Annotated in this window: 224 protein-coding genes, 2 tRNA genes and 6 pseudogenes (1 of these 232 running past the window's edge); 93 read left to right on the top strand and 139 right to left on the bottom strand. The window is 64.0% G+C overall.

The features are described 5' to 3' along the window. A protein-coding gene (gene parE / locus CN97_RS01135) for a DNA topoisomerase IV subunit B (protein ID WP_035706870.1) crosses the window boundary here: on the bottom strand, positions 1–1901 show its 5' portion. The gene continues 64 nt to the left of window position 1, outside the view; the window shows 1901 of its 1965 coding nt (coding positions 1–1901); the start codon lies at positions 1899–1901; its stop codon lies beyond the left edge, outside the window. Between the two features lie 144 nt (positions 1902–2045). Between parE and CN97_RS01130 the strand changes: the two genes are divergently transcribed. Then, a complete protein-coding gene (locus CN97_RS01130) occupies positions 2046–2576 on the top strand; it encodes a superoxide dismutase family protein (protein WP_084683934.1) in 531 nt (176 codons plus the stop codon). On the opposite strand, the gene CN97_RS01125 is transcribed toward CN97_RS01130, so the two are convergent. Continuing rightward, on the bottom strand, positions 2573–2788 hold the full coding sequence (locus tag CN97_RS01125) for a hypothetical protein (RefSeq protein ID WP_035705886.1): 216 nt from the start codon (positions 2786–2788) through the stop codon (positions 2573–2575). The two genes, CN97_RS01130 and CN97_RS01125, sit on opposite strands and share 4 nt — an antisense overlap. Positions 2789–2914: 126 nt before the next feature. Between CN97_RS01125 and CN97_RS01120 the strand changes: the two genes are divergently transcribed. After that, entirely contained in the window at positions 2915–3172 is a 258-nt protein-coding gene (locus CN97_RS01120; RefSeq protein WP_035705883.1) for a DUF2312 domain-containing protein, read from the top strand. 4 nt (positions 3173–3176) lie between these two features. On the opposite strand, the gene CN97_RS01115 is transcribed toward CN97_RS01120, so the two are convergent. Both CN97_RS01115 and CN97_RS21075 read right to left on the bottom strand, forming a co-directional pair. Next, complete coding sequence (locus CN97_RS01115) at positions 3177–3839, bottom strand: hypothetical protein (RefSeq protein WP_035705881.1); 663 nt, start codon at positions 3837–3839, stop codon at positions 3177–3179. 1251 nt (positions 3840–5090) lie between these two features. Beyond that, positions 5091–5534, bottom strand: coding sequence for a hypothetical protein (locus CN97_RS21075; protein WP_156969570.1), 444 nt, complete (start codon positions 5532–5534; stop codon positions 5091–5093). Between the two features lie 181 nt (positions 5535–5715). Here CN97_RS21075 and CN97_RS01105 point away from each other — a divergent pair, with 181 nt between their 5' ends. Further along, a complete protein-coding gene (locus tag CN97_RS01105; RefSeq protein WP_035705875.1) occupies positions 5716–6102 on the top strand; it encodes a hypothetical protein in 387 nt (128 codons plus the stop codon). A gap of 27 nt (positions 6103–6129) precedes the next feature. Here the strand turns inward: CN97_RS01105 and CN97_RS01100 are convergent, their stop codons facing one another. From CN97_RS01100 to CN97_RS01090, 3 genes are read right to left on the bottom strand one after another with little or no spacing between them, the layout of a single operon-like run. Beyond that, positions 6130–6663 (bottom strand): dihydrofolate reductase family protein, encoded by a 534-nt coding sequence (locus tag CN97_RS01100; RefSeq protein ID WP_035705872.1) that lies wholly within the window; start codon positions 6661–6663, stop codon positions 6130–6132. Positions 6664–6682: 19 nt separating this feature from the next. Then, positions 6683–7015 carry a YciI family protein gene (locus CN97_RS01095; protein WP_035705869.1) on the bottom strand — a complete coding sequence of 111 codons (333 nt, stop codon included), beginning with the start codon at positions 7013–7015 and terminating at the stop codon, positions 6683–6685. 14 nt (positions 7016–7029) lie between these two features. Then, a complete protein-coding gene (locus tag CN97_RS01090; protein ID WP_035705867.1) occupies positions 7030–7533 on the bottom strand; it encodes a winged helix-turn-helix transcriptional regulator in 504 nt (167 codons plus the stop codon). A 220-nt stretch (positions 7534–7753) separates the two neighbouring features. On the opposite strand from CN97_RS01090, the pseudogene CN97_RS01085 reads away from it, so the two are divergent. From CN97_RS01085 to CN97_RS01070, 4 genes and pseudogenes are all read left to right on the top strand, one after another. Beyond that, positions 7754–8425, top strand: a pseudogene (locus CN97_RS01085) (IS110 family RNA-guided transposase); the annotation flags it as partial. 553 nt (positions 8426–8978) lie between these two features. Further along, complete coding sequence (locus tag CN97_RS01080; RefSeq protein ID WP_035705864.1) at positions 8979–9302, top strand: DUF736 domain-containing protein; 324 nt, start codon at positions 8979–8981, stop codon at positions 9300–9302. A gap of 132 nt (positions 9303–9434) precedes the next feature. Further along, on the top strand, positions 9435–9752 hold the full coding sequence (locus tag CN97_RS01075) for a DUF736 domain-containing protein (RefSeq protein ID WP_035705861.1): 318 nt from the start codon (positions 9435–9437) through the stop codon (positions 9750–9752). Positions 9753–10108: 356 nt separating this feature from the next. Further along, positions 10109–10825: a DUF932 domain-containing protein gene (locus tag CN97_RS01070; protein ID WP_242685163.1), complete on the top strand. Its 717-nt coding sequence runs from the start codon at positions 10109–10111 to the stop codon at positions 10823–10825. A gap of 100 nt (positions 10826–10925) precedes the next feature. Here the strand turns inward: CN97_RS01070 and CN97_RS01065 are convergent, their stop codons facing one another. The 3 genes from CN97_RS01065 to CN97_RS01060 form a co-directional block, all read right to left on the bottom strand. After that, positions 10926–11273, bottom strand: coding sequence for a TetR/AcrR family transcriptional regulator (locus CN97_RS01065; protein WP_165496683.1), 348 nt, complete (start codon positions 11271–11273; stop codon positions 10926–10928). 304 nt (positions 11274–11577) lie between these two features. Beyond that, positions 11578–11751 (bottom strand): transcriptional regulator domain-containing protein, encoded by a 174-nt coding sequence (locus tag CN97_RS20860; RefSeq protein WP_165496682.1) that lies wholly within the window; start codon positions 11749–11751, stop codon positions 11578–11580. A 265-nt stretch (positions 11752–12016) separates the two neighbouring features. Next, complete coding sequence (locus CN97_RS01060) at positions 12017–12238, bottom strand: DUF932 domain-containing protein (RefSeq protein ID WP_035705858.1); 222 nt, start codon at positions 12236–12238, stop codon at positions 12017–12019. A 65-nt stretch (positions 12239–12303) separates the two neighbouring features. Here CN97_RS01060 and CN97_RS01055 point away from each other — a divergent pair. The 4 genes and pseudogenes from CN97_RS01055 to CN97_RS19710 form a co-directional block, all read left to right on the top strand. Continuing rightward, a pseudogene (locus CN97_RS01055) lies at positions 12304–13017 on the top strand (phosphotransferase family protein); the annotation flags it as partial. Positions 13018–13094: 77 nt separating this feature from the next. Continuing rightward, positions 13095–13436 (top strand): alpha/beta fold hydrolase, encoded by a 342-nt coding sequence (locus tag CN97_RS21425; RefSeq protein WP_084683933.1) that lies wholly within the window; start codon positions 13095–13097, stop codon positions 13434–13436. Next, positions 13360–13824, top strand: a complete 465-nt coding sequence (locus CN97_RS21420; protein WP_368073540.1) for an alpha/beta fold hydrolase — start codon at positions 13360–13362, stop codon at positions 13822–13824. Before CN97_RS21425 ends, CN97_RS21420 begins: the two co-directional genes overlap by 77 nt. A 42-nt stretch (positions 13825–13866) precedes the next feature. After that, entirely contained in the window at positions 13867–14529 is a 663-nt protein-coding gene (locus tag CN97_RS19710) for an alpha/beta fold hydrolase (protein WP_088217111.1), read from the top strand. Positions 14530–14670: 141 nt separating this feature from the next. Here the strand turns inward: CN97_RS19710 and CN97_RS01030 are convergent, their stop codons facing one another. Next, positions 14671–15693, bottom strand: a complete 1023-nt coding sequence (locus CN97_RS01030; RefSeq protein WP_211253652.1) for a LysR family transcriptional regulator — start codon at positions 15691–15693, stop codon at positions 14671–14673. Positions 15694–15720: 27 nt separating this feature from the next. On the opposite strand from CN97_RS01030, the gene CN97_RS01025 reads away from it, so the two are divergent. Then, positions 15721–16959, top strand: a complete 1239-nt coding sequence (locus CN97_RS01025) for an MFS transporter (RefSeq protein WP_084683930.1) — start codon at positions 15721–15723, stop codon at positions 16957–16959. Between the two features lie 330 nt (positions 16960–17289). On the opposite strand, the gene CN97_RS01020 is transcribed toward CN97_RS01025, so the two are convergent. The 5 genes from CN97_RS01020 to wrbA all read right to left on the bottom strand — a co-directional run bounded on the left by CN97_RS01020 (position 17290) and on the right by wrbA (position 20450). Beyond that, complete coding sequence (locus tag CN97_RS01020) at positions 17290–17742, bottom strand: carboxymuconolactone decarboxylase family protein (RefSeq protein WP_035705842.1); 453 nt, start codon at positions 17740–17742, stop codon at positions 17290–17292. 155 nt (positions 17743–17897) lie between these two features. Beyond that, entirely contained in the window at positions 17898–18218 is a 321-nt protein-coding gene (locus CN97_RS01015; protein ID WP_207391642.1) for a VOC family protein, read from the bottom strand. Further along, on the bottom strand, positions 18215–18604 hold the full coding sequence (locus tag CN97_RS01010) for a VOC family protein (protein WP_035705839.1): 390 nt from the start codon (positions 18602–18604) through the stop codon (positions 18215–18217). The genes CN97_RS01015 and CN97_RS01010 overlap by 4 nt, the downstream gene beginning before the upstream one ends. Beyond that, positions 18604–19824: an MFS transporter gene (locus CN97_RS01005; protein WP_051910875.1), complete on the bottom strand. Its 1221-nt coding sequence runs from the start codon at positions 19822–19824 to the stop codon at positions 18604–18606. Before CN97_RS01005 ends, CN97_RS01010 begins: the two co-directional genes overlap by 1 nt. Then, positions 19824–20450: an NAD(P)H:quinone oxidoreductase gene (gene wrbA, locus CN97_RS01000; protein WP_035705834.1), complete on the bottom strand. Its 627-nt coding sequence runs from the start codon at positions 20448–20450 to the stop codon at positions 19824–19826. The genes CN97_RS01005 and wrbA overlap by 1 nt, the downstream gene beginning before the upstream one ends. A gap of 102 nt (positions 20451–20552) precedes the next feature. On the opposite strand from wrbA, the gene CN97_RS00995 reads away from it, so the two are divergent. Further along, positions 20553–21473, top strand: a complete 921-nt coding sequence (locus CN97_RS00995) for a LysR family transcriptional regulator (protein WP_035705831.1) — start codon at positions 20553–20555, stop codon at positions 21471–21473. Between the two features lie 202 nt (positions 21474–21675). On the opposite strand, the gene CN97_RS00990 is transcribed toward CN97_RS00995, so the two are convergent. Further along, the gene (locus tag CN97_RS00990; protein WP_051910874.1) at positions 21676–22593 is read right to left on the bottom strand and encodes a LysR family transcriptional regulator; all 918 of its coding nucleotides are present in this window, start codon (positions 22591–22593) and stop codon (positions 21676–21678) included. A gap of 130 nt (positions 22594–22723) precedes the next feature. On the opposite strand from CN97_RS00990, the gene gstA reads away from it, so the two are divergent. After that, complete coding sequence (gene gstA, locus CN97_RS00985) at positions 22724–23350, top strand: glutathione transferase GstA (protein ID WP_035705828.1); 627 nt, start codon at positions 22724–22726, stop codon at positions 23348–23350. A 25-nt stretch (positions 23351–23375) separates the two neighbouring features. Then, the gene (locus CN97_RS00980; protein WP_035705826.1) at positions 23376–23690 is read left to right on the top strand and encodes a DMT family transporter; all 315 of its coding nucleotides are present in this window, start codon (positions 23376–23378) and stop codon (positions 23688–23690) included. 452 nt (positions 23691–24142) lie between these two features. On the opposite strand, the gene CN97_RS00975 is transcribed toward CN97_RS00980, so the two are convergent. From CN97_RS00975 to CN97_RS00965, 3 genes are read right to left on the bottom strand one after another with little or no spacing between them, the layout of a single operon-like run. Continuing rightward, complete coding sequence (locus CN97_RS00975; protein ID WP_084683963.1) at positions 24143–24592, bottom strand: nucleoside deaminase; 450 nt, start codon at positions 24590–24592, stop codon at positions 24143–24145. A 35-nt stretch (positions 24593–24627) separates the two neighbouring features. Beyond that, positions 24628–25002 carry a DMT family transporter gene (locus CN97_RS00970; RefSeq protein ID WP_035705821.1) on the bottom strand — a complete coding sequence of 125 codons (375 nt, stop codon included), beginning with the start codon at positions 25000–25002 and terminating at the stop codon, positions 24628–24630. 39 nt (positions 25003–25041) lie between these two features. After that, on the bottom strand, positions 25042–25362 hold the full coding sequence (locus tag CN97_RS00965) for a DMT family transporter (protein ID WP_035705818.1): 321 nt from the start codon (positions 25360–25362) through the stop codon (positions 25042–25044). Between the two features lie 163 nt (positions 25363–25525). Here CN97_RS00965 and CN97_RS00960 point away from each other — a divergent pair, with 163 nt between their 5' ends. Further along, the gene (locus CN97_RS00960; RefSeq protein WP_242685159.1) at positions 25526–26380 is read left to right on the top strand and encodes a LysR substrate-binding domain-containing protein; all 855 of its coding nucleotides are present in this window, start codon (positions 25526–25528) and stop codon (positions 26378–26380) included. A gap of 98 nt (positions 26381–26478) precedes the next feature. Here the strand turns inward: CN97_RS00960 and CN97_RS00955 are convergent, their stop codons facing one another. The 3 genes from CN97_RS00955 to CN97_RS00945 form a co-directional block, all read right to left on the bottom strand. Then, positions 26479–27615, bottom strand: coding sequence for a pyridoxal-phosphate dependent enzyme (locus CN97_RS00955; RefSeq protein ID WP_035705812.1), 1137 nt, complete (start codon positions 27613–27615; stop codon positions 26479–26481). A gap of 229 nt (positions 27616–27844) precedes the next feature. Continuing rightward, a complete protein-coding gene (locus CN97_RS00950; RefSeq protein ID WP_242685158.1) occupies positions 27845–28804 on the bottom strand; it encodes a LysR family transcriptional regulator in 960 nt (319 codons plus the stop codon). A 3-nt stretch (positions 28805–28807) separates the two neighbouring features. Then, on the bottom strand, positions 28808–30391 hold the full coding sequence (locus CN97_RS00945; RefSeq protein ID WP_035705806.1) for an MFS transporter: 1584 nt from the start codon (positions 30389–30391) through the stop codon (positions 28808–28810). 110 nt (positions 30392–30501) lie between these two features. Here CN97_RS00945 and CN97_RS00940 point away from each other — a divergent pair, with 110 nt between their 5' ends. The 3 genes from CN97_RS00940 (at position 30502) to CN97_RS00930 (ending at position 32424) form a co-directional block, all read left to right on the top strand. Beyond that, positions 30502–31293, top strand: coding sequence for a helix-turn-helix transcriptional regulator (locus CN97_RS00940; protein ID WP_035705803.1), 792 nt, complete (start codon positions 30502–30504; stop codon positions 31291–31293). A gap of 347 nt (positions 31294–31640) precedes the next feature. Next, positions 31641–31844: a transcriptional regulator domain-containing protein gene (locus CN97_RS00935; RefSeq protein WP_035705800.1), complete on the top strand. Its 204-nt coding sequence runs from the start codon at positions 31641–31643 to the stop codon at positions 31842–31844. 55 nt (positions 31845–31899) lie between these two features. After that, positions 31900–32424, top strand: a complete 525-nt coding sequence (locus tag CN97_RS00930; protein ID WP_242685157.1) for a DUF2285 domain-containing protein — start codon at positions 31900–31902, stop codon at positions 32422–32424. Here the strand turns inward: CN97_RS00930 and CN97_RS00925 are convergent. Beyond that, complete coding sequence (locus CN97_RS00925; RefSeq protein WP_035705795.1) at positions 32410–32724, bottom strand: DNA -binding domain-containing protein; 315 nt, start codon at positions 32722–32724, stop codon at positions 32410–32412. The genes CN97_RS00930 and CN97_RS00925 overlap by 15 nt on opposite strands. Positions 32725–33199: 475 nt before the next feature. Between CN97_RS00925 and CN97_RS21170 the strand changes: the two are divergent. The 7 genes and pseudogenes from CN97_RS21170 to CN97_RS00895 all read left to right on the top strand — a co-directional run bounded on the left by CN97_RS21170 (position 33200) and on the right by CN97_RS00895 (position 39399). Next, a pseudogene (locus tag CN97_RS21170) lies at positions 33200–33471 on the top strand (helix-turn-helix transcriptional regulator). Continuing rightward, complete coding sequence (locus CN97_RS00920) at positions 33472–34605, top strand: replication initiator protein A (protein ID WP_035705793.1); 1134 nt, start codon at positions 33472–33474, stop codon at positions 34603–34605. It begins immediately after the preceding pseudogene. Beyond that, positions 34602–35120 carry a DUF2840 domain-containing protein gene (locus tag CN97_RS00915; RefSeq protein WP_035705790.1) on the top strand — a complete coding sequence of 173 codons (519 nt, stop codon included), beginning with the start codon at positions 34602–34604 and terminating at the stop codon, positions 35118–35120. Before CN97_RS00920 ends, CN97_RS00915 begins: the two co-directional genes overlap by 4 nt. Then, on the top strand, positions 35117–35647 hold the full coding sequence (locus CN97_RS00910) for a S26 family signal peptidase (protein WP_035705787.1): 531 nt from the start codon (positions 35117–35119) through the stop codon (positions 35645–35647). The genes CN97_RS00915 and CN97_RS00910 overlap by 4 nt, the downstream gene beginning before the upstream one ends. A gap of 68 nt (positions 35648–35715) precedes the next feature. Continuing rightward, on the top strand, positions 35716–36051 hold the full coding sequence (locus CN97_RS00905; protein ID WP_035705785.1) for a DUF736 domain-containing protein: 336 nt from the start codon (positions 35716–35718) through the stop codon (positions 36049–36051). A 212-nt stretch (positions 36052–36263) separates the two neighbouring features. Continuing rightward, positions 36264–37001 (top strand): lytic transglycosylase domain-containing protein, encoded by a 738-nt coding sequence (locus CN97_RS00900; RefSeq protein WP_035706847.1) that lies wholly within the window; start codon positions 36264–36266, stop codon positions 36999–37001. A gap of 892 nt (positions 37002–37893) precedes the next feature. Further along, on the top strand, positions 37894–39399 hold the full coding sequence (locus CN97_RS00895) for a DUF3363 domain-containing protein (protein WP_407059725.1): 1506 nt from the start codon (positions 37894–37896) through the stop codon (positions 39397–39399). Between the two features lie 160 nt (positions 39400–39559). Here the strand turns inward: CN97_RS00895 and CN97_RS00890 are convergent, their stop codons facing one another. The 4 genes and pseudogenes from CN97_RS00890 to CN97_RS00875 form a co-directional block, all read right to left on the bottom strand. After that, positions 39560–40234: a substrate binding domain-containing protein gene (locus tag CN97_RS00890; RefSeq protein ID WP_242685155.1), complete on the bottom strand. Its 675-nt coding sequence runs from the start codon at positions 40232–40234 to the stop codon at positions 39560–39562. A 134-nt stretch (positions 40235–40368) separates the two neighbouring features. Beyond that, a pseudogene (locus CN97_RS00885) lies at positions 40369–41070 on the bottom strand (aminoglycoside phosphotransferase family protein); the annotation flags it as partial. Continuing rightward, positions 41070–41873 carry an APH(3'') family aminoglycoside O-phosphotransferase gene (locus CN97_RS00880; RefSeq protein WP_035705780.1) on the bottom strand — a complete coding sequence of 268 codons (804 nt, stop codon included), beginning with the start codon at positions 41871–41873 and terminating at the stop codon, positions 41070–41072. The pseudogene CN97_RS00885 and the gene CN97_RS00880, both read right to left, overlap by 1 nt. Positions 41874–42000: 127 nt before the next feature. Continuing rightward, positions 42001–42870: an NAD(P)-dependent oxidoreductase gene (locus CN97_RS00875; protein WP_035705777.1), complete on the bottom strand. Its 870-nt coding sequence runs from the start codon at positions 42868–42870 to the stop codon at positions 42001–42003. Positions 42871–42940: 70 nt separating this feature from the next. Between CN97_RS00875 and CN97_RS00870 the strand changes: the two genes are divergently transcribed. Next, on the top strand, positions 42941–43525 hold the full coding sequence (locus tag CN97_RS00870) for a TetR/AcrR family transcriptional regulator (protein WP_035705774.1): 585 nt from the start codon (positions 42941–42943) through the stop codon (positions 43523–43525). A gap of 308 nt (positions 43526–43833) precedes the next feature. Next, positions 43834–44094, top strand: coding sequence for a helix-turn-helix domain-containing protein (locus CN97_RS21415; protein WP_084683929.1), 261 nt, complete (start codon positions 43834–43836; stop codon positions 44092–44094). Positions 44095–44418: 324 nt separating this feature from the next. Here CN97_RS21415 and guaA read toward each other — a convergent pair whose 3' ends face one another. After that, the gene (gene guaA, locus CN97_RS00865; RefSeq protein WP_035705771.1) at positions 44419–45984 is read right to left on the bottom strand and encodes a glutamine-hydrolyzing GMP synthase; all 1566 of its coding nucleotides are present in this window, start codon (positions 45982–45984) and stop codon (positions 44419–44421) included. A 50-nt stretch (positions 45985–46034) separates the two neighbouring features. Then, the gene (locus CN97_RS00860) at positions 46035–46352 is read right to left on the bottom strand and encodes a DUF6477 family protein (RefSeq protein WP_035705768.1); all 318 of its coding nucleotides are present in this window, start codon (positions 46350–46352) and stop codon (positions 46035–46037) included. Between the two features lie 209 nt (positions 46353–46561). Between CN97_RS00860 and CN97_RS00855 the strand changes: the two genes are divergently transcribed. After that, positions 46562–47680, top strand: coding sequence for a DUF6456 domain-containing protein (locus CN97_RS00855; protein WP_035705766.1), 1119 nt, complete (start codon positions 46562–46564; stop codon positions 47678–47680). Positions 47681–47768: 88 nt separating this feature from the next. Then, complete coding sequence (gene lipA / locus CN97_RS00850) at positions 47769–48719, top strand: lipoyl synthase (protein ID WP_035705763.1); 951 nt, start codon at positions 47769–47771, stop codon at positions 48717–48719. Positions 48720–48972: 253 nt separating this feature from the next. On the opposite strand, the gene CN97_RS00845 is transcribed toward lipA, so the two are convergent. Beyond that, positions 48973–49869 carry a cytochrome c gene (locus CN97_RS00845; protein WP_035706836.1) on the bottom strand — a complete coding sequence of 299 codons (897 nt, stop codon included), beginning with the start codon at positions 49867–49869 and terminating at the stop codon, positions 48973–48975. Positions 49870–49929: 60 nt separating this feature from the next. Continuing rightward, positions 49930–50475, bottom strand: coding sequence for a hypoxanthine phosphoribosyltransferase (gene hpt, locus CN97_RS00840; protein ID WP_035705761.1), 546 nt, complete (start codon positions 50473–50475; stop codon positions 49930–49932). Between the two features lie 78 nt (positions 50476–50553). On the opposite strand from hpt, the gene CN97_RS00835 reads away from it, so the two are divergent. Both CN97_RS00835 and CN97_RS00830 read left to right on the top strand, forming a co-directional pair. After that, positions 50554–51015 carry a type II toxin-antitoxin system RatA family toxin gene (locus tag CN97_RS00835; RefSeq protein WP_035705758.1) on the top strand — a complete coding sequence of 154 codons (462 nt, stop codon included), beginning with the start codon at positions 50554–50556 and terminating at the stop codon, positions 51013–51015. 75 nt (positions 51016–51090) lie between these two features. Next, positions 51091–51360, top strand: a complete 270-nt coding sequence (locus tag CN97_RS00830; protein ID WP_035705755.1) for an usg protein — start codon at positions 51091–51093, stop codon at positions 51358–51360. On the opposite strand, the gene CN97_RS00825 is transcribed toward CN97_RS00830, so the two are convergent. Then, positions 51357–51824, bottom strand: a complete 468-nt coding sequence (locus tag CN97_RS00825; protein WP_035705752.1) for a disulfide bond formation protein B — start codon at positions 51822–51824, stop codon at positions 51357–51359. The genes CN97_RS00830 and CN97_RS00825 overlap by 4 nt on opposite strands. A gap of 98 nt (positions 51825–51922) precedes the next feature. On the opposite strand from CN97_RS00825, the gene ypfJ reads away from it, so the two are divergent. Continuing rightward, positions 51923–52783: a KPN_02809 family neutral zinc metallopeptidase gene (gene ypfJ, locus CN97_RS00820; protein WP_035705749.1), complete on the top strand. Its 861-nt coding sequence runs from the start codon at positions 51923–51925 to the stop codon at positions 52781–52783. 215 nt (positions 52784–52998) lie between these two features. Here ypfJ and CN97_RS00815 read toward each other — a convergent pair. From CN97_RS00815 to CN97_RS00785, 7 genes are all read right to left on the bottom strand, one after another. Then, positions 52999–53082: transfer RNA gene (locus tag CN97_RS00815), tRNA-Leu, on the bottom strand. 360 nt (positions 53083–53442) lie between these two features. Further along, the gene (locus CN97_RS00810) at positions 53443–54747 is read right to left on the bottom strand and encodes a branched-chain amino acid ABC transporter permease (protein WP_035705746.1); all 1305 of its coding nucleotides are present in this window, start codon (positions 54745–54747) and stop codon (positions 53443–53445) included. Continuing rightward, entirely contained in the window at positions 54744–55754 is a 1011-nt protein-coding gene (locus CN97_RS00805) for a branched-chain amino acid ABC transporter permease (protein WP_035705743.1), read from the bottom strand. The genes CN97_RS00810 and CN97_RS00805 overlap by 4 nt, the downstream gene beginning before the upstream one ends. Next, on the bottom strand, positions 55754–56215 hold the full coding sequence (locus CN97_RS00800; protein ID WP_035705740.1) for a hypothetical protein: 462 nt from the start codon (positions 56213–56215) through the stop codon (positions 55754–55756). The genes CN97_RS00805 and CN97_RS00800 overlap by 1 nt, the downstream gene beginning before the upstream one ends. 3 nt (positions 56216–56218) lie before the next feature. Beyond that, positions 56219–56929 (bottom strand): ABC transporter ATP-binding protein, encoded by a 711-nt coding sequence (locus tag CN97_RS00795; RefSeq protein WP_035705737.1) that lies wholly within the window; start codon positions 56927–56929, stop codon positions 56219–56221. A gap of 31 nt (positions 56930–56960) precedes the next feature. Further along, a complete protein-coding gene (locus tag CN97_RS00790; protein WP_035705734.1) occupies positions 56961–57737 on the bottom strand; it encodes an ABC transporter ATP-binding protein in 777 nt (258 codons plus the stop codon). Positions 57738–57820: 83 nt separating this feature from the next. Next, positions 57821–59005, bottom strand: coding sequence for an ABC transporter substrate-binding protein (locus CN97_RS00785; RefSeq protein ID WP_035705732.1), 1185 nt, complete (start codon positions 59003–59005; stop codon positions 57821–57823). A gap of 160 nt (positions 59006–59165) precedes the next feature. Between CN97_RS00785 and CN97_RS00780 the strand changes: the two genes are divergently transcribed. The 4 genes from CN97_RS00780 (at position 59166) to der (ending at position 63915) form a co-directional block, all read left to right on the top strand. Further along, positions 59166–60293, top strand: coding sequence for a PQQ-dependent sugar dehydrogenase (locus CN97_RS00780; RefSeq protein ID WP_035706833.1), 1128 nt, complete (start codon positions 59166–59168; stop codon positions 60291–60293). Between the two features lie 75 nt (positions 60294–60368). Beyond that, on the top strand, positions 60369–61028 hold the full coding sequence (locus CN97_RS00775; protein WP_035705730.1) for a tetratricopeptide repeat protein: 660 nt from the start codon (positions 60369–60371) through the stop codon (positions 61026–61028). Between the two features lie 60 nt (positions 61029–61088). Continuing rightward, positions 61089–62396, top strand: coding sequence for a PQQ-like beta-propeller repeat protein (locus CN97_RS00770; protein WP_035705727.1), 1308 nt, complete (start codon positions 61089–61091; stop codon positions 62394–62396). A gap of 58 nt (positions 62397–62454) precedes the next feature. Then, entirely contained in the window at positions 62455–63915 is a 1461-nt protein-coding gene (gene der, locus CN97_RS00765) for a ribosome biogenesis GTPase Der (protein ID WP_035705724.1), read from the top strand. A 46-nt stretch (positions 63916–63961) separates the two neighbouring features. Here der and mutL read toward each other — a convergent pair whose 3' ends face one another. From mutL to CN97_RS00750, 3 genes are read right to left on the bottom strand one after another with little or no spacing between them, the layout of a single operon-like run. Then, a complete protein-coding gene (gene mutL / locus CN97_RS00760; RefSeq protein WP_035705721.1) occupies positions 63962–65806 on the bottom strand; it encodes a DNA mismatch repair endonuclease MutL in 1845 nt (614 codons plus the stop codon). A gap of 43 nt (positions 65807–65849) precedes the next feature. Beyond that, a complete protein-coding gene (locus CN97_RS00755; RefSeq protein ID WP_088217173.1) occupies positions 65850–67160 on the bottom strand; it encodes a M16 family metallopeptidase in 1311 nt (436 codons plus the stop codon). Continuing rightward, on the bottom strand, positions 67157–68566 hold the full coding sequence (locus tag CN97_RS00750; RefSeq protein ID WP_051910870.1) for a M16 family metallopeptidase: 1410 nt from the start codon (positions 68564–68566) through the stop codon (positions 67157–67159). Before CN97_RS00750 ends, CN97_RS00755 begins: the two co-directional genes overlap by 4 nt. Positions 68567–68797: 231 nt before the next feature. On the opposite strand from CN97_RS00750, the gene CN97_RS00745 reads away from it, so the two are divergent. Beyond that, positions 68798–71518, top strand: a complete 2721-nt coding sequence (locus CN97_RS00745; protein WP_035705718.1) for an HAD-IC family P-type ATPase — start codon at positions 68798–68800, stop codon at positions 71516–71518. On the opposite strand, the gene CN97_RS00740 is transcribed toward CN97_RS00745, so the two are convergent. Further along, positions 71515–73308 carry a sensor histidine kinase gene (locus CN97_RS00740; RefSeq protein WP_084683928.1) on the bottom strand — a complete coding sequence of 598 codons (1794 nt, stop codon included), beginning with the start codon at positions 73306–73308 and terminating at the stop codon, positions 71515–71517. The genes CN97_RS00745 and CN97_RS00740 overlap by 4 nt on opposite strands. A gap of 110 nt (positions 73309–73418) precedes the next feature. Here CN97_RS00740 and CN97_RS00735 point away from each other — a divergent pair, with 110 nt between their 5' ends. Beyond that, positions 73419–73991: a histidine phosphatase family protein gene (locus CN97_RS00735; RefSeq protein ID WP_035705712.1), complete on the top strand. Its 573-nt coding sequence runs from the start codon at positions 73419–73421 to the stop codon at positions 73989–73991. Position 73992: 1 nt separating this feature from the next. Here the strand turns inward: CN97_RS00735 and CN97_RS00730 are convergent, their stop codons facing one another. From CN97_RS00730 to CN97_RS00710, 6 genes are read right to left on the bottom strand one after another with little or no spacing between them, the layout of a single operon-like run. Continuing rightward, the gene (locus CN97_RS00730) at positions 73993–74895 is read right to left on the bottom strand and encodes a lysophospholipid acyltransferase family protein (RefSeq protein ID WP_051910869.1); all 903 of its coding nucleotides are present in this window, start codon (positions 74893–74895) and stop codon (positions 73993–73995) included. 8 nt (positions 74896–74903) lie between these two features. Further along, positions 74904–75794, bottom strand: a complete 891-nt coding sequence (locus CN97_RS00725; RefSeq protein ID WP_035705709.1) for a DMT family transporter — start codon at positions 75792–75794, stop codon at positions 74904–74906. 3 nt (positions 75795–75797) lie between these two features. Beyond that, positions 75798–77039, bottom strand: a complete 1242-nt coding sequence (locus CN97_RS00720; protein WP_084683927.1) for a multidrug effflux MFS transporter — start codon at positions 77037–77039, stop codon at positions 75798–75800. Between the two features lie 32 nt (positions 77040–77071). Further along, a complete protein-coding gene (locus CN97_RS00715) occupies positions 77072–77707 on the bottom strand; it encodes a DsbA family oxidoreductase (protein ID WP_035705706.1) in 636 nt (211 codons plus the stop codon). Positions 77708–77764: 57 nt separating this feature from the next. Continuing rightward, positions 77765–77878, bottom strand: a complete 114-nt coding sequence (locus CN97_RS20060; RefSeq protein ID WP_084683926.1) for an entericidin EcnA/B family protein — start codon at positions 77876–77878, stop codon at positions 77765–77767. A 20-nt stretch (positions 77879–77898) separates the two neighbouring features. Then, positions 77899–79620 (bottom strand): extracellular solute-binding protein, encoded by a 1722-nt coding sequence (locus CN97_RS00710; protein ID WP_035705703.1) that lies wholly within the window; start codon positions 79618–79620, stop codon positions 77899–77901. 391 nt (positions 79621–80011) lie between these two features. On the opposite strand from CN97_RS00710, the gene CN97_RS00705 reads away from it, so the two are divergent. Next, positions 80012–80785, top strand: coding sequence for a 3-hydroxybutyrate dehydrogenase (locus CN97_RS00705; protein ID WP_035705700.1), 774 nt, complete (start codon positions 80012–80014; stop codon positions 80783–80785). A gap of 4 nt (positions 80786–80789) precedes the next feature. After that, positions 80790–81848, top strand: coding sequence for a patatin-like phospholipase family protein (locus CN97_RS00700; protein WP_035705697.1), 1059 nt, complete (start codon positions 80790–80792; stop codon positions 81846–81848). On the opposite strand, the gene CN97_RS00695 is transcribed toward CN97_RS00700, so the two are convergent. Both CN97_RS00695 and CN97_RS00690 read right to left on the bottom strand, forming a co-directional pair. Then, entirely contained in the window at positions 81845–82768 is a 924-nt protein-coding gene (locus CN97_RS00695) for a pseudouridine-5'-phosphate glycosidase (protein WP_035705694.1), read from the bottom strand. The two genes, CN97_RS00700 and CN97_RS00695, sit on opposite strands and share 4 nt — an antisense overlap. Next, complete coding sequence (locus CN97_RS00690; RefSeq protein ID WP_035705692.1) at positions 82765–83661, bottom strand: PfkB family carbohydrate kinase; 897 nt, start codon at positions 83659–83661, stop codon at positions 82765–82767. The genes CN97_RS00695 and CN97_RS00690 overlap by 4 nt, the downstream gene beginning before the upstream one ends. Before the next feature lie 197 nt (positions 83662–83858). Here CN97_RS00690 and rpsB point away from each other — a divergent pair, with 197 nt between their 5' ends. After that, entirely contained in the window at positions 83859–84623 is a 765-nt protein-coding gene (gene rpsB / locus CN97_RS00685) for a 30S ribosomal protein S2 (RefSeq protein ID WP_035705690.1), read from the top strand. A gap of 93 nt (positions 84624–84716) precedes the next feature. After that, positions 84717–85604 (top strand): translation elongation factor Ts, encoded by an 888-nt coding sequence (tsf, locus tag CN97_RS00680; protein WP_035705687.1) that lies wholly within the window; start codon positions 84717–84719, stop codon positions 85602–85604. Positions 85605–85879: 275 nt separating this feature from the next. Here tsf and CN97_RS00675 read toward each other — a convergent pair whose 3' ends face one another. Next, the gene (locus tag CN97_RS00675) at positions 85880–86695 is read right to left on the bottom strand and encodes a helix-turn-helix transcriptional regulator (RefSeq protein ID WP_035705684.1); all 816 of its coding nucleotides are present in this window, start codon (positions 86693–86695) and stop codon (positions 85880–85882) included. A 136-nt stretch (positions 86696–86831) separates the two neighbouring features. Beyond that, a complete protein-coding gene (gene rpe, locus CN97_RS00670) occupies positions 86832–87524 on the bottom strand; it encodes a ribulose-phosphate 3-epimerase (RefSeq protein ID WP_035705681.1) in 693 nt (230 codons plus the stop codon). A gap of 494 nt (positions 87525–88018) precedes the next feature. Here rpe and rutA point away from each other — a divergent pair, with 494 nt between their 5' ends. The 4 genes from rutA to rutD are packed head-to-tail and all read left to right on the top strand — an operon-like array spanning position 88019 to position 91039. Next, entirely contained in the window at positions 88019–89128 is a 1110-nt protein-coding gene (gene rutA / locus CN97_RS00665; protein ID WP_248700065.1) for a pyrimidine utilization protein A, read from the top strand. A gap of 44 nt (positions 89129–89172) precedes the next feature. Continuing rightward, positions 89173–89865: a pyrimidine utilization protein B gene (rutB, locus tag CN97_RS00660; protein WP_276946679.1), complete on the top strand. Its 693-nt coding sequence runs from the start codon at positions 89173–89175 to the stop codon at positions 89863–89865. A 12-nt stretch (positions 89866–89877) separates the two neighbouring features. Continuing rightward, positions 89878–90264: a pyrimidine utilization protein C gene (rutC, locus tag CN97_RS00655; RefSeq protein ID WP_035705673.1), complete on the top strand. Its 387-nt coding sequence runs from the start codon at positions 89878–89880 to the stop codon at positions 90262–90264. Position 90265: 1 nt separating this feature from the next. Beyond that, positions 90266–91039, top strand: a complete 774-nt coding sequence (rutD, locus tag CN97_RS00650) for a pyrimidine utilization protein D (RefSeq protein ID WP_035705669.1) — start codon at positions 90266–90268, stop codon at positions 91037–91039. On the opposite strand, the gene CN97_RS00645 is transcribed toward rutD, so the two are convergent. The 4 genes from CN97_RS00645 to CN97_RS00630 all read right to left on the bottom strand — a co-directional run bounded on the left by CN97_RS00645 (position 91040) and on the right by CN97_RS00630 (position 93126). Continuing rightward, positions 91040–91510, bottom strand: coding sequence for a periplasmic heavy metal sensor (locus CN97_RS00645; protein ID WP_051910868.1), 471 nt, complete (start codon positions 91508–91510; stop codon positions 91040–91042). A gap of 1 nt (position 91511) precedes the next feature. Continuing rightward, positions 91512–91895: a hypothetical protein gene (locus CN97_RS00640; RefSeq protein WP_051910867.1), complete on the bottom strand. Its 384-nt coding sequence runs from the start codon at positions 91893–91895 to the stop codon at positions 91512–91514. Then, a complete protein-coding gene (locus CN97_RS00635) occupies positions 91888–92472 on the bottom strand; it encodes an RNA polymerase sigma factor (protein ID WP_035705667.1) in 585 nt (194 codons plus the stop codon). The genes CN97_RS00640 and CN97_RS00635 overlap by 8 nt, the downstream gene beginning before the upstream one ends. A gap of 72 nt (positions 92473–92544) precedes the next feature. After that, entirely contained in the window at positions 92545–93126 is a 582-nt protein-coding gene (locus tag CN97_RS00630) for an EF-hand domain-containing protein (RefSeq protein WP_051910866.1), read from the bottom strand. Positions 93127–93260: 134 nt separating this feature from the next. Between CN97_RS00630 and CN97_RS00625 the strand changes: the two genes are divergently transcribed. Together CN97_RS00625 and CN97_RS00620 are read left to right on the top strand one after the other, a co-directional pair. After that, on the top strand, positions 93261–93677 hold the full coding sequence (locus CN97_RS00625; RefSeq protein WP_035705665.1) for a DUF983 domain-containing protein: 417 nt from the start codon (positions 93261–93263) through the stop codon (positions 93675–93677). After that, positions 93674–94357 carry an NUDIX hydrolase gene (locus CN97_RS00620; RefSeq protein ID WP_035705662.1) on the top strand — a complete coding sequence of 228 codons (684 nt, stop codon included), beginning with the start codon at positions 93674–93676 and terminating at the stop codon, positions 94355–94357. Before CN97_RS00625 ends, CN97_RS00620 begins: the two co-directional genes overlap by 4 nt. Here the strand turns inward: CN97_RS00620 and CN97_RS00615 are convergent, their stop codons facing one another. The 3 genes from CN97_RS00615 to CN97_RS00605 are packed head-to-tail and all read right to left on the bottom strand — an operon-like array spanning position 94358 to position 96832. After that, a complete protein-coding gene (locus CN97_RS00615; RefSeq protein WP_035705659.1) occupies positions 94358–95245 on the bottom strand; it encodes a DMT family transporter in 888 nt (295 codons plus the stop codon). 39 nt (positions 95246–95284) lie between these two features. After that, positions 95285–95902, bottom strand: coding sequence for a DUF1003 domain-containing protein (locus tag CN97_RS00610; protein WP_051910865.1), 618 nt, complete (start codon positions 95900–95902; stop codon positions 95285–95287). A 54-nt stretch (positions 95903–95956) separates the two neighbouring features. Then, positions 95957–96832: a DUF1223 domain-containing protein gene (locus CN97_RS00605; RefSeq protein ID WP_242685153.1), complete on the bottom strand. Its 876-nt coding sequence runs from the start codon at positions 96830–96832 to the stop codon at positions 95957–95959. Positions 96833–97120: 288 nt separating this feature from the next. Here CN97_RS00605 and acnA point away from each other — a divergent pair, with 288 nt between their 5' ends. Further along, positions 97121–99877: an aconitate hydratase AcnA gene (gene acnA, locus CN97_RS00600; protein ID WP_035705655.1), complete on the top strand. Its 2757-nt coding sequence runs from the start codon at positions 97121–97123 to the stop codon at positions 99875–99877. Positions 99878–100372: 495 nt separating this feature from the next. Beyond that, on the top strand, positions 100373–100858 hold the full coding sequence (locus CN97_RS00595) for a hypothetical protein (protein WP_131389475.1): 486 nt from the start codon (positions 100373–100375) through the stop codon (positions 100856–100858). On the opposite strand, the gene CN97_RS00590 is transcribed toward CN97_RS00595, so the two are convergent. From CN97_RS00590 to CN97_RS00575, 4 genes are read right to left on the bottom strand one after another with little or no spacing between them, the layout of a single operon-like run. Beyond that, on the bottom strand, positions 100855–102924 hold the full coding sequence (locus tag CN97_RS00590) for a membrane protein (RefSeq protein WP_035705650.1): 2070 nt from the start codon (positions 102922–102924) through the stop codon (positions 100855–100857). The genes CN97_RS00595 and CN97_RS00590 overlap by 4 nt on opposite strands. Before the next feature lie 40 nt (positions 102925–102964). Beyond that, positions 102965–105763, bottom strand: coding sequence for a DUF4159 domain-containing protein (locus CN97_RS00585; protein WP_035705648.1), 2799 nt, complete (start codon positions 105761–105763; stop codon positions 102965–102967). Beyond that, entirely contained in the window at positions 105763–106638 is an 876-nt protein-coding gene (locus CN97_RS00580; protein WP_035705645.1) for a DUF58 domain-containing protein, read from the bottom strand. Before CN97_RS00580 ends, CN97_RS00585 begins: the two co-directional genes overlap by 1 nt. Continuing rightward, entirely contained in the window at positions 106635–107642 is a 1008-nt protein-coding gene (locus tag CN97_RS00575; protein ID WP_035705642.1) for an AAA family ATPase, read from the bottom strand. The genes CN97_RS00580 and CN97_RS00575 overlap by 4 nt, the downstream gene beginning before the upstream one ends. 96 nt (positions 107643–107738) lie before the next feature. On the opposite strand from CN97_RS00575, the gene CN97_RS00570 reads away from it, so the two are divergent. The 4 genes from CN97_RS00570 (at position 107739) to CN97_RS00550 (ending at position 111268) form a co-directional block, all read left to right on the top strand. Then, positions 107739–108323, top strand: coding sequence for a DUF1285 domain-containing protein (locus CN97_RS00570; protein WP_035705639.1), 585 nt, complete (start codon positions 107739–107741; stop codon positions 108321–108323). Positions 108324–109047: 724 nt separating this feature from the next. Beyond that, the gene (gene fumC / locus CN97_RS00560) at positions 109048–110442 is read left to right on the top strand and encodes a class II fumarate hydratase (protein WP_035706808.1); all 1395 of its coding nucleotides are present in this window, start codon (positions 109048–109050) and stop codon (positions 110440–110442) included. Continuing rightward, entirely contained in the window at positions 110442–111053 is a 612-nt protein-coding gene (locus tag CN97_RS21365) for a GNAT family N-acetyltransferase (protein ID WP_084683923.1), read from the top strand. Before fumC ends, CN97_RS21365 begins: the two co-directional genes overlap by 1 nt. Further along, positions 111050–111268, top strand: a complete 219-nt coding sequence (locus CN97_RS00550; RefSeq protein WP_035705632.1) for a ribbon-helix-helix domain-containing protein — start codon at positions 111050–111052, stop codon at positions 111266–111268. Before CN97_RS21365 ends, CN97_RS00550 begins: the two co-directional genes overlap by 4 nt. On the opposite strand, the gene CN97_RS00545 is transcribed toward CN97_RS00550, so the two are convergent. Then, positions 111265–112014 carry a cytochrome c biogenesis CcdA family protein gene (locus CN97_RS00545; protein ID WP_035705629.1) on the bottom strand — a complete coding sequence of 250 codons (750 nt, stop codon included), beginning with the start codon at positions 112012–112014 and terminating at the stop codon, positions 111265–111267. The genes CN97_RS00550 and CN97_RS00545 overlap by 4 nt on opposite strands. Before the next feature lie 121 nt (positions 112015–112135). On the opposite strand from CN97_RS00545, the gene CN97_RS00540 reads away from it, so the two are divergent. Further along, positions 112136–112363 (top strand): sulfurtransferase TusA family protein, encoded by a 228-nt coding sequence (locus CN97_RS00540; RefSeq protein WP_035705627.1) that lies wholly within the window; start codon positions 112136–112138, stop codon positions 112361–112363. A 51-nt stretch (positions 112364–112414) separates the two neighbouring features. Here the strand turns inward: CN97_RS00540 and CN97_RS00535 are convergent, their stop codons facing one another. The 4 genes from CN97_RS00535 to purQ form a co-directional block, all read right to left on the bottom strand. Next, a complete protein-coding gene (locus CN97_RS00535) occupies positions 112415–115042 on the bottom strand; it encodes an Rne/Rng family ribonuclease (protein WP_035705624.1) in 2628 nt (875 codons plus the stop codon). Positions 115043–115621: 579 nt separating this feature from the next. Continuing rightward, positions 115622–116959 carry a sigma-54-dependent transcriptional regulator gene (locus tag CN97_RS00530; RefSeq protein ID WP_035705621.1) on the bottom strand — a complete coding sequence of 446 codons (1338 nt, stop codon included), beginning with the start codon at positions 116957–116959 and terminating at the stop codon, positions 115622–115624. A gap of 7 nt (positions 116960–116966) precedes the next feature. Continuing rightward, complete coding sequence (locus CN97_RS00525; RefSeq protein ID WP_084683959.1) at positions 116967–118670, bottom strand: sensor histidine kinase; 1704 nt, start codon at positions 118668–118670, stop codon at positions 116967–116969. Between the two features lie 132 nt (positions 118671–118802). Then, positions 118803–119474: a phosphoribosylformylglycinamidine synthase subunit PurQ gene (gene purQ, locus CN97_RS00520; RefSeq protein ID WP_035705615.1), complete on the bottom strand. Its 672-nt coding sequence runs from the start codon at positions 119472–119474 to the stop codon at positions 118803–118805. A gap of 150 nt (positions 119475–119624) precedes the next feature. Here purQ and CN97_RS00515 point away from each other — a divergent pair, with 150 nt between their 5' ends. Then, on the top strand, positions 119625–120014 hold the full coding sequence (locus tag CN97_RS00515; RefSeq protein ID WP_035705612.1) for a hypothetical protein: 390 nt from the start codon (positions 119625–119627) through the stop codon (positions 120012–120014). On the opposite strand, the gene purS is transcribed toward CN97_RS00515, so the two are convergent. Together purS and purC are read right to left on the bottom strand one after the other, a co-directional pair. Next, positions 120015–120254, bottom strand: a complete 240-nt coding sequence (purS, locus tag CN97_RS00510; RefSeq protein WP_035705609.1) for a phosphoribosylformylglycinamidine synthase subunit PurS — start codon at positions 120252–120254, stop codon at positions 120015–120017. 97 nt (positions 120255–120351) lie between these two features. Continuing rightward, positions 120352–121116 carry a phosphoribosylaminoimidazolesuccinocarboxamide synthase gene (gene purC, locus CN97_RS00505; protein WP_035705606.1) on the bottom strand — a complete coding sequence of 255 codons (765 nt, stop codon included), beginning with the start codon at positions 121114–121116 and terminating at the stop codon, positions 120352–120354. 161 nt (positions 121117–121277) lie between these two features. Here purC and CN97_RS00500 point away from each other — a divergent pair, with 161 nt between their 5' ends. After that, positions 121278–121595, top strand: coding sequence for a DUF1476 domain-containing protein (locus CN97_RS00500; RefSeq protein WP_035705602.1), 318 nt, complete (start codon positions 121278–121280; stop codon positions 121593–121595). Positions 121596–121627: 32 nt separating this feature from the next. Here the strand turns inward: CN97_RS00500 and CN97_RS00495 are convergent, their stop codons facing one another. Both CN97_RS00495 and CN97_RS00490 read right to left on the bottom strand, forming a co-directional pair. Beyond that, positions 121628–123247, bottom strand: coding sequence for a glucan biosynthesis protein (locus CN97_RS00495; protein ID WP_035705599.1), 1620 nt, complete (start codon positions 123245–123247; stop codon positions 121628–121630). Between the two features lie 203 nt (positions 123248–123450). After that, positions 123451–124542, bottom strand: a complete 1092-nt coding sequence (locus CN97_RS00490; RefSeq protein ID WP_035705597.1) for a PA0069 family radical SAM protein — start codon at positions 124540–124542, stop codon at positions 123451–123453. Between the two features lie 164 nt (positions 124543–124706). Here CN97_RS00490 and CN97_RS00485 point away from each other — a divergent pair, with 164 nt between their 5' ends. Then, the gene (locus CN97_RS00485) at positions 124707–125453 is read left to right on the top strand and encodes a type 1 glutamine amidotransferase domain-containing protein (protein WP_051910862.1); all 747 of its coding nucleotides are present in this window, start codon (positions 124707–124709) and stop codon (positions 125451–125453) included. Positions 125454–125456: 3 nt separating this feature from the next. Here CN97_RS00485 and CN97_RS00480 read toward each other — a convergent pair whose 3' ends face one another. After that, positions 125457–125891 carry a SufE family protein gene (locus CN97_RS00480; RefSeq protein ID WP_035705595.1) on the bottom strand — a complete coding sequence of 145 codons (435 nt, stop codon included), beginning with the start codon at positions 125889–125891 and terminating at the stop codon, positions 125457–125459. Between the two features lie 424 nt (positions 125892–126315). Between CN97_RS00480 and CN97_RS00475 the strand changes: the two genes are divergently transcribed. Then, complete coding sequence (locus CN97_RS00475) at positions 126316–126774, top strand: hypothetical protein (RefSeq protein ID WP_035706800.1); 459 nt, start codon at positions 126316–126318, stop codon at positions 126772–126774. A 40-nt stretch (positions 126775–126814) separates the two neighbouring features. On the opposite strand, the gene CN97_RS00470 is transcribed toward CN97_RS00475, so the two are convergent. The 4 genes from CN97_RS00470 to CN97_RS21065 form a co-directional block, all read right to left on the bottom strand. Beyond that, positions 126815–127906 carry a CoA transferase gene (locus tag CN97_RS00470; protein WP_165496680.1) on the bottom strand — a complete coding sequence of 364 codons (1092 nt, stop codon included), beginning with the start codon at positions 127904–127906 and terminating at the stop codon, positions 126815–126817. A gap of 45 nt (positions 127907–127951) precedes the next feature. After that, positions 127952–129784: an ABC-F family ATP-binding cassette domain-containing protein gene (locus tag CN97_RS00465; RefSeq protein WP_035705592.1), complete on the bottom strand. Its 1833-nt coding sequence runs from the start codon at positions 129782–129784 to the stop codon at positions 127952–127954. Positions 129785–130228: 444 nt separating this feature from the next. Continuing rightward, the gene (locus CN97_RS00460; protein WP_035705589.1) at positions 130229–131017 is read right to left on the bottom strand and encodes an inositol monophosphatase family protein; all 789 of its coding nucleotides are present in this window, start codon (positions 131015–131017) and stop codon (positions 130229–130231) included. A 198-nt stretch (positions 131018–131215) separates the two neighbouring features. After that, entirely contained in the window at positions 131216–131557 is a 342-nt protein-coding gene (locus CN97_RS21065; RefSeq protein WP_207391659.1) for a hypothetical protein, read from the bottom strand. Between the two features lie 90 nt (positions 131558–131647). On the opposite strand from CN97_RS21065, the gene trpC reads away from it, so the two are divergent. From trpC to lexA, 4 genes and pseudogenes are all read left to right on the top strand, one after another. Next, on the top strand, positions 131648–132457 hold the full coding sequence (gene trpC, locus CN97_RS00450; RefSeq protein ID WP_035705586.1) for an indole-3-glycerol phosphate synthase TrpC: 810 nt from the start codon (positions 131648–131650) through the stop codon (positions 132455–132457). Positions 132458–132609: 152 nt separating this feature from the next. Beyond that, a pseudogene (gene moaC / locus CN97_RS00445) lies at positions 132610–133086 on the top strand (cyclic pyranopterin monophosphate synthase MoaC); the annotation flags it as partial. Further along, the gene (locus CN97_RS00440; RefSeq protein ID WP_035705583.1) at positions 133083–134267 is read left to right on the top strand and encodes a molybdopterin molybdotransferase MoeA; all 1185 of its coding nucleotides are present in this window, start codon (positions 133083–133085) and stop codon (positions 134265–134267) included. The pseudogene moaC and the gene CN97_RS00440, both read left to right, overlap by 4 nt. Before the next feature lie 62 nt (positions 134268–134329). After that, on the top strand, positions 134330–135016 hold the full coding sequence (gene lexA / locus CN97_RS00435; protein ID WP_035705579.1) for a transcriptional repressor LexA: 687 nt from the start codon (positions 134330–134332) through the stop codon (positions 135014–135016). Positions 135017–135104: 88 nt separating this feature from the next. On the opposite strand, the gene CN97_RS00430 is transcribed toward lexA, so the two are convergent. After that, a tRNA-Thr gene (locus CN97_RS00430) sits at positions 135105–135180 on the bottom strand. 581 nt (positions 135181–135761) lie between these two features. On the opposite strand from CN97_RS00430, the gene CN97_RS20490 reads away from it, so the two are divergent. Further along, positions 135762–135989, top strand: coding sequence for a hypothetical protein (locus CN97_RS20490; protein ID WP_131389473.1), 228 nt, complete (start codon positions 135762–135764; stop codon positions 135987–135989). Between the two features lie 32 nt (positions 135990–136021). On the opposite strand, the gene recA is transcribed toward CN97_RS20490, so the two are convergent. The 5 genes from recA to CN97_RS00405 all read right to left on the bottom strand — a co-directional run bounded on the left by recA (position 136022) and on the right by CN97_RS00405 (position 141019). Next, entirely contained in the window at positions 136022–137089 is a 1068-nt protein-coding gene (gene recA, locus CN97_RS00425) for a recombinase RecA (protein ID WP_035705576.1), read from the bottom strand. A gap of 150 nt (positions 137090–137239) precedes the next feature. Continuing rightward, positions 137240–138073, bottom strand: coding sequence for a sulfate ABC transporter permease subunit CysW (gene cysW / locus CN97_RS00420; RefSeq protein WP_035705573.1), 834 nt, complete (start codon positions 138071–138073; stop codon positions 137240–137242). Beyond that, positions 138070–138921: a sulfate ABC transporter permease subunit CysT gene (gene cysT, locus CN97_RS00415; RefSeq protein ID WP_035705571.1), complete on the bottom strand. Its 852-nt coding sequence runs from the start codon at positions 138919–138921 to the stop codon at positions 138070–138072. The genes cysW and cysT overlap by 4 nt, the downstream gene beginning before the upstream one ends. Then, positions 138918–139916, bottom strand: a complete 999-nt coding sequence (locus CN97_RS00410) for a sulfate ABC transporter substrate-binding protein (RefSeq protein WP_035705568.1) — start codon at positions 139914–139916, stop codon at positions 138918–138920. Before CN97_RS00410 ends, cysT begins: the two co-directional genes overlap by 4 nt. Continuing rightward, complete coding sequence (locus CN97_RS00405; RefSeq protein ID WP_035705565.1) at positions 139913–141019, bottom strand: sulfate/molybdate ABC transporter ATP-binding protein; 1107 nt, start codon at positions 141017–141019, stop codon at positions 139913–139915. Before CN97_RS00405 ends, CN97_RS00410 begins: the two co-directional genes overlap by 4 nt. Before the next feature lie 421 nt (positions 141020–141440). Here CN97_RS00405 and CN97_RS00395 point away from each other — a divergent pair, with 421 nt between their 5' ends. From CN97_RS00395 to CN97_RS00365, 8 genes are all read left to right on the top strand, one after another. Further along, a complete protein-coding gene (locus CN97_RS00395; RefSeq protein ID WP_051910860.1) occupies positions 141441–142151 on the top strand; it encodes a hypothetical protein in 711 nt (236 codons plus the stop codon). 59 nt (positions 142152–142210) lie between these two features. Then, positions 142211–142519, top strand: a complete 309-nt coding sequence (locus CN97_RS19705) for a hypothetical protein (RefSeq protein WP_051910859.1) — start codon at positions 142211–142213, stop codon at positions 142517–142519. A gap of 84 nt (positions 142520–142603) precedes the next feature. After that, complete coding sequence (locus tag CN97_RS00390) at positions 142604–143476, top strand: hypothetical protein (protein ID WP_035705558.1); 873 nt, start codon at positions 142604–142606, stop codon at positions 143474–143476. Between the two features lie 26 nt (positions 143477–143502). Then, positions 143503–144429 carry a homoserine O-acetyltransferase MetA gene (gene metA, locus CN97_RS00385; RefSeq protein ID WP_035705555.1) on the top strand — a complete coding sequence of 309 codons (927 nt, stop codon included), beginning with the start codon at positions 143503–143505 and terminating at the stop codon, positions 144427–144429. After that, positions 144416–145387: an alpha/beta fold hydrolase gene (locus CN97_RS00380; protein WP_035705552.1), complete on the top strand. Its 972-nt coding sequence runs from the start codon at positions 144416–144418 to the stop codon at positions 145385–145387. The genes metA and CN97_RS00380 overlap by 14 nt, the downstream gene beginning before the upstream one ends. A 46-nt stretch (positions 145388–145433) precedes the next feature. Further along, positions 145434–146315, top strand: coding sequence for a polyphosphate kinase 2 (gene ppk2, locus CN97_RS00375; protein ID WP_035705549.1), 882 nt, complete (start codon positions 145434–145436; stop codon positions 146313–146315). Further along, on the top strand, positions 146308–146922 hold the full coding sequence (locus CN97_RS00370) for a TetR/AcrR family transcriptional regulator (RefSeq protein WP_035705546.1): 615 nt from the start codon (positions 146308–146310) through the stop codon (positions 146920–146922). The genes ppk2 and CN97_RS00370 overlap by 8 nt, the downstream gene beginning before the upstream one ends. A 10-nt stretch (positions 146923–146932) precedes the next feature. Continuing rightward, on the top strand, positions 146933–147343 hold the full coding sequence (locus CN97_RS00365) for a GNAT family N-acetyltransferase (RefSeq protein ID WP_035705543.1): 411 nt from the start codon (positions 146933–146935) through the stop codon (positions 147341–147343). A 2-nt stretch (positions 147344–147345) separates the two neighbouring features. Here the strand turns inward: CN97_RS00365 and CN97_RS00360 are convergent, their stop codons facing one another. The 4 genes from CN97_RS00360 to CN97_RS00345 all read right to left on the bottom strand — a co-directional run bounded on the left by CN97_RS00360 (position 147346) and on the right by CN97_RS00345 (position 152579). Further along, positions 147346–148428, bottom strand: coding sequence for an ABC transporter ATP-binding protein (locus tag CN97_RS00360; protein ID WP_084683958.1), 1083 nt, complete (start codon positions 148426–148428; stop codon positions 147346–147348). Positions 148429–148496: 68 nt separating this feature from the next. Continuing rightward, positions 148497–149303 carry an ABC transporter permease gene (locus tag CN97_RS00355; RefSeq protein WP_035705540.1) on the bottom strand — a complete coding sequence of 269 codons (807 nt, stop codon included), beginning with the start codon at positions 149301–149303 and terminating at the stop codon, positions 148497–148499. Further along, on the bottom strand, positions 149300–150181 hold the full coding sequence (locus CN97_RS00350; protein WP_035705536.1) for an ABC transporter permease: 882 nt from the start codon (positions 150179–150181) through the stop codon (positions 149300–149302). The genes CN97_RS00355 and CN97_RS00350 overlap by 4 nt, the downstream gene beginning before the upstream one ends. A gap of 943 nt (positions 150182–151124) precedes the next feature. After that, positions 151125–152579: an aldehyde dehydrogenase family protein gene (locus tag CN97_RS00345; protein ID WP_051910858.1), complete on the bottom strand. Its 1455-nt coding sequence runs from the start codon at positions 152577–152579 to the stop codon at positions 151125–151127. A 132-nt stretch (positions 152580–152711) separates the two neighbouring features. Here CN97_RS00345 and CN97_RS00340 point away from each other — a divergent pair, with 132 nt between their 5' ends. Next, on the top strand, positions 152712–154715 hold the full coding sequence (locus CN97_RS00340; protein WP_051910857.1) for an acyltransferase family protein: 2004 nt from the start codon (positions 152712–152714) through the stop codon (positions 154713–154715). A 131-nt stretch (positions 154716–154846) separates the two neighbouring features. On the opposite strand, the gene rpsI is transcribed toward CN97_RS00340, so the two are convergent. From rpsI to CN97_RS00325, 3 genes are all read right to left on the bottom strand, one after another. After that, positions 154847–155350 (bottom strand): 30S ribosomal protein S9, encoded by a 504-nt coding sequence (rpsI, locus tag CN97_RS00335; RefSeq protein WP_035705532.1) that lies wholly within the window; start codon positions 155348–155350, stop codon positions 154847–154849. Between the two features lie 4 nt (positions 155351–155354). Then, on the bottom strand, positions 155355–155819 hold the full coding sequence (rplM, locus tag CN97_RS00330; RefSeq protein WP_035705529.1) for a 50S ribosomal protein L13: 465 nt from the start codon (positions 155817–155819) through the stop codon (positions 155355–155357). Positions 155820–155987: 168 nt separating this feature from the next. After that, positions 155988–156395, bottom strand: coding sequence for a PaaI family thioesterase (locus CN97_RS00325; protein ID WP_176408594.1), 408 nt, complete (start codon positions 156393–156395; stop codon positions 155988–155990). A 67-nt stretch (positions 156396–156462) separates the two neighbouring features. Here CN97_RS00325 and CN97_RS00320 point away from each other — a divergent pair, with 67 nt between their 5' ends. Continuing rightward, entirely contained in the window at positions 156463–157251 is a 789-nt protein-coding gene (locus tag CN97_RS00320) for an enoyl-CoA hydratase (protein WP_035705523.1), read from the top strand. Here the strand turns inward: CN97_RS00320 and CN97_RS00315 are convergent. From CN97_RS00315 to CN97_RS00295, 5 genes are read right to left on the bottom strand one after another with little or no spacing between them, the layout of a single operon-like run. Beyond that, positions 157248–157895: an aspartate/glutamate racemase family protein gene (locus CN97_RS00315; protein WP_035705520.1), complete on the bottom strand. Its 648-nt coding sequence runs from the start codon at positions 157893–157895 to the stop codon at positions 157248–157250. The genes CN97_RS00320 and CN97_RS00315 overlap by 4 nt on opposite strands. Before the next feature lie 3 nt (positions 157896–157898). Further along, positions 157899–158735 (bottom strand): ABC transporter permease, encoded by an 837-nt coding sequence (locus CN97_RS00310; RefSeq protein ID WP_035705517.1) that lies wholly within the window; start codon positions 158733–158735, stop codon positions 157899–157901. Continuing rightward, a complete protein-coding gene (locus tag CN97_RS00305) occupies positions 158735–159703 on the bottom strand; it encodes an ABC transporter permease (RefSeq protein WP_248700064.1) in 969 nt (322 codons plus the stop codon). Before CN97_RS00305 ends, CN97_RS00310 begins: the two co-directional genes overlap by 1 nt. Then, the gene (locus CN97_RS00300; RefSeq protein WP_035705515.1) at positions 159684–160949 is read right to left on the bottom strand and encodes an ABC transporter substrate-binding protein; all 1266 of its coding nucleotides are present in this window, start codon (positions 160947–160949) and stop codon (positions 159684–159686) included. The genes CN97_RS00305 and CN97_RS00300 overlap by 20 nt, the downstream gene beginning before the upstream one ends. 22 nt (positions 160950–160971) lie before the next feature. Beyond that, entirely contained in the window at positions 160972–161946 is a 975-nt protein-coding gene (locus tag CN97_RS00295; RefSeq protein WP_035705512.1) for an ABC transporter ATP-binding protein, read from the bottom strand. Positions 161947–162131: 185 nt separating this feature from the next. Between CN97_RS00295 and CN97_RS00290 the strand changes: the two genes are divergently transcribed. Continuing rightward, on the top strand, positions 162132–162866 hold the full coding sequence (locus tag CN97_RS00290) for a GntR family transcriptional regulator (protein ID WP_084683956.1): 735 nt from the start codon (positions 162132–162134) through the stop codon (positions 162864–162866). Here the strand turns inward: CN97_RS00290 and CN97_RS00285 are convergent. The 14 genes from CN97_RS00285 to CN97_RS00230 all read right to left on the bottom strand — a co-directional run bounded on the left by CN97_RS00285 (position 162854) and on the right by CN97_RS00230 (position 178536). Then, positions 162854–164332 carry a carboxypeptidase M32 gene (locus CN97_RS00285; RefSeq protein ID WP_035705506.1) on the bottom strand — a complete coding sequence of 493 codons (1479 nt, stop codon included), beginning with the start codon at positions 164330–164332 and terminating at the stop codon, positions 162854–162856. The two genes, CN97_RS00290 and CN97_RS00285, sit on opposite strands and share 13 nt — an antisense overlap. Then, positions 164329–165489 (bottom strand): heme A synthase, encoded by a 1161-nt coding sequence (ctaA, locus tag CN97_RS00280; RefSeq protein ID WP_035705503.1) that lies wholly within the window; start codon positions 165487–165489, stop codon positions 164329–164331. Before ctaA ends, CN97_RS00285 begins: the two co-directional genes overlap by 4 nt. A 93-nt stretch (positions 165490–165582) precedes the next feature. Next, positions 165583–168681, bottom strand: coding sequence for an efflux RND transporter permease subunit (locus tag CN97_RS00275; RefSeq protein WP_035705500.1), 3099 nt, complete (start codon positions 168679–168681; stop codon positions 165583–165585). After that, positions 168662–169852, bottom strand: coding sequence for an efflux RND transporter periplasmic adaptor subunit (locus CN97_RS00270; protein WP_051910856.1), 1191 nt, complete (start codon positions 169850–169852; stop codon positions 168662–168664). The genes CN97_RS00275 and CN97_RS00270 overlap by 20 nt, the downstream gene beginning before the upstream one ends. A 147-nt stretch (positions 169853–169999) precedes the next feature. After that, positions 170000–170560, bottom strand: coding sequence for a PqiC family protein (locus tag CN97_RS00265; RefSeq protein WP_035705498.1), 561 nt, complete (start codon positions 170558–170560; stop codon positions 170000–170002). Between the two features lie 9 nt (positions 170561–170569). After that, positions 170570–172687: an MlaD family protein gene (locus CN97_RS00260; protein WP_051910855.1), complete on the bottom strand. Its 2118-nt coding sequence runs from the start codon at positions 172685–172687 to the stop codon at positions 170570–170572. Continuing rightward, positions 172680–173375 (bottom strand): paraquat-inducible protein A, encoded by a 696-nt coding sequence (locus tag CN97_RS00255; RefSeq protein WP_084683921.1) that lies wholly within the window; start codon positions 173373–173375, stop codon positions 172680–172682. The genes CN97_RS00260 and CN97_RS00255 overlap by 8 nt, the downstream gene beginning before the upstream one ends. After that, complete coding sequence (locus CN97_RS00250) at positions 173342–173974, bottom strand: paraquat-inducible protein A (RefSeq protein ID WP_035705495.1); 633 nt, start codon at positions 173972–173974, stop codon at positions 173342–173344. Before CN97_RS00250 ends, CN97_RS00255 begins: the two co-directional genes overlap by 34 nt. A 90-nt stretch (positions 173975–174064) precedes the next feature. Beyond that, entirely contained in the window at positions 174065–174235 is a 171-nt protein-coding gene (locus CN97_RS20485) for a hypothetical protein (protein ID WP_156969568.1), read from the bottom strand. A gap of 153 nt (positions 174236–174388) precedes the next feature. Next, positions 174389–175573: a vWA domain-containing protein gene (locus CN97_RS00245; protein WP_035705492.1), complete on the bottom strand. Its 1185-nt coding sequence runs from the start codon at positions 175571–175573 to the stop codon at positions 174389–174391. Then, positions 175573–175746, bottom strand: a complete 174-nt coding sequence (locus CN97_RS20480) for a hypothetical protein (RefSeq protein WP_088217165.1) — start codon at positions 175744–175746, stop codon at positions 175573–175575. Before CN97_RS20480 ends, CN97_RS00245 begins: the two co-directional genes overlap by 1 nt. A 2-nt stretch (positions 175747–175748) precedes the next feature. Then, a complete protein-coding gene (locus tag CN97_RS00240; RefSeq protein WP_051910854.1) occupies positions 175749–177134 on the bottom strand; it encodes a DUF2927 domain-containing protein in 1386 nt (461 codons plus the stop codon). Positions 177135–177218: 84 nt separating this feature from the next. Next, positions 177219–177689: a GNAT family N-acetyltransferase gene (locus CN97_RS00235; protein ID WP_242685228.1), complete on the bottom strand. Its 471-nt coding sequence runs from the start codon at positions 177687–177689 to the stop codon at positions 177219–177221. A 7-nt stretch (positions 177690–177696) separates the two neighbouring features. Then, on the bottom strand, positions 177697–178536 hold the full coding sequence (locus tag CN97_RS00230) for an AAA family ATPase (protein WP_035705489.1): 840 nt from the start codon (positions 178534–178536) through the stop codon (positions 177697–177699). A gap of 177 nt (positions 178537–178713) precedes the next feature. On the opposite strand from CN97_RS00230, the gene dksA reads away from it, so the two are divergent. Both dksA and CN97_RS00220 read left to right on the top strand, forming a co-directional pair. Beyond that, the gene (gene dksA / locus CN97_RS00225; protein WP_035706764.1) at positions 178714–179136 is read left to right on the top strand and encodes an RNA polymerase-binding protein DksA; all 423 of its coding nucleotides are present in this window, start codon (positions 178714–178716) and stop codon (positions 179134–179136) included. Positions 179137–179241: 105 nt separating this feature from the next. Further along, complete coding sequence (locus CN97_RS00220) at positions 179242–180426, top strand: FAD-dependent oxidoreductase (RefSeq protein WP_035705487.1); 1185 nt, start codon at positions 179242–179244, stop codon at positions 180424–180426. 54 nt (positions 180427–180480) lie between these two features. On the opposite strand, the gene CN97_RS00215 is transcribed toward CN97_RS00220, so the two are convergent. Both CN97_RS00215 and CN97_RS00210 read right to left on the bottom strand, forming a co-directional pair. Then, positions 180481–180882: a cell division protein ZapA gene (locus tag CN97_RS00215; protein ID WP_035705484.1), complete on the bottom strand. Its 402-nt coding sequence runs from the start codon at positions 180880–180882 to the stop codon at positions 180481–180483. Continuing rightward, a complete protein-coding gene (locus CN97_RS00210; RefSeq protein WP_035705481.1) occupies positions 180875–181336 on the bottom strand; it encodes a hypothetical protein in 462 nt (153 codons plus the stop codon). The genes CN97_RS00215 and CN97_RS00210 overlap by 8 nt, the downstream gene beginning before the upstream one ends. Before the next feature lie 227 nt (positions 181337–181563). On the opposite strand from CN97_RS00210, the gene tkt reads away from it, so the two are divergent. Continuing rightward, a complete protein-coding gene (gene tkt, locus CN97_RS00205; protein WP_035705478.1) occupies positions 181564–183594 on the top strand; it encodes a transketolase in 2031 nt (676 codons plus the stop codon). A gap of 75 nt (positions 183595–183669) precedes the next feature. Here tkt and CN97_RS00200 read toward each other — a convergent pair whose 3' ends face one another. After that, positions 183670–184671: a DUF808 domain-containing protein gene (locus CN97_RS00200; protein ID WP_035705475.1), complete on the bottom strand. Its 1002-nt coding sequence runs from the start codon at positions 184669–184671 to the stop codon at positions 183670–183672. Positions 184672–184891: 220 nt separating this feature from the next. On the opposite strand from CN97_RS00200, the gene gap reads away from it, so the two are divergent. The 4 genes from gap (at position 184892) to CN97_RS00180 (ending at position 189284) form a co-directional block, all read left to right on the top strand. Continuing rightward, positions 184892–185893, top strand: a complete 1002-nt coding sequence (gene gap / locus CN97_RS00195; protein ID WP_035705473.1) for a type I glyceraldehyde-3-phosphate dehydrogenase — start codon at positions 184892–184894, stop codon at positions 185891–185893. A 288-nt stretch (positions 185894–186181) separates the two neighbouring features. Next, complete coding sequence (locus CN97_RS00190; RefSeq protein WP_035705470.1) at positions 186182–187084, top strand: 5-bromo-4-chloroindolyl phosphate hydrolysis family protein; 903 nt, start codon at positions 186182–186184, stop codon at positions 187082–187084. Positions 187085–187117: 33 nt separating this feature from the next. Continuing rightward, a complete protein-coding gene (locus CN97_RS00185; protein WP_035705467.1) occupies positions 187118–188311 on the top strand; it encodes a toxic anion resistance protein in 1194 nt (397 codons plus the stop codon). A 1-nt stretch (position 188312) separates the two neighbouring features. Beyond that, a complete protein-coding gene (locus CN97_RS00180; protein WP_035705459.1) occupies positions 188313–189284 on the top strand; it encodes a DUF2927 domain-containing protein in 972 nt (323 codons plus the stop codon). A gap of 465 nt (positions 189285–189749) precedes the next feature. Here CN97_RS00180 and cysE read toward each other — a convergent pair whose 3' ends face one another. The 21 genes and pseudogenes from cysE to CN97_RS00075 all read right to left on the bottom strand — a co-directional run bounded on the left by cysE (position 189750) and on the right by CN97_RS00075 (position 208948). After that, entirely contained in the window at positions 189750–190556 is an 807-nt protein-coding gene (cysE, locus tag CN97_RS00175) for a serine O-acetyltransferase (protein ID WP_035705456.1), read from the bottom strand. A 63-nt stretch (positions 190557–190619) separates the two neighbouring features. Next, positions 190620–191324 (bottom strand): DUF2793 domain-containing protein, encoded by a 705-nt coding sequence (locus tag CN97_RS00170; protein WP_051910853.1) that lies wholly within the window; start codon positions 191322–191324, stop codon positions 190620–190622. Between the two features lie 17 nt (positions 191325–191341). Continuing rightward, positions 191342–195199 (bottom strand): baseplate multidomain protein megatron, encoded by a 3858-nt coding sequence (locus CN97_RS00165; protein ID WP_035705451.1) that lies wholly within the window; start codon positions 195197–195199, stop codon positions 191342–191344. Next, positions 195199–195636 (bottom strand): NlpC/P60 family protein, encoded by a 438-nt coding sequence (locus tag CN97_RS00160; protein WP_035705447.1) that lies wholly within the window; start codon positions 195634–195636, stop codon positions 195199–195201. Before CN97_RS00160 ends, CN97_RS00165 begins: the two co-directional genes overlap by 1 nt. After that, positions 195633–196487, bottom strand: a complete 855-nt coding sequence (locus tag CN97_RS00155) for a DUF2163 domain-containing protein (protein WP_035705444.1) — start codon at positions 196485–196487, stop codon at positions 195633–195635. The genes CN97_RS00160 and CN97_RS00155 overlap by 4 nt, the downstream gene beginning before the upstream one ends. 467 nt (positions 196488–196954) lie before the next feature. Further along, positions 196955–197578, bottom strand: a complete 624-nt coding sequence (locus tag CN97_RS00150; RefSeq protein WP_035705442.1) for a DUF2460 domain-containing protein — start codon at positions 197576–197578, stop codon at positions 196955–196957. A gap of 10 nt (positions 197579–197588) precedes the next feature. Then, positions 197589–198242 (bottom strand): phage tail tape measure protein, encoded by a 654-nt coding sequence (locus CN97_RS00145; protein ID WP_035705440.1) that lies wholly within the window; start codon positions 198240–198242, stop codon positions 197589–197591. Further along, on the bottom strand, positions 198229–198543 hold the full coding sequence (locus CN97_RS21360) for a rcc01693 family protein (RefSeq protein WP_084683954.1): 315 nt from the start codon (positions 198541–198543) through the stop codon (positions 198229–198231). Before CN97_RS21360 ends, CN97_RS00145 begins: the two co-directional genes overlap by 14 nt. Then, complete coding sequence (locus CN97_RS00135) at positions 198536–198850, bottom strand: gene transfer agent family protein (RefSeq protein ID WP_035705437.1); 315 nt, start codon at positions 198848–198850, stop codon at positions 198536–198538. The genes CN97_RS21360 and CN97_RS00135 overlap by 8 nt, the downstream gene beginning before the upstream one ends. Then, positions 198850–199257: a phage major tail protein, TP901-1 family gene (locus tag CN97_RS00130; protein ID WP_035705435.1), complete on the bottom strand. Its 408-nt coding sequence runs from the start codon at positions 199255–199257 to the stop codon at positions 198850–198852. Before CN97_RS00130 ends, CN97_RS00135 begins: the two co-directional genes overlap by 1 nt. Positions 199258–199594: 337 nt before the next feature. After that, positions 199595–200011, bottom strand: coding sequence for a DUF3168 domain-containing protein (locus CN97_RS00125; protein ID WP_035705432.1), 417 nt, complete (start codon positions 200009–200011; stop codon positions 199595–199597). Continuing rightward, complete coding sequence (locus CN97_RS00120; protein ID WP_035705429.1) at positions 200008–200340, bottom strand: head-tail adaptor protein; 333 nt, start codon at positions 200338–200340, stop codon at positions 200008–200010. Before CN97_RS00120 ends, CN97_RS00125 begins: the two co-directional genes overlap by 4 nt. After that, positions 200337–200927 (bottom strand): head-tail connector protein, encoded by a 591-nt coding sequence (locus CN97_RS00115; RefSeq protein ID WP_035705427.1) that lies wholly within the window; start codon positions 200925–200927, stop codon positions 200337–200339. Before CN97_RS00115 ends, CN97_RS00120 begins: the two co-directional genes overlap by 4 nt. Before the next feature lie 223 nt (positions 200928–201150). Next, positions 201151–202307: pseudogene (locus tag CN97_RS00110) on the bottom strand (phage major capsid protein). Continuing rightward, the gene (locus CN97_RS00105; RefSeq protein WP_035705424.1) at positions 202304–202885 is read right to left on the bottom strand and encodes an HK97 family phage prohead protease; all 582 of its coding nucleotides are present in this window, start codon (positions 202883–202885) and stop codon (positions 202304–202306) included. The pseudogene CN97_RS00110 and the gene CN97_RS00105 overlap by 4 nt, the downstream one beginning before the upstream one ends. A gap of 11 nt (positions 202886–202896) precedes the next feature. Further along, entirely contained in the window at positions 202897–203136 is a 240-nt protein-coding gene (locus CN97_RS00100) for a GTA head formation protein, RCAP_rcc01685 family (protein WP_035705421.1), read from the bottom strand. Between the two features lie 4 nt (positions 203137–203140). Beyond that, positions 203141–204325 carry a phage portal protein gene (locus CN97_RS00095; RefSeq protein ID WP_035705417.1) on the bottom strand — a complete coding sequence of 395 codons (1185 nt, stop codon included), beginning with the start codon at positions 204323–204325 and terminating at the stop codon, positions 203141–203143. A 912-nt stretch (positions 204326–205237) separates the two neighbouring features. Beyond that, the gene (locus tag CN97_RS00090; RefSeq protein ID WP_035705415.1) at positions 205238–205582 is read right to left on the bottom strand and encodes a DMT family protein; all 345 of its coding nucleotides are present in this window, start codon (positions 205580–205582) and stop codon (positions 205238–205240) included. Positions 205583–205722: 140 nt separating this feature from the next. Then, positions 205723–207213 carry a TRAP transporter large permease gene (locus CN97_RS00085; RefSeq protein ID WP_035705413.1) on the bottom strand — a complete coding sequence of 497 codons (1491 nt, stop codon included), beginning with the start codon at positions 207211–207213 and terminating at the stop codon, positions 205723–205725. A gap of 17 nt (positions 207214–207230) precedes the next feature. Next, positions 207231–207770 carry a TRAP transporter small permease subunit gene (locus CN97_RS00080; RefSeq protein ID WP_035705410.1) on the bottom strand — a complete coding sequence of 180 codons (540 nt, stop codon included), beginning with the start codon at positions 207768–207770 and terminating at the stop codon, positions 207231–207233. A 77-nt stretch (positions 207771–207847) separates the two neighbouring features. Beyond that, positions 207848–208948, bottom strand: coding sequence for a TRAP transporter substrate-binding protein (locus CN97_RS00075; RefSeq protein ID WP_035705407.1), 1101 nt, complete (start codon positions 208946–208948; stop codon positions 207848–207850). Positions 208949–209193: 245 nt separating this feature from the next. Between CN97_RS00075 and CN97_RS00070 the strand changes: the two genes are divergently transcribed. From CN97_RS00070 to CN97_RS00050, 5 genes are all read left to right on the top strand, one after another. Further along, positions 209194–209598, top strand: a complete 405-nt coding sequence (locus CN97_RS00070; RefSeq protein WP_051910852.1) for a hypothetical protein — start codon at positions 209194–209196, stop codon at positions 209596–209598. Continuing rightward, positions 209549–210892, top strand: a complete 1344-nt coding sequence (locus CN97_RS00065; RefSeq protein ID WP_051910851.1) for a DNA-packaging protein — start codon at positions 209549–209551, stop codon at positions 210890–210892. The genes CN97_RS00070 and CN97_RS00065 overlap by 50 nt, the downstream gene beginning before the upstream one ends. A 346-nt stretch (positions 210893–211238) precedes the next feature. After that, the gene (locus CN97_RS00060; RefSeq protein WP_035705405.1) at positions 211239–212306 is read left to right on the top strand and encodes a zinc-binding metallopeptidase family protein; all 1068 of its coding nucleotides are present in this window, start codon (positions 211239–211241) and stop codon (positions 212304–212306) included. 196 nt (positions 212307–212502) lie between these two features. After that, positions 212503–213204 (top strand): DUF1045 domain-containing protein, encoded by a 702-nt coding sequence (locus CN97_RS00055; RefSeq protein WP_035705403.1) that lies wholly within the window; start codon positions 212503–212505, stop codon positions 213202–213204. Positions 213205–213266: 62 nt separating this feature from the next. Next, entirely contained in the window at positions 213267–213752 is a 486-nt protein-coding gene (locus CN97_RS00050) for a flavin reductase family protein (RefSeq protein ID WP_035705400.1), read from the top strand. Between the two features lie 6 nt (positions 213753–213758). Here CN97_RS00050 and CN97_RS00045 read toward each other — a convergent pair whose 3' ends face one another. Then, positions 213759–215006 carry a glycerate kinase type-2 family protein gene (locus tag CN97_RS00045; RefSeq protein WP_051910850.1) on the bottom strand — a complete coding sequence of 416 codons (1248 nt, stop codon included), beginning with the start codon at positions 215004–215006 and terminating at the stop codon, positions 213759–213761. Between the two features lie 71 nt (positions 215007–215077). On the opposite strand from CN97_RS00045, the gene CN97_RS00040 reads away from it, so the two are divergent. Next, positions 215078–215404 carry an ArsR/SmtB family transcription factor gene (locus tag CN97_RS00040; RefSeq protein ID WP_242685226.1) on the top strand — a complete coding sequence of 109 codons (327 nt, stop codon included), beginning with the start codon at positions 215078–215080 and terminating at the stop codon, positions 215402–215404. A 552-nt stretch (positions 215405–215956) separates the two neighbouring features. Here the strand turns inward: CN97_RS00040 and clpX are convergent. The 3 genes from clpX to CN97_RS00025 form a co-directional block, all read right to left on the bottom strand. Beyond that, positions 215957–217222, bottom strand: a complete 1266-nt coding sequence (gene clpX / locus CN97_RS00035) for an ATP-dependent Clp protease ATP-binding subunit ClpX (protein ID WP_035705392.1) — start codon at positions 217220–217222, stop codon at positions 215957–215959. 138 nt (positions 217223–217360) lie between these two features. Further along, entirely contained in the window at positions 217361–217990 is a 630-nt protein-coding gene (locus tag CN97_RS00030) for an ATP-dependent Clp protease proteolytic subunit (protein ID WP_035705390.1), read from the bottom strand. 192 nt (positions 217991–218182) lie between these two features. Continuing rightward, positions 218183–220291 carry a TonB-dependent receptor domain-containing protein gene (locus tag CN97_RS00025; RefSeq protein WP_051910849.1) on the bottom strand — a complete coding sequence of 703 codons (2109 nt, stop codon included), beginning with the start codon at positions 220289–220291 and terminating at the stop codon, positions 218183–218185. 170 nt (positions 220292–220461) lie between these two features. Here CN97_RS00025 and CN97_RS00020 point away from each other — a divergent pair, with 170 nt between their 5' ends. From CN97_RS00020 to CN97_RS00005, 4 genes are all read left to right on the top strand, one after another. After that, a complete protein-coding gene (locus CN97_RS00020; RefSeq protein ID WP_035705388.1) occupies positions 220462–221499 on the top strand; it encodes a hemin-degrading factor in 1038 nt (345 codons plus the stop codon). Positions 221500–222080: 581 nt separating this feature from the next. Next, complete coding sequence (locus tag CN97_RS00015; RefSeq protein ID WP_051910918.1) at positions 222081–222905, top strand: heme/hemin ABC transporter substrate-binding protein; 825 nt, start codon at positions 222081–222083, stop codon at positions 222903–222905. A gap of 1 nt (position 222906) precedes the next feature. Further along, positions 222907–223980 (top strand): FecCD family ABC transporter permease, encoded by a 1074-nt coding sequence (locus CN97_RS00010; protein WP_035705385.1) that lies wholly within the window; start codon positions 222907–222909, stop codon positions 223978–223980. Beyond that, positions 223977–224750 carry a heme ABC transporter ATP-binding protein gene (locus CN97_RS00005; protein WP_035705381.1) on the top strand — a complete coding sequence of 258 codons (774 nt, stop codon included), beginning with the start codon at positions 223977–223979 and terminating at the stop codon, positions 224748–224750. Before CN97_RS00010 ends, CN97_RS00005 begins: the two co-directional genes overlap by 4 nt. Positions 224751–225578 lie beyond the last annotated feature (828 nt).

Below are 225578 nucleotides of genomic sequence, written 5' to 3'. Positions count from 1 at the left end.
CGTTTGCCCATCAGCCGCTCCACGAGATCGCCGGTTTCCCCCGGTTCGTCCTCGTCGATGGAGACGCGGATGAGCTTGCGCGTGGCCGGGTTCATCGTCGTGTCCTTCAGATCCTTGGCGTCCATCTCACCCAGACCCTTGAAGCGCTGCACGTCGATCTTGCCCTTGCCGCCCAGCCCCTTGACGAGCATCCGCTCCTTCTCCGCATCATCGGCCACGTAGATGCGGTTCGCGCCCTGTGTCAGCCGGTAGAGCGGCGGGCAGGCGAGGTAGAGGTGCCCCTGGTCGATCAGCGGGCGCATATGTGTGAAGAAGAACGTCATCAGCAGCGAGGCGATATGCGCGCCGTCAACATCGGCATCGGTCATGATGATGATCTTGTCGTAGCGCAATTCGTCGACACGGAACTTCGTGCCCATGCCGGAGCCGAGGGCCTGGCAGAGATCGTTGATCTCCTGGTTCTGAGCCAGCTTGCCCGATGCCGCGCCCAGCACGTTCAGGATCTTGCCCCGGAGCGGCAGAAGCGCCTGCATCGTGCGGTCTCGCGCCATCTTGGCGGAGCCGCCCGCGCTGTCGCCTTCGACGATGAACAGTTCCGTGCCCTCGCGGTTCGCGGCGGAGCAGTCGACCAGCTTGCCGGGAAGCCGGAGCCGCTTGGTCGCGGATTTGCGCGCCGTCTCCTTTTCGGAACGGCGGCGGATCCGTTCCTCCGCCTTCAGGACGAGATAGTCGAGAATGGCACCCGCCGTCTTGGTATCCGCGGCGAGCCAGTTGTCGAAATGGTCGCGCACCCCCCCTTCGACCAGCCGCGCTGCCTCTACCGTCGCCAGGCGATCCTTTGTCTGGCCGACGAATTCCGGGTCGCGGATGAAGCAGGACACCAGCGCCACGCCGCCCGATTGCAGATCCTCCCGCTGGATCTGCTGCGCCTTGCGGTTGCCCGCCAGCTCTCCATAGGAACGGATGCCTTTCAGAACCGCGGCCCAGAAACCCTGCTCATGCGTGCCGCCCTCCGGCGTGGGGACAGTGTTGCAGTAGGACTGGATGGCCCCATCCCGCGCGGGAGACCAATTGATAGCCCATTCCACCGAACCGGGAACGCCGAACTTCTCCTGAAACCCGACCTTGCCCGCAAAGGGGCGGTCGGCATAAGTGGCGGTTCCGGACAACTGCTCCGTCAGATAATCCGCAAGGCCACCCGGGAAATGGAAGGTCGCCTCCGTCGGGGTCTCGCCATCGTCGATCGCTGTCTTCCAGCGGATCTCGACGCCCGAGAACAGATAGGCCTTGGAGCGCGCCATCCGGAAGAGCCGCGCCGGTTTGAAACGCTGGTGGCCGAAAATCTCCGCATCCGCATGGAAGATGACCGTGGTGCCACGCCGGTTCGGGGCAGGGCCTACCTTCGCCACCGGGCCGAGCGGCTTGCCGCGCGAAAACTCCTGCGCGTAGAGTTCGCGGTTCCGCGCGACTTCCACCCGCATCCGGTCCGACAACGCATTGACGACGGAAGAACCGACCCCGTTCAATCCGCCCGAGGTCTGATAGGCCTTGCCGGAGAATTTCCCCCCCGCATGCAGCGTGCAGAGGATGACCTCCAGCGCGGATTTGCCGGGAAACTTCGGATGCGGATCGACGGGGATCCCACGGCCGTTATCCCGGATGACGACGGTATGATCCTCCATCAACTCCATCTCGATCCGGTTGGCGTGACCGGCGACGGCCTCGTCCATCGCATTGTCGAGGATCTCGGCCACCATGTGATGCAGCGCCCGCTCATCCGTGCCGCCGATATACATGCCGGGGCGTTTCCGGACGGGTTCCAGCCCTTCCAGCACCTCAATGGAAGAGGCGTCATAGCTTTGCGACACACTGTCGCCGGAGAGGAGATCTTCGGGAGGCATCAGGCTCATCTGGTAGGTGAGGGGTTCGTGGACAGTAGAACATGTGTGGAGAGCGGGAACAAGCCCGCCGCCGTTCGCGCCGATACCCTGCGCCGCAGGAACGGTCACGCGTCTCGGGGCGTTCTGCTGGAAAGGGAGAAGATCATGAACAGAACTCTTGCGACGGGCCTGACCTTCGCGGCACTCGCGTTTTCAGGTGCGGTGGCGGCCCAGACGGCAGCGCCTTCACAACCGGCGGGCAGTGGTGAAACCGCCACCGCCGCTTTCGTGGATGGCGAAGGCAATTCCACCGGGGAGGCCCAGCTGCGTCAAACACCGGCGGGCGTGCTGATCCAGCTGAATGTGACGGGCCTGCCCGCGGATCATTGGGTAGCGTTTCACATCCACGAGACCGGCACCTGCGATGCGGCGACCCATCACGAAAGCGCTGGCGGCCATTTCAACCCGACCGGGGCGAGCCATGGCTATCTGGCGGACGGCGGCCCGCATGCCGGTGACATGCCCAACCAGATGACCCGCGCGGACGGGAGGCTTGAGGCGGAGGTCCTTAATCCGTCTGTCACCCTCGCGTCGATCGTTGGCCGATCGCTCATGATTCACGCCGGGCAGGATGATTACAGAAGCCAGCCTTCGGGTGCGGCGGGTGACAGGCTCGCCTGCGCGCCGATCCGCTAACGGAGAAGAATGCCCGCCACGACCAGCGCGAGGCCGAGGGCGGAGAGACCGAGCGCGGCAAAATTGAGAAGCATGGCCTTGCGCAGCCGGGCCTGCATCTCCGTGTCGGTCAGCCCGCCCTTGCGGGCAGACATCGCTTGGCCGATGCACAGCGCCAGGCCCGCGACTCCGGCGAGCGTCATCACCGCGCCGATCCAGATCAGTGCTTCCATGTCATCCTCCCGGCGCAGCCTGCCTCGGCCCTAAAGCAGCTGGCAGTCTTCCGCAAGCGCGCGTCGCCGGGGCCTTGCGTGAAGAGGAGACAGCGCGCTAGGAGGTTCTCCAAAAGGAGACCGCCCATGAACGCCGTTACCGACGACGCCTACAATGTCACCGCCGAGGAACTGCGCCAGTTCATCGAACGCTATGAGCAACTCGAAGCGGAGAAGAAGGATATTGCGGAGCAGCAAAAGGAAGTGATGGCCGAGGCGAAGGGCCGCGGCTACGACACGAAGGTGCTCCGCAAGATCGTCGCCCTGCGCAAGCGCGACAAGGACGACGTGGCAGAGGAAGAAGCCATTCTGGAGGTCTACAAATCCGCCCTGGGCATGGGGTGAGCGCTCAGGGCTGGATGAGTTCCACATTCTCCATGGCCGCGATCCGCTCCATATCCGCGTCATAGGCGTCGGAGATCGCGGCCACGGATTCCGGTGTCCAGCCGGGCAGGTCCAACTCCATCTCGATCGCTTCCGGCCTGCCGAAGCGCGTGAGGAAGGACGATACGACCGAGCGGCGTTGCTCCGCATCGCGGGGGGGATGGGTCGAGAGATAGAGCCGCAGGCGGTCCAGCCCGTCTTCCGTCAGCAATGGCGACAGCCGGTCGAGAAAGCCGGTGTCCCCCGTGCCGCTAACCCCCGCCACGCGCTCCACCACCTCCGGCCAGATGAGCGGCATATCCTCGTCGCACCATACGACGACCATCGCCCGCGGCGCGGCCTGGCGGAGACGCTGGATGACATCCGCCCAACTCAACCCAGCCATTGCACGCGGATCACCGGCAAGAGCGCTCGCGGCAGCATCACCCCTGCAGATCAGTGTCGGCAGCAGAGTGGCGGGGGACCGGACAGCCACGTGAAACTCGATCTCCACATCCTCCGGGCACAGCATCGCCAGCATTTCTGCCTGAGGACCGGCCAGTGGATAGAGAAGGCCATCGCCGAGCGGCTGCGACGAAAACCCGGGCAGCTCTTGCGAGCAGCTCTCGCAGACAAGAACCCGGCGCACTCCTTCTTCGCGTAACTTGCGGAGACGGAGCGCGTCCGACGTAAGCGTTCCAGCGGCTTTTAGCGGTTCGCCCGCGTCCGCAATGGCAACGCTATGGCTGGCGAGTATATCGCGGCTCCGCTGCAGGGAAGCATAAAGCGCGTTCTGGCCAGAACAAGGGGCGCCAAGGTGAAAGGCTACTTGCATCGGACTCCGATATGCTGGCCGACGATCCCAGGGGGAGGGAGAGGCGGGCGGAGAATTTTCACGACGAAAAGTTAACAATCTGTTGATGATCCGTCAAAGCGCTTTCGCTTCCCATGACAAAAGGCGGAAGTGAGCGCAGCGTCACAAGCGAAATGACCGGGCCCTTCGCTTCCGGAAACGCTATCCAAGGTCGAACGGCACGCTTCAGACAAGCGCGCGTCTTCGTTGCATCTCTGCAACCTCCAACTAAGTTTGCCGATGGCAGATGTGTTTAAGAGAGGGGGCTTAGGATGAGTAAAGTGCTCGTTCTCGGCGCGGCCGGCAAGATCGTGCATCATGCGATTGAGCAGTTGCTCGGGCAAGGGGGGCCGACTTGCCCTTCTATCTGAGAAGGTCGGGTCGGCTGCACCTATAGGAGAGTGAGCGCGTCAAGATCATCGAAGGCGATGTCACGGATACCCGGCATTTGCGGGAAGTCGCCAAAGGACAGGGGTTGGTCTAGGCGCCAGCCGCATTCAGCACTGACCCCGCGCTCGGCTGGCTGGAGCAGATTATGGCAGCGCGTTTGACTTCAGATCTTCGCGAGCGTTTCCGGAGTGGAGCAGGACGAAACTGCGGCAGAGTCTTGGCCACGATCTGGGCGCGACCCCGGCATCCGGCCGTATCACCGCTATCGAGCGTTTCCGCCGCCTTGCAAGCCAGCTTGCCGATTTCCGTGTCCCTGAGGCGGTGACCCTTCTTCCGGATATCGTAGAGGTGCAAGCCGGGGCTGACGGAGGACAATGATGATGAGCCAGACTGAGGATCAGCTGGCGCGAATCTTCCATGCAAACCTAGCGCGGTTGTTTGAGTGAATAGCAGATCTTCTGCCGGTGGAGGTGATCGACCCGCCTTCAGCGAATGGCCTATCGCGATCTCGCGGTTGATGCCGCAAGCGACCTCGCAAACGGGATCAATCACCTGATCGGCCTCACCATGCGTCCGGAAGCATAGGGTAGCGTCATCGAAGCACTTGATGTCCAGCAGACGAACCAATTGCTGCATGAGTTCGTGCAGGATCTGGCTTCAACGGCGTTGCTCAGCCCATACACGCTCAAGGCCCGGTTCTTCTTTGCGGTCGCGCATCTGTCCCATCAGGCGAACCGGGTTTCGCAGGGAAACGAATGGGCGGACGATCTTGCCGCTCTGCCGGAAGATTGGGGCATCAAGGAAGGCGGCGACGAAACCGAGCATGAGCCGGAAGAAGAAGCTGGGGATGCGGGCAAGCCGCTGCCCGACTCGCTCATCCGTGACCTGGCCGCGCATCGCACTCTCGGCTTGCGCCTCGCTCTTGGTGAGCAGCCGGACATGGCGTTGATCGCCGTGGTCCATACGCTCGCCGCGCAGACCTACTATCGGAGCGGTAGCACGGCCCATTGCCTCGAAATCACGCCCACCAGCAATTACCGCGCCGCCCACGCGGACGGCATCGAGGACACGGCGGCGGCGAAGATGCTGGCGGATCGCCATGCCGGATGGGTGGCGGAAATATCGCGTGACGTGGCGGACCTCTGGGACTTCGTTGCCGGTCTGGGGGCGCGCAATTGTCCCCGGCTTTCCTCTCGCCCGAAAAAATCGCGGGCCGCACAGTCGCGCGGCCCGATCACCTCGACCGCCGCCACGGTGGAAATCACCGTGAAGGAGGAAAACCATGGTTGCCGTGATCGCAGGGCTTTGCGTCCTGGCCTCCACGCTCGCCGTCTATGCGTTCCCGTTCATGCTCGGCGTGACCGCAGCGCAATTTGCCTGTCAGACCGGCGCGGGCTTCATCGGGGCGGGCCTACTCGGCTTTGTCGCCGCCTTCGGCGTTCTGGCCCTGCTGTTCGACACGCTGCGCTCGCCGATCCTGCGCCTGATCGTGGCGCTCCTCTTCGCCGCGCCCGCCGCCATCGCCGGATATGCACTGATCCACGGCGTCACCGAGGAAGCTGTGCCGTCCGAAATCTGGCAGCAAATCTTCTGCATCATCGGTGGCGCGTTCGTCGGAGTTTCCGCGTTGCTCCGCTTGGCAAGTGGTATGGGTCAGCCCACGAGGTAATTCAATGTTGTCAGGAGAGCGACGCAACTATGCGGGAACGTATGTCAACCTGATAACTTCCCCGCCAATTCGCTCACTGGACACAAGGCGGAGCGGCGGCCGAGGGCCGGAGAAGAAGGGCTTTCCGCGACCAACCACCACGGGCTGAAGGTAGAGACGATATTCGTCGATCAGGCCTATATCGGACAGGCTTTGCGCCAACGTCGGTCCAGAAGCGGCAATCTCTCCTGCCAGCTTGGCCTTCAGCCCGCGCATCACGGCCTCGACGTCATCCGCGACAAGCGTGGCATTTGGACCGACCGACTTCAACGAGCGCGATACGACCCATTTCGGCTGGCGTCGCCACGCCACCGCGAAGTCGTGCTGTTCCGAGGTCCAATCAGGATGGTCGTCATCCCAATAGCGCATGACTTCATACATCTGGCGACCGTAGATGCTGCCTGCCAGATCGCCAACGTGTTCGGTCCAGTGACGAAAAAGTTTGGCGTCAGGCACCGGTAAATCCTGAAAATCGACATAGCCGTCGAGGGACAGGTTCATTCCGAATACGATCCTCGCCATGCTTCAAATCCTCATCGGATCAAGTCGTCTCGCACAGCGGCCAGACTTCAACGACGCCGTGCGCGACCGCGCAGGGCACATGCGAAACCTTCTCGATGGCATCGGCTAAGTCGGCGGCCTCGATGATGGCGAAACCGGCGATAGGCAAGGTCGACGACAAAAATGGTCCCTGACGGGTTTCAATGCCGCGAGCCTCAGGATTGCGGACCTGCACAGGCGCGCCAGCGATCCCTATCACGGCGCCTTCGGAAAGCAATTTTGCATCCTGGGCATGGGCGGCGTCCCTGACTGGGCGCGGCGTGCGGTCGTAGCCAGCCTGGTCGCCATATCCGATTGTGATGAACTTGGGCATATTCTCGTCTCCTCTCAGGGGTTTTGTGCAGCGGCCTCGACGATAACGGCTGCGTAAGCGGCTCGCAGATGCTCCGACACTAAGGGACCGTTGTTGGGGTTCGGTATGCCGAGATGGCGCTCACGGAGCTCAGCCATGAACGCCCCCTGCAATTCCTGGCCTCCGTCTTCTAGCACCTGATTGCGGATCGCCAGCTCGGGCGTCGTCGGAAGAAACCTCCGTCCCCAGGCGCCGAGTGCAACCATCGCGGGCAGCAGCGCAATCGACTTTTCGGTCAGGCTGTAGATCGTCCGTTGCCTGTGGTTCGGATCGGCGGCATTCGTCAGCAGTTCTTCCGCGACCAGCTTCTTGAGTTTGGCCCCTAAGATATTGGTCGCGATCCCTTCGAGCGAATGGCCGTGGATATCGCGGAACGAACGCCGGTCGCCAAACATGATGTCCCGCAGGATTACAAGGCTCCAAGCATCACCGAGCACCTCGGCGGCTAGGTTGATGGGGCAGTTGGATCGCATCTTCATTGTCGGAGCATCGCAAATCTGATTGCACAATGCAATCGGTTATTGACCCAATACATGATGCAGGACGATCCATTGAACGGGCGATGACAATGCTGCTTGGACCAGCAGGCGAGTTCGCATATCAATGGGCGTTGCCCTTCGGGCCGCGCTTTCGGCTGCGCCGGAACCGCGCCGACGGCGCGTTTCCGCCATTCGGCTTCAATCGCTAACGTAAAGGGGAGAGCGGAAAGTTCTGATGGAAGAGCGTATCCGACACAGCAACCGTATCAAAGGTCTTCTCTTCTTGCAGGGCATCACCGGTTACGATCCTTTGCGTCGCGATCGACGGGAAGAGTTGGAGATGCTCCGTACGGGCGACGGGCGACCTTTGCCCCCAAATATGAAGCGGCAGGTCCTGCGAGAGTTTGCCCGCATGGAGCTGCTGATTGATCAGATCAAGGAGGTCGAAGCAGAGCGTGACGACATGCTCATCGAAGAACGACAATCTGCGCGAGAGGTGGCTTTGCTGTCTAAGGTCGTCGGCATCGGGCCCGAATTCGCCGCCGTGCTATGGGGCGAGGGTCTGTTCCGGCACTTCGACAACCAGCGGCAGGTTGCTGCGTATGCGGGTTTAGCACCGACGCCTTGGCAGAGTGGTTCGATCGATCGGGAACAGGGCCTCGGCAAGTCTGGGAATCCTCGGCTCCGATCAACGTTGCTTGAGATTGCCTGGCTTTGGCTGAGGCACCAGCCATCATCAACGCTCAGTCGCTGGTTTAATGAGCGAGTCGCGCAAAACGGCGGCCGCTTCAAGAAAGTGATGATCACGGCGCTGGCACGTAAGCTGGCGGTGGCACTTTGGAAGTACACCAGCGCGGGCGTCTTGATTGAGGGCGCGGTAATCAGGCCGTGACCACGTAAGCGCATACCAGTTCGGCACAGGCCTGATCAGCCTCGCCGGAACCAGGTGGACGACCGAATTGCGGCCTGGCTTCAAACGCCGTCATCGAGAATGGTCTCGTCCTCCTGAGCCCTCGCCGCCGAAGGCGGGATTATGGTGCGGCCGTTGGAACGGCGACCGGATATGAGGTTGATACGTGCGTGGCGCGGATCAGAAACGGGCTCAGACCAAGGTTCACCGGGCGAAATCAGATCTACCAGCTATGCCGGCTCATGATTGGAAGTCCGTTAACAGCAGCGTTCTCGCGAGACCGGTGGCGGGGAAGCCATCCCTTGCGACCTCTCTTCAGGCGGGTCTGACGCCAATCTGTCCTGATCCTGCAACGGCTTCACCGAACTTCTTCCCCTGCAGCTCTGCTGCATTCCTCGCGGGACAACAAGTCCGGCTTTCGCCGTCCTGTGCTAGCGCTGCGGTCCCGTTGGGATGCAGTCGGCCAGATCGGCGCCTCTCGACCGCTATCGAGGCCGCAAGGGGCGGCTTCGGCAACTCAGTCAGGAGAACGACAATGGCTACCATCGGAACCTTCCAGCAGTCCGGCAATGACTTCAGCGGCGAGATCGTCACCCTTTCCCTCCAGACCAAAAACGTCCGCATCGTTTCCGATACGCGCTCCAGCGGGGACAACGCTCCCAGCCACCGAGTCTTCGTCGGCCGCATCGAAATCGGAGCCGCCTGGTCCAAGCAGTCCAACGAAGGCCGTAACTACCTCGGTCTCAAGCTCGACGACCCGAGCTTCACCGCACCGCTCTACGCCAACTTGGTCGAAGACGAGGACGGCAAGGCCTTCAGCCTCATCTGGTCGCGGCCGGACCGCCGCTCCGGTGACTGATCTCTTCCAGTGTGACGCCCTGTAATTGGGGCGTCACAAGAAGCTCCAACACGCCGCTCGAACAGCAGCTTGACGAGTGGCTCCTCATATGAGGTCGCAATCGAGCGGCCCGACAGGAAAAGGAATGCGACAATGGCGACCATCGGCACCTTCACCAAGAACGAAACCGCCGCAGGTTTCACCGGCGCGGTCAAGACCCTGACCCTCAACGTCAAGGCCAAGTTCGTCCCCTCCGTAGGCGAAAGCGAGCGCGGCCCAGACTTCCGCATTTTCGCCGGCGCGACCGAGTTCGGCGCGGCCTGGAAGAAGACCGCCCGCGAAACGCACCGCGAATACCTCTCGGTCAAGCTAGACGATCCGAGCTTCCCGGCCCCGATCTACTCCAGCCTGGTCGAAGCCGAAGATGGCAGCAGCCACAACCTCATCTGGTCCCGCCGCAACGGGGAGTAAGTCCGGCCCCTCAAGAAGCCCCGCCGCGGCGGGGCTTCTTCATGCTCATGTCGGCCGCCTTCAAGGAACAAGGAATCGGGAGAACGGGACTCCCGATCGGATCTCGTGCCCGGCTTCCGCTCCGCGCTGGCCGGGCGGCTTGCTTGGGGACTCCCCCCGGCGCGGCGCAAGGGATCGCTGACTCTCGACCGGGACGGTATCCCCGGCCTTCCTCCACGTCGTTCCTCCGTTCCGTGCAGGCAGGGTGATCCCCCTCCGTCCCGGTCGCCCTTGCACCTTGCACCCCCAGGTCTCGCCGACGGGCAGGGTTGCAGCGCAGCGCTGCGCTCCAACCCAAGCCCACGAAAGGAAAGACCATGTATCACCAGCTCGCCACCCGGTTCGGCCGCAACTCCCATCAGATCAGCGGCCGCGAGCCGTTGGATAACGAGGCGCTTTATCGGCATGTCCCATCGATCTTCGCCAGCGAAGCCCATGACAGCCGTTCGGAGCGTTACGTCTATGTCCCCACCATCGACATCGTGGAGGGTCTGCGCCGCGAAGGCTGGCTCCCGTTTTTCACCGTGCAGTCGGTTCCGCGCGACGGTTCGCGTCACGGCCACGCCAAACACATGTTGCGCCTGCGCCGGGATGGCGGCATCGGCAAGCCGGAGGCGGCGGAAGTCATCATCGTCAACAGCCATGACGGGACCAGCGCCTATCAGATGTTCGCCGGTATGCTCCGTTTCGTATGCACCAACAGCATGATTGCGGGCGAGCGGTTCGAGGAAATCCGCGTTCCCCACAAAGCCGGCATTCAGGATCAGATCATTGAAGGCGTCTTCACCTTGGCCGAGGATTTCCCGCGCCTCATCGACGCCAGCGAGACCATGAAGGAAATCCGCATGTCCGCAGACGAGCAGCGTGTCTTGGCCGAGGCGATCCGAACGATCAGCTTGCCGGTATCGAGCACGAGATTGTTCTGTACTCCTTCAATAACGACGGCCGTTAGGATTTCAGGGCGCCCGAGAGCCGACGCTATTTCACCTAGGCTCGCGCGCTGGTCAAAGTTCATCGTTCTTTCCCCGGCCTGAGTCTCGGAGGCAAGGGCCTCCGCTGCGCCTAAAAGACCGCCGCACACAGGTCGGAAGCGCTCATCTTCCAGGTCGGAGAACGGCCGAAGGGCGTCACACATTAGCTCGACGTATACGTTGAGCATGAGCCGGTGCTGCCGGCCATCTCTTCTGTCCCTTTTAGGGCGGCCGAGATGGCGAGAGCTTCCGGACCAAACTGGGCAAGGCAACTGATATAGGCTTGACTGATAACATCCGCTACGGCAGTGAGTTCGGTTGGCGCTTCATGAAGAGCAGAGCGGAGCCGATGGACATAGTTTTCCTCCAGCCGCCTGAACAGCGCCACCAACAGGTCGGCCCGGGTTGAGAAGTGTTCGTAGGCGATTGGACGAGTGCCCCCTGCTTTTGCAGCCAACGTCCCAAGCGTGAGTTCATCCGCGCCCTGATTGCGGACGACTTCCATCGACATCGAGCATCTGTTCACGACGCACATCTCTCTTCAGCTTCACATTTCCCCCTTGCTCAGAAACTTACGAAATGTAAATTACAGAATGTAACATCCTCGTCAAGGACGAAGCGATGAGTGATGTAGCCGTGATCGGGCTGGGACGTATGGGGCTGTGCACTCGCCAAGGCGCTCGTGACTTCCGGCAAGAGCGTCATCGTTTGGAATCGTAGCCAGTGCAACGGACGCTCTGCAGCGCATTGGCGCCTTTAAGGCGGAAACGCCGGCTGCTGCAATTGCCAGCAGCGGCACGCTCATCGTCTTTCTTTCAGATTTCGCTGCAACCCAGGCACTTCGGATCTGGCTCGCTTAATCCGTGGATTGCCTGAAACTCGCGACGGTATTCGTCGTGGCGGCGAAGATATTCCAAAGCGAAACCGGCAGCGGGGATGCTATTGGCAAATCTGTATGCCGCCGGAGAACGCCAGTCGATGCTCAGCATGGCGTTACCTCTCTATACCGGACACGCAGAACAATGCCCGGATAGAGAACGTCCAATACAATTCGAAATAATTGTAGTCGCGGTATCCAGATAACTGGAGCGTGTAACGCTTGGTTATTTTATTCTTAACAGTGCTTGCATGATTTTGCGAGCCGGGCGCAGCCCGGCGAGCGCGGCTATGTTCGAGGGCATGGCAATTTTTCCCACCCCTATCTTTGTCGCGAATGGAGGGCCGCCGGAGGTGGCGGCCCAGTCGTGTTCGAGATCAAGCGCCCTTCAGTTTCTGCATCCCCTCCGCCAGCGTCCAGAGCGCGCGATTAAGCGTCACATTCTGGTCGATGCCGTTGATGGCGCGGGTCTGTGCGCGACGGATGCGGCCTTCGGCATTCTGCTTACGACCTCGCAGCCCGCCCTTGGTCAAATGTTCCTGAATGACGTTGAGCGTGCTCCAGAGGTTTTGTCCTGCGTCTTCGCGGCGGCGGGGCATGATGATCTGATCCGGGCGCTACGGCGCTTTCATCCTCGCCGTAGCGGGCGACAAGGCTCCCTCGGCATGAGGGCGCACGCAGCGATCTTGAGTGGGAAACGAAGGTGCTAGCGGCGCTTGTCGGCCGACTGCCGCTGCCCATTCCAAACCTCGCCGCCATGACGCTTGCTTCCGGTACTGTTGTCGCGATGCACACGAAATTGCCGGGCGCGGCACTTCTCGATCTTGCCGGTGTGAGCTATACGGCGCGTCAGCAATTGGCAGACAGGCTTGCGGACTTCCTTCTGGCTTTGCATGCGTTGCCGGTCGAAATACTCGGCGGCGCGGACGACCCAGATGATCCCTTGGCCGAGTGGTCCGCGCTCTTTTCGGAAGTCGATGCCAAGGTCTCGCCACTGCTACCTACCGACACTGCCATGGCGGTGCGCGCCAAGTTCGAGCGGTTTCTCGCCGGCAACGGCGAGCCGCATCCCAGAGTGGTCATCCACGGCGACTTCGGCACGGGAAACATCCTCGTCGACAATGGCACGGTCTCGGGCATCATCGACTTTGCCGGATGCGCGATCGGTGATCCGGCCTACTACTTCGCCAGCCTTTCGGCTGGCCTAGGGGACGATTTTCTCGCACTGATGCGGAGGTCCTACCCCGGAATCGATGCCATGCGGGAGCGGGTCTGTTTTTACAGGAGCACATTCCCACTGCTAGATGCCCCCTTCGGTTTGGAGCATGGCGACGTCAGCGCGTTGAGCGCTGGGCTCGAGGCTTTGCGGCGCGGTTAGCGTGTACTCGCGCCGGCCTCATTCTTCTCATCCATGGCGGCGGCAGCGACAATGCTGGCATTTCCTAGTATCGGCTTATGAACCCGTTGAGCCAAAGTCGTTCAGTCTGGGCCCCGGACCTGCCAGGATTTGGGGGGAGCGTGGCGGCCCGACCGGTCGGTGGCCCTGGCGCGCTTGCAGCTGTGACGGTCGATTTGCTTGACAAACTCGGCATCAGTCGCGCCATTGTTTTTGGCGTCTCCATGGGCGGCGATGTCGCACTCAACCTTACCCTTCGCCATTCCGAGCGGGTTGCAGGTCGTGTTCTCATCGCACCAGGCGGACTGGTTCCGATGATCGGCAATCATCAGTGCACTCATTTCTGGGCTGGCAGCGCAGACGCTGGACTGGCTTCTGTTACCCGCCATCAGGTTCTCTAATCGCTTCACTGTCGCCGCTCTTGGCACCATGGTGGCTGACCCGGCCAACATACCGCCAGAGGTCGTTGCCGAATTTGTTCGCGAAGCGAGGCAGCCGCGCGGTGGCATCGCCTATGCCCGACATAATCAGGTAACCCTCGGGCGACATGGCATGCGCAACGACATGTCCAGTAACGTTCATAATGTTACCGTCCCCACACTATTCTTTCATGGTGCCGAGGACCGGCTGGTGCCGCCAGAGGCGTCCCAACGCGCTGCTTCTCGTACGGCTCAGTCCCGCTTGGTTATCGTACCCCATTGCGGTCATTGGGCTCAACTCGAAGCTCATGACCAATTCCTGTCCGAGGTGAACAGCTTCCTTGCAGCCGTTGATGGGCGCCATGATTAAGACCTATCGCGTTTTCGGCACGGTGGGCCGGTCGTGGTTCTCATGTCTGGCGCCGGGATGAGAATGCGCTACAGGGACAAGGTCGCGTCCAGTCTCTCAGATTCATGCTGCGTCTTGGTCTATGATCGCTCACCGTCAACAGAGCGAAATTCACAGGTATCCAGAATCGGTCGTGACCAAACGGACGCTTTGCTTGACCTGCTCGCCAGGTTGGAATTGGCCCCACCCTATTATCTGGTGGGCCACTCGTTGGGCGGCCTCTATGCACAACTCATTGCACGGCACTATCCGCACATGGTTGCCGGTGTTGTTATGGCGGATGCGACGCATCCGAAACAGGAAGATCTTCTTGCAGACACAGGTGACGCTTTGGTCCGCTTTTCACGGTGGGTGGCGCGCGCATGGGACAGATGGCTTGGCCCGGGCATGTTCACGGAGGTGGTTCTCATGGCCGACATCGGTAATGAGATTTTCTTAGCTCCCACATTCCCGAATGTTCCGCTAACAGTCATTACTGCGGGAAAGCGAGCGCCAACCTGGCTCGTTTCCGATCTTCTCAGGAATATTCATCTGCAGAACCAGAACGAACTAGCAGCACTTACCGCTCATTCGCGCCACATCATTGCGACCAACAGTCGCCACAATATCCCAGTGGATGATCCCGAGGTAATTTGTGCAGTGATCAAAGGAATGATTTCGCTGTGACGCGAAAGCGACGGCCGCCAAGGCGTTTCGATTTCGTTCAGCACGCAGCAGGCGTGCTTGTCATGGTCTCTCCGGTCGCGGCCATCATGCCGCCTTCAGAAACTCCACTTATCCCACCTCTCCAGTTTTCCCGAGCCAGCCCTATAATCCGGTGAAGAAGTTGCTTCCCATGAAGTCTACGAACGCTCGAAGCTTGGACGACATGTGACGGCTCGACGGCCAGAGAATGCGGAACGTACCTTCGTGGCGGGTATGTTCGTCAAGCACGACCCTGAATTTGCCGCTCCTCAATTCCTGGTCAATCGCGAAATCGGGGAGGCACGCGATGCCTAGACCTGCCGCCACCATATCGATCAACGGTTCGATGGTATTTGCCACCGCAGCGCGCGGAAGGTCGATGTCGATCGGCTGATCATCTTTTACGAAAGGCCAGCGTTCCAGCTTGCCGCTGGTCGCAAACCGATGGTGGAGGCAGGCGTGCTCCTTGAGATGCTCGATCTCCGTTGGCAACCCATGCCGCTCGATATAGTCGGCAGAACATACCAGCATGAGGCGGAATGGCCCCAAAGTTCGGGTCATCAGGCGCGAGTCGTTGACTTCACCTGCGCGAATGACGGCATCGAAACCCTCATCGATCACGTCAACAAGCCGGTCGGTGAAATCGAGATCGAGATCGATCGCAGGATAAGCCTGCATGAAGGCGGTAAGGGCCGGCATCATCAACATGCCTGCAAGCGGCAAGCTCACTCGCATCGTACCGGTCGCCGTCGTCCTTGTCTGGGAGACTTCCATCTCGGCGGCCTCCAATTCGCCCAGAATGCGCCGGCTACGTTCCAGGAAGCACCCACCCTCTGGGGTCAGTGTAACAGTCCGCGTTGAACGGTGAAGAAGGCGCGCGCCAAGATGCCCCTCCAGGCGGGAGATTGCCTTTCCTACGGCGGATGGCGATAGGCCGAGTTGACGTCCCGCGATGGTGAAACTGCCAGCGTCCGCCGCCTGGACGAAGATTTTTAAGGTTCCTAGCGTGTCCACCTGCACTATGCCTTTTCCGAATAACATTCCGCTATGTTTAGAATTATAGCGCAATTCTCTAAAGTGCGCATCTGATGAATGATGGGCGAGGAGCGGTGAAACGGAGCCGAATAAAGCAACTTTCACCGCCATTAGAACCATTATTTGTAAAGGCGCTCCATGACTTCGACAGACAAGACATACGAAACCTGGACTGGCCGATCGACACATCCGCCAGCAGGCGCGGAACCGCAGAACCGGCTCCCCCTGGCCAATCTCGCGGCGTTGGCTCTCGCGACCTTCGTCACCGTGCTGACGGAGGCCCTCCCGGCAGGCATAATGCCGGTCATGAGCCTCAGTCTGGTGGTCTCTGAGGCGCTGATCGGCCAACTCGTCACCGTCTATGCGATCGGGACACTACTAACCGCCATCCCCCTGACGGCGGCGACGCAAGGATTTCGGCGACGCCCCTTGTTGCTGATCGCCATCGGCGGCTTCGCTGCCGTCAATCTGGTGACCGCCCTTTCGACCAGCTACGCCCTTACCATCGCCGCGCGGTTCGTTGCCGGCATTTTTGCCGGCCTGCTGTGGGCGCTGGTTGCCGGCTATGCAATTCGAATGGTCCCGGGCCATCTGAAGGGGCGCTCGATGACTGTTGCGATGGTCGGCATCCCACTGGCTCTTTCGATCGGTATCCCCGCCTTCACTTTCCTGGCCTCGATCGCTGGATGGCGGGCAGTCTTCGGCCTATTGAGCGGATTAGCAGTGATTCTGTTTTTCTGGGCCGCGAGGCGCCTACCCGATTTCCCCGGCCAAATGGGCAAACAACGCCTTTCGCTCATTGATGTCGTTAGGATTCCGGGCATCAGGCCGGTTCTGCTCGCCACATTTGCCTTCGTGCTAGCCCACAACACGCTATATACCTATGTTGCGCCCTTTCTGGCACCGTCTGGGCTCGGCGAGCACGTTGATCTCGCACTTCTATTCTTCGGTGTTGTAGCGCTGTCGAGCATCTGGATCGTTGGTGTCCTAATTGATCGCTGGCTTCGCGAACTCGTCCTCGGCAGCACTGTACTCTTTATCGCAGCGGCGCTTATTTTCGGCCTGGAGGGCACCAACGCTACCGCAGTCCTTATGGGTATCGTGGTCTGGGGATTGGCTTGGGGCGGCGCGGCCACACTCTTCCAGACTGCCTCGGCGAAGACCGCAGGTGAAGCCGCTGATGTCGCACAATCCATGATCGTGACGATTTGGAACCTTGCCATGGCTGGCGGCGGAATTCTCGGGGGATTTCTATTGGAGAAGGCTGGCGTCGGACCGTTTCCGTGGACAGTGATCGCGATATTGCTATTCGCGCTCATTATCGTCGGTGTTGCACGGAAATATGGTTTCGCTTCTGCGGCACGTCCTAAATTGTGAAGTAGAGTAGGATTGTAAAAAAGCTCACAAAGGCTGCACTGTGGACGGGCTCTGATTAGGCCAAAAACGGGAAGGATATGGACGCTCTTGCGATCCCAGCACCGATCAGCCCCGCCACATAAACTGGACACATCCGCGCCCGAACCTTGTGCCGCAGAGCATCGAGAAATGGCGCAAGCCAGCGCTCAAGGTCGAAACTCGAGTTGTCGCCCATGGCCGGCCCTCCAAAAGCCGACTACCCATGAATTAGGCAAACTGCGTCGCGGTGCTCGTCTTGAGTGAGCCGCGCTTCATCAGCGTGGCGACGTGCAGGCGCCCATCCGCGTTCGCTCAGCTCTGGTCCACCGGATGCTGCGACCTGAAGCCGACGCAAAGGCGGTTCCAGACATTGATCGTCCCGATTGCCACGCTGATGCGGGTGATCTCCGCCTCCGTGAAAAATGCCTGGAGCGGCTGAAAGTCAGTGTCCGGCGCGTGTGTCCGTGCGACGTTTGTCAGCGCCTCGGTCCAGCCAAGCACCGCCCGCTCACGTGCATCGAAGACAGGCGAATCGCGCCAGACGCTTATCAGGTTGATCCACTGCTCGCCCAACCCATCGCGACGCGCTTCCTTGACGTGCATATCAACGCAATAGGCGCAGCCGTTCATCTGTGAGGCCCGCAACTTGAGCAGGTGCAGAAGCCGGGGCTCAATCCCGGACGCTTTGCGCACATAGGTGTCGAGAGCGGCCACCGCCTCATAGGCGTCAGGCGCAACAGCGGGAAAGTCGAAACGGGCCTTCATGGCACTGTCCTTATTTCTTTGGTTCTTGTTCTAGAAGGTTCGCCAGATACCCGGCGTTCCCAGTTCGATCAGGTGATCATCGGGATCACGAAAGTAGATGCTGGTTCCGCCCAGTTCCCAGCGCATCCGCGCTTCGATCATGATGCCCTGCGCCTTCAGATGTTCTTCCCGTCGGGTAATGCATCCGGGTCGAAGGCGAAGCAAAAATGGGCCGGACCGGTGCCGTCGTGATAGGGAATGGTCCCACCCGGCACCACCAGGTCAACGAGCGTTGCGCCGCGCTTGAACAGCAGCAGAACAGTTGCGCTCCCTGCGTCATAAGCGACCACGCGTTCGTTACGCACCAAATCGGGAAAGCCGAAAACGCGGTCATAAAACTGCGCAGCGCGCGCGACGTTCCGCACGTAGATAGCGGTTTCCAGGATCTGCCGAACTTTCGGCCTCTTCGAGATAGGCTTTCCGCAATCGTCGGTCACGGGTTCCAGCCGCCGCTGCTATAGGGGCGGGTTATCACTTCGAGTAGGTGCCCGTTGAGATCGTTGAAATAGAGCCCACGACCACCATCATGATCGTTCATCCCGAGCTTGCGCCGTTGGGGATCAGCCCAGTAAGGCAAGCTCCGCTTGCCGAGCCGGTCATGCAAAGCGTCGAAACTCGTGTCATCGACGAGGAACGCGTAATGCTGCGGAACGACGGCATGGCCCACATCCATATAGTCGAGGTTGGCGCCATTGTCGGTGGTGACCATCCAGAATGGCCCCCATCTGCGCGGCGGCTGGAGCCCAAGTATTTCAGCCAGAAACAGGGCAGAACCGTGCGCGTCTTGCGTAGCCAGGATCGTGTGGTTGAATTCGATGCTCATCAGTGCTCTCCCATCCCGAAGCTTACCCGCTCTGCCCCGACCCTCCTGAGCGTCGAGGCCACCACGAGCACGGCAATCACCGCCGTGCCCGCCACGATGTAGGCGGCTGAATCCCAGCCGAACCGATCCAGTGCGCCGCCGATGGCTGTCGGACCAAGAATCTGTCCGAGATTGCTGCCTTGAATGATCAGACCCAGAACGACCGGAACCAACCCTGCCGCTGGCGCCACGAGTGGCGCGGAGGACAGCAGGATCGCCGGGATCACACCGCCGACAGTCGAGAACAACAGGCACAGGCCGAAGGCCGCACCGTCCGGCAGCACGGGGAGAAAGATCCCGAAGCTGGTCAGTCCCATAACGAGGCACGCGGTGATCAGGAGCGCCGGGCGGCTAAAGCCCCTGGAGAGGAGTAGACCCGCCGTCAGATTGCCGATGACGTTCACGGCCGAGGCCAGCGCGCTGAGCAGTCCTGCCGTCTGGTGCGTCACCTGTAACCGCTCCATCAGCAGCACCGGCAGGAAGCTGAAGACCGCGAAGAACATCATGCTGTAAAGCGCAATGGTGATCGCCAGCCCCACAGCGCCCCGGTCGCGTGCCACGGTCATGCTGTCGCGACGCAAGCTGTTCCAGGACATGATCTGGCCTTGCCCGCCGGCCGGAATGACAAGTGGAACGGCGATGCAGATGGCCAGCGCCAGCGCGCTGCTTGCCCACCACATTGTCCGCCAGTCTTCGAAGAACGGCCCCACCAGCATCGCCGCCGCCATGCCGATTGGCATGAAGCAGCTCCAGAGGGCGAAGGCCAGATCACGATCAGCTGGTCGCGTAACCTCTTGGAGCAATGAGGGCGCCGCGACCGTCACCAGCAGGAAACCCGCCCCTTCGATAATGCGGCCGGTAAACAGGCTGGGCAGTCCTGGTATCGCCGTGCCAAAGGCCGCGCCGGCTGTCGTGACCAAAAGGCCGATGATGAGGATGCGTCGCGCACCGAAACGCGCGACAAACGCCCCGGTCGGAATGCCGCCGACAAGGCCGATGAGCGCAAATATTCCAGTCAGCCAGCCGATCGCCGTCAGCCCGATACCAAAATCGTTCTGCAACAGAGGCGCTGCAATCGCTGCCTTGCCAACCTGCAAGGCAGCTGCAATTCCGCTACCAACGATGACGAACACGGCAGTCCAGTGCGTGGACATTGCTTTCGTTGTGGATGGCGAGTCCATCACGAGCCCCTTGCCGCGTGCCCAGCCACGAGGGCGGCCGCGATCTCGGCGACATGCCGTCCCTGGAAGCGCGCGCCCTCCAGCTCGTTTTCACTGACCTCGCGATGCCCTCCCTGTCCATCATCGGCGAGCGTCGATGCACCATAGGGCGAGCAGCCGGTGATTTCGTCCATGCGCATCTGGCCCTTGAAGCTGTAAGGCAGGCCGACGATGATCATGCCGAGGTGGAACAGAACGGTCTGGGTGGACAGGATCGTTGTTTCCTGCCCGCCATGCTGGCTGCCGGTTGAGGTGAAGACGCTGCCGACCTTTCCGACCAGCTTGTCCTCGAACCAGAGCCCGCCGGTCCGGTCGAGAAAGTTCTTCATCTGAGACGCCATATTGCCGAAGCGGGTCGGCGTTCCGATGATGATGGCGTCGTAATCCGCGAGTTCGGCCACCGTTGCGACGGCCGCGGACTGGTCGACCTTGTATCCCGAGTTTGCAGCAACAGCTTCGGGAACAAGCTCCGGCACCCGCCTGATCGCCACCGTCGCACCCGCCTCACGCGCGCCATCAGCCACGGCCGAAGCCATCGTCTCGATGTGCCCATAAGAGGAATAGTAAAGCACCAGCACCTTCGTCATCTCGTTGACCCTCGCGTTGATTTCACTGAGCGGAAGGTTGCTCCAAATGAACGAGCGAAATAAGTGATATAAAAATGATATAGACGATCATGAGGACAGATCATGCTGGACGCCCTTACGCTCGATCAGATCCGGACTTTCGTAACGATTGCCGACAGCGGCAGCTTCCGCTCCGCAGCCCAGAAGCTTTCACGCGTCCAGTCGGGCGTCAGCGCCACCATCGCCAACCTTGAGGCCGCACTTGGCGTGGAACTATTCGACCGTTCCGGCTACAAGCCGGCCTTGACACCGCAGGGGCAGATATTGCTCGGCAACGCACGCGACATCATTCTCCGCGTGGACGTATTGCGCGCCCAGGCGCGCGGTTTTGCGCATGGTGTCGAAACGGAACTCGCGATTTCCGTCGATACACTCTTTCCCATGCAGGAGGTTGCACGCGCGATCTCACGGATGCGACACGATTACCCTGCCGTTGCCGTCCGCGTCTGGTCGGAGGCTATGGGCGGTCCGCTCGATGCGCTCAGGAAGAGCCGTTGTGCGCTTGCTGTGATGGTCGGTGAAGATTTCCGCGACCCCCGCATCAAGTTCGCGCCGCTGATATCCATCAGCCAGGTCGCGGTCGTCGCTTCAAACCATCCGTTGGCCCACAGCCATGCGGGCCAACCACTGGAGCTGATGGATGTTGCCGATCATCTCCAGATCGTTCTGACCGACCCGTCCGACATATCGGCGGGCCGGGATTTCGGAGTGGTTTCTTCACAGACCTGCCGCGTCAACACGCAGGATACCAAGCACCATCTCATCCTGGGGGGAGCAGGCTGGGGGCGGCTCCCCCATTGGCTCGTTGAGAGGGATTTGGAACAGGGAACGCTCGTGCGCCTCAATGCTAGCGCCATGGGCCGCAATGGGGAGATTACATCCAGCGCTTATGTCGCCCACCGTCGGGACGAGGCACTTGGGCCCGCAGCGCAGAAACTTGCCGAACTGCTCGTCAGCCAGGAATATGGTGATCAGGGTGCTTAAGGACCTCCATTTTAAGGCTCTCACATCCTGATCCAATGTATGCGCACGGCCTCCGCTCCGGCGGGGGCGTTCGTCTCTGTTTCAGCGCTCATGCGGCTAGCGATGCCAACCGCTCCACGCTCTGCCTGAAGACAGGGCATCAGACATCGCCAGTACGATCATATACGTCGGGACCGATCGGAATTCTGCCGTTTCCAAGACATCAGGTAGCGATAGCGCGGCCCATTGCATACGAGTTGGCCGCACCCTCAAACAATTCCCGCTCGCGCGCCAACCCTTCGCCGACGAGATCGAAGAAGGCCCGCACGCGCGCCGTCCCCTTGAGATCGGCATGGGTGACGATCCAGAGTTCGCCGCTCAATTCGGCGACCGGCTCCGGCACGGCTCTTGTCACGCCGGCCTCGCTGTCGCCGAGATAACAGGGCAGCAGCGCCAGTCCGATGCCGGCCTTCGCTGCGACGAGCTGGTTGACAAGGCTGTTCGTGCGATAAACGAACGCCTCCGAGGGGGCTGCCTGCGAAAGCCAGTCGGCCGCGGCGATGCCCGGGGCAGGTTCCTCCCAGCCGATAAGTGCATGGCGATCCACGTCGCTGGCGGTTGAGAGCGGGCCACCGTTGGCATAGAGCGCCCAGGCGATGCGCGACAGCTTGCGCCCCCAGAGATCGCCTTCCTTCGGACGGATCGGCCGCAACGCGATGTCGGCCTCGCGGCGCGACAGGCTGAGCACGCGATTGTCGATCGCCAGTTCCACGACGATGCCGGGATGGGCCTGCCGGAACGCAGCGAGATGCGTTGTCAATCGGCTGTAGGCCAGCGTCTCGGATGACGTGACCTTTAGGCGTCCGCATAGACGACGATCACGGCCCGAGATGTCTCGGTCGAGCGCCAGCGCCTTGTCCTCCATGCGCTCGGCGCCGGCAGCCATGCGTGCGCCTGCCTCGGTCGTCTGATAAGCGCCGGCCGGAAGCCGCTCGAACAGCCGCACGCCGAGCCGTTCCTCCAGCGCTTTCAGGCGGCGGAAGGCGGTGGAGTGGTCGATGCCGAGCGCTAGCGCCGCCGCCGTCAGGCTGCCGGCGCGCTGAACCGCCAGCACGAGCCTGACTTCGTTCCAATCGTCCATGCTGACAGGAACAGCATCTTCTTCGCTTGCAGTCACGCAAGCACCGCTGGCGAAATGCCAATGAGCCTTGCGCGTCCGCTGGCGCTAGATTGGCTTCGACATCAGGCTACCGGCTGTAGGAGATTGGACCATGAAACTCTACTACGCCACCGGCACCTGCTCGCTCTCGCCGCATATCGTGGCGTGCGAAGCCAGTGTCCCGCTCGATCTGGAGCATGTGGACATCAGAAAATCGCCGCATGTCACTGGAAATGGTGACGACTATACGACCGTGAACCCGAGCGGCTACGTGCCGGTGCTGGTCCTCGACGACGGTTCGGTGCTGACGGAGGGCGTCGCAATCGTCCAATATCTCGCCAACCTCAGGCCCGGCTCCGGGCTCGCCCCCGCCGCTCGCACGTCGGAGCGCGGGGCGCTGCAATCCTGGCTTAATTTCATCGCCACCGAACTCCACAAGATGTTCAGCCCGTGGCTGTTCCACCCGGAATATGGCGTGCAGGCGCAGGAGGTCGCGCGTGCCAGGATTGCCCAGCGGCTGGCCCATGTGGAGCGTCATCTGGCGGCAGCCGGCCCCTTCCTGCTCGGCGAAACCTTCACCGCCGCCGACGCCTACCTGTTCACCATTGTCGGATGGTCGGATTTCGCCAAGGTCGATCTTTCCGCCTTCCCGCATCTGCGCAATTTCCAGGCGCGGGTCGGGGAACGTCCCGCCGTGCGGGAGGCTATACACGCCGAAGGCATGAAGGTGGCGTCGTGACGGCAGAACCGCTGGCGGTGCAAGGATGAGCCAAGGTCTTGCATGGCTGCTGCTGATCATCGCCGGCTTTCTCGACGTGGCCTGGGCAATCTCGATGAACTATGCCGAAGGCTACACACACCGCGGCTGGACTATCCTGTCTCTCGCGTTACTCGCCGCCTTCGTCTATCTGCTCGGCCGGGTGCTGGAGGTTCTGCCGGTCGGCACCGATTATGCGGTATGGACCGGCATCGGCGCAGCCGGAACGGTGCTGCTCGGCGAGACCATCGACCTGATGCGGCTCGGCGGCGTTGCGCTGATCGTTCTCGGCATCGTGGCGCTCAAGCTCGCGCCAGCATAGTGAGCGGAGAAAGGCCCATCAGGCCCGATCGGATCATTGTCCCGCGCCGCCGCGAGGATAACCATCAAGACCCCTGGACGGCTTTCAACGTCATTCGGGAGAATCTTGTCCGAGGCGGTTTGCTGGGGCTGCGGCTGGCGTCGGATGGTCGCATTCGCCGCACGCAAGGGCGATCCATAAATGGCATTAATCAGAATGTCGGCCTTAATCGCGCGCTTTGGACGCTAGCCGCAGGCATGCAGCGTTTGACAAAGGGATGACTGATCGGGACAAGGCCGTCGCCGCTGCGGCCTTGTCGTCTGTCTTAAGACGAAAAGCGGCTCGCTAACTACGCCCGGCCGCAAGACGAGGCAAGCGTTGTGAGGAATAGCTGCCAATACCGGGCGATGGCAGGTCACTTGCTGTCAGGATCAGAGCTTCTGTGCGGAGGCGGACTTCGTAAAGCCGCAATCCTACGGAGCGCGCCGTTTCGGATGAAACGCCAGAAAAGGCTTCAATCCCGTCGACACAGCAAGCTTGCTCACGTTAGGCGATTGCCATGTTTGAGGGTCATCGGCGAAAAGACGATAGCTGCCGCGATAATCGAAGCCATGCGCAGCGGCCTCGTCACGGTCGACAGCAAAGAAGACCTGCGATATGCCCGCACTGCGCGCGCTGATGTAGCACATCGCGCAGGGCTCTCCCGATGCGAGCAAGGTCGCTCCGCTCAGATGGGTCGTGCCGTGCGTGCGGCAGGCATCACGTATCGCTTCGACCTCGGCATGAGCAGTCGGATCGTGATGGGCCCGCACACGGTTGACCCCACGCCCGAGGATCTGTCCGTGGCGGTCGATGACGAAAGCGGTGAATGGAATGCCGCCTTCGTGGACATGCTCCATGGAGAAGGCGACGGCCTCCTCCATGAGCTGCGTCAGGCGGGATGAAGCGCCGGCCACCATCAGGACGCTTCCTTGAGCTTCGGACTGTCGGAGAGCTTCAACCAGACGACGCCGGCAATGATGACCGCGAGCCAGAATGCCTGCATCAGCGTCAGGGGCTGGTCGAGAAGGACGGTGCCTGCCGCGGCCGCGCCGACGGAGCCGATGCCTGCCCATACAGCGTAGCCGATTCCCACATCGATGGCCCGCAAGGCGGCACTCAGGAAATAGAGTGTCAGCAGGAAGAATAACAGCGCGGCGATGGACCAGCCGAGAACCGTGAAGGCCTGGCTGCCGCCGACGCTGAGCGCATAGCCAATCTCGAAGGCGCTCGCGAGCATCAACATGGCCCAGGCGCGTCCGCTGCTTTGCGGCTGTTCAATTGCATTCGTCATTTCGGGTTCCTTTCAGATTGGGAGGGATGGGTGGAGGCGTTATGCCGCGCCGCTAAGTCGCAGGCCGACCACCCCGCCGATGACGAGGGCGATCCCGAGCAGTTTCTTCACGTTCAATTCCTGGCCGAAGAACAGCGCGCCCAGGACGACGATGCCGACGCCCGCGACCGAGGTCCAGATGGCGTAACCGACACCTACGTCGAAGGTCAGCAGCGCCAGGCTGAGGAAGAAGGTGGCGATTGCGCCGCTGACGAGAGTTACGGCGGTCCACCCGATATGCGTGAAACCTTTCGCCTTCCCGGCACTGATAGCAACGGCGATTTCAAAGATTACGGCAGCTCCAAGATATAGCCAGCTCATCGAATTTTCCTTTCATTGCTGGTTGGGTCTGCCTTTCGAATTATCAGGCGTGGAAAACGCTGGCCAAAGCGTATATCTCAGGGGATGGATGAATCAGATTCATCATGAATAGTGATCAGCCTCGGGAGGTCTACAGTTGCGAAAGCTTCCGCCGCTCCACGGCTTGCGCGCCTTCGAGGCCGCCGCCCGGCATCTGCATTTCACGCGCGCTGCCGAAGAGTTGCATCTCACGCCGACGGCTATCAGCCATCAGGTACGGCAGCTTGAGGAGATCCTGGGCGTCGAGCTGTTTCGGCGCTATCCGCGCCCGGTCCGTCTTACATCCGCGGGCGAACAACTGTTTCCGGTGCTCAGGGATTCTCTCGATCGCATCGCAACCGGCATCGAGCAGTTGTCAGACCGTCAGGATGACCCGCTGCGCCTTTCCCTCACCATGGCTTTCGCCAGCAGGTGGTTGATGCCTCGGCTCCCTCAACTGCGCGAAGAGACAGGATTGAGCGTTGCCATCGAGGCGGATGACCGCGTTGCGGACTTGCATGTCTCGGGCATCGACATGGCGATACGCTATGCCGAGCGCCCCGGCACGGATGCCGAATGCCACCGGCTGTTTCCAGACCGGCTCATCCCCGTTTGCGCTCCTGGCCTGCTGCCGGGCACGGAACTGCTTTTGCCGGATCAAGTTCTCTCTCTGCCGTTGCTGCACTATCGCTGGAGATCGGGAGCAGCGAATGCGCCGAGCTGGGAGCAATGGCAGGCCCATGCGCAGGCAGACGGCGCTTCACCGAAAATCAGCCAGACATTTTCCGAGGAAGTCCACGCTTTGGATGCCGCTCTGGCAGGCCAGGGAGCCGTGCTCGCCTCGGAACATCTCGTCGGCGATCAATTGAAGACAGGCGCGCTCCTGCGGCTGTCGGACATCGCGTTGCCGGGACCAACCTACTGGGCGGTTTTCCTCACGAGCCATCCGGCAAAAGAACGGCTCACGACGCTGCTGGACTGGTTTCGGAAACAAGCCTGACGATTACAGATACAGATTGTCGTGCCTCGCGCCTTGCTAAGTGCGGCACAGCGTTATGAAGAATCTGTCCGATTTTCAGTTGGACAAAACTGTTACAGTCACCCGAATTGATCGGCGTAGAACTGCGTTGCTTTCAGCCCCGAGCCGGTCAAAATCACCACCGTCTCCTCGTCACGCCCGATCCGACCCGCTTCAACGAGTTGCCGCAGCCCGGCCACCGCATGGGCCGAAGTCGGCTCCGCGTAAAACCCCTTCGCAGCGAGGCGCTTTGCCGTGGCGATGATATCGGCCTCCGCTACCGCCGTGCTGTCGCCTCCCGTGCCGCGAATGGCAGCGACCATCTCGTCAAGCCGAAGCGGATTACGAATTGCCGTTCCCTCTGCGACAGTCGTGGAATAGTCCGGTGTGCGACCTTGCAGCACCTCGGGATGGAGAGCGTGATGGACAGGGCAGCAATTCTCGGGCTGCGTCACGAATATGCGAGGCATACTCGTGATCTCGCCGGCAGCAAGGAGTTCACTGAATGCGATATGGCAACCAAGCACATTGCTGCCGGCTGCTGCCGGAATAACAATGTTGTCGGGCGCGCGGAAACCGAGCTCTTCCCAGAGCTCGTAGCCGAGCGTCTTCGTGCCCTGCAGGAACATCGGGTGCCAATTGTGGCTGGCATAGTAAGTGCGCTCGGCCTCTTGGATAGCGGCCGTTTCCGTGTCCTGACGCGTGCCGGGCACAAGCGTCACTTTGGCCCCGTATGCGCGAAGCTGGGCAATTTTGGCCGGCTGCGTATAGTGCGGTACGAAGATGCCCACCGCCATGCCAGCGGCCGCACCATAGGCGGCAATCGCCGCTCCGCCGTTGCCGGAACTGTCCTCCACCACCGACGTGATACCGAGGGAACGTAGATGGGAGATTAGGACGGAAGCACCGCGGTCCTTGAAGGAGCCAGTTGGAGCGAACCATTCGAGCTTCAACCGGCACGAGATGCGATCGATGTCTGCGCTAACGAGTGGCGTCATTCCCTCACCCAGCGAGACCGGCTCTGCGATTTCAACCGGGAGCGCGGCGGCATAGCGCCAGATGGTGCGAACGCCGGTGCGAACGTCCGCGCGTTTGATCCCCGCGAGATCGTTCACCATGAGCGGATTGCCGTCTTGAGAACGCCAGGCGAGCGTGTCGATGGGAAGACGGGCGCCAGTGCGCGGATCGACGAAAGCGGGTGTTGAAGTGTGTGGCATTGTTCTATCCTTTGGCGGCGGCAATCATTTCGATGTCGAAACCATGATGGTTTGCGGGAACTGGGATCACCGCGCGCTGGCTTGAGTCATCCACCAGGCTGAAGAAACACAGCGACAGCGCCGCTATTGCAAGGGCTTAAGCGGCCCTCTGCAGAAGCCTCAAGTTCTTGTCTACCAGGAATGGCGGCGAACCGACGCTCTGTCCGATGTAGGAAGTGTGTTCCGCCGATTACCTGCCTGACTCACGCCTCATCCGACCTGCGAGGTTAAGCAGATTTCGCAGCGCCGGACTGCGGTTGTGCGACGACCACACCGCCGAGAAGATCAGCGGCTCGGGTTCGTTCGCAAATGGTAGGTAGATAACCTCGGAAGATGGGATCGAGGCTGCGGAAGCTTCCACGATGGTTACACCGAATCCCTGTCGAACCATCGACAGCAGGGTTTCCTGCCCGACTTGGAAGCGCAGGATCGAAGGCGCTGACCACGTCTCGGCAAGGCGCAGGATGATATGGTCATGCACGTGCGGCCCGGTGCCGCCATGGCGTACAACGACGGTCTTCCCCGCCAAGTCGCCCCATACGATGCTGGCGCGGCTTGCCAGAGGATGTCCCACCGGGAGCGCGGCCAGGATTGGTTCGCTCCAGATGCGGCGAGAGTGACAGTCCGGCGGTTCGGGTGAGCCGATCACGAAGGCCATGTCCAGCCGGCCTGCGCGCACCTGCATTATCAAACCGCGGGCCGTACCCTTGGCGATTTCCAGAGTGATACTTGGATTCTGATTCCGATACTGGAAGAGCAGGTCCGCGAGGAAGCTCTTGGAAGTCAGGCCGTTGACGCCGATGCGCAGGTGGCCGTGCTGGCCACGCGCGACCATACCAGCGGTCTTGACGGCTTGGTCGAGCTGGTCGAGGCAAGCCGTTACTTGTTTGACAAAGTGGCCGCCTGCCTCGGTAAGACGCACGCCGCGCGTGTGCCGCTCGAACAGCCGAATACCTAAATCTTCCTCTAAGGTCTTCACCCTCGTACTGACGCTGGACTGGCTCACTCCGAGCATGTTCGCTGCATGGCGAAAGTTCAGATACTCGGCAACGGCTATGGTCTGAACGAGCGACGCCATGGGAATGCGTCCACCCAACAGTGAGCGGATGGTTGAGGCTCCAAACTCTTCTTTCAGTTTACGGCGGCGCATTGTCTACTTCTCGCCTGCTGGTTCTGAAGAATGTCCGAGCGCTCCGACATGCCGCAGCGCCACGGCAGAGAGGACGGCCAGGATCGCCACGCTGATCGCGCCGAAGATGGCCGCACCATTGAAGCCTGCCGTGAACGCGGCCTGTGCTTCTTCGAGCAGACCGGCGGGCAAGTCCGACGCCACCCCATAAGCAGCCCATAAGCTGTCGGTGACTGCCGCGCGCGATTCTGCGGTAAGGTTATCGGGTATGCGACCGGACATTGAGTGGCGATAGACCGCAGTGGACAGACTCCCGAGCACGGCGATGCCGAGGGATACACCCAAGTCCTGCACCGTCTCCGACATAGCCGACGCCGATCCGGCCTTTTCCGCCGGCGCCGATCCCACCACCAGGTCGGTGCCGAGCGCGGCAATGGTGCCAAGACCAAGATAGGCCAGCGAAAAACCTGTGACGGCAACACTCACTTCCGCCGCCCCAATACCGACTCTTGTAAGCATCAGATAGCCCACGACAGACAGGGCGAGCGCTCCGGCCACGACGAAACCCGGTCGGACGCGCCGTGCCAGAATGGGCGCACCAATGCCGGCAGCGACCATCGCCAGCGCGGGCGGTCCCATCCAGAGTCCCGCAAGGAACGGCGAATAGCCGGCAACCAGTTGCAGATACTGGGTGACGAGCAACATGGTGCCGCCCACCGGCACGAGACCGAAGAGCAGCACGATCAGCGCCACGCTGAAGGCTTTGTTGGCAAAGAGGCTCAAGTCAAGCAGGGGGTCGGCAAGGCGGCGCTGACGCCGGACAAACAGAAATGCGAAGACGAGCCCCACAATGATCGGGCCGATTGCGCCGGGGCCGAAGCCATCCTTTGCGATCTGCTTAATACCATAGATTACCGGGAGCATGGCAGTGAGCGATAGACCGACGCTGGTAAGATCGATTCTCCCACTCTCCGGAGCTCTGTACTCGGGCAGCATGACTGGCGCGAGCAAAAGCAGCAGACCGACGATGGGCACCGCGATGAGGAAGGCCGCTCCCCACCAGAAATACTCCAACAGCAGGCCACCGACGACTGGCCCGGTCGCCATACCCAACGCGAACATGGTCGCCCACACGCCGAAACCAAGGGCGCGCTGGCGCGGATCGGCAAACATGTGGCTGATGAGCGCCAAGGTCGAAGGCATCAACGTCGCCCCAGCCACCCCTAGCGCGCCCCGCGCCACGATCAGCATAACGGCACTAGTGGAGAAAGCCGCAAACACCGATGCGACGGCGAAGACAGCCGCACCAATCATGAGCAGTCTGCGCCGGCCGATGCGGTCGCCTAACGTGCCCATGGTGATAAGGAAGCCGGCGATCAGGAAGCCATAGGCATCCATGATCCAGAGAGCCTCGGTGCTGGTCGGCTGCAGGTCGGCGGCTAACGCCGGCAATGTCAGATGCAAAAGCGTGAGGTCGAGCCCGAGCAGCGCGGTCGGCAGGGCCAGCAGCGCAAGCCCGAGCCATTCACGCGCCCCCGCTTTGGCAAGTGTGGTTGTTCCTTCGGCCGTAGCGCCGGAAAGGGAACCGTCGAGATTATCCTGTTTCATTTTGCCTCCTTTTCGGAGGCTGGTGCTGGCCCCCTTGTCGGATGCCTATTTTCGAAGCCAAATAATCCTGTTACAATATAAGAAATTATCCTATTACCGTGAGCAATCCCATGTCCAGTCGGACCCTAGTCCGCTCGCGAGGCGAACTCTCCGAGTTCCTGTTGCGCCACAGAACGAGGCTCGTGCCTGCGGATGTCGGCCTGGCCACAACGGGACATCGCCGCACGCCAGGTCTCCGGCGGGAGGAAGTGGCCGCGCTCGCGGGCGTCGGGCTTACCTGGTATACCTGGTTCGAGCAGGGCCGCGAAATACAAGTGTCGGAGAGTTTTCTGCTCAAGGTGGCAAAAGCCTTGAAACTGGACGACACCGAGTGCAGCCATCTCTTTCTTCTTGCACATCGTCGCCCGCCTCCGCCGGAAGCCTACCAATGGCCGTCGATCAGTGCATTGACGCAGCAATTGCTGGACGATCTGATCACACGACCTGCCTACGTCGTCAATTTGCGCTGGGATGTAATAGCGTGGAACGAGGCGGCCGACAGCCTGTTCGGCTTTTCCAGCAGAGAGGCAGCGGAGCGCAACGTCATGCGACTGGTTTTTGCGGACCCTCAGCTGCGCCGCCGCCTGCCGGCATGGCAAGAGGATGCTCCCAAGCTCCTCGCGCAGTTCCGCAGCGATCTCGCAACCGCCCCCGACGACCCCGCCATGCTTGGCCTGATCGATGATCTTAAGAAGCTGTCACCTGATTTCCGACGGTGGTTCGAGCAACCTGGCAGGGACAGCTACAGCAGGGGCATTGGCGCTATCCTTGATCTAAATGGTGCGCGGCTCAATTTTGCTCACGAGACGCTTATCGCGGATGAGCACCGCCACCTCAGGATGATCATCTACTTTCTGCACTGAGCTTGCTTCCAGCTATCGGCGTGGTTCCCGAAAGGTCGGACCTCGATCATCGTCGCACCGACATCAGTGAGGTGGCGGCACCATGGCCATTCGCTCGCACGGCGGGTAGCCCAGCAGCGCGCGAAAACCGGATCGGCGACGCGGCAATGCCCGGAACATGGCGCGCTCGCGGAGCTATGCCCGGCCCGCAGAATCACGCAAGCATTGTTAAGAAGAGATTAATCAGAATACTGATCGCGTTATGCGCTCCATTTATCTGGATAGCGCGGCTACAATTATTACGACGCGTCTTGAACACTCTTTGTCCGGGCGTTGCTTCGCGCAAGCCTGAATAGAGAGGTAAGGCCATGCTGAGCATCGACTGGCGTTCTCCGGCGGCCTATCAGTTTGCCAAGAGCATCCCCGCTGCCGGTTTCGCTTGGGAATATCTTCGCCGACACGACGATTATCGGCGCGAGTTTCAAATCTTAACCGGATTGCGTGAGCCGGACCCGGGGCGCCTGGAAGCCTTCGTGCAGCGTTGGGGGTTGCGATTTTCCGACCGATCCTGAAACGGCATCCGATCAACAGTCTCTATTCTGGATCCCGAGCCTTCAGCCGAAAGCCGTGTTGCTCTCTCCAGTGCAGCATTCGCATGACGACGCGGAGCCGGTTGTAACGCTAGCGCATCTTGAGGGCCTCGATTTGCGTCAGGCGTCCGATGGCTGGCATGGCATCTGGCAACTCGATGGCGTTGCTCATCAGTTCTGGCTTCCGCAGGCCGTGCCCGACGCTGCCGCCTTCTACGCAGCGTGCCTGCCAATGGATTCTTTTCTGGAACTACGCGCTCATGCGGCTCGTCGCCTTTGGCGCGCCATCAATGGCCGCCCCCCTGGTTCCGATTTCCGGGCGATGCCAGCGCAACTTCGACAGTGGCATATCCTGTCCCTGCGTGCGCTGGATGCGCGGCTGCGTGGCGAGAGTTATCAGGCCATTGCCGAAGTGCTGCTCGGATTTAAGGGGACGAAAGAGGATTGGGAGATCGGGCCGCAAAAGAACAAGGCCCGCCGGCTTGTCGCTCACGGCATCAAAATGACGCGTGGAGGCTATCGGTTTCTGCTTCGCTATCCGATCAAATCACCTCGTAGATGACGTTCCGCGGTCCTGCGCGGCGCGCGCAACAGCCTGCTCCAGAATCCGCCGATAGCCTGCTTTCGACAGCCATTGCGCACGAGCTAGAGGGGTTTCCCAGCAATGCCGGCTACGCGCCTCCTCGACGACTGGATCACGGTGCAGGACGATCCGCGCCACCTCTCGCCAGTCTGCACCGTCACGGTCCGCATCCAGTAGCCGCAAATAGGTAACGTAGTGCTGTTCGTCGTAGGAGGTGACGATGTTGCCACTCGGCGCTACGTCATCCACCTCGAGATCGAGTTCGACCGGATTGCGCATTGGCAACAGTCCCCATCGTAAAGAAGGTTTCGTCTGTGGTGCGCCCCCGCAAACATCCTCTCTGACTCTTGGTGATCGGGGAGTTCGAAACCGTCACGAAACGGCCCCGTGGCCTTTAGTTCGGGTGAACCTGTTGCATACGCCACAGGCTCCCCGACCATAAGGTCAAGGAGTGTGGTGCTGTAACGGCCAGCACCAACCGTTCGTGAGGGGTTTCGACGCCCCGAAGCAGTGCGTTTCTGCTCCAGTGGTAATCACAGCCGAACCGTGCGGGAATGTCTTTGACGAATCCATTCTGTGGGCAATGACCCGCTGAAATAACTCAGCGTATTAAGATCGCAGCACATCCCCTCGGGGTGCCGCGAGCGCATAAGTCCAAATGCGTCACGCTACCAGTCGCCGATCCCTCGCCATGGTTCGCTGTAGCCCGCCGCCACGACGGCAGCGGCATCCATCGACGAAACAGAGGTGATCTATGGCCATCCACCCCAACGCGGATATGCCGCCGCGCCTGTTGCGCACGCAGGAAGCCGCGCGCTTCCTCGGCATATCCAGCCGCACCCTTGAGAAACATCGCACCTACGGCACCGGCCGACCTATCGCAAGGTCGGCGGTCGCGTCCTCTACACGGTGCGCGATCTCGAAGCCTGGACCGAAATCGGCTCCCGCAAATCCACTCGCGATCCAAACGCCGGCACGGTCTTTCCGGCCCGCCCGCTGACGCCGCAAGAGCGGGGCGAGTGCTGAATGCTGCGCGACGACAATCATAGACCCGCCGACACGTATCGCCGCAGCTCCAACGAGCGCAGCCGCCTGGACCCCTTCGTTGTCGCGACCGGCAACGCCGCGCCCCGCGACCAGCGCGATCTCATGGAACGCCCGTTCTTCTCGCTCGCCAAGGCCAAGCGCACCGCGCCCATCCTCTACGAATCCGCCGGCGTCCGCGTCGAGGTGTTCGCCGGGGCCGATTGCGGCATGGCAACCATCTGGGACGCCGACGTTCTGATATGGGCGGCCTCGCAGATCGTCGCGGCCGAGAACAACGGCCTGCGCACCTCGCGCCTCTTCCGCTTCACGCCCTATCAACTCCTCATGGCGATCGACCGCGCGACCGGCGCGCGGGAATATCGCCTGCTCAAGAACGCGCTCATCCGCCTGCAATCGACGTCGATCCGCACGACGATCCGGCAGGGCGAGCATTGGCGGCGGCATCAATTCTCTTGGATCAACGAATGGGAGGAGCTGACCACCCGCGACGGCCGTGTCGAGGGCATGGAATTCGTCCTGCCCGACTGGTTCTATCGCGGCGTCACCGGCCTCTCGCTCGTGCTGGCGATCGACCCGGACTACTTCCGCCTGACCGGCGGCATCGAACGCTGGCTTTATCGCGTCGCCCGTAAACATGCCGGACATCAGCCGCACGGCTGGCTGTTCGAGGTCGCGCATCTTCACCAGAAATCCGGCTCCATGGCGCGGATTTCGGATTTCGCGCTCGACCTGCGCCGCATCGCCGCGAAGCAATCGCTGCTCGGCTACCGCCTCGAAATCTACCGCGAAGGCCGCCGCGAGCTGCTGCAAATCCGGCCGCTCGATCCGTCCAAAGTGCCTGTGGACAAGTCTGTGGAAACACTCGTGACTTCGGGCGCAAAGGGTATCGGGACTTCGGGCACAGCACTATCGGGATTTCGGGCGCACGGACCCCAGTTAAGCCTTTGGCACAAAACGGGGAATCCGGCTGCCAACTTAGAGTCTAACAGAGAATCTAACTCTTCTTCTTTGACGCACCCGCGCGCGAGGCGTGGTGCCGGTGCCGCCCCATCCATCGCCGACGTGCTGCGCGACATGCTCGCCGAGGACGACCGCCATGGAGACCGGTCATGAGCGGCAGACCTTCGCACCGCGCACATGGCCGTCCGCTGCCGGACGGGCCAGCGCCGTTCACCACCCTGGTCGAGTTGACCTTCGAGAAACGCAGGGTCGAGCACCGGATACGCTTCGGCCGCAAAGCCTACGAACAAATCCTCGACCGTCGCCGCAGCGTTGTCGGCTTCGCGCCCGAAAGCATCTTCGCGTTCGTCCGCTGGGCGGCCGGCGAGCATGGCACAATCGTCTCGCGCATCGACATCGTGCGCGCCATCGGCCGCGGAGATCCCTTCCAGACGCTGCCCTTCGTTCGCCCCGGCGGCGAGATTCTGTTGCGGCTCGATGGCTGGCCGAAGGTCCAGCGCGCGCTTGCCGCGATCGACGCGGTGGAAGCGCTCGGCCTCGATGCGACCGACGCTTCGCCCGATCACTGGCGGCAAGTCCATAACCGGCTCAGCGCCGGGCAGGAGCCGACCGCCTACACGCCCGAGCGCCATGCCGCATGGATCGGCCGCCGGAGGATCGATCCATGAGCCGCCGCCACATCCTAGCGGTGACGCTGCTCGCCGTAACCAGCGTCGCCGACATGCCATTGAGGTTCCTTTGGAACGTCACCGCCAGCGCGCCAGTCGGCCTCTACACCGTCGAACCGGCTGACCGGCTCACCGTGCCCGAGCTGGTCGCGGTCATGCCGCCCGAACCGCTCGCCGGATTCATGGTGGCGCGTGGCTATGTCGGGCGCGGCGTGCCGCTGCTGAAGCGCGTCGTCGGTCTTCCCGGCCAGCGGGTTTGCCGCACCGGTCGCACCGTCACCGTCGATGGCGTGGCGATGGGCGATGCGCTCGACCGTGACCGGATCGGCCGCGAACTGCCCGTCTGGCGCGGATGCCGCGTCGTCGCGCGGGACGAGCTCTTCCTCATGAACAGCGGCGTCCGCGACAGCCTGGACGGCCGCTATTTCGGTCCCATCCCCGCGAGCGCCGTCGTCGGCCGCGCGCTGCCGCTCTGGACCGGCGAGGACGGTGATGGCCGCTTCGTCTGGCTCGCACCGACCCGCTGACCGCTTCCCGATCGGCGGGAGCGGTGCCCGCCGACGGATTCCCCAACGCCACCGCACGGAGACTAGAAATGCCTCAGATCGGTCAATTCCATCGCGACGCTTCCGGCTTTGCCTGCGAACTTGTCACGCTCACCCTCAAGCGGGAACTCGTCATCTTTCCCGCAGCGCATTCCGACGCCGAGAATGCGCCGGACTACCGCGTCCACATCATCGCGGATGACGGCCCGGAGGTCGGCGCGGCGTGGAAACGCACCGGCGAGAAGGCCGGTGAGTATCTGTCCGTGCTGCTCGAAGATCCCGCCTTGCGGCACCCGATCCGCGCGAACCTGTTCCGCGACGACGATGCCGGATCGTCATGGTCGCTGCACTGGACGCGCCCGAAACCGCGCGAAGAGCGGGATTGAAGCCATGCGCTATCCCGTCACCCGCGCGCTCAAAGCCTTTATTCCTTTGTTCGCGAAAAGGCCGTCTCATTCCTCCGTCCCGCTCGACCGCAGGACGGCCGGCGCGCGCAGCGAAGGTCAAGGGCGGCCATCGGCCGGCGCTTCGCACGCACCCTTGACCGCAGCGAGCACGCTGGCGTCGTGGCGTGGGCAGGTCCGCCCGGCGCTATGCCGTGGTGCTGTCTCTGGCACTGCTGGCTTTCACGTCGGACCCCGCCGTCACGGTCGCGCAATCCTCCGTCATGGCGCAATCCGTCAGCGATCCCCATGGCGCGCATATCACCGAGGCGTCGCAGCGCTTCGGCATTCCCGCGCACTGGATTCATGCCGTGCTGCGCGCGGAGAGCGCGGGCGACGTGCGCGCGATCTCGCCGGCCGGCGCGCAGGGCTTGATGCAGGTCATGCCGGACACCTGGGCGGGCCTGCGCGTGCGCTACCGGCTCGGCCGCGATCCCTACGATCCGCGCGACAACATCCTCGCGGGCACCGCCTATCTGCGCGAGATGTGGCACCGCTACGGCAATGTCGCCGCGATGCTCGCCGCCTATAATGCCGGTCCCGGCCGTGATGACGATCATCGCGAAAAGGGGCGTCCGCTGCCCGCCGAGACCCGCGCCTATGTCGCTGCGCTCCTGCCGCTGCTTGGCCAGGCCGCGCCGTCCGATGCTCCGGAGAAACGCGCCGAGACGCCGCCCGATTGGCGTGGGGCCCCGCTGTTCATTCTGCGCGCGGGCGACATCCGAACCGCGGCGGAAACGCCATCCGGCGCACGTTCGAGCGTGTCCGGCGCGCAGTCTGGCGAGCGATCGAGCGACGGTCGCGCTGCCGTTCCGGTGCGCGACCCCGTCGATGCGGAGCCGCAGCGCGGCAGCATGTTCGTCGCCCGCCCGAACGACGGGGAACGGCGATGAGCATCGCGTCCCCGCGTTCTCGCGTGCTTGATCCGGCGGTGTGCAGTCAGGTCGGGATCGCCTGGCTGCATGTCTGGATGGAAAGGCAGGAAGGGAAGAAAGGGCGGAGGGCAGGATAAAGGAAACCGGCACTCAGTTGGCGCGGCCTTGGGGCAAGCCCTTGTTTGCACTGTTCTGGGGCGGCGCTTGTGGCACCTCGGGTTTGGACGCAGCGTGCCGCGACGTGGTGCAAAGCCTTGGCCTTGCTGGGTTTTGAACGGCACCATGGCCCGAATTCGGCGGTTTTCCGTGGTTTTTCCCCGGAGGCGCTGGCTTGAGCGACGACGAGGAATTCCGCTTCCGCCCGAGGCCGGGCCGTGTGCGCGCCGATGCCCCCAAGCTCGGCAAGGCCAAGAGCTTCTTGACCCAGGCGAAGAAGATCGCGCGCCAGCATAGCAACAGCCCGTCACGGAGCTTCTCATCATCACCATTATCGTCGTCGCCATCGTCGCAGCGGTCCCGATCGCAGGGCAGCGGCAAGGGCGCGAAGGCATCGCGGGCGAGCGGCGGGCCGGGCCTGAAACGGGGACGCGGCGCGGCCTTCGTGCGCGCCCGCACCCTGTCGGGCGGCTGGCGTCACAGCGTGCCCGGCGTGCGCCGCGTCGTCGTCAAAGCCCGCTACGTCCAAGGCGCGGGCAAGAACGGCAAATCCGCCGCGTATCTGCGCTATATCCAGCGTGACGGCACCTCGCGCGAGGGCGAGCACGGCCAGCTCTATTCGGCCGGCGAGGATCGCGCCGACGGCGCTGCCTTCGTCGAGCGCGGCGCCGACGACCACCATCAGTTCCGCTTCATCGTCTCGCCCGAAGACGGAGCCGATCTCTCCGACCTCACGATCTTTACGCGCGACCTCATGGCCCAGGTCGAAACCGATCTCGGCACCCGGCTCGATTGGGTCGCGGTCAACCATCACAACACCGGCCATCCCCATGTCCATGTCATCGTGCGCGGCAAGGACGAGCTGGGCGAGAACCTTGTCATCAACGGCGACTATCTCGCCAACGGCATCCGCGAGCGAGCAAGCGAGCTGACCACGCTGGAGCTTGGTCCCGTCACCGAGATCGAGCAGAGCCGCAAGCTCACCGCCGAGATCGGCCAGGACCGCTTCACCCGCATTGACCGCGCCATGGCGAGCGAAGCCGAGAACCGCTTCCTCGACTTGCGGGGCGACCCTGCCGATCCGGGCCGCCAGCGCGACCGGACCTTGCGCCTGCGCCGTCTCGCCAAGCTGGAGAAGATGGGCCTAGCCACCGAGCACGCGCCGGGCGTCTGGGAATTGAGCGAGCGGATGGAACCGGCGCTGCGCGAGCTGGGCGAGCGTGGCGACATCATCCGCAGTATGCACAAGGCGCTGAAGGCCGATGGGATGGACCGAGATCCGACGACGTTCCAGCTTCACGACGCCGTGCCCGAAGTCCCGGTCATCGGCCGCGTCGTCGACAAATATCTGACCGACGAGCTGGGCGAGAACCTGACCGTCGTGGTCGATGGCATTGACGGGCGCAATCATCATCTGCCCGGCATCGACCCGGCCCGCATCGAGGGCGCGCGGATCGGCAGCGTCGTCGAGATCGGCCCGGCCGATACCGCAAGCCGGCCATCGGATCGGACCATCGCCACCATCGCCGAGGGCGGCGTCTATCGGCCGAACCGCCATCTCGAACAGGCGAAGTTCGAGGGCCGCGTTCCTGGAGGCGACTATGATGGCTATGTCGACGCGCATGTGCGCCGGCTTGAGGCGCTGCGCCGCGCCGGCATCGTCGAGCGGATCGACGCCGACCAATGGCGCATCCCCGACGATTTGGTGACCCGCGCCGCGGCCTATGACGCGGGCCGCAACAAGCAGGCCAATATCCGCATCCTCTCGGCCGCCCGGCTCGAACAGCAGATCGGCGCGGACGGCGCGACCTGGCTCGACCGCCGCCTCATGTCGGCGGAAACCTCCGACCTTGCACCGACAGGCTTCGGGCAACAGGTCCGCGAGGCGATCGACCGCCGCCGCGAACATCATATCGACCATGGAGACGCGACGCCCGGCCCGAACGGCGGGACGCTCTACCGGCGCAATCTCCTCGCCACGCTGCGCGCCCGCGAGATCGAGCGGATCGGCGGCGACATGGCCGCGACCAAGAACCTGCCGTTCCGCGCCGCCACCGACGGTGAGACCGTCAGCGGCAAGTTCAGCGGGACCATCCAGCTATCGAGCGGCAAGTTTGCCGTGGTGGAGCAGAGCCACGAGTTCACCCTTGTTCCGTGGCGACCGGTCATAGACCGACAGCTCGGCCGCGAGATTACGGGTGTTGTGCAGGGCAGTTCGGTGTCGTGGAATTTGGGAAGGCAGCGAGGGCTTGGGCTTTAGAGATTACGATCATCGACGGCGGCGCGGCCATGGGGCAGTTTCATGCTCATCTCCGTCAAGTCGCTCTAGAGCGGTCCGTGTAGCACGCCTCGCTATGGTGCGACATATGCGGGATGCATGTCTAGCGGGTGCGCTAGATAGGCCATCGAATGCCTTGGCATTACAGATCACCGAGCCTGAGACGTTTCGCTAGAAGATCAAAAAATACCCGAACCTTGGCGGGTGGTAGTCTGCTTTCTTGCCAAAGTGCGTGGATCGGTACTGGCCTCGGTTCATACTCTTTCAGGACGATCTCCACTCGTCCGGCATCCACAAGGTGCCGAATCTGCCAAAGCGGCGAGTAGCCCAGTCCAAGCCCGGCGCTTACGGCCGAGTAGACCGCTGTCATTGCGTTGGATCGAAACGCGCCGTGGACGCTAACCATGCGTCTCTTTCCCTCAACCTGGAAGGCCCATTTGCCGGGTTGGCTGTCGACGGTTCTGACGATGCAAGCGTGATCGTGCAAGTCCATTGGATGCGTTGGCCGACCATGCCGTGCGAAGTATGACGGTGCACCAAACACCACGCGCCGTAGTGCGCCCAGCTTTTTTCCCTGCAAGCTGGAATCTGGCAGATCGGCGATGCGCACCGCCACATCCAGCCCTTCGCCTGAGAGGTCGCCGAAGGTATCAGTCAACTGGAGATCGACCTCGATCTGCGGGTAGTTCTCCATATACTCCGCGATGATCGGAACAAGGAAGTCAGGCCCGAACAGCATTGGCGCCCCCACCCGCAAAATGCCCGATGGCTCCGTCCGGCGATTGGCTACATCAAGCTGCGCCTCTTTAATTTCCATCACCGCCGGCTTCACTCGCCGATAGAATGCCTGCCCGGCGCCGCTTAGCACGGAACGCCGCGTAGTTCGGTGGACAAGCTGAACCCCCAACTCCTCCTCAGGGGATGCAAGGGAGCGGCTCACTGCTTGCAGAGAACGATCAACACGACGCGGAGCGCATCCGCCATCAGCGCAATGCGTTCAGAATCGAGGCAGAGATCGTCCCTTTCAACCGGATCGTAGAACATGTTGGCAGCGCCAAAGCCCGCTTCCCCGACCAGTCCGACCGGATCTATCACGAGCCACCCTCGGCCGGAGAGCATGATGTTTTCGTGGTGCAGATCACCGTGTAACCCGCGGAGCTCTAAAGCACTGCTCATCAGTTGATCAGCAACGATTGCTCCTTCGAGATAGTCATTTCGATAGCCTTCAGATTGTTCGTCGCGTGCCTTTTGAAACAAGGCCTCGAAGCGATTCCTGATCGGGAGAAGCGCCGACGGCAGAGGTTCGGGCGATACATCATACAATTTCGCCATGAGCTCGGCCGCAATTTGCGTCGCCTGGTTGTCGCCTTCTTCCTCAGCGACGTGGGACAGCATTCGCTCTCCCGCATATTCGAGAAGCATCAAGTCATTCTCTCGACCGAGCAGGCGAACCGCACCTCTACCATTGCGCCACGCCAGATAGTTCGCCCCCCGCAGCTCGTCAGCAATATCCTCTATTGGCTTTAATGCCTTGATGATTGCGGGAGTTCCACCCGGCAATAAGACTTTCCAGACACAACTTGAAAAGGTGTCCGCAATGAGAACTGGTTGTGCAACATCCCAATCATCTGGAAATTCAGGTGGCATGAGCATCACCCCCAGGTAAGCGGATCCAGGCGCAAATAGAATGCGAGGCGTTCACGATCAGGAGCATCGATCCCCAAGCGTGCGAAAAGGATATCGAAAGCGCACTTTGCTTCATCTGAAGAGGCCCAGATCTCTTCGGCGTTGGAGATCATCAACGTCAAATCTGCATAAAGGTCCGCTTTTCCAAGCCGACCAACATCAATCAGACCAGTGCATTGCAGACTTTTGGTGCTTACCATGAAGTTCGGCATGCAGGGATCACCGTGGCAAACCGTCAATTCGCGACTTTCCTGCTCGAGTCGCACCGCTAACTCGCGTTCGATCCGGGCTAGAAGCTCAGGCTGCGGCGTAAGCTTGTCCTCGTCTGGCAAGAAGTCGGGGTTAACGGCATTGCGGGAAACGACATCAACAGCGCGTGCGAACATTTCTGACAACCTGCGCTCAAACGGGCATTCCTCTGCCGACAGGCTGTGAACAGCATTGAGTTGATCAACCATCGACGGCCATGCCTCGAGCAAGTCGGATCCTGAAAGATCTGCTGCCGGCACTCCGGGGATGGCCGTCATCACCAGGCACGCTCCTTCCTGTTCTTCCCGCCAACTGATGACTTCAGGACACGCCACACCTCGGCTGCATAGCCAGATGAGGCGGTCGCGCTCCTCGGCAAGTTCTTTCCGGAGGGCGGTAGGCGCGATTTTTGCGTATGCCTGCTCATCGGCACGTCGGAAAACAGTATTGCCGGATTCTCCACCTCTGGCTGGCAACCAGTTGGAGTGCAATCCGTCAAGGAGGATAAAATTCAGATTCAATAGAGAATCCTCTCACATGATTGTAAATTTCTGAGTTTCCCCTTAGTCAGGGAAAACACAAGAAACGAATCTTTCGAATGCCGATCTTTCACAAATCCGCATCTGGAAGAGATATACTGCCGCTGGCTCATCGCGTGCGAATGACTTTGAAGATTGCGCAGTGCTCCTCTGCGCCGTACCCTGCCTCTGCAGCGTTCTTAAATAGGCTGGCCGCAAATTCCGGAAACGCGGCGCTGATATTCAAATCACTCGCTATTTCTACAAGTCGGGATATGTCCACACCAACCGACTTGATAGTGCTTTGGGGATCAGAAAATCTGTTACCGGTAATAGCTTGCCCCATGTGGCGCACATCACCTGCAAACATGGGTGACAGGCCAGCGATAGCTTCGCCAAACTCAGCGACATCCATTCCCTCCGCTGCGTACATTGCCGCACCATGGCTGAAACCAATCCAGTGCGCGGCGAAATAGGAAAGCGCCGCATTGAAGAGAATCTTTGCGCGGCCTGTGTCAGTTCCGACGTAAGAGAGGTTTGGAGCCAGCAGTTTCAGAATCGGTTCAGCCGAGTTTAGAACGCTTTCCCGTCCGGCAATAACTATCGAAGCCTCAGGTCCGCCGATCTGATCAGGCCAAGCAGAAATTGCACCGTCAAGATACATTCCTCCACGGCACTCCACCCATTGTTCGAGATGACGCGCTTGCTTCGGCGTGCCCGACGTGAGTTGGATGAGGGTCTTTCCCTGAAGCAAATCAGTTACGCGTGCCTCATCAAGGAGGATCGATGTTGCAGCGTAATCTGACAGGCAGACGATGAGCGTGCTGCTGCTGGCAATTGCAGCAGCTGGCGTTTCAGCCTTCAAGGCACCGATGCGCTCCAGAGCTTCCGCCTTCCCCTGGCTTCGATTCCAAACCGTGACGCTTTTGCCGGAAGTCACGAGCGCCTTGGCGAGCGCACTGCCCATACGTCCCAGCCCGATCACGGCTACGTCACTCATCACTTCCTCCTTGACTAGAGTATTACATGTTGTAACTTACATAGTGTAAGTTTATGCGTAAGAGGGAAATGTGAAGCTTAAGAAAGACATTCGTCGTGAACAGATGCTCGATGCCGCGATGGAAATCGTCCGCGATCAGGGCGCGGATGAACTCACGCTTGGGACCTTGGCCGCAAAAGCGGGGGTCAGTCGCCCGATCGCTTACGAACATTTTTCTAGCAGGGCCGGGCTTTTGGTGGCGCTCTTCAAGCGGCTTGAGGAAAACTATATCCACTGGCTCCGCTCTGCTCTTCATGAAGCGCCAATGGAGCTCGCCGCCGTAGCTGATGTCATCAGCCAAGCGTATTTCGAGTGCCTTGCCCAGTTTGGTCCGGAAGCTCTCGCCATCTCCGCCGCCCTGAAAGGGACAGAGGAGATGGCCGCGCAGCAGCGGCTCATGCTCAACGTATACGTCGAGCTGATGTGTGACGCTCTTCGGCCGTTCTCCGACCTGGAAGATGAGCACTTCCGCCCTGTGTGCGTCGGTCTTTTAGGCGCAGCCGAGGCCCTTGCCTCCGAGACACAGGCCGGGGCGATATCCCAGCAGACCTCCACATTCGTATTATCATCACTGATCGCAAAAGCTGTGGTTGATCGGCCCGGCAAGGCCCGGTGACGTGACTCTCGCAAAAGCAGGGGAAAGAACGATGAACTTTGACAAGGAGCCCTGGTGGGCAAGCAGGGTCAACCCTTGCAGCCGGCGACCAAGCTTATCCCTCAGGCATCGTCCATGCGTTGAGCGAGAACCACATCGCTAAATCACAACCTATCCCACTCGCGTTTTCAAACGCTGGACTCTCTTCGGTTTGAGCCGACGCTCAAAAGCGCTGTATTCTTTGCGGGTCTTTCAAAAGCCGAAGACGTCATCAAAAAAGAACAACCTTCACACAAGAGACCTCTCAACTACTGAGAGGCCGGATTCCTATGTCCGCTTTGATCCAGGCTCTGAGGGTCGCAGAGTATCTCAACTTTCGGCATGCAGCAGACGCGCTTGGCGTGAGCCAATCCAGTGTTAGCGCACGCGTGATGTCACTGGAAAACGATCTCGGCGTTCAAGGTCTCGCGTCGACCGTGCATTACGGTAGTCATAGCGAAACACGATGGTGCCCGACGGGTTTACGACGACATAAATACCGTCACGGCCAGAGATTTTGTATAATTTATTCTTTTGTTTCAGTGTCTTGAGTGCCGCATCGGAAAGTATGGGACCCTCCTGAATCGTTCAAAAAACGCCAGAGAGCTTCTAAAAAATACCGTCAGGCCCAAATCGACTAATCCTGACGGCGAATTATCCTTTATTATCAATGTAATAAGGTCAAAAACAGTCACAAGCTCTCTAAACCATGACGGTATATGCAAATCCGCGATGTCACAAGATGTCCCATACCGTCAGCTTCGCCGTCGATCGCGAGGCTTGCCCAGCGATTGACAGCGAAGAGAAATTTATCTTTTTCCAGTGTGTTATAGAGAGAAATCGGCAGTTATCGTCGGCGTCTGGGTAGGAGCGAATTATTCCCACTCGATCGTGCCCGGAGGCTTCGAGGTGATATCGTATGTCACGCGGTTGATGCCGCGCACTTCGTTGATGATGCGCGTGGCCGTCTCCCCAAGGAAGGCATGGCTGAACGGATAATAATCCGCCGTCATCCCGTCCACGCTGGTCACGGCACGAAGCGCGCAGGCATAGTCGTAAGTGCGGCCATCGCCCATCACACCCACGGTGCGGACCGGGAGAATGGCAACGAAGGCCTGCCAGATTTCATCATAAAGGCCGTGCTTGCGGATCTGGTCGATATAAACCGCATCCGCTTCCCGCAGGATGGCGAGCTTCTCGCGCGTGATCTCTCCGGGGCAGCGGATGGCAAGGCCGGGGCCGGGGAAGGGATGGCGGCCGATGAACTTCTCCGGGAGGCCAAGTTCGCGGCCAAGCGCCCGGACCTCGTCCTTGAAGAGTTCGCGCAGCGGCTCGACGAGCTTGAGGCCCATCTTCTCCGGCAGACCGCCGACGTTGTGGTGCGATTTGATGGTGACCGAGGGCCCGCCCGAGAAGGACACCGATTCGATCACGTCCGGATAGAGCGTCCCCTGCGCGAGGAACTTGGCCCCACCCACGTCATTCGCGTGCTTCTGGAACACGTCGATGAAGAGCCTGCCGATCGTCTTCCGTTTCACTTCCGGGTCGGAGACGCCTTCCAGAGCGCCGAGGAACAGGTCCGATTCGTCCGCATGGATCAGCGGGATGTTATAGGTGTCGCGGAACATGGCCACGACTTCCTCCGCCTCTCCCTTCCGCAGCAGTCCGTGGTCGACAAAGACGCAGGTCAGCTGGTCGCCGATCGCTTCGTGGATCAACACGGCGGCGACGGAACTGTCCACCCCGCCGGAAAGGCCGCAGATGACCTTTTCGTCGCCGACCTGTTCACGGATCTTGCGGATCGCCTCCTCGCGGTAGGCACCCATCGTCCAGTCGCCGGTAAAGCCGGCGAGGCGAACGAAGTTCTCCAGCAGGCGCTTGCCGTTCGGGGTGTGGTGCACTTCCGGGTGGAACTGCACGGCGTAGAACTGCCGCTCCGCATCCCCGACGATGGCATAAGGCGCATTGGGCGAGGTGCCGATCACGGTGAAGCCGGGCGCCAGCCGGGTGACCCGGTCGCCGTGGCTCATCCAGACTTCCTCCCGACCGCCGTCGAACAGGCCGGAGAAGATGCCCTCCTTGCGATGGCCCTCGGCGGGCTCCACATAGGCGCGGCCGAATTCGCGATGATGGCCGCTTTCCACCTTGCCGCCCAGCTGTTCCATCATCGTCTGCTGGCCGTAGCAGATGCCGAGCACGGGAATACCCATGTCGAAAAGGGTCTGCGGCGCGCGGGGGCTGCCCGCTTCCGTCACGCTGGCCGGTCCCCCCGAGAGGATGACAGCCTGCGGCGCCATCTCGCGCAGGGTTTCGTCAGTCACCTTGTTGAAGGGCAGGATTTCGCTGAGGACATTCAACTCGCGAAGGCGGCGCGCAATGAGCTGCGTCACCTGGCTGCCGAAATCGATGATGAGAAGGCGTTGGTGCTCGGGCTGGGTCATGGTTCCCTCTAGGCATCCCTGCGTTTCCGCGCAAGGGGGACTGCCGCCACTTAGGCATTCAAGGCAGTGTGCTCAAGCCCCGATGCGGGCGCCGGGGGTATCAGGCGTGCCTCAGAGATAAGCGCGATCAGCACATCGATATGCCGGGCGAGACTGTAACCCGCTTCCTCGTTGCGGCGGCTGGTGTCGAGCCGTTCCTCCTCCTCCATCAAGGTCGCGAGCGCATGCTCGGGAGAGGGCGCGACCGCTTGCCGGGTCACACGCGGCAGGTCTCGGTTCCGGCGATAGTCGGAGAGACCGAAATGCGCGGCGCGAATCAGCAGGCGGGGGCGGCGGATCGCGGCGAGGTAGGCCATGGAATCACACATTCTTGCTCTCCTTCACAAAGCAGGAGGCCAAGAATAATCAACCATTGCGTGTGTTGCGCTTTCCGCCGATCCGGCGCGCGCTGCTTTCAGGGAGGTTTAGGAATTCCCGACAATTATGGGAATTCGCGCAGTTATTAACGGACAGGTAATAAATGTCACCGAAGTCTGAACCTCTAACAAAAGCGGATCTGAGGGACTGCGGCGGCATCATGAGAGCGGCAAGAACGGCGGTATCTCCGGCATCCTCGAAACTGCCGGACTGGCTGCCGGATGCGGCGCGTCTCTATCTGCTGCATACGGAGGCGGGGCTGTCGCTCCGCGCCCTGGCCCGAGACAGGGGGGTGCATGCCTCTACCGTGATGAGGCTGGTCAGGCGCTATGAGAATCGCCGTGACGATCCCCTGATCGACGGCGCGCTTGCCGAGCTCGGCCGCCGCAGCACTGCATCGACTCCTGAAACCGAGAGCGAGGATCCCGCCATGACCGCACCGACTCCGCCAGCCTGCTTCGTTCCAGACGAGGCGCTCATCCAGCGGGAGGCGCTGCGTATCCTGCGCCGCCTGTGCGAGACTGGCTCGGTGCTCGTCGTCTCCGGCGGGATGGAGCGCGCCGTGGTGCTCAGGTCCGCTCCCGGCGGCGAGCAGGAGCGTACGGCGGTTGTCGAACGTCAGGTCGCGGAGGCCTTTGCTCTGAAGAGCTGGATCGCCTGTCGCCCGCGGGACTCCTCCGAAACCGGCGCACGGCTCTCCGTCTATGAGATCACTCAGGGGGGTCGGGCTGCACTGAAAGCCATGCTTCGCGGCGTCCCGGAGGCGCAGGGCTTTGGTGAGGCGCCGGCGGTTTTCCGTTGGCCAGAGAGGCTGGAAGATCCGGAGACCACGCGAAGGACACGCTGTAACATCGCGGAATCACCGGTAATTGTTCTGGGCCGCCGGCGTGACAAGAATGGCAGGCCATTTCTGTCGCGCGAATTGATCGCCGCGGCGGAGCGGCTGCGGGAAGATTTTGAACTGGCACAGATGGGGCCGCGTGTCGCGCAGAACTGGGACCGCTTCCTGACCGGGGGGGGACGGAGCCCCGGTTTCGCTGGCGATGCCGATAGCGGCCCGGCGCGGGCGCGGGAGCGGGTCGCCGTGGCGTTGCGCGACCTTGGCCCTGGGCTGGGGGACATGGTCCTGCGGTGCTGTTGCTATCTGGAAGGGCTGGAGACCGCAGAGCAGCGGATGGGCTGGTCGGCGCGCTCGGGCAAGATCGTCCTGAGGATCGCCTTGCAGCGGCTGAAGCGGCATTACGATGAAACCGGGCGCAACTCCGTTCTGGTCGGATGAGCAATGCAGGTCGGGAATGCAGGCAGTGCCGTTGCTTATCTGCGTCCGTCGGTCTATCTGAGAGAACCAGCATCCCGAGGGGTTTTCCGTGCGCGATCTTAAAATTCCCGCAGAGCGCCATCCCGAAAAGGCCAATCGCCCTGACAGCGAGCAGCCGCGCAAACCATCCTGGATCCGGGTGAAGGCGCCCACATCCGAAGGCTACCGCAAGACGCGTGAGATCATGCGGGAGAACCGCCTCGTCACCGTGTGCGAGGAGGCGGGTTGCCCCAATGTCGGCGAGTGCTGGAGTCAGGGTCACGCGACCATGATGATCATGGGCGAGATCTGCACCCGTGGGTGCACTTTCTGCAACGTGGCGACCGGGCGGCCCGACGCGCTCGACGTCTTCGAGCCGGGGCGCGTGGCGCATGCGGTGCAGAAGCTCGGGCTGAAGCACGTGGTTATCACCTCCGTCGACCGTGACGATCTGGAGGATGGCGGGGCGGATCACTTCGCCCAGACCATCCGCGCCGTCCGGCATCGCAGCCCGGAGACGACCATCGAAATCCTGACGCCCGACTTTCTGAAATGTGCACCCTCCGTGCTGGAGAAAGTGGTCGAGGCGCGGCCCGATGTGTTCAACCACAATCTGGAAACCGTGCCGGGCCTTTACCACGAAGTCCGCCCCGGCGCGCGTTACTTCCATTCTCTGCGCCTGCTGCAACGGGTGAAGGAACTGGACCCGACGATGTTCACCAAATCGGGCATCATGGTGGGTCTGGGAGAAGAGCGCCCGCAGGTGCTTCAGGTGATGGACGACATGCGATCCGCCGATATCGACTTCCTGACGATCGGCCAGTATCTGCAACCCACGCCGAAACATCACCGCGTTGCGGATTTCGTCACACCCGATCAGTTCAAGGCTTATGAGAAAGCGGCCTGGGGCAAGGGTTTCCTGATGGTGTCGGCCACGCCGCTGACGCGCTCCTCCTACCATGCGGGGGACGATTTCGCACGGCTCCGCGCCGCACGGTTGGAGAAGCTGGGCAGAGCCTGAGGGCCAAGCCCTGGGAGCATTGGCCTAGGGGGTGTTCCGGGATAGGCGATGGAGCCCGGGGAGAGGGATGTTCTCCCTGCGGCTGCTGAATGAATGGTCCCCGAGGCCAAGGCAAGTCAGGTTACAGGAAGCCCTGAGCCTTTGAGGCAGGTGGCAACTGACGCCACCATCGCCTGAACAGCCGCTGAAATCACTCAGAAGATGACTTCGGCGTCCTGCGCAAGCGGGGATGGTGTCGGGTTCACCCGACCGCTCATTCGATGGGAGGCACCTTCTTCAGATAGGCTGCGATCGCCAGCCGGTCGGAAGCGGGCAGCCGGGCCATCTCCTCCACTACCTGCGCCATCTCGCCCCCCGCGATGTCGAAATCCGGTGTGAAGCCGCTTTCCAGGTAGTCGGCGATTTCTTCCACACTCCAGGTAAGCTTGGCCGGCGTGATGTTCGGGATGCGCCGGTTGGGGTTCGCCGGATCCGGGCCGCCCGACAGCCAGGCGCCGCGCTGCATCTGGCCCATGTCTCCGCGGGGCGTATGACACTCGCCGCAATGTCCGAGTGCCTCCACCAGATAACGGCCCCGTTCCTCTGCCGCAGTGAGCGAGCCTGTAACGACCCAGTCCCGATCGAAGAACAGTACCTTCCAGCCGCCGATCAACCAGCGCTGGGAAAAGGGGAAGTCGATGTCATGCGGCAGGTTGGGCGCGGAAGAGGGTGGCAACGTCAGCATATAGGCATGAAGATCGGCCACATCCTGCGGGCGCATGTGGACGTAGCTGGTATAGGGCAGCGCGGGATAGAGGTTTTCTCGACCCGGCCCGATTCCCCGCTGAATTGCATTGGCGAAGTCCGTCAGGCTCCAGCCGCCGATGCCCTGTTGCGGATCGGGCGAGATGTTCGGCGCGTGGAAGGTGCCGAAGGGGGATACGAAGGCCCGGCCGCCCGAAAGGATCAGTTTGTCGTCACCCGTAGCGCCCTCCGCGGCATGACAGGAAGCGCAGCCCGCGGCGTGAAACACCAACTCCCCCGCAACCGGATCGCCAGTGATTGCAACGAGCGGAGCCTCCTCCACCGGCGCAGGCCGGGTAATGACCCAGAATGCCGCGCCTCCCGCCAGAGCCGTGACGACGACAAGGGGCAGAATCCGCCGGGCCATGAAATTCCCCATGCTGGCTAGGTGCTTGCTCTTCTTAGCCTAGCGCCCCTGCCGCAGGGATCAACCCGCAGGGTCTGTAAACCGGACCTTGCCGATGTAGGGAAGGTTGCGATTCCGCTGGGCGTAGTCGATGCCGTAGCCCACCACGAACTCATCGGGGATCGAGAACCCTGTCCACGTAGCGCGCACGTCCACCTCCCGCCGGGTAGGCTTGTCGAGCAGGGCGCAAACCTCCAGCCGCCGGGGCTTGCGGCTCTTCAGCAGGGCGATGACGTGAGAGAGGGTGAACCCGGTGTCGATGATATCCTCCACCACCAGCACGTCGCGGCCTTCTATCGGCGCGCGGAGATCCTTGAGGATTCGCACCTCCCGCGAACTCTGCATCCCGTCGCCGTAGCTGGATGCCTCAAGGAAGTCGACCTCCAGGGGCAGGTCTATCTCCCGCACCAGATCGGCGATGAATACGAAGGATCCGCGCAGCAAACCAACGACGACGAGCTTCTCCGTATCCTGAAAGCTCTCGGTGATCTCGGCGGCGAGCGCTTCAACCCGTGCTGCGATGGCCTTGGCCGAGATGAGCTGGTCGATCACGTAGGGTTTCTGCATGGTTCCGTCCGGTTGCGCCTTCTTTTCCGCGCCAGCCTATGAAAGAACGGCGCCGAGCGACAGAGCGAACGGAAGAGAATGCCCTCCCATTCGGAAACGCGCGTCATGCCCTACACGGCGCAGCAGATGTATGACCTCGTGGCCGATGTCGGCCGCTACCCGGAGTTCCTGCCCTGGAACTCCGCCGCCCGGATCCGCACCCGGACGCCCGTCGAGGGTGGAGGAGAGCTGATGGAGGCGGATCTGGTCATCTCCTTCAAGGTATTCCGCGAACGCTTCGGAAGCCGCGTCACCCTTTGGCCCGAGCAGAAGAAGATCGACACGGAGTATCTGGACGGCCCGTTCAAATACATGCGCAGCTGGTGGAAATTCCGGGATCGCCCGGAAGGTGGCTCCGAAGTCGAGTTCTTCGTGGATTTCGAGTTCAAGAACGCGATCCTTCAGGGGATCATAGGCGTGGTCTTCAACGAGGCGATGCACCGTATCGTGCGGGCCTTTGAGAAGCGGGCGGACCAGCTTTACGGCAGCCACCCCGCCTGAGTGCCAACAGATTGGGATCGTTGATTTTTGCTGCGCCTGTGAGACGATGGAACTCTCCCACAGCGCGAGGCGGATATGGAGCGACGCGAGACTGACCTGATGCTCAAGGGCTACGGCCTGACCACTGCCGAGTTCTTCTACCGGATGCCCGATTATCGTCACGTCCTGAACACGTTCACATGGCAGGACTATGACATCGCGCCGGATTATCCCCGGCTGTTCCGTTTCATCGAGTTCTGGCAGGAGGAGATAGAGGGTCCGCTCCACTCCGTCCGCTTTACTCACCGCAAGATGATCTCTCCCGGCGAATGGCGGAATGTCGTGGGGGAGTTCCGCATCAACTAGTCCCGTTTCAGCAGCGCCGCTGCCCAGAACAACGCCAGCAGGAATGACAGGATCGCGTTCCAGCTGGCCATGGACAGACCTGCGAATTGCCATGCCACCGCATCGCAACGCACGATGGGTGATGAGAGGATCTGGTCCAAAAGCTGACCGGTGCTCAGTCCCGAAAGGTCGCCGCCACCGGTGCAGGTGGTTGGCCCTTGCCACCATCCCCGCTCGACACCCGTGTGAAACACGCCGAGACCGGAGGCCGTCAGCGCGGCGAGCAGGCCCAGAAACCGCCAGAATCGCACGGCAGGCATCGCAAGCGCCAGTACCCCCGCCACGATCGCAGCCGCATGCGGCCAGCGTTGCCACAGACAAAGATGGCAGGGCGCCAAACCGCCGATATATTGAAAGGCGAAGGCGCCGAGCAGCAGGGCAAGTGACCCGAGAGCGGCGAGCGTGGTCAGAGTTCTGGATGTCATGGTTCTTTCTCCCGAGACGGCTCCTTGCAGCACGCAGCACGGACGGGGTCAAGGCTACGGGCAAGAGCGGGCGGTAAGGCTTAAGTGAGGAGACGGCAATGGATTGGCGCGGGCGCAGGGGCAGCGGGAATATCGAGGATCGCCGGTCGGCAGGCGGCGGCAGAGGCTATGCGCGGGTGGGGGGAGTCGGCGGCTTCGGCCTGATCGCTCTGGTGCTGATCGGCTGGCTGTTCGGCGTCGATCTGTCGCCGGTGCTGAACGAAGGCGGCGGCTACATGCAGCAGAGTGGACCGGTCGAACTGACGCAGGAAGATCAGGATGCCGCGGAGTTCGTCTCCGTCACGTTGGCGGATACGGAGGAGGTCTGGGAGCGGGTATTCCGCGAGCAAATCGGAAGAGACTACCGGCCGCCGACCCTGGTGCTGTTCAAGGGCATGACGTCCTCCGGCTGCGGCGGCGCCTCAGAGGCGATGGGGCCGTTTTATTGCCCCGCGGACCAGAAGGTCTATCTGGACACCAGTTTCTTCACCACGCTTAGCCGGCAACTCGGAGCACAGGGCGATTTCGCCGCAGCCTATGTGGTTGCCCATGAGGTTGGTCATCACGTGCAGGACGAACTGGGGATATTGGGGCAGGTCAATGATCTCCGTCAGCGGGTGAGCGAAGTCGACAGCAACCAGCTTTCCGTTCTCATCGAACTTCAGGCGGATTGCCTGTCGGGCATCTGGGCACGGCAGGCAGACACCCAGTTCGGCACGCTCGATCCCGGCGATATCGACGAGGCCATGGATGCAGCGGGCCGCATCGGCGACGATACCTTGCAACGCGCCGCCGGTCAGCGGCCCGTGCCCGAGACCTTCACTCACGGAACGTCGGCACAACGACAGAACTGGTTCGCGCAGGGATACAACTCGGGTCAGATAAAGGATTGCGACACTTTCGCGAGCCTGCGCCGCTAGCGCTGCTCATTCATGGCGTGGGTACGCTCTTCCGAGCGTACCCGTCTTCGCAGACCCTGCATAACGTGGCGAAGATGCGCGCCAAAAATGAGAGATGTCAGCGTCGATCTGCCGCCAACCTCGCTAATTTTCCTGTCCTCAGTGAACGCTGGAGACTTGTGGTGCTGGGAGAGAGATTCGAATCCACATCACCGGCCCCATTGTGGGGAAATCCGTGGTGCCGGGAAGGGGACTCGAACCCCTACACCTTGCGGCTGCGGTGTTTGAGACCGCTGCGTCTACCATTCCGCCATCCCGGCACGGATTGCGGTTTCTCAATGCTCTGTCTGGAGAGGTTTTGCAAGTCCGCTGAGAGGAAAGTCGGGTCTTTGACAGCCAATGATATTTCGAAACAAATTGGCTGATATTCTTTTGTATATTCAGACTGGTCGCTGAGAGCGCCTTCGCATATATCTAAGTAATCCTGATAAGGGTCGTGATCATGGGGGTGATCACGGGCGCCGCGTGCGCTGCGAGAAGAGCCAACTCACACGCTTGCTGAAGCTCCTGCGGGAAATCTTCAGCAAGCGTTTTTACTTTCTGGGGAGAGAAGTAGCTCCGCAGCTAGCGCTGCTCCCGACTGCCAGCTTAATCTCTCGACCGGTCGGGACGGAGCGGGATCACCGCTCCGGTATGAGGCCCCGCGGGCTGAAACGCAGCACGAGAAGCAGGATGATCCCCATGGTCATCAACCGCATATGCTGCGCGCTGTCCTGAAGGTGGCCGCGCAGCCATGAGTTGTCTGCCATGAAGTATGTCAATCCTTGCATCAGCAGGTTCCCCAGAGGTTCCACCTGCACCCAGAGGAACCAGATGAGAAAGCCACCCAGCACCGCGCCCCAGTTGCTGCCGGACCCGCCGACGATCACCATCACCCAGATAAGGAATGTGTAGCGCAGGGGATTGTAAGTGGTGGGTGTGAGCTGACCATCCAGCGTGGTCATCATCGCCCCGGCAAGGCCGATCACTGCGGAGCCGAGGACAAAGATCTGCAGATGGCGGCGGCGGACATCCTTGCCCATCGCCTCTGCCGCGGTTTCATTGTCGCGAATCGCGCGCATCATCCTGCCCCAGGGCGATTTCAGCGCGAGTTCGAGCAGCACCAGCAACACGATGAGCACGGCAAGAAACAACCCGGCATAACAGAGCCGCACCCAGAGCGTGGAGGCAGTCACCGGATCCAGTCCGAAGGAGACGGCCTGCGCAACGAAGTCCGCGTCGTTCTGAAGGTCGATCTCATAAGGGACGGGCCGCGGAATTCCGACGACGTTCTTGACGCCGCGGGCAAGCCAGTCCTCGTTCTTCATCACCGCGACGATGATCTCGGCAACACCGAGGGTCGCGATGGCGAGATAGTCCGAACGCAGGCCGAGGGCGACCTTGCCGATGCCCCAGGCGGCCGCCCCCGCCAGCGCTCCGCCAACCGGCCAGGCAAGCAGAACCGGAAGGCCAAGACCGCCCAGATTGCCTGCGGAGGCGGGATTCACCGCCTCAATCGCGGTGACAGCCGGATCGAAGAGCCAGCGATAGGCGAAGAAGCCGGCGATCAGCACACAGAGCATGGCAAGAGTCCGGGCGGTGCCGGAATGCATCCGTCGCCAGAGTTGCACGGCAACCGCGATCGTTGCTGCCCCCACCAGCAGGGCTGCGACCAGTCGCCAGCCACCCGCCGCCCAGGCACCCGGATTGGCCGGCATGGCAATCAGCACTGCCGCCAGTCCGCCAAGCGCCGTGAACCCCATGATCCCGATGTTGAACAGCCCGGCATAGCCCCATTGCATGTTCGCGCCGAGCGCCATGATCGCGGACAGGATCCCCATGTTGAAGATCGTGAGCGCCAGGGTCCAGCTTTGCAGAAAGCCGGTGGAGATATACAGCAGCGCGACCAGAACGAAGAGCAGAAAGGTGCGGAGACGCGGGCTCATACCGATTTCCCCTTGAAAAGTCCGGTAGGCTTGAAGAGCAGCACGATGATGAGGATCGTGAAGGAGACGGCGAATTTGTAGTCGGTGGACAGCAGCTGCAGCAGCCCGTCGGGCGCGAGGCTGTCGGGCAGCAGGTAGGTTGCGACCTTCTTGAACGCATAGGTGAACGTCACCTCCGAGAACGCGATGACGAAGCCGCCTGCGATGGCTCCCAGCGGATTACCGAGCCCGCCGACCACAGCAGCGGCGAAGATCGGAAGCAGAAGCTGAAAATAGGTGAAGGCCTTGAAGGATTTGTCCAGCCCATAGAGAACGCCGGCGATGGTCGCGAGAACAGCGGTGATCGCCCATGTGACGATCACGACCCGCTCCGGGTTGATGCCCGAGAGCAGGGCCAGATCCTCGTTGTCCGAAAAGGCGCGCATGGATTTTCCCGTCCGCGTCCGATAGAGGAACCAGAACAGCACACCGACAGTGACGACAGCCGTGACGAGCGTGAGTGCCTGGCTCGACCGGATGACGACGCCTTCAGTGAGTCCCGTCATGTCGCGGAACTGCCGCGCCGTCATCAGGAAGCGTTCGCCGTCATCGAAGCTGATTTCCTCCACTCCGATCAGGAAGCGGGTGATGCCGTTCATGATGAACATGACGCCCATGGAGACGATGACGAGGATCACCGGAGCTGCCCGTTGTCTCCGGTAGAAACGATAGACGACCCTGTCGGTGCCCAGCAGCAGCGCGATGGTGACCGCAATACCGACGGGAAGCGCGAGGAGCGCCGTGGGCAGGGGATGGATCGACACCCCCATGGACTGCAGATACCATGTAACCAGGATGGTCACTGCGGTCCCGAAGGCCATGGTGTCGCCATGAGCAAAGTTGGAAAAGCGCAAAATCCCGTAGATCAGCGTGACGCCAAGCGCGCCGAGCGCGAGTTGGCTGCCATAGGCAAGCGCGGGGATGAAGACGAAATTTGCGAGCGCGGCGAGGGCGTTCAACAGGTCCACTAGAAGTTCCTCGTCGTGCACGTTCCGGTGTATCGGATAAGCCAGGAGATACCGGGGCGGCCTTCTCTGAGCGATGTCACCTCTGCCTGACCATCCGCGGCGACGGAGAGGCTGCTTCCGCCAACGGCCACCTCTACGCTGCCGGTCGCGGGCTCATAGCTCTCGATCCGGCCGACGGCATAGGCATAGGTCTTCGGTTTGAACTCGAAGCTCCCGAAAACGCTCGACATGGCGGGGATTTCGCGTTCGCCGATCGCCATGCCCTCCATAAGCCGTTCGCTGCCCAGCACGAAGACCGTCGGTTTGGCGGGGTTCGGTGTCCTGACGAAAACGACGCGCATCGGCGCGGGTTCGGAGGAGAGGCAGACCGCGCTCATGCAGCGGTGGTCAAGCCGGCATTCCAGCCCGTTCGCGGTGGCACCCAGAAGCGGGATGGCGGCAAGAAGGACAGCAGGCAGCATTGCTCAGCCTCCCAGGAATGTACGGCGGACTTCGGGATCGGCGAGAAGCTCCGCCCCGGTGCCGGTGAAGCGATTGGCGCCCTGCACGAGGACATAGCCCTTGTCGGCAATCTCGAGCGCCTGCCGGGCATTCTGCTCGACCATGAGGATGGAGATGCCCGTTCGCGCAACTTCGATGATCCGGTCGAACAGCTCATCCATCACGATGGGAGAGACCCCGGCGGTGGGTTCGTCCAGCATCAGCACCTTGGGCCGGGTCATCAACGCGCGGCCGACGGCGACCTGCTGACGCTGCCCACCCGAAAGTTCTCCCGCGGGCTGGCGGCGCTTTTCCCGCAAGATCGGAAACAGGTCGTAGACCTGCTCCATCGTCTGGCGGATGTCGTCACGGCGCAGGAAGGCGCCCATCTCCAGGTTCTCCTCCACCGTCATCGACGTGAAGATGTTATGGGTCTGGGGAACGAAGGCCATGCCCTTGGCGACCCGGTCCTGGGGCGAAAGGGCGGTGATGTCCTCCCCCTCCAGCAGCACCTTGCCCCCGCGGAGCGGCAACATACCGAAAACCGCCTTCATGGCGGTGGACTTGCCCGCGCCGTTGGGGCCAACGATCACAGCTATCCGGCCGCGCTCCACCGCGATGGTGCAGCCATGGAGGATGTCGGCGGCGCCATAGCCGCCCGTCATTTCATCGCCAATGAGGAAGGGAGCGCTCACACGAGGCTCCCGAATGTTTCTGCGCAAATCCTCACGCCGTCACCTTGTTCTTCAGACCGGTGCCCAGATAGGCCTCGATCACCGCTTCGTTCTTCATGATGTCGTCTGCCGTGCCATGGGCGAGCACCTTGCCCTCCGCCATGACGATTACCGGATTGCAGAGCCGCGCGATGAAATCCATGTCATGTTCAATGACGCAGAACGTATAGCCCCGCTCCCGGTTCAGGCGGACGATGGCATCGCCGATGGTGTTGAGCAGCGTACGGTTCACGCCCGCGCCCACCTCGTCCAGAAAGACGATCTTGGCATCCACCATCATGGTCCGGCCAAGCTCGAGAAGTTTCTTCTGCCCGCCCGACAGGTTGCCCGCCTTTTCCTCCGCCAGATGGGATATGGTGAGGAAGTCCAGCACCTCATCGGCCTTGCGGGCGAGCGCGCGTTCTTCCTCTGCGATGCGTCCGCGGGCAAACCACGTATTCCACAGCGTTTCGCCCCGCTGGTTGGCGGGCACCATCTTCAGATTGTCACGCACGGTGAGGGACGAGAATTCCTGCGCGATCTGAAACGTGCGCAAAAGGCCGCGGTGAAAGAGGTCGTGCGGCGGCAGGCCGGTGATGTCCTGCCCATCCATTTCCACCCGCCCGGATGTCGGTGGCAGCACACCCGCGATCACGTTGAACAGGGTGGATTTGCCTGCGCCATTCGGGCCGATGAGACCGGTAATGGAGCCGGTTTCGATCCGCAGGGACACACCGTCCACCGCGTGGAAACCGCCGAAACGCTTCGTCAAGTCGTGGACGGCAATCATCCGCGATTATGTCCTTCCAAGGGAGGAAAGGTCCGCGCGGCTATCGCGCGAACCCCGAGAGAGCCAGGGTGACGGAAACGGCGTCAGCGATAGCCGACGACCTCCATCTTGCCATCGGTGAACTGCACTTCCCGATAGGATCCCGCACTCTCGCCCGGCGGGACAAACTCGACCGCGGATGCACCGACGTAATCGACGTCCTGCCCAGCCTTGATGAGTTCGATCCCCTTGGCGATCTCACCAGGATAGATCTTCTCTCCCGGCGCGTTGGCGACATCCATCACCTTGGTTTTCCATTGGGCGGAATCGGTGGATTTGGCAGCTTCCATCGCCAGCGCCATCAAGGCCACCGCGTCATAGGATTCCGCGGAGAAGGCCGAGGTGGCGTCGAACCCGTGCTGCTGACCCAGCGCCACATACTTCTCACGCCCTTCGCCTGCCGCTGCCGGGTTCTGGCCAAACGAGCCGGTGATCTCGGCGCCGAACTTGTCCTCCAGCGTCTGGCTGACCATGCCATCGGGGAATTCAAACGTATCGAAGGCGCCCGAGTCGATCGCCGCGCGAAGCACGCCACCACCGCCCTGATCGATATAGCCCGCGATCACCAGAACTTCGCCACCGGCGGAGGCAAGAGCGCCGACTTCGGCAGAGTAGTCGGCCTTGCCGTCCTCATGCGAGGCGACGATGGTGACTTCACCCCCTGCAGCCTTGAAAGCCGCGACAAAGCTGTCGGCCAGGCCCTTGCCGTAATCGTTGTTGGTATAGGTGACGGCGACCTGCTTGATGCCCCGCGCTTCCATGATCTCGGCCATCACCTGACCCTGACGGGCGTCGGAGGGCGAGGTGCGGAAGAACAGCCCGTTGCTTTCCATTGTCGAAAGGGCCGGAGAGGTCGCGGAGGGCGAGATCATCACGATGCCGTTCGGCATGGCGACGTTCTGCAACGTGGCGATCGTTTCCCCGGAGCACATGCCGCCCATGATCGCCTTGACGCGGTCCGACGTGACGATCCGCTCCACGGCGGCAGTGGCGGCGGCGGCGTCGGTGCAGGTGGAATCGGCCCGCACCGGAACCAGCGTCGATCCGTCCAGCAACTTGCCGGACTCGCTCACTTCCTTCATCGCCAGTTCCGCGCCGGCTGCCATTGCGGGCGCGAGAGATTCAAGCGGGCCGGTGAAGCCGATGGAGATGCCGATCTTGACTTCTTCCGCGCTCGCGGCACCCGTCAGAATTGCCATCGCCGCAGAGGCGAGAAGCATCCGTTTCATCGTGTTACTCCCTGTAACTCAGTTTTTTCTAAGGGGAGCCTAGACCGGCTCATTTCGAAAAGAAAGCGTCCTTTGCCTGCGTCATCACGTCCCCGCCGCGCCGGGATCGAATGGGGCGTGGGATCGTTGAGAAGGCGACATGTTTGAAGGAGCAGCACAGATGACCCGCCCGAACCGCCCGCTTGCCATGTTCGCCGCCGGCCTCGCGTTTGCGACCGCGCCCGCTGCCATCGCCGCAACGATGCAGACCTCCGCCGGCCCCGTCGGCGTCACGGCGGTCGCTACAGATCTCGACGAACCCTGGGGATTCGCCTTCCTGCCGGATGGGTCGTTTCTGGTGACGGAGCGGAGCGGCAGGCTGACGCTCCATGACGGCAACGGTGCAACCACCGTTGTCGCGGGCGGGCCTGACGTCGTGGCACGGGGGCAGGGCGGGCTGCTGGATGTCATGATCCCGCGCGACTTCGCAGAGAGCCGCGAAGTTTTCCTGACCTATGCGGGGCGCGAGGGATCGGGAACCGGCACCGCGCTCGCGGCCGGCACGCTTTCGGCTGACGGAACCCGGCTGGAGAACCTTCGCGTGCTGTTCCAGGCGCCGGGCGTTGACGGGAACGGTCACTTCGGCTCGCGCGTGGTGGAAGCGCCTGACGGGCACCTTTTCCTGACAACCGGTGACCGGCAGAAGTTCGATCCCGCGCAGGATATGTCGCGGATCGAGGGCAAGGTGCTCAGGCTCAACCGTGACGGCTCGGTGCCCGCAGACAATCCCTTCGTGGACGAGGACGGCGCGCGGCCGGAGATCTGGTCACTAGGTCACCGCAATATCCAGGGCGCGGCGATTGATGGCTCGGGGCAGCTCTGGGTCAATGAGCACGGCGCGAAGGGCGGCGATGAGGTCAACCGGGTCGAACGCGGCAAGAACTATGGCTGGCCGGTCATCTCCTATGGCGTTCACTATAACGGGAGCGAAATCGGCCAGGGCACCGAGCGGGGTGGAATGGAGCAGCCGGTGCTGTTCTGGGATCCCTCCATGGCGCCCTCCGGCTATGCGATCCATAGCGGAGAGATGTTCTCTGACTGGGAGGGAGATCACTTCATCGGCAGCCTGAAGTTCGATTATATCGCGCGCCTGGATCCGCAGAATGGCTTCGCGGAGGAGCGGCTCAAATCTCCGGAAACCGCGCGGGTGCGCGCTGTGGAGGTCGCGCCGGACGGGTCGATCTGGTTCGCCTCAGTCGGGGATGGCGCAATCTATCGGATGGCCCCGCAGAGCGCGGGCAGCCAGTAAGTCGGGGCGGTCGGGGTTGGCAAGCCTGCCCGCTATCGGCTAAGAGGGCGTCGGTTCCGGCTGGAGGCGCCTCGAGTGAGCAATCCCGATCATTTCTTCGACGAAGTCAACGAGGAGGTGCGCCGTGAGCGCCTGAAGGGCGCGGCCCTGCGCTATGGCTGGGTGGCGGCGCTTGCCGTTCTGCTCGTCGTCGGCGGGGCTGGTGTGTGGGAATGGCGCAAGCATCAGGCGCGGGAATCGGCGGAAGCCTTTGGCGATGAGATGATCGCGGCCCTTCAGGTGGAAGACGCCACCGCGCGTCATGGCACGTTTGAAGCCATCGCCGCGCGGGAGACGGGCGGGCGTCGGGCGCTGGCGTCGATGCTGGCGGCGGATGCGGCGGCGGAAGCGGGAGAGCCGGCCTCTGCGGCGCGGGCGCTCTCTTCGGTCGGCGGAGATGCTTCGCTTGCGCCCGCGTGGCGCGAACTGGCGCGGCTCCGTCAGGTGGTGGCCGCAGGCGATACCATGCCGGAAGCCGACCGTCGCGCGGCACTTGACGAGCTGTCCCGCCCGGGCGCGCCCTATCGCGCGCTGGCACTTGAGCAGGTGGCCCTTCTGCAAATCGCCTCCGGCGACCGGGAGACGGCAATGACGTCACTCCGCGCGCTCCTTCAGGAGCCGGATGTCACGCCGGGCTTGCGTCGCCGTGCAAGCCAGTTGATTGTCGCCCTCGGCGGCACGCTGGATGCGGGCTGACACATCGGCGCGAACTTCGGAACGCGACGCAAGACAGGATAAAGGGACAGGGCGCGCGACATGCTGAAACGGAGCATCGGGATACTTGCGCTGGCGGCTTTGGCAACGGCCTGCTCCAAGCCTGAGGAACGCCTTCCCGGCGAGAGGATCGACATTCGCGATACCATCTCCGGCTTTCACAACCCCCGCCCGGGTAACGAGGCCCGGCCTGCCTCGCTCCCCGCGCAGACGGCGAATGCGGAGTGGACGCAACCCGGTGGGAATGCCACGCACCGGCTGGGCAACCCGGCGCTGGGGCCTGCGCTGACCCCGATCTGGTCGGCATCCATCGGGCAGGGCGACAGCGAGCGGCGACGCATTACCGCGGAGCCTGTGGTCGCGGGGGGGCGCATCTTCACGCTTGATGCCGCAATGCAGGTCGTGGCGACTTCCAATTCCGGTCAGACGCTGTGGAGCAAAAGCGTTCTGCCGCGCTCCGGTACGGCGGGCACGCGCTCCGGCGGTGGGCTGGCAACGGCGGATGGTCGGCTCTACGTGACAACGGCCTATGGCGATCTCGTGGCGCTGGATGCGGCGTCCGGGTCCGAACTCTGGCGGCAGCGGTTCGATGCGCCGGCGATGGGCGCGCCTGCGGTTGCGGGAAATCGCATCTATGTGGTCGCGCGGGATTCGAGTGCCTGGGCGCTGGACACATCGGGCAAGGTGCTCTGGACGCTGCCGGGCACACCCTCCGTCTCCGGCGTCATGGGCGGATCGGCCCCGGCGGTGGGCGAGGGGATGGTGGTCTTTCCCTTCGCCTCGGGCAACCTCATTTCGGTCACGCAAGGTTCGGGCGCGTCGCTCTGGGAAGCGGCGGTCGCAGGCAAGCGGGTCGGCCGCGCCTGGTCGGGCTTCACCGATATCACCAGCGATCCGGTGATCGTGGGCGACACTGTCTATGCCGGGAACCAGAGCGGCGGCACTGTCGCGCTCGACGCCCGTACGGGAGACGCGCGGTGGACGGCGCGTGAGGGTTCCTATGGCCCCGTCGCGGTCAGTGGCAACGCGGTCTATCTCGTCAACGACGAGGCGAAGCTTGTTCGGCTGGACAGCGCCACCGGCGCGTCGGTCTGGGTGCGCGACTTGCCGTTCTTCGTCCCGCAGAAGGAAAAGCGGCGGGCGGAGATCTTCGTCCATTACGGCCCGATTCTGGCGGGAGGGCGGCTTCTGCTCGTCTCCTCCGACGGGGTGATCCGCAGCTTCGACCCGGCCTCTGGCGCGCTGATCGGCTCGCAGGAACTGCCCGATGGTGCGGCGGCGGCCCCGGCCATTGCGGGCGGAACGCTCTACGTCGTCACGCGGGATGGGCAACTCCGCGCTTTCCGCTGAGCCAAAGCACGTGTAAGGAAGCCCCTCGCCGCCCCTTTGGCGGAACCGGAGTCATGTCATGTCCTTCACCCTCGCCATCGTCGGGCGGCCCAATGTCGGCAAGTCCACGCTGTTCAACCGGCTCGTCGGCAAGCGGCTCGCCCTCGTCGATGACCAGCCGGGTGTGACCCGCGACCTGCGCGAAGGCGAGGCGCGGTTGGGCGATCTGCGCTTTACCGTGATCGACACGGCGGGCCTGGAGGAAGCGACGGACGACAGTCTTCAGGGACGGATGCGCCGCCTGACGGAGCGTGCGGTGGAAATGGCGGACATCTGCCTGTTCCTCGTCGACGGTCGCGCGGGGATCACCGCCGCGGATCAGGGGTTCGCCGATATCCTGCGCCGCAAGAATGCCCATGTCATCCTCGGCGTGAACAAGGCAGAGGGACGGGCGGGCGAAGATGGCGCTCTGGAGGCGTGGTCGCTGGGCCTGGGCGAGCCGCTGCGCCTTTCGGCGGAGCATGGCGAGGGCATGGACGACCTCTACCGCGTCCTCGTCCCGCTGTCGGACGAGTTCGAGGCACGGGCCTCCGACTATGCTCCGGTCACCGATGTGGACGTGAGCGAGGAGGAGACGGACGAGGATGCCGTTCCCGTTCCCACGCGGGCGAAGCCGCTGCAGATCGCGGTGATCGGGCGGCCCAATGCCGGGAAATCGACGCTCATCAACCGGATCATCGGCGAGGATCGCCTGCTCACCGGGCCGGAGGCGGGCATCACGCGCGACGCGATCTCCGTCGCGGCGGACTGGCAGGGCACGCCGATCCGCATCTTCGACACGGCGGGAATGCGCAAACGGGCCAAGGTGGTGGACAAGCTGGAGAAGCTCTCCGTCTCCGACGGTCTCCGGGCCGTGCGGTTCGCCGAGGTGGTGGTCGTGCTGCTCGACGTGGAAATCCCGTTCGAGCAACAAGACCTGCGCATCGCCGATTTCGCGGAGACCGAGGGACGCGCCGTCGTCATCGCCGTGAACAAATGGGATCTCGTGGAAGATCGGCAGGAGAAGCTGCGCGAGTTGAAGGAGCAGTTCGACCGCTCCCTCCCGCAGCTTCGGGGCGCGCCGCTCGTCACCGTCTCCGCAGCGACGGGGCGGGGGCTGGACCGGCTGCATGATGCAATCATCTCTGCCTATCAGGTCTGGAACCGGCGTATCACCACGGCCAAGCTCAACCAATGGCTCGGCGCCATGACGGAGGCGCATCCGCCGCCCGCTCCGGGGGGCAGACGTATCCGCCTGCGCTACATGACGCAGGTCAAGACCCGTCCGCCGGGCTTTGTCCTGATGTGCTCCCATCCCGATCAGCTGCCGGAAAGCTATCGCCGCTATCTCGTCAACGGGCTGCGTGATTCCTTCGACATGCCGGGCACACCGATCCGCCTGACGCTTCGCAGCCAGTCGGACAAGAACCCCTACCGGGCAAAGAAGAAATCCACCCCTTCGCGTCTGCGCAAACACGTGGGCAAGCCGATCAAGACGTGACGGCGTGGGGGCTTTGGCCCCCTACGTCCCTGCGATCCGATACCGGTCAGCGGCGGCCGAACAGCCGCTCTATGTCAGACAGCTTCAGTTCCACATAGGTCGGGCGGCCGTGGTTGCACTGGCCGGAATGGGGCGTCGCTTCCATCTCCCGCAGGAGGGCGTTCATCTCCTCCGCCCGCATCCACCGCCCCGAGCGCACCGACCCGTGACAGGCCATGCGGGACAGCACCGCATCGAGGCGCCCGCGCAGGCTGAGGCTCTCGCCCATATCCGCGAGTTCGTCCAGTATGTCGCGGAGCAGCGGTGCGGCCTCCGCCGTGCCGAGGAGCGCCGGCACCTCACGCACTGCGACGGCGCCCGCCCCGAACGGTTCAATGATGAGCCCCAACTCCGCCAGCTCCGCCGCATGATCCAGCAGGCGCCCTGCATCGGTGGGGGAGAGCTCCACGACCTCGGGGATCAACAGCGCCTGCCGAGCGATGCCGTGCTCTGCCATCTGCCGTTTCAGCCGTTCATAGACCAGCCGCTCATGCGCGGCATGCTGATCGACGATGACGATGCCGTCCTGTGTCTGGGCGATGATGTAGTTCTCATGCACCTGCGCCCGCGCGGCCCCGAGGGGGTGGCTGGCCTGCGGCGCCTCGGAAAGCACTTCGCTGCGGGCCGAAACCGGGACTGCGGGAGCTTCCGCAAAGCCGGGAGATTGCGCGGCATAGGACAAACCCACCGCCTGCGCTGATGGCCGCAGGGGGCGGCTCGACAGATCCATCTGATAGATGCGCGGCTCTGCCGGGGGTTCCTCGGCACGGAAGGCGGCCAGTGTTTCCGCCCCGACGGTGGAGGAGGCTCGGTGCCCCGCCTCTGCCAGCGCATGACGCAGGGCCGTGACGATCAGGCTGCGGGCGAGGGCGGGTTCGCGGAACCGCACCTCCGCCTTGGCGGGATGGACATTCGCATCCACACGATGCGGGTCGCAGTCCAGAAACAGCACGGCAGCGGGATGGCGGTCACGGCTCAGGAAATCGGCATAGGCACCCCGGAGGGCGCCGATCAGCAGTCGGTCCGTGACCGGGCGGCCGTTGACGAACAGGTACTGCGCCACGGCCGAACCGCGGGAATAGGTGGGGAGGGCGGCATAACCGGAAAGCCGCAACCCCTCCCGCTCCGCCTCTATGGGAAGGGCATTTTCGGCGAAGTCATTGCCGATGATCCGGGCCAGCCGCCGGTGCAGCGCATCGAACAGGTCGCCCTGTTCCGCCTCCAGCCGCAGGACGGTGCGATCCGCCGTTTCGTCACGGAGGGTGAAGGCAACCGACGGCTCCGCCATTGCAAGGCGGCGAACGACTTCGCCGATCGCCTGAACCTCTGCCCGGTCCGAACGGAGAAACTTCAGCCGCGCCGGTGTGGCATAGAACAGATCGCGGAGTTCGACGACCGTTCCGCCGCCGAGAGCGGCAGGACGCACCTCCTCCGGCACCCCACCGGCAACGCGCAGAGCGGCGGCCTCCTCCCCCCTGGCGCGGGAGGTGACGGTCAGCCGGCCCACCGCGCCGAGGGAGGGCAGCGCCTCTCCCCGGAAGCCGAAGGAATGGATGGCCAGCAAGTCCGACCCGTCGATCTTGGATGTCGCATGGCGGGACAGGGCGAGCGGCAGATCCGCAGGCCGCATCCCGCACCCGTCGTCCGTGACGCGGATGAGCGTCTTGCCGCCGTCCGCATAAGCGATGTCGATCCGCCGTGCACCGGCATCCAGCGCGTTTTCCACCAGTTCCTTTACGGCGGAAGCAGGCCGTTCCACCACCTCACCGGCGGCGATCCGGTTTATGGCGGACTCGTCAAGCTGCCGGATTACCGGCGTGTCGGTCGATATGTTGTGGCGCGCGGCTTGCATGGCCCATGGTGTAGCATGACGCCCGATGCGACTCAAAGCCCAATCAGTTTGCCGTCACGCCCTCCGGATGGCCGACCACGACGAAATGCAGCTTTTCCGGGGCAAGTCGCTCTGCCGCCACGCGTTTCACATCCTCCAACGTCACAGCCTCGATGAACTCGTTGCGCTTGGTGATGTAATCGGGTCCGTAGCCTTGCGCCTGCATACCGACGAGGATCCGCGCAATCGTCGCATTGCCGTCAAAGCGCAGCGGATAGGCGCCGATCAGATAGGTCTTGGTCGCGTCCAGCTCCTCCTGCGTGATCCCATCCGCCTGCGCCTTGGTCCATTCATCGCGGATGACGGACAGTGTCTCGCCCGCCCGCGCATTTACCGTCGCAACCGATCCCACGATGTAGGAGGCGCGGTCGTAGTTGGCCATGGAGGTGTAGATGCCGTAGGTCAGGCCGCGCTTCTCCCGCACCTCCTTCATCAGGCGCGCGGTGAAACGTCCGCCGCCCAGGACCTCGTTCAGCACGAAGGCGGGGAAGAAGTCGGGATCGTCGCGTTCGATCCCCGGTTGGGCAAAGAGGATCACCGACTGCGGCGTATCGAAATCCACCACCGTCGTCCCGCCTGCCAGATCATAGGAGACGGCGGGCGGCATCTCCGCCCCCGTCGCGGGCAGGGCACCAAGGATTTCATCGAGTATCTTCCCCAGTTCGCCCGCGTCTATATCCCCCACGGCGGAGACGACCACCCGGTCGCGGGCCATGACACGATCCTTTGCCGCGATCAGGTCGTCGCGGGTCAGGGCGCGAACGCTCTCCTCTGTCCCGTCGATGGCGGTCCCATAGGGATCGGCGGGGAAGGCGAGATGGGCGAACGTATGCGCGGCGATGGCGTTCGGATCGCGCGCGTCGGAGGCGATGGAGGCGAGAACCTGCCCGCGAACCCGCTCTATCGCGTCCTCATCGAAGCGCGGTTCGTTTACCGCCATGCGGATGAGTTCCACCGCCTGCGGCCGGTTCTCCGTGAGGAACCGGGCGGAGACGGAGAGCGCATCGTCGGAGGCGTTGAAGCGGATGCTGGCCGCCAGATCCTCCGCCGCGGCGGAGAAGGCACGCGAGTCCAGATCGGCCGCGCCTTCATCGAGCAGGCCGGACATCAGGTTGATCGCCCCGCGCTTCCCCTCCGCATCAAGACTGGCGCCGCCCTTGAAGCGGATCTCCAGTGCGGTGAAGGGGATGGAGTGCTCCTCCACCAGCCAGGCCTTGATCCCGCCGGGGGAGGTCACTTCCTGAATATCCACGGCGGCGAGTGCGGGGAAAGCGAAGCCGAGCCCTGCGGCGAGGGCGAAGGTAAAGCGGATCATTGGGCGATATCTCCCTCAGCGGGGCCGGCGATTGGAGCATTGGGAGGCGGTTCGGGCGCATCAGCGGGCCGTGTCAGCCAACCGGTCACGGAACGGCGGAGGTCAAAGACGTCATGTGCCGCAGCCATCACATCGTCCGCCGTGACCGCGCGGAGTGCCTCGGGCCAGGCCTGCACGTCCTCCACCGTCAGCCCGACGGACAGGGCCTCCCCATAGCGGCGCGCGATGCGGTCCACATTGTCCAGTTCATAGATGTCGGACGCGCGAAGCTGTGTCTTGATCCGCTCAAGCTGCCGCGGATCGACCCCTTCCGACATGAACTCCGCCAAAGCCTTGTCAAGCGCGGCTTCCGCTTCCCCCAGCTCTTCGTTGGCCGAGGGCACGATGTACAGGCCGAAGGTCGTGGCATCGACCGACACGCCATCGTAGAACGCGCCCGTCGAAAGCGCTGCCTGCGTTTCGAACTGAAGCTTCTGACCGAGCACGGAAGTCGCGGGGTTACCGCCCAGCAGTTCCGCGAGCACGGTCAGCGCCGCTGCCTCCTTCTGATCGCCGGTATTCCGCTCGGGCGCGAGATAGGTGCGCATGACATAGGGCCGGGCGACGCGTGCATCCTCCAGCGTGACGCGGCGGGCGGCGATCTGCGGCGGCTCCTGCGGGCGGAGACGGGGCGGGAGATCCTCGGAAGGTTTCAGCGGGCCGTAGCTTTCCTCCGCCAGCCGTTTCACCTCGGCCGGGTCCACATCGCCGGAGACCACGAGGATCGCGTTGTTCGGTGCGTAATAGGTCCGGTAGAAGGCCAGCGCATCCTGCTGATCGAGCTGTTCCATCTCATGCCGCCAGCCGATCACCGGAATGCCGTAACGGTGATTGAGATACTGCGCCGCGCGTTGCTGCTCGTTCAGCAGGGAACCGGGATCGTTTTCCACCCGCTGGTTGCGTTCTTCGAGGATCACGGCGCGTTCGGTCGTGACCTCCTCCTCCGTCAGATGGAGGTGCCGCATCCGGTCCGCTTCCATCTGCATCATCAGGTCGAGCCGGTTGGCGGCCACGCGCTGAAAGTAACCCGTATAGTCGTAAGAGGTGAAGGCGTTGTCGTTGCCGCCCTGCGCTTCCACCACCCGGGAGAACTCGCCCGATGCCATCTTGTCCGTGCCCTTGAACATGAGATGTTCGAGGAAATGCGCGATGCCGGAGGTGCCGGGCTTCTCGTCGGCGGAACCCACCTTGTACCAGACCATGTGCACCACGACAGGGGCGCGGTGATCCTCCACCACGATCGCCTGCATGCCGTTGGGAAGGGAAAAGGTCGTTACCGCCTCTGCAGCCATCGCGGGCCGGACAAACGGCATCGCAGCAGGGAGCGCGACAAGGGCGAGAACGAAAAGGCCGGTCAGGCGCGGCATGAAAACCTCCGCAGATTTCCGCTGGATGACGCCTGGAAAGGCGCTTGCCCCGCGGAACCTAACGGCGCCGCACGCCAGTTCAAGACCGTATCATCCATGGCACCCCCGGCTGACGGCGAAGTGACATCTGATGGCCCGCCGGTGCCCCTCCGTATCGCTCCCCGTTATTTATTGTTTGTTCCCTTGGATCCCGCCCCTAACTTATCCGTGAGGGACCGCAGGAGACAGCACATGCAAGTCCAGACCTCCAAACCCGCTCCGCCTGTAGATCAGACCGATGCTTCCACCGATCCGTGGCATGCTCTGACCGCAGAGGCGGCGGCGGCCCGATTGGGCGTCGGCCTCGAAGGCCTGTCCTCGGCCGAGGCGGCGGAGCGGCTGACCCGCTACGGTCCCAACGACCTGCCGGTGCAGGCGGCACGGCCTGCGATCGTCCGGCTGCTCGCGCAGTTCAACAACGTGCTGATCTATTTTCTCATCGCGGCGGCGGCGGCGGCCCTGCTGCTCGGCCATCCGATTGATGCGGGCGTTATCCTTGCCGTCGTGCTTGCCAATGCCATCGTCGGTTTCGTGCAGGAGGGCAAGGCGGAGCAGGCGCTTTCCGCCATCCGGGAGCTGATCGCGCCGCATGCCATCGCCTTGCGGGATGGCGAGCGGGCGGAGGTGGACACGCGCGATCTGGTCCCGGGGGACGTGGTGCTGCTGGAGGCGGGGGATCAGGTGCCCGCCGATCTTCGCCTGATGCGCGCCCGGCATCTGGTGATTGATGAAGCCATCCTGACTGGCGAGTCCGTTCCCGCACAGAAGGATACCTCGCCCGTCGCTGCCGCTGCCGCGATTGGCGACCGCTCCGACATGGGATATTCCGGCACGCTGGTCGCGACAGGACAGGCGCAGGGACTGGTCGTCGGCACCGGCACGCAGGCGGAGATCGGGCGCATCAGCGCGATGATCGGCGAGGTGGAAACCGGAACGACACCGCTCCTTCAGAAGATCAACCGCTTTGGCCGACAGTTCACGCTGGTTGCGCTTGTTGGTGCGGTAGCCGTGTTCCTCTATGCCCATTTCGTCGATGCCTACGGCTGGGAGGAGGCGCTGCTGATCTCGGTCGCGCTGGCCGTCGGAGTGATCCCGGAGGGCCTTCCCGCCGTCATCACCATCACGCTGGCCATCGGCGTACGGCGCATGGCTGCGCGCCATGCCATCATCCGCAAGCTGCCCGCGGTAGAGACGCTTGGCGCGACCCGTACGATCTGCTCCGACAAGACCGGCACGCTCACCGTCAACGAGATGATGGTCGCGCGGATCGTGACGCCGGAAGGCGATTGGCAGGTGGAGGGCGCGGGTTACGCGCCCGAGGGACGTTTCCTCCGCGATGGACAGGAGGTTTCTGCGGAGGGTGCCAGGCGTCTGCTTCGCGCCGGGATGCTCGCGAACGATGGCAAGCTCATGCAGCGGGACGGAGCCTGGCATGTTGCGGGCGATCCGATGGACGGCGCCTTGCTCACCGTGGCCGCCAAGGCCGGGATGGGGGAGGCCGAGCGAGAGATGGAGCCGGTGCTGGACGCAATTCCATTCGACGCCGAATACCGCTTCCTCGCCGTGCTGACCGACGGTCCAGAGGGGCGGATGATCCGGGTGAAGGGCGCACCGGAGGCGGTGCTGGCCATGTGCGACAGCGACAGCGGCGGGCCGCTGGATACGGCGCTCTGGCAGCAGCAGATCAACGCGCTGGCAGAAGCGGGGCAGCGGGTTCTGGGATTTGCCGAACGTCCTGCGGAGCGCGACGATCTGGTGATGACGGACATGAAACGGGGGTTCGTCTTCCTTGGCATCGCCGGGTTCATTGACCCTCCCCGACCGGAAGCGACGGAGGCGGTCGCCCTGTGCCGCTCGGCGGGGATCGGGGTGAAGATGATCACGGGGGATCACGTGCTTACCGCCCGCGCCATTGCCACGCAACTTGGTATGGCGGAAAACCCCCTGGCGACAACCGGCGCGGAGGTGGAGGAACTGACCGACGAGGAGCTCGTCGATGTGGCGGAACGCACCACGGTCTTTGCGCGCACCAGCCCCGAGCACAAGCTGCGCATCGTACGCGCCCTGCAGTCACGGGGAGAGGTGGTCGCCATGACCGGCGACGGGGTGAACGATGCGCCCGCGCTCAAGCAGGCGGATGTCGGTATCGCGATGGGACGCAAGGGGACGGAAGCCGCGCGCCAGGCGGCCGAGATGGTGCTGACCGATGACAACTTTGCCACCATCGTCGCTGCCGTGAAAGAAGGCCGGACCGTCTTCGACAACATTCGCAAGGTCATTTCCTGGACGCTGCCGACCAACGGCGGCGAAGCGGTGGCGGTGATCGTCGCGCTGATCCTTGCCTGGCCGGTGCCGATGTCGGCGGTGCAGATCCTGTGGATAAACCTGATCCTTTCGGCGACGTTGGGCCTGGTATTGGCCTTCGAGCCATCGGAACCGGATGTGATGGAGCGCAGGCCGCGCCCCGCCAGCGCGGAATTGCTGACACCCTTCATGCTCTGGCGTGTGGTTCTGGTGTCCTTGCTGTTCGCCATCGGCATTTTCGGGATATCCGCCTATGGCGAAGCGCAGGGCTACGATCTGGCCGGACAGCGGACGCTTGCCGTGAACACCGTCGTGGTGATGGAGATCTTCTACCTGTTCAACGTCCGATACATGCATGTCCGCTCTATCCGGGCGGTAGGTTTCAAGGGGACGCCGATGGTGCTGGCGGCTGTGGCGGTGGTCGTGGTGGCACAGCTTCTGTTCACCTATCTTCCGGTCATGCAACGCCTGTTCGATACCCGCCCGCTGACACTGGCAGATGGGATGGTGGTGATGCTCTGCGGTCTGGCGGTGTTCGTGATCTGCGAACTCGAGAAACAGATATTCCTGCGCACCGGCCTGATGGCGCGCATGGAAGACAACGTCTAGCCCGCCAGTTCGGAAAGCGGGGCGGAAAGGCGGCAGTAAAACCCTTCCGGGTGATACTGAATATCCGCCGCCGCCTGTCCCCCGCCTGTCAGCCCGGAGGCAATGAGCCGTGTGCCAAAGCTGGAGCGGGCAGGCGGAGCAATGCGGGGGCCTCCGCTCTCTCGCCATTCCATCACGGCGTTCTGATCTTCAATCGACCACCGGATCACGATACGGCCTGCCTCGGAGGAGAGGGCGCCGTATTTGACTGCATTCGTGACCAGTTCATGCAGCACCAGGGCGAGATGAAGCGCAGACCGCTGACCCACGCGAAGCTCTGGCCCCGAGGCACGGATCCGCCCCGGCTCGAACTCGCCGAAGGCGAGCGCGCCTTGCACCACATCCTCGAACCGCGCGCCGTTGGTATCACCAATGAGGATATGCTCATGCGCCGCTCCGAGTGCGCGGATGCGTGACATGAGTGCGGTCCGTGCCCCCTCGATATCGCGGGAGGTGCGGAAGGTCTGGTTCACCAGCCCGAGCACCAGCGTCACCGTGTTCTTCAGCCGGTGACCAAGCTCCTGATGCAGCAGACGGTCCCGCTCCTCGCGCTCGACCCTCAGGGTGATATCGCGGGCCGCACCGATCAGCCAGGCGGGGCGCCCGTCGTGCCGGGTCATGCGCACACCGCTGACCATGATGTGGCGCATGGTGCCGTCGTCGATACCCTTCACCCGTATGGGAAAGCTCACGCCCTCCTTGCTCTCGGAGAGGAGGAGGGCTGCGGCTTCCCTCCGGGCGCGACGGCGATCTGCGTTGGGGATGGCGCGGAGCACCTGAGCAAAGCCGATGGGGCGCGCACCGACCACGCCGAACATGCCGCGAAGGTTGTCATCCACCGTCGTATGGCCCGTCGCCGGATCGAAGTCCCAGACGCCGAGTTCGGCCAGCCGGTTGGCCAGCCGCCGCCGCTCCTCCTGCTCCACGAGCCGTTGAAACAGTCGCCGACGTTCGCTTACTTCCGTCACCATCAGCAACAGCCGGTCATCGGCCAGCCGACGAAAGCGCGCTTCGAACCATTCCATGCCGCCGTGCGGCCCCGGAAGCTCCAGCTTTTGTGTGGGCGCATCGGCCATGAGCGTCGCGGCCGCCGCAAGGATGACCGTCGCATCAGGCCAGAGCGGCAACAGCCGGTCCGGCATGTCATTTCCCACAAATGCGCGGAAGGCATTATTGGCGTTCTCGATCAGCAGATCGCTTGCCTCCCCGGTATCGTCGGTGAGGAAGCGCCCGATCATCAGACCGGAATCGCTCTGCTCGAAGACGGTCTGGGCCGCCAGAGCGTCGAGCATGTTTCGCATTCTGAGCCGGATCAGCCGGGCGAAACGCTCCAGATGAGCGATCTCCGCTTCGGCCCAGCCTGCCGACCCCTCCCGTCGCAGGATCAGGACACCGTGGCGATCCATGTCGACGAACAGGGGAAAGGCCAGATAACTGCCGGACAGATCCGCCGAAAGGATGCGGCGGATGTCGGTTGGAAGATGCCCCGCCGGCAGGGTGACAGCCCGATAGGAGGGGAACATGCGTTCGTAGACGCTTGCAGTGACTGGAACATATTCTTCCGGATGCTGGAGCAGGCCGCGTCCAGCGAAAACCCTCGCGCCGAGGGGGCAGAAGGCGAGTACAGCCGCAACTTTCGACTGTGCTGCATCCGCAGCCAGCCCGAGAATCTCGTTCAGTTCGGCATCCAAAGGCGTTCTCTCGACCGACGGAGGGCAGGCGGGGAGAATGAGCGGACTATCTATCCTCATACTATCTCCTCCAAACACATTTGTTTTAAAAGATGCTAATCGCCTTTGGCGTGTGGACGCAAGCGCTAGCTCGGTGTAACCCGACTTCAACCTGTATTTTTGACGGTTTCATGACAGAGCTGTTGATCCTTCGCCATGGCGAAACGTTTTGGAACAGAGAGCGGCGGATGCAGGGATGGCGGGATTCCGCGCTCACACCGGCGGGAAGGGCCCAGGCTTTGGCGACAGGTCGCCTGCTGCGTACGATTCGCGAAGATTGGCACGGGTGGCGGTTTCTCTCCAGCCCCTTGGGTCGGGCGCTCAACACGGCAGAAATGGCGCTTGCCTCACTTGGGCCCGTCGAAGTGGAACCGGACCTTCGGGAGATCGGGATGGGCGAGTGGGAAGGGTTGACGCTCGACGAGATCGCGCATCGCTGGCCCGCGTGCGCGACCTTGTCCGACCCTCTCGCCTGGTATGCGGCGGCACCCGGAGGGGAGTCGCTTGACGATTTGCGCGCGCGCGCCGAGGCGGTTCTGGCGCGGCTTGACGGTCCGGCCGTGCTCGTCACGCACGGGTTCTTTTCGCGCTATCTCCGCGGGGCTGCCCTTGGTCTGGCGGAGGAGGAGATGTCGGAACTGGAAGATCGGCAGGGGGTGGTCTGGCGTATTCAGGCAGGGCGAATGGAGACCCTGACCACCTGATCTATGACCGCTGACGCGCTGGTTTCCAGCGGCGATGGATCCAGAACCACTGGTCCATATGGTTCCTAACCTGCGCCTCCAGGCTGTCGTTCAGCGCCTGCGTCATGGTCATCGGATCGGTATGCTCCAGCGGCGCCTCGATCCACATGTCGAAGTCCAGACCGTTATCCTTGCGAATGACATAGCCGGGCGCGATCACCGCGTCATAGCGCAGCGCAAGCTCTGCGGCGGAAAGCGAGGTATGCGCCGGGTGACCGAAGAAGGTAAGGGCAGGCTCCCCCGTCATCGCCTGATCTATCAGGATCGCGACCAAGCCGCCGGACCGCAGGAAGCGCAGCATCTCCGCCATTCCCCGCCTGGAGCGAGGAAAAAGCGGTTTGGAGAGCGATTCCATCGCGGCGATATAGCTGTCGTGAAAGAGCGGATTGTCCATCGGCCGGTAGAGCGCGCCGACCTTGTAGCCCTTCGCCGCCAGAACCGGACGTGCCGCATTGAAATTGCCGAAGTGGCCTGACACGATGATGACGGGACGACCCGCCGCCTGTGCCGCAGCAACCGCATCGACACCGGGACCACGGACCGGCGTCCCGGAGACACGGGCCAGGAACTCCTCTCCCGAAAACAGCTCCACAAGGCCACGGCCGACATTGTCAGGCACGTCGCGGCAAAGACGCCGGACCTCGGCAGGGTCCATGTCGGGAAAGATGAGCGCGAGATTTTCCCGTATGCGCTTGCGGTAGCCCGCCAGCGGCGCGACGATGCGGGAAAAGACCCACCCCGCCAGCGGTATGCGCCGCTCGTAGGGGATCAGCCGCAGACCGCCCATCAGGACGCGACCGGCGATATCGGTAATCCGATCCTTGACGCTGATACCTGTCCCGTCTGCGGCGTCTTCCTGCGACATGCCACCCTCTACTCTGCGGCGGCCTGCTCCTGTCGCACCCGCGTTTCGCGGTGCCACACATAAAGTCCTGCCCCGACGATAACAAGCGCGCCTACGCCGACCCAGATATCGGGAAGCTCTCCGAAGAAGACATAGCCCCAGACGGTCGCGAACAGGATGCCGATGTAACCGAACGGCGCGATCACACCGGCATCTGCCAGCGAAAAGGCCCGGATCATGAAGAGCTGGGCCAGCGTTCCGGCGATGCCGATACCGGCAAACAGCAAGAGGCTTCCCGCTGCAGGCGTCACCCATTGCCACGGGAGCAGGAGGCTCGTCAGCAGCGTGGCGATGGCTCCCGACCAGAACATGGCTGTCCAGACATTCTCGCTCCTTCCGACCTTGCGGGTGGCGAGCGCGAAGGAGGTATAGCAGACGGCGCCGATCAGCGGCAGGAGCGCGGCAGGGGTGAACATGGAGCTTCCCGGCCGGATGATGATGAGCGCGCCAAGCAGCGCCACCACGATGCCCACGATCCGGCGGGGGCCAAGCTTCTCTCCGAAGATCAGCGCCGCGCCTAGGGTGATGAGCACCGGGTTGAGGTCCATGATCGCCGTCGCCTCCGCCAGCCCGATGTAGCCCAGGCTCAGGAAGAAGAACGCCGCCGCGCCAAGCTGACTCACCGCGCGAAGACTGTGCAGACCAAGGTGGCGGGTTCGCGCGATATGGGGAATTGCGGACCGGAAGATCAAGAGCACGATCAGGAACTGGCCTGCGTTGCGCGCCCAGACGATCTGCCCCACCGGGTGACCGGCAAGACGCAGCGCCTTGCCCATCGCATCCAGAACCGAAAAGCAGAGCATGGCCGCCAGAATATAGGCGATGCCTGTCGCGGTGGCGGAAAGCGGCCCGCGTGCCATTCCTCAGCCGTGCCTGCGGCTGTAGAGCATGAGCAGATAGCCCGCGCAGGCACAGCAGGTGATACCGAAGATCAGCGGCACCGGCGTTCCATCAAAGGCCAGACCGATCGGCATCGCGATCAGCACCGCGATCACCGTAGAGACCGCACCGATGATGGAGGCAGCGCTCCCGGCGATATGGCCGAGATGTTCCAGCGACAGGGCGTTCAGGTTGCCGAAGATGAAACCGTTCAGGAAGAACACGGCGGCAGCCCAGCAGAAGAAGGCGGGGAAGGGGTGGGTCTCGAAGACACCGAACCGCCAGAGCGTGAACATCGCGACCGAAATCACCGCCTGCATCAGAAAAGCGGTGGAGGCCATCCGCCGCATGCCGAAGCGCATCACCAGCGTTGCATTCAGCGGCCCCGCTGTTCCCGCGATGAGCGCTTGTGCGGCGAACCATAGCGCAAAGCTTTCGCCCATGCCGAAGCTCACGTCATAAATCTGCTGGACGGAGGAGATGAAGCCGAACAGCGGTCCGAAGCCGAGGCTCATCGCCATCAGATAGACAAGCACCAGCCGGTTGCCGAAAATCTCCCGCATCGCGCTGCCGATCGCACGGAAGGAGAAGGGGCGACGATGGCTGACTTCCAGCGTCTCCGGTTGGCGGGAGAGAAGCCACAGCGCCATCGCGACCCCCGCAAACACCAGAACGAGGAAGATCGACCGCCATCCCGCAAGGTGGATCACGAAGGTTCCGAACAGCGGTGCAACGGCGGGCACCAAGATGAACAGCGTCATGACGAAGGACATCACCCGCGCCATCATCCGCCCCTCATACCTGTCACGCACGATGGCCACGCCGACGATGCGGGGCGCGGAGGCTCCGACTCCCTGAAGGAAACGCGCGAGCAGAAGCACTTCGAACGTATGGGAAAGATAGGCCATGAGCGAGCCCATGACGTAGATCGCCACCCCGATGACGATGATCCGGCGGCGACCAAAGCTGTCCGACAGCGGTCCCGCGAAAAGCTGGCCAAGACCGATCCCGGCCATGAAGACGGTGATGATGATCTGTGCCCGATTCGGGTTTGCCAGATCCAGATCATGCGCAATCTGCGGCAGGGCCGGAAGCATCGCGTCTATCGAAAGCGCGATGGTCGCGAACATCATCGCGATGAGCGCAACGAACTCGCCGAACGGCGGCTGCGTGCGGGGATTGAACAGTCCACCACGTCGTTGGGTGGAGAGGATCGAGCCAGCCATCGGGGCGCTTTCCGGTTTGCGCCCCCTCGCCGTCAGGTGAGCTGGGCCTTGATCTGCTGAATCACGTCAGCCCATACCTCCACTGGCTGAGCGCCGGTGAGAACATGGGTGTCCGCGATAACGAAGGTCGGAACTCCTTGCACCCCGCGATCGCGGGTGTGCTGAATTCTTGCCCGAATCTCCTCTCGATCCGCGTCACTGTCAAGCAGACGAAGAATCATTTTCCGATCAAGCCCCGTCTCTCCGGCGATGTCGGCCAGAACGTCATGTGACCCGATGTCGCGCCCCTCCCGCCAATGGGCGCGAAACAGCGCGGAGACGACGGGCGTCTGCCGCCCCTCCAATCCGGCCCAATGGATCAGCCGGTGCGCGTCGAGCGTGTTCGGTTCGCGCGTAATGCCCACGTAGTCGATCACTGCGCCTGCGGCCTTCGCCGCCTCGGTAACCTTTACGAGCACTTCGCTGGCGCGCTCGGGGGCGCCGAACTTCAGCCGGAGGAAGTCGGCATAAGGGATTCCGCCTTCGGGTATCTCCGGATTCAGCTGGTAAGGATGCCAGGCGACGGTGAACGGCTGGGACGCATCTGATTCGAGCGCTCTGTCGAGCAGCGTCTTGCCGATGTAACACCAAGGGCAGACCAGATCCGATATGATGTCGAGCGTAACCATCGCATCCTCCTGAATTGGTGCGGGGTTACGGTATGAGACCGCGCCGCGCAAGTCGCATCAGAACCAGCCCTGAACCCAACGCGCACCGCCGGATATATCGTCACCCACTCCGGCCACCGTATTGCATCCGCCAAGCGCAAGAAGCGCCGCGACAAGAAGGTAACGTGTCATCTGCCTGCCCGTTTTGCCGTTTATTGTTTTGTTTCGAACCACCAGACATCCGGCTGGAAGCCCGGCCAGTCGCCGTAGACCGGCAGGGTCTCTGGATGCCTCAACCCCTCGACATGCGCAACCCGCGAGCGGTCGGCGAACCACAGGGGAATCACGTAGCGGCCGGTGGTAAGCACCCGGTCCAGCGCCTGAACGGCAGACGTGAACTCCGTGCCTGTCCGCGCGTCGAGCAGAGCGGAGATCATGCCGTCGACAGCGCGGGAGCGGATACCCATGATGTTCCTGCTTCCTTGGATAAGCGCTTCTTCCGAGCCCCAGTAGAGCCGCTGTTCATTGCCGGGGGAGAGTGAGAGCGCACGCGTCACAGGCGTCATGGCGAAGTCGAAGCGATTGGTGCGCTCCGTATACTGGGCGCTGTCAACCTGTGTCACCCGCATGTTTATTCCAATTCGTGCAAGAGCTTGCCGGTATATGGTGACAGCCGACATGAGATCGCCGGATCCAAGCGGCATCAGCAGCTCGAATGAGAACGGCTCTCCTGCAGCATTGCGGAGCGTGCCCCCACCATCCACTTCCCATCCGGCCGCGGAAAGCTGTTGCATGGCAAGGCGCAGGTTGAGCCGGTTCGCCTCCGTACCGTCTGCGACGGGAAGGTCGTAGGCATCAAGTGCATCCGGTGTCAGCTCCGTCACATAGGGGCGAAGCAAGTCTGTCACCTGTTCAGCAGCGGGACCGTGATCCATAGCCAAGGGAGAGTTGGAAAAGTATGATGTTATACGGGGTTCCGTGCCGCCGTTGACAGTCTGATTGATGAACTCGAAGTTGAAGGCGTGGATCAGCGCATCCCTTACTCGCCAGTCGGTGAAAAGCGCATCGCGGGTGTTGAAGGCCAATCCATAGATACCTGACGGTCGATGATGCGGGATCTCCTCCCGGACCACGCTGCCATTTCTGATCGCTGGAAAGTCATAAGACCGTTGCCAGCGGGCGGGGTTCTGTTCGCGATAGCTGGTCAGCACGCCCGCCTTAAAGGCTTCGAACATCGCTCCGCCATCGCCGAAATACTCCACCCGAACTTCATCCAGATTGTGAAGTCCACGGTTGAAGGGCAGATTATTCCCCCACCAATCCCTGTTTCGCCGGAAGGAGATGGAACGACCCGGTTCAAAACCTGCGACACTGTATGGGCCGGAGCCGATCGGTACGACAGACAACCCGGAAGTCGCGAAATCGCGGCCCTCCCACTGGGCTTTCTTCAGAACCGGCCGCAGTCCCAGAAGCAACGGCAGCTCCCGGTCGGGGGCGGAGAATGTAAACCGGATGGACCGCGGTCCTGTCTGTTCGGCCATGGCGATCCGGTCCGCTGCGACGCGGTATCGGGGATGGCCCAGTTCGGACAGCACTTCGAACGACCACAGCACATCTTCCGGAGTCACCGGAGATCCATCGGAAAACCGCGCGCCCTCGCGAAGCGTGAACTCGACCCAGGACCGATCATCATCCGTTTCAATCGATTCGGCGAGCAGACCATAAAGCGTGAAGGGTTCATCGATGCTCCGCGCCATAAGCGTCTCCACCGTAAGGGGCGACAATTGGAACGGAGCACGGCCTTTCAGGATAAACGGATTGAGCGAGTCGAATCCGCCCACTTCGCCGGTAACGATTCGTCCACCTTGAGGCGCAAGGGGATTGGCGTAGGGTAGGGCCGAAAAATCCGCGGGGAGTGCAGGTTCGCCATACATCGCAATTCCGTGCCGCGGCTCGGCACCCGCGTGACAAGCCCATGTCGCGATTGCCAAAACCACTATCAAATTACGCAATTTCCGGCCTGATCGCCCGTATCGTCTGCTGAAGTCCATCTGCCCATGTCTTTATTGTTTGGCGTGACGCTACCGTCCGGCGGCTGTCTTTTCAAACTTTTACCTTGGACAGCGAATGCAGAGGGCGTATAACAGGCTCACTGCTCGATAGGTTTCTTGCCTGTATGAAACCTGCCTCATACTACGCCCGCCTTGTGCGGGCGTTTTTTTATTATTTCCGCTGAGCACTGCGACAATCCAGGCATAACGTCATCTGGCCTTTGCGCCCGCGGGGCCTATTCTGCTCCCTGCGTGGAACAGCTGGGAGAGACGCATGACGCTCAAGGGTAAGACGGCCATCGTGACGGGTTCGACCTCCGGCATCGGGCTGGCCATCGCGCAGGAACTCGCGCGGCAGGGCGCGGATGTGGTGCTGAACTCCTTCACCGACCGCGCGGAGGATCATGAGATCGCCCGGCAGGTCGCGGAAGAAACGGGTGTGGCAGCCCGTTATGTTCAGGCGGACATGTCCAAGGCGGCGGAATGCCGCGGGCTGATCGAGAAGGTTGGGGCCTGTGATATTCTCGTCAACAACGCGGGCATACAATATGTGGCGCCGGTGGATGAGTTCCCGGTCGAAAAATGGGACGCAATCATTGCGATCAATCTTACATCCGCTTTCCACACCACGGCGGCAGCGCTCCCCCTGATGCGGGCGGCCGGCTGGGGACGGATCATCAATGTCGCCTCCGCTCATGGGCTGAGGGCCTCTCCCTACAAATCGGCCTATGTTGCTGCGAAGCATGGTATCGTGGGCTTTACCAAGACGGTGGGACTGGAAACCGCGCGGGAGAAGATCACCTGCAACGCCATCTGTCCGGGTTATGTCCTGACCCCGTTGGTGGAGGCGCAGATCCCCGACCAGATGAAGACCCACAAGATGGACCGCGAATCCGTCATCAAGAACGTGATGCTGGAGCGTCAACCCTCCCGCGAGTTCGTCACCGTGGAAGAGATCGCCGGCACGGCGGCCTTCCTGTGCAGCGATCATGCGGCGCAGATCACCGGAACGACCATATCGGTCGACGGGGGATGGACAGCGGAGTAACTCCATGCGCGATACCGCCCACGAACCACCGCGCCGCAAGCGCATCAACCTCGCCCTTCAGGGTGGCGGCGCGCATGGCGCGTTCACCTGGGGGGTTCTCACCCGTCTGCTGGAGGAGGAGGAGATCGAGATTGCCGCCATCTCCGGCACATCGGCGGGCGCTCTGAACGGTGCCGCACTGAAAGCCGGGCTGGCGGGCGCGGGGCGGGCGGAAGCGCAGGAGCATCTGGATTGGATATGGGCGCAGATGGGCGCGGTCACCGATATGCGCCTGACCAACTGGATGACCGCGCTCTGGCCCGCCGCACCGCTGTTCGTCCGCGCGGCGGAGGTCTGGATGAGCGTCGGGACGGTGGATTATCTGAGTCAGATCGTCAGCCCGTATTCCTATGGACCTGCCTATATGAACCCGCTGGAACGCGTGGTGAAACGCCTGCACTTCGAGAAGGTGCAGGCCGACAGGGGGCCGCGGCTTTACGTTTCGGCAACTAATGTCCGCACCGGCAAAATCCGCATCTTCGACAGTTGTGAGATCACCACGGATGCCATCCTTGCCTCCGCCTGTCTGCCGACGATCTTTCAGGCGGTGGAGATCGACGATCCGCAGACCGGACGGCGGGAGGCCTATTGGGATGGCGGCTATGTCGGAAATCCGGCGCTCTTTCCGCTCTACGATCCGGCTCTGCCCGACGATATCGTCATCGTGAACATCAATCCCATGACGCGGGAGGCACTGCCCATCACCCCGCTCGACATCGAGAACCGGGTGAATGAAATCAGCTTCAATTCTTCCCTCCTGCGCGACCTCAGGGCGATCGCCTTCGTGAAGGAGCTGATTGCAGACGGAAAGGTTGCGCGCGGCGCAATGAAGGATGTGAACATCCACATGATTTCTGACGACGCGCTGATGAACGACCTCTCGGCCACCACGAAGCTCCTGCCCACGCCGTTCTTCCTGAACGGTCTGCGGCAGGCGGGCTGGGCGGCGGCCGACCGCTTTCTGGCCGAGCATATGGCGGATCTCAACCAGCGATCGACCACCGATATCAGCGCGATGCTCTAGCCTGGCTGGGAGAGGGCGCGGGCTATCGCCGCGGCGAGGCGTGCGTTGGAGAGGACGAGCTGGATATTCGTGGCGAGCGAGCGTCCTTCCGTCAGATCGAAGATGCGGGACAAGAGGAAGGGTGTCACTTCCTTGGCGGCGATGCGCTGTGCCTCCGCTTCCGTCAGCGCCTGTTCGATGGCGGGGATCATCTCCTCACGCGGAATTTCGTATTCCGATGGCACGGGGTTGGCGACGAGTTGCCCTCCGCCCAGTCCCAATCCCGTGCGCATGGCATGAGCGGCCGCGATCTCCTCCGCCGTGTCCATCCGGAGCGGCGAGGGCAGGCCGGAGGAACGAGACCAGAAGGCGGGGAAGTCATCCTGGCCGAAAGTGATGACCGGCACGCCTTCAGTCTCCAGAACTTCCAGCGTTTTCGGCAGGTCCAGTATCGCTTTTGCCCCGGCCGCGACCACCGTCACGGGTGTGCGCGCCAGCTCCTTCAGATCGGCGGAGATATCGAAGCTGGTTTCAGCCCCACGATGGACGCCGCCGATGCCCCCCGTGGCGAAAACCGCGATTTCCGCCATATGGGCGGCGATCATCGTTGCCGCTACGGTCGTTGCGCCCGTGCGATGCTGCGCGAGGCAGGCAGCAAAATCGGCGCGGGATACCTTCATGACGTTTTCGGCGTGCCCAAGCGCTTCAAGCTCCGCTTCCGTCAATCCGATGTGGATCATGCCATCGAGCAGGGCGATGGTGGCGGGAACGGCCCCGGCGGCACGCACTTCTGCCTCCACCGCGCGGGCGGCTTCGACATTCTCGGGGTAGGGCATGCCGTGGGTAATGATCGTCGATTCGAGGGCTACGATCGGCAGGCCGCGCGCCTTCGCATCAGCGACTTCTGGTGCATAGATCAGGGGCAGGTCCACGGGGGTCATGGCGTCTCTCCGGTTGCGGCGGCGGGTGCCGAGATGTGATGGGCAGCGGCAGCGAGCGCGGCGGCAAGTGCCGCTTCCGCTGACAGGCCGCGAAGTTCAGCCGCCATATGGGCGGCCACGAAGGTGTCGCCTGCGCCGGTCACGCGCGCAACCCGAACCGGCGGGGGCAGGGCAGTGTACTCGCCCTCCTGGCTTGCGGAAACGACAGGGCGGGGGCCGTCCGTTACGACCACCCGACATGCGCCCGCAGCGCGGAGGGCGCGGGCCGCATCCACCGCGTCACCCTGCGGATGACCCAAGATCTCCTCCGCCTCGGCGCGGTTGAGATAAACCGTCGCCCCGGGATGACCGAGGAGGGGCAGAAGGCGGCGGGCTTTGCCTGGCCCTGCGGGCAAAAGGCGCAGGTCCATGGCCGCGAGCGCGGGCAAATCCGAAAGTGCCGTGAGCATGGCAGCGGGCAGGTTGCTCTCCACCAGAAGGGCCGCAGGAGGGGTCGTGAGGCAGGCAACGGTCGTGGTAAGCAGCGCCGGGCCTGCGGCTTCCAGCGTACGGCTATCCGCTACGGCAGCGACAAGACCGTTTTCATCCTCGATGGCAAGATAGCGGTCCGCAGCATCATCAGACCCGCGGAGGATATGCTCCACCCCGACACCCGCCCGCCGGGCCTCGGCAATCAGCGCGTCCCCCTCCGCACCGCTGCCCGTGGCCGAGATCAGGCTTGCGCGCAAACCCTGCCGGACAAGGGCGCGCGCGACATTGAACGCAACGCCCCCTGGCAGACGCATGATACGTCCCGGCACGTCACCGCCCCGCGTGAGCGGCTGTGTTGCATGGGCAATGACATCCCAATGAAGCGCGCCAAGACACAGGATGAACGGAGTATCGTCGGTCATGCCACTTCAATGGCAGGCAGACGGCCGCCGGGCAAGGGAGCAGGAGAACCTCTCTTGCAAATGCTCCGCGCAAGCCTTATATGCGCGCTCACTTCACAGGCGAGGCTCGGGCCATTCGGGGGAGACATCCCCGAAAGGTCCACCGGTTGGGGAAACCCTATTGGCTTCGCCGCGGCGTAAACCGGAAAGGAAAAGACATGGCGCTTCCTGATTTCTCCATGCGTCAGCTCCTCGAAGCTGGCGTTCACTTTGGTCACCAGACCCAACGCTGGAACCCGCGCATGGCGCCGTATATCTACGGCGACCGCAACGGCATCCACATTATCGACCTGACGCAGACCGTTCCCATGCTGGATGCGGCGCTCAACGTCATCCGTGAGACCGTCGCCAAGGGCGGCCGTGTGCTGTTTGTCGGCACGAAACGCCAGGCTGCTGGCGCGATCGCGGAAGCCGCTGAAAAATCGGCTCAATATTACATGAACCACCGCTGGCTGGGCGGTACGCTGACCAACTGGAAAACCGTTTCCCAGTCGATCCAGCGCCTGAAGCAGCTCGACGAAGTGCTCTCCACCGGCGCTGAAGGTCTGACGAAGAAAGAGCGTCTCCACATGGAGCGCGAGCAGTCGAAACTTCAGGCTTCCCTCGGCGGTATCCGCGAGATGGGCGGCGTGCCGGACCTGCTGTTCGTCATCGACGTGAACAAGGAAGACCTCGCCATCGCGGAAGCCCAGAAGCTCGGCATCCCGGTCGTGGCCGTGGTCGACACCAACTGCTCGCCCAAGGGCGTGGACTATGTGATCCCGGGCAACGACGATGCGGCCCGCGCGATCTCCCTCTATTGCGACCTTGCGGCGCGTGCGGCTCTGGACGGCATGTCCGCTCAGCTCGGTGCCGCTGGCGTTGACCTCGGTGCGCTGGAGGAAGCTCCGGCCGAAGAACTCGACGAGACGCTGGACGCCTGATTTCGGTCCGGCTTCCGCCGGATCGTCATACCCTTGTTGCCGGGAGGGCTCATCAGCCTTTCCCGGCATTTTCGAGACAGAAGGAGAGCCCCGATGGCGATCACCGCCCAGATGGTTAAGGAACTGCGCGAATCCACCGGCGCAGGCATGATGGACGCCAAGAAAGCCCTGACCGAAACCGATGGCGACATGGAAGCGGCCGTTGACTGGCTGCGCACCAAGGGCCTCGCGAAAGCTGCGAAGAAATCGGGGCGCGTGGCCGCCGAAGGTCTCGTCAGCGTTGCCGTTGACGGCGGTCGCGGCGTGGCCATCGAGGTGAACTCGGAGACGGACTTCGTCGCGAAGAACGCCGACTTCCAGCAGCTGGTGGGTGAGATCACCAAAGTCGCACTTCAAACCGGTGAGTCGGTCGAGGTGGTCAAGGCCGCTGATCTGAATGGCAAGACCGTGGACGAAGTGCTGACCGAGGCGATTGCCCGCATCGGTGAGAACATGACGCTCCGCCGGATGCACGTTCTGGATGGCGACACGGTCGTCTCCTATGTGCACAATGCCGCGACCGATGGCATGGGCAAGATCGGCGTGCTCGTTGCGCTGACCGGTCCGGCCGACAAGGCGCAGGAGATCGGCAAGCAGATCGCCATGCACGTCGCCGCGACCAACCCGGCCTCGCTTTCCGACAAGGATATCGACCCCGCGCTTGTCGAGCGTGAGAAGCATGTCCTGAGCGAACAGGCCCGTGAATCCGGCAAGCCGGAAGCGGTGATCGAGAAGATGATCGAGGGCCGGATGAAGAAGTTCTTCGAGGAGGTTACGCTTCTCGGCCAGAAATTCGTCATCAATCCCGATGTGACCGTGGCCGAAGCGGCGAAGGAAGCCGGTGTCGAAGTGACCGGTTTCGTTCGTGTCATGGTGGGCGAGGGCGTCGAGAAGAAAGAAGAGGACTTTGCTGCCGAGGTCGCCAAGACCCTCGCCGGCTGAAGTCGGAACGGCTATCGTTCAAATGTGCGGTGCAGCCTGAAAAGGCTGCACCGCTGGCATTTCGGCCCCTTGGGAAGACCGACTTACCAGACGAACAAACGCTATTAAAACCACGCCCGTCCGCCTTGGAGAGGATGGTCCTGAAATACCCAGTTTCCCCGCCCCACCTTGTCCCACGACCAAAGCCGCCACTCTCGGAACAATTGCAGTTTGGGGGGTCAGGCAGGAAACTAAAGTGGGGGAATCCATACCCGTCGCATATTGCGACGAAAAATCTAATCGGACTCCCAGTGCTTGGGCGCCTTTCCGGCGAATGCATGATTATTGGGCATAAGAGCCGGCGGCCCTGCCTGGATAAGCTGGGAGGAAAGCGCCTGAGCCACCGCTTGGGCCGTGGTCTCGGCGTCCAGCATCTCTCGTGCAAGCCGCAGATGCTTCTCCGCCGTGGCCCTGCTGATCCCGAGAAGCGCTGCGATATCCTGAACCGATTTGCCCGCCGCAGACCATTCGAGAACTTCACGCTGACGCTTGGTCAATATCGCCATCATGGCCGACGGCACCGTCAACGCCTTGAGATGGAAGACCTTCGTTAGCAGCAGCAGGAAGTCGGCCTTCGCTCGCCAGATCCTCTCAATGTCGACCTGTGTAGCCGTGTCACGGCATGTCATCAGGTCGATCGCAGCACGTCTGCGGCTACCGGTTTCGCCCAATGAGATCGTAATGCCGCCGCGAATTCCGTAGCTCTTCTGCAGGTTGAGCATCTCCTGCTCCTCAGCAGACAACTCGCCCCGACTATCCCTCTGATAGATCTCGGACCACAGAAGCACACCGGAGTTACCGGCCACCCATCTGACAATCGGCGAGCAAAAGAAGTTCTTTCCGCCGTAAGCTTGGCAAAAGCTCTTGTCGAGGTTACTGACGAGCATTGTGCCCGTCGATGTGGCGCGAAGGGGATATCCCGGTGCGGGCCGTGCCTGACCGAACAGGATGGCATCGAAGCCCTCTGCTGTCATCAGCCTGATGAAAATCCGCCAGAGATCTTCAAAGTTTGAACACTCGAGAAGTGAATTAATCTTTTCAAAGTCGGTCATAAGAATTTCGAAGAAACCAGTACTCTGCAGATTCTTTCGGATTGCACCGGTTTCTTCAAGGGCTCGCCGACGTCTTGGCGGCCGACAGTTAAGAATATTTAATAAACGCGTCGAAATCGTCAGGAAAAAGGTGATGTCAGCCTTGCGCGGCCTCGGCTGCAGAACGAAGCGCCGATATGTTACGGGCGTAAGTTTCCGGCTGCTCGACAGAGCCATCCCTGAATACGGCGGACCCGGCTACGAGAACGTCTGCTCCAGCCGCCGCGACAAGCGGTGCTGTCTGCGGATCGATCCCGCCGTCTACCTGCAGATGGATGTCCCGATCACCTATCATCTTCCGCGCATCACGCACTTTGTCCACCAGAGAGGGCAGGAACTTCTGTCCGCCAAACCCTGGGTTGATCGTCATGACGAGGATAAGGTCAATCGCGTCGAGGATATGCTCCAACCCGGCGAGAGGTGTTGTCACGTTCAACGCAACACCGGCCTTCTTGCCTTGCGCACGAACCGCCTGGAGTGATCGATGAAGATGCGGACCGGCTTCTGCATGGATGGTCAGAAGATCGGCACCGGCCTTTGCGAAGGCTTCGATATAAGGGTCTGCGGGGGCGATCATCAAATGAACATCCATGAACGTCGTCACATGGGGCCTGATGGCCGCCACGACATTCGGTCCGATCGTCAAGTTGGGCACGAAGTGGCCGTCCATGGGATCGACATGTATCCAGTCGGCGCCCTGCGCCTCAACCGCACGTATCTCCGCCCCGAGATTGGCAAAGTCAGCCGAGAGAATTGAAGGTGCGATCTTGATGGAACGGTCGAAGGTCATGATGATTTCCTCTGTAGCGAGTCCAAAAGTCCATGCCAGATCGAGAGCGCCGACGGAAGATGGACATGTTTATATTACATAATCATTATTACATTTGTGATGGATTTGGCTTGTTGGGTTCGAGATTGAGCTGCGAAGCGAAGTAACAATCGCCCGCGCCGTTGGCTCTGCCGCGACCCTAACCCCGACAGTCTCTCAAGACGTGGTGTGTCAGCCCTGCGCGCGCCCCGTGAAGCTCTCTCGGCTGGCGAGTAAGGACCGAAGTATTCAAGCCCTGAATGAGTGACTTGCTTGAGTATCAGAACGTCCCTGCAGGGCATGCTTCACCGGTGATGTCTTCACTATCGGCATGGGAAAGCGAATATCGCCTAAAAAATAATCATTACAACAATTTGCCAGCCTGAAATGCAAGCATAAAAAATTAAAGTACGCCCCGTTAAGTTCAATCGAAAGAAAATATCTTCAAGCGAAAAATTTTACCATACAGTCAATAAATGGCTGAACAGGGAGAAACCGAGATGGAAGTGGGTGTCTTCATTCCCATCGGCAACAACGGCTGGCTGCTTTCTGAGACGGCGCCGCAATACAAGCCGACATTCGAGTTGAACAAGCAGATCACGCTCGCTGCCGAACGGCATGGTTTCGACTTTGCCCTGTCGATGATCAAGCTGCGTGGCTTCGGTGGCAAGACCGAGTTCTGGGACTACAACCTTGAGAGCTTCACGCTGATGGCTGGCCTTGCGGCCGTCACCTCTCGGATCAAGCTCTTCGGGACGGCGGCGACGCTGGTGATGCCGCCGGCTATCGTTGCGCGTATGGCAACCACCATCGACTCCATATCCAACGGGCGCTTCGGCATTAATCTCGTGACCGGATGGCAAAGGCCGGAATACAGCCAGATGGGCTTGTGGCCTGGCGATGACTATTTCGGCGACCGTTACGAATACCTTGGGGAATATGCCACTATCCTGAAGGAATTACTTGAAACGGGCCAGTCAGATGCCAAGGGTCGCTACTTCCAGATGGACGACTGTCATATGAAGCCCGTGCCGAAGGGAGATGTGAAAATCATCTGTGCCGGCTACTCGGATAAGGGCATGGCGTTCTCTGCAAAATATGCCGATTACAGCTTCTGTTTCGGCGTTGGCGTCAACACACCTTCTGCCTTCGCTCCTACAAATCAGCGGCTCCTCGCTGCGACGGAAAAGACCGGGCGCGACGTTCGCTCCTTCGTGCTGACCATGATCATCGCGGAGGAGACTGCGAAAGAAGCTTGGGACAAGTGGGAGCTCTATAAATCCGGCGCGGATGAGGAGGCGATCAAGTGGCTGGGCCTTCAAAGCGCCGCAGACACGAAATCCGGCTCCGATACAAACGTGCGCCACATGTCCAGCCCGGTTTCTGCCGTGAACATCAATATGGGTACGCTTGTCGGCTCCTATGAGGAAGTGGCGGCCATGCTGGATGAGATGGCGGACGTGCCGGGAACGGGCGGCGTCATGCTCACCTTCGACGATTTCCTTGAGGGGGTCGAGAAGTTTGGCACGCGAATTCAACCGCTGATGAAATCCCGGCAACATATCCAACTGGAGGCGGCGGAATGAACGCGCCTGTGGATACACGCGCGGGTCGTGAAGGAGGGCGCAGCGTGACCCTCCCTTCCCGTCCCGAAGCCCTGATCGTCAATCCGGATGAGACCGCGGTTGTTGTGGTGGATATGCAGAACGCCTATTCCACCCCCGGCGGCTACGTGGATCGCGCTGGCTTCGACATCTCCGGCTCCCGCTCTGTCATCGACAACATCGCGCGGGTGGTCGAGGCTGCCCGGGCGGCGGGAATACCGGTGATCTATTTTCAGAACGGTTGGGATCCCGATTACGTCGAAGCAGGCGGCCCAGGATCTCCGAACTACCATAAATCCAATGCTCTCAAATATATGCGGGCCAATCCCGCGGCAAAAGGTGAGCTGCTTTCAAAGGGCGGCTGGGACTACGCCATCGTCGATGAACTGGTACCTCAGCCGGGTGATATCGTGGTGCCGAAGACGCGCTATTCCGGCTTTTTCAACTCCACGATGGATTCCACGCTGCGCGCGCGCGGTATCCGCAATCTCGTCTTCGTCGGCATAGCGACCAACGTCTGCGTGGAATCGTCGCTCCGCGATGCGTTCCATCTGGAGTATTTCGGCGTGGTACTGGAGGATGCGACGCATCATCTGGGGCCGAAGCTCATGCAGGATGCCGCGATCTACAATATCGAGACCTTCTTCGGCTGGGTCTCCACAACCGCTGATTTCTGCGGTGCGATCGGTCAGATCGCGCCCAGCGATGCGACCGTCTGAGAGAGGATCATCATGCCCAAGGAAATCGTCGTCCCCGCCGGCAGCGGCAAGCCGCTCGCCCCCTATTCGCCCGGGACCAAAGCGGATGGGGTCGTCTATGTGTCGGGCACCCTGCCCTTCGACAAGGATAACAACGTCGTTCACGTCGGCGATGCAGCGGCTCAGACACGGCATGTGCTGGAACTCATCAAGTCGGTGATCGAAACGGCGGGCGGCACGATGGAGGATGTTACGATGAACCACATCTTCCTGACGGACTGGGTCAACTACGGTGCGATCAATACGGTTTATGCGGAGTTCTTTCCGGGCGACAAGCCGGCGCGCTATTGTGTCCAGACCGGTTTGGTGAAGCCCGATGCGCTGGTCGAAATCGCCTCCGTTGCACATATCGGCAAATAGATTGCGGTTCGATATCCATGAGGGACCGGAGGGAGCGCAGACCGTTGTTCTTTCCTCCGGTCTTGGGGGTTCCGCGGGATACTGGTCCGCCAATCTGCCTGCGCTGACAGCGCGCCACCGCGTCGTGACCTACGATCATCGTGGTTGCGGGCGGACGGGCGGCTCCGTGCCGGAGGGCACGACGATCGCCGATATGGCCGATGATCTGCAGGAGGTGCTGGAGGCATCCGCCACGCCACGTGCCCATATCGTGGGCCATGCTCTTGGTGGGTTGATCGGTCTGGAAATGGCGCTTCGGACGCCGGAACGCGTGGCGAGCCTCACGCTCATCAATGCGTGGAGCCGGGTGGACGGCCAGTCGCTCCGCTGCTTCGAAACGCGGCTTGCCCTGCTCGATCACGCGGGTGTGCCAGCATTCGTCAGGGCACAGCCGCTTTTTCTCTATCCGGGTGAATGGATGGCGGCTCGACCCGAGCATATGGCAGCGGAGGAGGCGCATGGCATCGCGCATTTTCAGGGGGTGGAGAACGTGAAGCGCCGCATCGCCGCCCTCGCCGCCTTTGACCGGGATGACCGGCTGGGAGAGGTGGCCGTCCCGGTGCTGGCTCTGGCGACGAGGGATGATCTGCTTGTCCCCTGGAGCCGCTCCGCCCGGCTGGCCGAAGGGATCGCGGGTGCGCGCTTCGTGCTGGAACCGGAGGGGGCACATGCGGTGAACGTCACGCGGCCGGAGCGGTTTGACACCATTCTGGCCGATTTCCTGAGCAACGTCTGACTATTTGCTCTCGCGGCGTTCGTCGCGGGAGCGTTTGGGACCATTCTCCAGCCGCTCGGCAAAGGCAGTGCGGTCTTCCGGCGTCATCGCCGCGATCCGGTCGAGCAGCAGGGCCTGCCCCATCTGGAAGCCCTGGTCCGCCCGCTGCCGCTGTGCCTCAAACAACCGCTGGACCTCCGCCCGGTCGAACGTTTCCGCGCGCAGCAGGGCGGCGAGGGCCTGGCGTTCTTCCTGCATTCGCCCCCGGAAATTCGTGTCGCGGCTTTGCGTGATGAAAGCGCGTCGGAGTGCTTCGCGATCCTCCGGCCCAAGGGCATAGGTATAGGGCCCGAAGCCGATCCCGCCCGGAGGAGGGCCTCTGTGAAAGAGGTAGGCCCCGGCCAGAAAACCCGCAACGATGAGGTTTAGCCCGAGTGAGGCTATGAGGACGGTGCGGGTGGTACGGCCCATGCGGGGGGTTTCGGTCGTCATCTCATTCCTCCGCCGCTGCCATGTCAAAGGGCGCGGCCATCAGATCAATCGTGGTGCTTTCGGCGGCCTCCGGCAGGGCCTGTGCCGCGAGACCCCGCACCGCATCCGGCATCGCGATCCCAAGCCAGAGGCCCGCGACGGTTGCCGTCGCCAAGCCGGTGATACCCTGCCACCCGCCCAGCAGGGCGAACCACCTCTGCCGTGAGGGGGTATCTGCCCGTCGCCGGGATGTGGTCGTGATATCGGTGCGCACCCGCTCTGCATCCGCCAGTACCCGCGCGAGCAATTCCGCATCGGCCACCGGAGCGGCAGCCCTGCCCGCTGCGAAGAAGGCATCCAGTTCGGCGAAGTCCTCCCCGCCGGTTTCGGTATTGCGCTCAACCATGTCGATACCCCAGTTCTTCGCGCCGCGTGGCGAGCCGAGCCGCCAGCATGCGTTTGCCTCTTGCGAGAAGGCTTTCCACCGCTTCCACCCCCACCTCCATCACCGCAGCGATCTCCGGGTTCGACAGACCTTCCAGATGGCGCAACACCACCGCTTGCCGCTGCCGCTCCGGCAGGAGGGCCAGCGCCTCTTCGAGCGCGCGCGCCCTGTCGGCCTCCATCAGCCCTTCGTCGGCGTCAGGTCGGTCGTCCTCCGGTTCCGCGATCTGGTCCAGCGCCACGCCACGCCGCCGCCGGAGGCGGTCGGTGCAAAGGTTGGAGGCGACGCGATAGAGCCAGGTGGAGACCTGAGCCTCCCCTCGCCGCCACTCCGCAGCGACGCGCCAGAGCCGCAGCATCGCCTCCTGCGTGACGTCCTCTGCCTCCGCCCTGTCGCCCAGCATACGCGCGGCGAAGGAGAGCAGGCGTGGCGTCAACCGCAACGTCAGCACACGCGCAGCGGCGGCGTCGCCGTTGGCGTAGAGGACGAGCAAGGTCTCGTCCGGCACGTCAGCAAGGTCGTCAAGCGGCATGGACATGTCCGAAAGGGGTAGTCGAGGCGGCGGGCAGGCTCAAGGCGCGGAAACCCGTGCCGTGAGCCTGCGCTGACTTCAGTTCGCGTCCGGTCCCGGATGGTTTGGCGCATGCGGCATGGGACGTCGTCCCTCGCCCTTGCCCCCGGCATGCTCCCCCTTCGGGCCGCGCTGCGCCATCCGCTCCTGCATCCGGGCGCGGGCTGCATCCGCCTCCTCCTGCGTGACGACCCCGTCGCCATCGGCGTCGATCCGGTCGAACATGCGACGGGTCATCTGCATGCCGCCCCGTTCTCCAAACCCGCCGGGCGCGAGCAGTTCGTCGGCGCCGAGCCGGCCATCGCCATTCGCATCGCGCTGATCGAGAAGCACATCGACCTGACGTTCGATCCGCTGCCTCGCCTGTGCGAGGCGGAAGTTGACGATCTCCTCCTTGGACAGAAAGCCGTCGCCATTCGCATCCAGCCCTGCCACTGCGGCAGCGCGGGCGGCCTGCACCTCTTCCCATGTCACCCGGCCGTCGCCATCGGTATCAAGCCGCTCGAACATTCCGTGCGGTCCGCCTGGGCCCGGTTCCGGAGCGCGATCCTGTGCGATGGCAAGGCCTGGCAGCGCAAAGGTGGCAAGGATCAGTGCGGCTCCTGTGGTTCTGAGTTTCATCGGTCGCTCCTGTCTGAAGGACGCCGGATCGTTCCGGCTGTCCTCCTCCTAACGGACGAGACGCGAGGTTCCGTCGCTGTCCCCCCTTTCCATTGTCCAGGCGATAGGCCACCTTGGCGGCGAGGAGACGCGTCATGACCGAAAGTACTGCATCCATCCTGCCGAAGTCGGCTTCCGATTCCGGTATTGAACGGCCCTTCTGGCCCGCAGTCCTGCGTGGCTGGCGTGGTCGCTGCCCTGCCTGTGGCGAAGGGCGTATCATGGAGGGATATCTGAAGGTACGTCAGTCCTGCCCGTCCTGCGGTGAGGATCTGAGCCATCAGCGCGCGGACGACGGTCCCGCCTATCTGACGATCCTTGTCGTCGGTCACATCATGGCGCCGCTTATCCTCGTGGTTTTCAACGCGTGGCGGCCTTCTCCGCTTGTGCTGATCACGACATTTTCCATCGGGACGGTCGGCCTTTCGCTCTGGCTGCTGCCACGGTTCAAAGGCGCGCTGGTTGGCCTGCAATGGGCAAAGCGGATGCACGGTTTCGGAGGCCGCAAATGAGTGCCGATACCCTGCCCGTCCGTATCCGCGACGCTGCGACGACCATTGTGGTCCGGTCTGACGGCCCGGTTCCCCGCGTGCTTATGGGGCAACGGGGCAAGACTGCCGCCTTCATGCCGGAGAAATTCGTCTTTCCCGGGGGGGCTGTCGATCCTTCCGATGGCGATGTGCCGTTTGCCACGCCGCTCGAGCCGCAGGTCGCCGCGCGGCTTTCCCATGATTCCGAGGAGCGGCTGATCCCGGCGCTCGCCGGTGCGGCAATTCGTGAGCTGTGGGAGGAAACAGGGCTTGCCCTGGGCCGTCATGGTACCTGGACGGGGGAAGTTCCCGAGGACTGGGCAGATTTCGCCGCGGCGGGGCTGCTGCCTGCCGCGGGAGCGCTCGACTTCGTGTTCCGCGCCATCACGCCCGACGGCCGTCCCCGCCGCTTTGATGCGCGGTTCTTCCTTGTCGATGCAGCGGAACTGGTGGGCGACCTCGACGATTTTTCCCGCGCCTGTGACGAACTTTCGGAGTTGCAGTGGATCCCTCTGCCGGAGACACGCTCCTTCAACCTGCCGTTCGTGACGGAAGTGGTTCTGGGCGAGATCTCCCGCGCCGTTCGCGAAGGCGGACGACCGGCGAGTGTGCCTTTCTTCGACAACCGCACGGCGCGCTCCGTCTTTTCCCGCATCGGCTGATTAGCGGAGCGTCAGCACCAGAAGCAGGATGCTTCCCAGCACCAGCACCATGCCGAGATATTCGCGTGGCGTGATCCGCTCCCGGAAGACGATCCATGAGGCGGCGATGGTGAAGACCATCTCCACCTGCCCGACGGCGCGCACATATGTGGCATTCTCCAGCGCAAAGGCCGTGAACCAGCACAGCGAGGCCAGCATGCCCGACAGGCCGATCACCGCTGTTACCCGCCACGCCTTCAGCACGCGGAGAATGGCCCCGCGCTCGCGGAGCGAAAGCCAGATCCCCATGGCGATGGTCTGAAAGCTGGTGACACAGGCCAGCGTGAAGGCCGCGCGTAGAAACGCGCTCCCCTCTCCCAGCGCCAGCGTTGCGCCCCGGTAGCCTATGGCCGAAACCCCGAACCCTGCCCCGGCCGCGATCCCCAGCGCCGCCGAGCGGCTGAGAAGGCTGGCGCTTCCGGGTTTGCGGGAAAGCGTCAAAATGCCCGCGACACCCAGAAGGATCGCGCCAAGAGCGAGCGGAGAGACCGCCTCACCCAAGACCACGGCGGAGAACAGTGCGACCTGCAGCGTCTCCGTCTTTGTAAAGGCCATTCCAACAGCGAAGTTCCGCTCTCCGAACAGGGCGAGCGTGGCGAGCGTGCCAAGGATCTGCCCCACCCCCCCGCCAAGGGCAAAGACCCAGAACATCGCCGACGTGTCCGGCCATCCCAGCCCGGAGCTTGCCCAGGCGAGCCACGCGAAGATGACCGCAAAGGGCGCGGCAAACAGGAACCGGGAATAGCTGGCGGCCCCTGTCGACAGGCCGGTATCCTTCAGCCGCTTCTGGAGGAGGAAACGAACTGTCTGAAGCAGCGCGGCGGTGACGGTGACGGGGATCCAAAGCATGCACGTGCTGTGCCATGTTGTCGCGGCATTTGGAACGGCCTATGGCTTTGGCGGCAGGTCTTGCGGAAGATTGTGGATCGCCTGCCGCAGAAGATCTCCCAGCAACAGGATCTGCTCCTCCTGCTTGGCCACGATGGCGCGAAGTTCCTCATTCCGCATCCGGTCGAGCTTTTCGTGCAGGGCCATGATCTCTATCTCCGACTTCAGATTCACCTCGTAATCATGGCTGGCGTTCAACCGGTCCTTCTCCGCCTGGCGGTTCTGGCTCATCATGATGATGGGCGCCTGAAATGCTGCAAGCATGGAGAGAATCAGGTTGAGAAAGATGAATGGATAAGGGTCCGGCGCCTCGCCGCGCGCAAGGATGTTGGCCAAGGTCCACAGCGTCAGGAACGCGATGAAACACAGGATGAAGGTCCATGACCCGCCGAACCGTGCCACGCCATCCGCCAACCGGTCACCGAGGTCGAGGCGCGAGTCGAATCTGCGGTTCATGTCGGTTGCGACGGTGCGGCGGTTGAGCAGGCGCCGGATGACGTTGCGCTCCCTGGGGCCGATCTCCTCCGGCTCCAGATAACGGGCCGCGGTGTCATCTATCTTGCGCTGATCAGGCGGTTCTGGCTCTCGGCCAGAGAAAGTGTCGTCGCTCCGGGTCATCGCATCCTCCGCTACTGTGGCGAAATGCTAGCCCGTGTCTGGCCCTTGGCGCTACTACTGCACCCGTGCGGCGGCCAGTATCGGACCCTGCCCCGCCCGTTGGAAAAGTACCGCCGCAGGCTCGACACCTTCGACATGAACGCGGAACCGCAGCGTGCCGGTGCCGTTCCATCGTCCAAGGGTTTTCCAGTCGGTGACGATATTGTGGTAGCTGACCGTGCGCCCCGCATTCTCGCCGTCGTCGATCCTGACCGTTTCCTCTGGCTTGTAGCGCACCAGCTGCACGACGATCTCTCCCGGTGCTGCTGCGCCCTGCGGCCCGTCGAGGCTGGCAACGGATGCTGCCGCCGTCGCGTCGCGGGGGTCGGTCGCCACCGCTTCGACCACGGCGGTGTCCCCATCCACACGGATGCGGAGCCGGAGCGTCGATACCTGCGCGAGATGCGCCCGGATGATCTCCCCAATGGCGGCGAAGTCATTGCCGATGAGCTGTTCCTGACCGCCGACGATGACCTGCGGCGTGTAGATCATCTTGGCTCCGGCAACGCGGGCATAGGTCTTCTGTCGCTTCGTGGCCTCCGCCCGGGCAAAGCCGTCAGCCCAGCCGATATAATCCCAGTAGTCCACATGCAGCGCCAGTGCGATCACGTCGCTGCGTTCCGCGAGTTCACCCAGAAAGGCATCGGCGGGCGGACAGGCGGAGCAGCCTTGCGCCGTGAAAAGCTCGACCACCGCGACCCGCGGCGCCTCCACTGCTCCGGGGAGCGTATCGGCGGGCTGCTGCGGGGCAACAGGCTGGCCGGAGGCATGGTCCTGCGCCAGAAAATTCATCGACGGCCCCTCGCTCCAGCCGCCTCCCGTCTCCTGCGCCGCGACCGGTCCGCCAAGACCGATGACCAGGGCGAAAGCGGTGCAGATCCGGCGATGCATCTTCTGTCCTCCGACCATTCTCCCTGTCCCGGTCGTAGTGAAGCGGTGGAGGCAAGGCCAATCAAGGTTTTGCGAGTGTGGAGCAGTGGTATTTCACGGCGTTGCGCGCAGGCAACACTCCCCGGTCAAGGCCCTGGCGGCAACGATCAGCTCCCGATGAGAATACCGCTTCCGCTCTGGTGGTTTGCAGTGCACAACGGTATACATTCGCTTGCCGCCCCTTGAACAGAGGGCGCCATTGCGGCATAGCGGCAGCAGCGACACCCCTGAAGACGGAAGGGAGCCAATATGCCCATCATGGTCGGTAAAGACACCGCCGGGACGCGCAAGACGCTGACCGCTGGCGGCAAGACGTATTCCTATTACTCCATACCGGCAGCGGAGGCGGCAGGGCTCGGCGATTTCTCGAAACTCCCCGCCTCGTTGAAGGTGGTGCTTGAGAACATGCTCCGCTTCGAGGATGGCGGTTTCACCGTCTCCGTGGAGGATGTGAAGGCCTTCGCCGAATGGGCAAAGCTCGGCGGCAAGAACCCGCGGGAGATCGCCTATCGCCCCGCGCGCGTGCTGATGCAGGACTTCACCGGTGTCCCCGCCGTGGTGGACCTCGCCGCCATGCGCGACGGGATTATCGCGCTCGGCGGTGATGCGCAGAAGATCAACCCGCTGAACCCCGTCGATCTGGTCATCGACCACTCGGTGATGATCGACGAATTCGGCAACCCCCGCGCCTTCCAGGTCAACGTCGATCTGGAATATGAGCGCAACATCGAACGCTACCAGTTCCTGAAATGGGGTCAGAACGCGTTCAACAACTTCCGCGTGGTTCCGCCCGGCACGGGCATCTGCCACCAGGTCAACCTCGAATACCTCGCCCAGACCGTCTGGACCGATACCGATCAGGATGGCAACGAAGTCGCCTATCCCGATACGCTCGTCGGTACCGACTCGCATACGACGATGGTGAACGGCCTTGCCGTGCTCGGCTGGGGCGTCGGCGGCATCGAGGCGGAAGCGGCGATGCTGGGCCAGCCGGTCTCCATGCTGATCCCGGAAGTCGTGGGCTTCAAACTCACCGGCAAGATGGTTGAGGGCACGACGGCAACCGACCTCGTTCTGAAGGTCGTGCAGATGCTGCGCAAGAAGGGCGTGGTCGGCAAGTTCGTCGAATTCTACGGCGAGGGGCTGGATCACCTGCCGCTGGCGGATCGGGCGACCATCGCCAACATGGCTCCCGAGTATGGCGCAACCTGCGGCTTCTTCCCCATCGACAACGAGACGCTGCGTTATCTGCGTAACACCGGGCGGGACGAAGATCGTATCGCGCTGGTTGAAGCCTATGCCAAGGAAAACGGCATGTGGCGCGGCGCGGATTACGAGCCGGTCTATACCGATACGCTGCACCTTGACATGGCGGAGATCGTGCCGGCCATCTCCGGCCCGAAACGCCCGCAGGACTATACGCCCCTGAGCCTTGCTGCCCGCGCCTTCTACAAGACCGTCAGCGAGTACCGTGGCATCGACATGTCCGTGGCCGCCGATGAAATGGCGGAAGAAGGTGGCGGTGTCGTCTCGACCGGTCAGGATGTGCGCAAGACCGTAGCGGTCGAAGGCACGGACTACACCATTCGCGATGGCTCCGTGGTGATCGCGGCGATTACTTCCTGCACCAACACGTCGAACCCCTACGTGATGATCGGTGCGGGCCTTGTCGCACGGAAAGCTCGGGCACTCGGCCTGACGCGGAAACCGTGGGTCAAGACATCTCTGGCGCCCGGATCGCAGGTCGTTGCCGAATATCTGAATGCCGCCAACCTGCAGGAAGACCTCGACGCGCTCGGCTTCAACCTGGCCGGCTTTGGCTGCACGACCTGCATCGGCAACTCCGGTCCGCTGGGTGATCCGGCGATCTCCAAGGCGATCAACGAAAACGATCTGGTCGCGACCGCCGTGCTCTCCGGCAACCGCAACTTCGAAGGGCGGATCTCGCCGGACGTGCGGGCGAACTACCTTGCCTCTCCGCCGCTGGTCGTCGCCTATGCCATCGCCGGTGACGTCAACATCAACCTGACCAAGGATCCGATCGCCCAGACGCCGGACGGCAAGAATGTCTATCTGAAAGACATCTGGCCGACCAATGAGGAGATCGCCGAGCTGGTCGAGGCGACCGTGACCCGTCAGGCGTTCCAGTCGAAATACGCCGACGTGTTTAAGGGCGACGAGAAGTGGCAGGCGGTGGAGACGACCGACTCCGAAACCTACGACTGGCCGCCGACATCGACCTATATTCAGCATCCTCCCTATTTCCAGGGCATGTCGCGGGAGCCGGGCGTCATCAGCGACATCGAGGGCGCACGTATCCTCGCGGTGCTCGGAGACATGATCACGACCGACCACATCTCTCCCGCAGGGTCGTTCAAGCCGACGACGCCGGCCGGGAAGTATCTTGTGGAACGGCAGGTTGCTCAGAAGGACTTCAACTCCTACGGCTCGCGCCGCGGGAACCATGAGGTCATGATGCGCGGCACCTTCGCCAACATCCGCATCAAGAACGAGATGCTGGACGGGGTCGAGGGCGGCTATACCAAGGGGCCCGATGGGGAACAGACCTCCATCTTCGACGCGGCTATGGAGTACAAGGCCGAGGGCATTCCGCTCGTCATCTTCGGCGGCGTGGAATACGGCGCCGGCTCCTCGCGCGACTGGGCCGCGAAGGGTACTAACCTGCTCGGTATGAAAGCTGTGATCGCCGAGAGCTTCGAGCGGATCCACCGGTCCAACCTCGTCGGCATGGGCGTCATCCCGTTTGAGTTCACCGAGGGTCAGAACCGCAAGAACCTCGGCCTCAAAGGCGATGAAACGGTGGAGATCCATGGCCTTGCGGGCGACTTCAAGCCGCTCTCGCTCGTGCCCTGCACCATCACCTCGCCCGATGGCTCGGTGAAGAACATCCAGCTCAAGGCCCGCGTCGATACCGAGGTAGAGATCGAATACCTCAAGAACGGCGGCGTGCTGCATTACGTGCTGCGCAATCTCGCCAAGAGCTGAGCCAAGCCGCACAGGTCTCACGCTAATGATCCCCCGGAGGCAACTCCGGGGGTTTTCTTGTACCGAAAGAGGGGGGCGAACCACTCCCCTCCGCTGCCGATTTCCGACTTCTATTCGGTCCTTTGAGAGGCAGCGGGAAAAGCCGAACTGTCGTGCTCTGGAGTCGCGGAATCGGTTCCGGAATGGTCGGAACGTTGAAGATGTCCGGCTGGGATTACCTCATATCGCGCGCGATTTCGGCTCCAACGCAGACTTTTCTCGGCGGCCTCTTAAGCGGAGTTCCCTATCGTTGACGGAAAGCTCGGCGCTTGCTTTCATGCCGCTTGACAGAGGCGGGCCTCGGGCAAAAGTTGGACGGTGTAGGTCCTCTTCATGAAGGGTCGTCGCATGTTCACCCCATACACGCCAGCCGCTGCGTCCGTCAGTTCGCGGAAGCTCCATGCAAGGACCGGGAGCCACGGGCGCAGTCCGCGAGCAAAGCCGTGGCGCAACGTGGTGGCTCTTATCCTCACGTTCTGGCTTGCGGCACCGGCTGCGGAAGCGGCGACATACCGGCTGACGCTCAACGAAGTGCCGTTCAGCGGGATCCCGACAGGCCGAAGCTGGGCAGGTTGGATGGAGATTGCCGCCACCGGTGCCGTAAGGGATGCGGAAATCTCGCTGCCCGGCCTTTCCTATCTGTACCCGGACATGCAGACCTACAGCCTGCCGATGTTCGGGCTGTCCCTTAATGCGGATGGCGTGCTTCGTGGATATCTTGCCAGTGCGGAAGTTCCGCTCCCGGCGCCCGCTCTGCTGTTCGAGGGCGGCTACTGGTATTCCGGCGAAGCGGATACCGGTGCCGCCTTTGCCTGCACGAGCTGCCTCCCGCGAGGCACCTATGTCCTTGCGGGGGCTCCCGCAGAGGTGCCTCTGCCAGCGGCGGCTCTGTTGCTGGCCACACCGCTGGCTTTGCTCGCAGCCCGAAGCAGGCGGCGCTAACGGCGCCCTTCACGCAGCCAGGCCGCGACCGCGAGCAGTCCGGCAGCGAGCAGGAAGGCCCAGGGCGGCAGCAGGGCCGAAACCTGCACGTCTGTCGTCACATAGGCCTGACGCGGTGTGATGCCGAGCCAACCACGCCCGGCGGCAAGACGCCCCTCCGAAACCTCACGGATCGCGGGAATGCCATCCTCGACCGGGAAAATACCGCCCCCCGTTTCCGCCACCTGTGGGGAGAGCTTGTCACCTGTGGCAATGGTCTGCTCGAATTCCTTGGGGGCGGAGGGGCCAAGCGCGACGACCGTCTCCATTTCACCGTCGGCAAGCCGGTATAATCCGATCGACGGCGCGGCATAGGTGGCAGTGAAGCGCCCCGGCTCTGTCTCCTGCAGCGGGACGACCACGCTTGTGCCATCAGGGGCGGTGATCGTCACTTGTCGCGGATCGTCCTTCAGGGAGCGGCGAGTGACGGTAATCGACTGACCATCCGCAGTGGCGGTCAGGGCCTCCTCCTCCAGTTCGGGCTCCTTCATCGTCCAGTGCGCGAGGCGGCGGAGCAGTTCGAGCTGCGGACCACCGCCCTCGTAACCCCGGCCCCACAGCCACGCCTGATCGGAGGCCAGCAGCGCGACACGCCCTTTTCCGACGCGGTCGAGGATGAGGAGCGGCTTGTCCTCCGCGCCCGACATCACCACTTCACCCCCGCGCGGCAAAAGCTCCATCAGGCGGAACCAGCGGCCCCAGCCCGGTTCACCGTCCTGTCCCGGAGGGGAGAACTTCTCCAATCCCTCCGTCACGGGATGGCGCCGGCCGATTTCAGTGATCTCCGGGCGGAACGGTTGCTGGATGACCCTCCCCGATGGCGTGGCGGGGAAGGATGCCGCCAGCGGCGAGCGGTAAAGACTGTCAGCCGAGGCACTCTCCGGCCCGCCCGCGACCAATACCGCGCCGCCTTGCTCCACGTAGTTTCGCACATTCTCCAGATAGGCGGCGGGCAGGATGCCGCGCAGCCGGTAGCGGTCGAAGATGATGAGGTCGAACTCCTCAATCTTTTCGATGAAAAGCTCCCGCGTCGGGAAGGCGATGAGCGAGAGCTCAGAAACCGGAACACCGTCCTGCTTCTCCGGCGGACGCAGGATGGTGAAATGCACCAGATCGACAGAAGCGTCGGATTTCAGCAAGTTACGCCACGTCCTCTCCCCCGCATGGGGTTCGCCCGAGACGAGCAGCACACGCAGTCGGTCACGTACCCCGTTGATCTGCACGACGGCGGAGTTGTTCCTGTCGGTCAGTTCGTCCGGCGCGGCGGCGACGTCGAATTGCAGAACGTTCATTCCGCCATGCGGCAGCCGCACGGGCAGTTCCAGATCCTCGCCCACGGGAACGGTCACGACCGTCGGCTCCCCGCCGTCTATGGAAAGGGTGAGCTGCGCCTGATCGCGGAACTCCGGCGGCACCTCGCCCTGATCCTCGATACGCAGCGTCAGGCGCACTTCCTCACCCAATATGGCGAAGGGCGGGGCGTTCTTGATGATGAGCCTGCGATCCCAGTCCTGGCTCCTGCCTGTCAACAGCACCTGCAGAGGCGCTGGAAGATCGGGCGCAAGCTCCATGTCATGCACCTGCCCGTCGGTCACCAGGATCGCTCCCGCCACCCTGTCACGCGGCTCGTTGGCAAGCGCATCGGAGAGCGCGGTCATCACGCGGGAACCGGTGTTGCTCTCGCCATCAGGGACATGAACGGTGCGAAGCTCAACGTTCCGCAATCCGCCAAGCCGGTCGCTCAGGGCGCGGACTGCCTCCTCCACCTGCGCGGGACGATCTGCGATGCGGTTGCTGGAACTGTCATCCACTACGAGCAGAACGATGTCGCTCAGCGGGTCGCGCGTCTCCCGTTGCAGAGAGGGATTGGCGAGCGCGAGCAACAGCGCGACTCCCGCCAGCGCCCTGAGCCACCAGCCCGAGGAGCCGCGCCAGAAGGACAGCCCGACCAGCAGGACGAGTGCCACGCCCAATGCCCAGATCAGCGGCCAGGGCAGCAGCGGTGAGAGGAGGATGCTGTCGGTCATGAGATTGCCTCGCCGATCGCCGCGATGCTTTCACAGCAGGTCATTGACCCAGCCTGTCAAGCAGCGCGGGCACGTGCACCTGATCGGATTTGTAGTTGCCGGTCAGCACATGCATGATGAGGTTGATGCCGAAACGAGCCGCGATTTCTCTCTGCCGCTCGCCCGACGTGCCGCGTCCGATCGCCATGAGCGGCATACCGTTGTCGCTCACCGCCCAGGCGGAGGCCCAGTCGTTGCCGCCGATCACCACAGGCGTCACCCCGTCGTTCAGGTTGCGGAAGGGCATGCCCTCCACCTGCTCGGCATCCGGCGGTGCGGCTTCGACCCAGATGTCATGGCTGTTGAAGCGTCCGGGGAAGTCCTGAAGCAGGTAGAACGTTCGGGTCAGAACGTGATCTGCCGGCAGCTTCTCCAGCGGTGGAATGTCGAGCGGTGCCGCGATGAGCGCAAGCCTGCGCCCCTCCGGCGTCTGTCCGCCCGCTGCGCTTGCCATATCCGCGTCGCGCGTGTCGAACAGGATCATCCCGCCCGAGCGCAGATAGCGGTTCAGGTTGCTATAGGCTTGGTCCGACGGCAGGCGTTCATTAGCGGTGATGGGCCAGTAGAGGAACGGAAAGAACGCGAGTTCCCGCTCCAGATCAACGCCGATCGGCGCTCCAGGCTCTACCGAAGTCCGCTCGAACAGACGCTGTGACAGGCCCTGAAGCCCCGCCCGCGAAACGCGATCCACGGCGGCATCGCCCGTCTGGACATAGGCCAGAACCACTTCCGCGGTTGCCGCCATGGCAAAATCGTCGCTCGCGGTCGCCTGATCCTGGGCACGCGCATCCGGCACGATCAGGAATGTTCCCATGACCAACGCCGCCGCCGTCCTGGCTAACCGTCGCCTCACCCCCCCGCCAAGGCGTCCGGCGAGCCAAAGCGACAACAAGAGATCAAGGAACAGAAGCAGCAGGCCGACGGTCAATACCCCACCTTTAAGATCACGTTCCGTCTCCGCCACGATCCCCTCGACACGCAGACCGGCAGGCCAGACGGCCGGGGTCAGTACGGCATCAGGACCGATGACATTGCGTGCGATGCGCCTGTCGTCCCCGGCATACAGGCCGGGGGGCGCCGCAGGCCCGGGTGGTGAGTTCTCCAGAATCTCCCCAGCGATCCCGGGGAGGGCACCGGCGCGATTGACCCGTCCGAACGCGTCGATCACCTCCTCAGGCACCCAGGTCGTCCCCGCAAGATCGCCAGCGGCCCCCCCCACACCCATTCCCGCACTGACCGAAAGACGTTCAAGCATCTGGACGAAGAGACCGGAAAGGGGAAGGCTCGACCATTCCGCATTCGCGGTGACATGGAACAGCACCACCTGCCCTTGACCCACCGCCTTTCGCGTCACCAGCGGCGTCCCATCCGAAAGCGAGGCGATGGTCCGTTCGGAAAGCTGCGGGTCCGGCTGCGCCATGACCTGCGCCGTGATGCTCACATCGGGCGGGATCTGCAAACCGTAGAAAGGCGAGCCGGGTGCGAAGGCGCGAAGCGTCTTGGGCTCACCCCAGCTCATGGCGCCGCCTATGGAGCGGCCTCCCTCCCGCAGACGGACGGGCAGCAGCGGATCTTCTGCATTCCGGCTCACATCGCTTGCTGCCAGTGCAGGTCCGGCAAAGCGGAGCAGCAGACCGCCCTCCTCCATCCAGGCGACGAGACGGGCGCTCTCCTCCGCCGATACGCGGGCGATATCGGGCATGATGACCACGTCGGGCGAGGCGAGCAGCATGTCCTCCAGCGGTCCCTCCATCAGGTCGGCGGTGGGTTGCAACGCCTCCCGCAGAAAATGGCTGGGTGAGAGAAGGGCCAGCCCCTCCCGGTCGCTCCGTGCGGCGACAATGGCGACCTTGCGGCGTTTCAGAGCGTCGTCCGCTAGGCTGACCGCAGCCGCAGAGCGCTGAGCGGGGATTTCGAACCGGGTGATACGGTTGCGAAGTTCGGGCGGCAAGGACAGTTCCGTCCCCGCTTCCGTCCCGGATGCGTCGAAACCGGCGCTTCCCCGGACCAGTTCCCGCTCGATCCCCGCGGGATCGCGCCCGAAGGCCGTGATCTCGATGCTTGTCGCCGGACCTTCGGGGGCGCGAATAGCCTGCAGTGCGATCACCCCGTCGCGGTAGACAGGGGGTTTCAGACCATAGACAGGATGCGGTGGCTCATAGACCGTGACCGTCCCACGGGATTGCAGGGCGGAAAGCAGCGGCTCCCGGCTTTCGCGTTCCATACCGTCAGAGAGCCAGTAGCTTTCCATCTCCCCGGAAGGGATCCGATCGATGAAGGCCCGCACCGCCTCCGGGTCCGGCTCCCATGGGCGAGGCTGAACCGACGGCAGCCGGGCGCGCCATGCTTCTGCCGACAGAAAATCCGGGGCAGCCCCCGCCTTCGGCAGATCGCCAAGCGCCACTACGGCAACCGGCCGGCCAGCGCGCGCAGCCTCTGACAGCAGACCGTTCATTCGCTCCACCCGCCGCTGCCAATCCCCCGCGTCCGCCCATGTGCCATCGGCAAGGATCAGCAAGGGCCCGCTTCCCGGTCGCTGCGGCGTGGGGTTGAGCACGGGCCCCGCAAAGCCGAGGATGAGCAACGCCACCGCCGCAGCGCGGAGCAGCAAGAGCCACCATGGCGTCTTGTCGGCCACGGTTTCCTCGTCCTTCAGGCCGAGGAGGAGTGCCACGCCCGGAAACCTGCGCCGGATAGGCGCGGGAGGCACGGCGCGGAGCAGGAGCCACAGAACGGGAAGCACGACAAGCGCGGCGAGAAGCAAGGGCGCCGTAAAGCCGAGGGGGCCGATCATCCACATCAATGCCCCCTTTCCGTCGCACCATAAAGCCACAGAAGCGCGCTCAACGCGGTGTTTCCGGTATGATGTGTGGAAAACTGCCAGCCCGCTGCCGTGGCGAGCGCTGAAAGCTGGTCCTTGCGCTCTGCCAGTCGGTCGAGATAGCGGCGGCGCAGATCCCCCGCCTTGCGGGTTTCAAAGCTCACGGCGCCGGTCACGCTTTCAAAAATCGTGCGTCCGTCGAAGGGGAAATCCTCCTCCACCGGATCAAGCACCTGCAGAAGCGCGCCCCGCACTCCTCGGCCCGTCGCCTCGCCGATCGCCCGCTCCACCCCCTGAAGGTCACCCAGAAAGTCCGACAGGAACACCGCGCGGGAATGGGCGGCCAATGCGCGCCCATCCGGGTCGGCATGGTCGCCGCCCTCCTCCGTCCGGGTCAGCGCATCGGCCAGCCGGAGAAGTTGCGCCTGTCCCGCCCGGGGCGGCGCATCTGCGCCAAGCAGGCCCACCCGCTCATTGCCACGGATCATCAGGACGGAGAGGGCAAGGGCCAGAAGCTGCGCGCGTGCCCGTTTCTCGGGCCGGTCCGTCGATCCGCTGAACGCCATTGATCGACCGGGGTCGATCCAGACCATGACGCTCTGCGCGGCCTGCCACTCCCTTTCGCGCACGAAATGGGTGTCCGAACGCGCGGAGCGCCGCCAGTCGATGGACCGTGCCTCATCGCCGTTCTGAAACGTGCGGTACTGCCAGAATTCCTCGCCCATACCGGAGCGCCGCCGCCCGTGCGGGCCAAGAAGGACCGTCGCCGCCAGCTGCTCCGCCGCGGCAAGCAGCGGCGGAAGCCCGCCGGCGAGAGTCTCGGCCCCTTCGCGTAGATGGGCGGCCTCGCTCACGCCGCGGCCTCGATCCCTGCTACGCGCCCGACAGCGGTGGCGATGACATCCGAAAGCTGCACACCCCGCGCCCGCGCCCCGAAGTTCAGCGCCATCCGGTGGATGAGCACGGGCCGCGCGAGCGCCTGTACATCCTCTACCGAGGGCGCCAGCCGCCCTTCCAGAAGCGCGCGCGCCCGGACAGTGAGCATCAGCGCCTGCGCCGCGCGCGGACCCGGGCCCCAACTCACGTTCTCCCGCACCATGGCCAGAGCCTCCGGCTCACCAGGGCGGCAGGACCGGACGAGATCGAGGATCAGCTCCACCACGGAATCGCCAACCGGCATCCGGCGGACGAGGCGCTGCGCGGCCATCAGTTCCTCCGCCGTGAAGACCTGATGAACGGCGCCTTCCTCTGCACCGGTGGTCGCGATGAGGATGTCCTTCTCCGTCTTGCGGTCGGGGTATTCTACATCGACCTGCACGAGAAACCGGTCAAGCTGCGCTTCCGGCAGGGGGTAGGTGCCCTCCTGCTCGATGGGGTTCTGTGTGGCGAGCACGTGGAACGGTGGCCCGAGCCGCCGGTGCTGCCCCGCGATTGTCACCTCCTGCTCCTGCATGGCCTGGAGAAGTGCGGACTGGGTGCGCGGCGATGCGCGGTTGATCTCGTCGGCCATGAGCAACTGACAGAATATCGGCCCCTCGATGAAACGGAATGCGCGGGAGCCGTCGCCCCCCGTCTCGAGCACTTCGGAGCCGAGAATATCGGCGGGCATGAGATCGGGGGTGAACTGGATGCGGCTGCCCTTCAGCCCCATCACCGTGGACAACGTATCCACAAGCCGTGTCTTGCCCAGCCCCGGAAGCCCAACCAGCAGCGCATGTCCGCCGCAAAGCAGCGCAGCCAGCGTCAGCTCGACCACCCGCTCCTGCCCGATGAACCGTCTGTCGATGGAGGATCGCGCCTCCGCCAGCCTCCCGGCCAGCGCCTCGATATCCGCCACAAGATCGGTTTCCTCGGTCATGGCGCTCCCCTTTTGCCGGGTGATAGTAGGTTATACCAATATTAGAGCCAGATAACGCCACTGGCACAAATGGCAAAACCGTTACCGGAGGAACAGATGGCAGAACTTTCGGCTGATGGCCTCGCAAAGAGCGTTTCGGCGGCACAGGGCGGCAAGAAGGGCCTGCCGCCCGTGCATCTGTGGAATCCCCCCTTCTGCGGCGATCTGGACATGCGGATCGCGCGGGACGGGACATGGTTCTACCTTGGCACCCCCATCGGAAGGCCGGAACTGGTGCGGCTCTTTTCTTCCATCCTGAAGCTGGAGGACGGGAAATATTTCCTTGTCACGCCTGTGGAAAAGGTCGGCATCACCGTGGAGGACGCCCCCTTCGTCGCCGTCGATTTCGAGCGCGCGGGGACGGGCAAGGACCAGAACCTCACCTTCACCACCCAGGTCGGCGATGCAGTCGTGGCCGGAGAGGAGCATCCGATCCGCGTCGCGCGCGATCCCGACACCGGGGAGCCCTCCCCCTATGTCCATATCCGCCGCGGGCTGGACGCGCTGATAGACCGCAAGAGCTTCTACCGGCTGGTGGAAATCGCCACGGTGGAGGAGCGGGAGGGCGAGGATTGGCTGGGCCTGTGGTCAGGTCACAGCTTCTTCCCGATCATCCCCGCGCGCGAGCTTTCCGATAGCTGACCGCTCCCGTCATCTCCCGCCCCGCCGGCAGCAAAGACCTCCCGCAGGCCGCAGAACCGGGCTTGGCTCCGTCCGCTCCCAATAACCAGCCGGAGCGTGATAGCATCCGTGCTCCCGTCGGACTACGCATGAGCAGGCCCGCGAAGCAGGCTCCGCCATCGGAAATCGCACGGTCATACCCGATGAATATGCCCAGGTAGTAGCGGACCAACTGCGCCGCTTCATCGAATTTCAGATAGAGCAAGCCGGGCATCCAAGGCGCAGGCTTTCCGTAGCCCTGCTCGAACTTGTCCCTGCCTCCGATGTAAAGCGGAGACGGGCCCGAAACGGAGACCAGATATTCCGGTATCGCGGGCGCAGGACTGTCCCGCTCGAAGCGAAACCATGAAGGCGCGCCAGACCGCCGTCGGGGCCCTGGTCTCATCCATCTCGATACTCGCCTTGCCGGCCGCCGCGACCTCCCCCGTTGGGCAGCCGTCCGGCCTCTCCCCCGTATCGAGGTCATGAGCATAACTGCGGGTGAATTTATCGCCACGATAAGCGTATGTCGCCACAACCGCGGGTGTCGCTACTCCGGCGCACGGGAGTTTTAGTAGGTTTCTCCCTCTCCTGATGACCAAAGGTCAACATGAGTCTCCGCATTGTCCTGGCGCTAGCGGTAACGCCGGATTGCCTTTTCGGCGGGAGTCGCTAAACCGGCCCGATATCCATGAAGGAGTCCGAGATGACCGCGACCCGCACCGAAACCGACAGCTTCGGCCCGCTGGAGGTTCCTGCCGACAAGTATTGGGGAGCGCAGACACAGCGTTCGATCCAGAACTTCCCGATCGGCTGGGAAAAGCAGCCCGTGCCGATCATTCGCGCGCTCGGCGTCATCAAGCAGGCGGCGGCGGAGGTCAACATGGCCACCGGCAACCTGTCGCCCGAGATCGGCAATGCGATGGTGGAAGCGGCAGGCGAAGTCGTCGCCGGCAAGTTCGACGACAACTTCCCGCTGGTCGTCTGGCAGACCGGTTCCGGCACCCAGTCGAACATGAACGCGAACGAGGTCATCTCCAACCGCGCCATCGAGATCCTCGGGGGCACGATGGGGTCCAAGAAGCCCGTTCACCCGAACGACCATGTGAACATGGGCCAGTCGTCCAATGATACCTTCCCCACCGCGATGCACGTGGCCATCGGCACGCAGGCGCGCGATGTGCTGCTTCCGGGGCTGAGGAAACTCGACGCCGCGCTTGACGCGAAGGCGGTTGAGTTCGCGGACATCATCAAGATCGGCCGGACCCATACGCAGGACGCCACGCCCCTGACGCTGGGCCAGGAATTCTCCGGCTATGCGCATCAGGTGGCCAAGGGGATCGAGCGGATCGAAGCCTGTCTGCCCGACATCTACGAACTGGCGCAGGGCGGCACGGCCGTCGGCACCGGGCTCAACACCAAGAAGGGTTGGGATACCGCCATCGCCGCCAAGATCGCGGAGATCACCTCCCTGCCCTTCGTCACCGCCCCCAACAAGTTCGAGGCGCTCGCCGCACATGACGCGATGGTCATGTTCTCGGGCGCGCTGAAGACTGTGGCCGCCTCGCTCTTCAAGATCGCCAACGACATCCGTCTGCTGGGTTCCGGCCCGCGGTCGGGGTTGGGTGAGCTGATCCTGCCGGAAAACGAACCCGGTTCCTCCATCATGCCGGGAAAGGTGAACCCGACACAGGCGGAGGCGCTGACCATGGTCTGCGCACATGTCATGGGCAATGACGCGGCGGTGGGTTTCGCTGGCTCCCAGGGGCATTTCGAACTGAACGTCTATAACCCGATGATGTCCTACAATGTGCTGCAGTCCATGCAGCTTCTCGGCGATGCAGCGGGTTCGTTCACCGACAACATGGTCGTCGGGATCGAGGCGAACAAGCCGCGGATCGAAAAGCTGATGAAGGAGTCGCTCATGCTGGTCACGGCGCTTGCGCCTACCATCGGCTATGACAACGCGACGAAGGTGGCCAAGACGGCGCACAAGAACGGCACGACGCTCAAGGAAGAGGCCATCGCCCTCGGTTTCGTGGACGAAAAGACCTTCGATGAGGTGGTGCGGCCCGAAAAGATGGTCGGCCCGGAGGACTGATGGCGAAGGTCGTCAATCTCCGCGAGGCACGGAAGGCGCGCGAGCGGGCCGCCCGCCGCGCGGAGGGGGACGCCAACGCCGCCAAATTCGGCCGGACCAAGGCCGAACGCCAGATGGAGGAGGCGCGTGCTGCGAAGGCGCGCGCCTTTCTCGATGGTCACCGCCTGCAACCGGATATCCGCCGGGCAGAGGCCGGGGACGCGAAGCTTCTGCTCCACGTGATCCATCGGGCCTTGCGGGACACCAATGCCAGGGATTATCCGCCAGCGGTCATCGAAAGGCTTGTCGCCGCCTTCACCGAGCAACGCGTCGCGGCGTTGATCGCCGGACCTTGTTGCTACGTGGCGCTGCTCGATGGCCATCCTGTCGGTCTTGCCGCGCTCGAGGGCGGTCAGGTGCGGAGCGTATTCGTAGATCCGGCCCATCAGGGCCGTGGCATTGGCAGCGGATTGATGCGCACCCTGCTCGCCGCGCCCGAGGCAGAGGTGCCCGTTCTGCGCCTGAGCGCCTCTCTCTCTGCGGTGACCTTCTACACGGGATTGGGCTTCGTCGCGACGGGCGAGCGGACCTCAGATGGCGAGCGCACAGTGACAATGGAGCGGCGCCGGTGAAGGGACGCCCCGTCAAGCATTCGCTTACCCTCAACGGCCACAGGACGAGCGTCTCGCTGGAGGATGAATTCTGGCGGGCGTTTCGCCGTTACGCGGATGAGGATGGCCGGGCGATCAATGCGCTGGCGGCGGAAATCGACGCGACCCGCGCACCGGATGTCGGCCTTGCTTCCGCCATCCGTGTCTGGGTGCTGGAGCGGGCTCTCACCCGTTAGCCGATGCGCCCAAGCGCGGGGAATGTCTCCAGCAGCCACCAGGAAAACGCGGAGAAAGCCCCCGATACCAGCGCCAACCCGACGAGCACCAGCAGCAGCCCCATCGCCCGCTCGATCACCTTCATGTGCTTCTTCAGCCGGTTCATCAGCCCGATGGAGCGCTGAATGAACACCGCCGCGAGCAGAAACGGAATGCCCAATCCCGCCGCATAGACGCCAAGCAGTACCGTCCCCCGCGTGACCGAGGTCTCGGAGGCGGCAAGGGACAGGATCGCGCCCAGCTGCGGCCCGATGCAGGGTGTCCAGCCAAAGGCAAAGGCCAGTCCCAGCACATAGGCGCCGAGAGCCGATCCCCCCCTGTCGCCGGCATCCAGCCGAGCCTCGCGATCCAGGATCGGGATGCGGAAAACGCCCAGAAAATGCAGGCCGAAGATGATGACGATGGCTCCCGAGATGCGCGTGAACATCTCCTGATTGCGCAGGAAGAATGTCCCGAGCGCCGAGGCCGTGAAGCCCAGCAGCAGGAATACCGTGGACAGCCCCATGACGAAGAACAGCGCGGGCAGGATCGCCGCGCGGCTACGGCCTCCTTCGGTCATTTCCTGCATCCTGACCCCGCCCATATAGGCAAGATAGGGCGGCACGATGGGGAGGACGCAAGGCGACAGGAAGGACAGCACACCCGCCACCAGCGCGACGAGCATCGCGGGCAACAGGGCTGCGTCAAAGAGATCGATTCCGAACATGCCTTCTCCTAGCCGCTTCTGGCGGCGCCGTCACCTGCGGCCGATGTCACCTTGCCGTGCTCCTTCTTGCCGTGAGCGGCCAGTCGAAGGTAGGCAGAGCATAGCCACGAAAGGATTGAACATGTGGGATGAAGACCTCGATGCGCGGGCCCTGCGCTGCCCCCTGCCGGTGCTGCGCGCGCAGAAGCGGTTGGCAGGACTTGCCCCCGGCAAGGTGCTCCGCATCCTCGCGACCGATCCGATGGCCCGTGTAGACATCCCGCATTTCTGTACCGAGACCGGGCATATGCTGCTCGAAAGTCATGAGAACGGGGACGAGATCACATTCCTCATACGGGCTCGCGGGTAGGAACGAAAAAGGGCGCCACAGGGCGCCCTTTCTAGGTTCTTCCATTGGGGATCAGGTATTGACCGTCCACCAGCCGCGGCGCTTCGACGCGGGCTTTTCAGCCTCGTCTCCATCCGCGAGCGCCGGTTCTGCCGTCACCGTCTCCTCCTCAGCGGGAGCGGGTGCAGTGGCTTCCGACACTGGAGCTACGGGCCCAGGCTCGGCCGTCTGCAGATCCGCAGGAAGCGTAGCCTCGGACACCGGAGTCGCTTCTGGGGCGATCTCGGTCGTCACGGCCTCTACGGGTGTTTCCACCTTCTTGCGGCGGGTGCGTGGCTTCTTCTTCGGCGCTTCGACCTCGGCCGGAGCTTCCGCAGCCTCTGCAACCGGCTCCACCTTCTTGCGGCGGGTGCGCGGTTTCTTCTTCGGCGGCTCGGCCTCTGCGGGAGCTTCCACAGCAGGCGCCTCCTCGGCAGTGACCGTTTCCGCCACTGCCTCGATGGCAACCGCCGCGACCTCCAGCTTCGGCGCTTCGGTTTCGACCGGAGCGACAACAGGTTCAGGCGCAATCACCGCAGGGACTTCTTCCGCAGCCGGCTCCGCCGTCACGGATTCGACCTCGGCTTCCGGTGCCTCGTCGTCACCTTCGTCACCATCTGCATCGGCATCCTGAGCCGTGACGTTAGCATCGCCGTTCTGGCCGTTCCGCCGCCGCCGCCGCCGCCGCTTCTTCTTGCGGGCCGGGCCTTCGCCCTCTTCACGGGGTTCCTCTGCAACCGGGGTGGCGGCAGACACGGGAGCCTCCTCGACCTTGACCACCTCTTCCTCATACTCGGGCATTGCTTCCGTCGTATCGAGCGAGATCACCGCAGTCTGTGCTTCGGGCAGCGCGCGCGTCGCGGTTTTCAGCTTCTCGATCGAGAAATCGGGGCTGATCATGAAGGGATCGGCCTCGATGCGCACGGACAGGCCGTAGCGCGCCTCGATCTGCGCGATATGCTCCCGCTTCTGGTTGACGAGGAAGTTGACCACGCCCACAGGCGCTTTCAGCACCACCTCGCGGCAGCGTTTGCGCGTCCCCTCTTCCTCGATCTGCCGCAGAATGGCGAGCGCGAGGCTGTCATCCGAGCGCACGAGACCCGTGCCGTGGCAGTGCTGGCAAGGCGCGGTCGTCGCCTCGATCATGCCGGGACGAAGCCGTTGGCGCGACATCTCCATGAGGCCGAAGCCGGAAATGCGGCCGACCTGAATACGGGCGCGGTCGGTCTTCAGCTTCTCCTTCAGGCGCTTCTCGACGGAGGCGTTGTTGCGACGTTCCTCCATGTCGATGAAGTCGATGACGATCAGCCCGGCAAGGTCGCGCAGACGAAGCTGGCGAGAGATTTCATCGGCCGCCTCAAGGTTGGTCTTGAGCGCGGTATCCTCGATCGACCCTTCCTTGGTCGCCCGCCCGGAGTTCACGTCGATCGCGACGAGCGCCTCGGTCACGCCGATGACGATGTAACCGCCGGACTTGAGCTGGACCACCGGATTGAACATGCCCGACAGATAGCTTTCCACCTGATAACGCGCGAAGAGCGGCATGGTATCGTGGTAGCGGATGACCTTTACCGCATCCGGCGGCATGATCATCTTCATGAAGTCGAGAGCCGTGCGATAGCCCGCGTCGCCCTCGACCAGCACTTCCTCGATGCCGGATTCGTAAAGATCGCGGATCGCGCGCTTGATGAGGTTGCCTTCCTCATAGATCGGCGCGGGAGCGATGGATTTGAGCGTCAGGTCGCGGATCTGTTCCCAGAGCCGCATGAGATACTCGTAATCGCGCTTGATCTCCGATTTCGTGCGCTGCGCGCCCGCGGTGCGGATGATGAGACCCGCGCCTTCCGGCACTTCCAGCTCGGAGGCGATTTCCTTCAGCTTCTTGCGGTCGGCGGCGTTGGTGATCTTGCGGCTGATGCCGCCGCCCCGCGCCGTATTCGGCATCAGAACGCAGTAGCGGCCCGGCAGGGACAGATAGGTGGTAAGCGCCGCACCCTTGTTGCCGCGCTCCTCCTTCACGACCTGGACCAGCATGATCTGCCGGACCTTGATGACCTCCTGGATCTTGTAGCGGCGGGCACGCTGCTTCGGCGGCGGCGGGAGTTCCTCGGAAACGTCCTCCTCCGCGATGGATTCTATGTCGGAATCCGTTTCCGAAGCGCTATCCACAGCGGCGTAGACGGTTTCATCCTCGGTACGATCGGGCGCGACATAAAGGTCGGCCTCCATCGGCTCCCCAAGGTCGACAACATCCATGCCCAGCGGTTCGGCATCCGTCTCAGACTGGGCGATCGCGTCGCCGTCCCCCTCCACGCCGGCAGCCTTGGAGCGACGACGGCCACGGCGGGCTTCATCGGCTTCCTGCTGCTCGGCCAGAGCACGCTCTTCGGCGATCAGCGCCTGACGGTCGGCCACCGGGATCTGGTAGTAATCCGGGTGAATCTCGGCGAAGGCCAGAAACCCGTGCCGGTTGCCACCGTAGTCCACAAAGGCCGCCTGAAGCGAAGGCTCCACCCGCGTCACCTTGGCGAGGTAGATGTTCCCCGCAAGCTGACGCTTGTTTACGGTCTCGAAGTCAAACTCTTCGACCTTGTTCCCGTCCACGACCACGACGCGAGTTTCCTCTGCGTGCGTGGCATCGATTAGCATCTTCTTTGTCATGATCTCTCGTTGCACCGCGGCAACCCGAAAGCCCGATCGGCATGCGATCGGGCGGGCGGACAGGTTCCGGGTGGTGACTGGCTGGGGCGAGGTGTGTCATGGCAAGGGCGGCGGCAGACGCGGTCTGCACGCTCGGCTGTCCTTTCCTCATGACTTTATCCATCGCATTTCAAATCCTGGACGCGGTGTGCCGCGCCCCCAATGTGCGCCCCCTGCGTGATGCATGAGGCGCGCTGCTCCGGCCTTTCGGCCAAATCCTCCGACGAACGCGTGCTGGGGACGCCCTGCCTTCGCATCGTTCGCGGCGAAATCCTTTTCCAGAGGGCGGAAACCGCACATTCCAGATAACGACAACACTAACGGGGTATTCTGGCGATTGCCAACGCCAAAATTCATCCTCCCGCAGCTTATGCGCTACATAAGCATCGCAGCCGCCCGGCACCAGCTTCTCGAAAGCGGTGGCCCGGCACGTGCCGCGAAGACGTATCCGCTGCCCCACGGCCCACTCCCGGGCAGTGATCGCTCCCCCGGCCCGTCTGATCTCAAAGTCGGGCCGGGGTCGACCGAATCAACGGCGGTTCACAGGTAATCCGTACGCGACAGGGCGTATTTTGCCATCTTCTCGTTCAGTGTCCGGCGCGGCAGGCAGAGCTCATCCATCACAGCGGCAATGGACCCTTTGTGCCGCCGCATGGTGTTGTCGATAAGCATCCGCTCGAACGCCTCGACATATTCCTTGAGCGGCTTTCCTTCCGTCGTCATCGCGGGAGACGAGTTGTCGTCGCTGTCCGCCATCAGCAGAGAGGCGATGGAGCCGGAGCCGCGCCGGTTCTGCAACACCGCGCGCTCTGCGATGTTGATGAGCTGACGGACATTTCCGGGCCAGGGCGCCTGCAGAAGCTGTGCCGCTTCCTGCGCGGTGACCTGCGGCGCGTCGCAACCATATTCCTCTGAGAACTGCTCACCATAGCGGGTGAAAAGCGTCAGGATGTCCTCTCCCCTCTGCCGGAGCGGCGGCAGGGTGATCTTCAACGCGGCGAGCCGGTAATAGAGATCGGAGCGAAGAACGTCTTCGACCGTCCGTCCGGCCTCATGCTGGTTGACGATGGCGATAATGCGGGTCGCGGCCGGCGTGCCCTGATCGTTGATGAACTCAAGCAGACGGGCCTGCGCCGCCGGGCTGAGCGCTTCCACATCCTCCAGCACCAACGTGCCGCCGCGCGCCTCCTCCACCGCGGGAAGGCTGGTCGCGCCTTCCTCCATGGGGCCGAACAGGCGTTGCGAAAGCTGGTCTTCCCCAAGTGCCGCACAGGAGAGCGAGACGAACTTCTTGCCGGCGCGTGGCCCCACGGCATGAAGCGCATGGGCCACGAGCGTCTTGCCCGTGCCGGTTTCGCCGTCGATCAGGACATGACCATCCGCCTGACCCAGATCGAGAATATCTTCTCGCAACCGCTCCATCACGGGAGAACCGCCGATGAGCTTCTTCATCATCGTCGTTCCGTCCGACAGTTCCCGCCGCAGGGTCCGGTTATCAAGCGCGAGGCGGCGGGTCTGGGTCGCCTTCTTCGCCAGTTCGGTCATCCGGTCGGGGTTGAACGGTTTCTCGAGAAAATCGTATGCGCCGACATGCATCGCCTCCACCGCCATAGGCACATCGCCATGACCGGTGATCATGATGACGGGCAGGCCGGAATCCATGCTCATCAGGCGCTTCAGGAATGTCATGCCATCCATGCCGGGCATGCGGATATCGGACACCACCACGCCGGGCCAGTCCGGCCCGATCACCTTGAGCGCATCCTCCGCCGAGGCGTAGGTTTCCGTGTCAAAGCCCGAAAGTGCCAGCCATTGGCTGATCGACTGACGCATGTCCTGTTCGTCATCGACGATGGCGATCTTCATCGTGCGGGCCATGGGTCTCCTATTCTGCTGCTGCAGCTTGCTGATCGAGGAGCGGGATCTGCACCTCGAATACGGCGCCGCCGCCGGACGCATTATGCGCCGTCAGACGACCGCCGAGATCGGTCACGATACCGGAGGAGATCGCGAGGCCGAGCCCCGTCCCGTCCCCCGGTTTCTTCGTCGTATAGAAAGGTTCAAAAAGATTGTCCAAATCCTCGATCCCATGGCCGTTGTCGCGCACCGTAAGGGTCGCCGTCTCCCCGGCCGAGAGGAGGATGTCTATCTGCGGCTGGCTCACGCCCTTCGTGGCGTCCAGCGCGTTGCGAAGCAAGTTGATGATGACCTGCTCCAGTCTGATCCGGTCCGCCATCACCATGACCGGCTGGCGCGGCAGACCGCGCGTGATCTTGACAGCCCGGGTCTTGAGCTGCGGTTCCATCATTGCAAGAGCGGCAGAGACCGACGACCGAAAATCAATCGGTTCAAAGGCTTCTCCGCCTTTCCTCGCAAAGCTCTTCAGCTGACGCGTGATCGCGCCCATTCGTTCGATCAGATCGTCAATCCGCTGGAACGAGGACAGGGCTTCATCCGGTCGCTTGCGTTGCAGCAGCAGCTTCGCACCTGCAAGATAGGTCTTCATCGCAGCGAGAGGCTGGTTCAGCTCATGGCTGACCGCCGCGGACATTTCCCCCAGAGCCGCCAGTTTCGACGATTGCGCCAGCGTCTGTTCCGCCACCGCGAGATCTTTCTGTACCTTCTCCCGCTCCGCGATCTCTCTCTGGAGCCGGGCGTTCAGAATGCGCAATTCCGCCGATTCCTTCTTGAGGCTGGCTGATTGCGACCAGGCCCTGCGAGAGAACATGTAGAAGATCAAAGCCAATAGAATGGCGAAACCCATGATCTCCAGCGCGAGGATGGTGTTCACCCCCTCCCGCACACTGTCGTAACGGGTATAGGAGACGAGCTTCCAGCCCCGGAACGGTATACGCGTCTCATTGCGCATGACCGCCTCGCCCCGGAGATAGGCATCGGGCGGGGCCTGCGCCCAATCCGTCGTGGCCTGCAGAGCGCGCTGAATGGCGGACGGCGCGGAGCGGACGGCCAGCGCCTCCTCCATCGTCAGTCCCCGCCAGCGCGGCTCGGTGGAAAGGATGATCTTGCCTTCGCTGTCGATCACCGAAACGGCGTCGGAGAACCCGCCCCACGACCGCTCATACTTGCTCAGATCAACGCTCACCGACACGACGCCGATGGGACGACTGTCCGACAGGACGGCGCGCGAGAAATTGAACTGATAGCCCTGCGTTTCCGTCTCTGCGACGGTGAATACGGTTTCCTTGGCCTTCTGCGCCTCTGCAAAGGCAGGGTCGTCAAAATGGTTCGTACCAAGCTGGTTGCGGTTTGTCGCTGCCACCACCCGCCCGTCATTGTCCATGAGCGTCAGCGCGGCAGACCCGATCTCCGTCTGGAAAGACATCAGCCGCTGCGTCGTCACCGAAAAATCGCCCGATTGCAACGCGCCGATCAAGGCCGGATCGCGGGCCAGCAGCAGCGGAACCACGGAGTTGCGCTGCAACTCGCTGGCCACGTTGCCCGCATAGAGAACAAGCCGAAGCTCCGCCCGGTTGCGGGTTGTATCGGTCAGGCGATCGGTCAACAGATGATTGGTGAGCCAGACGACAGCAACTGCGCCGATAACGAACAGCGCAATGACGGCCCGCATCACCCAAGGCATGCGACCCGCACGTTCTGCAAGACTTATTTCATCTATCGCCGTCATTGCGGCACTCTAGCCACAGGCGCGGGCAGGCTCAACTCACGCCTGCGGCAGATAGGCGCTCTGCCGCCAATGATATCAGGCCTGGGCCATCACACCGGCGAGCGACCGGAACAGCGCCTGTCCATCCGTTCCGCCCTGGATCGCTTCGATGGCCCGCTCGGGATGCGGCATCATGCCAAGGACGCGCCGGTTCTCCGACAGGACGCCTGCGATGTCTCCGGTCGAGCCATTGGGATTGTCGGCATAGCGGAAGGCGATGCGATCCTCCGATTCCAGCCGTTCCAGCAGCGCGCCGTCGGCGATATAGTTGCCGTCGTGATGCGCGATCGGGATGGTCACCCGCGCGCCCTTCTCCCAACCGGAAGTAAAGGCGCTGTCGCTGGTGGATACGGTCAGATCGACTGGTTTGCACAGAAACTTCAGCCCGGCGTTGCGCATCAGCGCGCCCGGTAGCAGGCCGGTTTCGGTGAGCACCTGAAAGCCGTTGCAGACGCCCAGAACATAACCGCCCCGCTCAGCGAAATCCCGTACGGCGGAGACGATGGGCGAGCGTGCGGCAATCGCTCCGCAGCGCAGATAATCACCGAAGGAGAAGCCGCCCGGCACGCCCACCACGTCGATCCCGGCCGGCAGCGCGGTTTCCTTGTGCCAGACCATCGCGGGTTCGATGCCATCGACCTTGCGGAAGGCCTCGGCAAGATCGCGATCACAGTTCGATCCGGGGAAAACGATGATGGCGGCCTTCATGGCGGGCTCCTCGAAGGATATCGATGCGGGATGGCCGATGCTCTAGCGCCAAATGCCCTGTCAGGCAACGGGAGTCGAAGAAGCGCTCGCTCTGTTCACTTAATGTTCACTTTTGAGTGATTTCTTGTCCCTACCAGACAGGAGTTTCTGATGAACAACATTTCTGTTGCCGTTTTTCTACCGATTGCATTGCTGATCAGCGGGTGCGCTACCGTCACGCGTGGCAAGAACGACGTGCTCGAGATCATGACGCTGCCGCCCGGCGCTACCGTGAGGACAACCAACGGTTACAGCTGTGCGAGCACACCCTGCGCCATCAAGATGCCGCGCAAATCGGAATTCGCGGTCTCGCTCACCAGGGATGAATGCGAACCGACGGAGGTCAACGTCACGCACAAGACGTCGGGAAGCGGCGGTGTCGCTCTCGCGGGCAACGTCCTTGCGGGCGGGATCATCGGGCTTGGCATCGACGCAGCCACGGGCGCGTCGCAGGAACTCGTGCCAAACCCGATCAACGTCACAATGCGTTGCCGCGGCTGATCAGCCGAGTTCGACGGTGTATTTTTCGATGACCGTATTCGCGAGAAGCTTTTCGCACATCTCACGAACCGCCTTCTCAGCGGCAGCGTGATCGGTCTCTGCCAGGTCAAGTTCGATCACCTTGCCCTGGCGGACACCTTCCACGCCACCGAACCCGAGCGTTGCGAGCGCGTGGCGCACTGCCTCGCCCTGCGGGTCAAGCACTCCGTCTTTCAACATGACGTGGACGCGGGCTTTCATGGGATCGCTCTCCTGGACAGTCGCCGGCCCCCCGGCATTCGCCGCTCTCCTAGGCGGTTCAGCGCGGAAAAGAAAGACCGCATACGCCGAAGTCGGCTCAGTTGATGAGGGTCGGCTTCGTTGCGTGGGTCACGTTGGACGGAAGGACGCCAAGACGCCGCGCGATCTCCGTATAGGCTTCGGAAAGGTTGGAAGCTTCACGGCGGAACGGATCCTTGTCCAGCCGCTCGACAGGAGATTTCATGTCCCACAGACGGCAGCTGTCGGGACTGATTTCATCCGCCACCACAAGCCGTTGATAGTCGCCATCCCAGATGCGTCCGATCTCGATCTTGAAGTCAGCCAGCCGGATTCCGACGCCCATCATCACGCCAGACATGAAGTCGTTCACCCGCAGCGCGAGCGCGACCATGTCGTCCAAGTCCTGCTGAGCTGCCCAGCCGAAAGCGATGATATGCTCCTCGGATACCAGCGGATCTCCAAGCGCATCGTCCTTGAAATAGAACTCTACGATGGGGCGCGGGAGCGCGGTTCCTTCCGGAATGCCCAGACGTTGAGAGATCTCTCCGGCCGCAAAGTTCCGCACCACGACCTCCAGCGGGATCATCTCCACAGCACGGATAAGTTGCTCACGCATGTTGATCCGGCGGATGAAATGGGTGGGCACCCCGATCGCGTTGAGGCCATTCATGAAGAATTCGGAGAGGCGGTTGTTCAACACGCCCTTCCCTTCCACCACCGTGGATTTCTGCGCGTTCTGCGCTTTGGCATCGTCTTTGAAGTACTGGATCAGGGTACCAGGCTCAGGCCCTTCATAAAGGATCTTCGCCTTGCCTTCGTAAATCTTGTTGCGCCGTGCCATGAATTCTCCGTAGGCCGGCGGCGGTCGCACCCGTCGCCCTTGGCTGCGTCATAGGATAATAAGCCCCTTCCCGCAAGCCGATCGCGGACTTGCGACCGTGGCCGTCACAAACATATGTGTATTGTGGACCGTATAGCCAAGATGCGGAGGATGTCGCAGTCATGACCATGTTTGCTGACCGGGAGCGCGCGTTCGAAGCCAAGTTCGCGCATGACGCCGAACTAAAGTTCCGGGTGGAGGCGCGCCGGAACAAGCTCATCGGCCTGTGGGCGGCGGAAATCCTTGGTAAAACCGGCCCAGACGCCATGGCTTTCGCCGCGGAAATCGTCCGCGCGGATCTCCTGCACGGCGGCGACGAAGACTTGGTTGCGCATCTCGTGGAGCAACTTTCCGGCGGCGTTGCGGAGGGGGAAATACGGATCAAGCTTACCGAATACGCTGTTCAGGCAGGTCGAGAGGTTTTTGACGATCTGCAGTAGGAGGGCACCGCCGGGGCGCCCTCCCTCCTCCGTCAACCCCCCGGATTGTTGGGTGCGAATTGGGCCAGCCAGGTTTCTGTCAGGGGCTTTCCGTCGAGCGCCATGTAACCGCGCATCTCCACGATGTCGGTTCCGGCCACGGTCAGATCGAATATCGCGCGCCAGACATTCCCTCCGGGCACCGGTTCGACCAGGGTGCTGGTCACCTCTCCCCGGCTGGTGGTGATTTCGATGGTCGGGAACACGCCATAGGGGATCTGGGTCAGCACGGGCGGATTGTCGAATTCGATGGCAATCTTGTAGACACCCTGCGGACGCGGTTTTCCGGGCTGCCCCCCGCGCCCATAGCGGGTGGAAATCACCTGCGCCACGTTTGTCGCCGGGAACGGCTCCTGATCGACCCAGTGAAGGCGGTATGACAGATCGTAGCGACTACCCTTCACCGCCGCCTGCTCGGGCACCCAGAACGCGCCGATGTTGTCATGGATTTCGTCGTCCGTCGGGATTTCCAGAAGCTGCACGCTTCCCTTGCCGAGCGGCTTCAGCGGCTCCACCCACAGACTGGGGCGGCGCTCATAGAACACACCATCGCGGTAATGGTCGAAGTTCCGATCCCGCTGCAGCAGGCCAAACCCCTTTGGGCTATCGTCGCCAAAGGCGGATATGCGTGTCTCGCTGGGGTTGCGGAGCGGTCGCCATATGCGTTCACCCGCGCCCGTCCAGAGCGCCAGACCGTCGGAGTCATGCACCTCCGGACGCCAATCCTCCATCCGCGCGCGGCCGTATTCGGCATACCAGAACATCGACGTAAGGGGCATGAGGCCCAGACGCTTGACATCTTCCCGCAGGAAGAGCGAGCATTCGATATCCATCACCACGCCCTTGGAGCGATCCTGCCCCCGGGTCATGCTGAAGCGATAGGCGCCGGTCACGCTCGGCCCATCGAGCAAAGCACAGACCGTCACGGGTTGCTCGGGATCGGGCGATTCCGAGATATAGAAATCGGTGAAATCGGGGAACTCTTCCGGCGCGTCGGGGACCGCCGGATTGATGGCCACGCCCCGCGCGGACAGGCCGTATTGCCCGAGCGCACCGATCGCGCGGAAATAGGAGGCGCCAAGGAAGGCCACCCAATCCTGCGTACGCCAATCTTCCGCGCCCCACCACTCCTGAAGCCGGAAGCCCGCGAAACCCGAATCTTCCGGCAGACGGCGCGCCGGGCTGTCGTCCGGCATGGTGAAGTAGGACGGTGCATACATCACCTCCCGCGCCGTGCTGTCCTGAACGAGGTGCATCCGCACCGACTTCTGGAAGAACTGGCCCAGGTGGAAGAAGACGATCGGATAAGCGCCCCCCGAGCCTTCCTGCGCATAGGGGGAGAGGTCCGTGTTGAACTTGATCTTGCCCCAGGCGTCGTAGTCGATCTCCTGGGTGACTTCCGGCATCGGCCGGTACGGCGATCGATAGGCCGCCTTGGCCGCGGCTTCCGCCCGCTGGATCAGCGTTTCAAAGGTGAACGGCTGCGCGGTTCCGAGGTGAAGACTGCTGTCCTGCGCGTGGGCGCCGCGCCAGGATGTACCGAGCAGGGGCGGCATCAGCGCAGTGGCCGCGGCGGCGCCAAGGAGGCTGCGTCGGGTAAGGCGGATGGACATCTTCGGTGTTCCTGCTGGCTGCCAACATGCGACGGCGGCGTCAAAACGCCGTCGGCGCGGAGGAGCCTCGCGCGCAGCGGATCGAATATCATTTCCCTGGTGCCGCCAGCAATGCCGAAGCGGCGGTGGCGCGCGGGTTCCCGCGTATCTGTGATGTGAAAGCGCGGATTTTAGCGACTTTCGCAGCTTGCCGGCCGGATGCTTCAGAACAACGAAAGCTGATCGCCCGGTCGCGGCGGAACCCGGAACAGGTCGGTACGCAGTGCCCGCCCTTCCCGCGCGAGGCCGAGGCGGGTTACGGCAACATGGAACCGTGCCGACATCAGATCGGCCCATGGCCCCTCCCCCCGCATCCGCTTGCCGAAGGCGGGATCGTAGTCTCGCCCGCCGTGCAGCTCGCGCACGCGTCCCATGATCCGGGCGGCACGGTCGGGGAAACTCTGCTCCGCCCAGTCGCGGAACAGGTCGGCCACCTCTCGCGGCAGGCGAAGCGGGATCATGCTGGCGGTTGTCGCACCTGCGTCGCGACCGGCTTCGAGGATTGCCTCCATCTCATGGTCCGTCAGCGCCGGGATCATCGGAGAGGCCATTATGCGCACAGGGATACCCGCCTCCGCCAGCCTGCGGATCGCCGCCAGCCGTCGCGCGGGAGCAGGCGCGCGAGGCTCCATCTTCCGCGCAATCTCCGGGTCCAGAGTGGTGACAGACACCCCGACCGCCGCGAGGCCGGCGGCGGCCATGGGAGCGAGAATGTCGATATCCCGTTCAATCAGCGCCCCTTTCGTGACGATGGCCACCGGGTGGTTGAAATCGCGGAGCACCTCCAGCACCCGCCGCATCACCTGCTGCTTTACCTCCACCGGCTGATAGGGATCGGTGTTGGTCCCGATGGCAATCACGGCGCAGGTGTATCGTGGCGAAGACAGCTCGCGCGCGAGCACCTCATGCATACCAGGGCGCGCGATGAGCTTCGTCTCGAAATCCAGCCCCGGCGAGAGGTTCAGATAGGCATGGGTGGGCCGGGCAAAGCAGTAGATGCAGCCATGTTCGCAGCCCCGGTAAGGGTTTATGGAGCGGTCGAAGCCAACGTCGGGGGACTTGTTCCGGGTGATAGCACTTCGCGGACGCTCGATCCTCAGTTCGGTGCGGAGCAGGCGCTCCTCCTCTGGAATGTCCCATCCGTCATCGAACGCCTCTCTCCGCTCCGTCTCGAACCTGCCGCTGCAATTGCTTGCGGCTCCGCGGGCCCGGAGCCGCAAGTGAGGGGGGAGAGAGGAATCGCCGGTGTTCGCCATGCGGGTATTATTAGAACATTTAGCGAACATGACAACAGGCATCAGGCGATCTTTCGCCGGTCTCGAAGGAGATCCCGGCCCCTTTCCGCCGACCCCGCTCACTTGTGGGTTTCCCCGCAGGGGGTCGCTCCCGTAAGCAGGGGAAAGTCCCGAAAGGAGTTTCCATGGCGCGCATCCTCTTCGTTCTGACCTCGCGGCGCGAATCCGGCGGAAAGCGGGCACCGGCAGGCTTCCATTGGGAGGAGTTCGTCACCCCGTACTGGGCTTTCCGTGACGCGGGGCATGAGGTGGTCGTGGGATCGGTGCTCGGCGGAGAGGCGACTGGCCTGCCCGGATCGGAGGTTGACGGGCCGCATGGACGCATCTCCCGGTCCGTCCGCCGCTTTCAGGAGCGCGGGCAGGAGATGGAACTGCTGCAAGGCACGCTGCCAGTTGTCGCCGCCAAGGCAGAGGATTTCGATGCGCTGTTCTTTCCGGGCGGCGTCGGGCCGCTGTGGGACCTGCACGAGACGCCAGAGATCGGGGCGCTTGTCTCGGCCGTTCTGGCCCGGGGCGGTATCGTTGCGACCGTTTCCACCGGAGCGGCGGCGCTTCTGACGGCGCTGGACGCGGAGGGAGAGCCCATAGTACGGCGGCGGCGGATCAGCACGGCCCCGGATGCAGAGCTCTCCGCTGCAGGCCCCGCGCCCTATTCCATCGAGGCCGCATTGGTGGAGCGTGGTGCCAGGATCGGTCGCAACGAATACCTGTTCCGGCCCCATGCGCTCCGTGACGGCGGTCTGGTCACCGGGCAGAATCCTGCCTCCGCCGCGCCGGTCGCCCGTCTGGTGCTGAGCGCACTGGCGGACATGCAGGGCGGGCAGCCGACACTGGAACTGGTGCCGCCCGCGCTCTTCCGGCGTCCGGGTTAAGGCTCAGGAGGCGCGGGTCGCCTCTGCATCCGCGACGTCCCGGATCCGGCGAACCATGGCGCGGAGGCCGTTCGACCGCTGCGATGACAGGTGCTCATCCAGGCCGAGCCGCTTCAGTTCGCCGGGAGCATCTACCTGTCGCACTTCCGCCACGGTCAAGCCGGAATAGAGCGCGTGGAGAATGGCGATCAGCCCCCGTACGATCATCGCATCGCTGTCGCCTTCAAAGGAAAATACGGCCCCCTCTCCCTCGCCATCCATGACGGGTCTGATCCAGACCTGACTGGCGCAGCCATCCACCTTGGTTGCAGGCACCCGGAAGGCATCATCGAGCGGCGGCATCGCCTTGCCCAGTTCGATGACGTGGCGGTAGCGGTCTTCCCAATCGTCGAGGAAGTCGAACGTATCGGCGATGTCTTCAAAAGCTGGCGTGGCCACGGCAGGTCTCCTTTGGCTCTGGACCTAAGCGTCCCGGCGCGTCTCGTCCAGCCCCAGCCCCGCCGATGTGCTCGGCGTTGGGTGTGCAGACCGGCTCCGGAGCGGTCGGATGGCCCTGATCCATTGCGCGTTCAGGCGCCAGTTGGCCCGCCACCCTGATGCGCAGCCCAGGCGCCACAGCACGCAGGGAGCGCTCGGCCATGATGCCGCCGAAGGGCGTTCTGGGCAACGGGCCCCTCCGCCGGCAGGCCGCGCTCGATCGGACAGGAGGCGCGATTGAGGATGGTCGGGGGCGACTGTTTCATCCAGCGGGGTGGCAGGGCGCATGCGCATTCACATCCGGCAGGCCGATGGGCGAGCGGGAATTGGCTTTCCAACTGCTGCCCTTTCGGCTACCGAAGAAGCCAAGAACGAGGGACGTCCGATGAAGATACCGCTGCTCGCCGCCCTGACGCTGGTCATCGCGCTTGGTGGCTGCGCCTCGCGCTGGAATCCGATGAATTGGGCGGGGTCGAATTCGACGCCGGACACTCTGGAGCCGGAGGAAGGCTATGCCGCCGCGACTGTGGACACCCGCCCGCTGGTCGCGCAGGTGACGGGGCTGACGATCGATCAGGCCCCGGGTGGAGTGATCGTCCGCGCGACAGGGCTTCCGGCGACCCAAGGCTACTGGAACGTCGCTCTGCTGCCGCAGGGTCCGGCCGAGAGCGGCACTATGACCTATCGGTTCGTCGCCGTTCCGCCCGGCAGGCCCGTTCCCGCAGGCTCCGCCGCTGCCCGTGAAGTGACGGCGGCACGGTTCCTCAACGCCTATCAGCTTGAGAGCATCCGCCATATTGTTGTTGTCGGAGAAACCAATCAGCGGAGCGTGACCGCCCGCTGACCGGGCTGCGGGATGGCGGGGCGGACCTGCCGCCCATTGCTCACGTCCAGCGCGCCAGAATGTCCGATACCGCCAGCGGATCCGTCTGGCTCGTCTCACGCACCCTGCCCGGTGTGCGGGACAAGCGGGGAGCCGGTGCCGGCTGCACGACGCCGTCCCACGTTCCGAATGCGCCGCGCGCGATGTTATGCGGATGGCTCGCCGCCTCGTCGACCGACAGGACGGGCGCGAAGCAGACATCCGTCCCCTCCATCTCCGCACACCACGCATCACGGCTCCGCGTCGCAAAGATGGCGGCGAAGGTTTCCCTGAGCTGCAGCCAGTTCGCGGGATCGGACCGGTCGGGCAGATCGGCGGCGTTCAGGCCGAGCCGCACCAGCAGTTCGGCATAGAACTTCGGCTCGAGCGACCCCACGGAAACGAAACGGCCATCCGCACAGCGATAGCAGCCGTATTCAGGCGCCCCTCCGTCCAGCAGGTTCACGCCCCGCCGGTCCTGCCAGCAGCCGCCCGCGCGCATTCCATAGATCATCGACATGAGGTGCACCGTGCCGTCGGTGATCGCGGCATCCACTACCTGCCCCTTGCCGGAACGGGCAGCCTCCAGCAGCGCCGCGGCCATGCCAAACGCGAGGTAGAGCGCGCCGCCGCCGAAATCACCGATCAGGTTCAGGGGGACTGCAGGCGCCTCCTCCGGGCCGATCGCATGCAGCGCGCCGGAAAGGGAGATGTAGTTGATGTCATGCCCCGCCGCAGAGGCGAGCGGCCCCGTCTGCCCCCAGCCTGTCATGCGACCGTAGACAAGACGCGGATTTTCCGGAAAATCTCCCGGGCCGAGGCCCAGCCGCTCCATGACCCCGGGCCGCATCCCTTCAATCAGCGCGTCGGCGCGGGAGACGAGGGCACGGGCAGTGGCCCTGTCCTCCGCAGTCTTCAGGTCCAGCCGGATGAAGCCCCGGCCCCGGTTCAGGATGTCGTACTCAAGGCCAAGCAGGCTTTCGCTGCCCGGTCTTTCGATACGGATCACCTCCGCCCCCATGTCGGCCATGAGCATGGCGGTGAACGGCGTCGGTCCCAGCCCCGCGAATTCGACAACCCTTACGCCGGCCAGCGGGCCATTCACTTCCGTCATCCTCTCCCCCCTCTTTTGCCTCGGCTGTTCCGGGGCTGACTTGCCTCAACCGGAAGCACGCTCCTCCAGCTCCAGCCATTCTTCTTCCGCCCGTGACAGCGCATCCTGCCGCTCCGTCAACGCGGAACTGGCCTTCGCGAATTTGGCAGGTTCGCGAGTGAACAGCTCGGGGTCGGACAGAAAATCGGTGAGCTTCGCGATTTCCGCCTCCAGCCGTGCGATGATGGCGGGCAGCGCCTCCAGCCGGTGCTTCTCGGTGAAGCTGAGACCTGCGCGATCCGCCGTGCCTTCCTGCCGGGGCGCGTCCTCCTTCTTCGGCTCCGGCCGGCGGGTCTGGCCCTTGGGCTCATCCACAGAACCCTGGGTGGCACCTGCCTTCTGGGCGCGATAGTCGCTCCAGCCGCCTGCATACACGGTGGCGCGCCCGTCCCCTTCCATTGCAACGGTCGTGGTTGCGACGCGATCTATGAAGTCGCGGTCGTGGCTGACGAGCAGCACCGTACCCTCATATTCGCCAAGCAGATCCTGCAGCAGATCAAGCGTTTCCACGTCGAGGTCGTTGGTCGGTTCGTCGAGAACGAGCACATTCGACTCGCGTGCCATGATCCGCGCCAGAAGAAGCCGCGCGCGCTCCCCGCCTGACAGCGCGCCGACCGGCGCGCGCGCCTGCCGCTCGTCGAAGAGGAAATCCTTCAGATAGGCCACCACATGCTTCGGTCGCCCGCGGACCATCACCTGGTCCGACTGGCCGGAGACGCGCATCTCCGGATCGCCGGTGAGGCTTTCCCACAGCGTCTGCTCCGGGTTCAACTGTGCACGGGCCTGATCGAAGATCGCGATCTCAAGGTTGGTACCGAGCCGCACCGTGCCGGTATCAGGGGCGATCTGCCCGGTGAGCATCCCGATCAGCGTGGTTTTTCCCGCACCGTTCGGCCCCACGAAAGCCACCCTGTCCCCCCTCAGGATGCGAAGGGAGAAATCCCGCAGGATTACCCGCTCCCCAAAGGTCTTGGAGATATTGCTGGCCTCCACGACAAGGCGCCCAGACTGATTTCCGGCCTCCAGCGCGAGATCCGCCGTGCCCTGACGGCGTATCATGGAAGAGCGCTCCTCCCGCAGCGCGGCGAGCGCGCGGACACGGCCCTGGTTGCGCTTGCGGCGGGCGGAGATGCCCTCCACCGCCCACTTCGCCTCCGACTTGATCTTGCGGTCGAGCTTGTGGCGGGCCGCGTCCTCCTCCGTCCAGATGCGGTCGCGCCAGTCCTCGAAGCCATCGAAACCCTGATCCAGCCTGCGGACCTCACCCCTGTCGATCCACAGCATTCCGCGGGCAAGCCGCCGCAGGAAGGCCCGGTCGTGGGAGATCAGCACGAAGGCCGAGCGCGTGGTGGACAGCGTCTCCTCCAGCCAGCCGATCGCAGCGATGTCGAGGTGGTTGGTCGGCTCATCGAGCAGCATCAGCTCCGGCTCTCCCGCCAGGAGCTTTGCCAGCGCCGCGCGCCGCTTCTCCCCGCCCGACGCCGTTGCAACCGGCGCTTCGGCCCGGAATCCCAGCCCTTCGGCGGCCATCGCGACCCGGTATTCCTCTCCCGGAGGCAGGCCATCCGCCGCAAAGTCGCCGAGCGTGGCGAATCCCGACAGGTCCGGTTCCTGCTCCATATAGCCCACGTGCGTTCCGGGCGAGAGCACTTTCTCCCCCGCGTCAGGCTCCACCAGCCCGGCCATGACCTTCATGAGTGTCGATTTGCCGGAGCCGTTGCGACCGACGAGCGCCAGCCGGTCGCCGGGCTGCACCACAAGGTCCAGACCTGCAAAAACGGGGTTTCCACCCCAGGTGAGAGAGATGCCAGAAAGCTGGAGAAGGGGAGCGCGTGCCATGGCGCTGGCCTAGTGCCGCGCCGGGCGGAGGTCAACAGGCGCTTGCGCCTGTCGGCCTGCTGTCCCGCCATCGGGACTGCGGTGACGGTCTCGTCCGACCTTGCGGAGCCGGCGCCTTCTTGATGGACCGCAACACGCTCTGCCTCGACCTGAACACGGCCTGAGCTTCCGGCGTGACCGCTCCTTCTCCATCGCGGAATTCTCTGCGACGGCTGCGGCTCAATGTTCTGCGCGGACTGGGCGGCGACCTTCTGCCATCGCCCCCTCTTCCGACCGTGGTGGTGGTGTTGCGGCCTTCAAGAGACGTGCCTGACATCGACGGCGCGGCCGATCTTCTGCAACCCTGCTTCGGGCCAGCCGGCCGCGGGCGGATGCCCCCCGGCTATTGCAGGGGCAGGCGCCCAGCTCCGCCTGCACCCATTCCCCGCATCGACGGGTGTTTCCTCACGCTTCGCGGATGATCTTGGCGAAGCTGTCGAAGATATTCGAGTTCGCGGCAAGAACGGTGCCCTTTTCGATCGGGTCATCGTCCTTGCGGACTGCCTCCGCAAAGCCGCCCGCCTCGCGCACCAGCAGCAGACCCGCCGCCATGTCCCAGGGGTTCAGCCCGCGTTCCCAGTAGCCGTCGTAGCGCCCCGCCGCGACATAGGCGAGGTCGAGGGCCGCCGCCCCCCAGCGCCGCACCCCGGCGCAGACCGGCATGAGGCGCCCGAGATCCTTGAGCGTCGCGGGCAGCGTGCTGCGGCCGCCGAAAGGCACACCGGTTGCAAAGATGCATTCGATCATCGTGCGGCGGTCGGAGACCCGGAGACGCTGCTCGTTCATCCAGGCGCCCGCGCCCTTCTCCGCCCAGTAAAGCTCGTCCTTCGCCGCGTCGAATACCACGGCGGAGACGATCTCCCCCTTGTGCTCCAGCGCGATGGAAACGGCCCAGTGGGGCAATCCGTGCAGGAAGTTGGTCGTGCCATCGAGCGGATCGACGATCCACCGCCGGGTCGGATCCGCGCCCGCGATGGCACCCGTCTCCTCACCCAGCCAGCCATAGGTCGGGCGACCGGCAAGAAGGTCTTCCTTGATGATCTGCTCGGCCGCGATATCGGCCCTCGACACGAAATCTCCGGCCCCCTTGGAGGAGACCTGGAGGTTCTCGACCTCCCGGAAGTCTTTCACAAGGCTTCGGCCCGCGCGCCGCGCGGCCTTGATCATCAGGTTGAGATTGGCGCTGCCCCGCATGCTAGGCTCCTTTCGATCAGCCCGCGCATATAGCGGCTGCGGAAGAATAAGGAAAGCGCCTCCTTCCATGGCCGCCTTCCATGGATGTCCGGCGGGGCCGATCCGGACGCTGCGCGCCGGGCGGCGCACGCCGGGTTGCCTCCGCCCGGGCCGGATGCCATGAGCCGAGATACTGACCGGGGATTGGAGGGTGCTCTCCTACCTTCCCGCGATGATCTGCGCGATTCGCACACTGTCGCGCTCAGGCGTAAGCCAGCGTCCGCGTTCCAGTATCTCCAGCGTATATTCCCGGTAGGTCAGCCCGCAGGCTTCCGCGAGCTTCATGCGCCGCCGCACCACCTCCACCGGGGCTTTCCACGCGGCTTTCACCTCTGCCTGCCAGCGCAGGACCATCCCCAAGCCCTGCAAGGGTGGCCCGCCATTGTGACCAATGCCGAAGGATGGCCGTTCCTCCCGGACAGGCGGCGCAAAGGCTGCCTGCCAAGCCGCGCTCCGCCGGGTTTTCGGCACAAGTGCGAGGGAGGGAACTGTGTCTGCCATGCGGCACTGTTGCCGCCATCTCGTCACCCCCGCAAGTCCGATCAGTGCGCGACCCTTTCCTTTGCGCGGTGGCAGCGCTACCTTCCGGCCATGACGACGATCCTTGACAAGATCCGGGCCTACAAGCTCGAAGAAGTGGCCGCCCGCAAGGCCGCGCGGCCGCTTTCCGATGTGGAGGCCGATGCTCGCGCCGCCTCCGCGCCCCGCAACTTCACCGAGCGGCTGATCGAGGCGTCGAACGGCGGCTACGGGCTGATCGCCGAGATCAAGAAGGCCAGCCCTTCGAAGGGTCTCATCCGCGCCGATTTCGATCCGCCCGGCCTCGCCCGCGCCTATGCCGAAGGCGGGGCGACCTGCCTGTCAGTTCTGACCGACGGGCCATCCTTCCAGGGGGATGACAGTTACCTGACTGCGGTGCGCGAAGCGGTCGATCTGCCCGCGCTCCGCAAGGATTTCCTGTTCGATACCTATCAGGTGGCGGAGTCGCGTGCCCTTGGTGCGGATGCGATCCTCATCATCATGGCCGCTGTGGACGACAGTCTCGCCGCCGAGTTGGAGGGGGCCGCGAAGGACTGGAACATGGATGTGCTGATCGAAGTGCATGATGAGGCGGAACTGGATCGTGCCCAGCACCTCGACTCGCCGCTCATCGGCATCAACAACCGCGATCTGCATACCTTTGAAACCAGCCTCGATGTGACACGACGTCTCTCGCGGCTTGTTCCGCCGGAACGCACGATCGTTGCCGAAAGCGGCATGACGACGCCCGCAGATCTGGCCGATCTGGCGCAATATGGGGCTCGCTGTTTCCTGATCGGGGAAAGCCTCATGCGGCAGGAAGATGTCGCCTCCGCCACGCGGACCCTCCTGGCGAACCCCATGGTCGGAGCGATGGGGTGAGCGAACCCGCCGCCGGTGCCCTTGCGACTGGCCAGCGAGGTGCCACCGACGCGGGAGCAAGCCCCGTGGTCGAGAGCATCGCGACGGCGCCGACCTCCGCCGCCACGCACGACACTCTCGCCGCAACGGCGGGTAAAGGCGCCGACCAGCAGCTTACGCATTTCGATGCGGAGGGCCGCGCCCATATGGTCGACGTGACTGAAAAGGACGTCACCACCCGCACTGCGACGGCAGGCGGCAACGTCCGGATGACCGAGACCACGCTGTCGCGCATTCTCACCGGAGCGGCGGAAAAAGGCGATGTTATCGGCGTCGCCCGCCTCGCCGGCATCATGGCTGCGAAGCGTACGGCAGATCTGATCCCGCTCTGCCATCCCTTGCCGCTCTCCCGTGTTGCCGTGGATCTCGTGCCCGACCTCTCGCTGCCGGGCCTGAGAATCGAGGCGACGGTGCGGACTACGGGCCGGACGGGCGTGGAGATGGAGGCCCTCACCGCAGTCACGGTTGCGGCGCTGACCGTCTACGACATGCTCAAGGCCGTCGAGCGCGGCATGGTGATCTCGGACATCCGCCTGCTGATGAAGGATGGAGGCCGTTCCGGACTTTACACCGCCGGAGATGCCACGTGATCCCGCATGAGGAGGCGCAGGCAAAGGTTCTCGCCCTCGTCTCTCCGCTGTCCCTGGAAACGGTGCCACTCCGGGAGGCCGCTGGCAGGGTGCTGGCCGAACCTGTGCGGGCGGAGCGCGATCAGCCGCCCTTTGATGCCTCCGTGATGGATGGCTATGCGATCACCTCCCCGGATCGCCAGGCCGGAGCGCAGCTCCGCGTGATCGGGGAAGCGGGTGCCGGCCATGCCCATGCGGGGCGGTTGTCACAGGGAGAGGCGCTCCGCATATTCACTGGCGCACCAGTGCCAGCGGGCGCGGATGCTGTCGTCCCGCAGGAAGACACGCGCCGCGACGGCATGCAGGTCACCCTCATCGATGTTGATCCCGCGACCAGCTACATTCGCCTGCGGGGCGGAGACTTCGCGGTGGGCACGACTCTGGCTGCACCACGGCGGCTTTCCTCTGCCGATCTGGCCCTGATCGCGGCGATGAACCATGCCGAGGTCCGTGTCCATCGCCGCCCCGTCGTCGCTATCGTTGCCACAGGCGATGAGCTGGTGATGCCCGGTGAGCCGCCGCGGCCTGATCAGATCGTCTCCGCGAACTCCTATGCCCTCGCCGCGATGATAGAGGCGGAGGGCGGCATTGCCCGTATCCTCCCCCTTGCGCGCGATGATTTCGATGCTCTGAGAACCGTGCTGGACCTGACGACCGGCGCAGACCTGATCGTCACGATCGGGGGTGCTTCTGTCGGAGACCATGATCTTATGTCGCAACGCGGCGAGGATCTGGGGCTTCAGCTGGAGTTTCACCGTATCGCCCTTCGCCCCGGCAAACCGCTGATGGCGGGGCGAAGGGGGAACGTGCCGCTTCTGGGCCTGCCGGGCAACCCGGCCTCCGCCATGGTCTGCGCTGCCCTGTTTCTGCTCCCCATGCTGCGCGCGATGCAGGGTCAACCGGACCCCCTTCCGCGCCCTCGCACCGCCCGCCTCGCCCGCGATGTCGCCGCCAACGGCAAACGCGCGCACTTTATGCGCGCCACGCTTGAAGAGGCAGAGCCGCTTCCCTTGCTGCACCCCGCGGAAAGTCAGGACAGCTCGCTTATTGCCGTACTCTCCAGCTCAAATGCGCTGCTCTTCCGCCCCATTGACGATGCAGAAAGAAAGGCCGGCGAAACAGTGACTTGGTTTCCTTTTTAAGTTTGACACAAAGCACGAACACCGCTAGAACTTAAGCGGAACATATTGGCGGGAGAGTTTCGGTGCTGACGCGCAAGCAATTGGAACTTCTAGATTTTATTAACAAAAGAATGCAGCGCGATGGCATTCCTCCTTCCTTTGACGAGATGAAGGAGGCGCTGGATCTTCGCTCCAAGTCCGGGATTCACCGTCTCATCACCGCACTGGAAGAACGCGGGTTCATTCGTCGCCTTGCCCATCGCGCGCGGGCCATCGAGATCCTCAAGTTGCCGGAAGCGATGGAGAAAGCGAGCTTTGCTCCACGTGTGATTGAAGGGGATCGTCCCTCTCAGCCGAAGGGTGCACGTCCCGTTACGCCAATCCATGCGACAGAATTGCCGGTCATGGGGCGCATCGCAGCCGGAACTCCCATCGAAGCCATCAGCGAGATATCGCACCATGTCGCGGTTCCGGGACAGATGCTTTCCGGTCGCGGAAATCACTATGCCTTGGAAGTAAGAGGCGATTCCATGATCGAAGCCGGGATAAATGACGGTGATATCGTGGTGATTCGCGAACAGCTCACCGCAGAGAATGGCGACATCATCGTCGCTCTGGTCGAGGGTCAGGAAGCGACGCTCAAACGTTTCCGTCGGCGTGGCTCCATGATCGCGCTTGAAGCGGCAAATCCGACTTATGAAACCCGCCTTCTCCGTGACGATCAGGTGAAAGTTCAGGGTCGGCTTGTTGGGCTGATTCGAAGCTACTGATCGACGCGGCAATCGTAAGCTTCTTCAAACAGGTATGCTGGGAAGGTCAGGAAGCGGACACACACTCCAGTGGCATGGAGACATGCGATGGTGCCGCGTGTCCGACTTGAACGGACGACCTACCGCTTACAAGGCGGTTGCTCTACCAACTGAGCTAACGCGGCATACTGTTAGGCGCCTCCTCGTAGCACTCCGTTTCCGCGGGTTCAATGTCCGTTCTTGTTAAGAGTGTGTGTTGAGCCTGACGCGCCCCGTATCACGCGCTCTCGGCATCCTCGGCCGCGTCAACCGCGAGATCCTGCTGCGACCGGGCAATGATTTGACCTTCGGCAGACGTCATTGCACGGCACTGGTTCGCAACGCCGGCCTTTTACAAGAGGTCATCGCTCCGCGCTGCCCGCAGCGGAACGGTATGGCACAGTGTGTCATTCGCCCTTGAAGGAGCAGTGCATACACCCTCATCGGCTCAAGATCATCCAGCACGCCGCCCGCGCCATCAGGAACGGGTTCCAGTTCTAAGAAACCCGCCGTCCGCATCAGAGCCCTTGCCATGCGCTACGCATGCCAGCGCATGGCATTCGGGCTAGCAGCTTGAACTGAGCAGATCACGCCGGGTCGTTACAGAGTCCCACACCACCTTGTAAAACTCATATCCTGATTAAACTTGGATGCCATCTGTGGGGTTGTCATCCTTCGAAGATAGGTGATGAATGCGCCTATAGCCGTCATTTTGGAAAGATGAACGATGAAAAAGATGCTTTTGGTCTTAATGGTTCTTGCCGGATGCGGACACGCTTCATCCAATCATCGCGAAAACAACACACCCGAGCAGCGCTCTCGAGAATTGTCGGGTATGTCATTAACCAATCTGTGTAAGCTTTATGGCAACCCGCGCACTCAGTCAGAAACAAAAGCAAGTGTTCTGACCGAAGTGCAGCGGCGCGGGTTCAACGGGTGCCCATCGACCCGTTGAATAGATGAGGCCGCATGAAAGCGGCCTCTTTCTCAATCTTCGACCATGTCGCCGTCGTTTTCCGCAATGGCAAAATCGAGGCCATGTGCGGCACGGATACGATCCTCGATGGTGGAGGCAACGTCGGGATGGTCTTTCAGGAACTGCTTGGCATTCTCCCGACCCTGGCCGATACGCTCATCGCCATAGGAGAACCAGGAGCCGGATTTATCCACCACGCCCGCCTTGACGCCAAGGTCCAGAAGTTCGCCGGTCTTGGAGATGCCTTCACCATACATGATGTCGAATTCGACCTGCTTGAAGGGCGGCGCGACCTTGTTCTTGACCACCTTCACCCGAGTGGTGTTGCCGACCACCTCATCCCTGTCCTTGATCGAACCAGTCCGACGGATGTCGAGGCGCACGGAGGCATAGAATTTCAGCGCCTGCCCGCCGGAAGTCGTTTCGGGAGAGCCGAACATCACACCGATCTTCATGCGGATCTGGTTGATGAAGATGACCATGCAATTCGATTTGCCGATCGAAGCGGTGAGCTTCCGCATCGCCTGGCTCATCAGGCGGGCTTGAGCGCCGACCTGGCTGTCGCCCATGTCACCCTCGATCTCCGCCTTGGGAGTGAGCGCGGCCACAGAGTCGACAACCACCAGATTGACTGCTCCTGAGCGCACCAGAGTATCCACGATCTCAAGCGCCTGCTCGCCCGTATCTGGCTGAGAGATCAGCAGCTCATCCAGATTGACGCCCAGCTTTCTCGCGTAGGAAGGGTCGAGCGCGTGCTCCGCATCCACAAAGGCGCAGACGCCACCCTTCTTCTGCTCCTCCGCCACGACATGAAGGGTGAGCGTGGTCTTCCCCGAGCTTTCGGGGCCGTAGATCTCCACGATCCGCCCTTTCGGCAGACCACCGATGCCAAGGGCGATGTCGAGGCCAAGCGACCCCGTCGAAGTCGCCTCGATCTCCGCCACGGGGCTATCCACCCCGAGCTTCATGATCGAGCCCTTGCCGAATTGCCGCTCGATCTGGGCGAGCGCCGAGTCGAGGGCCTTTTGCTTGTCGCTCACGCGCTTGTCCGTCATGTCGAGGAGGTTCGCCATTGCCATGTGATGCGCCCTTCTTGTCACAGCCTGCCGAGACCGGCAACCTTCGCCGGAAGTTCTTTTATTGTTCTCATCATCTATGCGATCAAAACGAGAACAAATCAATCGAATTCTCTGAGAATCGACGATCTCACGGCAAGGTTAACAGAAGGTTTATGAGCGACGCGCCTCGACAAATGCCTTGGAGATGAGCGCCAGGACGGCGATCGTCGTCAGAACGGTGGCGGCAGCAAAGGCACCGACGGCATTGTAGTCATTGTAGAGCAGTTCGATCTGCAACGGCAGCGTATTGGTCTGCCCGCGAATATTGCCCGAGACAACGGAAACCGCGCCGAATTCTCCGACCGCCCGCGCCGTGCAAAGCACCGCACCATAGAGAAGCGCCCAGCGGATGTTCGGGAGTGTCACCCGGCGGAACACCTGCCAGCCGGAGGCGCCCAACGTCACGGCAGCCTGCTCCTGCTCGCTCCCCTGAGCCTGCATGAGCGGCAGTACTTCCCGCGCGACGAAAGGAGCGGTGACGAAGAGGGTGACCATGACGATGCCCGGCAGGGCGAAGAGGATCTGGATGTCGTGCGCCGCAAGCCACGGGCCCAGCAGCCCCTGCCTCCCGTAAAGAAGCAGGTAGCAGATACCGGCGATGATCGGCGAGATGGAGAACGGGATCTCCACCAGCGCCATGACGAACTTCCGCCCCGGGAAGCGGAACCGCGCCACCAGCCATGCGGCGGCAATCCCGAAGCCCACGTTCAGCGGCACCACGATGAGCGCGATGAGCGTAGTGAGCCAGATGGCGTGCAGCGTGTTAGGGTGCAGGATGTTCGCTTGCCAAACCGCCCACCCCTGCCCGAAGGCGCGCCAGAAGATGTAGACGAGCGGCACGACGACGAGCACCAGCGTCATCACCACGGCCAGCCCGATCAGCAGGCGTGGCACCAGCGCGCTCCGCTGGGGCGCAAGTGCCCCCGTGGTGATCGCGGTGGTCATGCCGCCTCCTTGTGGCGCATCGCCCAGGATTGCAGCAGGTTGGACAGAACGAGCAAGACAAAGGCAAAGAGCAGCAGCGTCAGGGCGATGGCGGCGGCGCCGGAGTAGTCGTATTCCTCCAAGCGGATGACGGCGAGCAGCGAGGCGATCTCCGTCTCGAACGGCAGGTTGCCGGCGATGAACACCACGGCTCCGAACTCACCAAGCGAGCGTGCGAAGGAGAGCGTCACCCCGGCCAGAAAGGCGGGCAGGATTGCCGGAAAGATCACCCTGCGGAAGATCGTGAACGGCCGCGCCCCCAGCGTCGTGGCGGCCTCCTCCAGCGCGTGATCCAGATCCTCCAGCACGGGCTGCACCGTCCGGACGACGAAGGGGATGGAGGTAAAGGCCATCGCGATGGCGACGCCCCAGATCGTGTAGACAACCGGAAGGCCCGCAGCCTCCAGCCACATGCCGAACCAGCCGTTGCCGGCGAAAAGCGCCGTCAGCGTGATGCCCGCCACCGCTGTCGGCAGGGCGAAGGGCACATCCATCAGCGCGTCGAGAAGGCGCTTTCCGGGAAAGTCGTAGCGCGTCAGCACCCATGCCATCAGCAGGCCGTAGACGGCATTGACCACCGTCGCCATCGCGGCCGCCGTCAGGGTGAGTTTGAACGCGGCGAGCGTGCGCGGACCCGTCACGATCTGCCAATAGCGCGCAAAGCCGATATCCGCCCCCTTCAGCACCAGTGCCGCGACGGGCACGAGCACGATCACCGTGAGATAGATCATCGTCACGCCGATGGAGAGGCCGAAACCGGGAAGCACCCGTTTCGGCCGCACTGGCGCGGAGGGGGCAGAAAGGCTCATTGGTTGACGAACACGCTGTCGAGAATGCCGCCTTCTGCGAAATGCTCGGCCTGCGCCTTTTCCCAGCCTCCAAAAACGTCGTCCACCGTCACGAGCTTCACCTCCGGGAAGTTCTCGGCGAACTCCTCGGCGGCTGCTTCATCATGCACGCGGTAGAAATGTTCGGCGAGGATCTTCTGTCCCTCCGCCGAGTAGAGGAAATCCAGGTAGTCCGCCGCGAGCTTCTCCGTGCCGTTCTTCTTTGCAACCTCGTCCACCACGCTCACCGGAAAGTCCGCCATGACGGAAAGGGAGGGCGTCACCCGCTCAAACCCCTTGTCGCCATATTCCCGCGCGATGCCTCCGGTTTCGGCCTCGAATGTGATGAGAACGTCACCGATTTCGCGCTCAGCGAAGGTCGTCGTCGCGGCGCGGCCGCCGGTATCGAATACCGGGACGTTGGAGAAGAGCTTCTTCACGAACTCCTGGGCCTTCTCCTCATCGCCGCCATTCTGATCGAGCGCGAAGGCATAGGCACCGAGATAGGTGTAACGCGCGTTACCGGATGTCTTGGGGTTCGGAAAGACCACCTTCACATCGTCGCGGACAAGGTCGGACCAATCGCGGATGTTCTTCGGGTTCCCCTCCCGGACGAGGAAGGCGGGAAGCGAGTAATAGGGCGAGGCATTGTTCGGCAGGCGGTCACGCCAGTCCTTCGCGATCAGACCCCCCTCCGCCAGCACGTCGATATCGGTGACCTGGTTGAAGGTGACCACATCCGCGGGCAACCCTTCAAGGATCGCGCGCGCCTGACGGGAGGAGCCGCCATGCGACTGGTCGATCGTCACGTCGCGGCCGGTTTCGGCTTTCCACTTTTGAGCAAAGGCCGGGTTGATCGCGGCGAAAAGCTCACGCGCGACGTCATAGGATACGTTGAGCAGCTTGTCCTGCGCCAGAACGGGCGCGGCGAAGCCCAGCCCTGCGGCGAGGACGACTCCGAAAAGGGCGTGTTTCACGAACGGTTCTCCTTGAATATGGTGGAGGCGGCAGGCGGCGCGGGTTGTGCAGCACGCTTGCCCTCGGCGAAGACGCGGCCCGCTTCGGGGCGCAGCCTGATAGGGGTGCCGGTGCGGATATCGGCGGCCCCGCTCGACCGGCGCGGAACCTCCATGTCGAAGGCCAGCCCATTCGGGCCGTTCACGAACAGGCGAAGCGTCGCGCCCGTGCTCGCAATGGCGGAGATCGAGAAGGGAGAGGTCTGATCCACCACCGGACTGATCTCTCCGGGGCGCAGGAACAGCCGCGCCGCCCCGTCGGGATAGGCCACGCGCGGCAGGTGCGAGGCATCTACGCCCGCCGCCTCCACCCGCCCCGCCCTGAGCGTGACCGGGAGTTCGACCGTTGCGCCAAGGAAACGGGCCACGAAGGGCGTCGCAGGATGATCGTAGATTTCGTCCGGGGTGCCGATCTGCTCGATCCGCCCCTCACCCATCACCACGACCCGGTCGGCCAGCTCAAAGGCCTCCTCCTGATCATGGGTGACGAAGACAGTGGTCGTCCCGCGCGCCTCATGCACCTCGCGCAGCCAGCGGCGAAGATCGCGGCGCACCGCGGCGTCCAGCGCCCCGAAGGGTTCGTCGAGCAGCAGGACCTCGGGCCTGATGGCCATCGCGCGACCGAGTGCCACCCGCTGCCGTTGGCCGCCCGAGAGAGCAGCCGGATAGCGGTCCGCAAGATGCGCGATCTGCAGGAAGTTCAGCAGATCCGTCACGGTAGCCGCGATCTCCGCCTTCGCGGGGCGGCTGGAGCGCGGGCGCACCGTCAGGCCAAAGGCGATATTGTCGCGCACCGTCATATGCGGAAAAAGCGCGTAATGCTGGAACACGAAGCCGGTGTTGCGCGTCCGCGCATCGAGCGCGAGCCAATCCTTCCCGTCATGGGAAATCGCGCCGGCATCGGGCCAGTCCAGCCCGGCGATGATCCTGAGCAGGGTCGTCTTTCCAGAGCCGGACGGACCCAGCAGTGCCACAAGCTCCCCCGAGTCGATTTCCAACCCGATTCCCCGCAGCACCTCCGTCGCCCCGAAGCGTTTGGTGAGCCTTTCGATGATCAGCGCCATTCAATTGTCCTCGGGTTCCGGGTCAGCGGAAGCTAAAGGCGGCGCCCCCTATCGACAAGGAAAGGGGATAGGCGATTTTGAGGCCGGCGGGAGCATAATATACTCCATAAGGGGCGATACTCGGAATAGTCATTTCATCGTAGAAACTTCGCTCCGCGGCTCTCAGAAAGAAAATCCTCTGAATGGCGTACGGCAGGAACATCTGCCGACTTGCGGGCGCAAATGCAGAACGATCGCCTTAACTCGGCCAGGAGGAAGCGAACCCAAGCCATTGCGGCAACACATGCAACCGCAGGTGTAACCTGCCCGCCTCTCACGCAAAAAACGATCTGCTTTCCCTCGCGTTATCATTGACCGCTGGCGCGCGATATTTAGCCTCATGTCAAGGGCGTGTCTGCTGGTCACACCCAAAGGGGGGAAAATGAAACAACTGCTGCTTACGACAGCCTTTTTCGGGCTGTCTGCCACTCTCGCACAGGCTGCCGCCATCGAGCGCACCTTCACATCATCCTCGATCCTGTTTGAAGAGGGTCGCTATGTGGAGTTGAGCCTGGGCACGGTCAATCTCGACTCGAGCGGAAGATTGAACGGCCTGCCCATATCGACGGGCGGCGGTGTGATGGGTAACTTCAATACCTACATTCTCGGGCTGAAGTACCCTGTTACGCCGGATCTCGATGTGGCGGTGGTACTGGATCAGCCGGTGGGCGCCGATGTGAGCTATCCCTCCGACTCATTCTATCCGCTTGCGGGAACACGGGCCAAGGTCCGTTCCCACGGCGCCACGCTGATGGCGCGCTACAAGTTCAATGAGAATTTCAGCATCTATGGCGGGCTTCGCGTTCTGCGGACATCGGGGCATGTGAACCTGAACACCCCGCGCTTCACCTATGGCATGCAGACGGATACGGAAACGGATCTGGGCTGGCTGGCCGGTGTGGCTTATGAGATACCGGAATATGCAGTTCGGGTCGCCTTGACCTACACCTCGCCCATCGACCATGATTTCGGGGCGCGGGATACCTTCATGGGTGACACCCAGTTCACCACCACCATCCCGAAATCGGTTCAGCTCGAGTTCAGACCGGCATCGCGCCCGACTGGCTGGCCTTCGGCTCCATCCGCTGGGTAGAATGGTCCAAGTTCGATATCAGTCCGCCCGCATACGGCGCCGTCACCGGCGGTCCTCTGGTGGGGTATGAGGACGATACCACCACCGTCGTGGTGGGCATTGGCCACAAGTTCAACGAAACCTGGTCGGGAGCTGTGCTGTTCGGCTATGAGACCGCGATGGACGGGTACTCCTCCAACCTCGGGCCGCCCAACGGGCGTCGGAGCATCGGTCTGGCCGGTACCTACACGCATGGCCCGATGAAGGTGACGGCGGGTCTCTCCTACCTCGACATGCGCGATAGCGAGACGAATATCGGAGGGGCCTATACCGCGACCTTCAACCAGAAGGGCCTGCTGGCTGCGATGAAAGTGGGCTACGCCTTCTGACAACCGAATGGCCCCGCTCCCGCGCGAACGGGGCTACACATGCCGGATCGAAGCGGTTATCCCTCCGGCAAAACCGGAGGGATCATGATCTACGCCACCGCCCGCGACTGGCTCGACGCGCCTGCGAAGCGGGTGCTGCTCTTCGGCATGTCGGGCCTCGGAAAGACCCATGTTTCCAACATCCTGCGCGACAGCGGGCGCTGGTTCCACTACTCCGTGGATTACCGCATCGGCACGCGCTACATGGGCGAATACATCGTCGATAACTTCAAGCGCGAGGCGATGCGGAATCCGTTCCTGCGCGAGCTTCTGATGAGCGACTCTATCTTCATCGGCTCGAACATCACCTTCGACAACCTCGCACCGCTTTCGACCTATCTCGGCAAACCCGGGAACCCGGAGCGGGGCGGTCTGCCCTTCACCGAATACATGAAGCGGCAGGAGCAGCATCGGGACGCCGAGATTGCCTCGCTGCTCGACACCGGGCGTTTCATCGACCGCTCGGCGGATATCTACGGCTATCCGCATTTCGTCTGCGATTCCGGCGGCTCCATCTGCGAGGTGGTCGAACCCGACGACCCGGAGGACATGGTGCTGACAGCGCTTGCATCCCGTGCGCTGCTCATCTGGATCAAGGGGTCTGAGGCGCATACCGCGGAACTCGTCCGCCGGTTCGACCGCGCGCCGAAGCCCATGTATTATCAACCCTCCTTCCTGCATGACGCCTGGGCGACCTATCTGTCCGAAACTGGTCTGCGCGAAACGGAGGTCGATCCCGATGCCTTCGTGCGCTGGACCTATGCCCGTGCCCTCGCCCACCGCCAGCCCCGTTATGCCGCGATGGCGCAGAACTGGGGGATCAGCCTCGACGCGGAGGATGTGGCGCAGGTGAGATCGTCCGATGATTTCGCGGCCCTTGTCGCGAGAGGGCTTGAGCAGAAACGCGAGAGAGCATAACTCGCCGCTCTGGAAGGAGCCGCATCATGCCGATCAAACTGCCCGAGAACCTGCCCGCCTACGATGTCCTGTCGCGAGAGGGCGTCATGGTGATGTCGGATGATCGGGCCGCGCGGCAGGACATCCGGCCCTTGCGCATCGGGCTGCTGAACCTGATGCCGAAGAAGATCCAGACGGAGAACCAGTTCGCCCGCCTGATCGGTGCCACGCCGCTGCAGATCGACCTGCACCTCATCCGCATGTCGGAGCATCAGACGAAGAACACCGCCGCCGAACATATGGAGGAGTTCTACCGCCCCTTTCAGGAGGTGAAGGCATCGGGCGAGAAGTTTGACGGGTTGCTCGTGACCGGCGCACCCATCGAGCATCTGGCCTTCGAAGATGTGACCTACTGGGAAGAACTGCGCGAGGTTTTCGACTGGACGCAGCGCAATGTCCACTCCACCTTTGGGGTCTGCTGGGGCGGGATGGCGATGATCAACCACTTTCACGGCGTCGATAAGCACATCCTGCCAGCCAAGTCCTTTGGCTGTTTCCGTCACATGAACATATCGCCGTCCTCCCCCTACCTCCGTGGTTTCTCCGACGATTTCGTCATTCCCGTGAGCCGCTGGACGGAGATGCGGCAGGAGGAGATCGATGCGCGGGAGGGGCTGGTGACGCTGCTCGGCTCCACCGAGGTCGGCCCCTGCTTGGTCGAAGATCCGGCACACAGGTCTCTCTATATTTTCAATCACTTCGAGTATGATACTCACACTTTAAAAGAAGAATACGACCGTGATGTGGCGCAGGGCAAAGCCATCAACGTACCCCTGAACTATTATCCCGATGACGATCCGTCCCGCCCGCCCGTCAACCGCTGGCGGAGCCATGCCCATCTGCTCTATGGCAACTGGATCAATGAAATCTACCAATCCACGCCCTATGACATGAACGAGATTGGCGAGCGGTAGTCTCCTCCTCGCCCTCGCGGCAGGCGGGGGCTTCGCGCTCCTCACCCGCCACCGGGCGAAGCGGAATACCCGTCGGGCGGAGGCGGAGTATCCAGCCGAAGGTGCCTCCCTCACCATAGACGGCGTGCAGGTGGAAGCTGTAACCCGCGGACATGGGCCTGACCTCGTGCTTATTCATGGGGCGAGCGGCAATCATCGCGACTTCTCGGCCTTGCTGCCCGAATTGGTGAGCGCATTCCGCGTCACCGTCTTCGACCGTCCCTCCCTCGGCTGGACAGGTACGATCGACCGGGAAACCGACCCTGCGGCACAGGCGGAGTTTCTGAGCGCGGCGGCGGACAAGCTGGGGCTTCACAACCCGATTCTGGTCGGTCATTCCTATGGGGGCGCCGTGGCGCTTGCCTGGGCGATGCAGCGGCCGGACAGGGTCAGGGCCGTTGTTGCGATCAGCGCAGCATCGCACCCCTATCCCCGGCCCATCGCGCTGACCACACGGCTGCTTGCCACCGCCTTTGCCGGGCGTCTTTCCGCCCCTTTCTTTACCGCCTGGTCAACACCACGGATGATGCGCGCGGCCTTTGGTCCCGCCTTTGCGCCGCAGCACGCGCCCGCCGATTATGCGCAGACAGCGGGGCTGGCGCTCACGCTTCGGGCTGAGAGCTTCACAGCAAATGCGCGGCAGGTGGCGGGCCTCAGCCGGGCGCTCCGCCGGTTGCGCCTGGGATATCCGCGGCTGACCCTGCCGGTGGAAGTGCTTCATGGCGATGCGGATGCGGTCGTGCCGGTGCGTCGCAACGGCGAAGCGCTGGCCATTGAGGTGCCCTCCGCGGTGCTGAGCGTGATCTCGAATGGCGGGCACATGCTCCACCACACCCATTCCGACGCGGTGATCGCCGCGATACAGCGGGCACGCCTCCGCTCAGAGAACCCTGTCCGCCCATTGCCGTCTGGGCGATGATCTGGATACTGGACATGTCGGGGCCAGCGGCACAGCGGAGAGCATCATGACGGAAAAGAGCAAACTGCCATTCGATGGAGCAATATCGGCCTTTTACGAGAAGAAGGCTCCAGAGGAGATCAGAGAGGCCATCAAGAAGGCCGACAAGAAGGATATACTCGCGAAGAGCTATCCCTACCGCACTGAACTCTCCAAAAGCGATTACGAAGCGCAGATGGAACCGCTTCAGATAGAGTTGGCGAAGCTCGTTGCACATGTGCGGCACAAGGGCACACGGCTCGTGATCCTGTTCGAGGGCCGCGATGCTGCCGGAAAGGGCGGAAGCATCGCGGCCGTGACGGAGAATATGAACCCGCGCGTGGCCCATACCATTGCGCTTTCCAAACCCTCCGACCGCGAGGCCACGCAGTGGTATTTCCAACGCTACGTGAGGCACCTGCCCGCTGCGGGAGAGATCGTGATCTTTGACCGGAGTTGGTATAATCGGGGTGTGGTGGAGAAGGTCTTTGGCTTCTGCACCGATCTGCAGCGGGTCCAGTTCTTCCGCCAGCTTCTCCCGTTTGAGCAGATGATCGTCAGCGAAGAGATCACGTTTGTGAAGGTCTGGCTGAGCGTGGGACGCGCGGAGCAACTCCGGCGGTTTCTGCAGCGGGAGCAGGACCCGCTAAAACAGTGGAAGCTCTCCAATATCGATGTCGATGGGCTAAAGCGCTGGGACGACTACACCACCGCCATTCGCGAAACGCTGATCGCCAGCCATACCGATTTCGCGCCCTGGACAATCGTGCGCTCCGACGACAAGCGGCGGGAGCGGATCGCAGTGATTCAATCCATCCTGCTCAGTCTCGACTACGACGGGCGCGACAAGAAGGTCATTGGCCAGCCAGACCCGAAGATATGCGGCGGTCTCGAAATGCTGGATGCTTAAGCGAGGGTATCACCACGGCAACCTCCGTCAGGCGCTGGTCGATGCCGCGCTGAAGCTGATAGAGGAGAAAGGGCCACAGGGGTTCACCCTGTCGGAGGCCGCGAAGGCTGCTGGGGTGACGCCCGCGGCGGTGTATCGGCATTTCGCAGGGCGGGACGACCTCATCGCCGAATGCGCGCGGCAGGGGTATGAAATCTTCGCCGACCTGATGGAATTCGCCTTTGACAGCGGGCCGACGGCGCTGGCAGCCTTTGAAGCGACGGGGCGCGCCTATATCGCCTTTGCGCGTAAGTTTCCCGGCCACTACATCGCCATGTTCGAAAGCGGAATTTCCCCCAACGCCTCACCCGGACTGGCCGATGCCGCGGCGCGCGCGCGGGGGGTGCTGGAGCGGGCCGCGGTACGGCTTTCCGAGAATATCCCGCCCGAGAAACGCCCGCCCGCCTCCATGTTCAGCGCCCATATCTGGGCGATGAGCCACGGCGTGGTTGAGCTCTATGGGCGGGGTGCGCCGGGCGCCCGTTCCCCCTTCCCGCCTGAGGAACTCCTGGAGGCGGGGATAGGCATCTACCTTCGCGGGCTTGGCCTCCTGCCGCCCGATAACTGAGATGAGACCCATGGACGACCGCTACACCCTGCTCGACGACCTGCCCACGGCAGAAGAGTTCTGCCGCCTGCGCGAGGTCTCCGGCCTGTCACCCAAGTCACTGGCCGCGGCGCGGATCGGCTTGCCGAATTCTGTTCTCGGCGTCTGTGTGAGAGAGGCCGGGCGTACTGTTGGTATGGGCCGCGTTATCGGCGACGGGGGAACGGTGTTTCAGATCGTCGATATAGCGGTGGAGCCGGAACATCAGGGCCAGGGGCTGGGCAAGGCGATCATGGCGCGGATCATGACGCGCCTGAAGCAGCTCGCCCCCGGCGCCTATGTCAGTCTCATCGCCGATGGCGACGCGCGCCACCTTTACGCGCAATACGGCTTTGCGCCCGTGGCGCCTGCGTCCATCGGCATGGCGACGCTCTTGTCCTGACCTCAGACGAAGAGCACGGCGGACCGCGGATCCCAGGCGACCCGCGTCCGCACGCCACGATCCAGCACAGGACGGGAGATCAGGTTCTTCATCGACAGGCGGACCGGCTCCTCAAGCCCGTCCAGACGCACGTCGTAATAGGTCATGTCACCGTAGTAGACCACCTCATCCACGACGCCCTCTGACACCTGCTGGGCGGGGTTGATCGCCTCATCGCCATAGATCAGCGACATGGATTCCGGCCGGATGCCGATGCTGGCCGCACCGATCCGCACGCCTCCGGGCGCCTGCGTATCTTCCAGCGTGAACCGGCCAAGCCCCGGTGACTGCACCTCCGCCCGGCCTCCGGCATCGGACAGCACCTCCGCGGGCAGGAAGTTCATCATGCCGATGAAATCAGCCACTGCGCGGGTCTTCGGTCGCCGGTAGAGCACCTCGGGATCGTCCATCTGCGCGATCTGGCCCTCGAACATCACGGCGATACGGTCGGACATGACCAGCGCCTCCTCCTGATCGTGGGTGACGAGGATGAAGGTGATGCCCACCTGCCGCTGGAGCTTGATCAGCTCCACCTGCATCTGTTCGCGCATCTTCTTGTCGAGCGCGGAGAGCGGCTCGTCCAGCAGCAGAACCTTGGGCTTGAGGATCAGCGCGCGCGCCAGCGCCACCCGCTGCCGCTGCCCGCCGGAAAGCGCATGCGCCGCCCGTTTGCCGTAGCCGGAAAGCCCGACCATCTCCAACGCCTCGCCGACACGGCGGGATTTCTCTTCCTTCGTGCCGGGATCGCGACGGAGGCCGAAGCCCACATTCTCCTCCACCGACAGATGGGGGAAGATCGCATAGGACTGGAACACCATATTGGTGGGGCGCCGGTTGGCGGAGACGCCCGCCATGTCCTTGCCATCGATCAGAACGGTGCCGGAGGACAAATCCTCAAACCCCGCGATAGTGCGCAGGAGGGTCGTCTTGCCGCAACCGGACGGGCCGAGCAGCGAGAAGAACTCCCCCTGCCGGATATCGGCGGTGATGCCACGGAGGGCGTGGTAATCGCCGTAGTACTTCTGGACGTCCCGCAGCTCGATGATCGGGCGGCCGGAAGGCTGCACACGCTGCCCCGGACGGGGGGTGCGGGAGGTGGGAGCGGGCGAGAGCGTCACAGGAAGCCTCCGGTATCGACCCCGCCGCGCCGCCGGACACCGCGCCGGCGGAACATCTCGGCGAGGGTCAGGAGCACGACGGACAGGATGACGAGAATCGTTCCCAGCGCCATGACCACCGGCACCTTCGCCGGAAAACGGAACTGGGAGAAGATATAGACCGGCAGCGTTGGCTCCGATCCGGTGAGGAAATAGGCGATGATGAATTCGTCCAGCGAGATGGTGAAGCCGATCAGCAGCGACGACACGATCCCCGGCGCCACCAGCGGCAGCGTGACGAGACGGAAGGTGGACATCCGCGTCTCTCCGAGGTCGATGGCCGCCTCCTCCAGCGAACGGTCCAGCGAGGAGAAGGCCGAGGACAGGATCGCCACCGCATAGGGCGTGCAGATCAGCACATGTCCGAAGATCACCGTCCAGAAGGCGAGCGGAATGCCCATGGCCAGCAGCACGACGAGCAGCGACACCGCCACGATCACCTCCGGCAATACCAGCGGCAGCATGATCAGCCCGCTCATCGCCGCCTTGCCCGGGAAGTCGTAGCGCGTGATCGCGCGCGCGGCGAAGATGCCGAGCATGGTGGAGAATACCGCTGACGAAATCGCGATGATGAGGCTGTTCTTGACGGCCTGGTGCAGCGCGGGAATGGTCCACAGCTCATCGAACCATTTCGTCGTGAAGCCGTTCAGCGGAAAGGCGATGATCGTGCCGTCGTTGAAGGCGAACAGCGGCAGAAGGATGATCGGCGCATACAGAAACAGCAGGTAGAGATAGGCGTAGAGACGCAGGCCACCCGCTTTCATTTCGACCCCTTGAGGAAGCGGCGGTTGAGGAACAGGAACACCAGCGCCACCGCCGCCACGATCAGCATGGCCGATACGGCGAGCGCCGATCCCAGCGGATAGTTGTCGAGCCGCATGTACTGAAGCTGGATGACGTTGGCGATCATCTGCCCCTGCGGCCCGCCGACGAGGTTCGGCGTCACATAATCTCCGATGGTCGGAATGAAGACGATCATGACCGCGGCGATCACCCCGGTCATGGAAAGCGGCAGCGTCACCCGGAGGAAGGACATAACCTTGCCCTCACCCAGATCCTGCGATGCCTCCAGCAGGGAGCGGTCTATCTTCTCGAGCGCGACGAAGATCGGCAGGATCGCAAAGGGCGCATAGGCATGGGCCAGCGTGATCACTACCGAATTCACGTTGTAGAGCAGGAAGGTGAGCGGTTCGTCAATCAGGTGGAGCTTCATCAGCCCGGTGTTCAGCACGCCGTTGTAGCCTAGGATGACCTTCCACAGGAACACCCGGATCAGGTAGCTCGTCCAGAACGGGATGGTGATGAGGAAAAGCCACAACGCCTTCTTGGACCCGCTGACATGAAACGACACGTAATAGGCCACCGGATAGGCCAACACGACCGTTGCCAGCGTCACCATCGCCGCGACGCCGAGAGAGCGGAGCATCACCTGGCGGTAGAGCGGCTCCGTCCACGCCGCGATGTAGTTCTCCATCGTGAAGGTCTTGATGATCTCCAGATAGCCATCCGTCCAGAAGCTGTAGAGCACGATCAGCCCAACCGGCACCGCCAGAAGCAGCACCGAATAGATGAATGGCGGCGCAATCAGCGCATATCCGCTCTTCACTTCGGGCTCGCTGAAGCGGTTCACCCCGTTGGCCATCCCATTGTCCCTGCGCCGTTTCCGGTCCTTGCGGCGATTTAGGCAGAAACCACCGCCGGAGAAAAGGCCGCTCCCGCCCGGCAGCGCGCCCCGCTGACGTTTTCTTCATCCTCTGCTCAATCCGCAGGCAAACGCTAACGCATATTCCCGGGGTAAATAGCGAAATCCGCGTCGGGTCTTGAAGCTCGCTCAAACGCAGCCCCGCGCGATGCTGGCCTCGCGTGATGGCGCGGCTTGGAAGGCTGTGCGTCTTCGCACGATGTAGCGGCTTCATGGACCACCTCGACTCCCGGTACAGGGCGCCGCTTCCCCCTGCCGGTAGTGACAATTCGAGCTCGTGAGCCTTGCGGTGACAGGGGGCGTCTCCGTGGGGGCGTCTCCATGCGGAGGCGATTCTGGGAGGATGCGCATGAGCCTCCGGTTCGCCTGGCGAAAGACGTCTCCGTACGGAGGGGTACGGCTGGGTGTTTGGTGTGGCGACAGAACACGGGGGCAAGGCGTCTCCGTGCGGGGGGGGTCCGGCAGAGTTTGATCCTGACGGGCGGCGCGGCCTACGTGCGTCTCCCCGCGCATTGGTGAGGCGCAGCAGCTCGGCTCGTCGTGGACGGGAACCGCCGGCCGCCCCGCGCCTGCTCTGGCGGGTCGCGTAACTCTACGCGGTCGGTTCGCACCTTCGCGCGCGGGGTTCTCTGGCGCACCGGAAAAGCCTGCAGGGACCGTGGAAGTCTGTCTGCGGGGCGGGGGCCAAGCGGCCGTCGATGCTCCGCCCGGCGCCATCCGCTTGTGCGAAGCACTGCCCGAGTTCGCCAGCGCCCGCCCGCATTTTGAGCGTCTTGCGGAGCTGGCGTCGGGACGTAAGCCGTACTGCCCCTGCCCGGATTGAGCGAGGGGCGCTATCGACTGCCCGCCGCGCCGCGGGCTACAGCCCCCGGACACGGCTTTGTCAGACCTGCAGCAGATGCAGGGTTTTGACCTCCTGAAACGCTTCGATACCGAGCTTGCCGCCCTCGCGTCCAAGGCCCGATTGCTTCCAGCCGCCGAAGGGGGAGCCCCAGCCCATGCCGGTGCCGTTGACATGGATCGCGCCCGCGTCCAGCGCGCGGCCGACCCGTCCTGCCCGCTCCATATCTCCGGTCTGAACATAGGCGGCGAGGCCATAGGGCGAATCATTGGCGATGCGGATGGCCTCCGCCTCTCCCTCCACGGGCAGGATGGAAAGGACGGGGCCGAAGATCTCCTCCCGTGCGATCCGCATGTCGGGGGTCACATCGGCAAAGACCGTGGGCCGGACCCAGTAGCCTGCATTGAAACCGGGGGCGAGGCCCGGTCCGCCCGCCACCGGACGCGCACCCTCCGCCACACCGGCGGCTATCAGATCCTGCACCCGCTCGAACTGCGTCGCATTGACCAGCGGGCCGATGTGATCCCCCGGCTCCGACGGCAGGCCGAGCGCGGTGTTTGCCGCCGCATCCGCGGCAATCTCCACCACCCGTTCATAGATGTCCCGCTCCACCAGCATCCGCGTGGGAGCATCGCAGGACTGGCCGGAGTTCAGGAAGCATTCAGCCACGCTGTCACGGACACGCTGCTCCAGATCCGATCCGCAATCGGCAAAGACGAGGTTCGCCGACTTGCCGCCCAGTTCCAGCGTGATGCGCCGGATGTCCTCCGCCGCGGCATGGGCGACGGCGCGACCCGCCCGCGTGGAACCGGTGAACGAGACATGGTTCACCAGCGGATCCGTAGACAGCGCGACGCCCGCCCCCGGTCCGTTCCCCTGCACCATGTTGACCACTCCCGCAGGCACCCCTGCCGCGTCGAGGATCTCCATATAGACGATGGCGGAGAGCGGCGTGTATTCCGAGGGCTTCAACACGCAGGCGCCCCCCGTCGCGATCACCGGCAGCACCTTCAGCGAGATCTGGTTGATCGGCCAGTTCCACGGCGTAATCAGTCCCGAAATCCCGACCGGCGCGCGGATCAGCAGATCACCGTTCGTCAGCCGCTCCTCCTCATCCATCCCTTCCAGCGCCTCGATGAAACCAGCGGCGTGACCGACCCCCGCGCCGGCCTGCGCTCTCCGGGCCATGTCGATCGGGGCGCCCATTTCCAGAGAGATCGCTTCGGCGAGGTCGTCGATACGCTCCTGCGTCAGCTCATGGATCCGCCGCAGCAATGCCAGCCGTTCCGCTTTAGAGCTGCGGGAGAAACCGGTGAAAGCCCGCCGCGCCGCATCAAGCGCGCGCGCCACATCCTGCCCACCGGCAAGAATGATGCTTCCCCGCACCGCCGCGTCATGGGGTGTCTCGAAGGGAAACGCCTCCGTGGAAAGTGGCGCGATCCAGTGGCCATCGACGTAATGGGTCACGAGTTTCTCGGAATCGATCGTATTGTGCATGGGGCACCTCCGTCCGAAACCATCGCTTGCGGGGAGGAGTTGCGTCAAGCATTGCAAAACTCATCGACTCCATCCCCTTGAATACCGTCGAAGTTCCACCAGTCTCTTCGCGATCAGGAGAACTGCCCGCGCATGAAGTACCGCCCAGAGATCGACGGCCTGCGTGCCATTGCCGTTGCGACAGTCGTTCTGTTCCATGCGCGAGCACCGTTGTTCGGCGGCGGGTATATCGGCGTCGACATCTTCTTCGTGATCTCCGGCTTTCTCATCACCGGAATTCTCATCCAGGACATCGAAGCGCGCCGTTACAGCCTGACGAAGTTCTATGTCCGGCGGGCGCGCCGCATCCTCCCCGCGCTTTTCGTCATGCTTGCCGCCTGCGTTCCCGTTGCCTGGGCGTGGATGCTTCCGGCGGACTTTGCCGATTTCGGGCGGAGCATCGCGGCGGCGGCGCTGTTTCTCTCGAACGTCCATTTCTGGCAGCGGGCGGATTACTTCAGCACTTCGGCGGAGTTGCAGCCCCTGCTCCATACATGGAGCCTGGCCATCGAGGAGCAGTTCTACCTGTTCTTCCCGCCCCTCCTTTTCCTTCTGCTCACCCGTGGCGGACGGCGGGTCGCGCTCATCGTGCTCAGCCTGATCGCGCTTGCCTCCCTCGCGCTGGCGGAGGCGGGTTGGCGCCTTCGACCGGAGGAGAATTTCTTCTTCACCCCGTCGCGGATATGGGAGCTTCTCGCCGGTTCGCTCGCGGCCCTCGGCATCTGCCTCCGGCCGCAGGCCCCGCGCGGGGTTCCGGCGGCACTGGGACTGGCGATGATCCTCGGCTCGCTGGTGATACTGCCAGGCCTGCCCTCGCCATCACTGGCAACGCTGCTGCCGGTTCTGGGCACGGTGCTGGTGCTTGTCTGGGGCGGTCAGGGGACGCGCGTGGGGCGGATCCTCTCGCTCCGGCCGGTCGTGTGGCTCGGTCTCATCAGCTACAGCACCTATCTGTGGCACCAGCCGCTGATGGCCTTTGCGCGGCTTCGGCTGGCGGAGGAACCCCATGCGGGCGTAATGGCACTGCTCGTGATCGCGTCCGTTCTGCTCGGCTGGCTAAGCTGGCGCTGGGTGGAGCAGCCGTTTCGTGGCCCTTCCCCGTTGCTTGCCGGACATCGCCTGCCACTTGTCACGGCGGTCGCGGGGATCGTGCTCTTCTCCGCTGCCGGGATCGGGATCCGCAAGGCCGACGGCTTCCCGGAGCGTATGCCATGGGCCGCGGAGCTTCTGGCCGGGCGGGAGCGGTATCGCGGCCATTGTCTCACCGCCGACAATGATCCCCTGCCTGTGCATCCGGTTCTGAACTGCGCCGTCGGTGAACGCCGCCCACAGGTCGCGATCATGGGTGACAGTCACGCCACCAGCTTCGCCCCTCCGTTGCAGGCCATGCTGGCGAAGATGGGTATCGGCAGCTACCTTTCGGGATATGCAGGTTGCCCGCCCGTGCCCGGCCTTGTCCGGCTCGACAAGCTGCCTTCGCGCAGCTGCGACACCCATAATCGCACCTATCTGAGCTGGCTGGAACAGTCCGGCGTCAAGACGCTGGTCCTCGCCGCGCGATGGCCGGTCTATGCGAAAGGGCTGAGGGCGCGCAATGGCGAGGGCGGCGATGAGCCGGGACCGCCCATACCGATGGACGTGGCTTCGCCCGCTTCCGCGATACCCTTGGATGGCCGGCGGGAGGCGCGCGTGATCTCCGCCTATGCCGCGCAGGTGGCCGCGCTGGCGGAGCGGTTCAACGTCGTGCTGGTCTACCCCTACCCGGAGGCAGGGTGGAAGGTACCGCTCCGCGTTGCACGGGAGATGATCTTTGACCCGCAGGCAAAGCCCGCGATCTCCACCAGCATGGCATTCTTCCATCGCCGCGCCGATGCCGTCATCACCGCCTTCGATGCGATCGACAACCCACGCATTGCCCGCGTGCGGCCGGACAGGCTGCTCTGCGACACGTTCATTCCAGACCGCTGCACAAATGCCTTCGGCGGGCGCATGTTCTACTTCGACGACAATCACCCCTCGCCCGAGGGCGCGGCTCTGATCGCGCCGGAGATCGTGGCTGCAATCCGCTCCTTTGATCGGGAGCAGGCCAGCCGCTGACGGCAGAAGCGCACCGCTGCGCCGGCGCAATGAAAGCTTCCCGCACGCATGGTCTGCGGCGTGCGGTGTAATCCGTCCATAAGAAAAGGCCCGCCACAACGGGCGGGCCTTTCCGAAATATCGACGCAGGATCAGCGTTTGGAGAACTGGAAGCTCCGGCGGGCTTTCGCCTTGCCGTATTTCTTCCGCTCGACGACGCGGCTGTCACGGGTCAGGAAGCCCGCGGCTTTCAGCGCCGACCGCAGTGCGGGATCGTAAAGTTGCAGCGCCTTGGAGATGCCGTGCTTCACCGCACCGGCCTGACCGGAAAGACCGCCGCCCGCCACCGTGGCCATCACGTCGAACTGACCTTCGACATTGGCGACCTGGAACGGCTGGCGCAGGATCATCTGGAGCACCGGACGCGCGAAATACGCGGTGTAGTCGATGAACTCACCCTTGTGGTTGCGGATGAGGAACTTGCCGGAACCCGGCTTGATCCAGACGCGGGCGACCGCATCCTTCCGCTTGCCGGTGGCATAGGACCGGCCAAGTTCGTCACGCACAGGCTCACGCGGGGCTTCGTCGGCCACGGCTGCGGCGGACCCGGAGACAACCGATTTCAGGTCGTCGAGGGTTTTGATGTCTTCGGCCATTTACTTACGCGCTCCGGGTGTTCTTCGGGTTCAGCGTCTTGACGTCCAGCACTTCGGGTTGCTGGGCTTCATGCGGATGCTCGGCGCCCGCATAGATACGCAGGTTGGTCATCTGCTGGCGCGAGAGCTTGCCGCCCGGCAGCATGCGCTGCACGGCTTTCTCCACCACGCGGGTCGGGAACTTGCCCTCGAGGATCTGACGCGCGGTGCGGTCCTTGATCCCACCCGGATAGCCGGTGTGCCAGTAGTATTTCTTGTCATCCCGCTTGGTGCCGGTGAGCTGCACCTTGTCGGCGTTGATGATGATCACGTTGTCGCCCATATCCATGTGCGGCGTGAAGGTCGGCTTGTGCTTGCCGCGGAGGCGGTTGGCGACGATCGTGGCGAGGCGGCCCAGAACGACGCCTTCGGCGTCGATCAGGATCCACTTCTTCTCGATGTCCGCAGGCGTCGCGGTGAAGGTCTTCATGGTCCAGATCCCGTTCGTTTGCAAAGAGCCCGGCCGGGACCGGACTCCGAGAATTCGGATTGCGGTGTTCTATAGAAGTCCGCCGCACAGTCAAGCGCTCTATCCAAGTAATTCCATATATATTTCAGATACTTAAAAAATAGGTATTATAATACCCCAAATTTCTCATCATTTCGGCGGGATGGAATAGGTCAGCGTCGCCCGCGCGACCGGCTCCCCTTCGCCGCCGGAAAAGAGGAGAACGTCTCCCACCGCCAGCACCCGGCCCAGCTTCAGTATCCGCGTGCGCGCGATCAGGTCGAGGCCGGAAACGGGCTTGCGCAGGAAGTCGATGGAACAGTTCGTCGTCACAGTGAGCGCCTTCGGCCCGATCCGGGCAAGGATGGCGAGATAGACCGACACATCCGCAAGCGCGAACATCGCCGGGCCGGAGACGGTGCCGCCCGGCCGCAGATGCCGGTCTCCCACCAGCAGGCGGGTGACAAGCTCCTCCTCCTCCAGCGTGTCTATCGCGAAATCCGCCGCCACCTGCGGGAACTGCGCGTGCATGAAGGCGTCAAGCTCGGTCATCGTCATTGTCAGCGGCACGGCTTCCTCCCCGGTTTTTCGCGCGCTACAGTTCCGGCAACGGGGAGGAATGACAATGGATGATATACTCTTGCGGTCGGATGACGTCGGGGTCGCCACACTGACCCTGAACAGCCCCGCCAATCTCAATGCCCTGTCGGACGCGATGCTGGCAGCCCTTGCAGACGCCTTTCGCGCGCTGTCGCAGGACGACAGCATCCGTGCCATCGTGCTGCGCGGTTCTGGCAAGGCCTTCTGCGCCGGGCACGATCTGAAGGAAATGCAGGCGAAACGCGCGGCGCCCGATGGTGGGGCCGCGGCCCTTGCCGATCTCTTCAACCGCTGCGCGGAGGTGATGACGGCGATCCCCCGCCTGCCTCAGCCCGTGATCGCGGAGGTGCATGGCATTGCCACCGCGGCGGGTTGTCAGCTCGTTGCCTCCTGCGACATGGCGGTGGCGGCCGAGGGAACGCGCTTTGGTGTCAATGGGGTGAACATCGGTCTGTTCTGCTCTACGCCCATGGTGGCCCTCACCCGCAATATCGCGCGGAAGCAGGCTTTCGAGATGCTGACGACGGGGGAGTTCATCGACGCCCCCCGCGCACGGGAGCTGGGCCTCGTCAACCGTGTCGTCGCAGCCGAGCACCTGTTGGAGGAGGCGGCGCGCCTTGCAGCCACGGTCGCGGGCAAGCTCGGCACGGCGGTGCGGATCGGCAAGCGGACCTTCTATGATCAGATCGACCTGCCGATTGAGGATGCCTACGCCCTCGCCGGCGATGTCATGGTGGAGAACATGCTCCACGCCGATACGAACGAAGGCATCTGCGCCTTTCTGGACAAACGCAAGCCGAGCTGGGCGGATTAGGCCGCGCCGCGGAACCGGGCGAGGCTTTCCGCCAGCAGCGTCGCCGCGGCAACCCCGTCCACCAGCGGCATGGGAAGCCGCGCCGCGAGCCGGGGCAGAAGCGCGCTCATCCCGGCGCAGCCGAGGACGACGGGTTCCTCTCCACCGGCTTCCCTGATGGCGGCGGCAAGCCGCTCCACCACCTCCTCCGACCCGCTGTCGAGTTCGAGCACCGGGATGCCGCTGGCATGCAGCCCCGCGCACCGCGGCGCGAAACCGTAGGCGGCAAGGTTCTCCCCGATCACCGGCAGCGCATTCTCCACCGAGGTCATCACGCGGAAGCGCGGCGCCATGAGGGTCGCCATGTGAAACGCGGCCTCCCCGATGCCGATCACCGGGCAGTGGGCGCGGGCCCGGATCCGCTCAAGACCCGTATCGTCGAAGCAGGCGATGACGATCACGTCGGCCCCCCAGTCCCGCGCCGCCTCCAGCCGGGAGAGAACGCCGGGAACCGCGCGCTCCCCGGCCTCTGCCCCCTCGATGGACGGCGGTCCGTCGTGGTTGGTCCAGCCGGCGATCTCTGCCGTGGTCAGGGCACGGGCGGTTTCCACCACCGCCTCCGTCATGCTGACCGTGGCGTTCGGATTGATGAACAGCAGTCGCAAACCCTAGACTCCCTTCCCCGCATCGGAGAGGAGCTTTGCCCGCCGTTTCGCAGCGATGGCAAGGGCCAGAACGAAAATGCCGATCACGAGGAAGGAGAACAGTGTCGTCAGCGTCCCCAGCGCAAAGATCACCGGCGTAGTGACATTGGTCGTCATCCCGTAGATCTCCAGCGGCAGCGTGTTGTAGCTGCCCGCCGTCAGCAGCGTGCGCGCGAATTCGTCATAGGAGAGTGTGAAGCCGAAAAGCGCCACCCCGATCAGCGAAGGCGCGATGATCGGGATGACCACATGCCAGAGCGTCTGCCACGCCGTCGCCCCCTGATCGCGGGCCGCCTCCTCATAGGCCGGATTGAATCGGTTGAAGATGGCGAACATGATCAACAGTCCGAAAGGCAGCGTCCATGTCAGCTGCGCGCCGAAGCCCGAGGTCGCCCAGTGCACCGTCAGCCCCGATTGCGAAAAGATCAGCCCGACGCCGAGCGACACGAGGATGGAGGGAATGACGAGGCTGGTGATGATGAGATAGAAGACCAGACCGGACCCGGTGAACCGCTTGCGGAACGCCAGACCGCCCATCACCGAAATCACCACGGTCGCCACCATCACCATGAGGCCGAGCACGAGGCTCCGCCGGAAGGCGCCCCAGATATCGCCAACGGCCTGCTGCTCGAACAGGTCGCGGAACCAGTGGAGCGAGACGCCGCGCATGGGGAAAGTCAGACCGCCTTCCGGCCCCTGGAACGACAGGATGGCGATAGTGATCGTCGGCCCGTAGAGAAACAGCAGGAACAGCGCAAAGAACGCCGCCAACGCATAGAAGGACCAGGAACGCCGTTCCATCACAGCTCCTTCCGAATGTCGACAAAGCGCAGCATGATGCCGATCACGATCAGCACCGTGCAGAGCAGCACCACCGCCGTCGCCGCGGCAGAGGGATACTGGAGCAGGGCGATGTCGTTGGAGATGAGCCGTCCGACATTGGCCGATTGTGAGCCGGACATGAACCGCACGGTGATGAAATCACCCATGACCAGCGTCACGACAAAGATCGTGCCAATCATGATGCCGGGCTTGCAAAGCGGGATGATGACGTTCCACAGGATCTGCCAGCCAGAGGCGCCGGCATCATTCGCGGCCTCGATCAGACTGCGGTCGATCCGCATCATCGTGTTGAAGATCGGCACGACCATGAACAGCGTGTAAAGGTGCACGAAGGCGAGGATCACCGAAAAATCGGAAAACAACAGCCATTCCAGCGGCTCGTCGATCACGCCCCAGGAGATCAGCGCCGAATTGGCCAGCCCGTTGCGCCCGAGAAACGGGATCCAGGAGATCATGCGGATGATGTTCGAGGTCCAGAACGGTATCGTGCACAGCAGGAACAGCACGGTCTGCCAGCCCTGGCTGCGCACATGAAACGCCAGGAAATAGGCGATGGTGAAGCCGATGAGCAGCGTCGCCGCCCAGGTGATGAGCGCATATTTGAACGTGTTGAGAAAGACCCGGTAGGTCACGGGTGAGCCAAACAGGAATTCGTAATTCTCGAACGAAAAGTCGGGAACGATCGTGAATTCGGTAGCACTCCAGAAACTGACCGCCACGATCATCGCGATGGGCAGGATCAGAAAGACCAGCAGCACCAGCGCAAGCGGCGAAGCCAGCAGCCAGCCGGTGAAATTGGCCGACCGTGCCCGCCGCACGGGGGCTGTCAGGCTTCCCGTATCCGGCCCTGAAGTGGAGACAGCCCTCCGCGCCGTCTCCACCGCCATTGCCTGAAGGGGAGAGACCTCAGGCCGCGATGAACTCATTCCATTTCCTTACCATGTACTGGTTTTCATCCATGACGGAGTTCCAGCAGGCGACATGGCCCATGCGTTCGTAGAACGAACCGCCATCACGGCTTTCACCGGCCTTGGCCATGACCTGACCATAGGGGTTGGCGATATCGGCCGTCGCGGGTTTGCCCTCGAACCAGTAGCCCCACTCGTTGGCGTCCATATGCTCCTTCGAGGTTTCCGGCACGGCCGAGTAGTAGCCCTGCCGCATCAGGAAGCCGCCGACCCAGCCGGAGAGATACCAGTTGATATACTCGTAGGCCGCATCGAGCTTGGCGCCCTCCAGCGCCTTGGACAGCCCGATCCCGCCGCCCCAGCTGCGATACCCTTCCTCCAGCGGTTGATACACACAGGGGATGCCGCGCGTCTTGACCGCCGTGATCGCGGGGGACCACATCGACTGGATGACCACTTCCCCCGAGGCCATCAGGTTCACGCTTTCATCGAAGGTCTTCCAGAAGGACCGGAACTGCCCGGCGCGCTTCGCCTCCGTGAAGATCGCCATGGTCTTGTCGATCTCCTCCCGCGTCATGTTGCCCTTGTCGCCATAGCTGACCTCTCCCATCGACTCGCAGACCATCGCCGCGTCCATGATCCCGATGGCGGAGATGTCGAGGATGGAGGCCTTGCCCTTGAACTCCGGGTTCAGCAGTTCCTTCCAGTGGCTGATGGGGCGGTTGATGATGTCCGGCCGGATGCCCAGCGTATCGGCGTTGTAGATGGTGGGGATCAGCGTCATCCACTGCGTCGGCTCGGTTGCGAAGGTCTTGGACCCCTGCCCCTCCACGAAACCGACCGTGTGCGGCGCGGTGCCCTGCGCGATCACCGACTCCGGCGTGAGCTTGCCGGTGGTGAACAGCGGCACGATCTTGTCGTAGAGCTTGATCTTCGCCGTATCCATTGCCTGCAGGTTGCCGGTCGGCCAGACCTTCTTGCAGATCCAGTATTCGATATCGGCAATGTCGAAGCTGTTCGGCTGGGTCGCGGCGCGCTGGGTCACCGCGTCGCTGTCGAGCGCGGTCATCTCCAGCGTGAAGCCGAGGTCCTCCTTCACCTTCTGCGCCACTTCGTTGATGTTGGAGACGCCCGTGCCGAACTGGCGCAGCGTGATGTTCCTGATCTCCTGTGCCCAGATCATCGGCGCGGGAAAGGCGGAGGCCACCGCCGCGGCCGCCCCTGCCTTCAACACGCCGCGCCGGCTGTAACCGATCTTGCTCATGTTCGTTGTCCTCTCCGTTGGATCAGGCCATTAGGCGGTGCTGCCGCCCTTCGTCCCAGGCAAGACGCACGGCGTCGCCCGGTTGCTTCGGATCTGTGTAGAAAATGCCTTCGGGGATCAGCGCGAGTATCTCCTGCTCTCCCGCCGCCATGCTGGTGACGGCGACATGCGCGCCCTGATATTCGACGCTGCGCACCACGGCATCCGTTCCGGTGGGCGCGATCCGCACCTCGTCCGCGCGGACGGCAAACCGCCCCTGCGGCAGCGACACCACATTGTGCCCGCCCATGAAGCGCGCGACGAATTCCGTGCGCGGGGCGTTGAACATCTCCTGCGGGGCGCCGGACTGTTCGATGACGGCATTGTTCATCAGCACCATCTCATCGGCCAGCGCCATCGCCTCGTCCTGACCATGGGTGACGTGGATGAAGGTGATGCCCAGCTCCCGCTGAAGCCGCTTCAGCTCCGCCCTCACCTTCAGGCGCAGGAACGGGTCCAGCGCCGAAAGCGGCTCGTCGAGCAGAAGCACCTGCGGATCGGTGATCAGTGCGCGGGCCAGCGCCACGCGCTGCTGCTGCCCGCCCGAAAGCTGCGCCGGCCGGCGCTCGGCAAAGCGCGACATGTCCACAAGCTCCAGCATCTCGCCCGCGCGCTTGCGCCGGGTTGCCTGATCGACGCCCTTCATCTTCAGGCTGAAGGCCACGTTGTCGGTCACGCTCAGATGGGGGAACAGCGCATAGCTCTGAAACATCATCGCCGTGCCGCGCCGTGCAGGCGGCAGATGAGAGATGTCCGCCCCCGCAAGGACGATCGCCCCCTCCGTCACGCTCTCATGCCCTGCGATCATGCGGAGCGTGGTGGATTTGCCGCAACCCGAAGGGCCAAGCAGGCAGACATAGGTTCCCGCCGGGAACAGGTGGCTCACGCGGTTGACGGCTGTGGTCTGGCCGTACCGCTTGGTAAGGCTGACGAGTTCCAGATCCTGTCCGCTGCGCATGGCCCTGCTCCCGGTGGCGTGCCTTGATCATGCGTGACTCCCCGATCCGCACGAACGGATTTCGATGCTCCGGCAGGCCGAGACAGGGTTTGCGGCAAAATTGGGCAGGCGGGCGGCAGCAGCGCGCAAAGCCGCGTCAGAAATCGTATACAATCCTGTCGCCGATTTATGGTCTCTTGCCGCAAATGCGCGGAAGCTGTGGTGTTGGAAGAGTGGAACAGACCGAGCCCCCCTCCTCTTCACCCGCAGCGAGCAGCGATGCAATCGCCGCCCGGCTGGCGGAGGCCATCCACCAGCACCGCATCCTGCCCGGCACGAAATTGTCGGAAGACGAGGTGGGAGAAGTCTACGGAGTGAGCCGGACCGTGGTCCGCGCGTCCTTTCAGCGGCTGGCGCATGACCACCTGATCGTCCTGAAGCGCAACCGGGGCGCCTTTGTGGCTCAGCCCTCGGCCAATGAGGCGCGCGAAGTGTTCGACGCCCGACAGATCCTGGAACCCCGGACAGCCCGCCTGGCGGCCGGACGGGCCACATCCGCAGATATCGACCGGCTCGCCAGCCATATCGCAGCAGAACAGACGGCCCTTGCCGCAGGTGACATAGGCGGATCCCTGTATCTCTCCGGCGAGTTCCATGTGGAAATCGCGCGGCTCGCCGGTCAGTCGATCATCTGTGCCTTCGTGGCATCGCTCGTGTCGCGCTCATCGCTCATCATCGCGCTTTACTGGCAGCGTCGGGAGGCGATCTGCGACAGCCACGCGCATGATGACCTTCTGCGCGCCATTGCGGCAGGCGATGGCGCCGGTGCGGAATCGGCAATGGCGCATCACCTGTCGGACCTGCTCTCCTCCCTCGATCTCGGTCATCCCGCGATACCCGCGAGCTCCCTTCGGGAGGCGCTGACCGGTCAGAGGTCGTAAAGCCGGCCGAACTTGGCCTCCAGATAGTCGAGCAGCGGCCCCTCCGACGGCGGCTCTCCGGTGGCGCGCGCGATGAGGTCGCGCGGCGCGTAAAGACCACCGTGCCGCTGCACCGCCTCCTTCAGCCAATGGAGCGGGGCCGCGAGATCCCCGCGCGCGAGATCCCCGTCAAGCTGCGGCAGATCCCGGCGCATCGCCGAATGAAGGCAGCCCGCATAGACATTGCCAAGCGCATAGGTCGGAAAATAGCCGAACAGACCTACCGGCCAGTGGACGTCCTGAAGCATCCCCTGGCTCGGCCGCGCAACCTGCTGGCCGAAGTCGCGGGCAAAGCGGGCGTTCCACGCCTCCTCCAGATCGGCCACCTCCATCTCCCCCCGGATCAATGCGCGCTCAAGATCGAAGCGCAGCATGATGTGGAGGTTGTAATGCACTTCATCCGCTTCCGTGCGGATGAAGCCGGGATGGACACGGTTGACAGCACGGTCGAACTCCGCCGGATCGGAGAGTGTGTGCTCTCCGAACAGCTCCACCATGCGGCCGGCGAGCCAGCCGGTGAAGGCGCTGCTGCGCCCAAGCTGGTTCTCGAAGATGCGGCTCTGGCTCTCATGCACCCCCATCGACACACCATGGCCGATGGCTGTAAGCAGATAGGCCGCGTCGACCGACTGCTCATAGACGGCATGGCCCGTCTCATGGATGGTCGAATAGATGCAGTTCAGGGGATCGGCCGGGTCGGTGCGGGTGGTGATCCGCACATCCTGACCGGAGCCGGAGGAGAACGGATGCACCGCCTTGTCCAGCCGCCCGCGCCCCCAGTCATAGCCGAAGATGCCTGCCAGTTCGGTGGCGAGCGACATCTGGGCGGTTTCGTCGAACCGACCGTTAAGGACGGGCGCGCTGCGCCCCGACCCAAGGATCGCCTCGCGCAGCGCGACGAGGCGCGGCCGCATCCGCCCGAACAGGGCAGCGGTTTCCTCCCCCGTCGCGCCGGGCTCGTATTCCTCCATCAGCGCGTCGTAAGGATCGCCGCCCTGCGCCAGTGCCTGGCCTTCCTCACGCTTCAGCGCGACGACTTCGGAGAGCGTGGGCAGGAAGCCCGCCACGTCCTCCCGCGCCCGCGCATCGGCCCATAGCCCCTGCGCCACGCTCGTGATCCGTGCCAGCGCCGTGGCCAGCCGCAGCGGCACGCGCATCTGCCGCTCATAGGACCGCCGGATCCGGCGAACCTGCGCCGCATCTGCCGGTTCAAGCCGGGCGGTATCGAGACCTTCCAGCCATTCGCCGATGCGGGGATCGGTGCGGCGGGCATGCAACACCCCCTCCAGCACAGCCGTTTCTTCCCCCCGCTGAGCATAGGCGCCGCGGGGCATGACGGTCTCCTGATCCCAGCCCAGACGCTCCGCCACCTGGGCCAGGGCCTCCGTCTCCCGCTGGAAGGCGAGCAGGTCGGCCAGCGCGCTCATGCCCGCGTCCCCCGGATGGAGGTCTGGATCGGATATTGCGACAGATACCGCGCCCGGATGATCGCGACCCAGAGCAGGATCGCGCCCAGCTGGTGGGTGATCGCCGCGTGAAGCTGCGCGCCCGTCAGCACCGCGACGACGCCCAGCACCACCTGCAGAAGCAGCGCCGCCAGCATCATGTTGAACGCGGCACGGGTCGCGCCATGGCTGCTCCGGCGCCCCCGGAGCCAGACCACGACACCGAAGGCGAACAGCAGATAGGCCACCATACGGTGCATGAACTGCACGACGCCCGGGTTCTCGAAGAAATTCCGCCAGAACGGCTCGATGTAAAACCCGCTGGCCGGGAAGAACGCGCCGTCCATCAGCGGCCAGTCGGTAAAGCTGCGGCCTGCATCTATCCCCGCGACAAGCGCTCCGATGAGGATCTGGAGAAAGGCGAAATGCATCAGGCCGGTGGACATGGAGAACAGCTTCGGCTCCCGCGCGCGGCGGGCCTGCAGCAGATCGGCCTCCGACCGGCCCAGCAACAGCGCATACCACCACAGGAAACCGAGAATCACGAAGGCGAGGCCGAGATGGATCGCCAGCCGGTAGGAGGCGACCGACGTCATCTCCCCCGTCAGGCCAGAGGCGACCATCCACCAGCCGATCGCGCCCTGAACCCCGCCAAGCACGCCGGGAAGCAGCAGCCTGCCCGTCCAGCCCGCAGGGATCTTGCGTGCGATCAGGAAGCCGAAGAACCCGAGCGCCCAGACCAGACCGACGAGGCGGCCTAGAAACCTGTGCCCCCATTCCCACCAGTAGATCTGCTTGAAAGCCTCAAGGCTCATGCCCGCGTTCATGTACTGATACTGCGGGCTTGCGCGGTATTTCTCGAACTCCGTCAGCCACGCGGCTTCGTTCATCGGCGGCAGCGTGCCCGTGACCGGGCGCCATTCGGTGATGGACAGCCCCGCGTCGGACAGGCGCGTCAGCCCGCCCACGATGATCATCGCCGCGACGAGTGCGAACAGGATCAGCAGCCAGATGCGGATAGCGCCCCGCGCCCCGCTCCGGCCCTCTCCGATACGGCCCGGCCGCGCGGCCTCGATCCGGGTTTCGGTTGCGACCTCTTCGAAGATGGCGCGGGTTGGGGTCTTGCGCTTTTCGGCCATGATGTCACCCTGACTTGCGGCGGCGAACCTAGTTTCGACGCTTCTCCGCCGCAAGCCCCGAAGGAGGGAGCGTGCCCGCCAGCAGCGCGCGCCCTAGCCGACGTCTCGCGCCGCGTCGCTGAGTTCACGCACGAGTCGCGCCTCCTCCTCCGTCTTCGGAGGCGAGAACCCGGCGAGCAGCAGATAGACCACCGGCGTGAGATAAAGCGTCGTCACCATGGCAAGCCCCAGCCCGCCGACGATGACCCAGCCGAGCGCCGCCCGCGCCTCCGCCCCCGCGCCGGAGGCGAGCACGAGCGGCACACCGCCCAGCACCGTCGCGGCCATGGTCATCACCACCGGCCGGAGCCGGATGGAGCAGGCCTCCTCCACCGCGGATCGCACGTCCCGCCCCTGATCGCGGAGGCTGTTGGCGAATTCGACGATGAGAATTCCGTTCTTGGCCATGATACCGACCAATAGAACCAGCCCGATCTGGCTGTAGACATTGAGCGAAGTGCCGGTCATCAGCATGGCGAACACGGCGCAGGCCAGCCCGAGCGGCACGGTCGCCATCACGATCACCGCCGAGACAAAGCTCTCGAACTGCGCGGCGAGCACCAGGAACACGATCAGCAGCGCAAAGCCGAACGTGGTGATGAGCCCGGCCGAGGTTTCCCCCAGCGTCGCGGCCTCGGCCAGCGGGATGACGCGCATCGTCTCGGGCAGCGTGTCTGCGGAGAGGGCGCGAACCTCCTCCCAGGCAGCACCGAGGCTCTTCTCCGGGGTCAGGTTGGCGGCGATTTCCACGGAGCGGAGCCGGTCCTCCCGCCCGAGGTTGGGAGCGACGGCCCGCTCCGTCATGGTGACGAAGGTCGATACCGGCACCATGTCGCCGTTGGAGGTCCGCACGAAGATCCGCTCCAGATCGGAGGGGTCATCGACCGGATCGGCGGTGGAGACCAGCTTGATGTCAAAGCTCCGGTCGGCCACGAAAACGGTGCCTACCGTCCGCCCGTCGAGCATCGCCTGCAACGCCTCGCCCAGTCCTTCGATCGGCACGCCGAGGTCGCTTGCCTTTTCGCGGTCCACCTCGATGAAAAGCTGGGGATCGGTTGTCTCATAGCCCAGACGCACCTGGCCGAAGTCAGGATCTTCCTCCATCCGCTCCACGAGCTGACCGGCGACCTTCGCCAGTTCCTCATAGGTCGGCCCGAGCAAGGCGAAGCGCAGTCCCTGACCCGCCCCCCGGATGCCGAGCGAATTCGGCTGGTTGGTGAAGATGCGCACACCGATGATGCTTTTCATCCGCTCCGTCAGGTCCGCAAGGATCGCCGACTGGCTTCGCTGGCGCTCTCCCCAAGGCGCGAGCGTCAGCACCATGAAGGCCCGATTCTGGGAGCTCGCCGCGCCGATGATTCCGTAGCTGTGCAGCACCTCGCCAGCGGCGCGCAGCGGAGCCAGTGCGTCCTCGATCTCGCCGACCTTCGCGGAAGTGAAGTCGAGCGAGACGCCCTGCGGCGCCCAGACGGAGAGGATCACCGTCGCGCGGTCCTCCTCCGGCGTCAGCTCCTGCCGCAACTGTCCCCAGAGCAGGAAGGCCAGAAAGCCGAACAGTGCCGCCAGCGTCAACACCACGAGCGGCGCGTTCAGGCAAGACTTCAACGTGCTGTCATAAGCACCTTGAAATATATGCCATATCCGACCGCCCTCTGCTTCCTTCATGTCACCTCGCGGAAGGCGGCTCGCCATGACGGGACACAGCGTCAGAGCCACGATGGAGGAAAGCAGGATGGAGATGGCAAGCGTGAAGCCGAACTCCCGGAACAAGCCGCCCGTCTGACCCGGCAGAAAGGAGATCGGCACGAACACGGCCGCCAGCGTCAACGTCGTCGCGATAACGGCAAAGAACACTTCTCGTGTGCCGAGCACCGCCGCCGCGCGGGCACCAAGCCCCTCCTGCCTGCGCCGGACAATGTTTTCCAGCACCACGATGGCATCGTCCACCACCAGTCCCGTTGCCAGAACGATGGCGAGCAAGGTCATGATGTTGATGGAAAAACCCATGATCCAGATCGCCGCGACCGTTCCGATCAGGGCGACGGGCATGGCAACGGCCGGGATCATCGTCGCGCGCCAGTCGCGAAGGAACAGGTAGATGATCCCCACGACGATCAGCACCGTCAGGATCAGGGCGATCTGCACCTCATGGATCGCGCCCTCGATGAAGGAGGCGCTGTCCTGCGTTATGACGATGCGCACATCCGGCGGCAGCGTCCGGTTCAGCCCGGCGACGATGCGGGTGATCTCCTCCGAAATGATCAGCGTGTTGCTTTGGGCCTGCCGGATGATGCCGATGCCGATGCCGCGTTGGCCATCGACGCGAAGTTCCGAATTGGCGATGTCTGGGCCAAGCGTCACCCGCGCCACATCGCCGAGCCGCACGCTCCCCTTCAGCTCCAGCGCCTCGAACTCCTCCGGCGTCGTTACCGGCGCCGTCGTGCGGACAACCAGCGTCTGCCCCGCGGCCCGCAATGTGCCCGCAGGCGCATCGAGCGAGGCATTGCCGACCACGCTCCGAATATCGGCCAGTGTCAGGCCGCGAGCGGAGAGCTGCATCTGGTCGATGTCGATGCGGAACACCTGATCCCGGTCGCCGCTGATCTGAAGGTCGGCCACGCCCGGCGCGGAGATGAGCTGATCCTCCACCGCGTCATCGACCAGCCGCGTCAGGTCGTCGATCTGGCGGGTGTCGGAGAGCACGGCCAGCCGCATCACCGGGTCCGAATCCGCATCCGCCTTGACGATCTGCGGCTCCTCCACATCATCGGGCAGATTGTTACGGATGCGGGAGATCGCGTCCCGCGTATCGGAGGCCGCGACGTCGATGTTGACGTCCTGATTGAACTCCACCGTCACGCGGCTCTGCCCGAAGCGGGAGGTGGAGGAGATGGAGGAAACACCGGGCACCCGGCCCGCCGCCCCTTCGATCTCCGCCGTCACCTCCCGGTCGATGGTCTGGGCGGAGGCGGAGGGGAAGCGCGTCGTCACGGTCAGCACCGGACGATCCACGGAGGGCAGCTCCCGCACTTCCACCGCGAACAGCGCGGCCAGCCCCGCGAGCACGATCAGCGCATTCAGCACGAAGGCGAGAACCGGCCTCCGGATGAACAGCGCGATGCCGGAGTGGGCCTCAGATGTCGCGTCCGCCATCGGCCCTCCGCGTTTCGGTTGCGGGCGCCGTGCCCGCCGGAACGCGGGAGGCCGCCGTGGTCGGCGCATCCGGCGGCGCGATACGCACCTGTTGGCCCGGGCGCAGCGTCTGCGAGCCCTCGCTCACGATCAGATCGCCGGGAGCGAGCGCGGCTTGAACCAGCACCCTGTCCGCATCGCGTTGCAGGATGCGGATGGCAACACGCTCCACGACATCGCCGCGCACCACCCAGACATAGGAGCCAGCGGCGTTCCATTGCACCGCAAGCGGAGGAACGGCGGGCAAGGTCTCTCCCGGAAACCGCATGTCGATGCGGAAGGCCATGCCGGAACGGAAACGGTCGTCCTCATTACCGATTTCTCCCTGCACGCGGAAACTGCGGGAGGCGGGATCGACCCGGTTGTCGATGGCGTAAACCCCGCCCTCCGCCGCCGCTGCCCCCAAAACGGAAAGCGTGGTCGCGGTCATCGCATCGCCCGGCCGCACACGGCCGGCGAAACGCTCGGGCATTCGAAACTCCACCAGTATCCTGCTCCGGTCGTCGATCACGGTGATATCCGTGGCGGAAGACACCTGATCGCCGATGTCGAGGTCCAGCAGTCCCACGTGACCCGCGATCGGTGCGCGGATGGTGCGTTGCTCCAGCGCATGCGCGGCGTCGCGCAGCTCCAGCTCCGCCGTCTCCAGCGTGAGCCGGGCGGCAATAAGCTGTATTTCATTGGTGGTGCCGCTGGCATGCAGCCGCTCCACCCGCTCCAGTGCGGTCTGCGCATCGTCCCGCACCAGCCGCGCCCGTTCCAGGGCGATCCGCTGCACCTCATCATCCAGCGACAGGACGACCTCCCCCGCCGCGACGAGCGCACCGGATGAAACGGGCACGGCGACCACCCGGCCCGACACTTCGGGCCGGAGCGTGACGGAGCGGAAGGCGCGGCCATCGCCGATGGCTGTCATCTGATCGGAAACGGTGGCGAGCCGCACCGGCTCCGCCACGACGGAGGGGATGCCCAGGGCCAGCTCGGCCTGAGCCTCCGCAGATGGCGCGGCCGCAAGCCAGCCCAGCCCGAGCGGTTCCAACCGCGCATGCGCGCCCGGATCCAGCCGCGCCCACGCCGCCGCGCCGGCAGTGGCAAACGCAAGCGCGAGGGCGATCTGGCGGCTCGTTTTCATGCGCGCTTTCCTGATGGCGGGGAAGAGGGTTTGCCCCCTCCCTGTCTCCATGATTCTTCGCACATACTGCAATCTCGTGCGAGATAAACTAATGGTGTTCCGGGACATTTGCCTCAGGATGAGGCAGCGGTCTCAGGAAAGCCGCTCTCAGGAAAGCTGTGCAATCCGCGTCGCGAGGATCTGGATGGCCCGCGCCTGCGCCGCCGCAATCGCGGCAGGCCCCTCACCAGCGAGCGGAACGGCGATATCGAAACTCCGCTGCAGATCGCTGCCCGAGAAGCCCGCGGGCGAGACGAAATACTGCCCCGACAGGTGGAACAGCCCATCCGCGCCCGCCAGCATCCGTGACACCCGGACCTCCAGCCGCCGGGCGGGCGGCTCGGCAAAAGGCCACGGCTCGGCGATGGCGGTGGCTCCGCTGGCGGCTTCGATCTGCCGGGCGAGCGTCCGTGTCACGGCGCGCTGCGGTGTCTCGGCCCAGATGTTCTGCGGATTGCTGCGCACCGCACCATCGGGCGTCTGCCAGCCGATTTCCTGCCCCGACGCGTAGTCGGGAAGCTGCACATCCCGCACCTCCACCCGCCCGATCCGGTTTGGCACGGTGGCGGTGAGCGGCGGCGGTTCCAGCGTGTAGCGCGCCGTATCCTCAGGGCTGGAACAGGAGGCAAGCGCGGTAAGTGCCACCAGAAGAACGGGTTTCATGCGCATGAGACTTCCTTAGCGGCCAGTGAGGATGGAGCGGGGGTTGCGTTCGATGGTCTGCGCCAGAGACCCCACGGCGGAGGCCGCGCGGCGAAGCTCACGGAGCGCGCTCAGCGTCTCGGTGCTGAAGCTGGAGCGGGCGCCATAGGTCTGGATCATCCCGTCGAGATTGCGCACCACCGCGTCGAGGCGCTGGCTGATTGCGGGCAACTGATCGGAGGCGCGCGCCACGCCATCGGCGGCGGCCTGCGCGCTTTGCAGCGTGCGGTTCAGCGTCTCGGCCGCCCCGCCCTCTCGCAGGGTCTGCAGCAGCCCGGCAAGCTGGTCCATCGTCGCGCCAAGCTGTGCAGGGAGCGCCCGCGTTCCCTCCTGCCCCGCGACCTCCTCCAGCTGCGCAAGCAAACCGCTCATGCGATCCCCCAACTCGCGATAGTTGAGCTGCGCCACCTGATCGGTCAGCGTCTGGAGCCGGCCCACCAGATCCGGCAGTCCTTCGCCCACCTCCGTCACCGTGGCGGCGGCACGCGCGGTTTCGTCCAGCGCGATGCCCACCTTGTCGCCGATCCCCTGGGTTCGCAGGTCCGCCACCAGCCCCTGCACCTCGCTCACCAGTTCACTGACCGCCACAGGCGCGCCGCGCACCTCCTCAGACCCAAGCAGCGCCCGCGCCTGTTCCAGCAGGTCGCGCGCGGCGGCAGGAGTCTGGCGCAGGTCATCGCTCATCATGAAGGCAGTGGTGGAATTCATCAGGCCCGTCGCGGCCTCTATCAGTTGCTCGATCGGCAGGTTGCCGAGCCGGCTCAGCAGCCCCTCGGCGGTGGTCGTCACATCGCTCAGATCGGCAGGCGCGCTGGGAATAGCCGGGAAAGGTTCCGCGGCCCGGTCCAGCGTGCCGCCCTCCGCGCCCTCCACCCGCGCCAGTTCCATGATCATGGTATTGCCGAGGAAGCCCGTGCCGACCGCGCGCGCGCGCAGGCCCTGGGCGATCTGCTCGTCCAGAAACTCGTACATCCCCTCCGGCGTGGTATCGGGCGGCAGGCCCATGCGCTCCGGCACCAGCGAAAGGATGACACGCTGCCGTACCTCCTCCGTTCCGTCCGGCCCGCGATCGATCTGCACCGCAAGGTTGGTGACTTCGCCCACGGGCAGCGCCTCGTAATGGACCGCCGCCCCCTGCGTCAGCCCCCGGACGGAACTGTCGAGCAGGACGGAAACGTCGATCTGCGTGCCTTCCGACTTGGTGAACAGGCTGTCGCGGGCCGTGCTTTCGCTGGGGAAAAGCCGGTATTCCTGGCCTGAGCGGCTCACCCCCCCGCCAGAGATCGGTGTGGTGAATTCGACGCCTCCCTGTACCAGAGCGGCAAGGCTGGAGACGTTCAGGTTCACCCCGCTCGGCCCTACGGAGACGGAAAAGCCGGAGGTATCCCAAAAGACGCTCGCCGTCGTGAGGAGCCTGTCATGCGGCTCGGAGACGAAGGCATCCACCAGCACCGTATCCCCCGTCTGCGCGAGGCGGATGTTCTGCAGATGTCCGACGGTGATCCCGCGATAGAGCACCGGAGCCCCTTCCGCGAGGCCGCGCGGATCCAGGACGCGGAGGGTAACGGTCGTTCCCGGTCCGTTGAGAATGCCGGGCGGCATCTGTTCCAGCCCGGTGAATTCAAGGACGGGCGGCCCATCGGGCCGGGAGTCCCAGAACCCCTCGATGAATACCCCGGAAATCACCGTATCCAGACGCGAAATGCCCTGCGCCGAAACCTCGGGCCGAACGATCCAGAACCGCGCGTCCTTGTCGACGAAGGGCGCGACATCGCGATGGACCCGGATGCGGAGCACGACATGCGAAAGATCGCTGCTGAAGCCGGTGGATTCCACGACCCCCACATCGACATCCCGAAAGCGGAGCGCGGTCTGCCCCGGCAGTACTCCGGTGGCATTCGCAAAGCTCACCTCGATCAACACGCCCCGCTGACTGTAGGCCCGCCAGGCGATCCCGAGCGTGACCAGCAATGCCACGAGCGGCACGATCCAGATCCAGGCGATACGCCGCCAGAACGGTTCCCGCGCGGGGCGTTGGTCAAGGGAAGCGGGGCCGTCGGAGCCATCGCCCCGGCCGGTGCCGTGATCAGTCATGGACAAACACCTGTTCGGTCGTTGCCGGGGTTTGGCCGCCCGGGCCAGTCATGGAATTCCTGCCAGATTTCCGCGCCTTGCGCCAGACAAGCCGGCTGTCGAAACTATGGGCGGACATCATGGTGAAGGCGACGCTCAGGGCAAAGGCCGCCGCCGCCGTTCCCGGATGGATGGTGGCGACGAAACCCAGTTGCACCAGCGCCGACAGGATCGCCACGACAAAGACGTCGATCATCGACCATCGCCCGATGAAGTCCACGACCTCATAGACATGCTGATACCGCACCCCTCCCGCCTGCCCGCGCTGCACGCTGACCGCGAGAAAGGCGATGACAGCGAATTTGGAGATCGGGATCAGAATGCTCGCAATGAAGATCACTGAGGCGACGAAATAGTCGCCATACTGGAAGAACTCTATCACACCACCCAGGATCGTTGCGCCGTAGCTGTAGGTCAACGTGTCCGTGTAAAGCATCGGAAACATGTTTGCGGGGATGTAGAAAACCAGCCCGGCAATCAGCCAGGCCCAGACCCATTGCAGGCTCGCAGTCTCCGGGCTTCGCAGCCGGCTGCCACACAGACCGCAACGCGCCTGCCCCTTGGGCCAGGCCCGGCAGCACATCCGGCAGCCAACCAATCCTGCCTCATCGGCGGTCAGGATCCGTTCCGTGTCGCCAGCGCTGACCATATGGACCACCTGTTGATATAGCCATCGGCAAGGGCCACGGTGAAGATCATCACGGCAAAGGCCCAGAATGCGGGGCCCAGCGTGATACTGGCGATGCCCCCGACCTTGACCAGCGCCACCGCGGTTCCGATGACGAAAACCTCCACCATCGACCACGGACGCAGCCGCTCCGCCACGCGGAACACCCGAACCGCATGGCGGAGCGGCGGCCGGCCGAGCGCAAGCGGAAGCAAGGTGTAGACGAGTGCGATGCAGCGAGTCACCGGCAGCAGCACGATCATCAGCAGCACGGCGAAGGACAGCGGCCGCAGATCCCCCTGAAAGGCCAGTGCTGCCCCGAAGACGGAGCTTTCATTGCTCATCCCATAGCTTGAGACGCTGAGAAACGGAAAGAACACTCCCCCGGTCATCAGGATGAGCGACGTAATGGACAAGACCGAGACCAACAGCGGCGCGCTCGGCCGGTTGCGGATCAGCGTGGAACCGCAACGCCGGCACAGCGCCCGCGCGCCCGGCTCGACAGGCGCCACATCATGCAGCGCGTCGCAGTAGGGACAGACGATGAGATCGGAAACCGATGGCAGGGGCGCGGAGGTCATGCCGCGAGCATGTAACGGCGCGCGTGCTCTTTCAATGGCGTAACGCGGTACTTTGCCTTGCGTGGCGTGAATGCGGCATCCTTGCTCCCGCTACGAGTGAGAACGCGTACGCAGCGCGCCGAATATCATCCCCGCGAGCAACCCGAGAAAGCCGAAGCCGGTGTAGGACAGCGCCGCAACGAGCATTCCATACCCTCCGACAAGCGAAGCGCCCGCAGAGAGGACACCCATCGAACAGCCCAGAATCACGAAGATTGGCATTGGTCTATTCCTTGCTTCGACATCCCTATCAAACAATCACGGGCCCGTGCCCGCATCGGCGATATTCTGCCTAATTCCATTTAATGTACGCCGGACTTCCTCTCAATCAACCTAAAGCAGAGAAATTTACACGTTTTGTTCAGGCTGACGCCCTCAGCGCGCCAATTCCTTGATTCCGCGCGACAATCCGTCGAGCGTCAGCGGGAACATCCGATCATCGAAAATTTTACGGATCAGGGTCGTCGAATGCGTCTGGCGCCAATGAGCCTCCGCCACCGGGTTCAACCAGATATTTGACGGCCATTGCAGGCGGGCGCGATGCAGCCAGACTTCGCCCGGCTCGGCGTTCCAGTGCTCGTTGGCGCCCCCCGGATGGGTGATCTCATAGGGCGACATCGCCGCGTCGCCCACGAAGATGCACTTGTAGTCGCCGCCATAGGTGCGCAGCACCTCCTCCGTCGGAAGCTGCTCGTCCCAACGGCGGCGGTTCTCCCGCCAGACGCCTTCATAAAGGCAGTTGTGGAAGTAGTAATATTCGAGATGCTTGAATTCCGCCCGTGCCGCGGAGAACAGCTCCTCCACCAGCTTCACATGCGGGTCCATGGAGCCGCCGACATCGAAGAACAGCAGCAGCTTCACGGCATTGCGGCGCTCGGGCCGGGTCTGCACGTCGAGATAGCCGTGTTCCGCCGTCGCCCGGATGGTTCCGTCGAGGTCCAGCTCCTCCTCTGCGCCATCCCGCGCCCAGCGGCGAAGCCGTTTCAACGCGACCTTGATGTTGCGGGTGCCGATCTCCACCGTGTCGTCGAGATTGCGGAATTCCCGCTTGTCCCAGACCTTCACCGCGCGCTGATGGCGGCTCTCCTCCTGCCCTATGCGAACCCCCTCGGGGTTATAGCCATAGGCGCCGAAGGGCGAGGTTCCCGCCGTCCCGACCCATTTGGAGCCGCCTTGATGGCGCCCCTCCTGCTCCTTCAACCGCTGGCGGAGCGTTTCCATCAGCTTTTCGAAACCGCCCATCGCCTCTATCTGCGCGCGTTCCTCCGGCGTCAGCAGCTTCTCGGCGCGTTTCTCCAGCCAGTCGGGCGGCAGCGACAATGCCTCCAGCACCTGACCCACGGAGATCTGCTCCAGCCCGGCGAAGGTCTGGGCAAAGGCGCGGTCGAACCGGTCCAGATGCCGCTCGTCCTTCACCATCACCGTGCGGGCGAGGTAGTAGAACCCCTCCACGTCATAGATTACCAGATCGGCGTGAAGCCCTTCCAGAAAAGCCAGATACTCCCGGAGACTTACCGGAATACCCGCGCCGCGAAGCTTCTCGAAGAAGGGCAGGAACATCAGCCAGCCCCCTGCCGCAGCAGCCAGATGGTGACAAACACCATCAGCACCCCGCCAATCACCGCGTGAACCGCCGCGTATTGCGCGATGTCGAAGCCATTGCCGCCCCGCGAGCGCGCGCGGAAACCGCCGATGACGGCGCCAACCACCGTCCCGAGCAGAACGTAGAGCATCCTCACCCCTTCTTGCGCCCCTTGACCGGGCCGAGCGCCGAGATCTCGGACAGGCGCGCCCTGACCGCCTCATCGGCCCCGAAGCCGTAGCGCGCCCAGGCGAGACTGTCGAGCCGCACGGCGCCTGCCTCGTCCGCGCGCCCGAGCCTGTCCAGCGCCTCCGCCTTCATCATCAGCAGCGTGGAGAGAAGCGCGGCATTTTGCCACTTCTTCGCCTCCTCCAACTCCGGTTCCACCAGACGAAGCGTCTCCCGCGGATTGCCGGATGTGAGGGCGAAGGCGGCAAGCTGCATGTCCACATGCGCCTTGTGCGTGGCGCAGGAGGGCAGCCCCTCATAGAGCCGGCGTGCGGACATCAGGCTGGTCACCGCCGCCTCCGGGTCAAGCGCCATGGCGGTGCGCGCATAGGTGAAGTGGCTGAATGCCAGCCGTGCATCGATCCAGCCGTTCCGCTGTGCGATGGTGACGGCCCGGCGCGCGGCGCTGGCCCGCGTCTCCGCCGAACCGTTGCTCAGCGCCGTGTTGATCGCATCCCGCCAGTCGGAGGTGGTGGGTCCGGCCGGCTTGCGGGCAACGTTTCGTCCCGGTGGGTTCAGCCGGTCGAGAATCTTCGGCAGCCGCTCCGCCACCTCCGCCCGCGTCATGCCGCTCGACAGATCCGGGGCGTAGTAGGTGCGCAGCATCAGCATGTCGAACCCGGTGAGCGCCCCGTGGAAGTTGTCGTCGTTGAACACGCTGTCGGGCAGGCGGTAAAGGTCGTTCAACGGCCCCATGGCCTGTGCCGTCTCTTCATGCAGACAGTCGCGGATTTCCTGCGGGCTGGCCCCGGCGGGGATGAACACCCCTGCCCTTGTGCGCGTGGTGAGCTTCGTCCAGTCGACCCGGTCGGTGCGACGCGCGCTCAGGTAGTCATTCCAGCTCGCCACGTTGGGAGCGACGAAGCAGGCGGCGTTGGGGGCGGCAGAGCGGAGCCTGCCTTCCGGGACGAACTCCACGACGATCCGCGCGGCCGCGGGATCCGACACGCGGGTGATGTCGATACGCGCCTCGCGCCGGTAGCGGGTCAGGAGCTTGTCGACCTCGCCCGATGCGCTCGGCGGGACCGGGCCGATGAGCGCCAATGTCACCGGGCCTTCAAACCGGGTCAGCACCGGCAGCGCCCGCCCGCTTTCCATCTCGAAAGACAGTTCCAGAAAATCCTCCACCATATCCGCATTGGCGCGGCGCGGCGGGTCGATCCGTTCCACCCCGAACGCTTTCATGTCGGGAAGCGCGGTCACAGGAGCGGCGAGGCGGGTGGGTTGATCCCTGACCTGCCCGCAGGCGGAAAGCATCAGCACCACCGCGAGCGCGATGGAACCGAAACGGGACGGAAAGTGTCTGGACATGCGGCCTCCGGGCTGTTGGTCGAGGGCCGCAAGCGGCCCCGCGACACTTTGCCCGGATTTTATGGGTTCTCCGTGTCGCTTCGTTCAAAACCTATTGTATTTGATGAAGGGCGTCACCTTGCCAATACGGTCATAAAGCTGTCGCGCAGTCGTGTTGAACTCCTGGGTAAGCCAATAGACATGCGGCGCGCCTTCGTGGTCCGCTGCGGCATAGACCGCTTCGATCAGCGCGCGGCCCAGACCGGTTCCCCGCGCGGCCTTGTCCACGAACAAATCCTGAAGGTAGCACACCTGCTCCACCCGCCAGCAATGCGGGTGAAAGACATAATGAACCAACCCCAGCAGCCCATTCCCCTTGTCCGCGACCAAGGCGCGGAATGTCGTGGTATCGTCGCTGAGAAGCCGCTTGAAGGTCGCCTCGTAAACCTCTTCAGTGACTGAGCTTTCGTAGAATTCCAGATACAGCGTCCATAGTCTGCGCCATTCCGCCTCATCGGTGGCGCGCAGTGGCCGCAACTCCACTGCCTGATCCTGCTCTGCCATCTTGGTCGTCATCCTCCCCTCAGCGTTGCCCGCGGGCCATGAAGGCCAGCCTCTCGAACAGGTGAACATCCTGCTCGTTCTTCAGAAGCGCCCCATGGAGCTTTGGCAACAGGCTGCGCGAATCCTTGCGCAGATCCTCGGCGGACATGTCCTCCGCAAGCAACAGCTTCAGCCAGTCCAGAACCTCGGAGGTGGAGGGTTTCTTCTTCAGCCCAGGCTGCTCCCGGATCTCATAGAATCGGGTCAGCGCGGCCGCGAGCAGATCTTCCTTCAGATCGGGAAAGTGCACGGCCACGATTCGCCGCATCGTCTCTGCATCGGGGAATCGGATGTAGTGGAAGAAACAGCGGCGCAGGAAAGCGTCCGGCAATTCCTTCTCGTTGTTGGAGGTGATGATCACAATCGGGCGATGGATGGCCCGTACCGTCTCCCCCGTCTCGTAGACATGGAACTCCATCCGGTCGAGTTCCTGGAGCAGATCGTTCGGGAATTCGATGTCTGCCTTGTCGATCTCGTCGATCAGCAGGACGACCTTTCCGGGGGCGTCGAACGCCTGCCACAGCTTCCCCTTGCGGATGTAGTTGCCCACGTCCCGCACCCGCTCATCGCCAAGCTGGCTGTCCCGCAGCCGGCTCACCGCATCATATTCGTAGAGGCCCTGTTGCGCGCGGGTGGTGGATTTCACGTTCCATTCGATCATCGGCAGGCCAAGGCCCGTCGCCACCTGACGAGCCAGTTCGGTCTTGCCCGTCCCCGGCTCCCCCTTCACCAGCAACGGCCGTTCCAGAGCCACCGCCGCGTTCACGGCGATCGTGAGATCCTCCGTTGCCACATAATCCTGAGTGCCGAGAAACTTCATCCTGCCCGCCGATCTCCCTGATGCTTGCATGAGGGTAACACGCGCCATCTTCGCTGCAAGTGCATGATCAAAGCTAGTGACAGGTGCTACATCTTGCGGTAATGCACCCTCCCAAGGAGTGCCTGTATGCCGATAAGCGAACCCAGTGCACGGCCCGGTCTGACCAAGGGGGCTGACATGAAGGCAGAAGTCTTTCTACCCGAAGACTATCGACCCGCCGAAGACGAACCATTTATGAATGAGCGACAGCTCGAATATTTTCGCAGAAAATTGATTGCGTGGAAGAACGACCTGCTCTCGGAAAGCCGGGAAACGATCGAAGGTCTTCAGGACAGCACCCGCAACATCCCCGACATCGCAGACCGTGCCAGCGAGGAAACAGACCGCGCTCTGGAGCTTCGCACCCGCGACCGGCAGCGCAAGCTCGTCTCCAAGATCGATGCTGCACTGCGGCGTATCGATAACGGGGAATATGGCTATTGCGAGGAAACCGGGGAGCCGATCTCCCTCAAGCGCCTCGACGCCCGTCCCATCGCAACGCTCAGCCTTGAGGCGCAGGAACGCCACGAACGCCGCGAGCGCGTACACCGCGACGACTGAGCCTCTGGCGCCCGACCGGCCGATTGCCGTATGGGCGCCTTCCGGAGACACGACTGGAAACACCGGCGGCGGCGGCCTCCGGTGTTTCGTTTTGGAGGCAGACGGATGGAGCTGAACGGCCGGGAGATCACGGTGGTCGGCGCGGGCATTGCGGGGCTGGCGGCAGCGCTCGCGCTTTCGCGCCAAGGGGCCGTTGTGACCGTGCTCGAACAGGCGGAGGCGGTGCGGGAGTTCGGGGCGGGGTTCCAGATCACCCCAAACGGCGCCCGCGTGCTGGAAGGGTTGGGCCTCGGAAAGCCGCTCTCCGCGCTGTCCCTCCTGTCCCACGGCGTGGAGATCATCGACGGTCCCACGGGGCGGCGGGTCATCCGGCTCGATCTCGCCCGGCTGAGGCCGAGGGAGCCGCACCGCTTCGTCCGAAGGCCCGATCTCATTGCCCTGCTTTTCGATGCGGTCCGGGAGGCCGGCGTCACCCTTCGTCTGAATGCACGCGTTCTCGCCGCCGATGTGACGGGCCAGACCGTGCGCCTCAACCTTGCCGGCGGCGAAACCCATGAGGCCCATCTCCTCATCGGCGCCGACGGTATTCACTCGCCCGTCCGGGCAGCGGTCGAGGGGGAGGACAGCACGCAGCCCTTCTTCACCGGTCAGGTCGCCTGGCGCGCCGTCGTGCGCGGAGAGGCGGAGCCGGTCGCCCAGGTCCATACCGGGCCGGGACGGCATCTGGTGACCTACCCGCTGCCCCGTGGCCTGCGGAACATCGTCGCGGTGGAAGAGCGCGCGTCATGGGCGGCGGAGGACTGGCGGGCGGTGGACGATCCGGCCAATCTCCGCGCCGCCTTCGCGGGCTTCGCCCCGCCCGTGCGCCGCCTGCTCGCGGAGGTTGACGAGGTGCATCTTTGGGGGCTGTTCCGCCACGGTCTCGTGCAGCACTGGCACCGGGGCGCGGCCATCGTCATCGGCGACGCGGCGCATCCCACACTGCCGTTCCTTGCCCAAGGCGCGAACATGGCGCTGGAGGATGCGTGGCTGATCGCAGCCACACTCGCCGCCGCCCCGGACGCGGAGCAGGGATTCTCCGATTTCGTCCGTCTCCGCCGCGCGCGTGTCGCCCGTCTCGTCGCGGCGGCGAATGCCAATGCGCGCAACTACCACCTGACGGGTGCGTCCCGGCAGGCGGCGCATATGGTCCTGCGGGTCGGCGGGATGCTGGCCCCCTCGGCCGCCATAGGACGATTCGACTGGATTTACCGCTACGATCCCGTCGGCGCCTCACGGATGGGCGGCTGACGGACGATAGACCCCGACGGTCTCCGCCACGCCAGGCCCGGCGCCGCGGGTCAGTCAGGAGGTCCGCCTGATCCGGTCCTCCAGCTCGCCAGCAAGGGCTTCCGCCCGCGCTGCGATCTCGGAAAGCGTATCAATCACGATCTCCGGTATCACCGGCACCTCGATCCGCGCGGGTTCCGGCGCGGGCCGGGAAAGCGCTTCCTCCAGCGCAGACTTCGCCTCTGCCGCACGGCTTTCGGCGAGCCGCAGCCGCTCCTCCAGCCCCGCCGTGCGGTCGGCCAGCATGAGACCCGCCATCAGCAGAAGGCGCGACTCGGGGATCCGCGCACTCTGCTGGATCAGCACCTGCGCCTGATCGTCCAGAAGCGCCGCCGCAGTCTGCACATAGGACTCCTGCCCCTCCTGGCATGCGACGGCGAATTCACGGCCGCCGATCGAAACAGTCACTTCAGGCATCAGCAGGCTCTCCGATCAGGGGACGTAATTCTTCGAGGATTTCCTCCACTTGCGCAAGATCCGCGGCACGGCGGCTGCGGAGTTCGTCCACCTCGGCAAGCAGGGCGCGGTTCAGCACGCTGGCCTCCGGGTCACGGGCTTCGCGCAGATCACGCATCGCCTCCGACAGCGCGGCGTTCACCCCCCGGAGCCGCCCGATTTCCTCCGTCGCCAGGTCGAGCGCCCCCGCCAGATCGGCAACACGCCGCTCCAGATCCGCAACCAGAGCTTCCTGCTCCGAACGAATCGCATCGGCCCGCGCTTCCAGCGTGCGGTTGCGCTCCTCCTCCGCCAGCAGGGCGGCGCGAAGGGCGCCATCCTCTTCCATACCGGAGGCGGGAATGCCATCCATGCCCCGCCGCAGACGTTCCAGCGCGGTCGTGATCCGTCTTTCCAGATCGGCGATCTCGTTCATGGTCCCCCCATTAGGCTGCGACTGTCGCTCCGATGTGTTTCCATGGTGTCGCGGCATGTTCGCTGACAAACTTCGACCAAAGCGGCAGCCGGTTCAAGGCCGCATCTGTGCCTCCGCGATCATCGGCGGGCCTTCGCAGCCTTGAACTTGGGCCATAGGCTGCTATCACGCGCCGGAAACTGCCGCGGGAAGGACCGATTTCCGGCGGCCCTGCGAAAGGAAAGCGCATGGATATCGCAACGCTTCGCGACCGCTATCCCGAACACTGGCAGCAGGCGGCCGCGGTCCGCGCTCTGGCAATGGACGCGGTACAGGCGGCCAATTCCGGGCATCCTGGCATGCCGATGGGTATGGCCGATGTCGCCACGGTGCTCTTCACGAAACACATGAAGTTCGACGCCTCGCACCCGGATTGGGCGGACCGCGACCGCTTCATCCTCTCGGCAGGGCATGGCTCCATGCTGATCTATGCCCTGCTTCACCTGCTGGGCTATGAGGAAGTGACCATCGAGGAGATCCGCAACTTCCGCCAATGGGGCGCGCGGACGGCCGGGCACCCGGAATATGGCCATGTGAAGGGGGTTGAGACCACCACCGGCCCGCTGGGTCAGGGTCTGGGCAACTCCGTCGGCTTCGCCATCGCGGAAGAGGCGCTTCGTGCCCGTTTCGGCGCGAATGCGGTCGATCACCATACCTATGTCATTGCGGGCGACGGTTGCCTGATGGAGGGCATCAGCCAGGAGGCCATCGGCCTTGCCGGGATGCAGAAGCTCTCCAAGCTCATCGTGCTCTGGGACAACAACGGGATCTCCATCGACGGCAAGGTCTCCCTCTCCGACATCACCGATCAGCGGGCGCGCTTCGCCGCCTCGGGCTGGACGGTGCTGCATTGCGACGGGCACGACCCGGAGTCGATCGACGCCGCGCTGACGGAGGCCAAGCGCTCCGAGCAGCCGGTGTTCATCGACTGCAAGACCCATATCGGCTTCGGCAGCCCGAAGAAGCAGGACACGGCCGGCGCGCATGGCTCGCCGCTCGGGCCGGAGGAGATCGCCGCCGTGCGGGAGATCTACGGCTGGAACCACGCGGCCTTCGAGATCCCCGACGATGTCCGGGCAAGCTGGCGCGAGGCGGGCCTGCGCGGCGCTGCGGACCGGCAGGAATGGGAACGCCGCATCGCCGCCCTGCCCTCGGCCCGCCGGGCAAGCTTGGATCGCGCGCTCTCCGGAGAGCTGCCGGCCAAGGTCGCGGGTCTCATCCGTAGTCTGAAACGGCAGGCGGCGGAGTCGAAACCCAAGGTCGCGACGCGGAAATCCTCGGAGATGGTGTTGGAGGTGCTGAACCCCGCGGTACCGGAGATGCTCGGTGGTTCCGCCGACCTCACCGGGTCCAACAACACCAAGACGGCCGATCTGGGCATCTTCTCACCGGAGAACCGCAAGGGCCGTTACATTCACTATGGCATCCGTGAGCACGGCATGGCGGCGGCGATGAACGGCATCCAGCTGCACGGGGGCTTCCGGCCCTATGGCGGCACGTTCTTCGCCTTCACGGACTATGCGCGGGGGGCCATGCGGCTGTCTGCACTGATGGGTCTGCCGGTCGTCTATGTGATGACGCACGATTCCATCGGTCTGGGCGAGGATGGCCCGACGCACCAGCCGGTTGAGCATCTGGCTATCTGCCGGGCAACGCCCAACACGCTGACCATCCGCCCCGCCGACACGGTGGAGACGGCGGAGGCGTGGGAGATCGCGCTGAACCAGAAGGCGACGCCGACGGTGCTCGTTCTTTCCCGCCAGAACCTGCCGACGGTGCGGACAGACTTCACCGCGAAGAACCTGACCCAGCAAGGCGCCTATATCCTGCGCGAAGCCACCGGCAAGCGTCAGGCCATCCTGATCGCCACCGGCTCCGAAGTGGAGATCGCGCTCGCCGCGCGGGAGGCTCTGGAAGCGGAAGGCATCGGCACCCGCGTGGTCTCCATGCCCTGCGCCGAACTGTTCGCCCGGCAACCGGAGGCCTATCGCCGCAAGGTGCTGCCCGCCGGGCCCGTCCGCGTCGCGGTGGAAGCGGCGATCGGCTTCGGCTGGGATCGCTGGCTGATCGGGGAGCGTGGGCGCGAGGGCAAGGCCGCCTTCGTCGGCATGACCGGCTTCGGCGCCTCCGCCCCTGCGGAACGGCTGTATCAGGAGTTCGGCATCACTGCCGAGAATGTGGCGGCGCAGACGCGCGCCCTGCTCGGCCGCAACAGCTGAAGCAGGAGGGCCGGTCCCTCGGCGGACCGGCCCTTCCACATGGTGCAGTGACGAAGGTGCGCCGCAATCCTTACGTCAATGACCCGCCTCCGGCGCCGTCCTGCGGAACAGCCCGGCCACCGGCGTGATGACATATTTCACGAGCGGGATCAGCGCGAACCCCAGCGCCAGCCCGAAAATCCCGTCGAAGAACGCCGTGACGATCCAGTGCGTCGCGCTGTGGAGCGTGCCCGTCTCCTCGACAGCATCTGCGGCGGCATCGGCCATGTCCTCGATCTCATGACCGATCACGCCGAGCCCGAAGCTTTCCAGCCCGTGAATGACGATGGAGCCGCCCACCCAGATCATCGCCGCGGTGCCGACGATGGTCAGCAGCTTCATGAAGACCGGCATTCCCTTGACGAGCCCCCGTCCGACGGCCCTGATGATGCCACCCGCCAACCCCTGATAGCGGCTCATCGACAGGCCGATGTCATCCATCTTCACGATGAGCGCCACGCCACCATAGACCACGGCGGTAATCATGATACCGACGATGGCGAGGATCAGCCCCTCCATCCACAGGCTCTCCGGCGGAATGGCGGCGAGCGCGATGGTCATGATCTCTGCCGACAGGATGAAATCCGTCTTGATCGCGCCCTTCACCCGCGCCTCTTCCAGCATGCGCGCGCCGTCTTCGCCCGCCACGACGGCGACCGCCGCCGCCTCACCGTGATCCTTGGAGGGAAACAGCCAGTGGTGAACCTTCTCCGCACCTTCGAAACACAGATAGGCGCCCCCTATCATGAGCAGCGGCGTGATCGCCCAGGGCGCGAATGTGGACAGCAGCAGCGCCAGCGGCAGCAGGATCACCAGCTTGTTGACAAGCGACCCTAAGGCGATCTTGCCCACGATGGGCAGTTCCCGCCGGGGCGCGAAGCCCTGAAGGTACTTCGGCGTGACCGCGGCATCGTCGATCACCGCGCCCGCCGCCTTCGCGCCTGCTTTGGCAGCCTGCCCGGTCACATCGTCCAGCGAAGCAGCCGCCACCTTGGCTATCGCCGCCACATCATCCAGCAGTGCCAGCAATCCACTCATTTTTACTCCGCAGTCTTGTGTCAGGGCAAAACTAGCGCCGCGGCGGAATGTCACAAGGGTCTCCGCCTGTTGGCGCAAGCGTTTGCGCTAACTTTCAGAGATTGCGCTAACATATTGGAGTATCGCGGGTTTCAGCTTTCAGGTTGGGCCGATCAAGCCTATATTAGGGCGCAATCCCGACCCTTTGGGACGATCCCTATTCCCCGCGACGGAGCATTCCATGACGATCACCCTCGGCATCAACGGTTTCGGTCGCATCGGCCGCTGCACCTTGTCCCACCTTGCCCAGAGCGCGCGCAACGATGTGAAGGTCGTGCGCATGAACGCGACCGGACCGATCGACACCGCCGCACATCTGATCCGTTATGACAGCGTGCATGGCCGCTTCCCCGGCCCGGTGAAGGTGGAGGGCGACACGATCGATCTGGGCCAGGGCCCGATCGAGGTGATGTCCACCTACAACCCCGAGGAGCTGGACTGGACCGGCGTCGACGTGGTGCTCGAATGCTCCGGCAAGTTCAACGACCGTGACAAGGCCGCCGTGCACCTGGAGCGGGGGGCGAAGCGGGTGCTCGTCTCCGCCCCGGCCAAGAAGGCCGACCGCACCATCGTCTTCGGTGTGAACGACGGCGTGCTGACGACGAAGGATCTCGTCGTCTCCAACGGCTCCTGCACGACGAACTGCCTCGCTCCGGTGGCGAAGGTGCTCAACGATGCCATCGGCATTGAACGCGGCATCATGACCACCATTCACTCCTATACCGGCGATCAGCCGACGCTGGACCGCCGCCACAAGGATCTCTACCGGGCGCGGGCGGCCGCCATGGCGATCATTCCGACCTCGACCGGTGCCGCAAAGGCCATCGGGGAGGTTCTGCCCGATCTCGCCGGCCGGCTTGACGGCACCGCCCTCCGCGTGCCCACGCCCAACGTCTCCTGCGTCGACCTGACCTTCGAGGCGAAGAAGGACGTGACGGTCGAGGATGTGAACGAGATCGTCCGCGAGGCCGTCCAGGGGCCGATCGGTCGCGTGCTCGCCTATGACCCGGAGATGAAGGTCTCCATCGACTTCAACCACACCGAGTATTCCTCCATCTTCGCGCCGGATCAGACCAAAGTGGTGGGCAAGCGCACGGTGCGCGTGCTGGCGTGGTATGACAACGAATGGGGCTTCTCCTGCCGGATGGCCGATGTCGCGGCGGCGATGGGCCGGCTGATCTGAAGTTCGGCTAACCGACTGAAAACAGGCCCGTCGCATGGTGCGGCGGGCCTTTGCCATTCCAGATGCTCCCACCCTCTCATGAGCGGTGTGGACTTTCGGAGTCCCGCGCCCGGAAACTCTTTCTGGACACTGGAAATATGGTAACGGCTGGCCTATCCTCTCCGGACGAGCGTTTTTCGGGGCTACGGCAAGGACCGCAATGGGCAAGGACGGGCTGCGCAGAATCGCCTTTTTCCTTCTGGTGGCGCTCATGTTCTATGTGGCCACGGCAGGCGCGGGGCCTGCTTGATGGCGGAACGGTATCGCGGCCCTTACAGCCCCGGTGGCGACGGCTCTGACGCGCCCCGATCCGACAATTCCGCTTCACCCCACACCCTCCCGCCTCGCCGCCGTCGGCGTCGTGCGGGCGGGCGGGCGAACTTCCTGTTCCTCGCCCCCGTGCTGTTCCTGCTGACCGCTTTCGGCAAGGAACCGGTGGGCATGGCGCTTGGCCTTGCCGCCTTCGGGGTGCTGGAACTTGCCGCCTGGCTCACCCATCAGGGCCTGGTGGCGGAAGAAGCCTATGAGGCGCGCAACATCGCCCGCCGCCCCGCCATCCCGCGCAAGCTCTTCGGCGGCGTCATGACCGCGGCGGGGCTGTTCCTCGGCGGCTATGTGCCGGGGGGAAGCATCCTCAACCCGGTGATCTACGCGGTGCTGGGCTTTGCCCTGCATTTCTTCGCCTTCGGCCCCGATCCCATGCGCGACAAGGGCATGACCGGCATCGACCGGTTCGAGGGCGACCGCGTCGCCCGCGCCGTGGACGAGGCGGAGAGCCATCTTCGCGACATGAAGGATGCCATCAAGCGCGCGGGGGACCGTCGGCTGGAAGCGCGTGTGGACCGTTTCGCGGATACCGCCCGTGCGATGTTCCGCCGCGTGGAAGCCGATCCCCGCGACCTGACCGGTTCGCGCCGCTATCTCGGCGTCTATCTGCTGGGCGCGCGGGACGCGACCGTGAAGTTCGCCGATCTCTATGCCCAGAACCGCGACCCCTCGGCCCGCGCCGCCTATGAGGCGTTGCTGGATGATCTGGAAATCAATTTTTCCAGCCGGACGCAGGATTTGCTCCTCAATGACAGGACCGATCTCGACGTGGAGATTGACGTGCTGCGCGAGCGGCTCCAGCGTGAAGGCGTCAAGACCGACTGAAGCGATATCAACAGACTGACGAGGGAGAAGCACATGGCCGAAAGCGTCCGCCGTCAGGCGACCGACACGCAGAAGGAACTGAACGACGTGGTGGAGATGACGCTCCCCCCGCCCGCGCCGGAGGTTCCCGCGCTCGAACAGGCCCGGCCGGAGCAGCAGGAGCAGATCCGCAAGCGAATGGCGGAACTCGACATGTCGAACACCCAGTCGATCATCGGCTTCGGCTCCCGCGCACAGGCCGGATTGCAGGAGATCAGCCAGTCCATGCTGGCCGATGTGCGCAACAAGGATGTCGGACCCGCGGGGGACAGCCTGCGGGAGATCGTGACGACGATCCGCGGCTTTTCCGTCTCTGAACTCGACATGCGCCGGGAGCGGAGCTGGTGGGAGAAGCTGATGGGCCGCGCCACGCCCTTCGCCAAGTTCGTCGCCCGGTATGAGGATGTGCAGGGCCAGATCGACCGCGTGACGGATCAGTTGCTCACCCATGAGCACAAGCTGCTGAAGGACATCAAGTCGCTCGACATTCTCTATGAGCGCACGCTGACCTTCTACGATGAACTCGCGCTCTATATCGCGGCGGGGGAAGCGAAGCTGGCGGAGATCGACGCGACCGACGTGCCCGCCGCAGAGCAACGGGTGGCAGAGGCCTCGGAGGATCAGAAGGTGCTCCGCGCGCAGGATCTGCGTGATCTGCGCGCCGCGCGGGATGATCTGGAACGCCGGGTGCATGACCTGAAACTGACCCGTCAGGTAACAATGCAGTCCCTGCCCTCCATCCGGCTGGTTCAGGAGAATGACAAGTCGCTGGTGACGAAGATCAATTCGACCCTCGTCAACACCGTTCCGCTGTGGGAGACCCAGCTTGCGCAGGCGGTCACCATCCAGCGATCGCGCGAGGCGGCGACGGCGGTGAAGGAAGCCAATGACCTCACCAACGAACTGCTGACCAAGAATGCGGAGAACCTTCGCGAAGCCAACAAGGTCGTCCGCACGGAGATGGAGCGCGGCGTCTTTGACATCGAAGCGGTGAAGAAGGCCAATGCGGATCTGATCGCCACCATCAACGAAAGCCTTCAGATCGCCGATGACGGCAAGACCAAGCGCGCCGCGGCGGAGGCCGATCTGGAGAAGATGGAAATCGAACTGCGCGAGACGCTTGCCTCCGCCAAGGCGCGGGGCGACGGTCTGGGCGCAACGGCGGGCGGCTCCGTTCCGAAGGGTTGAAATGCTGGCTTCACTGCTGCGCCACGGGTTTCTTCCGGCGCTCCTTCTTCTGCTTGCCGCCTGTGCGCAACCGCCGTCGGAGGTGGTGACGGCCCCGCAGAAGCATGAACGCCCGAAGCCGCGTCCCGCGGAGGTCCCCGCAGCCATTCCGTCGCGGAGCGCGGAAAGCGAGGCGCTGGTGCAATACTACGCCCGCGTGCAGAACGACCTGCTCTCGCAGGGCCTGATGCGGATGGACGGCGGCGGTGTGGACACCCCGTTTGACGCACGTATCCTGGCGGAGAACTTCATCCGCATCGCGCTTTACGATGAATACGCCACATTGCCGGGGGGTACCCGCGTGGCCCGCGTGACGCCCAGCGTGCTTCGCCGCTGGGACACGCCCATCCGCATGAGCGTTGAGTTCGGCCCCTCCGTTCCGCAACCCCAGCGGGACCGGGACGGGAACATGGTGGCGGGCTATGCCATGCGCCTGTCGCTGCTCACCGGAGTGCCGCTGACGATGACCCGGCCGGAGCAGGCGAATTTCCACGTGTTCATCGTGAACGAGGATGAGCGTCGCGCCATGGGCGAGCGCCTGGCCCGTCTGGTTCCGGGGATCGGCGCCGCCGATATCCGCTCCGTCACCGATCTGGACCGGGCAACCTTCTGTTTCGCCTATGCATTTTCGGAGCGTGGCCAGTCCACCTATCGCCAAGCCATCGCGATGATCCGGGCGGAGCATCCCGACCTTCTCCGCCGCTCCTGCGTGCATGAGGAACTGGCGCAGGCCATGGGGCTCGTGAACGACAGCCCGCAGGCGCGTCCCTCGATCTTCAATGATGACGAGGAATTCGCCCTGCTGACCCGACAGGATGAGTTGATGCTGCGCATTCTCTATGACCCGCGGCTGAAACCCGGCATGACGCCGGAAGAGGCCCGCCCCATCGTGGAGGAGATCGCGCGGGAACTGATGGGAGAAACCTCGGTCTGAGGCCCGGTTCCCCCGCGCATCCTTGGGAGAGGGCCATTTACCGGTGTATAGGTGCCCGCCGCGTCGGCGGCATGATCTCCGGCCTGCTCCCCCGCGCGGAGCGCCTCTGCCGTCCATGGGCTACGGTGCGCATGTCAGGACATCATGTGGTCCGACCGGCCCATGGCGGCGACGCCGGGATGCCAGAGGCCGCGCAACAGATGGCCTCGAAATGCGCAGGTCTACGGCACCCGGACCGGTGACAGCGGTCACCCCCCACCCCCTAAAGAACCATCTCGCGGCCTCCCGGGGGTCCGTATCCGTGGCAGCAGGACACGACGCCCCCGCCGGAGCCTCTCCGCACCCAAAATGAAATGACCGCCGCCCCAACCGGAGCAGCGGTTCCTAAAAAGGACACGCCAGACCTTCTGCCTGTTCCTGTTCGATGGTCTCGCAAAGGCCGTTAAGCCCGCGACAGCCGATCTGTCACTCGCCTTCGATCATCTGGTCCATCAGGATCGACGGGTGCGAACACCCCGCTTCCCCGACGACCCGCGCCGGCACACCCGCCACGGTGGAGTTCCGCGGCACATCCGCCAGAACGACGGAGCCTGCGGCGATGCGGGAGCAGTTGCCCACGCGGATATTGCCCAGCACCTTGGCGCCCGCGCCGATCATCACGCCGTCACCGATCTTGGGATGACGGTCGCCATCCGCCTTGCCGGTTCCGCCCAACGTCACCGAATGCAGCATGGAGACGTTGTCGCCTACCACCGCAGTTTCCCCGATCACGATCGAATGCGCGTGGTCGATCATCACCCCGCGCCCGATCCGCGCGGCGGGATGAATGTCCACGCCAAAGACCTCCGACACGCGGGTCTGGACGAAATAGGCCATGTCGCGCCGCCCCTGCTGCCAGAGCCAGTGCCCGATCCGAAAGGCCTGCAACGCCTGATAGCCCTTGAAGAACAGCAGCGGCTGAAGGAAGCTGTGGCAGGCGGGATCACGCTCGAATACCGCCACCACGTCGATCCGCGCGGACTGCGCGAGGGAGGGGTCCGCGGCATGGGCCTCATCCGCGATCTCGCGCAGGATCTGCTCCGACATCTCGCCCGACGCGAGCTTCAGCGAAAACCGGTAGGCCAGCGCGCGCTCCAGCGACGCATGGTGCAGCACGCTCGAATGGATCAGACCGCCGAGCAGGGGTTCCCGCTCGACGGCTTCATGGGCCTCGGCGCAAATCCGCGACCAGACGGGATCGACCTCGGCCACCGTTGCTTTCACCTGCGCCATGACGCCCTCCGTTTTCCTTAGTCTAGCCGACATAGGGCGCGATTGGCAGATCGGAAAGAAGGATCAGGCCGCCGGAAGGGTCAATTCCAGAAAATGTGCTGCGATACGCACCTTTCCGCCAGAAAAATTACCCCCTTTCGCCGTCAGAAGCAGCGGCGTCGCCGCCCAGCGGGGGGCTGGCGCCGTCGGTCCCATCGCCCAGGATCCCGCACCGGTGCCCAGACCGGAGCCATAGCGATCCACCCCATCCGGCTCGCCCAGCTGCCATGACGTCACCGTCCCGGTAATCGGCTGGATCACGCGCGCCGTGACGCCGAAGACGGTGGCATGGCTCGGGATCAGCGGCGATGTCAGGTTGGTCGCCCCCGGCGTGACGACATGGTCGATCTCCGCCACCCGCCACACCGGTCCCGCACCGCTGGGAGAGCTTGCCAGAAGTCCCGCGCGCCAGCTCTGCCCGTCATGGAGCCGCTCCGCCCCCTCATCCGCCACGAAGGCGCGCCAGCCCGCACGCGGGGTCAGGAACTCCCACCCGCCGTTCAGCCGGAGCGCGATCCGCCCGGCGGCACCCGCCCAGCCGCCGGTGGCGCCTGCGGGCACCCCATAGGCCGCGCCCTCCTCCGCCACCTCCGGTTCTGCCCCCGTGATGGAGCGGAGCGTGAGCTGGCAGAGCGCGTCGATCCGGGCCAGCGCCTCGTTCACGGTGACATGTTTCTGTGCCTGACCGGGCGCGATCAGCGGCAGGCGAAGTGTCGGTGTCTGGGTCATCATCGTCTCCATGGTGTTCAGAAGGTGAGGCTGGCAAAGGGGCCGGGGCCGAAACGGTCGGACAGCTGCGCGACTTCGAGACGGAGGGCGGGGCCGTCCGCCGCGCGCATCTGGGCGCTGTAGCGCCAGTCGGGCGTGATGGTTTCCGCCTCCCGGATCACGCCGGACGGGCCGATGACGCGGAGGAGATAGGCCTCCCGCGTTTCCGCCAGTGGGATCTCTCGGCTCTCCCAGTCGTCGCCGTCGAGCCTGCTGCGGCGGATCCACCGGAAGGTGAGATCGCCCCCTTCCCGCCGCATCCGCAGATGCACGGGACGATAGGGGCGCAGGCCCATACCCTGGAACGCGGCCGCGAGATGGACAAAGGCCGGATCGTCATGGGCCAGTCCCGCAGGGCCGATCCGGTAGTGTCTTTCCATCCCGCGCCGCGCGGGGTCGAGCGCGATCTGTCCCACCCGGTGGTCGAGCAGCACGAACCGGCTTCCCGCCGGCCAGACATGACCCTCCCGCTCCGTCCCGGCCTGTCCCCGCAGCAGATCCGTGAGCTCATAGGTGTCGGGCCCGATCAGCGTCGCGGTGGCGAACTGGATCACCTCCCACCCATCGGGCGAGCCGTCCCCCACCGCAGCCGCATTCGCCCCGTTCAGGACGGAGAGCCGCTCCGCCGAGGAAAGCGCCCCCGACATGCGGACACGGAGGCGTCCCCTGTCCCACAGCCCAGGATGACGCGCACCCATCGGCGCCAGCGTCTCGCCGATCACCGCCGCGCGCTCCACATGGCCGTTCAGCCGGTAGCCGCTGTCCACCGGCGCATCGAGCACCGCAATGTCGCCCGGCCAGGGGCTGGCGGTAACGGCAAGATGCGGCGCGTGGGGAACCTCCGCGCCGGAGAGCAACGGCAGATCCAGAAACAGCGCGGCCACCGGGGCGGGCGGGACGAAGGGCCGGGGCTTCGCGGGCGGCTCCGTCACCGGCGCGGCGGCATAGAGCGCGGGTTCCACCCGCACCGCCTCCACCTCCGCGCCATGCCCTTCCGCGAGCCGGTCGATGCGGTAAAGCCCCCGCGCACCGCCTGCCGCCAGCCGCACCACGTCCCCCGCGCCGATCCCGGCGGAGGGCGGCAGGGCGAAACGCGCCGCATCCCGCGCCACCCGCGTCTCCGCCAGCCAGCGCTCGGCGATCGCGACCGCCTCTCCCGCCGTCAGGGCAAGCGGGAGGTCTGTCTCCGAGACGGCATCGCCTTCCTCACCGGGGTGGCTGACCTCCACGCTCCGCGCCTCGTAATCCGCCTCGGCGTCGATATGGCCGACGCGGAGACGGGGGGGAATCTCTCCCGCACCTGCCCGCTCCTGCTGCACATCACCGCCGTCCCGGGCAAGGATGGCGTCGGCTTCGATCACACGCGCCGGCTCCCCGCCCCGGCGCGTGAAGACGAGCCGCCCGTCCCGCTCCGCCGCATCGACGCCATAGGCCAGCATCAGCGCCTGCAACGCCCCCCTCGCCGTCTGCTCCGTCAGGGACAGTCCGCGCACCAGCCCATGCAGACGCGCGACATCCACATCGGCCACCCCGGCCCGCGCACAGATCTCCGCCACGACTGCGCCAAGCGGCTGCGCCGCCGTCCGACCGGTGATCCAGTGGCCGCGCGCATGGTTCTCCCCATCGCTCCAGATGTCGCTGGCCTGCGGAAAGGCGGGCCAGGGCCGCGCATCCCAGGCCCAGACATGCGCCCGCGCCATGTCCACCATCGGACCGCCATAGAGCGGCGAGACGGGGTTGGCCGCCGGATCGCTCCAATACCGGGCCAGCGCGCGCAGATACTGCATCTGGATCAGGTCGTCCCGCGCGCCGGTCGAAAAATGCGGCAGCGCGGATTCGGAGGATTTCGGATCGACGAACTTGTTGGGTTCGTTCGTGCCCTTGTCCACCGCAGCGCAGCCGATCTCCGTGAACCAGATGGGTTTCGACATCGGCACCCAGGGGCTGGCCGCTGCCTGCCGGACACCGCCCACCCGGTCATGATGCGGGTTCCGCCACCAATTCAGGATGTCCTTGTAGCGCCAGATCCACGGCTCCCCCGCGCCATCGGTGATAGGGGTGCGCCGCTGGGCCGCGCGATCCTCCGGCGTGGCATAATACCAGTCGTAGCCCTCGCCGCCCGCGACATTCGCGGTGAGATAGTCGAGGTCATGGATACTTCCCGCCGCGGCATCCGCGTGGCCGCTGCCCTCGCGCCAGTCGGAAAGCGGCATGTAGTTGTCGATCCCGATGAAGTCGATCGCCGGATCGGCCCAGAGCGGATCGAGATGGAACCAGCGGTTTCCCTCCGGGTCGGTGGTGCCGAAATACTCGCTCCAATCCGCTGCATAGCCGATCTTCGCGTCCGGCAGAATGGTGCGGACATCCGCAGCCAGGCGGCAAAGCTCCGCCACGGCGGGGAAGCCTGCTGCATCGCGGATAGTGGTCAGCGCCACCATCTCGGAGCCGATGCAGAACGCATCCACCCCGCCCGCAAGCGCGCAAAGATGCGCATAATGCAGGATGAAGCGACGGTAGGACCATTCCTGCGGGCCGGTATAGATAATGGTCGTGCCGGCCGCAGTGAAATCCTCCGCCCGTGCGGTGCCGAAGAACCGCGCGACCTCCACCGTGGCAGCGCCACTGCCGAAGGGCGAGCCGGCCTGTCCCGGCGCGCGGGAGAGCGTGATCCTCCCCCGCCAGGGCAGCGCGGATTGCTCGTTGCCGCCCCATGGATCGGGGCGCGCATTGCCGGCAAGCTGCTCCATGAGGATGAAGGGATAGAACACCGCCCGCTGGCCCGCCTCCCTGAGTGCGGTCAGCGCCTCGATCACCGAGGCGTCGGACGGCGTGCCGCCATAGACGGGGCGACCCTCGCTCATCGCGACCACCTCGGCGTTCCGCCGGGCAAGGCCGCTCACCCGCCAGGGCTGCGCGGCTTCGGCCGTGACCTGCTCCACCTTCGGGCTGATCGTGCAATCGCCGCAGCGCAGGTCGTTGCCGAACCATGAGACGACCAGCGACACGGAACCGACCTTCGGCAGTTCCCGCTCCATCTGATCGAGCGAGGCCCGGAAATCCGTGACCCCCGCGGGCGAGTTCACATTCGCCACCCGGTTTCGCCCCAGCCTGTCGGAGAAGACGGCGGGCGTGGTGGCCAGCGCATATTCCCCGGTGCCGGGGATCAGCGCCACCGCCTGCGTGACGGCGCCGATGCCGCCCTCCGCCGCCGCTACACCCTGCGCGGGGCGCATCACCTCGAAGCTGAATTGCGGCACCCGGTTGCCGAACCGGTCGAGCGCCAGATCCTCGATCACCGCATAGGCCGTGCCGCGATAGGCAGGCGCGTTCGCCGCCCCCTCCTCCGCCACGATGCGCGCGTCGGGAAGCTGCGCGTCATCGCCCCGGTACAGACGGAGTATGATGCTGTTCCGCGCGATCTCCACCCCGTCGGCCCAGATCCGGCCGATGTCGGTGATGACCCCCTCGCAAAGCGCGATGGCAAGGCTCACGGTATAGGAATACTGCCGCACCTCCGGCCCGGTGCCACCCTTGCCGCCCCGCGCCGAACTGGCGTGCTCCGTGAAGGGAGAGGCCCAGATCACCTGCCCGCCGATCCGCATCCGGCCGAAGACCAGCGGCAGGGGCGCGCCCTCGCTCGCCCCGGTGACGCGGAAGCGCTCGACACGGCCGTGCTCCACCGTCTCGGACCCCGCGCCCAGCAGCCGCTGGTCGATGACGCGTCCGACCGTCGCGCCCAGCGCGCGGCCGGCAACCGCGCCGGTCAACCCCATGACGGCGCCGCCCATCGCGCCGCCCAGCGATGCGCCGACCGCGCCCAGCATTATGGTTGCCATCAGATCGCTCCCTTCGGATAGCCGAAACGCGCCACGATGCGCCGCGCCCAAGGCTCGGAGAGCGGGCTTTCGACGACGGCATGGCCGCTGTAGGCATGGATGAACGTGGGCGTCGCGCCGGTTTCGGCGGCAATGCCCAGATGTTTGGCGATGCCCCCGGTACGCAGCCGGAACAGCAGCACGTCGCCGGGTTCCGGCAGGCCCGGGGCGAGCGGGATCAGGTGGCGTCTGGCCGCAGACCAGAGCACCTCCTGCCGCCCGGTTTCACCCCAGTCGGGCGTATAGGCGGGGGCGGCTTCAGGCTCCGGGCCGTAGAGATCGCGCCAGACCCCCCGGATCAGGCCGAGGCAATCGGCCCCCGCCCCGCGACAGGAGGCCTGATGGCGATAGGGCGTGCCCAGCCAGAGCCGCGCGGCGGCGACGACATCCCCCCTCATCGCCCCATCCTCCGCGCGGGGGAGGCGACGAGCCAGTCCTCTCCCGGTACATGGGGAAAGCCGCGGAAATTCACCGTATTGGAGAATTTCGCGCCGCAGGTTGCAAGCCGCTTGTCACAGCCCGCCGTGAGCCGCACCCTGTCACCCGGATGCAGCGGCGCGCGCAGCTCCTGCCACAGCTCGACGTTCCCGTCCTTCTGGAGCTTCACCAGCCCGACAAGCCCCGAAGCGCTGCCGGACAGGATGGTGAGGCTCCCACGCTCGAACCAGCGGGCAGGATAGCCGCCCAGCGCGTCGCCAAGCTGGATGACGCGCGCGCCCGTCACGGAGATGACCGCGCCCTCGCAGCCATAGCGCGGATCGGCAAGGTCGATGCCACAGGCCGCGTCCCCCAGCCGCGCGGCGCAACCCCGCTGGATCGCCCGCCCACCCCGCTGGTTCAGCCGGTCGGCAAGGCCCCGCAACTCCGCCTCAAAGGCGCCGGCGCCGCGCCGGATCTCCCCGATCTCCCCCCGGAAACGCAGGGCGCGCTGGGCGACATCCGCCCAGTTGACCAGCCACGACCGGACCTCCGCCCCGTCGTAGCGCCCCGCTGCGATATCCTCCTCCGTGATCCCTTCCGCGGTGAGCGCGCCGGAGGCGGCACTGTTATCCACGGCCAGCCCGGTCACCTGCTCGAGCTGCGCGGCGGTCATGCCGGTCGCGGCGCGAAACAGCAGGCCGTCAAAGCTCAGGTCGGTATCATGATCGGTGAATCCCATGCGGGTTCCGTCCCGCCGCTCTACCGCCCAGCAGCGGCAGACCGTCGTCGCTCCGGTTTCCAGATGCGCCTGAAGTGTATTACTGCTCATGTCCTCACCTTCTCCCTGCAACAGTCACCAGCCTTCCGCATCGGGTCACCCGTCGCATCGGGGCCAGGACCGGTTGTCGGCCCGGCCCGCTCCACCCGTGTGGCTGGCCCGCCGCATCCGGCTCTGTTGCCCAAGGGCCTGTCGCTGGCCCGGCACGCGCCCATATGCGACTGGACCTAGGCATCGGCTCGCCCGTCGCAGCGGGCATCGTGGTCCAGTTCCCACTAGCCTCCCGCTGGTCCGGGCCGCGCTCATATGCGACTGGCTCTCCGCATCGGGTCGCCCGCCGCATCGGGGTCCAGTTCCCAAGGGCCTTCTGCTGGTCCGGCACGCGCCAGAGTGCGTTTGACCCTCTGCATCGGGCCATCCGTGGCACAGGGGGTCGTGGCGCCATGACCGGTTGCCGAGGGATCTGCTGCCGGTGCGGTCTCCCGCCGCATGGGCGATGCCGGGCGGTCCCCGCCACCTCACAGCCGCAGCTCCACGACTGGCACATCGGGCACTTCGCCCGCCTGAAAGGTCGCGACGGAGGTGCGGATCTGATCGGTGTCGAAGCGTACCGGCACGTCGAACTCGTAGCCCGCGGTGATGCTCACCCCCACAGCAGGCGGAGCGGTGAAGGTCACAACACCCTGCGCCGGGTCCGCTTCCCAGGCGGTGACCTCCCGCCCATCCATCGCGACGCGGAGGCTGCCTGCGACGGGCTTCGTGATCGGGCGGAGATAAGACGACCCGGCGGAGGCATAGCGCTTTGTCAGGGGAAACGACCGCTGCACCCCGTCGCCCGTGCCGATCTGCTGATCCGTCGCGCGGATCGCGGCGCTGGGAGGGCAGGATTTGTAATCGGCCCAGTCCTTCCACCGGAAGCCGTGCAGCCGCCCCATCCGCGCCTCGAAGAAGGCGACGAGCACCGCCACATCGTCAAGCGAGCGCAGGCCCCCGCCCGCGTCATAGCGCCTCCGGGAATGCGCCCAGGGACTGTTGCGTTCCTCGAACCCGTTGGAGAGCGTGACGATTTCGGTTCGCCGTTCCGGACCGCCGGTGGAGCCATAGCTCAGCCGCGCGGGGTAGAGCACTTCGTGAAAGGCCATCGAACCCTCCTTAGCGGTTGCGTTGCCCGCGGGAGAGGGCGCGCCCCATCTCCGCGGCGATCTGGCTCCGGCTGCGGCGGAAGCCCTCTACGTCGGGCGTGGTGACATTGACAGTGACGTTGACCGCCTGCCCGCCGCCCGCACGTACGCCAAGACTGCCGTCCGCCCCGCGCGCGAGCGGCAGGATCGCCTCCGGCCCCGCCTCGCCCATCAGGCCGGTGGCGCCGCCCCGCATCGGGAAGGTGGTGGGCGCGGAAACCACGCCGCCACGGGCAAAGGGCATGACCCTGCCCCCGGCGAAACCGCCGCCCGTGGCAAAGGGCAGGAAGGCCGCGACCGCTGCCTCCACCCCGCCGGAAAGCATGTCCCCCGCCGCGCGCTGCACCGGCTGCATGGCCATGTTGTAGACCGTGTTCACCATGGAGCGGCCCAGCCCCTCCAGTGCATCCGACAGCTTCTCGCCGTTCAGCGCGATGCCGTCGAAGGCACGGCGAAGGCCACGGCCCATGCCATCGGACAGTCGCGCGCTTTCCCGGGCGGTTCCGGCAAGGCTCGCCCGCATTCCCTGCAATTCGCCGTCAAAGGCCGCGGCCATCGTCCGGGCACCGCCCAGGCTCACCTCCAGCGCCGCGATCTCATCGGCCAGCGCATCAATCGCCGTCATCCTGTCCCTCCATCCGTTCATCAGTGGGCTCGTGATCCATGCGGTCATCGGGCATGGACTCATTGGGCCTGGGGTCATGGGGCCTGGACTCACCTTGCCTGGACTCATCGGGCGCGGGATGATCGGGGAAGGCGCGCATCAGCGCCTCCAGCCCCGTTCTCCCCAAGGTCGCTTCCGCGCCGCTTCGCCCCGTGAGAAGCGCGAGCTCCCAGGGGGTGAGCGTCCAGACCTGCGCCGGCATCAGCCCCGCGCGCAGCCCGGCGCGGAGCAACCCTGCCCAGTCAAACCCCCGCTCACGCATCGGGAGCAAAGGCCGCAACCAGCAACCGCGCCGCAACCTTTGCCGCGCCAGCGGGGCCGCCCGCGATCTCCGCCCCGCGCAACTCCGCCGCGGTCCCCTGCCAGCCGCCGCCGCGCAGGCCCGCGACGATCAGCGCCAGCACGTCCCGCGTGGTGAAGCGCCCCTCCTCGAACCGGCGGACGAGGGAGGGGAGGCTTTCGTCGGGCAGCGCCGCCTCCATCTCCGCCAGCGAACCCAGCGTCAGTTTCAGCACATGCCGCCGCCCGTCGATGACCAGCGCGACCTCTCCCGCCCATGCATTCGCCATCAGAGCGCCGTGAAACCGACCTGGCCCGCCGAGGCGAGCGAGAGCTCATAGGTCGCCTCGCCATTGTGTCTGCCGGAATATTCGAGCGCGGTGATCTGGAACGGACCCTCCACGGTGCCGAAACTGGGGATCAGCACCTGAATGCGGGGGATCTCGCCCGAGAAGAACAGCGCGCGGGCGCGTTCATCCGCCGCCGTGTCCCGAAAGACGCCCGAGCCGGAAACGCTGGCCGAGCGCACCCCCGCCCCCGCCAGCAGCTCCCGCCAGCCGCCCGAACTTTCGAGGCTGGTGACATCCACCGTCTCGGCGTTGAAGGCGATGCGGGTCGCCCGAAGCCCCGCAAGGGTCTGATACGCCCCCGCCACATTGATCTTGATGAGCAGGTCCCTGCCGTTCTGTGCCGCCATCTATCATCTCCCTTGTCCTGCGCCGCTAAAGGGCGCGTCTGATCAATCCGCCGGTGCGCCGGCGGCATGAATTCGCTTCAGATTGTCCGGAGTGCCCGCCGGTTCGCGGCGCCGGAGCGGCCGGATGGTGGGCGGTTGTCATTTCCCAATGGCGAACAAACTCGCATCCAGCCTTCGACGCAGCTCCGCGAGAGCACACGATCCGGCATGGCGACCCCGGTTCAGCGTCACTTTCCGTTCTTCGCCACCCGCGCGTAGCAGGTCAGGTCCGACCGCCGTTCGTGGTCTGGTGCACATGGTCGATGCACAGGGTGGCGCTCGTGTCTGCCCTTGTGCCTCACGTCTCCGTATCCTCCACGAGCGCACGGAAGGTGAGGTCCACCCGCCGCCCGGCGCCGTTGTCGATCCGTCGCGCACGGGCGCGGAGGAACCACAGCCCGACGACCTGCCCGCGGGCGAGGGTGAGCGGCGTCGCCAGCAGTGCGTCCGACACGCGCGCGGCCACCTCCTTCGCACGGCCGAGACCCGCCCTTGCCGTCACCACGCTCAGCGTCACGTCATGCTCCGCGCCCCGGTGGGTCTGGTCGGAGCGGTCGCGCACCTCCTCCGGGCCAAGAGCCACGTAGGTTTCCGGCAGCGCGCCAGCGGGCAGCGCATCATGCACGGCCCCGCCGATCAGCGCCGACAGGGCTGCATCGCCCGCCAGCCGCTCCCAGATCGCCGCCTGCAGCGCGCCTGCGGTTCCATAGCTCATGACGGCACCTCCTCGTGGCAGTGACAGGTGAGGTAGAGCCCCGCCCGGTCCGCCTCGGCCACGGCGAGGATGCGAAGCGGACGGCTGCCCGCCCGGAAGCGCTGCCCGGCGACGGGGCGGCGCGGATCGCCGGGCGGCGCTGCGCGGACGGTGACGCGATAGGGCACGGTGGCGATGGTCAGGAACTCCGCGCCGGCCTCTCGCCCGGCACCGGGCTTCACCTCCGCCCAGACGCGGCCCAGCGTACGCCACCGGCTCGCATAGCCGCGCGCGCCATCGGCGACGCGCTCCTCTCCCTCAAGGTCGAGGCGTCGGGTAAGCCGCCTCATCGCGCACCCCCCAGCAGGCGCACGGTGCGCCAGGGCTGAAGCAGCGCCTCCACCCCGAAGGGCATCGGACGGCCGGTCTCCCGCTCCTCCCGCAGCTCGTGATACTGGGCGGCAAGCAGCAGCACCGCCTGCGCCAGATCGCCGGGTACCTGTTCCCAGCCGCCAAAACCGGCCTCGAACAGCACCTCCACACCGCCCCCCGGGGGGACGGCGGGCAAGGCCGCCCCGGTCGCGGCAAGGCGTGGACGCTGGAGATCGCGGATAAGGCGCCACCGGCTCTCCGCGACCACGCTTTCCCGCCCCGCCCGGTCCGTCATCGTGACGGAGACCACGCGGCCGACGGGGGCAAGCGGCAGCGGCTCCGCCGCCGCATCGCGCCAGCGGGAGAGTGTGAGCGTGAACTCCCGCGTCAGTAGCGCCTTGCCCGTGCGCCGTTCCACCGCCGCGATGGCCCGGCGCAGATACCCCTCCGCCAGCGCATCGCTCTGCGCCTCTCCCTCGAAGCCGGTGCCAAGACGCAGGTGGTCGATCAGCGCGCCCACCGGCAGGGCGGAGGCTGGCACCGCCGCGCGTTCCGTCAACATCATCGCTTGTCCCCCGATTTCCGCATGTCTGTGTTTTCTCTCCGCTGTTTTGCTGCCGGTTGCGGCGGCGGGTGCCGCCTTCCTCCGGCGTGCCGGACGCGCGCCTCCCGTCCGCCCGGGCGGAGGAGGAGACTGGACGACGGGATCCCCGGCGCGCGTCCGTTCGCCCATGCCCGAAGGCGCGGGAGATACGGGCAGCCGCAGGGCCGCCCGATGGCTGTTGCCGTTACTGGGTCGCGAACTTCAGCAGCTTGATGGCGTCGAAGTCGCTCACGTCGCCGCCCACGCGCTTGGAGGCGTAGAACAGCACATGCGGCTTTGCCGAGAACGGATCGCGCAGCACCCGCAGGTCAGGCCGTTCCGCAATGGTGTAGCCCGCGTGGAAATCCCCAAAGGCGATGGCCGTGGCGCCGGGACCGATGTCCGGCATGTCCTCCGCGATCAGCACGGGATAGCCCATGAGCCGTGCGGGCTCCGCCGCCGCCAGCCGTCCGACCACAGGAAACGGCCATCCGTGTCCTTCATCTTGCGCACGGCACCGGCGGTCTTGGAGTTCATCACGAAGGTCGCGTTCGCGCGGTAGCGGGCGGAAAGCGCATAGACGAGGTCCACGATGGCATCCGCCGGATTCACATCGGCGAAATCGCCCGCGGCCCCGGTGGGCACATAGCCGATCCGGCCCCATTCCCAGGCATCGGCGGGGACGGTCGGATGGGCGAGGATCCCCTTCGGCTTCTGCTCCCCGTCGCCGGAGATGAAGGCTTGCGCCTCCGCCCGGGCGAAGCGGTCGGCGATGCGTTCGGCGAGCCAGCCCTCGATATCGAAGGCGCTGTCGTCCAGCAGCCGCTGGGAGGCCTTGGGCATGGCGGAAAGCTCATGCAGGCGGATCGAGATGCGTTCGATCTGCGGGGTATGGGCCTCCTCCATCACCTCCGTCTCCGCCATCCAGCCGGAGCCGATGTCGGACTGATCCACCAGCACGTCGAAGGAGCCTGCCTCGACATTCACCACCGTCGCCACCGCACGAAGGGAGGCGGTGCCGCCCAGCGTGGCGCGGATCCGGTCTGCGGTCTGGCCGTCAACCAGGAAACCGCCCTCGCCGTTGACCTGCGTGTTGAGGCCCTTGCCCTCCAGCACCAGCCCGCGCAGGCCCGCATCGTCACCGGTGCGCAGATAGGCGTCAAAAGCCTTCAGATGGGGGGCGCCTGCCTCCTCCGCGCCGGAAAGGGCGGGACGACGGGCGGTGAGAGATTTGCGATCCAGCATGTTCAGACGCTCTTCCTGTTGTTGCAAAGCCTTGGCGATATCGCCCTGAAAGTCCTTGAATTCACTCATGAAGCCGGTGATGGCCGTCTTCAGCGGCCCCGGCGCGATCTCTGTCATTCGTCCCTCCTGACGGTGGTTGTTGCGCTGCTGGCGAGCCGCGTGCGGGCGGCGCGCATCTCTCCGGTCATGCGCCTGACAAGCGAGGCGATGTCCGTCTCGACCGCCTTCTGCGCGACCCGCGCCTCCGGCAGCATCGGGAAGGTGACGAGCGACACCTCCCACAGATCGAGCGTGTGGAGCCGACGCTCTCCCTCCGGGCCGCGATCGCTGCGGAGCGTCCGGTAACCGATGGAGAGGCCGTCGATGGCCCCTGCCTCCAGCAACGCCACCGCCTCGCGGCCCCGGCCGACCTCGGTCAGCAACCGTCCCTTGACGCGCAGGCCGTGGCCATCCTCGGCGATCTCGTCCCAGACGCCGATGGGCTGGGCGGCGTCGTGCTGCCACAGCAGTTTCACCCGGCGCCCCGCCGCTGCCATGCGCGCAAGCGACGCGGCATAGGCCCCCGGCATCACCACATCGCCGCCCCGGTCCCGGACGCCGAAGACGGAGGCGTAACCCTCGATCCTCGTACCGTCCGTCACCGTCAGCGCGCCCGGCACCGCGAACTTGCGTTCGAGTTCCCCTTCCGCCTGCATTCCTGATCCCCTCATCGCATGGCGGCGGCGACCAGCGCCTCCGCCCCTTTCGCCAGCATGAAGGCGGCGATCCCGTAGACGCCGACCCACATGCGCTTCTCCAGCCGCTCCAGCGCCGTTTCGATCTGGCCCAGCCGGTATTCGAGCGCGCTCCAGCGCTCCTCCGCGACGCGTTCGTTCGCCTCGATCCTGAGGGCGGCCGCGTCGAAACTGTCGTAGAGGAAGCGCGATCCGCCTTTCGGCCGCGTCACGGCCTCACTCCGCCAGACGCGGCAGGCCGAGGAGCGCGCGTTTCTCCACATCGGTCAGGAACGCCGCCTCGCCCACGCGCTTCCATTGCTGGTCGCGTTCGTCGGCCAAAGCCGGCACCTGATCCAGATCGGGGCGCAGCTCCACCGGCTCACCGGTGAAATCGGACAGCCAGAAGGAGACGGCGGCCGTCACCTTCGTCACCAGCGGCAGCACCGTCAGGCGGAAGAAGGCGCGGTTGGCCTCCTGATAATTCGCATAGGTCGCGTCCCCCCGGATGCCGAGCAGCATGGGCGGCACGCCGAAGGCGGTGGCGATCTCCCGCGCGGCGGCTTCCTTCGTCTGGTGGAACTCCATGTCGGAGGGGCTGAAACCCATCGGCTTCCAGTCCAGGCCGCCTTCCAGCAGCATGGGCCGCCCGGCATTCCGCGCGCCCTGATGGTGCATCTCCATCTCGGTGACCAGCCGGTCATACTGATCGGGCGTCAGCGCCGCCTGCCCGTCCGCGCCCTTGTAGACGATGGCGCCGGAGGGGCGCGCGGCATTGTCGAGCAGCGCCTTGGACCAGCGGGAAGCGCTCGAATGCACGTCAAGCGCGGTCGCGGCGGCCTGAAGCGGCGAGAAACCGTAATGGTCGTCCTGCGGGTGGAAGGCACGGATATGGCAGATGGGCTGCGTCTCGCCAGTCATGTCGAAGCGCAGCTTGGCGCCGCCCACGGTGTAGTCATAGGCGACAGGCCAGCCGTCCCGCCCCGGGACCAGCACCATGCGGTCGGAGCGGAGCACATGAAGCTCCACCGGGATGCGCGCGGAGCCGGAGACCGCCTCCACATATCCGTCGCCGGTCAGCAGGATCTGACCGAAGAGCGCCTCGAACAGCTCCGCCCGGCCCTGACCGCCATTCGGGCGGCGGATGAGGTCGAGAACGGGATGGCGGTCATAGCGACGCTCGCTATCCTGCAGGATGAGCGGCAGGGCGGCGGCGGATTCCGCGATGAGCTTGACCGCGCGGAAGCAGACGGGATTGCCGAGAAACCCCGCGCGGGTCAGCGAACCGGTATCCCGCGGCGTCCAGGCGACCTGCCCGCCCGCGATACTGCCCATCGGGCTGCGCGCCATCACCCGGCCGGCGGCCGAGGCCTTCTGTTCCTGCGGGGCTTGTGCCCCGCGCCGCAGGAAATCGAACATCATGCCGGCCACTCCCTTCACGAACCGCGTCTCGTTGAAGGCAAGATGACCGGGAAGTTCTGCGATCCCGCTAACCGACCGCGCGTTGCAGCCGCCGCCTGACGCAACACCTGGAGTCAGAGGGAGTTACGGCGGGAGCGTCGCCCGCGCGCGGACGGCCCGTTGTCTGACCCACGGCGGGCGGGAGGAGGATGCGGCGCGTCGCCCGCGCGCGGACGGCCCGTTGCAGCATCCGCACCATCCGCCAGATGCGGGGGGCCGCAAGCGCCGGGGGCCGCTGCCGGTTGCGCCGGCGGTCGCCGCGATGACAGGGGCCGTCAGGCGCGGGGCACGCCCGGTGAGCGCGACCGCCGCGACATTTGCGTGAACGGGCTTCTTCAGGTGCGGGGGAAGCTTTGAGGCAGGGGACGACGGTCGGTCGCGCTCTCGCAGGCGCGGGGGGAGGTTCTTCCCGAAATGGATCACGAAGCGACGGCCGGTCGCACCCCCGGGGGCGCGGGGGAGGCCTCGGCGACCTGCCGCGGATGCCGATATTTCCCTCACGGACGTGGGGGAGCTTTGGCAAGTAGAACAAGTCACCGCCTACCGCATATTTCCCTCGGGGAGGTGGGGGTGCCATTCCGGTGCGCATAGACGGCACATGGTTGATGCGACCTCGCGCAAACGCGTGGGGCGAGCCGGATGGGGATATTCGAGTGGGGATGTTCGAGGCGCTGCACTGGTCCGACCTTTCGCAGGCACGGGTCGCAGGCGCGGGGGACGCCCTAGCGGCTGGTCGGACGTTGTTGCCGCAAGTTGACGACCCTTCGCAGGCGGGTCGCAGGCGCGGGGGACGCCCCCCGCGACCCCCGGCTTCATCCGGAGAGAGAAAGGGCCGCCGTCACTCCGCCTGCCCGGTTGGCAGGGGCCGGGGTGCTAGCCGCGAAAGACGAAAGCCGCGCCGGTCACGATCAGCGCAAAGCCGATGGCGTGGTTCCAGTTCAGCGACTCCTTCAGGTAGAGCACGGAAAAGCCGCTGAAAACGATGAGGGTGATGACCTCCTGGATCGTCTTGAGCTGGGCGGCGGAATAGACCTGATGGCCGATCCGGTTCGCAGGCACGGCGAACCAGTATTCGAAGAAGGCGATCCCCCAGGACGAGAGGACCGCGATCCACAGCGGGGAGGCCGGACCCCTGAGATGGCCATACCACGCAAAGGTCATGAAGGCGTTCGAGACGATCAGAAGCAGGATCGGCAGGACATAGGGGAGTGTGGGCATCGGCGGCACCCTTCAACTGACGCGGAGGTCCCGGAACGGGGCTAAGAGGAGAGCGCCTTGCGTCCGGCTCAAGGCAGCCTGTGCGCCACCCGTTAAAAAGCCCGCGCAAGAGGCGCGGGCTTTCCATTGGCGCGGAGCGATCAGTTGCCGCCGGGCCCGGTCAGACCGGGAATGCCCGCTGGCTCCGTGGAGCCGCCGAGACCGGGAATACCCCCGTCCCCGCCAAGCCCGGGGATGCCGCCGCCGCCAAGACCCTCACCGGTGGGAAGCTCGATACGAATGGTGTCGAGATCGATATTGTTCTGGCCCGGCAGCATACCCGTGACCAGTTCCGGCCAGAAGATCACGATGGCGACCAGCATCAGCTGCATGATCAACCACGGGATCGCACCCAGGTAGATATCGGTCGTCTTGACCGATCGGGGAGCAATGGAGCGCAGGTAGAACAGGGCAAAGCCGAAGGGCGGGTGCATGAACGAGGTCTGCATGTTGATGCAGAGCAGCACGCCGAACCAGATCAGGTCGATGCCCAGCGAATGCGCGACGGGCGCAAGCATCGGCACCACGATGAAGGCGATCTCGAAGAAGTCGAGAAAGAAGGCCAGGAAGAAGATGAAGACGTTGACGAAGATCAGGAAGCCGATGGGACCGCCCGGCACATGCGAGAGCATGTATTCGATCCAGTGACCGCCATCCATGCCCTGAAAGATGAGGCTGAACACCGTCGCGCCGATCAGGATGAACACCACCATCACCGTCAGATGCGAGGTGGATGTCATCGCCTGCCGGATGAGCTGCCACGTCAGCCGGCGATGCATGGCGGCGAGCACCATCGCACCGACGACCCCCAGGGCACCGGCCTCCGTCGGCGTGGCGAGACCGAGGAAGATCGTACCCAGCACCAGAAAGATCAGCACGATCGAGGGGATGATCCCCATGAGCACCTGTTTGACCAGCGCCCAGTTCAGATCGCCGCGCACTTCCTTCGGAAGCGGGGGCATCATCTGCGGCTTCATCACCGACAGGAGCGCGATATAGCCGAGAAAGATGAGCACCTGCAGGATCGACGGTCCGATCGCACCGAGATACATGTCCCCGACCGAACGGCCGAGCTGGTCGGCAAGGACGATGAGGACAAGGGACGGCGGTATGAGCTGGGTGATCGTGCCGGAGGCGGCGATCACACCTGTGGCGAGCCGGGTGTCATAGCCGTATCGCAGCATGATCGGCAAAGAGATCACGCCCATCGTGATGACCGAGGCGGCAACCGTTCCGGTGATGGCGCCCAGCACGGCCCCCACAACGATCACCGCATAGGCCAGACCGCCCGGCACCGCGCCGAAGAGCTTACCCGTGCCCTCCAGCAAATCCTCCGCCAGACCGCAGCGCTCCAGAATGGCGCCCATCAGGGTGAAGAACGGAATGGCGAGCAACAGATCGTTGGAAACGATGCCGAAGAACCTGTAGGGCAGCGCAGAGAGGAAGGCGGGATCGAAATGTCCGGTGATGATCCCGAGCACGCCGAAGAACAACCCGACAGCGCCGAGCGAGAAAGCCACCGGGAACCCGTAGAGCATGAACAGAATCATGCACAGGAACATCAGCGGTGGCATGGGGCCATAGTGAAACATGCGTCTGTCCCGTCGCTTTACTGAAGCGGCTTTTCATATTTTGTTTCAAGGGAATAGCGCCCCTGGAGGGCGGCCACGCGCTTGATGAGTTCGGAGAGCCCCTGAAGGAAGAGCATCGCGAATCCTGCCGTCAGCACGAGCTTGACCGGCCAGCGGATCAGGCCGCCCGCATTCTGCGACACCTCGCCCTGCTGCCAGGACAGAAGGAACACCGGCCAGTTCAGCACTGCGCAATACAGCGAGAACGGCAGCAGGAAGATGATGATCCCGAACAGGTCCACCCAGAGGCGCCCGCGTTCCGACAGCGAGCCGTAGATCACATCCACACGCACATGTTCGTTGTTCTTGAGCGTATAGGCGGCGCCCATCAGCACGACGAAGGCGAACATGTACCACTGGATTTCGAGCCAGCCGTTCGAGCTTATGTTGAAGGTGTAGCGGATGAGCGCGTTGAATGCGCTGACCAGCGCGCAGAGCAGGACGAGGTATTCCCCTATCCTGCCGAAGAACTCGTTGACGCGGTCAATGAGACCGCTCAGGGCGAGCAGAGCTTTCACTGGAACCTCCTGACCCGCACGTTGACCGGGTCGTCAAGCAAATGGCCGGGCGTGAACCCGGCCATTGATTTCGCCTCTCAGCCGAGCTTGCCGCCGCGCTGGAGCGTCATCATGAAGGTGTCATAGGTGTATTCCGCCACCTGCATCCACAGATATGCCTCCTTGCGGAAAGCGGCCTGCGAGTCGTGGATCTTCTTGAAGTGCTCGTTTTTCGCGCCGATCTCGTCATAGAGCGCATTGGCCGCGTCGAAGGCAGCGGCCATGATTTCCGGGCTGAAGGGCCGCAGCACGGCACCGTCCGCCACCAGCTGCTTGATCGCCGTGGGGTTCAGCACGTCATAGCGGGCGAGCATCTGCGTGTTCCCGAAAGCACAGGCATCGCTCAGAACGCCCTGATAGGCCTTGGGCAATTCTTCCCATTTCTGCTTGTTCATGAAGGCATGGACCACCGGCCCGCCCTCCCAGAAACCGGGGTAGTAATAATATTTCGCGACCTTCTGGAAGCCGAGCTTCTGGTCGTCATGGGGGCCAACCCATTCGGCAGCGTCGATCGTGCCCTTTTCCAGCGACGGATAGATGTCGCCGCCCGCGATCTGCTGTGGCACGACGCCGAGGCGCGACATGATCTGCCCGGCGATGCCCGCGATGCGCATCTTCAGCCCGTCGAGGTCGGCGAGCGTCTTGATCTCCTTGCGGAACCAGCCGCCCATCTGCGTGCCGGTGTTGCCCGCGGGCAGCGCGTAGATATTGTGGAGGGCGTAGAATTCGTTCAGCAGTTCGGTACCGCCAGCGTCATAGAGCCAGGCGTTGGTCATCCGCGCGTTCAGCCCGAAGGGCATGGCCGTGCCGAGCGCGAAGGTCGGATCCTTGCCGACCGAATAGTAGGAGCAGGTATGCGCCATCTCCACGGTGCCCGCGCCCACGGCATCGGCGGCCTGCAGGCCCGGCACGATCTCGCCCGCGGCAAAGACCTGAATGGTGAATTGGCCGTCGGTGGCATCCGACACATGATTGGCGATGTCGATGGCGGTGCCAAAGATCGTACCGAGGCTTTTCGGGAAAGCAGACGTCAGGCGCCAGTTGATACGGGGTGCCGACTGGGCGATGGCGGGCGTGGCAAGAAGTGCCGCACCCGTCCCGGCAACGCCAGCCCGGCGGATGAACGAACGACGATCCAAGTTGTATCCTCCCTTGATCCCCGGCCCCTCTCTCCCCGGTCCGGGTAGCGAACAAAAGCACGTGAGACGGTTGTCTCGCAAGCGTTTCGCATTATGGCCCCGGCAGAATATGCACCCTTGCAACGGTTGACGTGGCGTCAATACCCCGGGCGGATCGACGCAGCGCACGGTTGTGTAAGGAAATATTATTTATTAACAATACATTAAACTTGACTTTGCGTCCTCCGTAAGGCATGGTGCCAGACATGCTGGAGAATTGTGCAGGCGGCCGGGGCAACCCGAGCCGCTTTTTCAATTCGCTCGGGCGGGGGCTTGAGGGGCACAGGGCGCAGCATATGGCAGACCTGACGACAGACGACACGCCGCCGAGGGATGTGCTCTCGGAGGTGATGGAACTCTACGACACGGCAATCGAAGTCTTCACCGAAACCATGCGCGAGGCGCGGGAGGACGGGCGGGTCAAGGAGGCAAACTCCTACGTCCGGGAACTCGGCAAGATCGTTCTCGCGGTCATCACGGAAAGGGAAAAGATTGACAAACTTCGCAGGCAGGAAACCGGCGGGATCGGAGGAGGCGCACTCGACCTCGACGCGGCACGCGATGAGATCGGCCGCAGGCTGGCTCGCCTCCGCGACGCCGGAGACGGTTGAGGCGTTCATGGAGGGGCTTTCGCCCAATGCGCTGGCGGCGCTGCCCTGGCTTTTCGAGATCTGGGCGCTGCCGCATCAGCTTCCGCCGGAGGGCGACTGGAAGACCTGGGTCATCATGGGCGGGCGCGGGGCCGGCAAGACCCGCGCCGGTGCCGAATGGATCAGGTCGGAGGTGGAGGGGGCGCGCCCCCTCCATCCCGGCCGGTCGCGGCGGGTGGCGCTGGTGGGCGAAACGCTGGAACAGGTGCGCGAGGTGATGGTGTTCGGCGAAAGCGGCATCCTCGCCTGTTCTCCCCCCGACAGGATGCCGGTCTGGGAGGCGACGCGGCGGCGGCTGGTCTGGCCCAATGGGGCCGTGGCGCAGATCTTCTCCGCCCACGACCCGGAAAGCCTGCGCGGCCCGCAGTTCGACTGCGCCTGGGTCGATGAGCTGGCGAAGTGGAGGAAGGCGTCCGACACCTGGGACATGCTTCAGTTCGGCCTCCGGCTTGGCGATCAGCCGCGGCAGGTCGTCACCACCACACCCCGCAATGTCGGTGTGCTGCGCGACATCCTGCGGAACGGCTCCACCACCGTCACCCATGCGCCGACGGAGGCCAATCGTGCGCATCTGGCGGCCTCGTTTCTCAGCGAGGTCCGTGCGCGCTATGCCGGCACGCGGCTGGGCCGGCAGGAGTTGGACGGCCTGCTGGTCGACGAGGCGGAGGGCGCGCTCTGGACGGCGATCACACTGGACCGGGCGCGGCTGCGGGAGCTTCCTGCCCTCACCCGCGTGGTGGTCGCCGTCGATCCGCCGGTGACGGGTCATGGCGGCTCTGACGATTGCGGCATCGTCGTGGCCGGGGTCGTGGCGGAGGGCCCGCCGCAGGACTGGCGGGCCGTGGTGATCGAGGATGCCTCCGTCTCCGCCGCCTCTCCCGACCGCTGGGCGCGGGCGGCACTCGCCGCGGCGGAGCGGCACGGCGCGGAACGGGTGGTGGCGGAGGTCAATCAGGGCGGCGATCTGGTGGAGAGCCTGCTGCGCTCCATCGACCCGCTGGTGCCCTTCCGTGCCGTCCGTGCCTCCCGCGGCAAGGCGGCGCGGGCCGAACCCGTGGCCGCGCTTTACGAGCAGGGGCGCGTGCGTCACATGCCCGGTCTCGACCGGCTGGAGGATCAGATGTGCCGCATGACCGCCCAGGGCTATGAGGGGCGCGGCAGCCCCGACCGGCTCGACGCGCTCGTCTGGGCGCTGACGGAGTTGATGATCGTTCCGGCACAGGGCTGGCGGAAGCCGGGGATCCGGCTTCTGTGAGCGGGTGTTATCCGGGTGCGGAGGACGATGGCTCCTCCCCGCCTCGGGCCGCTGTCTGGGGGTCGCGCGGTCAAGGCCGGGCGTCGCGGGGGGCGTCCCCCGTGCCGCCGAAGGCGGTGTGCCGTCTCCGCCGTGCCGCCGAAGGCGGTGTGCCATCTCTCCCGTGCCGCCGTCGGCATTCTGCCGTGAGACGGAGCCGCGCGCTGCGGGTTCCAAGGCAATCGGTCGACGATGCACCCCTGCCCTGCAGTATATCGCGCCTTACCATCGAACAGGAGTGCGACATTATGGAACCGCCGTCGGCCTGTTGCGTTGCGCGAGGCTGGAACGCGCCCCGGAGGCCCCCATGAAGCTCTTCCACTGCCAGAACTGTCAGCAAGTCGTTTATTTTGAGAATACCGTCTGCGAGAAATGCGGAATGACGCTTGGCTATCTCCCGGATCAGGGCGAGATGTCTTCCGTCACGCCCGATGGTCCGAACTGGACCGCGATGGCCAACCCCGGCACGCTCTACCGCTTCTGCGCCAATTGGGAGCAGAGCGCCTGCAACTGGATGGTCACCACCGACAGTCAGGATACGCTGTGCTTCGCCTGCCAGCATAACCGGACGATCCCGGACATCTCCTCCCCCGAAAACCATGCGCTCTGGCAAAAGATGGAGCAGGCCAAACGGCGGCTGTTCTATACCATCATCAAGCTCGGCCTGCCCGCGCCCACGGCCGCCAGCGGCGCGGCAGAGCCGCTCATCTTCGATTTCCTCGCCGATGATCCTGAAAGCGGGAAAAAGGTGGTCACGGGCCACGACAATGGCGTCATCACCCTCTCGCTGAACGAAGCGGACGACGCATTCCGCGCGAAGATGCAGGAGGAACTGCACGAACCCTATCGCACACTTCTTGGCCATTTCCGCCACGAGGTTGGCCATTACTACTGGGACATCCTCGTCCGTGATGGGGGACATCTGGAGGATTTCCGCGCGATCTTCGGAGATGAGCGCGAGAGCTATCAGGAAGCGCTGGACCGTCACTACAAGAACGGCGCACCGGCCGGCTGGCAGGAGAACTACATCTCCTCCTATGCTACCATGCACCCGTGGGAGGACTGGGCGGAGACCTGGGCGCATTACCTCCATATCATCGACACACTGGAGATGGCGCGCGCCTTTGGCATCACGGTGAACGCGGCTGTGACAGGGGATGCGGATGCAGAGATCTCGGTCGATGTGGATCCGCATCGTGCCTGGCGTTTCGAACCGTTGATCGACGCATGGCTGCCGCTGACATTCGCGGTCAACAGTCTCAACCGCGCGATGGGGCAGCCCGATCTCTATCCCTTCGTGCTCAGTCCCAAGGTGATCGAGAAGCTGTGCTACATTCATGGTCTCGTCCAGGCGAACCGGACGGGACGACTTTAACAGCTTCAGGTTGTCATACTTCCACGACTGCGGAAACATCGGGCGAAGGCGACACAAAATGCCGCATTCGTCCGAAAGGAAGCTCAAAAACCATCCCAGCCACCCCCGATCCACCGGAAGCGATTTCCTCGCAACCTATACTTTCAGACAGGGGAGACGCGGTCTCCGACCGGAGGAGCCGCAAGAGGTGGGAACGATGACCGACTATAGAAAGCTTGCCATCTTTTATCTGCCGGGGCGCGGCGCCCTGGCGGATTTCGGAACGGCCTGGTCCGGCTGGGATCCGGTCGAGGCCATGGCGCTGCCGCCGTTGGCCGTGCCCGGATTGCCCTCCTCGCTCGCGGAGCCGGGCGAGGCATTGGGCAACTATGGTCTGCATGGCCGGATCAAGGCGCCGTTCCGCCTCATCGACGGGGTGCAGATTTCCACGCTGATTGCGGCACTGGATGCCCTGGCCGCGCGGCTCGCCGCGGTTGAGGCGTCCAGCCTCAGCCTGGTGCGCACGAACGGGATGTTCGCCCTTGCCCCGGCGCGGGAGGAGATCGCTCTCGATCTGCTCGCCGCCCGGATCGCGCGGGAGGTCGATCACTTCCGCGCGCCGCTTTCGGTGGACGACACGATCCGCCGTCACGCGCTGCGGCTTTCGGGATCGCAACGGTTGCTGCTCGGCCAATGGGGCTATCCCTTTGCCTCGCCCGGGCAAGATGACGGCTTCCGTCTGTACCTGACTGGCAGCCTGCCCGAGGATCTCTGCGATCAGGTGCAGGCGGTGCTGGAACCGCTCATCCTGCCGCTGTTGCCGAAGCCTTTCTGCTTCGACCGCCTCTCGCTCTGCGGCGAGGGGGAAGATGGACGCTTTCGCCTCATCCGGCAGTTTCCTCTTTCGGGCTCTGTCTGAGGGGTGGCATCATCCTGGGGGACGTGCTTTGTGGCAGGTGAGGATGACCAGAGGAACCTGCTATGCCGATCTTCACCCCCGACCGTGATCACGAACGCGACTTCCGGGACGCCCTCGGCAGATTTGCGACCGGTGTGACGGTGGTGACGACGCAGACGGCGGCAGGACCGATCGCCATTACCGCCAACAGCTTCGCCGCCGTTTCGCTGAACCCGCCTCTGGTGCTCTGGTCGCCCGCCCGTATGTCCAGCCGGTTCGACGCTTTCGTCGCGGCGGAGCGGTTCGCGATCCATGTTCTGGCAGCCGGGCAGAACGATGTCGCTCGTCACTTCACCAAGCAGGGCACCGATTTCACCGGCGTGCCCCTGACGGAGTCCGACACCGGGATACCACTGATCGAAGGCTGCCTTGCGCGTTTCGAATGCCGTCAGCATGCGGTGCACGAGGGCGGCGATCATGTCATCATCGTCGGAGAGGTGGAGCGCGCCGCCTATGACGACGGCAAACCGCTGGTCTTTCACGCGGGCCATTTCGGCAATCTCGTCTGAGCGAGGTCATGCGCGGATCATGATCTGAAGGTCTGCGACATTCGTTCCGGTCGCTCCTGTGACCACAAGATCGCCCGAGGCCGCGAGCGCCGGATTGCTGTCATTGCGGGCCAGCGCCTCCTCCGGGTCGATCCCGGCAGCGCGCATCCGGGTGAGGCTTTCACCATCGACCAGCCCGCCGGCCGCCTCTGTCGGGCCGTCTCGCCCATCGGTGCCGGCGGAGAGGAAGACCCAGTCGTCACGCCAACCCGCCTGCTCCGCCAGGAGCGCCACACGCAGCGCAAGCTCCTGATTGCGACCGCCCTTGCCCGCGCCCCGGAGCCGCACCGTCGTCTCACCACCCCAGAGCCAGATGCCCGGCCCCCGGGCCTCCGCCATGATACGAGCGGCTGCTTCGGAGACGTCTCCGGTCAATGGCTCAGGCGACAGCGACGCGCCGGGGGACGCATGGGCCATCGCCGCGCGCGAGAGAGTATTCGAGCCGACGAGCCGGTTGTCCACATGGTTGGCAGCCGGCTCAATCGGCTGGTCCTGCCCCTCTAGCAAGCCGCGGATCGCAGCCGGCAGCTCCGGCCAGAGTCCGCGCGACCGGAGCCGCTGACGCGCCTCTGACCGCGTGCCGACGGGTGCGGCGGTGGGCCCGGACGCGATCACGGAAATATCATCACCCACAACATCCGACAGGATCAGCGCCACGACATCAGCCGGGGATGTGGCACGCGCCAGTCCACCCCCTTTCAGCAGGCTGACCTGCTGCCGGATGAGGTTCATCTCGCCGATATCGGCGCCGGAGGCGAGCAACAGGCGGTTCAGCTCGCGCTTGTCCGCCAGTGATATTCCTTCGGGCGGCGCAGGCAGCAGAGCCGACCCGCCGCCCGAAATCAGGACGAGCAACCTCTGCCCGAAGGCCAATCGCGAAACCGCCTCCAACACCGCCTTTGCCCCTGCGAGACCCACCTCATCGGGCACGGGATGCCCGGCGAAAAACACCTGCACACCCGGCGGCAGATCGGCCTCCGCGTTCTCGCGATGTGTGATCACAATGCCCGGGACCGGACCAAAGCGCGCCAGCGCGGCACGGATCATGCCCGGTGCCGCCTTGCCAAGAGCCACGATGAGATCAGGTCTTCGCTCAGGAAGTGCCTTCAAAACCGCCTCCTCAGGGTCCGCGGCGATGACGCCGGCGTCAAAGAGGCGCAGCGCCTCCTCACGCATCGCGGATACGGCGGGGGGAAAACTTGTCCCTGACGGCATGGGCACTACTTCCACAGGATGGACGCGGCACGGAAGCAAAGCCGCGAAATTTCAGGCAAACGTTGGGTATCGTGACGAGCAGGAGCGACGCGCTGCAGGGAGTGGATCCGTCGAAGCTTGCGCCCCGTGCGCAGACCGCGGCCGCGCTGCTGAAAGCCTTCGGGCATGAAGGGCGGCTGATGATCCTGTGCCATCTGGCGACGGGCGAGAAATCCGTAACCGAGTTGGAGCAACTGTTGGACACCCGTCAGGCTGCGGTGAGCCAGCAACTCGCGCGCCTGCGCATGGAGGGGCTGGTGGAGCCGCGGCGCGAAGGCAAGGCGATCTACTATTCGTTGGTTCCCGGCGAAATGGAGCACTATGTTCTCGCGATCTGCAAACTGTTCGCCACGGAGTGAGGTATCACGCGCGATCCGGCGAAGCATGAGCAGAAGAACTTACTCCGCAGGAAATGGAAAGCCCCCCTTGCCAATGCGGAGACGTTCGGGCCGCGTGGCAACGCTGATATCCCAGCCATGACAATCTGCCGGTTCGTGAGATCAGGTTACCGGGCCGCGAGATTCGCTGGGGAATTTGCAAGGGGGTGAAAGAAACAGGCGCCCGACCTGCAAAGGCAGACCGGGCGCCCGTTTTTACCTTTGAAACCCGCGAACTTGAGCAGGAGCGAGATCAATCAGGTTTCTGGACCCTGCCCCGGTATTGCCAAAACAGCCCTGTTTCATCGACATGGGTTGCCATGACGGTACTCATCGGTCGGCGTGATCCGCACAATCCCGATTCCTCGCGGCGTGCGAGGCATATAGGTTCGCCGGCCGGCTGCGGAGCGTGGTGACCGAAGGTGGCGCGCGGTGAGCGACCGCCCCTGCCTGCGAAGAAATCGTCGCAATGCCCGGTGTTCTAATGAAAAAGGGCGGATCCGCAGATCCACCCTTTTTCATTCTTCAGGAACGTCAGCCAGCAGTGGCCGGTTCCTTTTTCGCCTCGGTATAGATGAGGAGCGGCTTTGCCCCGGCGGTCACGGCCTCTTCATTCACCACGACCTCCTCCACGCCATTCATGCCCGGAAGCTCGAACATGGTGTCGAGAAGGATATCCTCCATGATCGAACGCAGGCCGCGCGCGCCCGTCTTGCGCTTAATCGCACGCGAGGCGATGGCTTTCAGGGCATCCTCGGTAAAGGTGAGTTTCACCCCTTCGATGTCGAAAAGCCGTTGGTACTGCTTGACCAGCGCGTTCTTCGGCTCCGTGAGGATGGTGACCAGCGCCTCCTCATCAAGGTCGGACAGCGTGGCGATCACCGGGAGACGCCCCACGAATTCCGGGATCAGACCGAATTTCAGCAGGTCTTCCGGTTCCAGCTCGCGGAACAGCTCGCCCACGCCCCGTTCGTCCTTGGCCTTGACCTCGGCGCCGAAACCGATGCCGGACCCCTTGTTCCGGTGAGCGATGATCCGGTCCAGCCCGGCAAAGGCGCCGCCGCAGATGAACAGGATATTGGTCGTGTCCACCTGCAGGAATTCCTGCTGCGGATGCTTGCGCCCGCCCTGCGGCGGCACGGAGGCGACGGTGCCCTCCATGATCTTCAGGAGCGCCTGCTGCACACCCTCCCCGCTCACGTCGCGGGTAATGGACGGGTTGTCGGACTTGCGGGTGATCTTGTCGACCTCGTCGATATAGACGATGCCGCGCTGCGCCCGTTCGACATTGTATTCCGACGCCTGCAGCAGCTTGAGGATGATGTTCTCCACATCCTCGCCGACATAGCCGGCCTCTGTCAGCGTGGTTGCATCCGCCATGGTAAAGGGCACGTCGAGAATGCGGGCCAGCGTCTGCGCGAGCAGGGTCTTGCCCGTCCCGGTCGGGCCGATCAGCAGGATGTTCGACTTCGACAGCTCGATCTCTGACGACTTGGCGCCGTGGTTGAGCCGTTTGTAGTGGTTGTGCACGGCAACCGACAGAACGCGCTTTGCATGGATCTGACCGATGACGTAATCGTCCAGCACCTTGCAGATTTCGCGCGGCGTCGGCACGCCATCGGCGGATTTCAGGCCGGAGGTCTTCGTCTCCTCCCGGATGATGTCCATGCACAACTCGACGCATTCATCGCAGATGAACACGGTCGGGCCGGCGATCAGCTTGCGCACTTCATGCTGACTCTTTCCGCAAAAGGAGCAGTAGAGCGTATTCTTGCTGTCGCTGGAGGAGTTGTTCGCCATGTGATACCTCTGCGGCTCCTATGCCAAGACCCGGAGTAACGTCCCGGCTGGACGAGGGTTGCCCTAAAAGTCTAGGACAGCCCTGTTTTCTTCACAACGCCAAAATGGCTGCGGTGCAGCAATCGGCGCTGCGTCGCCTCACTTGGCGGCCTCGATCTTCCCGCGATCGGCCACGATCTCGTCGATCAGGCCCCATTCCTTCGCATCTTCCGCCGACATGAAGCGGTCCCGCTCAAGCGCGTCTTCGACTTCCTTGAGGCTGCGCCCGGTGTGCCTGACGTAGATGCCGTTCAGACGATCCTTCAGCTTCTGGGTCTCCTGGGCGTGGATCATGATGTCCGTCGCCTGCCCCTGGAACCCGCCGGAGGGCTGGTGAACCATGATGCGGCTGTTCGGCAGGCTGAAGCGCATCCCGTGTTCGCCCGCCGCCAGCAGGAGCGACCCCATGGAGGCCGCCTGCCCGATGCAAACCGTCGACACTTTCGGCTTGATGTACTGCATCGTGTCGTAGATCGACAGGCCGGAGGTGACGACACCGCCGGGGCTGTTGATATACATCGAGATTTCCTTGTTCGGGTTGTCCGCCTCAAGGAACAGCAGCTGCGCCACGATCACCGTCGCCATGTCGTCCTGCACGGGACCGGCCACGAAGATGATCCGCTCCTTCAGGAGACGGGAGAAGATGTCATAGCGGATGGACCCGCGGGAGTTGGTTTCCTCCACGGTCGGGATGATGAAGTTGGTCCACGTGTCGATGGGGTCTCTCATTTTCCGCCCTGCCTTGGTCTGGAGGAGTAATAGATCACGGATCTCTTTCTAGAGTCTTAGTCATGCGTTCGGACCCCCGCAAGGGCCGCACTGCGAATGACGCGGCTGCGGGCAATTCGAAAGGCCCCGGCGAGGGAACCCCGGGGCCTTCCGCCTGTCCGCCAGGCACCTCACCGGCGGCCGGGTTCGGTCTTACCAGTCGAACTGCTTGGTCATGGACAGCTTGAATGTCCGCCCGCGCCCGTTGTCCTGGTAGAGATTGTTTCGGTAATCCTCGTCAAAGACGTTATCCACGGCGAAATCGACGGAGAACCCGGCGAGCGCGCCGGTATCCGGCTTCCAGCTCACGAAGAGGCGGTGGACATCGTAGGAAGAGAAATCCCCCAGCGTCGTCGTGATGGAATCGACGTAAGTCGCCCGCCAGCCGTATTCAAGATTGCGTTCCGGCAGCCGCCCGCCAAGCGTGAGCGACACCTGCTCCGCAGGAACGGTGGCGAGCGTCTCCCGCGTGTCCTTGTTCACGCCCTTGACCTGCGAATAGGCCAGCCTGCCGAACCACCGTTCCGCCGAATAGGCGCCTTCCAGCTCCCCGCCCCAGATCTCCGCGTTGTCGATGTTGAGATACCGGGGAACCGCACCGTTCACGGGCAGGTAACCGGTATTTGAAGCGATGAGGTTTTCGATGTCGTTATGGAACAGCGTCCCCTTGAGCGCGAGGCTGTCGCCGACATCCAGCAGATCGCGGGCGGAATAGCTTACACCCACCTCCACCGTATCGGCCTTCTCCTTGGCCAGATCGAGGCTCGGCACCCGGCGCGCGTCATGGGCGTAAAGCTCATCCAGCGTCGGCATCCGCTCCGTGCGCGCGTAGGAGGCGAAGATCCCCCAGGAGTCGGTCAGCTTGTAAAGCGCGGCGATCTTCGGCGAGACGGCGGTGTCGGAGACATCCTCCGCCCCCGGAATGCCGGAGCCGGCCGAACGTTCGCCGAAATCAACGCGAATCCCCGGCACGATGGCGAGACGATCCTGCCAGTTGAACTCGGCCTGCGCATAGACGCCGATCTTGTCGTCCGTCCCTTCCGGGTGGAAGTTCAGGTCGCCGACCGCGCTGGTCGCCACGCGGTTCTGATGGGTGAATTGAACCCCGGTTGTCAGGTAGTTCTGCCAGTCGCCAAAGGCGAATTCACTGACGTTCTCCACCTTCGCAAGGGTTGTCTCATAGGCGTATTCGCTGTCGCAGACCACGGCAAGCGTACCGGGCATGCACATCACGAAGCCGCCGGACGTATCCACGTGGTCGGACTGCTTCACCTGGGTCTTGGAATAGGAGAGCTGCACCCTGAGATCGAGCCAGGCGCTGTCCACGAACGGGTTGGCATATTCGGCAACGATCGTGTCGTCGGTCACGTCGCGGTTGATATAGCCGAAAGTATCTATGACCGGCGCCCCGCCCCCGGTGCGCACCAGGGGCGATTCGTTCATGTCGCTCTGGGTCCGCTGATAGGAGAGGCGGATGGATTGGTCCAGATCCTGACCGAAGCGGTAGGTGCCCTTCACCAGCCCCGACCACGCCTCAGCGTCCGAGCCTTTCACCCTGTCGCCGTTACCGTCCTTGTATTCGTCCATCGTGCGGTAGTTGAGGTTGCCGATCACCTCGAACCGCTCATCGTATTTCTGCGCGTAGATGACGGAGCCGAGCCAGCCCGAGCCGTTTGAATCATACGACCCCTTGAACCGCAGCGCATGGGTGTTGCCGTCCGTCAGGAAGTCGGACGCGTCCTTGGTGGTGAAGTTCACCACGCCGCCGATCGCGCCGGAGCCGTAAAGCGTGGAGCTTGCCGGGCCGCGGAGGACTTCCACCTGCTTGTAAAGCTCCACGTCCGAGAAGAACGATCCCATCCGGTACTGTTCGTAGAACTTCGGCACACCATCGACATTGACGATGATTCGCGATTCGCTGGCTGTCGTCTCAGTGCCGCCGATGCCGCGGATGTTGAAGGCGAAACCCAATGGATTGTCTGCCCCCGCGCCCTGTACACCGGGCACATTGGCAAAGATCTGGTCGATGGAACTCGCCTGTTCGCTGTCCAGATCCTGCTGGTCGATGACGGTGACGGCCTGAGGCGTGTCGGTCGCCACCTTGGGTTGGCCGGCGCCCAGCACGACGCGGTTGAGCACCGTCGTCGATTCGCCGGTCCGGGTGACTTCCGCGTCCTGCGCGGCGGCAGGAAGCGCCAGCAGCGCAGCCGCGGCCACGCTCATCATCAGGTCGCGCCTCAGGCGCCGGGGCAGAAGTCGCATCTTTGTCCTCTCGGGAATCTGCGAAAGGCTGGCTTCTGCTGGCGGCTCGCGTAGGGCTATTCTTGACTTGAACAGTCAGGCATGTTGCCTCTAGAGAGACGCACGATTTCTGTCAAGTATTCACATCTCGTGATGCCAAGGCAGAAATGACGACAGCACAAGAGGTTGCCATGACCCTGCCTTCCGCCGAAACCATCCGCACCGCGCGCGCCGATAATCCCAAGATGCGGGAGCGTGATCTTGCGGCTTCCCTTGGCATCAGCGAGGCCGCTCTGGTTGCCGCTCATGTGGGCCATGGCGTCACCCGGATCTCCGCGGTGCCGGGACGGCTGATCCCGCTGGTCGAATCACTGGGAGAGGTTCTGGCGCTGACCCGCAACGAAAGCGCGGTCCATGAGCGGGTCGGCCGTTACACCGACTTCACCGACGGGCCGCATGCCGCGATGCTGACGGGGCCGGATATCGACCTGCGGATCTTCCCCTCCCGCTGGGTGCATGGATTCGCCGTGGAAAAGGCGACTGCGGAGGGGATCCGCCGCTCCGTTCAGGTGTTCGACGCCCATGGCGACGCGGTGCACAAGGTTCACCTGCGGCCCGCCTCCGATGTCGCGGCCTTCGACCGGCTGGTTGCAGAGCTGCGGCAGGAGGAGCAGGCCGACACGATCTCCGTCTCTCCCCGCGCGCCGGTGGAGGGGCCGAAGGCAGACCCCTCCAAGGCGGAGAGGCTGCGGGAGGACTGGCTGCGCATGACCGACACGCATCAGTTCCTGTCGCTGACACGGAAGCTCAAGATGAACCGGCTCGGCGCCTATCGCACGGTTGGCGCGCCTCAGGCCGTGCGGCTTGCCGAGGATGCCGTCACCGTCACGCTTAAGGCGGCATCGGCCAGCAAGACGGGCGTGATGGTCTTTGTCGGCAATGAGGGCTGCATCCAGATCCACTCCGGGCCGGTCGACAATATCGTTGCCATGGGGCCGTGGATCAACGTGCTGGACCCGCTGTTCGACCTGCATCTGCGCACCGATCACGTGGCCGAGGTCTGGCTGGTGGAAAAGCCCACACGCCACGGCAAGGCGGTTTCCGTCGAGGCGTTCGACAAGGAGGGCTACCTCATCCTCCAGATCTTCGGCCGGAGGGGGGAAGAGAACGCCCGCGCCTGGGAAGCGCTGGTCGCGACCCTGCCGCGCGCCGAAACGGTGACGGCATGAGCAAAGGGCGAAACGAGCCGGAGGGGAAGGATCGGAAGCAGCCCCTGGATCCCGGTCAGGCTCCGACCCTGCCTCAATTCCTCCCGCGCGCGCCTTTGCCATTGCGCGGGCCTCTCGACTCGCACGGGAGGGGGAGCGCGCGCGCTTGTGACGGCGCGACGCATCCTGCGGGATGGCGGGGTGCGCGCAGCCACGTTACCGGCCAACTCACGCCCCCAGCGATTGGCCGGGTGACTGATCCCGCGATTAGCCCCGTTACTGATCCCGTGACTGATCCCGCAATTGGCCCTGTAATCATCTCCGTGGTCGACGGTGGACCTGCCGGCGCGACCGAGTCCCATTCTCCCCGGAGGGATGACCGCGCGGGAGCGGGCAGCGCATCTATGGACCCGCCCCTCGCCCGCGGTGTTCTCGCGGGCGGTATTATGGACCCGCCCCCCGCGCACGGTATCCCGGAGCATGAACGCCGGCCCCGCCGGGGTGCAATCCCGGTGCAACCCCGAGGGCTGAGCCTGGGCGCCCCGCCCGCAACCGCGCGGCCGGGCGTTCCGCGGCGGCTCGCCGCTCTGGCTCTGACGCTCATGGTGGTGACGGCGCCCCTGGCGAGCGCGGCGGAAACGGCGCAGCGCATCGTTTCCGTCGGAGGTTCGGTGACGGAGGTGATCTATGCGCTCGGTGCGCAGGACCGGGTGATCGCGCGCGATTCGACCTCCACCTTCCCGCCGGAGGTGATGGACCTGCCCGACGTGGGCTATGTCCGCGCCCTGTCGCCCGAAGGGTTGCTGGCCGTGGATCCCGACCTGATCCTTGCGGAGGATGGGGCGGGACCGCCGGAGACCGTCGCCCAGCTGAAGGCCGCCGCCGTGCCCTTCGTCACCGTTCCGAACGGCTGGACTGCGGAAACCGTGGGCGCGAAGATCCGGGCCGTGGGGGCGGCTCTGGGTCTGGAAGGACAGGCGAAGACGCTGGCCGCCGATGTCACGCGGCAGATCATTGCCGTATCGGAAGCCGCGGCTGCCCGCCCCGGCGCGAAGCCCCGTGCCCTGTTCGTCCTTTCCACACAGGGCGGGCGCATCATGGCCTCCGGCACCGGCACGCAGGCGGCGGGGATGCTGGCGCTCGCGGGGGCGGAAAATGCCGTCACGGAGTTTTCGGGCTACAAGCCGCTGACCGACGAGGCGGTGATCGCCGCCGCTCCCGATGTCATCGTGATGATGGACCGCGGTGGCGATCACGGCGCGACGGCGGACACGCTGTTTGCCCTGCCCGCCATGGCGCTGACGCCCGCCGGCAAGACGCGGGCGCTGGTGCAGATGGACGGGCTGTATCTGCTGGGCTTCGGCCCGAGGACGGGGGCGGCGGTGGAGGAGCTGTCCCGCGCGCTCCACGCAGCGACGGACGGCTGAGATGGTCGTGCTGAGCGAGACGCGCCCGATGCGCGCCGAGGGGGACAGGAGCCAGCGGGCGCGGCGTGTGTTCCTGCTGCTCCTTCTGGCACTGGCGGCGGCCGGGGTGCTGGGGCTGACGCAGGGCGCGACGGAAGCCTCGCTGCCCGCCGTCCTGCGCGATTGGCTGGGGGGAGAGGCCGCGCCGCTCCGCGACATGACGATCCTGCGTGACATCCGCCTGCCCCGCCTGATGCTGGGCATACTGGTGGGCGCGTCGCTCGCCGTCTCCGGGGCGGTGATGCAGGGGCTGTTCCGCAATCCGCTGGCCGATCCGGGGTTGGTCGGCGTCTCCTCCGGGGCGGGGCTTGGCGCGATCGCGGCCATCGTGCTGCCGGGGGCGCTGGGGATCGCCCTGCCCGCGCTGCTGGGTTTCTATCTCGTGCCGCTCGCGGCCTTCTGCGGCGGCTGGGCGATGACCGTGGCGCTCTATGCCATCGCCACGCGGCAGGGGCGGACTTCGGTCGCCACGATGCTGCTTGCCGGGATCGCCCTTGGCGCAATGGCGGGCGCGTTATCGGGGCTGATCGTGTTTCGTGCGAACGACCAGCAGCTTCGCGACCTGACCTTCTGGGGCCTCGGCTCTCTGTCCGGCGCGACGTGGTCCAAGGTGATGGCGGCGGGGCCGATCATCCTCTTCGCGCTCGCCGCGACGCCGTTTGTGGCGCGCGGGCTGAACCGGCTGACGCTGGGGGAGGCCGCGGCGCTGCACATGGGCACGCCCGTCCAGCGGGTAAAGCGGGTGGCGATCCTGTCCGTCGCGGCGGCCACCGGCACCTCGGTGGCGGTGTCGGGCGGCATCGGCTTCGTCGGCATCGTGGTGCCGCATCTCCTCCGGCTGGTCATCGGGCCGGATCACCGCTGGCTCCTGCCCTGTTCCGCGCTTCTGGGCGCGGCGCTGCTGGTGCTGGCCGACGTGGTGAGCCGGACGGTCATCGCGCCTGCGGAACTGCCCATCGGCATCGTCACCGCCGCGATGGGCGCGCCGTTCTTTCTGTGGATCCTGCTCCGTCAGCGGGGAGTGATAGACCTGTGACCCTGACCGCAACCGATATCACGCTGCGCGCCGGGCGGCGCGTCATTCTGGACCGGGTGAGCCTTGCCGCCCCCGCAGGCGGTCTGACGGCCATCGTCGGGCCGAACGGCTCAGGCAAGACGACACTGATCCGCGCGCTGACGGGAGAGGTCCGTCATGAGGGGCGGGTGGCGCTCGACGGACAGGACATCGCGCGGCTTTCGCCTGCCATGCTGGCGGGGCTGCGCGGGGTGCTGCCGCAGGCGAGCCTGCTGTCCTTCCCCTTCACGGTGCGGGAGGTGGTGCGGCTGGGCTGCGAGGCCGCCATGACGCGCCCGCCTTCGGTGGAGACCGCGCTGGCTTCCGTCGGCCTCCCGGGGTTCGAGGGGCGGTTCTATCAGCAGCTGTCGGGCGGCGAGCAGCAGCGGGTGCAGCTCGCCCGCGTTCTGGCGCAGGTATGGGAGCCGGTGCTGAACGGGCGGCCGCGCTGGCTGTTCCTGGATGAGCCGGTGGCCAGCCTCGACATCGGCCATCAGCTCACCGTCATGCGGCTCGCCCGTGATTACGCGCGCCGGGGCGGCGGGGTCGTAGCGGTGATGCACGATCTGAACCTCACTGCGCTTTTCGCCGACAAGGTCGTGCTGCTGCACGAAGGGCGAATCGTCGCGGCGGATACGCCGCAACGGGTGCTGACCAGCGAGACGCTCTCCGCAGCCTATGGGTGTCTCCTCCGGGTGGGAGAGGCGCCCGCACCGGGCATTCCCTTCGTGCTGCCGCAGACTGCTGCGTAACGGGAAAGCGACTGGGAAGCGGGTAGCAAGCGACTACCGCGTGACCTGCGGCGAGACCGGCAGCGGCATGACCCCTCCCGTCACATGACCTGGCATCGCCGGACCCTTTGGGCTGAGGCACCCGCGGCCCCTCCACGGGCAGGTCGCGAAGGGAGGGCCTCCCCTCTGCGGGTGAGGCTGGACACGGCATGTCTGGCGCCGTGAAAGAGACATCGCCGCGCTCCGGTGGCGTTCCGTTCCCGGGCCAACCCGGCAAAATCAGATCGCAAGGCAAGCATTTTGCGCAGAGGCGAGAACCCAACCGTTTGTGCCCTTTGCTCCCAAGGGGCGAGCGTGACGCGCCGGGGCGTCGTCGCGCAGATGGAGGTGTTGAGCCAGCTCGACCGCAACGCCGACGCCATCGCCCGGAGACACAATCGAGCGCGGGCCGTAGGGTGCACTGCCGCTCGGTTGGCGCCTCTCCATGAGATACGGCCCTGCGGCCATCTCCTTGCGATCCCGGCCAGACCCCAGGGCGCTGCAGTTTCTCCCCTCCACAGAAGACGATCTCGCCTTCACGGAATGCCCAGCAAACTGACAAGAGCGGCGGATGCGGCGGTGCCTGCTGTCCGCCGATAGCCGAGACCGTTCGCTCATCGACCGCTCGGCCGCAGCGGACAGGCTCTCATGGCACGCCGCAGGGTGATGAAAACCACAAGCCTGCGCTTTCGGGCGGGCGGTTTCCGGCGCCGCCCGGAAATCGGCTGCTCCTCTTACCTCAGGACCACGCATTCTGCGGTCAAGCTGGATGCAGCACAGTGCCCGCTGTCCGCCGGTAACTTCCGCTCT

It is taken from the genome of Haematobacter massiliensis (assembly GCF_000740795.1).
Taxonomy (GTDB): domain Bacteria; phylum Pseudomonadota; class Alphaproteobacteria; order Rhodobacterales; family Rhodobacteraceae; genus Haematobacter; species Haematobacter massiliensis.
This window is presented reverse-complemented; position numbering and strand designations above follow the sequence as displayed.

Coding starts and splice junctions, on each gene's coding strand:
- CN97_RS00200 (WP_035705475.1), bottom strand. CDS start 184,671: ATGAGTGGATTGCTGGCACTGCTGGATGATGTGGCGGCGATAGCCAAG.
- CN97_RS00525 (WP_084683959.1), bottom strand. CDS start 118,670: ATGCGGGCCGTCATTGCGCTGTTCGTTATCGGCGCAGTTGCTGTCGTC.
- purC (WP_035705606.1), bottom strand. CDS start 121,116: ATGGCACGGCGCAACAAGATTTACGAAGGCAAGGCGAAGATCCTTTAT.
- CN97_RS00160 (WP_035705447.1), bottom strand. CDS start 195,636: ATGAGGGGGGATGTCGTCGCCGCCGCGCGGCTCTGGCTGGGCACGCCC.
- CN97_RS00300 (WP_035705515.1), bottom strand. CDS start 160,949: ATGAGCAAGATCGGTTACAGCCGGCGCGGCGTGTTGAAGGCAGGGGCG.
- CN97_RS00710 (WP_035705703.1), bottom strand. CDS start 79,620: ATGTATGGCGAACCTGCACTCCCCGCGGATTTTTCGGCCCTACCCTAC.
- CN97_RS00615 (WP_035705659.1), bottom strand. CDS start 95,245: ATGCTTTGGATCCCCGTCACCGTCACCGCCGCGCTGCTTCAGACAGTT.
- CN97_RS00515 (WP_035705612.1), top strand. CDS start 119,625: ATGAACAACATTTCTGTTGCCGTTTTTCTACCGATTGCATTGCTGATC.
- CN97_RS01095 (WP_035705869.1), bottom strand. CDS start 7,015: ATGCCCAAGTTCATCACAATCGGATATGGCGACCAGGCTGGCTACGAC.
- CN97_RS01025 (WP_084683930.1), top strand. CDS start 15,721: ATGACTTCGACAGACAAGACATACGAAACCTGGACTGGCCGATCGACA.
- CN97_RS01100 (WP_035705872.1), bottom strand. CDS start 6,663: ATGGCGAGGATCGTATTCGGAATGAACCTGTCCCTCGACGGCTATGTC.
- CN97_RS00470 (WP_165496680.1), bottom strand. CDS start 127,906: ATGACGGAAGTGAATGGCCCGCTGGCCGGCGTAAGGGTTGTCGAATTC.
- CN97_RS21365 (WP_084683923.1), top strand. CDS start 110,442: ATGGCGAAGGTCGTCAATCTCCGCGAGGCACGGAAGGCGCGCGAGCGG.
- CN97_RS00750 (WP_051910870.1), bottom strand. CDS start 68,566: ATGCCGCGCCTGACCGGCCTTTTCGTTCTCGCCCTTGTCGCGCTCCCT.
- CN97_RS00170 (WP_051910853.1), bottom strand. CDS start 191,324: ATGACCCAGACACCGACACTTCGCCTGCCGCTGATCGCGCCCGGTCAG.
- CN97_RS00675 (WP_035705684.1), bottom strand. CDS start 86,695: ATGACCGACTTTGAAAAGATTAATTCACTTCTCGAGTGTTCAAACTTT.
- CN97_RS00085 (WP_035705413.1), bottom strand. CDS start 207,213: ATGTTTCACTATGGCCCCATGCCACCGCTGATGTTCCTGTGCATGATT.
- cysT (WP_035705571.1), bottom strand. CDS start 138,921: ATGAGCCTTTCTGCCCCCTCCGCGCCAGTGCGGCCGAAACGGGTGCTT.
- CN97_RS00235 (WP_242685228.1), bottom strand. CDS start 177,689: ATGACGACCAAGATGGCAGAGCAGGATCAGGCAGTGGAGTTGCGGCCA.
- CN97_RS00735 (WP_035705712.1), top strand. CDS start 73,419: ATGACAGAGCTGTTGATCCTTCGCCATGGCGAAACGTTTTGGAACAGA.
- CN97_RS01130 (WP_084683934.1), top strand. CDS start 2,046: ATGAACAGAACTCTTGCGACGGGCCTGACCTTCGCGGCACTCGCGTTT.
- CN97_RS00720 (WP_084683927.1), bottom strand. CDS start 77,039: ATGGCTGGCTCGATCCTCTCCACCCAACGACGTGGTGGACTGTTCAAT.
- CN97_RS00895 (WP_407059725.1), top strand. CDS start 37,894: ATGGCCCAGGTCGAAACCGATCTCGGCACCCGGCTCGATTGGGTCGCG.
- CN97_RS00230 (WP_035705489.1), bottom strand. CDS start 178,536: ATGAAGTTTCTCGGCACTCAGGATTATGTGGCAACGGAGGATCTCACG.
- CN97_RS00810 (WP_035705746.1), bottom strand. CDS start 54,747: ATGAGCCCGCGTCTCCGCACCTTTCTGCTCTTCGTTCTGGTCGCGCTG.
- CN97_RS00070 (WP_051910852.1), top strand. CDS start 209,194: ATGCTGGAGAATTGTGCAGGCGGCCGGGGCAACCCGAGCCGCTTTTTC.
- CN97_RS00570 (WP_035705639.1), top strand. CDS start 107,739: ATGGCAGAACTTTCGGCTGATGGCCTCGCAAAGAGCGTTTCGGCGGCA.
- CN97_RS01065 (WP_165496683.1), bottom strand. CDS start 11,273: ATGTCGATGGAAGTCGTCCGCAATCAGGGCGCGGATGAACTCACGCTT.
- CN97_RS00345 (WP_051910858.1), bottom strand. CDS start 152,579: ATGCACAATACGATCGATTCCGAGAAACTCGTGACCCATTACGTCGAT.
- CN97_RS00630 (WP_051910866.1), bottom strand. CDS start 93,126: ATGAAACTCAGAACCACAGGAGCCGCACTGATCCTTGCCACCTTTGCG.
- rpsI (WP_035705532.1), bottom strand. CDS start 155,350: ATGGCCGAAGACATCAAAACCCTCGACGACCTGAAATCGGTTGTCTCC.
- CN97_RS00310 (WP_035705517.1), bottom strand. CDS start 158,735: ATGGAACGGCGTTCCTGGTCCTTCTATGCGTTGGCGGCGTTCTTTGCG.
- rplM (WP_035705529.1), bottom strand. CDS start 155,819: ATGAAGACCTTCACCGCGACGCCTGCGGACATCGAGAAGAAGTGGATC.
- CN97_RS00165 (WP_035705451.1), bottom strand. CDS start 195,199: ATGGCAACCATAATGCTGGGCGCGGTCGGCGCATCGCTGGGCGGCGCG.
- CN97_RS00915 (WP_035705790.1), top strand. CDS start 34,602: ATGAGCGGCAGACCTTCGCACCGCGCACATGGCCGTCCGCTGCCGGAC.
- CN97_RS00030 (WP_035705390.1), bottom strand. CDS start 217,990: ATGAGAGACCCCATCGACACGTGGACCAACTTCATCATCCCGACCGTG.
- ypfJ (WP_035705749.1), top strand. CDS start 51,923: ATGGATTGGCGCGGGCGCAGGGGCAGCGGGAATATCGAGGATCGCCGG.
- CN97_RS00730 (WP_051910869.1), bottom strand. CDS start 74,895: ATGTCGCAGGAAGACGCCGCAGACGGGACAGGTATCAGCGTCAAGGAT.
- CN97_RS00490 (WP_035705597.1), bottom strand. CDS start 124,542: ATGGCGAACACCGGCGATTCCTCTCTCCCCCCTCACTTGCGGCTCCGG.
- CN97_RS00695 (WP_035705694.1), bottom strand. CDS start 82,768: ATGACCCCCGTGGACCTGCCCCTGATCTATGCACCAGAAGTCGCTGAT.
- gstA (WP_035705828.1), top strand. CDS start 22,724: ATGAAACTCTACTACGCCACCGGCACCTGCTCGCTCTCGCCGCATATC.
- CN97_RS20485 (WP_156969568.1), bottom strand. CDS start 174,235: ATGCCAATCTTCGTGATTCTGGGCTGTTCGATGGGTGTCCTCTCTGCG.
- guaA (WP_035705771.1), bottom strand. CDS start 45,984: ATGACCCAGCCCGAGCACCAACGCCTTCTCATCATCGATTTCGGCAGC.
- CN97_RS00090 (WP_035705415.1), bottom strand. CDS start 205,582: ATGCCCACACTCCCCTATGTCCTGCCGATCCTGCTTCTGATCGTCTCG.
- cysE (WP_035705456.1), bottom strand. CDS start 190,556: ATGGCGCAGGTGAAAGCAACGGTGGCCGAGGTCGATCCCGTCTGGTCG.
- CN97_RS00095 (WP_035705417.1), bottom strand. CDS start 204,325: ATGATGTTCGATTTCCTGCGGCGCGGGGCACAAGCCCCGCAGGAACAG.
- acnA (WP_035705655.1), top strand. CDS start 97,121: ATGCCCATCATGGTCGGTAAAGACACCGCCGGGACGCGCAAGACGCTG.
- CN97_RS21425 (WP_084683933.1), top strand. CDS start 13,095: ATGAACCCGTTGAGCCAAAGTCGTTCAGTCTGGGCCCCGGACCTGCCA.
- CN97_RS00860 (WP_035705768.1), bottom strand. CDS start 46,352: ATGTGTGATTCCATGGCCTACCTCGCCGCGATCCGCCGCCCCCGCCTG.
- CN97_RS00130 (WP_035705435.1), bottom strand. CDS start 199,257: ATGGCGGCACAGAACGGCAGGGACCTGCTCATCAAGATCAATGTGGCG.
- CN97_RS01125 (WP_035705886.1), bottom strand. CDS start 2,788: ATGGAAGCACTGATCTGGATCGGCGCGGTGATGACGCTCGCCGGAGTC.
- wrbA (WP_035705834.1), bottom strand. CDS start 20,450: ATGACGAAGGTGCTGGTGCTTTACTATTCCTCTTATGGGCACATCGAG.
- gap (WP_035705473.1), top strand. CDS start 184,892: ATGACGATCACCCTCGGCATCAACGGTTTCGGTCGCATCGGCCGCTGC.
- CN97_RS00260 (WP_051910855.1), bottom strand. CDS start 172,687: ATGACTGATCACGGCACCGGCCGGGGCGATGGCTCCGACGGCCCCGCT.
- CN97_RS00145 (WP_035705440.1), bottom strand. CDS start 198,242: ATGACGGCGATTGATGCGCTGGCCGATGAGATCGCGGCGCTGGAGGTG.
- CN97_RS00460 (WP_035705589.1), bottom strand. CDS start 131,017: ATGCGGGGCAGCGCCAATCTCAACCTGATGATCAAGGCCGCGCGGCGC.
- rutC (WP_035705673.1), top strand. CDS start 89,878: ATGCCCAAGGAAATCGTCGTCCCCGCCGGCAGCGGCAAGCCGCTCGCC.
- CN97_RS00925 (WP_035705795.1), bottom strand. CDS start 32,724: ATGCGCAATCCGGTCGAACTCGATCTCGAGGTGGATGACGTAGCGCCG.
- CN97_RS00150 (WP_035705442.1), bottom strand. CDS start 197,578: ATGGCCTTTCACGAAGTGCTCTACCCCGCGCGGCTGAGCTATGGCTCC.
- CN97_RS21075 (WP_156969570.1), bottom strand. CDS start 5,534: ATGGCGATCCGCCAGCATCTTCGCCGCCGCCGTGTCCTCGATGCCGTC.
- CN97_RS00275 (WP_035705500.1), bottom strand. CDS start 168,681: ATGGCGGACGCGACATCTGAGGCCCACTCCGGCATCGCGCTGTTCATC.
- CN97_RS21415 (WP_084683929.1), top strand. CDS start 43,834: ATGTCCGCTTTGATCCAGGCTCTGAGGGTCGCAGAGTATCTCAACTTT.
- CN97_RS00540 (WP_035705627.1), top strand. CDS start 112,136: ATGTGGGATGAAGACCTCGATGCGCGGGCCCTGCGCTGCCCCCTGCCG.
- ppk2 (WP_035705549.1), top strand. CDS start 145,434: ATGACGGAAAAGAGCAAACTGCCATTCGATGGAGCAATATCGGCCTTT.
- CN97_RS00185 (WP_035705467.1), top strand. CDS start 187,118: ATGGCCGAAAGCGTCCGCCGTCAGGCGACCGACACGCAGAAGGAACTG.
- CN97_RS00945 (WP_035705806.1), bottom strand. CDS start 30,391: ATGAAACAGGATAATCTCGACGGTTCCCTTTCCGGCGCTACGGCCGAA.
- CN97_RS00700 (WP_035705697.1), top strand. CDS start 80,790: ATGCGCGATACCGCCCACGAACCACCGCGCCGCAAGCGCATCAACCTC.
- CN97_RS00340 (WP_051910857.1), top strand. CDS start 152,712: ATGAAGTACCGCCCAGAGATCGACGGCCTGCGTGCCATTGCCGTTGCG.
- CN97_RS00890 (WP_242685155.1), bottom strand. CDS start 40,234: ATGGAAATTAAAGAGGCGCAGCTTGATGTAGCCAATCGCCGGACGGAG.
- rpe (WP_035705681.1), bottom strand. CDS start 87,524: ATGACCTTCGACCGTTCCATCAAGATCGCACCTTCAATTCTCTCGGCT.
- CN97_RS00715 (WP_035705706.1), bottom strand. CDS start 77,707: ATGGTTACGCTCGACATCATATCGGATCTGGTCTGCCCTTGGTGTTAC.
- recA (WP_035705576.1), bottom strand. CDS start 137,089: ATGGCAATGGCGAACCTCCTCGACATGACGGACAAGCGCGTGAGCGAC.
- CN97_RS00780 (WP_035706833.1), top strand. CDS start 59,166: ATGACCCGCCCGAACCGCCCGCTTGCCATGTTCGCCGCCGGCCTCGCG.
- CN97_RS00645 (WP_051910868.1), bottom strand. CDS start 91,510: ATGACGACCGAAACCCCCCGCATGGGCCGTACCACCCGCACCGTCCTC.
- CN97_RS00155 (WP_035705444.1), bottom strand. CDS start 196,487: ATGAGCAGTAATACACTTCAGGCGCATCTGGAAACCGGAGCGACGACG.
- CN97_RS00545 (WP_035705629.1), bottom strand. CDS start 112,014: ATGTTCGGAATCGATCTCTTTGACGCAGCCCTGTTGCCCGCGATGCTC.
- CN97_RS21360 (WP_084683954.1), bottom strand. CDS start 198,543: ATGCGTGAGCGGGGGTTTGACTGGGCAGGGTTGCTCCGCGCCGGGCTG.
- CN97_RS00975 (WP_084683963.1), bottom strand. CDS start 24,592: ATGGAGGAGGCCGTCGCCTTCTCCATGGAGCATGTCCACGAAGGCGGC.
- CN97_RS01005 (WP_051910875.1), bottom strand. CDS start 19,824: ATGGACTCGCCATCCACAACGAAAGCAATGTCCACGCACTGGACTGCC.
- CN97_RS00910 (WP_035705787.1), top strand. CDS start 35,117: ATGAGCCGCCGCCACATCCTAGCGGTGACGCTGCTCGCCGTAACCAGC.
- CN97_RS01010 (WP_035705839.1), bottom strand. CDS start 18,604: ATGAGCATCGAATTCAACCACACGATCCTGGCTACGCAAGACGCGCAC.
- CN97_RS00045 (WP_051910850.1), bottom strand. CDS start 215,006: ATGCCGTCAGGGACAAGTTTTCCCCCCGCCGTATCCGCGATGCGTGAG.
- CN97_RS00365 (WP_035705543.1), top strand. CDS start 146,933: ATGGACGACCGCTACACCCTGCTCGACGACCTGCCCACGGCAGAAGAG.
- tsf (WP_035705687.1), top strand. CDS start 84,717: ATGGCGATCACCGCCCAGATGGTTAAGGAACTGCGCGAATCCACCGGC.
- trpC (WP_035705586.1), top strand. CDS start 131,648: ATGACGACGATCCTTGACAAGATCCGGGCCTACAAGCTCGAAGAAGTG.
- CN97_RS00620 (WP_035705662.1), top strand. CDS start 93,674: ATGAGTGCCGATACCCTGCCCGTCCGTATCCGCGACGCTGCGACGACC.
- clpX (WP_035705392.1), bottom strand. CDS start 217,222: ATGGCGAACAACTCCTCCAGCGACAGCAAGAATACGCTCTACTGCTCC.
- CN97_RS00855 (WP_035705766.1), top strand. CDS start 46,562: ATGAGAGCGGCAAGAACGGCGGTATCTCCGGCATCCTCGAAACTGCCG.
- CN97_RS00065 (WP_051910851.1), top strand. CDS start 209,549: ATGAGATCGGCCGCAGGCTGGCTCGCCTCCGCGACGCCGGAGACGGTT.
- CN97_RS00625 (WP_035705665.1), top strand. CDS start 93,261: ATGACCGAAAGTACTGCATCCATCCTGCCGAAGTCGGCTTCCGATTCC.
- CN97_RS01120 (WP_035705883.1), top strand. CDS start 2,915: ATGAACGCCGTTACCGACGACGCCTACAATGTCACCGCCGAGGAACTG.
- CN97_RS00220 (WP_035705487.1), top strand. CDS start 179,242: ATGGAGCTGAACGGCCGGGAGATCACGGTGGTCGGCGCGGGCATTGCG.
- der (WP_035705724.1), top strand. CDS start 62,455: ATGTCCTTCACCCTCGCCATCGTCGGGCGGCCCAATGTCGGCAAGTCC.
- CN97_RS00215 (WP_035705484.1), bottom strand. CDS start 180,882: ATGCCTGAAGTGACTGTTTCGATCGGCGGCCGTGAATTCGCCGTCGCA.
- CN97_RS00705 (WP_035705700.1), top strand. CDS start 80,012: ATGACGCTCAAGGGTAAGACGGCCATCGTGACGGGTTCGACCTCCGGC.
- CN97_RS00940 (WP_035705803.1), top strand. CDS start 30,502: ATGTCCAGTCGGACCCTAGTCCGCTCGCGAGGCGAACTCTCCGAGTTC.
- CN97_RS00875 (WP_035705777.1), bottom strand. CDS start 42,870: ATGAGTGACGTAGCCGTGATCGGGCTGGGACGTATGGGCAGTGCGCTC.
- CN97_RS00835 (WP_035705758.1), top strand. CDS start 50,554: ATGCCCTCCCATTCGGAAACGCGCGTCATGCCCTACACGGCGCAGCAG.
- CN97_RS00610 (WP_051910865.1), bottom strand. CDS start 95,902: ATGACCCGGAGCGACGACACTTTCTCTGGCCGAGAGCCAGAACCGCCT.
- CN97_RS00465 (WP_035705592.1), bottom strand. CDS start 129,784: ATGGCACGCGCTCCCCTTCTCCAGCTTTCTGGCATCTCTCTCACCTGG.
- CN97_RS00995 (WP_035705831.1), top strand. CDS start 20,553: ATGCTGGACGCCCTTACGCTCGATCAGATCCGGACTTTCGTAACGATT.
- CN97_RS01060 (WP_035705858.1), bottom strand. CDS start 12,238: ATGCCCCGCCGCCGCGAAGACGCAGGACAAAACCTCTGGAGCACGCTC.
- CN97_RS00120 (WP_035705429.1), bottom strand. CDS start 200,340: ATGAGGCGGCTTACCCGACGCCTCGACCTTGAGGGAGAGGAGCGCGTC.
- CN97_RS00245 (WP_035705492.1), bottom strand. CDS start 175,573: ATGTTCCTGCCCTTCTTCGAGAAGCTTCGCGGCGCGGGTATTCCGGTA.
- purS (WP_035705609.1), bottom strand. CDS start 120,254: ATGAAAGCCCGCGTCCACGTCATGTTGAAAGACGGAGTGCTTGACCCG.
- CN97_RS20860 (WP_165496682.1), bottom strand. CDS start 11,751: ATGCTGAGCATCGACTGGCGTTCTCCGGCGGCATACAGATTTGCCAAT.
- CN97_RS00290 (WP_084683956.1), top strand. CDS start 162,132: ATGCGCGGAAGCTGTGGTGTTGGAAGAGTGGAACAGACCGAGCCCCCC.
- ctaA (WP_035705503.1), bottom strand. CDS start 165,489: ATGGCCGAAAAGCGCAAGACCCCAACCCGCGCCATCTTCGAAGAGGTC.
- CN97_RS20480 (WP_088217165.1), bottom strand. CDS start 175,746: ATGCTCTACGTTCTGCTCGGGACGGTGGTTGGCGCCGTCATCGGCGGT.
- CN97_RS00105 (WP_035705424.1), bottom strand. CDS start 202,885: ATGCAGGCGGAAGGGGAACTCGAACGCAAGTTCGCGGTGCCGGGCGCG.
- metA (WP_035705555.1), top strand. CDS start 143,503: ATGCCGATCAAACTGCCCGAGAACCTGCCCGCCTACGATGTCCTGTCG.
- CN97_RS00210 (WP_035705481.1), bottom strand. CDS start 181,336: ATGAACGAGATCGCCGATCTGGAAAGACGGATCACGACCGCGCTGGAA.
- CN97_RS01090 (WP_035705867.1), bottom strand. CDS start 7,533: ATGAAGATGCGATCCAACTGCCCCATCAACCTAGCCGCCGAGGTGCTC.
- CN97_RS00605 (WP_242685153.1), bottom strand. CDS start 96,832: ATGCATCGCCGGATCTGCACCGCTTTCGCCCTGGTCATCGGTCTTGGC.
- CN97_RS00500 (WP_035705602.1), top strand. CDS start 121,278: ATGACCATGTTTGCTGACCGGGAGCGCGCGTTCGAAGCCAAGTTCGCG.
- CN97_RS00115 (WP_035705427.1), bottom strand. CDS start 200,927: ATGATGTTGACGGAACGCGCGGCGGTGCCAGCCTCCGCCCTGCCGGTG.
- CN97_RS00800 (WP_035705740.1), bottom strand. CDS start 56,215: ATGCTGCCTGCTGTCCTTCTTGCCGCCATCCCGCTTCTGGGTGCCACC.
- cysW (WP_035705573.1), bottom strand. CDS start 138,073: ATGACCACCGCGATCACCACGGGGGCACTTGCGCCCCAGCGGAGCGCG.
- hpt (WP_035705761.1), bottom strand. CDS start 50,475: ATGCAGAAACCCTACGTGATCGACCAGCTCATCTCGGCCAAGGCCATC.
- mutL (WP_035705721.1), bottom strand. CDS start 65,806: ATGCAAGCCGCGCGCCACAACATATCGACCGACACGCCGGTAATCCGG.
- CN97_RS00590 (WP_035705650.1), bottom strand. CDS start 102,924: ATGACCGACAGCATCCTCCTCTCACCGCTGCTGCCCTGGCCGCTGATC.
- rpsB (WP_035705690.1), top strand. CDS start 83,859: ATGGCGCTTCCTGATTTCTCCATGCGTCAGCTCCTCGAAGCTGGCGTT.
- CN97_RS00990 (WP_051910874.1), bottom strand. CDS start 22,593: ATGGACGATTGGAACGAAGTCAGGCTCGTGCTGGCGGTTCAGCGCGCC.
- CN97_RS00935 (WP_035705800.1), top strand. CDS start 31,641: ATGCTGAGCATCGACTGGCGTTCTCCGGCGGCCTATCAGTTTGCCAAG.
- CN97_RS00350 (WP_035705536.1), bottom strand. CDS start 150,181: ATGGCCAACGGGGTGAACCGCTTCAGCGAGCCCGAAGTGAAGAGCGGA.
- CN97_RS00745 (WP_035705718.1), top strand. CDS start 68,798: ATGCAAGTCCAGACCTCCAAACCCGCTCCGCCTGTAGATCAGACCGAT.
- CN97_RS00970 (WP_035705821.1), bottom strand. CDS start 25,002: ATGACGAATGCAATTGAACAGCCGCAAAGCAGCGGACGCGCCTGGGCC.
- CN97_RS01020 (WP_035705842.1), bottom strand. CDS start 17,742: ATGAAGGCCCGTTTCGACTTTCCCGCTGTTGCGCCTGACGCCTATGAG.
- CN97_RS01105 (WP_035705875.1), top strand. CDS start 5,716: ATGGTTGCCGTGATCGCAGGGCTTTGCGTCCTGGCCTCCACGCTCGCC.
- CN97_RS00405 (WP_035705565.1), bottom strand. CDS start 141,019: ATGGCGCTGATCATCGAAAGGCTCACCAAACGCTTCGGGGCGACGGAG.
- CN97_RS20490 (WP_131389473.1), top strand. CDS start 135,762: ATGAAAAAGATGCTTTTGGTCTTAATGGTTCTTGCCGGATGCGGACAC.
- CN97_RS00285 (WP_035705506.1), bottom strand. CDS start 164,332: ATGAGCGCGCTGGCCGACCTGCTCGCCTTCCAGCGGGAGACGGAGGCC.
- CN97_RS00305 (WP_248700064.1), bottom strand. CDS start 159,703: ATGAGTTCATCGCGGCCTGAGGTCTCTCCCCTTCAGGCAATGGCGGTG.
- CN97_RS00395 (WP_051910860.1), top strand. CDS start 141,441: ATGAAACAACTGCTGCTTACGACAGCCTTTTTCGGGCTGTCTGCCACT.
- CN97_RS00790 (WP_035705734.1), bottom strand. CDS start 57,737: ATGATTGCCGTCCACGACTTGACGAAGCGTTTCGGCGGTTTCCACGCG.
- tkt (WP_035705478.1), top strand. CDS start 181,564: ATGGATATCGCAACGCTTCGCGACCGCTATCCCGAACACTGGCAGCAG.
- dksA (WP_035706764.1), top strand. CDS start 178,714: ATGAAGGCAGAAGTCTTTCTACCCGAAGACTATCGACCCGCCGAAGAC.
- CN97_RS00060 (WP_035705405.1), top strand. CDS start 211,239: ATGAAGCTCTTCCACTGCCAGAACTGTCAGCAAGTCGTTTATTTTGAG.
- CN97_RS01075 (WP_035705861.1), top strand. CDS start 9,435: ATGGCGACCATCGGCACCTTCACCAAGAACGAAACCGCCGCAGGTTTC.
- CN97_RS00965 (WP_035705818.1), bottom strand. CDS start 25,362: ATGAGCTGGCTATATCTTGGAGCTGCCGTAATCTTTGAAATCGCCGTT.
- CN97_RS00475 (WP_035706800.1), top strand. CDS start 126,316: ATGAAGATACCGCTGCTCGCCGCCCTGACGCTGGTCATCGCGCTTGGT.
- CN97_RS00015 (WP_051910918.1), top strand. CDS start 222,081: ATGGTGGTGACGGCGCCCCTGGCGAGCGCGGCGGAAACGGCGCAGCGC.
- fumC (WP_035706808.1), top strand. CDS start 109,048: ATGACCGCGACCCGCACCGAAACCGACAGCTTCGGCCCGCTGGAGGTT.
- CN97_RS20060 (WP_084683926.1), bottom strand. CDS start 77,878: ATGACACGTTACCTTCTTGTCGCGGCGCTTCTTGCGCTTGGCGGATGC.
- CN97_RS00725 (WP_035705709.1), bottom strand. CDS start 75,794: ATGGCACGCGGGCCGCTTTCCGCCACCGCGACAGGCATCGCCTATATT.
- CN97_RS00390 (WP_035705558.1), top strand. CDS start 142,604: ATGATCTACGCCACCGCCCGCGACTGGCTCGACGCGCCTGCGAAGCGG.
- CN97_RS00585 (WP_035705648.1), bottom strand. CDS start 105,763: ATGTGGATGATCGGCCCCCTCGGCTTTACGGCGCCCTTGCTTCTCGCC.
- CN97_RS21065 (WP_207391659.1), bottom strand. CDS start 131,557: ATGGCAGACACAGTTCCCTCCCTCGCACTTGTGCCGAAAACCCGGCGG.
- CN97_RS00950 (WP_242685158.1), bottom strand. CDS start 28,804: ATGCGCCGCCGTAAACTGAAAGAAGAGTTTGGAGCCTCAACCATCCGC.
- CN97_RS01080 (WP_035705864.1), top strand. CDS start 8,979: ATGGCTACCATCGGAACCTTCCAGCAGTCCGGCAATGACTTCAGCGGC.
- CN97_RS01070 (WP_242685163.1), top strand. CDS start 10,109: ATGTATCACCAGCTCGCCACCCGGTTCGGCCGCAACTCCCATCAGATC.
- CN97_RS00535 (WP_035705624.1), bottom strand. CDS start 115,042: ATGACAAAGAAGATGCTAATCGATGCCACGCACGCAGAGGAAACTCGC.
- CN97_RS00640 (WP_051910867.1), bottom strand. CDS start 91,895: ATGGTTGAGCGCAATACCGAAACCGGCGGGGAGGACTTCGCCGAACTG.
- CN97_RS00010 (WP_035705385.1), top strand. CDS start 222,907: ATGGTCGTGCTGAGCGAGACGCGCCCGATGCGCGCCGAGGGGGACAGG.
- CN97_RS00255 (WP_084683921.1), bottom strand. CDS start 173,375: ATGGTCAGCGCTGGCGACACGGAACGGATCCTGACCGCCGATGAGGCA.
- CN97_RS00575 (WP_035705642.1), bottom strand. CDS start 107,642: ATGACCGAGGAAACCGATCTTGTGGCGGATATCGAGGCGCTGGCCGGG.
- CN97_RS00240 (WP_051910854.1), bottom strand. CDS start 177,134: ATGTCCAGACACTTTCCGTCCCGTTTCGGTTCCATCGCGCTCGCGGTG.
- CN97_RS00845 (WP_035706836.1), bottom strand. CDS start 49,869: ATGGCCCGGCGGATTCTGCCCCTTGTCGTCGTCACGGCTCTGGCGGGA.
- CN97_RS00180 (WP_035705459.1), top strand. CDS start 188,313: ATGCTGGCTTCACTGCTGCGCCACGGGTTTCTTCCGGCGCTCCTTCTT.
- CN97_RS00530 (WP_035705621.1), bottom strand. CDS start 116,959: ATGGCCCGCACGATGAAGATCGCCATCGTCGATGACGAACAGGACATG.
- CN97_RS01030 (WP_211253652.1), bottom strand. CDS start 15,693: ATGGCGGTGAAAGTTGCTTTATTCGGCTCCGTTTCACCGCTCCTCGCC.
- CN97_RS00020 (WP_035705388.1), top strand. CDS start 220,462: ATGACCCTGCCTTCCGCCGAAACCATCCGCACCGCGCGCGCCGATAAT.
- CN97_RS00025 (WP_051910849.1), bottom strand. CDS start 220,291: ATGCGACTTCTGCCCCGGCGCCTGAGGCGCGACCTGATGATGAGCGTG.
- CN97_RS19710 (WP_088217111.1), top strand. CDS start 13,867: ATGTCTGGCGCCGGGATGAGAATGCGCTACAGGGACAAGGTCGCGTCC.
- CN97_RS00050 (WP_035705400.1), top strand. CDS start 213,267: ATGCCGATCTTCACCCCCGACCGTGATCACGAACGCGACTTCCGGGAC.
- CN97_RS00125 (WP_035705432.1), bottom strand. CDS start 200,011: ATGAGCTATGGAACCGCAGGCGCGCTGCAGGCGGCGATCTGGGAGCGG.
- CN97_RS00495 (WP_035705599.1), bottom strand. CDS start 123,247: ATGTCCATCCGCCTTACCCGACGCAGCCTCCTTGGCGCCGCCGCGGCC.
- CN97_RS00265 (WP_035705498.1), bottom strand. CDS start 170,560: ATGCGCATGAAACCCGTTCTTCTGGTGGCACTTACCGCGCTTGCCTCC.
- CN97_RS00250 (WP_035705495.1), bottom strand. CDS start 173,974: ATGACCTCCGCGCCCCTGCCATCGGTTTCCGATCTCATCGTCTGTCCC.
- CN97_RS00955 (WP_035705812.1), bottom strand. CDS start 27,615: ATGCCACACACTTCAACACCCGCTTTCGTCGATCCGCGCACTGGCGCC.
- CN97_RS00055 (WP_035705403.1), top strand. CDS start 212,503: ATGACCGACTATAGAAAGCTTGCCATCTTTTATCTGCCGGGGCGCGGC.
- CN97_RS00270 (WP_051910856.1), bottom strand. CDS start 169,852: ATGAAAACGAGCCGCCAGATCGCCCTCGCGCTTGCGTTTGCCACTGCC.
- CN97_RS00320 (WP_035705523.1), top strand. CDS start 156,463: ATGGATGATATACTCTTGCGGTCGGATGACGTCGGGGTCGCCACACTG.
- CN97_RS00740 (WP_084683928.1), bottom strand. CDS start 73,308: ATGAGGATAGATAGTCCGCTCATTCTCCCCGCCTGCCCTCCGTCGGTC.
- CN97_RS00920 (WP_035705793.1), top strand. CDS start 33,472: ATGCTGCGCGACGACAATCATAGACCCGCCGACACGTATCGCCGCAGC.
- CN97_RS00370 (WP_035705546.1), top strand. CDS start 146,308: ATGCTTAAGCGAGGGTATCACCACGGCAACCTCCGTCAGGCGCTGGTC.
- CN97_RS00755 (WP_088217173.1), bottom strand. CDS start 67,160: ATGATCCGCTTTACCTTCGCCCTCGCCGCAGGGCTCGGCTTCGCTTTC.
- CN97_RS00825 (WP_035705752.1), bottom strand. CDS start 51,824: ATGACATCCAGAACTCTGACCACGCTCGCCGCTCTCGGGTCACTTGCC.
- CN97_RS00905 (WP_035705785.1), top strand. CDS start 35,716: ATGCCTCAGATCGGTCAATTCCATCGCGACGCTTCCGGCTTTGCCTGC.
- CN97_RS00770 (WP_035705727.1), top strand. CDS start 61,089: ATGCTGAAACGGAGCATCGGGATACTTGCGCTGGCGGCTTTGGCAACG.
- CN97_RS00690 (WP_035705692.1), bottom strand. CDS start 83,661: ATGACCGACGATACTCCGTTCATCCTGTGTCTTGGCGCGCTTCATTGG.
- CN97_RS00135 (WP_035705437.1), bottom strand. CDS start 198,850: ATGGCGAATGCATGGGCGGGAGAGGTCGCGCTGGTCATCGACGGGCGG.
- rutA (WP_248700065.1), top strand. CDS start 88,019: ATGGCTGAACAGGGAGAAACCGAGATGGAAGTGGGTGTCTTCATTCCC.
- CN97_RS00295 (WP_035705512.1), bottom strand. CDS start 161,946: ATGCGCAGCGGACAGGATCTGGAACTCGTCAGCCTTACCAAGCGGTAC.
- CN97_RS00355 (WP_035705540.1), bottom strand. CDS start 149,303: ATGAAAGCGGGTGGCCTGCGTCTCTACGCCTATCTCTACCTGCTGTTT.
- CN97_RS00830 (WP_035705755.1), top strand. CDS start 51,091: ATGGAGCGACGCGAGACTGACCTGATGCTCAAGGGCTACGGCCTGACC.
- CN97_RS00190 (WP_035705470.1), top strand. CDS start 186,182: ATGGCGGAACGGTATCGCGGCCCTTACAGCCCCGGTGGCGACGGCTCT.
- CN97_RS00635 (WP_035705667.1), bottom strand. CDS start 92,472: ATGTCCATGCCGCTTGACGACCTTGCTGACGTGCCGGACGAGACCTTG.
- CN97_RS00485 (WP_051910862.1), top strand. CDS start 124,707: ATGGCGCGCATCCTCTTCGTTCTGACCTCGCGGCGCGAATCCGGCGGA.
- purQ (WP_035705615.1), bottom strand. CDS start 119,474: ATGAAGGCCGCCATCATCGTTTTCCCCGGATCGAACTGTGATCGCGAT.
- CN97_RS00980 (WP_035705826.1), top strand. CDS start 23,376: ATGAGCCAAGGTCTTGCATGGCTGCTGCTGATCATCGCCGGCTTTCTC.
- CN97_RS00785 (WP_035705732.1), bottom strand. CDS start 59,005: ATGAAACGGATGCTTCTCGCCTCTGCGGCGATGGCAATTCTGACGGGT.
- CN97_RS00325 (WP_176408594.1), bottom strand. CDS start 156,395: ATGACGATGACCGAGCTTGACGCCTTCATGCACGCGCAGTTCCCGCAG.